Origin of the sequence: Caballeronia sp. GAWG1-1 (genome assembly GCF_023631465.1) — a bacterium.
Classification (GTDB): Bacteria; Pseudomonadota; Gammaproteobacteria; order Burkholderiales; family Burkholderiaceae; genus Caballeronia.
On record NZ_JALQDB010000028.1, the window covers coordinates 1 to 230,686 of the forward strand.

Consider the following 230,686-nt stretch of genomic DNA (forward strand, 5'->3'; position numbering starts at 1 on the left):
GATGATAGTGCGGATCTCCCGTGTGAAAGTAGGTAATCGTCAGGCTCCTCATGCAGCAACAAAAACCCCACCCCCAAACAGGTGGGGTTTTTGCATTTCTGCGGCGCATGGCGTGCGAGAGAACACGACGTCAACGCATCCAATAGCGTCAGGCACGTTATAAGCTTCGAAGGCTGTGATTCTGTCGGTAGAATGGCAACGCAAGGTTGTCCATGCCGAACGATTAGGCTGACCTCTGGAGCGCATATGAGAACGAGTCTGTTGATCGCCGCCGTGAGCGTCTCGCTGCTATTCGCAGCCTGCGGCAAGAAGAACGATGCGAGCGAGTCCAGTCTGGGCGACGCCATTTCTGCCGATATGAAAACAGATCGCGGGCTTCTGTGTCTGAATCGCAGTGGACGTGGCCCGTACACATTTCCATCGGCCTATACGAGTCGCGATCTCAACGAATATTCCGGCGCCGCGCTGCGTGAGCAACTCGCGGCGCTCGAAAAAAGCGGACTTATCGCGCGCTCCGCGGCGACGCCCGCCAATGCCAATGCCAAGCAAAATGGCATTGCATATAGCCTGACGGGCGAAGGGCAAAAGTACGCGGTTGAAACCACGCGTCCGGCTGGCGACCCGAACGCCACCAGCGATTCCCGTGTCTGGATGCTGTGCTACGCGCACGTCAAGCTCGACAAGGTCGTCAGTTGGACAGAGCCTGATCCCACCGCGCATCGTTCGGACGTCACCTACACCTATAAGCTCGATAATCCCGCGTCGTGGGTCGACGACCGCGACATCAAGCGCGCTTTCCCCGACCTGACCGCCGCCGATCGCGAAGCGGGCGAGACCAAGCTGCACGTCACGCTCGAACAGCGTACCGATGGCTGGGTGCGCGTGGATTGAGGAACTTCGCGCAAGCCAGGCCGAGCGACGACGCGCCATCGGGTCCGCCGCGCATGTCCGATGTAGCGGCGCTCGCGGGCGTCTCGAAAATGACGGTATCGCGCGTGCTCGCGGGACACAGCGTTGCCCTGGCGACTCGTGAGCGCGTGCAGAAAGCCATCGAAGAACTCGGCTATGTAGCGGATGCCGCCGCCGGTGCGCTTTCATCCGGGCGGTCGGAATTCGTTGCCGTGCTCGTGCCGTCGCTCGCAAGCTCCAACTTCTCCGATACGGTGCGCGGTCTGTCCGCGTCGCTCGAACCGCATGGCTTGCAACTGCTGATCGGCGATACCGACTACGACTTGCAGCGCGAAGAACGCATCGTGCGTTCGATGCTGCGTCACCAACCACGCGCCATCGCTCTGACCGGCTCGCGTCACACGGACGCCGCCCGCGTTTTGTTGCGCCGCTCAGGCGTACCTGTCGTGGAAATGTGGGATGCGCCCGCCGAGCCGATCGATTCCGCCGTCGGTTTCTCCAACGTCAGCGCCGCGCGCGCGATGGTGCGCCATCTCGCGGAACGCGGCCATCAACGCATCGGATTTCTGGGTGGCGCGAGTGAGTTGGACAGGCGCGGCCTCGACCGGCTCAAGGGCTTTCGTTCGCAGATGAAGGCGTTCGGTCTCGACGATACCCGCGTCATCCGGCTAGGCGACTCGCCGATCACAATGAGCCACGGCGGCCCTGCGATGGCCGCGCTGCTCGAAGCATGGCCGGATACGCAAGCCGTGATGTGCGTGAGCGACATGTCCGCGTTCGGCGCGATAATGGAATGCCACAGGCGCGGGCTTCGCGTGCCGCAGGACATCGCCATTGCGGGTTTCGGCAACTTCGAAGTCGCCATGTGCTGCACGCCGTCGATCACAACCGTTTCCGTCGATGCTTACGGCATCGGTTCGCGCACGGGCGCGACGCTGCTCGAAGCGATCGAAGCGCGCGATCGCGGAATGATGGAGAGCATTGGCAAGAAGGTACGCGTCGGTTATTCGGTATTGGCGCGCGAGAGTGCCTAGGCGCATATCGAAGTAGCTCGAACGCTGCGATAAACAACCCGCCCGTGTTACCGGTAACATAACGCAATCGAAAACCACGGAGACAACCCCATGCCCCAGCATCCAACTCGCCGTCTACGTAGCCAGGAATGGTTCGACGATCCCTCGCACGCCGACATGACCGCGCTCTATGTCGAGCGCTTCATGAACTACGGCCTTACGCGCGAGGAACTGCAATCGGGCAGGCCGATCATCGGTATCGCTCAGACGGGTAGCGATCTCGCGCCATGCAATCGCCACCATATCGAGCTTGCCGAGCGCACGAAAGCCGGTATTCGCGATGCGGGCGGCATTCCCATGGAGTTCCCCGTGCATCCGCTCGCGGAGCAAAGCCGCCGTCCGACCGCCGCGCTCGATCGCAACCTGGCCTATCTCGGTCTCGTCGAAGTGCTGCACGGCTTCCCGCTCGATGGCGTCGTTCTCACGACCGGCTGTGACAAGACCACGCCCGCATGTCTGATGGCAGCGGCGACCGTCGATCTGCCGGCCATCGTGCTGTCAGGCGGGCCGATGCTCGACGGCTGGTACGAAGGCAAGCGCGTCGGCTCGGGCACGGTCATCTGGCATGCACGCAATCTGCTTGCGGCAGGCGAGATCGATTACGAAGGCTTCATGCAACTCACGACCGCATCGTCGCCGTCCATCGGCCATTGCAACACCATGGGCACCGCGCTCTCCATGAACAGCCTCGCCGAAGCGCTCGGCATGTCGCTGCCGACTTGCGCGAGCATTCCCGCCGCGTATCGCGAGCGCGGTCAGATGGCGTATGCGACGGGCAAGCGCATCGTCGACATGGTGCGCGAAGACTTGCGGCCATCGCAGATCATGACGCGCGAGGCTTTCGAGAACGCGATCGTCGTGGCGTCGGCGCTGGGTGCATCGACCAATTGCCCGCCGCATCTGATCGCGATTGCGCGTCATATCGGTATCGAATTGAGTCTGGAGGATTGGCAGCGTTATGGCGAGGACGTGCCGCTGATCGTGAACTGCATGCCTGCTGGAGAGTATCTCGGCGAGAGCTTTCATCGCTCGGGCGGGGTGCCGGCCGTGCTCAGGCAACTCGATGCGGCCGGTCTCATCGAGCGCGCGTGTCGGACGGTATCGGGCCGCAGCATCGGCGAAATCGCGGACGACGCGCCCGCCGCCGACCGCGAAGTCATCCGCACGGCCGACGATCCGCTCAAGCACGGCGCGGGCTTCATGGTGCTGTCGGGCAATTTCTTCGACAGCGCGATCATGAAGATGTCCGTGGTCGGCGAGGCCTTCACGAAGACCTATCTCAGCAAGCCGGGCGAAGAGAACGTGTTCGAAGCGCGCGCCATCGTTTTCGATGGACCGGAGGATTACCATCGGCGCATCAACGATCCCGCGTTGAACATCGACGAGCATTGCATTCTCGTGATTCGCGGCTGCGGCACGGTGGGTTATCCGGGCAGCGCGGAAGTGGTCAACATGGCGCCGCCTGCGGAAATGATCAAGCGCGGCATCGATTCCCTGCCTTGTCTCGGCGACGGCAGGCAAAGCGGTACGTCGGCGAGTCCGTCCATTCTCAACATGTCGCCGGAAGCGGCCGTCGGCGGCGGTCTCGCGCTCTTGCGCACGGGCGACCGGATTCGCGTGGACCTGAATGCGCGTTCGGTGAACGTGCTGATCGAGGAAGGCGAACTCGAAAGCCGCCGCACGCATGCCGCGTTCGCCACGCCGCCCGCGCAAACGCCGTGGCAGGAGTTGTATCGGCAGACGGTGGGGCAGTTGTCGACGGGCGGGTGTCTCGAGCCCGCGACCTTGTATTTGAAGGTGATCGAGACGCGCGGCAATCCGCGTCATTCGCACTGAAGAGGAGACGCTCATGGCCTATGCAATCTATCCGAGCCTCGTAGACCGACATGTCGTCGTGACGGGCGGCGGCAGCGGAATTGGCGCATCCATCGTCGAGGCGTTCGCGAAGCAAGGGGCGCGCGTGTCGTTCATCGATGTCGCCGAAACCGACGCGCGCGAACTCGAACAGGCGCTCGCCAGCGAGAAGCACGCGCCGAAATTTTACCGTTGCGATCTGCGCGATACGGCCGCCATCGAAGCCATATTCGACGACATGATCGCGGCGGCGGGACCGCTCGATGCGCTCGTCAACAACGCCGCCAACGACGACCGCCATCGATGGGACGACGTGAGCGCCGCGTATTGGGACGAGCGCATGGCCGTGAATCTGCGGCATCAGTTCTTTTGCGCGCAGGCGGCGGCCAAGAGCATGCGCGCGAACCGGGCCGGCTCGATCATCAACATGGGTTCGATTTCGTGGCATCTCGCGCTGCCGGAACTCACGCTCTACATGACGGCGAAGGCGGCTATCGAAGGCCTCACGCGCGGATTGGCGCGCGATCTCGGCGCGCACGGCATTCGCGTGAATACCGTGATTCCGGGCGCCGTGCGAACGCCGCGTCAGATGAAGCTGTGGCAATCGCCCGACAGCGAGGCCGCGCTTCTCGCGCAGCAGTGTCTGCACGAGCGGATCGATCCGGAACACGTCGCGCGGATGGTGCTCTTTTTGGCATCCGACGATGCGGCGCGCTGCACGGGGCGCGATTATTTTGTCGATGCGGGATGGTTTGGAACCTGAGCGTTACGGCAAGGACGTCCCATGTGTCGTCTGCCCGTAACGTAACGTACACGGCACCTCACACCCGCGCGTCGCGCCCACGCATCGCACGCGGCGTCGCCTTCACCTTCGGCACGCTGCTGGTTTCGATGTAATGCTGCACGCGTTCGGCCGCGTCGTAGTAGCCGCGTTCATCGAGCCAATGCCAGACGGCCGCGAGGAAGAGCCCGAGGCCCGTATGGCCGCAATGGGCGATGAAATCCGCGACGCCTTCGGCCAGCGCGGCATCGCGCCCGGGCTCCTGCAGTGCACTCGCCACGTGAGAGGCGCTGCGCGACACGAGCATGGCGTGCATCGAGAAAAGTTGCGGATTGAACGTGCGTGCAGCGTGACTGCGTTGTTTACTGCCCATCATCGGGCCCCCGGTTTCGAAAGTGCGGTGTACGGCGCGCTCGGTCCTGAACTGCTAGATGAGAAACGAGCGCGCGCCACCGATGGTCTATTTGGATTTTTCGTGACGCCTGTGCCGACGTTCGGAGCGGTTTACCGCAAGAAGTGGGCCTACTTTTTCTATTTCGCTGTCCCGCCTTGTGGGATAAGGCAGACGAATACATGCGGCTTCATCCAGACAGCACCTGCCGGAGCGAAAAGACAAATTTTTCTACATTCCGTAGAATCAATTGCCCGGCGTGCTTAATTCATAGCGAAGCCTAAGAAGCCGCCAACCGCGCATGGCCTGGCCTAAAGCCCGATGCGCTCAACCGGTCAACTCATGCGCCGTATCCTCGCGAGTCTGTTCAATGCAGGACAGCACGGCCCGCGCGCCGTCGTATGTGCCTTCGCCATGCTGGCCGGCTGCTCCGGCAACACGGTCGCGCAGAGCGAGGAGGCAGCGAGCACGAGCACCGCGAAGACCGATGCGCAAACCCAGCCGCAGCCGTTGCATCACGCAAAGCACACCGCGTCCGGTTTCGAGAACGACTACGGCCAGTTGCCGCACGAGTCGCTTCTGAAGTGGCGCTGGGAGCGCTTGCGGCAGGGTCTTCCCAAGCCGCCCGCGAACGGCTATCGATTTCCGATGGCGCATCCCGACATCGCCTGGCTCAAGGCCAATCGCACGGAGAACACGCTCACGTGGATCGGCCACGCGAGCGCGCTGCTGCAAATCAACGGCGTGAACATCCTCGCCGATCCGGTGTTCTCCGAACGCGCGTCGCCATTCTCGTTCGCGGGTCCGAAGCGCAAGACGCCGCCCGGTCTCACACTCGACGAGTTGCCGCATATCGTTATCGTGCTGATTTCGCATAATCACTACGATCATCTGGATAAGGCGAGCGTCGAAGCGCTCAACCGGCAGGCGGGCGGCCCGCCGCGCTTTCTGGTGCCGCTCGGCGTGAAGAAGTGGATGAACGACGACGGCATCCAGAACGCGGAAGAACTCGACTGGAGCGACGAAACCCATGTTGCCGGCCTCGATATCTGGTTCGTGCCGAGCCAGCACTGGTCGGCGCGCACGCCCTTCGACCGCGCGGAAACGCTGTGGGGCGGCTGGGTCGTGAAGACGCCGGCGGGCGCGGCGCATCCGTTTTCGTTTTACTTCGCGGGCGACACGGGCTATTCGCCGGACTTTCGCGATATCGGCGCGCGCTTCGGCGGCTTCGACCTTGCGCTCATTCCCATCGGCGCGTACGACCCGCGCTGGTTCATGCACGGCCAGCACGTCGACCCCGAAGAAGCCGTGCGGATCTTCCAGGACGTGCAGGCGAAGAAGGCGATCGGCATCCACTGGGGCACGTTCGAACTCACCGACGAGCCGCTCGACGAGCCGCCGCGCCGGCTCGCCGATGCCGTGCGCCGCGCGGGCCTGCCCGCCGATTCCTTCACCGTGCTCAAACACGGCGAAATGATCCGTCTCGATTCCTCCCCCTCAAGCGCCGCCGCAATCAGCCGTTAACCCAGTCAACTGCACTGGCATATACCGTGCATGGTGCGTTGGACGCCGCGCGCAGTCAGAACGCGCGCGCCGCAAACGATTCAATGCTCGTGACGCCTTCCGACGCGGTTTCATACGGTCCGCGCCGATCGATTACACATGAGGGTTCATCGCGTGAAGCATCTGTCCATCCGGCATCGCATACTGGCGAGTTTCGGCGTCATTCTCTTCCTGATGCTGGTCATGGCCGCGCTGTCCTATACGCTGCTCGGCGGTATCGACCGCGAGGCGAAAAGCCTCGAAGAAGATTCGATGGTCGGTCTTTCGCTGTCCAACGATCTGCGCGCGGCCTGGCTCGAAAGCTACGCCGTGACGCAACGCCTGGTCTTCGCCGATAGCGACGAGGCACTCATTCGCCGCGATAGCGACCGTCTGACGCAAACGCGCGCGACGCTCGACAAGCTCATCGAGAACTACGCGCCGACCGTCCACGAAGAAGACGAGCGCCGCATCTTCGACGAATTCAGGCATCAGCGCGCGCTCTACGCGCCGCTGCAGGACGAAGCGCTGCGCGGTCTCATCGATTCGAAACAAGCCGGCGCCACGGTGTTCAACACGCGCCTGACGCCAGTCTGGGAAGCGGGGCAAAACGCGGCGCGCGCGCTCGTCGACTACAACGAGGCGAGCAACACGAGTTCGGTCAAGAGCATCCGTCATTCGGTGGGCAAGTCGGAGACGACGCTCGTCGTCATCATGCTGGTGGCGTTGGCCACGGCCGCCGTGCTCGGCTTTCTGCTGATGCGCGCGCTGACCGTGCCGATGCTGCGTCTCGTCGATGTCGTCGACAAGATGCGTACGGGCGATTTCACGCAGCGGCTCGACCTCGCGCGCGCCGATGAGTTCGGCACGCTCGAAGCGGGTTTCAACCGCATGACGGACGAACTCACGGGGCTCGTCGGGCAGGCGCAGAAGTCTGCGCTGCAAGTGACGACATCGGTCTCCGAAATCGCCGCCACCGCGCGCGAGCAGCAAGCGACCGCGAGCGAGACTGCCGCAACCACGACGGAAATCGGCGCGACGTCACGCGAGATCTTCGCGACGGCGCGCGATCTCGTACGCACGATGAACGAAGTGTCGGGCGTCGCGGAACAGTCGGCGACGCTTGCGGGCACGGGTCACGCCGGACTCACGCGCATGGAGGAAACCATGCGGCACGTGATGGAAGCGGCCGGTTCGGTGAACGGCAAGCTCGCCATCCTCAACGAGAAGGCGGGCAACATCAATCAGGTCGTCGCGACCATCACGAAGGTGGCGGATCAGACGAACCTGCTTTCGCTGAACGCGGCCATCGAAGCGGAAAAAGCCGGCGAATACGGACGCGGCTTCGCGGTGGTGGCCACCGAGATTCGGCGTCTTGCGGATCAAACCGCGGTCGCGACCTTCGATATCGAACAAATGGTCAAGGAGATTCAGTCTTCCGTCGCGGCGGGCGTGATGGGCATGGACAAGTTCTCGGAGGAAGTGCGGCGGGGCATGCTCGACGTGCAGCAAGTGGGCGGGCAACTGTCGCAGATCATCCATCAAGTGCAGACGCTTGCGCCGCGCGTGTCGATGGTCAACGAAGGCATGCAGACGCAGGCAGCCGGCGCGGACCAGATTTCGCAGGCGCTCTCGCAATTGTCGGAAGCCGCGCAGCAGACGGCGGAGTCGTTGCGTCAATCGACTCAGGCCATCGACGACCTGACGCATGTCGCAAACGGTCTGCGTACCGGCGTATCGCGCTTCAAGGTGGCCGCGTAAAGCGGCGCGCGCCATGCTCTTCGTCCAGTTCACGCTCGGCTCCGATCGCTATCTGCTCGACAGCGCGCAGATCGAGCGCATGTTGCCGCTCGCGCCGTTGAAGGCGCTGCCCGGCGCGCCGGAGTGGGTTGCGGGCCTGTTCGATTACGAAGACGCGCCCGTGCCCGTGATCGATGTCGCAGCGCTGGCGCTCGGGCGCGCGTCGCGCGAACGCTTGTCGACGCGGCTCGCGCTCGTCGCATACAAGCGCGACGGCGCGCGCGATTCGACGACGCATCGACTGGGTCTCGTGCTCGAACAGGCAACCCGCACCGTCACGCTCGATACCGCCGCGTTCGCCGATGCGGGCATCGACACGCCGCACGCACGCTATCTCGGTCCCGTCGCGCGCGATGAAGCAGGCCTGCTGCAATGGGTGCGCATGGAACATTTGTTGCCGCTCGACGTGCAGGCGTTGCTCTTTGCCGAGAGCACATCATGAACGAAGACAACACGCGCCGCTTTACCGAGCTGCTGCATCGGACGATCGGGCTCGACGCCGAGTCTATCGGCACGAACGCGGTAATGCGCGCGGTGCGCGAGCGCTTCGATGCATCGCGCGCGGTGACGCTCGACGACTACTACCACGCCGTATCGAACGATCCCGCGCTGTTGCAGGAACTGATCGAAGCGGTCGTCGTGCCTGAAACGTGGTTCTTTCGCGATCCCGAGGTCTATACGGCGCTCGCGCGGCTTGCGCGCATTCGTCTGTCGGAGCGCCCTTCGAACCCCGTGCGCGTGCTGAGCCTGCCCTGCTCGACGGGCGAGGAAGCCTATTCGGTGGCGATGGCCTTGAGCGATGCAGGCATCGCGGCGGACCGCTTCGTCATCGAGGCTATCGACGTAAGCGAACGCGCGTTGTCGCATGCGCGCCGCGCGCACTATGGACGCAATGCGTTTCGTGGCCGCGCGCTGGGTTTTCGTGACCGGCATTTTCGCGCGACCGAAGACGGCTGGCAGCTCGACGAGCGCATGGCGCGCTGTGTGCGCTTCACGCAAGCCAATCTGTTTCAACTCGATGCGCGCATGTTCGAACGCTTCGACTTCATTCTGTGCCGCAACGTGCTGATCTACTTCGATCGCGAGACGCAGAGCGCCGCGTTGCGCGTCCTCGACAGCTTGCTGGCCGATGGCGGCATGCTCTTTATCGGACCTGCTGAAACGGGTCTCCTGATGCGCGAAGGCATGAGTCCCGCGAACATTCCGCTGGCTTTCGCGTTCAGAAGGCCCGAGCGCGAGATCGTGAATGCCGCTCCTCCGCTAAAGCCCGCGGCATCCGGCGAATTCGTCATGCCTGCATGGGCGCGAGGCGCTACGCGTGTGGACTCGTCGAAGGTATCCGTGTCGAAGCCGATGGCGTTTGCAGCGCCTGCAATGGCGTTGCATCGAACCTCGACACCGGTGAGCGTCAATCCGGCGTTGGCGCCGGCCTCGACGCCAACGCCAACGTCAACGCTCGCGCAAGCCCACGCTCTCGCCGATGCCGGTTCGCTGATCGAAGCCGAATCCATCGCGCGCGGGTGGTTGCACAAGCACCCGGCAAGCGCGGATGCGTACTATCTGCTCGGCGTGATCGCCGATGCCCGCAACGCGCACGACGAATCGCGCGCGCATTATCGCCGCGCGCTTTATCTCGATCCGACGCATCGCGAAGCGCTCACGCATCTTGCCGCGCTGCTTCAACTCGATGGCGACACGGACCGCGCGCGCATCATGCTGGCTCGCGCCGAACGCAGCGCCGAGAGCGCGCGATGAACGCCCGCACGCCGCTCATTCCCGATGTCATCGACGACTGCTGGAACCGCATCGGCGTGCGCGGCGACGGCTCGTGTCCGAAGCTCGAACGTTACGTGCATTGCCGCAATTGCCCGGTCCATGAGTCGGCGGCGGCGCGCGTGCTCGATCGTGTCGATGCGGTTTCGGTCGTCGAGCGCTTCAAGGGCGACGCAAAACGAACGCGCGACGCAGCCGATGCCGTTTCGTATCTCGTGTTTCGCATCGGCGGCGAATGGCTCGGCTTGCCGACCGCGTGTTGTGCGCAGGTCGCGCAACTTCGGCCGGTGCATACGTTGCCGCATCGGCGTAACCGCGCGGTGCTCGGCGTCGTGAACGTGCGTGGACGTTTGCTGGTATGCGTGTCGCTGGCGCGTCTCTTCGGTATCGAGGAAAGCGTGGCGAAAGCGGTTTCGAAATCGCAAGTTGTCGATGCACGCGAACTCGGCCGTCTGCTCGTCGTTCAGCGGCGTCGGGATGACGCGGACGCGGATGGCGAAGGGCCGCTCGCTTTTCCCGTCGATGCCGTCGATGGCGTGCATCGCTTTTCGGCCGCGCGTTTGCAGCCGGTGCCCGCGACGCTCGCGCAACGTCATGCGTCGCATACGCAGGCGCTTGCGCCGTTCAAGGATACGACCGTCGGCTTGCTCGATGCCGAACGTCTCATCGACAGTCTCGACTGGAGTCTCGGATGACGAGTGCCGATCCCGGACGCCGCTCGCTGCTCGACCTGTTTCAGGAGGAAGCGCGCGCGCAGGCGCAGATTCTTTCCGATGGCCTCATCGCGCTGGAACGCGCGCCGAACGATCCGGTCACGCTCGAAGCGTGCATGCGCGCGGCGCATTCGCTTAAGGGCGCGGCGCGCATCGTCGGTGTGCCGGTCGGCGTGACGCTCGCGCATGTGATGGAGGACTGCTTCGTCGCGGCGCAGGAAGCGCGCGTGACGCTCGATGCGGTCTATATCGACATGCTCTTGTGCGGCGTGGATATGATCGTGCGGATCGGTCAGGCGGAAGAAATCGACGCGCAGACGACGCTGGAAAGTGAGGTGAATGCGTTTGTCGAGGGGTTGAATGCGCGTTTGGTGGGTGATTCGGATGGATCGCGCGAGTTGGCGTTGGCAACGTCCACGGCGGATGAGACGGACAGACTTCGCCTAGGCGCAACGTATGATGTTTCGTCGCGCGATCGTGCAAACGATGGGCCTCGTTCGCACACACCGCATCATACGCATTCCGCAATGCGTTCGAACGAAGCTCACGCGCTTCACGCAAGCGATGAATCGAATCTCACATCGCGTTCTGACGAAGCCCACACGCTGCGCGCAAGCGCCGAAACGCATCGTCCACGAGCGTCGCAAGAAGCATCCCGCCCAACCGAAGCCCGCATGCTTCGCGTGCGCGCCGAAACTCTCGACCGCCTGTTGAGTCACTCCGGCGAGACGCTCGTCGAATCGCGCTGGCTCAAGCCTTTCTCGCAATCGATGCTGCGCGTGAAGCGCATTCAGCATGACGCGAGCCGCGCGCTCGAACGCCTGCACGACACCTTCGCCGACAGCGCGCCACTCGACGCGCGCGCACAGGCCGCGCTCGACGAAGCCCGGCGCCTGACGAACGAAGCGCATCGGCAACTGAGCGAGCGGCTCGCCGAACTCGAAAACTACGACCGCCGCTCGACGCATCTCGCGCAACAGATTTACGACGAAGCGCTCGCTTGCCGCATGCGTCCCTTCGTCGATGCAACCGGCGGCTTTGCGCGCATGGTCCGCGACGTGGCACGCTCGCTCGGCAAGGAAGTACGCCTCGTGATCGCCGGCGAAACCACGCAAGTGGACCGCGATATCCTCGATTTGCTCGACGCGCCGCTCGGCCATTTGCTGCGCAATGCGGTCGATCACGGCATCGAAGCGCCATCGCTGAGACGCGCGCTCGGCAAGCCGGAAATCGGCACTATCACGCTCGAGGCACGGCATAGCGCGGGCGCGCTTTTCATCAGCGTATCCGACGATGGCGGCGGTATCGACCTCGATGCATTGCGCCGCAACGTCGTGCACAAACGCCTTGCAAGCGAAGACACGGCCGCGCGTCTTTCCGAGGCGGAACTGCTCGAATTCCTCTTTCTGCCAGGCTTCACCATGCGCGACGCCGTCACCGATGTATCCGGCCGCGGCGTCGGGCTCGACGCCGTGCAAGACGTCGTGAGGCAAGTGCGCGGCAGTCTGCGCGTGACGCAGGATGCCCACGCCGGCACGCGCTTCGTGCTGCAGTTGCCGATCACGCTGTCGGTCATTCGCAGCCTGATCGTCGAAGTCGCGGGCGAGCCCTATGGCTTGCCGCTTGCGCATGTCGTGCGCACGCTCGTGCTGCCGGCGAACGCTATCGATACGCTCGAAGGTCAGCAGCATTTCGCCTTCGACGGCAAGCGGCTGGGTCTCGTGACGGCACATCAAATCTTGCAGACGCCGAGCTTCGAAGCCGCGAACGACGCGCTCGATGTCGTCGTGATCGGGCAGGGCGCGTCGAGTTACGGCATCGTCGTGGACCGCTTTCTCGGCGAACGTATGCTCGTCGTGCAACCGCTCGACAAACGGCTCGGCAAGGTGCGCAACATCGCGGCGGGCGCGTTGATGGAAAACGGCGACCCGCTGCTCATCGCCGATCTCGACGACTGGCTGCGCTCCGTCGAAAAGCTCGTGGCGGGCGGCGAACTCGGCCGTGTCGATAGAAGCGCGTTACACACGACGGCAGCAAGCGCGAAACGTGTGCTCGTGGTCGACGATTCACTCACCGTGCGTGAGCTCGAACGCAAGCTGCTTGCATCACGCGGCTACGAAGTCGCCATCGCGGTGGATGGCATGGACGGCTGGAACGCGGTGCGCGGCGAGCACTTCGATCTCGTCATCACGGATATCGACATGCCGCGTCTCGACGGCATCGAGCTCGTGACGCTCATCAAACGCGACGCGCAACTTGCGCGCACGCCCGTGATGATCGTGTCGTACAAGGACCGCGCGGAAGATCGCCAGCGCGGTCTCGATGCGGGCGCGGATTACTATCTCGCCAAGGGCAGTTTTCACGATCAGGCGCTGCTCGACGCGGTGCGCGATCTCATCGGCGAGGCGAAGCCATGACCACGGAGCGCGCGCGATGAAGATCGGTATCGTCAACGACATGCAGCTCGCGGTCGAAGCGTTGCGGCGCGCGCTTGCCATTCGCCCCGACCTCGAGATTCTGTGGGTTGCAAGCGACGGCCGGCAGGCTGTCGACCTGTGCGCTTCGCAGACGCCGGATGTCGTGCTCATGGATCTCGTCATGCCGAACATGGATGGCGTGGCGGCCACGCGTCACATCATGGCGAAGTCGCCGTGCGCCATTCTCGTCGTCACGGTGGATATCGGCGCGAACACGTGGCGCGTGTATGAGGCGATGGGCGCGGGCGCGCTCGATGCCGTCGATACCCCCGCGCTCGCCGGTGCCGATGCGCGGCGCGGTGCAGCGGCGCTCATCGCGAAGATCGATCAGATCGGCGCACGGCTCGCGCCTTCGATGACCATGACGGCCACGCCCAAGAGCCAATCACGGCTGCTTGCAATCGGCGCATCGGCGGGCGGCCCGGCGGCGCTCGCGACCTTGCTCGGCGCATTGCCTGAAGATTTCTCCGCCGCGACCGTTATCGTGCAGCATGTGGACCGCGCCTTCGCCGAAGGCATGGCGGACTGGTTAAGCGGTCAATCCGCGCTGCCGGTGCGCATTGCGCGCGAAGGCGACGTGCCCGCGCCCGGCGTCGTGCTGCTCGCGGCGACCAACGATCATCTGCATTTCACGGATGCCACGCATCTCGGCTACACCGCGCATCCCGAAGCGTTGCCGTACCGGCCATCCGTCGATGTGTTCTTTCAGAGCGTGGTCGAACGCTGGACCGGACGCGCGGTCGGCGTACTCTTGACAGGCATGGGACGCGACGGCGCCATCGGTCTCAAGGCGATGCGCGCCAAGGGTTATCACACGATCGCGCAGGACGAAGCAACGTCCGCCGTCTACGGCATGCCGAAAGCGGCCGCCGCGCTCGATGCCGCCGTCGCGATCCTGCCGCTGCCGCGCATTGCGGGCGCACTCGCGCAAGCTTTCGACAAAGAAAAAGAAGCGCGTATAACGACATTTCCGAGGACACGTTTATGAAGCTCCCTCATCCCGATCCGCTCGCCGAACGCGTGAAGCGCGCAACGGCCGCCGCGGCTCAGAGCATCGAGCAGGCGAGCGCGCGCTCGCTGGCCCATGAACGCGCCGTATCCGAACTGCTCGCGGTGGCGCTCAATGCGCCGCCTGCCGCCGACTTGCCGGTGATGGTGCTGCTCGTGGACGATCAGGCGATCATCGCCGAGGCACTGCGCCGCGCGCTCGCCGACGAACCGAATGTCGATCTGCACTATTGCGCCGATCCCGCGAGCGCGCTTGCCGTCGCGCGCGAAACGCGGCCGACCGTGATCCTGCAGGATCTCGTGATGCCCGGCGTGGATGGACTCACGCTCGTGCGCCAGTACCGCGAACATCCGGCTACGCGCGACATTCCCATCATCGTGCTTTCGACGAAAGAAGAGCCGCGTATCAAGAGCGCGGCGTTCGCGGCGGGCGCGAACGACTATCTCGTGAAGCTGCCCGATACCATCGAACTGGTGGCGCGCGTGCGATATCACTCGCGTTCGTATCAGAACTTGCTGCAGCGCGACGAAGCGTATCGCGCGTTGCGACAGTCGCAGCAAAAGCTCCTGGAAACGAATCTGGAATTGCAGCGCCTCACGCATTCGGACGGTCTCACGGGACTCTCGAATCGTCGAAGACTCGACGATTATCTCGATGCCGAATGGCGTCGTGCGGCGCGCGATCGCGCATCGGTCGGCTTTCTCATGATCGATGTCGACAACTTCAAGTCGTATAACGATACCTACGGACACGTCGCCGGCGACGATGTGTTGAAGCTTATCGCGCATGCCATCGAAACCAGTCTGAATCGTCCGGCCGATCTGGCCGCGCGCTTCGGTGGCGAGGAATTCGCGGTGGTGTTGCCATCGACATCGGCGCCGGGTTTGCGGCTGCTCGGCGAGAAGATTCGCATCGCGGTCGAGGCGTTGCAAGTGCCGCATGCGGGATCGGCCACGGACTTCGTGACCGTGAGTGTCGGCGGCGCGACGCAGGACGTGATCGACGAAAACGCTTCGAAACAACTGGTCGAATCGGCCGATCTCGCGCTCTATCGTGCAAAGCGCGATGGACGCAATCGCGTGATCATCGGTTGACTGGTGTAAAAAGCAAAGCCGGAAGCAAAAACGCGCGGTCCGAAGATCCGCGCGTTTTCGTTTGGGCTCACGCTTTCGTCATCGCCTGAACACGCCGAGCAAGAGCGTAGCGAGGAAGATCACGATAAAGATGAAGAACAGGATCTTGGCGATTTCCGCCGCGCCCGTTGCGATCCCGCCGAAGCCGAAGAAGGCCGCGATGAGCGCAATGATGAAAAAAATGACAGCGTAACGGAGCATGAAGCCTCCCACGGGGACACGATTGGTTGGTTTTTGATTCGCATGCGGACTGACATCGTCGCCGCCATCGCTCATCGGTTCATGCCGCGCTTTTGTTCAATGTTCGACGCGGCACGAGGACCTGAGCAACCAATGTGCCTAAGACCATGTCTGCGTGTAAATGCAACAACGCCGCGAGCACTGCTCGCGGCGTCGAGTAACGCGCTTCCATATGTGAAATGTCGATGCGCTCTAGCTGCCTGGCGCGCGATTGGAATCGGCTTCGTCTTGGAGATCGTCTTCGTCGTCGACTTCGTTTAGCGCATCCGGCAGGTTGTTCTCCATTTCGTCGCGCTCGATCTGATCGGCCAGGTCGAGAGATTTACGCGTGGCGGGACCGGATGGGCGGTTGGCTCCAGACATGGCATGACTCCTTGAACGGATTTCGAAGCCGCGCCGGGAATTGGCGCGAGTGAACGGTGCCAGTCGAGGCACGTGCACGCCGGCAAGAGCCGCCTTAACGAATCGCTTAAGGGTGAATGCGCGATCGCTCGAAACGGCAATGGGTCGATGTCGACCGATGTCGACCACCGGGAAAAGACGCAGTCCCAAACTTGCAAGGGGGACGGCAAGAATTGCGCGGCCGGCGCGTCGGATCAGTATGCACCGGTCCGGCGGCGCGGCAAAGAGGCAATTAAAAGATCATCGGATGTTTAGCGCCGCGCTCGAAAAGCAAATCTCAGGCGAAGAAATGCGCGACGATGGGATACAGCGAGCACACGAGCAGCACGGCCATGGTGATGTTGAACGCGCGCAACCAGCGCGGTCTTGAAAGGAAGCGCCGCAACGACATGCCGAAAGCCGCCCACGCCACGATGCACGGCATGCCGATCACGACGAACAGGAGCGCCATCAGCCCGGCATTGAGCGAGAGACTCGAATGCAGATGGATGGTCGTCGCGGCGGTGAGGACCATCATCCACGCTTTGGGATTGACCCATTGAAACGCGACGGCTTCGTAAAAGCGCATGGGGCGGCGCTCGCCGTCGCGCATCTGCACGGACGACGACGTTCCGATCTTCCACGCCAGATACAGCAGATAGACCACGCTTGCGGTTTCGAGCACCGTATAGAGCCACGGCAGCCGCTCGAAGGCTTGCGCAAGCCCGAGCCCTACTGCAAGCATCAGGAGCGCGACGCCCGCGCTGATGCCGAGTACATGCGGCACCGTGCGCTTCAGGCCGAAGTTGACGCCCGACGCGAGCAGCATGGTGTTGTTGGGACCGGGCGTGATGCTCGTCACCATCACGAAGAGGGCAGCGGCGGGCAAGGCGTTCAGGAAGTCGATTGGCATGGTGCAGTCCGCAAACAAAAAATCTATCGCACCAAGTGTAGGGAAAGATGGCAGTACAGTACCGGTACAAAACGTCAGAGGCTTTCCGGTACGGTACGAGCGCCTTCAACGAGAGCTATCAGACAGGAAACGGATTGCGCTCCGCAAATCCTTGCTGATGCCAGTACGGATACGGCGGCTTCACCGTGCTCGCTTCGTCGAGTTTCTTCACCTGTTCCGCCGTGAGGTTCCAGCCGACCGCACCGAGGTTCTGCCGCAACTGTTCTTCATTGCGCGCGCCGACCAGTACGGTCGCCACCGTCGGTCTTTGCAGCAGCCAGTTAAGCGCGATTTGCGGAATGGTCTTGCCGGTTTCCTCGGCGATGGCGTCGAGCGCGTCGATCACGCGATACAGATGTTCTTCCGGCACCGGCGGCCCCATGTCGGCGGTCTTATGCAGACGGCTCGACGCGGGCAGCGGCTGACCGCGCCTGATCTTGCCCGTGAGACGCCCCCAGCCGAGCGGACTCCACACCACCGCGCCCACGCCTTGATCGATACCGAGCGGCATCAGTTCCCATTCGTAGTCGCGCCCGATCAGCGAGTAGTAGGTCTGATTGGCGACATAGCGCGGATAGCCGTAACGGTCCGCGACATCCAGCGACTTCTGCAGATGCCAGCCCGAGAAATTCGACACGCCGGTATAGCGGATCTTGCCCGCGCGCACGAGATCGTCGAGCGTGGAGAGCGTTTCCTCGACGGGCGTTTTCGCATCGAAACCATGTAGCTGGAAGATGTCGATGTAGTCCGTCTGCAAGCGCTTCAATGCATCGTTCACGGCATGGATGAGATGGAAGCGCGACGAGCCCACGTTGTTCGGCTCGTCTTTATCGAAGCGAAAGGTCGCCTTGGTCGAGACGATGACTTTGTCGCGCCGGCCCTTGAGCGCTTCGCCGAGGATGGCTTCCGACGAGCCGCCCGAATAGATGTCGGCGGTGTCGAACATGGTCACGCCCGCGTCGAGGCAAATGTCGACGAGCCGCTGCGCTTCGCTGACGTCGGTTTCGCCCCAGGCCTGAAAGAACTCGCCCTTGCCGCCGAACGTGCCCGTGCCGAAACTCAGCACGGGTACCTTGAAGCCCGAAGCGCCTAGATGTCGATATTCCATTGTTGCGTGTCCTCATTCGGTTGTCGGTCTGTCCTGCCGCATGTATCGCGGAAGGGGGATCGTCGAGACTACCGCAATGCGCACGTATGCGCTGAGACTGCCGCCGTGCGCTTTCGCGAGGCTAACGCCGTTTTGCCGCGCGCTCGCCGAGCGAATCGTATATCGGCGGACAGCGCAGCAGTATGGGCACGAGCATGGCGGTGAAGCACGCGGTGAGCATCGGCAGGAGCAGCGTGAAGCTCGCGGTCATTTCGGTGACGAGCACGATACCCGTCATCGGCGAACGCACGACTGCCGCGAAGAACGCGGCCATGCCGACCGCCGCGAAGGTGCCGATATCGCCGGTGGATGCGGACATGCCGGGGAACCAGTCGAAGCAGATGCGGCCGAACACGAAACCCGTCTGCGCGCCGAGCACGAGCATGGGCGCGAAGAGACCGCCCGGCGTGCCGGCCGCATACGATACCGAGCCGAGCACGAAGCGCAGCGCAAGAATGGCCGTGACGCCCGCGATGCTGCCCGCGCCCACCAGCGTTCGTTGCGTGAGGACATCGCCGCCGCCCGCGACATCCGGCGCGAACCACGCGAGCAAACCGACCGCCGCGCCAATGACAGCCGCGCGCGCGAAGGCTCTGCGCGTCGGCGATGCAATCAACGGATGACGCGTGAGCCAGTCGGATGCGTCGAGTGTCCAGAGAATCGTGCGTGAATAAGCGGTGCCCAACAGGCCGAGCGCCACGCCGAGCACGAGATGCGCGGCCGTCATGCCGAAGCCTGGAAACGGCTGCGCGGGCAGATGGAAGTCGGGCAGATCGCCGTGCATGAGACGCGCCATGGCGATCGCACTTGCCGATGCGCCGAGCGCGGCCACGGCGGTGCGCGTATCGAAGCGGCGCATCAGTTCTTCGAGCACGAACACCGCGCCCGCGATGGGCGCATTGAACGCGGTGGCGAGCCCCGCGCCCGCGCCGGCCGCGAGCAAGACGCCGCGATCGGTTGCGCTACGTCCAAGCAAGGTGCCGATGCGATGCGCGATGCTCGCGCCCATTTGCACCGTCGGTCCTTCGCGTCCGAGCGCGAGTCCTGCACCGATGGCGAGCACGCCGCCCACGAACTTGACCGGGATGAGGATGAGCGAAGCGGGCGGCGCCTTGCCATGCAAGACTGCCTCGACATGGGGAATGCCGCTGCCGCTTGCCTCGGGCGAGAAGCGCGCGACGAGCCACGCCGCCAACGCAGCGGCGAAAGCCGCCGCAAGTACCACGACAATGCTTGCCGCGCCATGCCCCGAATGCGCCCATGCAACGAGCGCGTAGCGCAGCGCATCGGCGCGTTCGAGCGAAAAGCGGAATAACGCACCGAGTGCGCCACTTGCCGCCCCGACGATGACCGCGGCTACGGCGAGCGGAATGAGTCCGCGTGGCGAGTCTGCTTCGACTTCGGCTTCGGGCTTGTAGTCGGTCATGGCGCTCGTTCGTTTGAAGGATGCGCGCCAAGCGTAGCACCGAACGCGGCGGCATCGCGGGCACGGCACTTGCAAACTTAGACTTGATGCAAATGCCGCGCTTGAATCTGGCGCGGCGAGCGAAACCATCACGGAGAAACCGGCATGAGTCGCACCCACGAACGCACGACGTCTGACGAAGCTGCATAACGCATGACGCACGTCGATGCCCCTTTCTTCGAGCCGGACCGCAATTGCGCGAACGTGCGCCATGCGGATCGCTTCAGCCTGCTGATAGACGGTGCGGATTATTTTCGCGTGCTGCGCGAAGCGATCACGCGCGCGGAGCGCACCGTGTTCATCCTCGGTTGGGATATCGACAGCCGCATGCAGCTCACGCCGGAAGGTGTGGACGATGGTTTCCCAGCTGCGCTCGGCGACTTCCTGCATGAGATCGCGGCGAACAAGCGCCGTTTGCGCATCTACATCCTCGCGTGGGATTTCGCCATGCTGTATGCGTTCGAACGCGAATGGCTGCCGGTCTACAAGATGGGCTGGCGCACGCATCGGCGTATCGCGTTTCAGATGGACGGCAAGCATCCGATGGGCGGATCGCAACATCAGAAGGTCGTCGTGATCGACGATAAGCTCGCGTTCGTCGGCGGTCTCGATCTCACGCGTTCGCGCTGGGACACGACCGCGCATGCACCCGACGATGCGCTGCGCCGCGATGCGAACGGTGCGCCGTATCAGCCTTTCCACGATGTCCACACCATGTTCGATGGCGATGCCGCGCGCGAAATGGGTATCCTGGCGCGCGAACGCTGGGCGCGCGCGTGCGGAAGACGGCTTGCGATACGCGCACATCGCGCGGCCGCCGACAGCGATCCGTGGCCGCCTGCGCGCGCGGTCGATATCGACGATGTGCGAATTGCCATCTCGCTCACCGAGCCTGCTTACGGCGGACGTCAGCCCGTGCAGCAGATTCGCACGCAATATCTCGATGCCATCGCGAGGGCGCGCCGCTCGATCTATATCGAGAACCAGTACTTCACGTCGGGTTCCATAGGCGCGGCGCTCTCGGAGACGCTCGCGCGCGAGGACGGGCCGGACGTGGCTATCGTGGTGCCGCGCAATCAGAGCGGCTGGCTGCAGGAGGTGACGATGGGCGTGTTGCGCGCGCGGCTCAACACGCTCTTGAAAAGCGCGGACCGGCATGGGCGATATCGTCTGCTGAGCCCAGAAGTGCCCAATCTCGGCGAGCAGATCGTCAACGTGCACAGCAAACTGATGATCGTCGATGACGAATTGTTGATCGTCGGCTCCGCGAATCTGAACAATCGCTCGATGGTGCTCGACAGCGAATGCAACGTATCCATCGACGCTGGCGCCGATCAGCGCATTCGCCGCGCGATTGCTAAGATGCGCGATACGCTGCTCGCGGAACATCTCGGTTGCGAAGTCGCGGATGTCGTGCGCGAGCGCGATGCACGTGGCGGCCTCAATGCCGCGATCGAAGCGTTGCAACGCAATCGCGATGAACATCGCACGTTGATTGCGCTCGACCCGGAAGTATCGGCGGAATTGGATCAGCTCATTCCGCCCGATGCGCTGATCGACCCTGAAACGCCTATCGCCGCCGACCAGCTCGTCGAACAATTTCTGCCCAAGGAAAGGACGCGTCCGCTGATCGGCCGCTTCGCGCTTCTCGGTGTGCTCGTGCTGATGGTGGTCGGCGTGGCCGCGCTCTGGCACTGGACGCCACTTGGCGACTACGCCAATCTGAAGTCGTTGACCAACGCCACACGCCACATCGAAGCACTGCCGTTCGCGCCGCTGTTGATCATTTTGTGCTACGTGGCGGCCGCCATGCTCTCGGTGCCGGTGACGCTATTGATCGCGACGACGGGCATCGTGTTCGGCGGTCTATGGGGCGGCGTCTATGCGTTTGCCGGCACGCTGGCAGCGGCGGCGATCACCTATTCGCTCGGCAACTGGCTTGGGCGCGATGCCGTGCGCAAGGTCGCGGGCGCGCGCGTGAACCGGCTATCCGAACGCGTGGCGAAGCGCGGCATCGTAGCGGTCGTCGTGTTGCGGTTGCTGCCGGTGGCGCCGTTTGCCATCGTCAATCTCGTGGCGGGCGCCTCGCATATCCGCATGCGCGACTTCATGATCGGCACGGCGCTCGGCATGGGACCGGGCATCGTTCTGACAGTGGCGTTCGCGCATCAACTGGTGGCGTCGTTCCGGCATCCGACAGTCGGCTCGTTCGCGGTGCTGATCGGCATCGGCGCGGCGTTACTCGGCGTGTCGCTGCTGTTGCAACGCTTCCTCGGAAGTGGCGAAGAAGAAAAAGTCCACGAAGGCGCACCGAGCGATGCCGACAAACCGCGCGCCAGCGACGAGGCGCAACGCGCGAGCCGTCTGCGCGAAAGCGGTGCGATGCCGCGCGAAACCGGCCATGCCGCAAGTAACGGCGCGAACAAGGGCGCGCCTACACGCCATGACGAGGTCAACCCATGACGATGATGCACGAAGCGGGAATGGATATCGGCAATCAATCGAAGCACGTGGCGCGTGCGAGAGAGTTGCGTATCGCGACTTACAACCTGCATGGTGCGGTTGGCATCGACGGACGTTTCGCGCCGGAGCGTATCGGTGAAGTGCTCAACGAAATCGATGCCGATATCTTCGCGCTGCAGGAAGTGCCGCTCGGCGGCAGTGCATCGTCCGATGTACTCGAAGTGCTGCAGCGCATGACGGGTCTGCACGCGGTCGCGGGCCCGACGCTCGATACACCTGCGCGCCGTTATGGCAACGCGGTCCTTACGCGCTATCCGGTGCAGGCCGTGCGCACGCTCGATCTTTCGTTCAGAAGCCGCGAACCGCGTGGCGCGCTCGATGCCGACATCGACTGTGGCGGTGAAGTGTGGCGCGTGGTCGCGACGCATCTCGGGCTTGCATCGAGCGAACGTCGCATGCAGGTCGAACAAGTGCTGCAAAAATTCGATACACCTGCCTTGCCCGTGATCCTTCTCGGCGACCTGAACGAATGGTTCGTTCATGGCCGCACCTTGCGCCGGCTCGTTACGCACTTCCATCGCGCGAGTGCGCTGCGCACGTTTCCGACGCGCTATCCGCTCTTCGCGCTCGATCGCATCTGGGTGCATCCCGGTGAACGTCTGATGAGCGTGAACGTGCATCGCACGCGCTTGTCGCGGGTTGCATCGGATCACTATCCGCTCATTGCGCATATTGCACATCGTTCATGACTGGCTCTTCATGAGCCTTTCAACTCGACGCATGAGCATCGATTCGATGCTCATCACTCGATCGTCGACTCGCATGTCAGCGCGACGCCACGAAAAAGCCCTGGAAAAACGATATAAAAACGCAAAAGACTCGCACGAACTCGCTTGGCGTATGTAGAATCCGGCCTGATACGAACGCATTACCGCGAACGTATTCCGATATCACTGACCAAAAACACAGGTAGGAGAAACATGCCGACTTCCGCAAAAACCGCTGCCAAGAAAGCCACGGCCAAAAAGGCCACGGTAAAGACCGCCGCACCGGCTAAGAAAGCAGCATCGAAGGTTGCCGCGAAGAAAGTACCCGCCAAGAAGGCCGTCGTTGCCAAGAAGGCAGTCGCCGCCAAGAAGACCACTGGCGCGCTGGCTCCGATCAAGGACACCTTCACCAAGGCATCGCTTGCAACGCATCTGTCCGAGCGTGCAGCCGTGGATGTGAAGGCGGTCAAGGCCGTGCTGGTCGCGCTGGAAGACACCATCCTTGGGTCCATCCATAAGAAGGGCGCAGGCGAGTTCACGCTCTCCGGTCTTCTGAAGATCACGGCGCAAACCGTTGCCGCGAAGAAGAAGCGCTTCGGCAAGGACCCGTTCACGGGCACGGAGCGCTGGTTCCCGGCCAAGCCCGCAAGCGTTCGCATCAAGGCGCGCGCGTTGAAGAAGCTGAAGGATGCCGCAGCGTAAGGTTTAAAGACCTGAACTGATTGCCTGATTTTCGGTGATCGGGAATCGAGAGGCCAGCGTTCCTTTTAATCGAGGACGTTGGCCTCTCGTGCTTTGATTTCAAACGTCGGCTTTCGCAAAGATATCGCTCAACCAGTCCACGAAAACCCGTACGCGCGCTGAAAGCTGCCGCGCATGCGGATAAAGCAGCGATACCGGCATGGGCGGAACAATCAAATCAGGTAACACGCATTGCAGCCTGCCATCGGCGAGTTCGCTTTCTATGCGATAACGCGGCACTTGCACAATACCGAGTCCCGCGAGCGCAGCTTGCGTATATAGCTCGACGCCGGTAACGGAAATCGCGCCCGGCAGCTCTATGCTTTGCACGCCGTCGGCCATTTCGAATTCAAGGGCAACATTGCGCCCGCTTGCACTCGATACATAATTAACCGCGCGATGCGCCGCAAGCGAATCGATATTTTCCGGCGTGCCCATTCGCGCGAGATAAATGGGGCTCGCCACCGTCACTTGTTCGAGCGTGGCGACGCGTTTTGCGATCATCGACGAGTCCTGCAGAGTGCCCGCGCGCAACACGCAATCCACGCCTTCACGCACGAGATCGACGAAGCGGTCGTCTTCGCCTACATGCAGTTCGATCTGCGGATAGCGTTCGAGAAACGCCGGCAACCCAGGCACGATGAAATGGCGTGCAAGCGTTCCTTGCAGGTTGACGCGCAGCAAGCCCTTCGGCTCCGCATGCCTGAACGAACCTTCCGCTTCCTCCATGTCCGCGATGAGCCGCACGCAACGGCGATAATGCGCGTCGCCATCGGGCGTGAGGCGCACGGTGCGTGTCGTGCGTTCGAGCAGGCGCGCACCGAGCCGTTCTTCCAGGCGCTTCATCAGATTGGTGACGGTTGCGCGCGGCATCTGCAAGTCGTCGGCGGCTTGCGTGAAGCTGTGGCGCTCGGCAATGCGCACGAACACCTGCATTTCCTGAAAGCGGTCCATGTCGGCTGAAGTTCGAGGTCTGAGATTGTTGAGGCAACTGGAACGATGATACTAATCCGCAAGCGATGATCGCGAAAACGAAATGATCCATCATGGCGCTCATCGATCAACGAACATCAGGAGCGAACCATGAATCAATCGCACGCGAACAAGGTTGCCATCGTCACGGGCGCATCGCGCGGAATTGGCGCGCAGATTGCGAGACGTCTCGCGCAGGAAGGTTTTGCGGTAGCGGTGAACTATGCATCGAGCGCGAAGGAAGCGGACGCGCTCGTCGCGGAACTGGAAGCCGCGGGAAGCCGCGCGCTCGCGGTAAAGGCGGACGTGGCTAGCGCCGACGACGTGCGACGCATGTTCGATGCGGTCGAAGCGCAACTCGGCCCCGTCGATGCGCTCATCAACAACGCAGGCGTGCTCAAGGCCACGCCGCTCGCCGACACGAGCGACGCGCTCTACGACCAGACTTTCAACATCAATGTGCGCGGCACGTTCAACACGTTGCGCGAGGCGGCGAAGCGTTTGAACGAAGGCGGGCGTATCGTCAATTTTTCGAGCACGACGCTCGCGCTCAACATGCCGGGATACGCCATTTACAACGCCACGAAAGCGGCGGTCGAAGCGTTCACGCATGTCTTCGCGAAGGAGTTGCGCGGACGAAGCATTACCGTGAATGCGGTGGCGCCGGGGCCGGTTGCGACTTCGCTCTTTCTCGATGGCAAGACCGACGAACAGATCGCGAACTTTTCGAAGATGCCGCCGCTTGAGCGACTCGGCCAGCCGGAAGATATCGCGTCGGTGGTTGCGTTTCTTGTCGGCAAGGATGCGGGATGGGTCAACGCGCAGGTATTGCGGGCGAACGGCGGGTTGGCTTGAGTAAGGCGCTCGATCGCGCCGTATCGTTAGGGCGCCGTCTTCGCGTCAGAAACTCAATGCGAATTGATCTTCGACGTAACGCGTCTTCATGCGCTTCGTCTTCGTTTGGGTCGGCGCCGGCGTCTTCATCGGCGCCGCCACGATTTGCGCGATCTGCGCGACGAGACTGAACGCAGGTCGCGCATCGCACGCGATCCATTCGAACTGACCGGCCGACAGGCGTTTCGCGATCAGCGCGTACACATCCGGGTCGAACGGACGTATCTCCGGCGCACTGGCAAGCAACGATGCAATTTCATCGCGCGCGGCGCATGTGCCGAGATAGCACCATCGATCGATGACATGCCACGCCTCGCGATTCGTCGATGCATCGCGCTCGCTGATCGCGATGGCGCCTTCATGCGGCCAGCGCACGAGGCGCGCATTGCCGAGCGCTTCGAGCGCACGCGCCGCATGGTCCGCGAACGGCTCCGCGCCGGCGCACGAACCGAGACAGCGCTTCACCTGATAGCCGAAGCAACCGCGCGCGGGTCCCGCTTTTTCCAGGCCGAGCGTGGCGTGGCAGAGTCGATGTTCATCGGCGAGATGGCGCAGATACGCATGCGCCTTGGCGCGCGATTCGAACACGCCGAAGAGATGCGCCTCGCGCGACAGATCGCGCTTGCTCGCGCGCAGCAGCACGGGCGCAGGCGCGCCCGGCAGCCATTGCCACGCGCACGCCGCCGACGCGCGCTTGAGCAGCCGGTTATGCAGCGGCTGCAAGTCCTTTACGAGCTTCGCTTCGAGCAACAGCGCGCCGAGTTCGCCCACGGTCTCGCGGTATTCGATTCTGCGGATGGCCTGCGATATCGACAAATCCTTCGCCAACCGATGATCCCCCGCGAAATGCGCGCTCACACGCTGCTTCAGATTCACGCTCTTGCCGACGTAGAGCGTAATGTCGTCCGCGCCGTGGAAGAGATAGACGCCGGGCGTGGCAGGCAACGCGTCGAGCGCGCCCTCGGGCAACGCGGCGGGCAGACTCGCGCGCCTGACGAGCGCTTTCACGGCGGCATCGACGAGTTCTTGCGAATAGAGCGCGTGAATCTTCTGCCAGAACTGCCAAAGGAGGTCGGCATCGGCGAGCGCGCGGTGGCGTCCTTCGGGCGCGAGATTGAAGCGCGCGATGAGCGCATCGAGCCCATGACGTTCGACCGATGGAAAGAGCGAGCGCGACAAGCGCACCGTGCACAACGTATCCGCGCGAAACGCAATGCCCGCGCGACGGAACTCGTTCTTGAGGAAGCCGTAGTCGAAGCGCGCGTTATGCGCGACGAAAAGCTTGCCCTGGAGACGCTCGGCAAGCGCCTGCGCGAGCGATTCGAAAGTGGGCTGACCGCGCACCATGCTGTCCTCGATGCCCGTCAGACGCGAGATGAACGGGGGCACCGGCATGCCCGGATCGACGAGCACGCTATAGCGTTCGATGCCCGCCTTGCTCACTTCTATGACGCCGATTTCGGTGATGCGATCCACCGTCGGATTGCTGCCGGTGGTTTCCAGGTCGACGAACACGATGGGACGCGCGAGGCCTGCGAGCAGCGTGTCCGCTGCGAATTCATCGAGGTCGTCCGTGAGATCGTGCATGAATATAGGTGCTGGAAGTGCGCGCTGGTGACGCTCTCAAGCAGCGCGGATAAGTGCCGTTAATCAGTTTAATGCCTTTACTGCCGCATTTATGCGATTCAGCGAAAAAACGCAGCGCGAATGCGATGCGCGGGCAGCGTCAGTACAATAGCGTTTTGTTTGGCTTCAGGATTGATCGACATGACTTATTGCGTGGGTATGTGTGTGGACGAGGGCCTCGTGTTCCTTTCCGATACGCGCACGAATGCCGGTGTGGACCACGTAAGCGCCGCCCGCAAAATGACTGTTTTCGAACAGCCGGGAGACCGGGTGATCGTGCTGCTTGCGGCCGGTAACCTCGCGCTCACGCAAGCGGTGACGCATATGCTCGCCGAACCCGCGGACCCGGACGCGCCCACGCTTTATAGCGTCGCCACCATGGCGGAAGCCGCGCGCATCGTCGGCGACGCGGTGCGCGAAGTGCATCGGCGCGACGCGCTTTCGCTCGCGGAATTCAGCGTCGATTTCAACTGCAGCTTCATTCTCGGCGGTCAGATACACGGTCAGCCGCCGCGCCTTTTCATGGTTTATGCAGCGGGTAACTTCATAGAATCGACGCGCGTTTCGCCTTATTTTCAGATTGGCGAGTCGAAATACGGCAAGCCGATCATCGACCGCGTCATTACGCCGTCCACGGATCTCGACGAAGTCGCGAAATGCGCGCTTATCTCCATGGATTCGACGCTGCGTTCGAATCTCTCGGTGGGCTTGCCGCTCGACTTGCTGGTCTACGAGAAAGACGCGTTGCGCGTGACGCGTTTCGCCTCGCTCGACAACGACAGCGCGTATTACCAGATGATCCACCGCACGTGGGGCGAGCGCCTGCGGCAGATTTTCGGCGAGATTCCGAACCCTTCGTGGACCGATCTTGCCAACGTGCCGCTGCGTCCGCGCGAGTCGCGCACGATCGTGCCGCGGCTCGTCATCGGCGATCTGCCAAGTTCTGGTGAAGCGCCGGCGCAGACGCTCGCCGAGGACGTGGATTCAAACGGCAACGCGCCGCAGCAGTAGACCTTCAAGAATCCTTCAGGGCGCGTTTGCAGGGCACTGGAGCGGCTCGGCGAGGCTTGTCTTGCTCGCGTATGCCCGGCGCGGCGAATCGGCCAGCACGGCGTCCATTCCAAGACACGCGGCGGCGCGATAATCCTCTGCCTGGTCGACCCCGATCGCCAGAATCCGTACGTTGCCGTTCGTCTTGAAGCAACTGACCGCCGGCGGCGTCCAGAGTCGCGCATCCACGGTGGAGCGCGCTTCGCCAAGCGTGAACGTCTCGACCAAATCCATCTTTCTCCTGTATTCGAACGCCGTCCATGCGCCTTCGGGCGGCGGCTTTCGGCACTCGTGCTCCAGCGCGACTTGCGCCAAGCGCTCACGCGTCGCATCGCGCGATTCGAAAAGACGCGCTTCGCGATAAGGCGCAAACGCCGCCTGGTAGGCGGCATCCGTCGAATAGATCAGCACGCGCGGCCACGCGCTTTCCTCGCTCAGCACGCGGGCGACGGCGCTTGCCTGCGTTTCGGCGGGCAGCGCTTTCATGTCGAGTATGACCGTCGTGGACGATGGAATGGCCCGCAATGCCTCGGCGAGCGAGGGAATAGGCAACGGCCGCGCGCGATACGGATACTGCTTCTCGCCGTTCGCATCCGTCTGCGTGAAGTTCCAGCCCGCGTTCAGGCTTCGCAACGCGGCGAATTCGTGGCTGGCGACCGTGCCCGTACCATTTGTGTTTGCGGAGAGGTCGGCCGGACGATAGAGCACCGGGACGTCATCGCGCGTGAGTTGCACGGTGAGCCAGATCGCATCCGCGTGATTCGCGAGCGCGGTCTCAATGGCGAGCAGGGTGTTTTCAGGCGCGTCCGCCGCGCCGCCTCGATGCGCGACGATCATTGGCAAAGCGTTGCCGGATGCGGCTGGCACAGGCGCGAAACGGCAGGCGCCGAGCAAGACAAGCCAAGCGAAACACGAGACAGCGGCGAATTGGCGCGACAGCATGAACGAATCTCCCCGGATGCTTGGTTATCCGAACGATTGTGCTTTATGCGCGCGCGTCGATGAAGCCCGTCGGCACAATTTGTTGCGGTTCACGCTGGCTCGGAGTGTGGGGCAAAGGCTTCGCACAAGAAAAAACAGCCACCGGAAAACCGGTGGCTGTCGAGGTGTGCTGCTCTATCGTGTGGCGCGGTACTCGCGTACCGGGCCATCCGCTTGTTCTTAGAACTTGTGACGCACGCCGATGATGACGATTTCCTGATGGCTGCTGCCGCTGTCGTAGCCGTAGGAACCGATCGAGGCTTGCGCCGAGTTGATGCCGCCCGTCGTGCCGTCGCGCTGATCGCCGCTTGCGTGCTGGTAAGCCGCAACTGCGTAGAAGTCCGTGCGCTTCGACAGCGAGTAGTCCGCACCCAGGCTGGCCTGGTGGTACTTGGCCGACGTGTCGCCGCCCGACTTCGTGTAGGTGTAGCCCACGCCGAGCAGCAGCGCCGGGGTTGCCTGGAAGTTCACGAAACCGTTGCCGACGTTGAAGTGTTCCGAGCCGAAGCGCGAACCACCGTCTGCCTTGAACTGTGCATTGCTGTACGAACCGCCGACCGTGAACGCGCCGATCGTGTACTGAACCGCGCCGCGAGCGATGCCGATTGCGTGCGCCGATGCGTATGCGTTGTTGATCGGGCCGTCGAACAGTGCGTCCGACGTCGTGCTGTTCCACGTGCTTGCGCCCGTCGGCGGAATGCGGCCGGCGTTCGGGTTGTTAGCGTAGAAGTAGCCGCCGGCGACTGCCAGGGGACCGTTGTTATATGTTGCAGCGCCCGACCAGGTTTGACCTTGGCCCGTTGCGCCTGCCAGACCCGAGAAGCCGTACAGGCCTTCGACCTGGAAGCCCGCGTAGTTCGGCGAAACGTACTTGACGGCGTTGCTCACGCGCAGCGAGTTGTCGTAGTTGTCGACGTCGCCCGGCGTTGCGAAGATTGCGCCCCAGTAGTTGTCGGCCGTGATGCCTTGGACCATGTCAACCAGCGGATCGTATTGGCGACCCAGGGTGACCGTACCCCACTGATTGCCCGACAAACCGACGAATGCTTGACGACCGAACTCGCGGCCACCTTGGCCGAGACGGCCGGTGCCGATGTCAAAGCCGCTTTCCAACTGGAAAATCGCCTTCAGACCGCCGCCCAGATCTTCTTGACCCTTCAGGCCCCAGCGATCGCCGGACAGATTGCCGTTGATCATGCCGTACAGGTGGTCGCCATTTGCGTTGGCGTTGCTCACATAACCGAGACCAGCGTCGATCACGCCATACAGCGTCACGCTCGTTTGTGCCTGTGCCGCGCCAGCTGCGCCGAGCAGCGCCAGCGAGAGGGACGTCAGTGCGAATCGTTTCATCGAATTCTCCACGCGATTGTTAAATATCGTTGTTGCCGGCGCAGAGAATAACGCAACGTTTCGAATCTTAAGAAACGAAAAAAATTTACTGTCTCGTAAAAGACACAGTTTCTAACGTGGTCTCAAAAAGGGGGATTTCCGTTTGTTTTGAACGGGTTGCGGATGACAGGCTATCTTGAAATTAGTTCCGCGCTCAATTCTAGGATATTCCGATGGCGCGCGATTACCATCAATCCGATTAACAAACAGCAGCCGCGAGCGGGTATTTTCCTTTCACCGAGGCAACAAAAAACGCCGCGCCCTAGAGGCGCGGCGTTCGTGGAAGGCGAAAAGGGAAATGCGGATCAGCTTTGCAGGTCGTTGTTTTCCCGAGGCGCGGAGCCGCGGCGTGTGAGCAACGCGACTGCCATTCCCGCGCTTGCCGCGAAAAACACCGAGCGCCATGGGTGCCGCTTCACTGCGGCATTGGCGGTCGATGCCTTGCGGCCCGCGCCGAGCATGGCCATCGCCGTGGCGCGCGTCGCGGTGCTCTCGACGCGCGCGATCTTGCGCGATATCTCCAGCGCCTTCGCCACCGCCGATACCTTCTTGCGCGCCTGTCCCGTCAACAACTGTGTGTGTTGAGCGCGCGCGCCGATGGCACGCCGGGCGCTCGCGGGCACGGGCGCATCGTTCCGAGCGCTGGCGGGCGATACGACTGGCGCTGTGCTCGATGCCTCCGTCGCCGCCGCCGATGCGGATGCCGCCGCAGGCATGCCCGTGCGGGTGGAAGCCGCGAGCATCGAACCGATCTTGGCGCGGCTGCCCGGCGGCACGCGTCCCATGTTTTGCTGGCCCCACGCGCCGCGCGGATCGTGCAGACGCGCGCGCGCCGCCGAGAACTCCGCGCCGAGCAACAACACGGCCGCCGAAAAATACAGCCACATGAGCAGAACCGCGAGCGATCCGGCCGCGCCGAACGCGCTGGCCGTGCCTGCGTGCGTCAAATAGAGCGCGAACAGTTTCTTGCCCGCCGAGAACAACAGCGCCGCGACGAGCCCGCCGACGAGCGCGTCGCGCCACTGCACGGGGGCATCGGGGAGAAATTTGAGCAGCGCGCCGAACGCGACGGTCAGAATGGCGAGACCGGCGACCAATTGAACGATATCGCCGATGATCACGAACGGCGAGTCGCCCCAGAGCCACATGCCGACGGCCTGAATCGCGGTGTCCAGCACCAGCGAGACGATCAGGAGAAACGCCACGCCGAGCACGAGTCCAAACGAGATGAGCCGCACGCGCACCATTGCAAAGACGCTCGAGCGCTGATCGCCCGTGAGCGGCCATACAAGATTGAGCGCCGTATTGAGGGATGAAAACGTCGCCGACGCACCGATCGCGAGCAGCGCGAACGAGATGACCGCCGCGATGCCCGTCCCGCCGCTGCGATGCGCATTCTCGACAATACTCTGCACGCCCGCCGCGCCCTGATCGCCGAGGAGCCCGTTGACCTGATGAAAGAGCTGACCGCGCGCGGCTTCGGCGCCAAACACCCAACCGGCCACGGCGATCACCATGACGAGCGTCGGCGCGAGCGAAAACGCAGAATAGAAGGCGATACTCGCGGCCATCGCGGCGCAGCGATCCTCCGAAAATTTCTTGAGCGCGCCGAGCACCCAGGAGGCGTCCTTTTTGACGACGGCTTCGATCTTCTGTGTGGATACGGAACTCATGGCGGACCTCTGGATACGATGAACGGACTGACCAAACTCGAACGAAGGAGAGCAGGAACTATTCCAGTCCAACCGTAAGTCGACGTGACTGGGTGCAACGTTTGGCTCTTGAGCGCGCGTCGGCGCAACGCCACAACGAGGCTTCGCATCGAGTCGAAAGTGCCGTGTTCGCCAGCGAAATAGGACAGCGCGCCCTATAATTTCGCCACCCACATTACAAAACGCCGAGGCACTAAAATGCTGCAAATGTCACGGCGACAGTTCCTGAAGGTCTCAGCGAGCACGCTCGCCGGATCGAGCCTGGCGGCGCTAGGCTTCTCTCCGGCACCTGCGCTCGCCGAAGTTCGTCAGTACAAGCTGTCGCGTACCACGGAAACGCGTAATACCTGCCCGTACTGCTCAGTCGGATGCGGCATCCTCATGTACGGCCTCGGCGACAACGCCAAGAATGCGAAGGCCAGCATCATCCATATCGAAGGCGACCCCGACCATCCCGTCAATCGCGGCACGCTGTGCCCGAAGGGTGCATCGCTCATCGACTTCATTCATAGCCCCAGCCGCCTCATGCATCCCGAGTATCGCGCGCCGGGATCGGACGAATGGAAGCGCATCTCGTGGGAAGACGCGCTCGACCGTATCGCCAAACTGATGAAGGAAGATCGCGACGCGAATTTCGTCGAGACCACGGCGGACGGCAAGAAGGTGAATCGCTGGCTGACCACGGGCATGCTCGCGGCGTCGGCGGGCAGCAACGAAGTCGGCTATCTGACGCATAAAACTGCCCGCAGCCTGGGCATGCTCGCATTCGACAATCAGGCGCGTGTCTGACATGGCCCGACGGTGGCAGGTCTTGCCCCGACGTTTGGCCGTGGAGCGATGACGAACCATTGGGTCGACATCAAGAACGCGGACGTGATTCTGGTAATGGGCGGCAACGCAGCCGAGGCGCATCCGTGCGGTTTCAAGTGGGTGACCGAGGCGAAGGCGCATCGCAAGACGCGTCTCATCGTGGTCGATCCGCGCTTTACGCGCACCGCATCGGTGGCGGATTTCTATGCGCCGATTCGCACGGGAAGCGACATCGCGTTCCTGGGCGGCATCATCAATTACCTGCTCACCAACGACAAGATTCAGCACGAGTACGTCCGCAACTACACGGACATGTCCTTTATCGTGCGCGAGGACTTCGCATTCAAGGACGGCGAGTTCTCGGGCTATAACGCCGAGAAGCGCAACTACGACAAGTCGAGCTGGGACTATGAACGCGGCGACGATGGCTTCGTCAAGGTCGATCCGACCTTGCAGCATCCGCGCTGTGTCTACAACCTGCTCAAGCAGCATTTCTCGACCTATACGCCCGAGATGGTGACGAAGGTCTGCGGCACGCCGACCGACAAGTTCCTCAAGGTCTGCGAGATGCTTGCCACGACCGCCGCGCCGAATCGCGCGGGAACCATTCTGTATGCGCTCGGCTGGACGCATCACTCGGTCGGCGCGCAGATGATCCGCACCGGTGCGATGGTGCAACTTCTGCTTGGCAACATCGGCATGGCGGGCGGCGGCATGAACGCGCTGCGCGGGCACTCGAACATTCAAGGCCTAACCGATCTCGGCCTGATGTCGAATCTGCTGCCCGGCTATATGACCTTGCCGATGGAAGGCGAGCAGGACTTCGACGAGTTCATCAAGAAGCGCGCGACGCAGCCTTTGCGGCCGAATCAGTTGAGCTACTGGAAGAACTATCGCGCGTTCCATGTGAGCTTCATGAAGTCATGGTGGGGCGACAACGCGACCGCCGAGAACAACTTCGGCTTCGACTATCTGCCGAAGCTCGACAAGTCTTACGACATGCTCCAGGTGTTCGAGCTGATGGCGCAGGGCAAGATGAACGGCTATATCGCGCAGGGTTTCAATCCGCTCGCGGCCGCGCCGAACAAGGCGAAGATCGGGCTTGGACTGTCGAAGCTGAAGTGGCTCGTCATCATGGACCCGCTTGCCACCGAGACTTCCGAGTTCTGGAAGAACCACGGCGAGTTCAACGATGTCGACGCCTCGAAGATTCAGACTGAAGTCTTCCGTCTGCCGACCACGTGTTTCGCGGAAGAGCGCGGCTCGCTCGTGAGTTCGAGCCGCGTGCTGCAATGGCACTGGCAGGGCGCGGTCGCTCCGGGCGAAGCGAAGAGCGACCTGGAGATCATGTCGGGGCTGTGGCTGCGCATTCGGCAGGCCTATAAGGAAAAGGGCGGCAAGTATCCCGATCCTATCCTCAACATGACCTGGCCTTATGCGGACCCGGAAAGTCCGACGCCGGAAGAGATCGCGATGGAGTTCAACGGCCGCGCGCTCGCGGATGTCGCCGATCCCACCGACAAGACGAAGGTGCTGGCGAAGAAGGGCGAGCAGTTGTCGAGCTTCGCGCTTTTGCGTGACGATGGCTCGACGGCGAGCGGTTGCTGGATCTTCTGCGGATCGTGGACGCAAGCTGGCAATCAAATGGGCCGGCGCGACAACTCGGACCCGACGGGCATCGGTCAGACGCTCGGCTGGGCGTGGGCGTGGCCGGCGAATCGCCGTGTGCTCTACAACCGCGCGTCATGCGATGTGAGCGGCAAGCCTTTCGACCCGACGCGCAAGCTGATCGCATGGAACGGCAAGGCGTGGACCGGACCGGACATTCCCGACTTCAAGGCCGACGAGCCCCCGGAGAACGGCATGAATCCGTTCATCATGAATCCGGAGGGCGTGGCGCGTTTCTTTGCGCGCGACGGCATGAACGAAGGACCGTTCCCGGTGCATTACGAACCGTTCGAGACGCCGCTCGGCTATAACCCGTTCTTCCCGGACAACAAGGCAGTGGTGAGCAATCCAGCCGCGCGCATCTTCCCGGATGACCGCGCGGCGCTCGGCACCGCCGACAAGTTCCCGGACACGGCGACGACCTATCGCCTGACCGAGCACTTCCATTACTGGACCAAGCACGCGCGGCTCAACGCCATCGTGCAGCCGCAGCAGTTCGTGGAAATCGGCGAGGAACACGCAAAGGAAGTGGGCGTCGTGGCGGGCGAGCGCGTGAAGGTATCGAGCAATCGCGGGCATATCGTCGCGGTGGCGCTCGTCACCAAGCGCATCAAGCCATTGAACGTGGAGGGCAAGAAGGTGCATACCGTCGGCCTGCCGCTGCATTGGGGCTTCAAGGGCCTCACGCAGCCGGGCTATCTCGTCAACACACTGACGCCTTCCGTGGGCGACGGGAACTCGCAGACACCGGAGTTCAAGTCTTTCCTCGTGAAGGTCGAAAAAGCCGAGAAGGCTTAAAGGAGACGAGATGGCTCTGCAATCGCTCGACATCAAGCGCCTCTCGGCCACCACCACGCCGCCGCCGCAAGTTCGCGAGCCGGTGACGGGGACGGTCGCGAAGCTCATCGACGTATCGAAGTGCATCGGCTGCAAGGCATGTCAGACGGCGTGCATGGAGTGGAACGACCTGCGCGACGACGTCGGTCATACGACCGGCGTCTACGACAATCCGCGTGATCTCACCGAACATTCGTGGACGGTGATGCGCTTCACGGAGTACGAGAACCCGAAGGGCGACCTCGAGTGGCTGATCCGCAAGGACGGCTGCATGCATTGCGAGGATCCGGGGTGTCTCAAGGCGTGTCCGTCGCCGGGCGCGATCGTGCAGTACACCAATGGCATCGTGGATTTTCACGAGGAAAACTGCATTGGCTGCGGATACTGCGTCACGGGCTGCCCGTTCAACATTCCGCGTATTTCGAAGGAAGATCATCGCGCGTACAAGTGCACGCTCTGTTCGGACCGCGTCGCGGTCGGGCAGGAGCCGGCGTGCGTGAAGACATGTCCGACGGGCGCGATCATGTTCGGCACCAAGGTGGACATGATCACGCAAGCGGAGGATCGCATCGAAGACCTGAAGGAGCGCGGTTTCGAAAACGCGGGTCTTTACAACCCGGCGGGCGTGGGCGGCACGCATGTGATGTACGTGCTGCATCACGCGGATCAGCCGCAGCTTTATCACGAGCTCGCGAAAGACCCGCACATCAGTCCGCTGGTGTCGATCTGGAAAGGCGTGACCAAGCCGCTTGCAATGGCGGGTATCGCGCTGGCCGCGATCGCCGGGTTCTTCCACTACACGCGTGTCGGTCCGAACGAGGTGAGCGCGGAAGAAGAAGCCGAAGCACAGCACGAAGCCGAAGAGGCGTTTCAGCAAAGGGAGCGTTCGAATGAATCACGATAGCGAACTGCGCGACGTGAAGGGCAACCGCCTAATCGTCCGTTACACGCCGAACGAGCGCAGCAATCACTGGATCACCGCGATCACGTTCGTCTTGCTGGCGCTCTCCGGTCTCGCGATGTTTCATCCGTCGATGGCCTGGCTCTACGCAATCTTCGGCGGCGGCCAGTGGACGCGCATTCTGCATCCGTTCGTCGGCTGCGTGATGTTCGTCTCGTTCATGATTCTTGCGCTGCGTTTCTGGCATCACAACTATCTGGACAAAGCCGACGTGCAGTGGATGAAGCAGATCGACGACGTGCTGGCCAATCGCGAAGACCGGCTGCCGGAGATCGGCAAGTACAACGCCGGGCAAAAGCTGCTGTTCTTCACGATGGCCGCTTGCCTGCCGCTTCTGCTGTTGAGCGGCATCGTGATTTGGCGGCGCTACTTCTCGTTCTACTTTCCCATCGAGATCATTCGCGTGGCGGCGGTCGTGCATGCGGCGGCGGCGTTCGTGCTGATCGTCGGGATCATCGTGCATATCTACGCGGCGATCTGGATCAAGGGTTCTGTCGGCGCGATGACACGCGGCACGGTCACTTATGGATGGGCCAGGAAGCACCATCCGCGGTGGTTCAAGGAGATCATCGGCAAGTAGGCCGAATGCGCGTCAGTCGAGAATGGCGTGACGGCGCGCTAGCGCGTCGTCCGTCACTTCGATTGGCGCGCGTTCCTCGACTCGTACCGCGCGCTTCGAGGTCTAACGTGCGGACCATGTTGACGAGCGCGACGCCTTGCGTCCTTGAGCCAAGCCCGGCGAGCGGGACTGCGAAACCGGCGTATCGCGCGAAGCCGCCGCTCTGCGTGACAGGCGCGACCAGTGCGGTCTCCAGCGCATTGAATGACGCAGCCGACAGCACGAGCCCGGGCCTGAAGTCGCTTTGTTGCTCATGGCCGATTGCCGGACTCAGGCCGACGTGCGCAATATCCCCGCGTCGAATTTGTTGCCTTTCACCATAGCTCACGTCCTACCGGTTTTAGATTGTTCCAGTCAGCCAATTCATCGGAGATAGGCGCCTTCGGGTCGCACTGCGCCTGCAGTTCCTCGAGCGACAATTCGCGACGAGCCGGCATCGGCATGATTCCGTCCGGGCACACCTCGACATTGAATTTGTCGCCAAGGGTCCGTTTCATGCCTTTCAGCAGCGCGGCGGGCAACCGGACTGCCGCGCCATTTCCCTGCTTCCGTATTGAAAGTTCCATTTTGAATTTCCGTTTGCGTGAACTCATTTTTGTACCTCCGCGCGGAGCATGAGCATCGCTGAGCGCTCCGTTATAAGCTGTTATTCTTGATCCCGCCCCGACCTTCCTCAAGGAATCCCGTGGTCCAACGCATTCTCGAAGCCGCCAAGATCGAGTCTCTCGATCCTTCGGCCATTCCCCGTCTTCGCATGCCCGAACGCGGCACCGTGTTCGCCGCCCGCGCCGCCCGTCTGTTGCAACTCGCCGAAGCGAGCAATCCGATCGCGGGCTATCTGCGCCTCATGGCCGCGCTCGCCGATGCGCAGCAACGCATCCTTTCGACCTCCACCGCTTTGATGCCCGCGCGCGAGTCAATCGAACGCAATCAGCAGCATTCGATGCCTATCGTCCCCGCGCTCACCGACGAGCGCGATCCCGCGTGGCGCGACGTGCTGTTCATGCTGCTCGACAGTATCGAAGCCGCGGGCGCGCTCACGCCGCCGCTCGCGCAACTCGTCGCGCGTCTGCGCACGACCGACGCCGCCACGCTCGACACGCAGGCCGACGCGATCATCGCGCTGCGCTTCGCGGAGATCGATCCGGCGGCGGCGCCATTCATCGTCGCCGCGCTGCAAGTGGTGTGGACCGATCTGGCCACGCGCATCGCCGTGTCGGATGTGCCTTATCTCGATGCGCCCGGCGTCTGCCCGCTCTGCGGCTCGATGCCGGTGGCGAGCATCGTGCGCGTCGGCGGCACGCATGATGGTTATCGCTACGTGCAGTGCGGCTTGTGCTCGACCGAATGGCATGTCGTGCGCGCCAAATGCTCGAATTGCGACTCCACCAAGGGCATTGCGTATCACGCCATGGGCACGCCCACGGACGACGAAAACGAGGAACAACGCGCTGCCCGCGCGAAGCAGGCCGCGCTCAAGGCCGAGTCGTGCGACGAATGCGGCACCTACAGAAAGATCGGCTATCAGGACAAGGCCTACGACTTCGAGCCTTACGCCGACGATCTGGCAAGCCTCACGCTCGACCTTCTGATGGGCGACGCGGGTTTTCGCCGTGCGTCGCCGCATCCGTGGCTGTGGCCCGAACACGTCGATGAAGCATGAAGGGAAGAGGATAGAAGCGTGAGTAATGTCACCGGCAACAACGACAGCGAATTGCGCGCGCTGATGGCGCGAGTGCCATCGGTGGAGCGCGTGCTGGCATCGGCGGCATTCGCGCCGGTCTTGGCCGCGCACGGACGCACGCAGACGCTCGCCGTGCTGCGCGCGTCGCTCGACGCATGGCGCGCCGAAGCGCAGGCGGGCCGCGCATCCGTCGAGGCACTGGCCGATGCGAGCCTCGCGGCAAGCGTCGGCGCGACGCTCGACAAGCGCGCGGAAAGCAGCGTGAAAAGCGTCTTCAATCTCACGGGCACGGTGCTGCACACGAACCTCGGCCGCGCGCTGTTGCCGGATGAAGCGCTGCGCGCCGTCGCCGAAGTCCTGACGCGGCCCGCCAATCTCGAATTCGATCTCGCGACCGGCGCGCGCGGCGACCGCGATGACCTCATCAACGAACTCATCTGTGAACTGACGGGCGCCGAAGCCGCGACGGTCGTCAACAACAACGCGGCCGCCGTGCTGCTGACGCTGTCCGCGCTGGCCGCGCGTCGCGAAGTGATCGTGTCGCGCGGCGAGCTGGTCGAGATTGGCGGCGCGTTTCGCATTCCCGACATCATGAGCCGCGCGGGCGCGAAGCTGCGCGAAGTCGGCACGACCAACCGCACGCATCTGAAGGATTACGACGAAGCGATCAACGCCAGGACCGCGCTCCTGATGAAAGTGCATTGCAGCAACTACGCCGTCACGGGCTTCACCAAGGAAGTCACGCTCGCGGAACTCGCGCCGCTCGCGAGGGCGCGCGGCTTGCCGGTTGTCGTGGATCTCGGTAGCGGCACGCTCGTCGATTTGGCGCAATGGGGCTTGCCGCGCGAGGCCACGGTTCGCGAGACGGTCGAGGCTGGCGCGCAACTCGTCACCTTCAGCGGCGACAAGCTGCTCGGCGGCCCGCAGGCGGGCCTGATCGTCGGTACGAAGGAACTGATCGCGAAGATCAAGAAGCATCCGCTCAAGCGTGCGCTGCGGGTCGGCAAGCTCACGCTCGCGGCGCTCGAAGCGGTGTTGCGGCTTTATCGCACGCCGGAGACGCTCGCCGAACGTCTCACCACCTTGCGCCTGCTGACGCGTCCCGCGGACGCCATGCGCATTGCCGCCGAACGCATCCGGCCCGTGCTGCAGGCAATGACCGGTGCGGATTTCGTCGTCGCCACCGAGCCGATGTTCAGTCAGATCGGCAGCGGCGCGTTGCCGGTCGATGTCCTGCCGAGTTACGGCCTCGTCGTGCGGCTCACGAGCGGCAAGAAGGCGGGCGGCCAGTTGAATCGCATCGAGCGCAGACTGCGCGATCTGCCGCGCCCGGTCATCGGGCGCATTGCGGATGGCGCGCTGTGGCTCGATCTGCGCTGTCTCGAAGCACAGGACGAAGCCGCGTTCATCGCCCAACTGGAGATGCGGGCAACGGGCCGCAACGCATGATCGTCGGCACGGCGGGGCATATCGATCACGGCAAGACCACACTCGTGCGCGCGCTGTCGGGCGTGGATACGGATCGTCTGAAGGAAGAGAAGGCGCGTGGCATTTCCATCGAATTAGGTTATGCATACGTGCCGCTCGGCGATGGCGGCGTGCTCGGCTTCATCGACGTGCCGGGGCACGAAAAGCTCGTGCATACGATGGCTGCGGGCGCATGCGGCATCGACTTCGCGCTCGTCGTGATCGCCGCCGACGATGGCGTCATGCCGCAAACGCGCGAACATCTCGCGATTCTCCAGTTGCTCGGCGTGAAAGACGGCGCAGTGGCGGTGACGAAATCCGATCGTGTCGATGCCGCGCGCCTGAACGAAGTCCATGCCGAAATCGCCGCGCTGCTGGCCGGCGCCGCTCTGCAACACGCACCGCTCTTTAACACCAACGCCACGCGCGATGACGACTCCGGCGTGGCCGCGCTGAACGCGCATCTGCACGATGTCGCCATGCACTGGCGCGCGCGCCGCGACGACGGCTTCTTTCGTTTGGCCGTGGACCGCGTGTTCACGCTCGCGGGCCAGGGCACGGTGGCGACCGGCACGGTGTTCGCGGGGCAGACGAAGGTCGGCGACACGCTGGCGCTCGCGCCGCGCGAGGGCGAAGCGCCGGTTCGTGTGCGCAGCATTCACGCGCAGAATCGCGCTTCGGAGACGGGGCGCGCGGGCGAGCGCTGCGCGCTCAATCTCGCAGGCATCGAGAAGGACGCGCTGTCGCGCGGCGACTGGATTCTCGATGCGCGTCTCGCGCGCGCGTCCGAGCGAATCGACGTCGAACTCACGCTTCTCGCCGATACCTCGCCGGCGCTCACGCACTGGAGCCCGCTGCATGTACATCTGGGCACGATGCACCGCGTCGCGCACGTCGCCTTACTCGACGGCGAGACGCTCGCGGCCGGGCAGACGGCGCGCGTGCAACTCGTATTCGATAGGCCGGTTTGCGCGCTGCCGGGCGACCGCTTCATCGTTCGCAATGCGCAGGCGGATAAAACGGTAGGCGGCGGGCGTGTGCTCGACCCGTTTGCGCCCGCACGCAAGCGCCGCACGCCGCAGCGCCACGCGTGGCTCGATGCGCTCACCGCGATGCTCGACACCGGCGCCATCGACGAACTCTTCGCGCAGTCGCCGTATGGCTTGCCGCGCTCGCTTGTCGAGCATCTTGTAGGTCGAACGCTTGGATCGATGACCCAGCCCGACGGTCTGCGCAGCGTACCCATTCACGACGATGCGCTCTTGATCAGCGTCGCGCGATGGGACGCGTTGCACGCGTGTCTGACGGATGCACTCGCCGCCTTCCACGAACGCTTTGCGGACGAGCAAGGCCCGGATACCGCGCGCCTGCGCCGCATGGCCGCGCCGCTCGCGCCCGAAGCGCTGTGGCGCGCGCTCATCGACGACGCCGTGACGCAAGGCACGATTGCGCGAAGCGGTCCGTGGCTGCATTTGCCATCGCATACGGTTACGCTCAATGCCGCCGAGGACGCGCTGGCCCGCGTCGTGCTCTCATCGATCGAGGAAGGCCGCTTCGACCCGCCGTGGGTCAGGGATTTGGCCACCACGCATGGCGTGCCCGAAGACGCGGTGCGGCGTCTGTTGCGCAAGCTCTCGCGCCGTGGCGATGTCTTTCAGGTGGTGCGCGACTTGTTTTACGGACGCGCGTCCATTGCAGCACTTGCACGGCTGGCTGCCGAACATGCGAACGCGAACGGTGCGATAGGCGCGGCCGCATTTCGCGATGCCAGCGCGCTCGGCCGCAAACGCGCGATCCAGGTTTTGGAGTTCTTCGACAGGGTTGGGTACACTCGGTTTCACCGCGACCTTCATCTGTTGCGAACCGACAGCCGCTGGCACGAATCCGTCTGACTATCGAACGTCGAGTTACGACGTGGAGACCTTCGCGGCGCACGCTGTCGCGTGAAATCCGATGGAGCATTCCTACTACAAGCTCTTGCATCTTCTGTCGAGCCATCCCGAATGGACGCTCGTGGTAGTGCTGCTTGCGTCCTTTCTGGAGTCGCTCGCATTCATCGGCACCTTCATTCCGGGCAGCACGGCCATGTTCATCGCGGGCGCGCTCGTCGGAACCGGCGCGCTCAATCTCGGCTGGGTGATGGTCTGCGCGGTCGTCGGCGCCATTGCGGGCGACGCAGTAAGCTTCTGGTTCGGCAAGCGCTATGCAACGAGCATCGCGCAGATGTGGCCGTTTCGGGCGCATCCCGGCGCACTCGTCGCCGGCCGAAGATATTTCGACAAACACGGCGCGAAGAGCGTGGTGCTCGCGCGTTTCGTCGGACCGATGCGCGCGGTGGTGCCGGTCGTCGCTGGCGTCGCGGGCATGACGCCCGCGCGCTTTCTGGCCGTCAACATCATTTCCGCGCTGATCTGGGCGCCGCTGCACATCCTGCCGGGCGTGGTCTTCGGAGCTTCGATCGAACTGGCGGGCGCGGTATCGATCCGGCTCGTGGTGATCCTCGTCATCCTCGCGGCGCTTGCGTGGCTCGTGTTCAATCTCGCGCGCGTGGTGATTTCGCATGCGAAGGAATGGACGTTCGCCTCGCGCGACATGTTGCTTGCGACCTGCCAGCAACGCCGTGGTCTGGCCGCGCGGATGCTCGCACGCGCGCTCGATCCGGGCAATCCTGCGACCGGGCTCATCGTGATGATCTCCGCGCTGCTGCTCGTCTCGGCGGTCGCGTTCTTCTACGTGCTGTCGGGCGTGGCGCGCGGCAGTTCGCTCGTGCAGGTGGATACCTCCATCTTCCGGCTGTTGCAGTCGTTCCGTTCGACCTGGGCCGATTCCATCCTCGATGCCGCCGCCACGCTCGGCAGCACGCCGACGCTCGCCGCGCTCGCCGTGACGGTCGTCGTGTGGATGGTGTTCGAGCGGCGCTGGCGCACGGTCACGTACTGGCTTGTCGCCGTCGTGTTTTCGCAATTGCTGGTGCTCGCGATCCGCTTCACCGCGCGCGATCCGATGCTCGTCACGCTCGCGCCCGCCGACCATTCTTTTCTGAGCAGTCACGTCTCGGCCACGGTCGTGATCTACGGCTTTCTCGCGTTCTTGCTGCTGCGGCGCGTCGGCACCATTTCGGGTGTGTTGATCGCGACGGCGACATCGGCGATCGTCACGGCCGTCGCGCTCGCCGGGTTGTACTTCGGCCGCTTCACCATTTCCGCCGTGCTCGGCAGCGTCGCGCTCGCGGCCATCTGGGTGTTTCTGATCGCGCTCACGGCGGTGTGGCGCAATCCCGGCAAACCGAAGCCGCGTCCGTGGATGCCGTTCGCGGTGCTAGCCGTCATCTGCGCAAGCGTGGCGTTGCAGTTGAGCGATTCATCCGAGGCGCACAGCGCGCCGCCCGTCACGGTCGTCATCACGCCGATTCAATGGACCGATACCTTCTGGCGCACGTTCTCGTGCTACCGGTCGGCCATGGATGGCGACCGTCGTGAGCCGATCACCGTGCAATGGGCGGCCACGCCCGCGCAGATCCGCGCGCAACTGACGAGCCGCGGCTGGACCGAGGTGTCGGGTGTGTCGGTGAAGAGCGTGATGTCGGTGGTGTCGCCCAACGCACCGGCGGTCGCCTTGCCCGCGCTGCCGCGTCTGAACAACGGCGAGCCGTCGAAGCTCGTGTTCACGCGCTCGCATCTCGGCCCGCAGGAGCGCGACGTCCTGCGTTTCTGGCCCACGAACTACGCGCTGGGCATAGGCTCCCGCGCGCGGCCCATGCCGATCTGGCTCGGGTCCGTGGTCCATGAGCGCATCAGGCGACCGACCTGGCCGTTCAACGTGCTGCGCCCGGACTTGCGTGGCGACCCGATGGCGTTCGACCGTGGCGCGGGTTCGCCGTGGGGCGGCATTGAAATTGCGACTAGCGCGGGGTGCGGCGGCATTCCTGTGATGCTCGTCGAATCGCGGGCCGATTGAGCGCGTCCGGCCGCGAGACCATAGACCACAACGAACCGAGGAAGACGCGTGATTCAGATACCGCCATCGGCGATTGCGCAGTGGGGCGGGGCGGCGGTGTTCGCCAATGTGCTGCTGACGCGGCTCGGTGTGCCGCTGCCTTCCGCGCCGTTGCTGCTGTTCGCGGGAACGGCCGTCGCGAACGGGCGGCTCTCGTTCGTCTCCGTGCTGGTGGCGGCGGTGGCGGGCGCGCTCATCGGCGACGGTGTGTGGTTTGCGGCGGGACGCATCCACGGGCGCAAGCTCATTGCCGCGCTTTCGCGTCGCTCCTACGCGATCGACAACGGCATGCGTACGACCGGCGCCCTTTTCGAGCGGCATGGCGCGCCTATCGTCGCGGTATCGAAGTTCATACCGGGACTCGGACTCGTCACGCCGCCCTTGATGGGTACGACGCAAATCGCCGTGCCCGCGTTCTTTCTTTGGGATACGGGTGGGATCGTCGCGTGGGCTGCGTTCTGGCTGCTGGGCGGCGCGCTCTTTCAGCGGCAACTGCAATGGACGCTGATGGAGTTGCATCTGCACGGCGCGACGGTGATCGACCTGCTGGTGGTGCTCGCGCTGATCTTCTTCGCGTACCGTCTGTTACGCCGCAAGCCGCCGCACCAGCCAAGCGACAAGAGCGGTTGATGGCCGGTACGCCGGCAAGTATGCGAATTACGCATCGCCGCTATAATCGCGGCGCGCCTGGTCGAAGTGTTGTCAGCGTGCTGAGTTTCTCCGCAGGAAGGCATTCGTATCCGGTGGTACGGCCGGGCTTCAAACCCGGTTGGGGATGTCAGACATTCCCAGGTCGGTTCGACTCCGGCTGCCTTCCGCCAATGCCTTTCCTCGCGCCTCTTTGCGTGCCGTTAGCGACGCTCGTACGACAACGTCGCCGGGTCGCTGTTTCTGAAGACCGCGAACCACGGATCGATCAGGCCTCCGCCAACCGGAACGACGACGTCGCATTTCTTCGTGCGCGTGTCGCATCGGCGCAATTCGCCTGTCGTCTCCGCTGCGCTCCCAGAGATCGGAATGTACAGCTTTCCTTCGGGACCGAAGATCAGTGCCTGCGCGGATGCTCGGGGCTTATCGAAGTCGGATAGCGGCAAGGAGTCGACGACTTTCCCGCTCCTCACGTCGAACTTCAGAATGCGGTCGACGTTGTTCTTATCCAGCGGATCGGCGCTGCTGGTGGTATCGCGAAAACTCGTGACCCAGAGGTAGCCCTTGTCGTCGAACACCAAGCCTTCTGGCCGATGGAATCCGAACTTCAAGCCCTGACTTTGCACCGATGCATTGGTCGCAATTACCTTGTCCAGTTTATGGGTGTAGGGATTGAAGCGAAGGATGTACGCGAGCAGCGATAAGGGGTCCGTCGGCGCTACCGCCGGACAGCCGCGCGCCGCGACATACAGCATGCCGTCCGGCCCGAACACGACGCCACGCGGATAAAAGCCCGCCGCGATCCGACACGGTCCAGCGTGCGAACGAACGCGCCCGATTCGCTGTATTCCCGCACATCGCCTTCGTCCACCTTCGTGCAGGTTTGCCCGCTCTTGATGACGTTCGCGACGTAGTAATGGTCCGGCTGATAACCGTAATGCCAGTCGCGCGTGCCGCCGCCGAAAACGATGCCCTGCGGCGCATAAGGTACGTTTCGCGATTTTGGATTCACGAGGTACTGCTCGAACATGCCCGTGCGCCCATCCAGCTTGATGACGTCGCCGCTCGCCGCGGGATCTTCGCTGAAGTTTAGAATGCTGGCGATCAAGGAGGCGTCGTTGAAGATGATGCCCATGACGCCGTTCAACTCGCCACCGAAGGTAGAAGATGCGAAAACGCGCACGGCTCCGGTACGGAGGTCGACCTGCTTGATGGTGTCATCGTTCGTGTCATTCGGGTCGCCGATATCGCCGACGAAGATGCTCTCGCTTCTGTTGCCGCCTCCTCGCGAGAACGAGTCATCGGCTTGCGCCCAATGCGTCGTGAACATGCCGCCCGCGACGGCCGCACTCAAAAGTAAAGAACGAAGAATCTTCGACGCGAATACCGCTCTTGCGTGCCGCGTCTCGCTTGAGACCGGGAAAGCTGGTTTCATTGCCGCCTCCATGGATGAGCTTGATGTGTTCCTCGTATGCGCCACGGTCCGATCGCGCATCCGTGTCGCGACATGTGTGTACGGCCGTGGCTTTCATCGACGTCGCGTGCGGCGTCTGGTCTTGCTGAATTGCGCGGACAAAAGGAGAGGCGTGCTCGTGTCCATCGAGCAGCATGAATTCGTTTGGAGTCTGAAATATACCGAACGGTCGGATGCGCGGTTGCTTTCTGGCGCGCGCTGGGACGCTGGCGATGACCTGACTTAGCAGTCGGAACGAAGCGGAGTGCAAGGCAATGACAAGACGCTCGTCGGATGCGTCCGGTGGGTTTCGGGCACAGCCAATTCAGCGCGAATCTTCGAGCCATGCGGAATTCACAATTCAGACTTGCTTTGACCTCTGTATAGATTTTGGCTAACATCCAATCACTTGGTGTGTTCGCTTCGGCTTTTTGCAGCTCTCGTCCGCGCTTAAAAGTGCATATGCACTTTAGCCGGCCAACCTGGAACGGACGTGCTTAACCACGAAACAGGAGAGGCATCATGGGACAGCAACGAATCTTGGTTACGGCAGCGGCGGGCAAGACGGGCGTGCATATCGTTCAGAACCTCCTCGACAGCGGACATGCAGTCCGCGCGCTCGTGCGAACAGTGGATGCGCGCAGCGAGGCGCTTCGGCAGGCCGGGGCGGAAGTCGTCGTCGGAGACTTGCTCTCGCACGACGACGCCATTCGTGCGACGGATGGCGTCTCTGCCGCGTATCTCTGTTTTCCCGTGCGTCCGGGCTTCATCCAGGCGACCGCGTATTTCGCCGATGCAGCGCGTCGCAATGGACTCGATGTCGTCGTCAACATGTCGCAAATCTCCGCGCGAGAAGATTCGAAGAGCCACGCTGCGCGCGACCATTGGATTGCCGAGAGAGTGCTCGACTGGTCGGGCGTGCCGACGGTGCATATCCGTCCGACGTTTTTCTCCGAGTGGATGGTTTTTCCGTGGGTGCGCGATACGATCGTGCAGGACGGCAAGATTGCGCTGCCATTCGGCAACGGACGTCACGCGCCGATTGCCGCCGAAGATCAGGCGCGCTTCATCGCGACAGTGCTCGCGAAACCCGCAGGTCATATCGGCAAGACGTACGAGCTTTGCGGTCCCATCGAGCTGAGTCAGAAGGAAATTGCCGAGAAGATCGGCGCGGTGCTCGATCGCAAAGTCGTCTACGACCCGATGACGCTCGACGCTTATCGCGAGCATCTGAGCCAATACAAGTTGCCCGAATTCATGATCCAGCATTTCATCGAAGTGGCGGTGGACTATCAGAACGGCGTATTCGAAGGGCGCGACGAGATCATCGGCCGGGTCACCGGGAAGGCGCCGCAGACCGTCGAGGAATTTGTGGAAGCTAATCGTGCTGCGTTCGAAAAGCGCGACATTTAAGGTGCGTGCTCTGTAGCGTTGCCGTGGCGCGTTTAGCGTAAGAGCGCGTCACCGGCCCGCTTCAGCATCACGGACGTGTGCCGTTTCCAGATGTTCTGTGCATTCACGCGTCGCATGCGTTCCGACCCGTAGCGGTCTTTGGGTACGCTGGCTTATTCGCTGCAGAGCGCGTACCGCGTCGTCCGCGCCATCTACGGCCGAATAGCTTGAGTTTTGCAACCGGTCTAAATCGTTACCGGCCGACTGGCAGCGCAACGTATATGCGTCTTGCCAAACGACAGACATATTTAGGACGTTTAATAAAGTATCTTTCGTGCAGCTTGGTTACGATTGGGGTTCCGCTTGCTTTCGAACGACCGAGCCTGGTGGCTTCGGTTGTCGACAGCTTAAGTATCTGGCGACAGCATGTTTGCTGAAAGCGGACTGTCGCCCCACATAACCAGAAAAGGTTTGAAATGATCAAGATCGATCGCATTGCACTGGCACAATCGAATATCGCTGGCGGCGCTGTGAAGCAGGGCACGGGCACCGGCCCGTACTCGCCGAGCACGCCCGCCGCACCGACGCAAACGGGCACTGCCAGTTCCGTCATCATCGTCAACGGTCAGACGGTCATCAGTCAAAGCGTCACGTTTTAACGAACGCTGCGGCTGACAGTCGACAAAGGCGGATCGCACGATCCGCCTTCCTTCGAGTGTGTAACTGCCGTTCAACCTGCCTGCGCGGGTTGCACGCTGTCTTTCTGCCTGCGCTGCAGTTCCTGCGTCGTCTCGCCTTGACCGTTCGGCAACCAACCCGGCGGGCGAAGCACGAAGGAGACAGCATCCGAAACACGCTTTGCACCGGCCATGTCTTTTGCAAGGCTCACCCAGTGCTCCGTCTCCACGACGATCGGGTTATGCGAAGTGGTCGGCGTTGTCAGGCCGTAGCGGCAGGGTTCATCGGCGCGTTCCTCCACGTAAGTGCCGAACAGCCGGTCGAAGATAATCAGCACACCGCCGAAGTTGGCATCGAGGTAAGTGGCATTCGAAGCATGATGAACTCGGTGTGAAGAAGGCGTGTTGAACACGTATTCGAGCCAGCCGAGCTTGGGTATCCACGTAGCGTGCAACCAGAACTGATAGAGCAGATTGATGGACACGACGGCTATCACCACTTCCGGTTTGACGCCGAGCCACGAGAGCGGCGTGAAGAAGATGGCTGAGCCCGTGAGCTTGGTGGTCCAGCCGAGCCGATAAGCGGATGACAACGTCAACTGGTTCGGCGAGTGATGAACCGCGTGGCTCGCCCAGAAGAAGCGCACCGTATGCGCTATGCGGTGATACCAGTAGTAGCAAAACTCCTGGCCAATAAAGAGCAGGAAGATCGTCAGCATGTCGTTGGTCGCGACGGTATGAATACGGTGTTCCCATGCGAAATGAAACACAGGCGTTGCTAGCGAAAGCGGCAAAAATGCGAGCAGCTTTCGGCCGATCAGATCGGCGAGCGAGATCCAGAACTCGTGCCAGTCAAACGCGCGGTCGGTGCCTTTGTACTTGCCATGCAGTACGAACGCTTCGGTCATCGATGCAACAAGCACGATGGCCATCATGTACGTCGTGATTTTGCCGATCAATTCCATGATTTCACTCGGTTCCAGTGGGTTGCGAATGAAGTCACTTTAGCGATCGACTTCGTTGAAAACCATGCAGAAGTTATTTCGCGGGATGTCACGTCAACGACCTGCACCGGGCCTGCCGAAAAATCGAATTTAGATGCGCTTGCCTTTGGACAGCCGTCTGAATGTTGCGTCGCTACAAATTTTCCATGCGGTTAATGATAACGAATCGCATTTACCCTATAATGCCGGCGACAATAGAACAGACCGAACGTGCGTGAGCCTTTCGGCGTTCGCCAAAATAATCCCGCCCGGATTCCCCTTGCCCTGGGACGGTAATCGACCATCACCGACGTTCTGCCGATTCATGCCCGTGTTCCGTTCGAATTCCGCGCAGGCCTTGCCTGCCAAGGCGCTTGTTCATCGCGCCGCTATCGTTGCCGCTATCGCCGTCGTGTTTTCCGTGTCGGCCCAAGCTCAAACTGCCGACGCTCCATCCAGCACCGATAACAGTGCTTCTCCCGCCAACACTTTGCCTGCGGTCAAGGTTCAGGCTTCGAAAGAAGCGTTGCCCGGTTCGCTCGAACCGACTTATGCAGGCGGCCAAGTCGCGCGCGGCGCAAGTTTTGGCGTGCTCGGCCAGCAGAAGATGCTCGACGTGCCGTTCAGCATGACGACTTACACGTCCAAGCTGATCGAAGATCAACAAGCGCGCACTATCGGCGACGTGCTGATGAACGATCCGTCCGTGCGCACGTCTTACGGCTTCGGCAACTTCGCCGAGACCTACGTCATTCGCGGCTTCCAGTTGCAGGGCGACGATGTGTCGCTCAACGGTCTCTATGGCATCACGCCGCGCCAGCTCGTCGCGACCGACGCGCTCGAACGCGTCGATGTCTTCAAGGGCGCAAATGCGTTTCTGAATGGCGCATCGCCGGGCGGTTCGGCGGTGGGCGGTGGTTTGAATCTGCAGTTGAAGCGCGCGGACGATAAGCCGCTTACGCGCGTGACGGTGGAGGAAACCGCTTCGGGCGATTTCGGCGCGCATGTCGACGTGGGTCGCCGTTTCGGCAGCGAAGGGCAGTTCGGTATTCGCGTGAACCAGGCGAATCACGACGGCGAGACGAGTATCGACGGCGAACATCGGCGCGACAATACGACGGCCGTGTCGCTCGACTGGCGCGGCGAAAAGCTGCGTCTCTACGGCGATTTTCTGTATCAGCGCCAGCGCGTGAACGGCGGCCGGCCGACGGTCAACGACTCGGCGAACTACATCCCCGAGCCGCCCTCGGCCACGTATAACTATGCGCAGACGTGGAGCTATTCATCGCTCGAAGATACCGTCGGCATCCTGCGCGCGGAATACGATTTTCTGCCTGGCTGGACGGCTTACGTGACGGGCGGCACGCGTCACACCAACGAGCACGGGGAGTATTCGTCGCCCACGGTGAGCGCGACTGGCGTGACGGCCACGCGTCTCGGCGTGCCGCACCAGGAGGACAACACGTCGGCGGAAGCGGGTGTGCACGGTCATTTCAACACGGGACCGGTGTCGCATTTCGTGGCGGCGGGCGCGTCGATCGTACGGACGGATTCGCAGTCGGCCTACACGCTTTCCGGTTCGTTCCCGACGAGTCTGTATGACACGCCGCAAGTCGGCTATCCGGCTAACGCGTTCACGGGCGGCAATCTGCAAGATCCGCAGACCACCGCGCTGAATCTGCTGCGCAGCATTTCCGTGTCGGATACGCTCGGCTTCCTGAACGATCGCGTGCTCTTCACCATCGGCGCGCGGCACCAGGAATTGCTGTCGAATTCTTACTCGTACACCGGAGCGCAGACGGCGAACTATAACCAGTCCATCACGACGCCGGTCTTCGGCCTGGTCGTGAAGCCGTGGGAAAACGTGGCGCTGTTCGCGAATCGCAGCGAAGCACTGACCATCGGCGACACGGCGCCCAACACCGCGCTCAACTTCGGGCAGCAACTCGCGCCCGAGAAGTCGAAGCAATACGAAGTCGGCGCGAAGTACGACAACGGCAAGTACGGCGCATCGCTCGCGCTATTCCAGATCGAAAAGCCGATGACCTACACCAACACCGCGGGCTTCTTCGTCGCGGACGGTGACGAGCGCCATCGCGGCGTGGAGGCATCGGTGTACGGCGAGCCGGTAAAGGGCGTGCGCCTGATCGCGGGCGCGACTTACATCAACGCGACGCAGCAGGACACGGGCACGGCCGTGACCAACGGCAACAAGCCGATCGGCGTGCCGACCATGATGTTCAACCTGAACGCGGAATACGATGTGCCGATGCTGAACGGCCTCACGCTGACGGCGCGCTGGATCCACACGGGGTCGCAGTATCTGAACGTGAACAACACGTTGTCGATCCCGGCGTGGGATACCTTCGACCTCGGCGCGCGCTACTCGACGGCGGTTTTCGGCCGTCCGACGACCTTCCGCGCAAGCGTGCTCAACGTGGCGAACAAGTCTTATTGGTCGTCGACGAGCGGCGGGTATTTGCTGCAAGGCGCGCCGCGCACGGTGCTGTTGTCGATGACGACGGACTTCTGATGCTCACGTAAAAACGCCGCCGGTTCGCGATGGGACCGGCGGCGTTTTCGTTCGCGCGATGCACGTCAGGCAATCAGGCGTTCAGGCACTTATGCAGCGAAACCCGGCGTAGACGTACTGGTAATGCCCTTGAAACCAGTTGCGAAAACTTGGTCTCAACATGCATGCCGCGGTACGCGGTGAGCCGCCCTTCATGATGAAGTGCTTGCCGTCGAAGAAATTGGCCGAATAGCCGAGATAGAACGGGAAGGGCTCGAAGCCTTCGAGCGGCCCGAATACCGTCGAGGTCCATTCCCAGCCATTGCCAAACTGGCCTTCGACGCCAAAGCCGCTGCGATTCTCCGGATACGCCTGCACGGGTGAGGGGTCCCAGCGCCGGAAGTCGAAGTTGCCTTCCACTTCGTGCGGCGCGCCCTCCGCCGCGCGCTGCCATTGCGCCTCGCTCGGCAGCGCCTTGCCGGCCCAGCGCGCATAGGCGTTCGCCTCGGCATAACTCACGTACACCGGCCAGTCGAGCGGCAACTCGATTTCCTCGAACATCGTGCGCAGTCGCCAGCCATCGGAGCTGTCGCTTTCGGCGGGAATCCAGAACGCCGGATGCGCCACGCGTTGCTCCTCCTTCCACGCCCAGTCGGCATCGGTCCAATAGGCACGATTCCAGTAGCCGCCGGCATCGATGAAGCGCAAATAGTCGCCGTTCGTCACCATGTGGCGGTCGATCTCGAACGCAGGCACGTCCACGCGAACCTGGCCGAACTCGTTGTCCCAACCGAACATGCCGCCTTGGCGCGTCAGCCCGAGTGTCGCCGTTCCGGCCGGCACGCTCACCGTCTCGTGGGAAAGTTCACGTTCGGAGTTTCGCTGCGAAATCGCATTGGCCGGCGCGATTTTTCTATCGACTGGCAATTGATGCAGCATGTAGGCAAGCGTTTCGGCGTGCATCAGCCGATGTTCGATTACGACTTCCAGCAACTGCGCGGGCGATTCGTCGGCGGAAAGCGGCCGTGCGGCGATGGTCACCGGATCGAATTGCGCGTCGATATCCGCGCGCACGCGGTCGCGATACGCCCGCACTTCGGCGAGCGTGGGCCAGTCGGCGGGCTGATCGGTGGGCAAGCCGCCATCGACCGGATCGATGCCGAAAGCAAAGAGTTGGTCGTAGGCAGGATTGAAGTCCGGCAGGTCGAAGAGCCGTTTGTCCAGCAGATTACGGTCGAAGGCTTCGAGATGCCCGATGTAGAAAACGATGCGATGCCGTTCGGCAATCGGCCGGTCGTAAAGATGCTCCGGCTTGACGATATCGAACAATTCGTCGGTCACGCGACGCGCCTCGGCGAGCCGGTCGAGCAACGGGTGACGCAGGGAAGGTTCGCGATTCATGTCGCCCAATCTCCGTGGCTTAGCCAATCAGAAAGATTAAAGCGTAGCGAACCGCGTGCCAACTGAAAAATCCACGCGGTTTATGCGCGTTTTGTCTAACAATCGCGGCGCAAGGCGCGCCGCGCAAGGCTTTGCGTCAGATGCTGCGCAGGCGTTCGAAATCGTTGATGCGAATGGATTTGCCCTTCGCTTCGATGAGGCCGAGCTTGTCGAAACGCGAGAGCGTGCGGCTCACGGTTTCAAGCGTCATGCCGAGATAGCTACCGATATCGTCCCGCGTCATGCGCAACGTGAACTCCGCCGTGGCATACCCCCGCTTGGCGAGCCGCATGGATAGATCGAGCAGCAAGCGTGCAACGCGCTCTTCGGCGCGCAGCAGGCCGAGTTGCAGGACATGATCCGCCTCGCGATTGATAGCCTGTCCGAGCATGCGAAGCATCCGCTTTTGCAGGGTGTCGGTTTCGCGGCACATGCGCTCGAAAAGCGCATACGGAATGACACACACGGAACTGTCTTCGAGCGCGATCGCGTCGCAGGCATGCTCGCCTTCGCCGATACCGTCGAGCCCGAGCGCGTCGCCTGCCAGCAAGAGGCCCGTGACCTGTTCGCGTCCGCCTTCGCGGATGACCACGGTCTTGATCGACCCCGAGCGCAACGCGAACAGCGAATCGAACGGAGTGCCCGCACGGTAGAGCGCTTCGCCACGCCGCACCGAACGCGTAACCGAGATCACATGTTCGAGCTTGGCGATGTCACGAGCGTTCAGGCCTTCGGGCATGCAGAGATGGCGCATGGCGCAGGTCGAGCACTGAGCCAGATTGCGCCGTGAGGGAAAAATGTCGGACATGGCGGCCGCTTTTGTTGATGGATGACAAAAACCATTGTCCCATCGCGGGATTGTTAACCCTGGCGGCAAAATGCCGCGCATCCGTTTGCGCTAGTCCGTGGTCAGGCGCTCTCGTCGTCTTCCGCGCTGGCTGCCGAGGGAATCAGCAAAACGGGCAGCGTGGCTTGCCGCAGGCATCGCTCCGCAACGCTGCCAAGAAGCAGGCGCTGAAAGCCTTTGCGTCCGTGCGTGCCCATGATCAGCACATCGGCGTTGAAGTCGACGGCGGCCTTGGTGATGAGCATCGCAATGTCGTCGCTCGCGGTGGCCTCGACGGTCACGACCTGCCCTTCGATGCCGCGTTGCCTGAGCGCGTCCGCCGCCTGTCGAGCAAGGTCGGAGCCTTCCTCCGCCAGCGTTTTCTGCAACTGGCTCGGATCGTAGCCGGGCACGTCGAAATACACGGCCCCGCTCTCGACGACGTAATACGGCTGCACGACGGCCTGATGCGTGACAGCGAGATCGAGCGCGATTTCGAAGGCGCGCTGTGAAGTCCGGCTTCCGTCGATGGCGACGACAATGCGTTTGAACATGACGTTTTCCTCTTTCCCGGTCGATGTTTCACCGTGGATTGCACGGCGAGAAGGCGCTTCCAGCATAGCGCGCGAGTAGTCCGAAGACGTGCGGTTAATTTTGCGCTGGGTCGATCTGCCGCAAGCTAACCCGTACAATTCGTTTTTCTGACATCAGCGCCCGCTTAAAAATTCCACGGGCGTTCCTCCGACTCGTTTTCCCCAGCCCGCCGCATGACCGAAACCCAGCCGCCAGCACTCGCCTTCAGAACCGCGCTTTACGCGATGCTCGGCATCGGACTCGTCAACATGCTCGTGGCGCTCGATCAGACCGTGGTGAGCACCGCGCTGCCGTCTATCGTCGCGGAACTGCACGGCTTCGAGTATTACGCGTGGATCGCGAGCGCGTATCTGCTGGCGTCGGTGGTGACGGTGCCCGTGTTCGGACGTCTCGGCGATTACTTCGGCCGCAAGCGTTTCGTGATCGCCGCGGTGATCACGTTCACCGTGGCGTCGGTGCTGTGCGGACTCGCGCCGGACATGCTGTTTCTCGCGCTTGCGCGCGGCTTGCAGGGCGTGGGCGGCGGCATGATGGTCGGCACCGCGTTCGCCGCGATCCCCGATCTCTTCCCCGATCCGCGTGCCCGCGTGCGCTGGCAGGTGGTGCTGGCGGCGGCATACGGCATAGGCACGGCGGCGGGGCCGTCGCTCGGCGGCTGGATGAGTCAGCACTGGGGCTGGCGCTCGACCTTCCTCGTGAACTTGCCGGTCGGCGCGCTGGCGCTGTACTTCATCTGGGCGCATTTGCCGAATCTGCATCGGCCGCGTGAAGGTGGCGTGAAGATCGACTGGCCCGGCGCCGTGCTCGTCGCGCTCGTGCTCGGCGGTTTCCAGGCGTTGATCGAGGCACTGCCGAAGGGCGGACTGTCGGCTGGCAATCTCGCGCTCGGCGGCGCGGTGATCGTGGGCGCGGCGGCGCTTCTGATTTGCGAGCGGCGCGCGACGCATCCGATCATCCCGCTCGATATTTTTCGTGAGCCACAACTCGTCACGTTGTTCACGCTGTCGTTCCTCGCCGGCTTCGTCATGTTCTCGCTGATCTTCTTCGCGCCGCTTCTGCTGCAGGGCGGCTTCGGCCTTTCGCCGCAGGAGGCGGGGTTGCTCGCCACGCCGATTGCCGCGTGCATTGCGCTTGGCAGCTTCATCAACACGCGTATCGTCATTCATTTGCGCAAGCCGACGATGATCCTCACCATCGGCTTCACGCTGCTGATGCTGGCGTCGGTGGCGCTTGCCTTCGCGCAGGAAACGACGCCCTATTTGTATATCGAGCTGCCGATGGGCGCGGTCGGCATTGGTTTGGGCTTCGTGCTCAACAACATGAATATCTTCGGGCAGGAGATCGCGGGGCGCGAGCGTTTCGGCATTACGACGGCGCTCTTGCAGTCCACACGCATGGTCGGCGGCATGCTCGGAACGAGTATCGTCGGGACGATCGTCGCGCATCATTACGCGAGCGTGGTTTCGCGCACGATCAGCGTTCTGGGTACGAGCGCGGCGTCGCAGTGGCGGCCGCGTTTTATCGACCCGCGCATTCTCGTCGATGAAGCGTTGCGCGACACGCTGCTGTCCGAACTGCGCACGGCCGGGCTCGATGCTCCCGCGCTCTTCGATGCTGCCCGCGACGCGCTCGTGCAGTCCATTCACATCGGCGTGATGTTGACCGCAGTGGCCGCGCTGGTGGCGGCGTTGCTCGTGCGGCGGATTTCGCATATCACTTTTCGGCGGGCTGGGGCTTCGGCGAAAGACGCGGCGTAAGGCGCGGCGGTCAGGCTGAACGGCTGCCGCGCTCGAAGTACGATCGGTTGCGCCTTCCACGTTTGATACCTTTCTGGCGCCAGTGTGCTAGCTTTTCGACGCGATCACCGCAGCTACGACACGCGTCGCTCATGCATTCGCGGAACGCTTCCCTCGCGTCGCCGGTCACTGGAATCAAGACGCGCAGCGCCGCATGCGGCACGCTTACTGCGCCCGTTCGTCGACACGTTCATTGCCGCGCGCCCTCGGATTTAGTGAAAGAAGGCGCATCCGGCCTCATCGATACAAGGAGCTGACATGAAGATCACCGGCGAAATGCTGATCGGCGCATCGGCCGTACGAGGCACCGACGCCACGCTGCGCGCCTTCGATCCCGCACGCGACATCGAACTCGAACCCGTCTTCGGCGGTGGCGGCGACGCCGAAGTCGCGCGTGCCTGCGAACTCGCGGATGCCGCATTCGACGCGTATCGTCTCGCGCCGCTGGAAACCCGCGCGCAGTTTCTCGAAGCGATCGCGGACAACATCATCGCGCTCGGCGATACGCTGATCGACCGTGCGCACGCGGAATCCGCGTTGCCGAAGGCGCGAATCGAAGGCGAACGCGCGCGCACGGTCGGACAACTGCGGCTCTTCGCGTCGCTCGTGCGTGAAGGCCGATGGCTTGCCGCGACGCTCGATTCCGCCCAACCCGACAGAAAGCCGTTGCCGCGCTCCGATCTGCGTTTGCAAAAGATTCCGGTCGGTCCGGTTGCCGTGTTCGGCGCTAGCAATTTTCCGCTGGCGTTCTCGGTCGCGGGCGGCGACACGGCGTCGGCGCTCGCGGCGGGCTGTCCTGTCGTCGTTAAGTCGCATCCGGCTCATTTCGGCACGTCGGAACTCGTGGGACGCGCGATCCAGAAAGCCGTTGCCGACAGTGGCCTGCCCGAAGGCGTGTTCTCGCTGGTGGTCGGCGCGGGCAATGCCATCGGCGAGGCGCTGGTGGCGCATCCCGCGATCAAATCGGTTGGTTTCACGGGCTCGCGCCGCGGCGGCCTCGCGCTCGTGAACATCGCGGCGAAGCGCCCCGAGCCGATTCCCGTTTTCGCCGAAATGAGCAGCGTGAATCCGGTCTTCGCTTTGCCGGGCGCGCTCGCCAAGCGCGGCGATACGCTCGCTTCGGGCTATATCGATTCGGTGACATTGGGCGTCGGCCAGTTTTGTACGAATCCCGGCCTCGTGATCGCGCTGGCGGATTCCGATCTCGACGATTTCATCGATCACGCGGCGGCCGCGCTCGAAAAGAAGGACACGCAGACAATGCTGACCGCGGGCATCGCCGACGCCTACGCGAACGGCGTGAAGGAACGCGACGCGACGGGCGCGGAACGCATTGCAACGGGCAAGCAGGAAGGTGGCGCAGCTGGCAAGGGCGGCGCGTTGCCGGCGCTGTATCGCGTGACGGCGGAGCAGTTCTTGACCGTGCCGCAGCTCGCCGACGAGATTTTCGGGCCCACGTCGATCATCGTCGTGTGTCAGGGCGAGGACGAGATGATCGACGTCGCGCGTCGTTTGGAAGGCCAGTTGACCGCGACCTTGCTGATGGACAACGACGACATCGATCTCGCGCGCCGGCTCATGCCCGTGCTCGAACGCAAAGTGGGCCGCATTTTGGCGAACGGCTTTCCGACCGGCGTCGAGGTGTCGTATGCGATGGTGCACGGCGGTCCGTACCCGGCGACTTCCGACAGCCGTGCGACTTCGGTCGGCGCGATGGCAATCGAACGATTCCTCCGGCCGGTCTGCTATCAGGATTTGCCGGCAGCGCTCTTGCCCGAATCGCTTGCCGATGACAACCCGCTCAATCTCTGGCGCCTTCGCGATGGCGAGCTGGGACCGAATTGATCCACTTGAGCCAAACCGAGGAGACCCCAAGCATGACAAGCAACGAGCGCCGCTATCCCGACCCTGCCGTCCGCGTGCTGGACCCGCGCTTCAATGCGTTGAGGCTGGCATCGGCGTCGGTGGAATGTCTGTATCAGGGCGCGCGATGGTCGGAAGGCCCGGTCTGGTTCGGCGATGGCCGCTATCTGCTGTGGAGCGACATTCCGAACAACCGCATCCTGCGCTGGGACGAAGAAAGCGGGCAGGTCGGCGAATTCCGCAAGCCGTCGAATAATGCCAACGGCAACACGCGCGATCGCGAAGGGCGGCTCGTCACGTGCGAGCATCTCACGCGGCGCGTGACGCGCACCGAGTACGACGGTTCGATCACCGTGCTCGCGGATCGATACCAGGGCAAGCCGCTCAATTCGCCGAACGATGTGGTCGTGAAGTCGGACGGCTCGATCTGGTTCAGCGATCCGCCTTTCGGCATCGACGGCTATTACGAAGGCGAAAAGCAGACGGCGCAATTGAAGCCCGCGGTGTATCGCGTCGACGGCCAAAGCGGCGAGATCACGCTTGTGTTCGATGGCTTCATCGGGCCGAACGGGCTGGCTTTTTCGCCCGATGAGTCGGTGCTGTATGTCGTCGAATCGCGTTCGTCGCCACGCACGATTCACGCGTTCGATGTGCTCGACGACGGCCGGAAGCTAGGCGAACCGCGCCTCGTCATCGACGCCGCACGCGGTACGCCGGATGGCTTTCGCGTGGATATCCATGGCAATCTGTGGTGTGGCTGGGGTATGGGCGACGCGGAACTCGACGGCGTGCGCGTCTTCACGCCGCAAGGCGAGGCGATCGGACATATCGATTTGCCGGAGCGTTGCGCGAACGTGTGTTTTGGGGGAAGGCACCGCAACCGGCTGTTCATGGCGGCAAGTCACGGCTTGTACGCGCTTTATGTGAATACGCAGGGCGTAAAAGGCGGTTAAGCCATTCAGAATGCGCCGTGTGTGAGCGCGGCGCGTTCAAACCGATGCTTTCTTAAAACCTGAACGTGTCCCGGCATCGAGGGCAGGGCCTACGCGATTCAGGCTGTAGCGCGCAGCGGCATCCGCGAGACGAGATAGAGCGATGCCGCGAGCTTGCACACCAGCGCCGCACCGCAAATGACCGCGCCGGTCGGCAACGCATGCCATTGCAGGGCGATGGTCGGCGCCACGAACATAACCGACACGAACCCGAGCGCGACGGTCATCCAGCGCGCCCACTGCAGTCGCGCGGCGACGCACAGATAGAGCAAGCCGACAAGCAAGCGCGAGACAATCGACGCAGCAAGCGGATGACTCGACGCATCGCCGGGAAATCCAATCGCGATAGCTAGCGCGAGTTCGGCCCATGACAACGCGTACGCCGCGCCAAGGCACACGAGCGCGGATCTGAAGCGCTGTTCGGCCGCCGTGCGCGGCTCAGGAGGACGCGTGTTATCTGTTGGGACGGATGCGGCGGTGTCGCTCGCGTAGCTTTCGTAGGCTTCGATCGTGGCCATTTGTTCTTCCCCTTGGTCGCGCTTCAGTCGATTAACGCGTTATCCGCGCTGTCGTTCTCATGCCTGTTCTCAGGCGTTTTTTCGTTGCATGACATGAGCATACGGCGTGCCTGAGCGATTGACGTTCGTCGGAGGAACACGCGTTGCTCGCTGAACATCAGCTTTCACCACGACAGGAGCCGAACATGAGCAACCAGAAAGAGCAAAATCCTCACTCCGAGCGCGACGAGGAAGACGTCGACAAAGCCGTGGAAGATACTTTCCCGGCAAGCGACCCGCCAGCAACCGGCGGCGTCACGCGTATCGAGCCGGATGAAGAAAAAGATCAGAAGAAATAAAAAAGCCACGCTTCGCGCGTGGCTTTTAGTAGCGTGACGCCAGCGTGGCGTCGCGCTACGTTACGACTTGTCGATTTCGAATAGCCGCGAAGGCCGCATGTGATTCAGGGCGTAATGCTTACGGCCACGCAAGGTGTTGCCATGCGCGTCGCGGCTCACGTAAACCTGATTTTCCTCGACGGCGCGAATGCTTGGCGGCACCATCCCGCGGTCGATCACGCGGTAACCGCGATCTAGCGCCAGCAATATCCCGTTGCGACCCGGCCGGCTGTCGAATCCGCCAAAGCCGTCGCCTTGCTCGGCGACATGGTTGGCATGCGTCGCGTTCGAATTGATGACGGCATCCGGATCGGTGGCCTGCATCTGCTCATAGCGCTTCGCCTGAATGTTCTTGCCATCGGCATCGACGGTGTCGTCGAGGGTCTCGTCGTTGGCGACGTCGATGCCGCGAGGCCGCGACTCCGGCGTGCCGAGCGGTCCGATATTGCGGTCGGCGTGGCTCGCGCTTTCCTGCTTCGCGCCCGCACCCGCGCCCGCATGCGCCTCGCGGCCGGACTCGGCCTTCTTTGCATCGCTCATGTTCACGCGCGCAGTCTCTGCGCTCGGCGTCTTGATCGGGCTGTCGGCGGCGCGATCGGCTTGCTTGTCTTGCGACTCGTTGGATTCGGCGTTATTCATTTCCTGCTCCTTGGGAACTGGCTAAACCGTTTTCCCTCACGCAAGACTTGTTCCGGAAATTTGGCGACGGAACTCAAGCCCTTGCAGGCGGGACACTCAATCGTCATCGAATTTTTAAGGCTTTTTTTTCAATGCCAAGCGGATTTCCTGCAAGTATTATTTGGAACCTGCTGGCAGCAAAGCGCGAATGCGGGACGCGAGCAACAAGGAGGGCGTGTCCAGTACGGCTGCTGGTTGAGCAAGTCATACGAACGAGCAGGGCACTTCACACAGGTGACTCATGCAACAAGATGCAGCCTTTTCACATCGAGGCTATCTACTCAACTGTGCGCCAGCCAGGACGGGGGATGGCAATTATCAGCCGTACGTCGTGATCTCGCGGTCCAGCGACGGCGAGCTCGTTGCGAACCGTTTCTTCCCTGCGGACTTGCGATTTCGCAACGAGGGGGAAGCCATCGCGCACGGCCGCGATTGGGCCGTCCGATGGATTGACGCAAGTCACGTTACAGTCTAATCCGCGGGCCGGACACGCAGCACGCTTGCGCAAAACCGTTTACGCTTAGTGTTCATCCGCCGCCGCTGCGTGGCCTCCGAACGCCAGCCCAGAAGACATGCAGAACAAGTCCTTACCCGAGCAGGCAGCGCCATCCGATTCTTCCACTCACGCGCCCCACGAATGGGGTTTGTCGCGCATCGTCGCTGACTTACGCCAATCGCGCGAGGAACTGCATCGCACGCGGCATCCGCTTGGCATACGTGAGTTGCCTTCGCGCGAGGCGATCGTGAGGATCGTCAACGGCCTGCGCTCCGCGCTCTTTCCCACGCACTACGGCGCGCCCGATCTGACCGATGAAAGCGTCGACTACTATGTCGGCCAGACGCTGGAAACCACCCTGCGTCTCTTGCATGAGCAGATTCGCCGCGCGCTGCGCTTCTTGCCCGAGCATCGTGAGACGGGCGAAGCGGAGGTCACGGCGCAAGCGTTCGCCATTGCGCGCGAGTTCGGCTCGCAGTTGCCGGAGATTCGCGCGCTGCTCGTCAGCGACATTCAGGCTGCCTTCACGGGCGACCCCGCCGCGCAGCACATCACCGAGATTCTGCTGTGCTATCCCGGCATCTGGGCGATGACGCATCACCGGCTCGCGCATGCGTTGCATCGGTTGGGCGTGCCGCTGCTCGCGCGCTTCATCAATGAGATCGCGCATTCGCTGACGGGTATCGACATTCATCCGGGCGCGACCATCGGGCCGAGCTTCTTCATCGATCACGGCACGGGCGTGGTGATCGGCGAAACGGCCGTGATCGGCCGGCATGTGCGCGTGTATCAGGCCGTGACGCTGGGCGCAAAGAGCTTTCCCTCCAGCAGCGACGGCGTGCTCGTGAAAGGCAACGCGCGGCATCCGGTTGTCGAGGACGATGTCGTGATCTACGCGGGCGCGACCATTCTCGGGCGCGTGGTCATCGGCAAGGGCTCGGTAATCGGCGGCAACGTTTGGCTCACGCACAGCGTGCCGCCGGGCAGCAGCGTTTCGCAGGGCAAGATCCGCGAAGGCAGCGGCGCCGATTCACCGGGCAACGGTTACGGCGCTTGATAGCTCTAAGTGTTCGAGACGTTGAACACGCTTTGAGTGCCGACGATAGACAAGAACTCACGCCGCGTCGATGGGTCGTCGCGGAACGAGCCAAGCATGCGCGATGTAACCATCGACACGCCCGCCTTGTGCACGCCGCGCGTCGACATGCATTGATGCGCGGCTTCCAGAATCACGCCGACACCGAGCGGTTGCAGCACTTCGTTGAGCGTATCGGCAATCTGCGCGGTCATCTTCTCTTGAATCTGAAGGCGCTTGGCGAAGGCGTCGACCAGACGCGCGAGCTTGGAAATGCCGACCACGCGTTCTCGGGGCAGATACGCGACGTGCGCCCGCCCGATGATCGGCACCATGTGATGCTCGCAATAGCTCTCGAAGCGGATGTCCTTCAGGACGATCATCTCGTCGTAGCCCTGCACTTCGGAAAAAGTGCGGGCAAGGATTTCATGGGGGTCTTGCTGATAGCCGGCGAAGAACTCTTCATACGACCGCACGACACGCGCCGGGGTGTCGAGCAGGCCTTCGCGACGCGGGTCGTCGCCCGCCCAGCGCAAGAGAACGCGCACGGCGGCTTCGGCTTCCTCGCGGGACGGACGATCGGCCGGTTTAGCGTGGATGTCCGAATCGGAAAAATGGGTTTTGCGCGGGGCGCTCATTATTAGCTCCTTTCACATCGAAAGTGCGGATAGCACCCCTGTATTGTTCCATGTTTTCGGACCCTATCAGGGGTCAGGTCTTTCCTCCACCGTCGATGCCTGAGCCCGTCCGCCAGACTTGCTTGCCGTCTTCGGTGAGCGTGCCGCTACTGTTGTCCTTGTCAGGCTCGGTGCCCGGTTCGGCCAGATGGCCGCCCGGTTGCTCCTGCGCAGGCTGCTTCTCGCCCTTGCGCTGCTCGATGCGCTCATCTTGCGAACGTCCCGCGTAATTGTTGCTGCCTGCATTAGTCATGGCGCTTCTCCTCGATTAAGTTACGACCAGAAGCGCGCAAGAGCTATACCTAAGCGGGTTTGTTTTCCGCGCCGCCAACCACCATCCACGACACGCCGAACTTGTCCTGCACCATGCCGAAGCGCTTGGCGAAGAACGTCTGCGTGAGTGGCATCTGCACCTGTCCGCCGTCCGATAGTGCGTGGAAGAACTTTTCGGCTTCCTGCTCGTCCTCCGTGGAAATGGACAGCGACACGCCCTGGAAATTCGGCTTGCCGCTGCACATGCCGTCGGACGCCATCAGCATGGACTGGCCCACTGTAAAGGCCACATGCATGACCTTGTCTTCCGATCCGGGCGGCATGCCGCAACCGCTCGCGGCCTGGTTGCCGCCACCGGATTTGCCGGCGTCAGGGTTGTCGCGAAAGCGCATCATCATCAGCACTTGTGCGCCGAGACTCTCGCGATAAAACGTGATCGCTTCTTCGCAGCGGCCTTCGAAGAACAAATAGGGTTGCACTTGCATGTCTGCTCCTTGAGTAATGCGTGAGTTGCCAGGTGAATTACTGGGACTCGTCGGGGTCCATGTCCATTGTCAATGGCACCGACGCGTGTTCGTGCACGACGCGCCAGTCGCCGTCGATTCTTCTGAAGCACACGGTTGCACGCACGACGTCGTCGCGCCCGCCCGCGGCCACGCGATTCACCGCATGCGCGAACGCGAGATCGCCGCTGACCGCCACGTGCAGATCGCGCACCTCGAACACGAGCGGGCCGCTGATGCTGTCGAACCAGCGCTGCCAATGCTCGCGATACAGCTCGACGCCTTTGAAGGATGCAGGCGGCACGACATCGAACACGACGACATCCACCGCGTAATGAGTCACCAGCGCAGCAGCGTCTTTTGCAAGCACGGCCTGACGCCACGATTCCGTGAGTTCACGGATGCGTGCTTCATCTTGCGCACGTTCGTTCTTGGCGACCATGACCTTCTCCTCGATGACGTTGAACCTGAGTCGTGACAATGCAACGACACAGCCTTTGCTTCAGGCGATATTTTTGTTTGTGTACACCGTCCACAAAAAATAGCAGAGATAATGGACAGTGTCCACATAGGTAAAGCCTCGCTTATAAAAATGACAAAAGCCAAGCCGCGCAGCACGTATCGACATGGCGATTTGCGCCGCGCAATGATCGATGCCGGCATTGCGCTCGCACGCGACGGCGGGCCGGACGCCATCGTGCTGCGCGAAGTCACGCGGCGCGCGGGCGTGGTGCCGAACGCCGCGTATCGTCACTTCGGAAGCAGGCAGGAGTTGTTGACGGCCGTGCGTTCCGCGGCGTTATCGGCGGTCGCGCAAGCAATGGAGGAAGAACTCGCCGCGCGGCCGAAAAAGCGCAAGCGTGCCGATGCCGCGAAGGCGGGGCTACGCGCGGTCGGCGTGGGTTATCTGCGTTTCGCGCAGACCGAGACGGGTCTCTTTCGCACCGCGTTCACCGCGCCGCCAACCGAGTGGGGCGAGCATGAAGCCTCGTATGGCGTGGGGCCGGGCGGGCTCGATCCCTTTCAGTTGCTGAGCCGCGCACTCGATGAGATGGTGGATGCCGGCGCGCTCGATCCGTCAAGCCGGCCAGAAGCCGAGTATCTCGCGTGGAGCGCGGTGCATGGCTTCGCGCTCTTGCTGATCGAAGGGCCGTTGCAGGGATTGCCCGGCAAAGCCATCGAACCGCTTGCCGAGCGCTTGCTCACGATGGTGGAGAACGGTTTGTAATCGCCATGAAAAAAGGCCGCGAGACAATCGCGGCCCTTGGCAGAAGCGAACGCTGGTTAAACTCGTTCTATCTTTCCGGACGCAGGCTCGACCACGCTGAACAACAGCAGCAAACAGAGCAGCGACGTCCCGAGCATGTAAAGGAACACACTGGTCCAGCTATAGCTGTCGAGCAGGAAGCCCACCGCGAGCGGTGCGCACGCGCCGCCTATCTGCCCGAGCGAATTGACGATACCGAATGCAGTCGGATACGTCGCCTTGCTTGCAAGTCCCATGGGATACGCCGAGTATCCCGCGAAGCCGATGCCGAGCATGAGGCCCGAGAGAATCAACGCTGCGCCGAGATAGACCACGCTGTCCGGCGCGTCGATGAGCGCGAACATCATGAGCATGGTGCCGAGCGCGCCGAGCATCATCATTGGCTTGCGGCGGCCGCCGAGCAGACGGTCGGAGATCAGGCCGCCGAGCATGTTGCCCGCCACCGCGCCGATGAACGGCGCCGAAGCGAGAAAGCCCATCTTCACCGAGGCAAAACCCTTCACGGTGACGAGATACGTGGGGATCCACGAGATGAAGATGTTGCTGATGCCGATCATGCAGCCATAGCCCAGCGCAATGCCGAAGATATTCCACGAGCGGAACACTTGCCCGACCGTTTCCAGCGGCGCCACGCGCTTCGTGCGATTGATGCCGTCGAGCCAGGGCATGGGCTCCATTTCGCCACGGCGCACAAGCTTGCCGGTCGAGCCATCGGTGGCGGATTCATCGAGAATATAGCGGCGTTCCGCAGGTGAGCAGAAGCGGTTTTCGCTCGGCGAATTCGTGACCAGGAACATCCATGCAATGGCGAACAGAATGCCGGGAATGGCGAACACGTAGAAGATCTCGCGCCAGCCCCAGAGCTGGATCACGATGATGCACACCGAAGGCACGATCAACGGTCCGAGCTTCGATGCGGCGATCCAGAGTCCTGCCGCCGTGCCTTTTTCGCGCGTCGGAAACCAGCGGTTGATGACGTTCGTGCAGCCAATGCCGAGCGGCCCTTCCGAAAGTCCCAGACCCACGCGATACGTCATCAGAAGCAATACCGAGGACGTCGTTCCCATCAAGCCCGTGAAGACCGATGTCAGCAGCATGAAGACGGAAAACAGAATGCCCGTGGTGCGTTCACTGAGCCGTTTGTAGAGCAGGCCAACCGGAATCTGCACGAAACCGTAAGCGAAGGAAAAGAGACTGACGATCATCCCCGCTTCCGAATTGGAGATGTGATATTCCTTCTTGAGATACGGCAAAGCGAAGCCGAAGTTGGCGCGGTCCGCGCACGCGATGGCCCAGATGCAGAAGATCAGGCCCATCACTACCCAGCGATGGCTGGTTCGCTTCTCCGCGATCGGTTCTGCTTTCGCCGCGCCCGCGACGCTGTCAGCATTGTTCATTCGTCTTCCTCCGGTTCATACGGCTTCAGCGCTTCGACGCCTTTTCCGCGCGATGCTGCAACAGATGAATTTCAGCGCGCGTTGCCGCCGAGATGGACCGACTGGGTGGAATGCGATGCAGAAGGGGAAAAGAAGCGGCGTGTTTTCAAGCTGTGTCTCCGATCTGTATGCAAGGCTTTTTTATGGTGTTCCTGCCGGTGAACCCATTGTCGGGGTGGTGATTTTGGGCGTCCAATCTTTTATTGCTATTACCTGATTCCCGGATTGAATCGATCGAGCGATACCTTTGAGAGCACGCCAATAACGGTATCAGTTGATAGCGCTTTGGGATTGGACGCGCCATGCAAAAGGCGACATGATCCGTCGACATCGCGGCCTGGCGCATGGCAGGCGAGACACGACCCAAAGGAGCCACCCAATTGAAGCCGACGAAGCCGAGCATTCTGCAACTGAACCCCATCCTCGTTCCCGCGATCAACGAGACGCTGGAGTCGCTCTACATCATGCATCGTCTCTTTCAGGTGGACGATAAGGACGCGTATATCCGCGAGCATGGCGCTGCGATCGAAGGCGTCATCACGGGCGGCCATACGGGCATCTCCAACGATCTCGTCGACAAACTGCCCGCGCTCAAGGTGATCGCGGTCAATGGCGTTGGCACCGATGCCGTCGATCTCGCGTACGCCCGTTCGCGCGGCATTCCGGTCACGGCCACCTTCGGCGCCTTGACCGAGGACGTCGCGGATCTCGCCATTGGCCTGATTCTCACGGTGTTGCGTGAAATCTGTCCGGGCAACGACTTCGTGAAGGCCGGCAAGTGGCCTGAAAACCCGAGCCCCGCTGCGATTCCGCTGTCACGCCGTTTCAGCGGCAAGCGCGTGGGTATCGTCGGCATGGGCAAGGTCGGGCGCGCCATCGCCGTGCGCGCCGCGGCGTTCGGCTGTCCTGTCGCCTATACCGATGTACGCGCCATGGACGACATTGCGCATCGCTTTGTGCCCGACCTGCTCCAACTCGCGCGCGACAGCGACATCCTCGTGCTTGCCGCAGCCGCCGATAAAGCGCAAGGCATCGTCGATGCAGCCGTGTTGGACGCCCTGGGCCGCGACGGCTATCTCATCAACATCGCGCGCGGCAAGCTCGTGGTGGAAAGCGATCTCGTGCAGGCGTTGCAGGGCGGCGTGATCGCGGGCGCGGGTCTCGACGTATTCGTCGATGAACCCAACGTGCCCGCCGAACTCTTCGGCATGGACCGCGTGGTGTTGCAGGCGCATCGCGCGAGCGCGACGGTGGAATCGCGCACGGCCATGGGCGAGATGGTGCTGTCGAGCATCGCGCAGGCGCTTGCCGGGCTGCGTCCCGAAGGCAGCCTGACGACCTGATGCATGAACGGCCGTAAAGCAACGCAGGAGCCACTCGCGAGCCTCGACCTATAATGATCGGCTATTTCGTCAAAGTCGATTCCGCATGCTCGATCTCGGACAAGTGCGTTGCTTCGTCGCCGCCGCGACGGAACTGAACTTCAGGCGTGCGGCTGCGCTGCTCAACATGACGCAGCCGCCGCTTTCCAGGCAGATTCATCTGCTTGAAGAGAATCTCGGCGTCATGTTGTTCGAACGCGTTGGCCGCACGGTCAAGCTGACGCCGGAAGGGCGCGTCTTCCTTGCCGATGCCGCGCGCCTCCTCAATCTCTCCGAGCAAGCGGAAAGCACGGTGCGGCGCGCGAGCAAGGGCAAGACGGGACGCGTGCGGCTCGGCTTCACGGGCGCAGCCGGCTACGAGTTGATTCCGCAACTGCTCGTCGCGGCCAAGCACGCGCTGCCCGATATCGATGTCGTCCTGCTCGAACTCGTTTCCGTCGCGCAGATCGAGGCCTTCGCGGCCAATACCATCGACCTCGGCTTTCTGCGGCCCTTGCCTTCGCGGCAACAGCTCGAATTTCTGCTCATCGACAAGGAGCCGCTGATCGTCGCGCTGCCCGCCGGTCACGAGCTATGCGCTTACGACGAGATCGCCCTGCCGCAACTCGATCAAGAGCCGTTCATCATGCACTCGCCGGTTCACGGCAAATACTTTTGCGACCGCATCATGGGCATGCTCGCGAGGGAAGAAGTGAACCCGCATTTCACGCAATATATCGACCAGACGCCCACCATTCTCTCGCTCGTGCGCGCGGGGCTTGGTCTTAGCATCCTGCCGGCGTCGGCGCAGCGCTTTCATTACGACAACGTCGAGTTCAGGCATATCGCCAACAATCACGTGCAGGCGGAAATGAGCATGGCATGGCGCGTGGATCAGGATAATCCCGCTGTGACGGCCTTCAGACTCATGGCCGCGGATCACTTCGCGAGCCGGGTGCAGGACTGATCGACGCTTGCGCCCCAAGCGCCCATGCGAGCTTCAAAAGCAGCGCTCGAACCGGTTTCCCGCGCCCCGCTTTTTGATGCAATAAGGCTGAAGCGTGCATTTCATCGATAATGACGGCTCGCTTGCCCAACGCACGACTCAGCCCGATTCAAGCCGACTCCCGACCGCGCCCGATGCTCGCCAACTTGCTCGTCCAACTCGTCAACGGTCTCGCCGATGCCTCCGCGCTCTTTCTCGTCGCCTCGGGTTTATCGCTGATATTCGGGGTGACGCGCATCGTCAACTTCGCGCACGGCTCGCTCTACATGCTCGGCGTGTACGTCGCGTACAGCCTGACGAGCCGCTTCGGACAGAGCGTCGCGGGCTTCTGGATGTCGGTGCTGGCGGCGGCGCTCGTCATCGGCGTGCTTGGCGCGCTGATCGAAGTCGGCGTGTTGAGGCGCATCTATCGCGCGCCCGAGTTGTTCCACCTGCTCGCAACCTTTGCGCTGGTTTTGATCTTTCGCGATGCCGCGCTCTATCTCTGGGGCCCCGAAGACCTGTTCGGTCCGCGCGCGCCGCATCTCGCGGGCGCCGTGCAATTGCTCGGTCACGCGTTGCCTTCGTATGACATCGCGCTGATGTGCATCGGCCCGCTCGTGCTCGCGGTGTTGTGGTGGGCGCTGACGCGCACGCGCTGGGGCACGCTCGTGCGCGCAGCAAGCGCCGACCGCGAGATGCTCGGCGCGCTCGGCGTGAATCAGGCGTGGCTTTTCACCGGTGTCTTTTTCGCGGGCGCGTTTCTCGCGGGGCTGGGCGGCGCGCTGCAAGTGCCGCGCATGTCGGCGAATCTCTCGCTCGATCTGGAGACTATCGGCAACGCGTTCGTCGTGGTGGTCGTGGGCGGCATGGGTTCGATACCCGGCGCGTTCGTCGCTGCCTTGCTGATTGCGGAGATCAAGGCGCTATGCATTGGCATTGGGCATGTGTCGCTCGGCGGTATCGACTTTTCCCTGTCGAAGTTCACGCTCGTCGCGGAGTTCGTCGTGATGGCCGTGGTGCTCGTGTTGCGTCCGTGGGGACTCTTCGGCCGTCCGCAAGCCATCGCGCGCACTGCCGCGCCCGCCGATACGCCGCTTCGTCCCGCCACGCGCCGCCTGAAAATCGCAGCAGCGGGCGTCATCGTCTTGCTGGCGCTTGCGCCGCTCGCCGCTGGCGCGTTTCCCTACATGCCCGTGTTGCTCGTCGAAATCTTTATCGCCGTGTTGTTCGCCGCGAGCCTGCATTTCATCATGGGACCGGGCGGCATGCATTCGTTCGGGCACGCGGCTTATTTCGGCTTAGGCGCCTATGGCGCGGCGCTTTTCCTGAAGCTCTTTTCGTGGCCGATGGAAGTGTCGCTCGTGCTCGGCCCGCTCATGGCAGGCGTCGGCGCGCTCGTGTTCGGCTGGTTCTGCGTGCGCTTGTCTGGCGTCTATCTCGCCATGCTCACGCTCGCGTTCGCGCAGATCGTGTGGTCCGTCGTGTACCAATGGGATGAAGTCACCGGCGGCAGCAATGGTGTGCTCGGTATCTGGCCAGCGGCGTGGCTGGCGTCGCCGGTTGCGTTTTACTATTTGACGCTCGGGTTCGCGATCATCGGCGTATGGCTGTTGAGGCGCATGCTGTTCGCGCCGCTCGGCCTCGCCATGCGCGCCGGCCGCGATTCGCCGTTGCGTGCGGAAGCAATCGGCATCGACGTCATGCGCGTTCAATGGATGGCGTTCGTCGTCGCGGCGCTCGTGTGCGGTCTCGCCGGATCGCTCTATGCCTTTTCCAAAGGCAATATCTCGCCGGATGCGATCAGCGTCTCCCGATCCGTCGATGGTCTCGTCATGGTCCTGCTCGGCGGCATACAGACGCTATCCGGGCCTGTCGTCGGCGCCGCGCTCTTCACGTGGCTGCAGGACACCGTCGCGCGTCAGACCGACTACTGGCAGGCGCTGCTCGGCGGCGTGATCCTGCTGCTCGTGATCGCGTTTCCGCAGGGCATCGTGGGCTTTGCGCGCGAACGTTTCGGGAAAGCGCAATGACGCTCTTGCGCATCGAGCATCTTTCGAAATCGTTCGACGGCGTCAAGGCTGTCGATAGCGTGTCGTTCGATCTCGCGGCGGGCCAGTTGCTTGCGCTCATCGGGCCGAATGGCGCGGGCAAGTCGACGTGCTTCAACATGATCAACGGGCAGTTGAAGCCTTCGTCGGGATCGATCCGTTTCGACGGTCACGAGATCGCGGGCAAGCGTCCGCGCGATATCTGGCGGCTGGGCGTCGGGCGCACGTTTCAGATTGCCGCCACGTTCAATTCGATGACGGTGCTCGAAAACGTGCAAATGGCGTTGTTATCGCGTGAGCGTCGCGTGTTCAATCCGTTTGCGCGCGTGGCCGCGTGGCGCGAGGATGAAGCGCTCGCACTGCTCGAACTCGTCGGCATGACGTCGCACGCGAACCGTAGTTGCGCGGTCTTGGCGTATGGCGATGTGAAACGCGTCGAACTGGCGATCGCGCTTGCGAATCGACCGAAGCTGCTGTTAATGGATGAGCCCACCGCAGGCATGGCGCCGCAAGAGCGTCACGCGCTAATGGCGTTGACGGCGCGGCTTGCAAGGGAGCGCGATATCGGCGTGCTGTTCACGGAGCACAGCATGGACGTGGTGTTCGAATATGCGGACCGGTTGATCGTGCTGGCGCGCGGCAAGCTGATCGCGGCAGGCGACGCGCGCACCGTACGCGACGATCCGCGCGTGCGCGAAGTCTATCTCGGGGAGGGCAGCGAATGAGTCGATCGAACGCGCTCCTCAAGGTCGAGGCTTTGAACGCATACTATGGCCGCGCGCAGATTCTGTTCGATGTCGGCTTCGAAGTGGGGCGCGGCGAAGTCGTCGCGTTGATGGGCCGTAACGGCGCGGGCAAATCCACGACGATGAAAGCGGTCATGGGCATGCTCGCGCGGACATCGGGCACCATTCGCTTCATGGGCGAGGACATTGCGGGCATGGCGCCTTACCGTATCGCGCGCATGGGGCTTGGCTACGTGCCGGAAGACCGGCGCGTGTTCGGCGATCTCACGGTGATGGAAAATCTCGACACGGGACGCCAGCCGCCGCGCGAAGGTGCGCCGCAGTGGACGCCGGACAAGCTCTTTCGCGTATTTCCGAACCTTGGCGAGATGCGCGAGCGGCGCGGCAGCCGCATGAGCGGCGGCGAGCAGCAGATGCTCACGGTTTCGCGCACACTGATGGGCAATCCGCGCCTCGTGTTGCTCGACGAGCCATCGGAAGGCGTTGCGCCGGTGATCGTGCGGCAAATGGCCGACATGATCCTCGAACTGAAGCGCGAGGGCTTGTCGATCCTGCTGTCCGAGCAGAATCTGAACTTCGCGGAACGCGTCTGCGACCGCGCGTATGTGCTGGAGAAAGGGCAAGTGCGCTATGCGGGCGCGATGCGCGATTTCGTGCGCGACGGCACCGCGCGACGCGACTTGCTCGGCGTCTGACGGAACGAATCGACCAAAGGAGAACGCTTGATGATTACCCGAGCAGGCACGCTGATTCGCCTGACCCTGACTTCCGCCGCCATGAGCGTGACCCTCGGCGCGCACGCCGACACCATTCGCATCGGCGAGATCAATAGCTACAAGGCGCAGCCTGCGTTTCTCATGCCGTACAAGAACGGCTGGAATCTGGCGCTCGACGAGATCAACGCGGCGGGCGGCATCAACGGCAACAAGCTCGAAGTCGTCTCGCGCGACGACAACGGTAATCCGGGCGATACGGTGCGCGTCGCGCAGGAACTCATCGCGCGCGAACAGGTGCAACTGCTCTTCGGCGGCTACTTGTCCAACACTGGCCTCGCGCTCTCGGACTTCGCCAAGCAGCGGCGCATTTTCTTCCTCGCCGCCGAGCCCTTGACGGACAAGATCGTCTGGCAAGATGGCAACAAGTACACGTATCGGCTGCGGCCATCGACCTATATGCAAGTGGCGATGCTCGTGCCCGAAGCCGCGAAGCTCAAGAAAAAGCGCTGGGCGCTGGTGTATCCGAATTACGAGTACGGACAATCGGCCGTGGCGACCTTCAAGCGTCTGCTCAAGGCCGCGCAGCCGGATGTGGAGTTCGTCGCCGAACAAGCGACGCCGCTCGGCAAGGTGGATGCCGGCGCGGTGACGCAAGCGCTCGCCGACGCCAGGCCCGACGCCATCTTCAACGTGCTCTTTAGCGCCGACCTCGGCAAGTTCGTGCGCGAAGGCAATACGCGTGGCTTGTTCAAGGATCGCGCGGTGGTGTCGTTGCTGACGGGCGAGCCTGATTATCTCGATCCGTTGGGCGCTGAAGCGCCGGTCGGTTGGGTGGTGACGGGCTACCCGTGGTATTCAATTGATACCCCCGCCAACAAGAAGTTCGTCGCGGCCTACGAGGCGAAGTATCACGACTATCCGCGGCTCGGTTCCGTGGTCGGTTATACCGCGATGATGTCGCTTGCCAACGGCCTGAAGAAAGCCGGTTCCACCGATCCCGACAAGCTCGCGGCCGCCTTCAAGGGCCTTGGCGTCGATTCGCCGTTCGGACCGATCACCTACCGCAAGCAGGACAATCAATCGACGATGGGCGCGTATGTCGGCGTCACCGCACTCAAGGACGGCAAGGGCGTGATGACGTCGTATCGTTATATCGACGGCGCGAGCGTGCAGCCATCCGACGACGAAGTGAAGAAACTGCGGCCCGCCGACTGACGCATCGACATTAAAAATGGACTACCTGACAAGCCTGAAGATCTTTCGCACGGTAGTGGAGGCGCGCAGCTTCGCGCGCGCGGCGGATATTCTCGGCTTGTCGCCGCCGGTCGTTTCGCGCGCGATCGCGGGTCTGGAGCAGCGCCTGGGCAGCAGGCTTTTCAATCGCACGACGCGGCAGATATCGCTGACCGAAACCGCCGAGCGCTTCTTCACCGACTGCTCGCGGCTTCTCGACGAGCTTCAGGCAATGGAGGAACGCGCCTCCAATCGCGCGAGCGAGGCGACAGGCCTCTTGCGGCTCGTCGCGCACACCACGGTGATGATGAGCCGCTATGTCCCGCTGATCGCGAGCTTCAGACGCGAGCATCCGCAAGTGCGGCTCGATGTGACGCTGACCGAGCGTCCCGTCGATCTCGTCGGCGAAGGCTACGATCTGGGTATCGTCATGCCGTTCATGTTGTCGAGCGATACCGTGGTCACGCGTCTGCTCGAAACCATTCCGCTTGCGCTCGTCGCCAGTCCCACGTATCTTGCGGCTCATCCGGCGCCGCGTCATCCATCCGAACTCATCGATCACGACTTCGTGCCGATGTCCGCGTCCATCCGCAAACCGGCGCTGACGTTTAGAATCGGCGGCGAGGACGTGATCGTGCCGCTGCGTTACGACACCTCGTCGAACAGCGCCGTCTTCAATCGCGCGATGGTGATGGAAGGCTTCGGCATCGGCATGTTGCCTGTCGCGCTCGTGCACGAGGAAGTGCAAGCCGGCCGGCTCGTGACGTTACTCGATGCCTACGAACTCGTCGATGGCGCCATCGAATTCAAGCTTGCCTTCAGCACGCGTACGCTCTTGCCCGCTAAGGTGCGCGCCTTCGTCGAACATGCGGTGCGTTTCTGCTCGGACCAAAGCGCAACAGCCCGCCCGCACGCCTGATCCCCGATTCTTTCTCTCCGCGTTATTCACTCATGTCGGCCGCGCAGGTTGACCGGGTGCATATGCACATATAGTCTTTCGAGTCATCATGCGCGGCTCGAAACGCGCGCTACTTCGTTCACTTTCGTGCATATGCACAACGACTCGCAAATGACGACTCCATCGACCAATCTTCCTTCGGCCACTTCGCCCGCAGCGGCCGCGAAGCCGCGCCGGATATCGTGGATGCTGCTCTCGCTAGGACTTGTCGCGATCATCGTGATTGCGGCTGCGGCGTACTGGGCGCTCGTGCTGCGCTTCGTGCAGACCACCGACGACGCTTACGTCGGCGGCGATGTCACTGTGCTCGCCCCGAAGGTCAACGGCTTCGTGACGGATGTGCTCGTCACGGACAATCAGCCGGTGAAGGCAGGCCAGGTGCTGATTCGCCTCGATGCGCGCGACTACGACGCCCGCCTGGCGCAAGCGAACGCGGAAGTGTCGAGCGCGCGGGCCGCGGTCGATGAACTGCGCGCCAAGGACGCGTTGCAGGCGGCGGTCATCAACCAGCAGCAGGCGGAAGTGCGTGCTTCGTCGGCGGAATTGTCGCGCAGCACGTCCGACCGTTCGCGTTATCGGGAACTCGTCAAGGACGACGCGGTGTCGAACCAGATCGTCGAACGCGCCGATGCCGACTATCTCAAGGCGCAAGCGGCGATGGATCGGAGCGGCGCATCGCTCGTCGCGGCAAAACGCCAGTTGACGGTGATCGAAGCGCAGATTGCAGACGCGCAAGCGCGCGTGCAGACCGCCGAAGCCGCGCGGCGCGTGGCCGAACTCAACGTCGAATACACGACGATCCGTTCGCCTGTCGATGGCTACGTGGGAAATCGCACGGCGCGCGTCGGCGTGCTCGCGAACGTCGGGACATCGTTGTTGACCGTGGTGCCCGCCACGGGCCTCTGGGTCGACGCCAACTTCAAGGAAGACCAGCTCAAGAAAATGCGCGCCGGCGATGAAGCCGATGTGAACCTCGACGCATCGAGCGTGCCGCTGACGGGTCACATCGAAAGTCTCGCGCCGGCCACGGGCGCGACCTTCAGCGTGCTTCCCGCCGAAAACGCCACCGGCAACTTTACCAAGATCGTTCAGCGTGTGCCGGTGCGCATTCGTCTGGACGTACCGAAAGGCATGGAGCACGTGTTGCGGCCCGGCCTTTCCGCGACGGTGAAGGTTCATCTCGACAAATCGCGCGGATAAGACGATGACACAGACCGCTCCCTTGGACCCGGCAAGTCAGCCCACGCGTCAGCGCGTGCTCGCGTTCGCGCTGATGTGCCTCGGCTTTTTCATGGCGACGCTCGATATTCAGATCGTCGCGTCATCGCTCAAGGATATCGGCGGCGGTTTATCGGCGAGTCAGGACGAGCTTTCGTGGGTGCAGACGTCGTATCTGATCGCGGAGATTCTCGTCATTCCGATGTCGGGCTGGCTCTCGAAAGTGTTCTCCACGCGCTGGCTATTCGTGGCATCCGCGGTGGGCTTCACCATCACGAGCATGTTGTGCGGCATGGCGTGGGACATCAATTCGATGATCCTCTTTCGCGGCATGCAGGGCGCGCTCGGCGCCGCGATGATCCCGACCGTGTTCACGACCGCCTTCGTGCTGTTCCCCGGCAAACAGCGACTGATTGCATCGACAACTATTGGCGCGCTGGCCTCGCTCGCGCCTGCAATCGGACCGGTGATCGGCGGGTGGATCACCGATCAATGGTCATGGCACTGGCTCTTCTATCTGAACGTCGTGCCGGGAATCGTGGTCGCGGTGCTGGTGCCGAAATACGTGCATATCGATTCGCCCGATCTTTCGCTGCTCAAGAAGGGCGATTACGTCGGCATCGCGCTGATGTCCGGCTTCCTCGGCTGTCTGGAATACGTGCTCGAAGAAGGGCCGCGCAAGAACTGGTTCGGCGACAACGTAATCGTGGCCTGCACCTGGATTTCGGCGATCTGCGGTTTCCTGTTCCTCGTGCATGCGTTCACCGCGAAAGAACCGATTGTCGATCTGCGCGCGCTCGCGGTTCGCAACTTCGCAATCGGCAGTCTGCTCTCATTCGTAACGGGCATCGGCATCTTCGTGTCAGTGTTTCTGACGCCCGTGTTCCTGAGCCGCGTGCGCGGCTTCGACTCGTTGCAGACGGGTCTCGCGCTGCTTTCCGTCGGCTGCTTTCAGTTGATCGCGCTCGGGGCTTACGCGTTCGCCACGCGCTTCTTCGACATGCGCATCTTGCTGGTTTTCGGGCTCATCTGCTTCGGCGCGGGATGCTTTCTCTATACGCCGCTCACGCATGACTGGGGCTGGCAGGAACTGCTTCTACCGCAGGCGTTGCGCGGCATCGGGCAACAGTTCGCGGTGCCGCCCATCGTGACGATGGCGCTCGGGTCGTTGCCACAGTCGCGGCTCAAATCGGCGAGCGGACTGTTCAATCTGATGCGTAATCTGGGCGGCGCGATCGGCATTGCAGTGAGTGCGACCATGCTCAACGACAGGCTGAATCTGCACTATCTGCGGCTGAGCGAGAGCGTGACCGTTGGCCGGCCTGTCATCGAGCAGATGCTCTCGCGCAGTTCCGCGCATCTCGCCGCCGCCGCCGGCGATGCGCTCGATGCATCGCAAGCCGGGCTCGCTTCGCTGCATGCGCTCGTGTTTCGCGAAGCACTCGTCCTGACTTTCGCCGACTGCTTCTATCTGCTCGCGCTGTGCTTTCTCGTCGGTATCGTCAGCGTGATTTTTTCGAAGCCGATTGCAAGCGCGCCACCTTCGTCCGATGCGCATTGAGTGAATACGACCATGAAGAAGCTCCTCATCGAATTACTGGCCTTGAGCGCGTTCAGCGCGTTGAGTGCTTGCGCCGTGCAACCCGCGACGCACGCCGATCTTCCGGCGACGGTTCAGACGACGGCTCCTGTCGATTGGAACGTGGACGTGCCCGCCAATACCGCCGATCCAGCCGCATGGTGGAATCAGTTCAACGACCCGGTGATGCATGAACTCGTCGCGTCGGTGCTGAACGGCAATCTCGACCTCCAGGCCGCAGTGGAGCGCGTGAAGCAGGCCGAGGCGCTCACCACGCAACGCCGCGCTGCCTTGCTGCCGCAACTCGACGCGAACGCCACGGCGTCCGATACGCGCCAGAACACGCCGCCGCCGCTTGGCTATGTGCGTCAGGCGGGCGTCGGTCTCGCACTGAGCTGGACGCCGGATGTGTTCGGCGGCGAGCGGCTCGAATTGCTGGCGGCGCAGGCGCAACTGGTCGGCCGCGAACACGCGTCGGATCAACTGCGTCTTGCCCTCGCTGCCGATACGGCCGCTGCTTACGTCGATTTACGTTGGGCGCAGGCCGAACTCAAGATTCTGCAAGACAACGAGGCGATCCGCGAACGCGCGCTGAAGCTCACGCAACGCCGCCTGCAATTCGGCTTGTCGACGAAACTCGACGTGGCGCGCGCGCAGAATCAGCTCAGTGATCTGCAATCGCGCATGCCGCGCACGCAGTCGACCATTCAGCATCAGTTGAGCCTTATTGCCGTGTATTCGGGCCGCACGCCGGAGTCCATCGACCAACTGATGCTCGCCAATCCCGGCGCATCGCCCGTGATTCCCGTCCCTGCCGATGGCGCGCCGCAATTGCTGCCTTCCGAAGCGCTGCTGCGTCGACCCGATGTGCTGGTGGCCTACGCGACGCTTCAGCAACGCGCGGCGGAAGTGGGCGTGGCGCGCGCGGAGCGCTATCCGAAGTTCTCGCTGCGCTTGTCGGATGGCTTGCTTGCATCGTCTTATCTCGGCTTGCCGACGCTCACCGACAACCTGTTTTCGGCCGCGCTCAACGCCACGAGTCCGATCTTCAACGCGGGGCGTATCACGGCCGAGATCGAACAGAACGAGAGCAGGATGCGCGAGTCGGAACTGCATTTGCGGCAGACCCTGCTCGAAGCGCTCAAGGACGTGGAAGATACGCGCAGCGACCTCGTCAGCACGACCGAGCAGAGCGCGAGATTGACCGACGCGCTCGGTGCATCGGGGCAGTCGCTTACGCTTTCGACGCAGCTCTACAAGGGAGGCGCGGCAAGCTTTCTGGATGTGCTCGATGCCCAACAGTCCTATCTGCGCGACGCCGATGCGCTGAACCAGGCAAAGCGCGAGCACGCGCTCGCGGCGGTGGCGCTGTATCGGTCGCTCGGCGGCGGCTGGAGCGTGACTAACGATGACGATCCCATCAAGACAGCGAGTCTCAAGGAGAACACGAAATGAGCTTGATCGACGAAAGCGCACCCGGCCTCGACGGCCTCGCTCAATTGCGCCGGCTGATCGCTAGCGGCCGCAAGCCCGGCATATTCGAGTCGCTCAGGCTCGACTTCGTGGAAGTGGAAGCGGGCAGGGCCGTGTTCGAAGGCATACCGGGCGATCATGCGTATAACCCGATCGGCACGGTGCATGGCGGATACGCGGCCACCTTGCTCGATTCGGCATGTGGATGCGCGGTGCATTCGTGTCTGACCGCGACACAGGCCTATACGACGCTCGAGTTGAAAGTTGCCTATCACAAGGCCGTGACGCGCGATTCCGGTGTAGTGCGCGCCGAAGGACGCGTGCTGACGATGGGGCGGCGCGCGGCGTTTGCCGAAGCGACGCTCAAGGACGCGAGCGGAAGGTTGTTGGCTTCGGCGACATCGACGCTGCTGGTCATCGAACGGTGAGAAGGCCCGGCATCCTCGAATCGGGATGCCGGGCAATGGCGCTTACTTCACGCTCTGCAACACCTTGCGCACCGTGCCGAAGATATGATCGATCTGATCGTCCTCGACGATCAGCGGCGGCGAGAACGCGAGGATATCGCCGGTGTAGCGCACGAGCACGCCTGCCTCGAAGCACTTCACGAACACTTCATACGCACGCGCACCCGGCGCGCCTTCACGCGATTCCAACTCCACGCCCGCGACGAGTCCGAGATTGCGGATGTCCTTCACATACGGCGCATCGCGCAACGCGTGCACGGCGCTTTCGAACTTCTCCGCCTTCGACGCCGCGCGCTCGAACAACTTGTCACGCGCATACAGATCGAGTGTCGCGACAGCCGCCGCGGTTGCAACAGGGTGTGCCGAATACGTATAGCCGTGGAACAGTTCGATCGCGTTCGCCGCGCCTGCATCGACGATTGCGTCGTGCACCTTGCGATGCGCCGCGACCGCGCCCATGGGAATGGTGGCGTTGTTGATGGCTTTCGCCATGGTGATGAGGTCCGGCGTCACACCGAAATACTCGCTCGCCGTGGCCTTGCCCAGACGCCCGAAGCCGGTGATGACTTCGTCGAAGATCAGAAGAATGCCGTGTTTCGTGCAAATTTCGCGCAGCTTCTGCAAGTAGCCCTTCGGCGGCACCAGAACGCCAGTCGAACCCGCGAGCGGCTCGACGATGACCGCGGCAATCGTCGATGCATCGTGCAGCGCGACAATACGCTCCAGTTCTTCCGCGAGATGCTCGCCCCACGCGGGCTGACCCTTGGAAAACGCGTTGTGCGCGAGGTCGTGCGTATGCGGCAAGTGATCGATCGACGGCAACAGCGCGCCCGAGAAGGTTTTGCGATTCGGCGCGATGCCGCCCACCGAGATGCCGCCGAAGCCGACGCCGTGATAACCGCGCTCGCGGCCGATTAGACGCGTGCGCTGACCTTCGCCGCGCGCGCGATGGTAGGCAATCGCGATCTTCAACGCCGTATCGACGGATTCGGAACCGGAGTTCGTGAAGAAGATGCGATCCAGTCCTTCGGGCATCAGGCCCGCGACCTTGGTGGCCGCCTCGAAGGCAAGCGGATGGCCCATCTGGAAGGTCGGCGCGAAATCGAGCGTCGAGAGCGCCTTCTGCACCGCTTCGACGATCTCGTCGCGGCAATGGCCTGCGTTCACGCACCAAAGGCCCGCGCATCCATCGAGAATTTCGCGGCCGTCCGTCGAGCGGTAGTACATGCCTTTCGCGCTTTCGAGCAGGCGCGGTGCGGCCTTGAACTGACGGTTGGCGGTAAAGGGCATCCAGAACGACGAAAGGTCTTCGATGACGGGGCGGGCATTCATATCAAGTCTCCTCAAGGAACGGTCACTCTATTCCTCGACAAAATGGCGAGGCATAGACAGTTGGTTCACTGCATTGCCAACTGTGCTGGCAAAATGATGCAAACTGTAGTGGCGAGCGCGGCGCATATTCATCCACTCCCGCGTGTTTCGACTATCCATATACATGATAGAACTCAGGCTCGAACGCGGCTCGCGTCATGCGCCGACGCTCGTCGAACAACTCGTGCAGGCTTTTTCGGGCGCTATCGAGGCCGAGACGCTGCGCGCGGGCGCGCTTTTGCCCTCGGTGCGCCGGCTGGCCGAGTCGCACGCGCTCAGCACGTTCACGGTGACCGAAGCGTATGGCAGGCTCGTGTCGATGGGTCTTGTCATCGCGCGGCGCGGTTCGGGGTATCGCGTGGCGGTGCGCCAAAAAAGCGAGCGCGTGCGGGCTGTCGAATGGCAGCCGCCTAGTCTCACGGCGACCTGGCTGCTCTCGGATGTCTTCGCGGATCATTCCGTGCCGATCAAATCCGGCTGTGGCTGGCTGCCGAACGAATGGGTCAACGAAAGCGGTTTGCAGCACGCGTTGCGCGCGGTGAGCCGCGTGCCGGCGGCGCGCATTGCCGATTACGGGCGGCCTTATGGATTTGCGCCTCTGCGCGAACGCATTGCGGAGCAGCTCGACCGGCACGGCCTGCCCGTCGATGCCGCGTCGAACGTATTGTTGACGGCCGGCGCCACGCAGGCGCTCGATCTGATCGTGCGCACGCTGCTGCGACCGGGCGATGCGGTCGTCGTCGAAGATCCCGGCTACTGCAATCTGCTGCAGATTCTGCGGCTCGCGGGTCTCGACGTGCATGGCGTGCCGCGCACCGTGGCGGGCATCGATACGGAAGCGTTCGAGCGGATTGCGATCGAGCATCGGCCGAAAGCGGTTTTTCTCAATACGACTCTGCAGAACCCGACGGGCGCGACGTTCAGCATGGCGTCGGCGTTTCGTCTGATGCAGATTGCGGAGCGCCACGGCATGTGGGTCGTCGAGGACGATGTCAATCGTGAACTCGCGCCGCCCGGCGCGCCCTTGCTCGCGGCGATGGAAGGGCTGCACCGCGTGCTGTATGTCGGCGGTTTCGCGAAGACCATCACGCCTTCGTTGCGATGCGGTTATGTCGTCGCCGAGCGCGAAGTGCTGCGCGAACTCGCGCGCACGAAGATGGCGGTGGGACTGACATCGTCGGAGACGACTGAACGGATCGTCGAGAAAGTGTTGACCGAAGGCCGCTACGCGCGGCATGTCGAATTCGTCGTGGAAAAACTGAAGGACGCGCACGCGCTCGTGGAGGAGCGCATGGACGCGCTCGGCATAGCGCTGTTCCGCCGGCCGCGCGCGGGGCTGTTCGTATGGGGCGAATTGCCGATCGATCCCGCCGATGCAGGCGACATCGCAACGCGCGCGTTATCGCATGGAATCTGGCTCGCGCCTGGCTCGTACTTTCGCCCGGGCGACGCCGAGAGCGCGTCGTTCCGCTTCAACGTCCCGTATTCGATGGACGATTCGCTGTGGTCGTTCTTGAAGGGCGCGATTACGTAGGCAACCGCGATGCAGCCTCAAGCACTTCCGCTGGACTCATGCGTGCGCTGCCTCGCGATGTTCGCGTTGCGTGGCGGCGTCACCGCTGCGCTTACGTCGGAAGGATTGCGCAGACCATGCCGTGTCTCGCGCGACGCGGCCAAATGCGCCTGTAGCCGCTCACACACGTCTTTTCTGCGTACGGGATTGAGCGGATCGCACAGACGAATGGTGAGCGTGCAAGCGTCGATATGCTTGAGACGATTGGTGGCGGGCTCGGGCGCCTCCCACAGCACGACGGTGTGCGTGCCATCGGAAACCTGCACGACCTGAAAACGTGCAAGATCGATCTTGGTCAATTCATGCGGTTCGATCGCCTGATGCATGGTGTCCTCGACATTAGCCGGCTGGGTGAGCGAGAGCAATGCAAGCACCATGCCGAGATGCGCAAAGCACGTCGGATGGTCGAGCGCGTTTCGAGGCGCATTCGCCCGCGTGCAAAAAGGACAATGCGCGCTTCAAACTACGCGCCCCGTCTTCGTGCACGCGTCATTTCCTGACCGCAACGAAGGCCGCAGTCGTGTAGGGCACGGTGACGACATCCTTGCCGCGCAACTCCGGTTCGGCTTCGATCAACGCGCGTACTTCATCGTCGATGAGCACGCGTTCCGCTTCCGGCAACGCCGCGATGAAACTGGTCGAGCGCACGCGATGCACGATCACATCGTCGGGGGAACCGGTGTGTCCGATCGAAAAATGGGTTTCGGCGAGCGCGTCGAAACCTTTATGCGGAAACGCGTGGCGCCATTCGCCTGTATAAAAGCGCGGCGCATCGCCCTCGTAGCGGTTCACGATGGCGTCGAGCTTCGCCACCCACGGCACACGAAAGTCGCGCAGATTCCAGACGAGGCCGAGCTTTCCGCCCGGCTTCAGCACGCGATGAATCTCGCTCAACGCTTCGCCGTTCGCAAACCAGTGGAACGACTGTGCGCACACGACGGCATCCACCGATGCATCGTCAAGCGGAATGGCTTGCGCGGCGCCTTCCAGCACTTCCACACCCGGCTGCGCGGCGGCGAGCTTCGCGCGCATCGAAGCGACGGGTTCGACGGCAATCACGCGCGCGCCGGTTGCAACGAGGCGCGGCGTGAACTTGCCCGTGCCCGCGCCCAGGTCGACGACGCTCGCGCCCGGCCGCAAGCCGAGCGTCTCGGCGAGCCAGCCCGCGAGTTCGGGCGGATAGTCGTGCCGTCCGCGCACGTAGCTATCCGCGTTCGCTGTGTAGCCGACGCTTGCGGCCTGATGAACGTTGGTCATGGCAGCTCCTTCATTCGCCATAGATATCGAAATCGAAATACTTTTGCTCGATGCGCTTGTACGTGCCGTCCTTGATCATTGCGGCGATGGCGCCATCGAGCTTCTCCTTCAAGTCGGTGTCTTCGCGACGCAAGCCGATAGCCGTGCCCGGTCCGAAGATCGCGGGGTCTTCGAGCGCGCCGCCTGCGAATGCGTAGGGCTTGCCGCGCGGGGTATCGAGAAAGCCGCGTTCCGCTTGCACCGCGTTTTGCAGCGACGCGTCGAGCCGGCCCGTGAGCAGATCCGCATAGACCTGATCCTGATCCGCATACGACACGATGGTGACGCCCTTCGCGCCCCAATGCGCCTTTGCGTATGTCTCTTGCATCGACCCTTGTTCGACGCCCACGGACTTGCCCGCGAGCGATTCGGCCGTAGGCTGGATCTTCGCATCGCGTTTCGAGACGAGACGCGTGGGAACGTGGAAGAGCTTGCTGGAGAAGGCGATCTGCTTGACGCGCGCGGGCGTCATCGACATGGTGGAGAGCACGCCGTCGAACTTGCGGGACTTGAGGCCGGGAATCATGCCGTCGAAGGCGTTTTCGACCCACACGCATTTTGCTTCGAGCCGCCGGCAGAGTTCGTTGCCGACATCGATATCGAAGCCGACGAGCGTTCCATCGGGCGCTTTCGATTCGAACGGCGGATAGCTCGCGTCCGTGCCGAAGCGAATGGTCGACCAGTCTTTCGCATGCGCGCTGACGGCTACAGTCAGCATGGAGCCCAGCAACACCGTCAACAGCCTCTTCACGATTAAGTCCCTTGTTTGAGTTTGATTGCTTGTGACCGCCCTGGGATTATAGAGGCTCGTGCAGGCGAAAAAACGGCCGCGTGATAGCGGCCGTTCGTTATTGCTGAGACATCGAAGCGCTCAACTCGCGCGCACTTCCACGCGACGCGGACGCGCTTCTTCACGACGCGGAATGGTCAGCTTCAGCACGCCGTTCTGCAGGTTGGCATCGATCTTCGCGGTGTCGAAGTCGTCGCTTATCGTGAATGCGCGTGCAAAGCGCGGCACGCGCAATTCGGCGTGATGCACACGCAGCGACGCCGTGACAGGGACGATTGCCTCGGCTTCGATGGTGAGACGCGAGTCATGCACTTTCACATCGAGTTTCTCGCGGGGCACGCCGGGCAGGTCGGCCCACAGCGTGATGCCCTGACTATCCTCGACGATATCGACCGCAGGCGTGACCGTCGTGCGGCGCACGGTGTCTTCCTTCCTGCGTGCAACTTCGTTTGCCTGACGCTCGGTGATTTGCGTGGTGTCGTTCATCATGTTCTCCCTGTGCCTTACTGAATGGTGATGGCGCGCGGCTTGGATGCTTCGCGCTTGCCGATGACGATAAACAAGGTGCCGTTTTCATAACGCGCTTCGACCTTGTCGGCATCCGCGTTTTGCGGCAGTTCGATCACGCGGCGAAACACGCCCGTGAAGCGTTCCCTCGCGTAGGTGCGCGAGCCTTCGGTCAATGCTTCGGCGCGCCGTTCGCCGCTGATGGTGAGCAGGCCTTTGTCGACCGTCACGTCGAGCGATGCCGGCTCGACGCCCGGCACGAATGCCACGACTTCGATGGCTTCGTCGGTGCTGCCGACGTTCAGCGAGGGAAACGCATCCGCGCGGCTGGCGCGAATGCTGGAAGGCAGATTGCCGAGAAGCGAAGACATCTGCCGTTGCACGCGGTTCAGATCGCTCAGGAAGTCGCCGCCAAAATAAAAGTCACTCATGATTCGGTCTCCGATGTTACGGCCGTCAAGCCGGCAGCAGGAAGTTGAGATATGTCACCATGACAGCGCGCTGGTTCGCTGCCTCTGCATGCAAGGTAGGTGCGACGGCTATCGTTTCAATATCGAAAAGCGTATTTTGGACGGGAATATTTATCGTTTTCGTGCTCTTGAAATGCGCGTCGGCGCGCCTAGATTGAACCGTTTCGGCATGCGCCAAGCTCTTACAATGAAGTCCGACAGTTCAGACGAGGAGACGAGACATGAAGGTGTGCATTTATGGCGCAGGCGCGATCGGCGGCTGGATCGGCGTGAAGCTCGCGCAGGCGGGTTGCGATGTCAGCGTGGTCGCACGCGGCGCGACACTAAACGCCATTCGCGCGCACGGTCTGCAACTCGTCGAGAAAGATGCGACGCATGCCGTGAAGGTCGCGGCGAGCGCATCGCCCGAAGAACTCGGTGCGCAGGATCTCGTCGTGGTGGCGGTGAAAGCGCCCGCGATGGAAGCCGTGGCCGCACAGATCGCGCCGCTTTTGAGCGAAAAGACCACGGTTCTGAGCGCGATGAACGGCGTGCCGTGGTGGTTCTGCGAAGGCCTGGGCGCCGAGTTCGCGGGCAAGCGGCTGAGTTCGATCGATCCGCACGGCGCCATCGCCGCCGCCATTCCGGCCGCGCAAACGGTGGGTTGCGTGGTCCACGCGAGTTGCTTGGTTGAAGCGCCGGGCGTGATCCGGCATCATCAAGGCAAGGGTCTCATTCTCGGCGAGGCGGCGGGGCAGTCGGGCACGCGTGCCGAAGCGCTCGTTTCGCTCTTCACGAAGGCCGGTTTCGACGCGACGCTCTCGCCGCAGATTCAGCGTGACGTGTGGTTCAAGCTCTGGGGCAACATGACGATGAACCCGATCAGCGCGATCACCGGCGCGACCACCGACCGCATCCTGAGTGACGATCTCGTGCGCGGCCTCGTCACGAACATCATGCTGGAAGCGAAGGAAATCGGCGCGCGCTTCGGCATTCCGATCGAGCAGAATCCGGCGGATCGCCATGCCGTGACACTCAAGCTCGGTGCAATGAAAACCTCCATGCTGCAAGACGTGGAAGCGCGCAAGGCCGTCGAACTGGATGCGCTCGTGGCGTCGGTACGCGAACTGGGCGCCATGACCGGCGTCGCCACGCCTTTCACCGACGCCTTGCTCGGCCTCGCGCGTCTGCATGCGCGCACGCTGGGCCTTTATCCCGCATAACGACACAACGGCATAACGGCATGACGACACGTCAAAGGATGGCGATGGATCAATACAACGCGCCGGAAGGCCGAAGCGAACTCACGGAACTGCGCGACATGCTGCGCGAGTTCGTGCGCGAGCGGGACTGGAGCCGCTTTCACTCACCGAAGAATCTGGCGAGCGCGCTTTCAGTCGAAGCGAGCGAATTGCTCGAACCGTTCACATGGCTGGCCAGCGGCGACAAGAGCGAGCTGGACGAGACGAAGCTCGTGGCGATTCGCCACGAAATGGCCGACGTGCTAGCGTATCTCGTGATGCTCGCCGATTCGCTCGACGTGGATCTGCATCGCGCGCTCATCGAGAAGATGGCGTTGAATCGCGCGAAGTATCCGGCGGACATGGTTCGCGGCGATGCCCGCAAATACTCCGAGTACAAAGCCGCAGATAACAAAGCGGATAAAAACAAAGCGGCCGGGTACAAAGCCTGATGACGCGCCGTTTCGCGCACGGTTAAGCTTGTGGATCACCGCCTTCAAAGGATTTGCCGATGGACTTCTCCCTCACGCCCGAGTTGACCGAATTGCAGGCGCGCGTGCGTGCCTTCATCGCCGAAGAGATCGTGCCGCTGGAAAGCGATGCGCGCTGCACGCCGCATGGCCCGGACGAGTCGCTGCGCGCGGAACTGATTGCCAAGGGCCGTCGTGCGGGACTTCTGTCGAGTCACGTATCGCCGGAATTCGGCGGCCTTGGGCTCAATCATGTCGCCAAGGCGATCCTTTTCGAGGAAGCGGGTTATTCGCCGCTCGGCCCGGTCGCGCTCAATATCGCCGCACCGGACGAAGGCAACATGCATTTGCTCGAAGCCGTCGCGACGCCCGAGCAGAAGGAGCGCTGGCTGCGTCCGCTCGCCGCAGGCGAGATTCGTTCGTGCTTTTGCATGACCGAACCGCCGCCGGGCGCGGGCGCCGATCCTTCCATGCTGCAAACGCTTGCCGTGCGCGATGGCGACGGCTACGTGATCGACGGCGGCAAGTGGTTCATCACGGGCGCACATGGCGCGTCGGTCGCGATCATCATGGCGCGTTTCGAGGATGGCCCCGCGACCATGTTTCTCGCCGATATGAGGAGCCCCGGCATCGTGATCGAGCGCGCAATGGATTCGCTCGATACATGCTTTCCCGGCGGCCACGGCGTGGTGCGTTTCGAAGGCTTGCGCGTGCCCGCGCAAAACGTCCTTGGCGAAGCGGGCGAGGGGTTCCGATACGCGCAGGTGCGCCTGTCGCCCGCGCGTCTCACGCATTGCATGCGCTGGCTCGGCGCGGCCCGGCGTGCGCACGATGTCGCCACGGCGTATGCGCGTCAGCGTCAGGCGTTCGGCAAGTCGCTCGGCGAACACGAGGGCGTCGGCTTCATGCTCGCCGATAACGAAATGGATCTGCACATCACGCGCCTCGCCATCTGGCATTGCGCGTGGGTGCTCGACCAGGGCGTGCTCGGCAAGCACGAATCGAGCGTCGCGAAAGTGGTGTCGTCCGAGGCGTTATGGCGTGTCGTGGATCGTTCGGTGCAAGTGCTCGGCGGACAAGGCGTCACGCACGAAACGGTCGTCGCGCGCATTTTCAGCGACATGCGCGCATTTCGCATTTACGACGGTCCGTCCGAAGTGCATCGCTGGAGCATCGCGCGGCGTATCTTGCGCGGTCAGCGGCCGCGCGCGGAGTAACGCGAGAGTACCGTGCTCAGGCAGCAGAAACGCTACCTAGTTCGCGCCGGTCGCGCGTTGCGCTTGCCGTTGCTGGGAGACGATCTGTCCCGCGCGCATGGCATTGTCGGGATAGTTCAGCCAGTCGTTCGGATCGTAGCCGGCCGCGCGCCAGGCGAGAAACTCCTGCTTGACCTGAGCGCGTGTCTTCGGCGCGGAAGGGTCGCCGATCGGCGCGACCGGCTGGGCGAGCGCGCTCGCGGCACATGAGGCGACGGTCGCAAAAAGTATCAGATGGGAAAGACGAAATTTAGATGCCATGGCGATCACCTCGCATCGCGTCGAGCGGTTATTCCATTCTAGGCGACGGACACACGGCGGACACGTTAGAAGCGCCACTTATCCGCATCGAATAGAGGTGTTTTTGGTGAGATAGCCTTGAGTCAATACGGGTGCTTCATTGTCGATCTTCCGTCTATCTCGTGTAAAAGGTTCCGCAATGATCTGTCTCGTCGGATCGGTACCACGCCTCGGGAAACCCCGTGTTGCAATGCAGCATCCCATTGCGTATGCTGTTCTGAGCGGGGCGGCTCACAGCCGCTCAAGAATATCAACAGACATCGACGCAATAACAAAGCGCCCGTTTTCGAGGGCGTTCGTCGAGGAGGCAGGTTAGCCTTACGAACGTCAGCTTGAAGGAGCCGCAAACATGGACTTGACCTTATCGTCTCTGCCGACGCTGCATGTTTTTTATCAGGAAGGCGGCTGGCATTGGGCCATCACCGTCGAACGTGCCGCGGGTGTCGGCATGAAAATCGCCGCTTATAGCGACGAAGGTTTCGATACGGAAGAGGAAGCGCGCGAAGACGGCGAGCAAGTGCTTCGCTCCGACGACTGGCGTTCGCGTCAAATCTTCAGCCGCGGCGAGCGGCAGCAGGGCTGCACATAACGGACGATCGTCGGGCCTCGTTGCTTCTCTGTCTTCTAGCTTTTCTGCGTTTTATCTTCGGCCGCGTTATGCGTGACACGCTGCACGTCGTTATCGACACGAATCGCATGGGTCGATGTCTCTGTGCTTCTCTCTCTCGATGCACTCCGCTTCGCGATGCCTTGCATGAATTCGCTTCGCCGTGCAGTAGTCTGCGTTTCATCAATCCGCTAAGTCGAGCGCGGTAAAGTTCGAGATGCAACGTGCGTCTTCAGCGCATGCTTTCTCAGCCGCCGATTCGCGGATTACCTACATGAACCACGACGAGCACCAACGGTTTCAGCCCAGCCCGAGCCTTTTGGACGCGACGCGAGATAGTTACCGCGAGGCGATTTATCGCATCGATATCGAGCCGGTCGTGGAGATGAAAATCGGCGAGCATAATGCCGATGTTGCTTCACTTCTTTCAAGGCATCATGTCTTTAGCGCGGTGTTCGTGACGGCCTTCAATCCATTCGGACACGTGCTTGAACCGGCGCATAACGCAAAGCGGCAGTGCTTGCTGATCGACCATGTCGAACGAGCGGGCTTGCATGCGCTGCCCGGAGCCGGCATCGATCCGAAGGGAAAGTGGATCGCCGAAGCAAGTCTTTTCGTCCTCGGCACGACGCGCCAATTCGCCGATGCGCTTATGCAAAAGTTCGAGCAGAACGCCGTGGTTTATGTCGATGCTGCGGGTCTGCCTTGTTTGCTGTGGCATCCGGTTTATCGTTGAATTGGTATTCGCCGTTGATTCTTCATCACTGGGTTTCTAACTGACCGCGTCGCATGATTCGGACAGGTGGTGCTATGTGCACGCGCCAGTTGCTAACGTGATCGTCCATAAGCCACGCAACGCCATTGCAAGTAATGCGTGGCACGCGCGACAAACGTAGACAGTTTTCGACACCTTCGTCGACGATGTCTGCATGCCTTCTGCCCGATCGATTTGCCAACACTACCGAACGCTTCGGACCCGATACCGCGTTTTCAGTCCGCGTCTTGCAAGCGTGTGACTTTGTTCTGCTTTTCGTTAGCGACAAGTCCTTCTGTCGAATGTCCGGCGTCCCATCAAAGTAGGAACATTCTGATTGTTACGAACGGTTAATCCGCGAGTAAATAGCGGCCTTCCGCTTCGGGCGTGACCTGCGTTTTGAAATCTTTATAAAACTATAAGAAATGAATAAGCATTCCTACCGGCTGGTTTTCAGTCGCGTGCGACGTATGTTGGTGGTAGTGGCTGAGTTTGCATCGGCCCACGGTAATGGTGCTGCACGGGGAGAAGGTCTTGCACGGCGCGCGCCCGTCGCCTCGATGTTTCAATCAGCTTTTAGCGCAATGGCCTGGGCGGCCATGCTGCTGCTCGGTTCGGCTTCCGGGCTGACGTTTGCACAGATCGTCGCCGCACCCGGTTCCGGCGCGCAGGTCATTCAAACTCAGAATGGTTTGAATCAGGTCAACATCGCGCGACCGTCCGGCAGCGGTGTTTCCGTCAATAATTTTTCACAATTCGACGTACCTGCGAAGGGCGCGATTCTCAATAATTCGCCGGTCAATATCCAAAGCCAGCTAGCGGGATATATCTCGGGTAATGGGAATCTGACACCCGGCAATTCAGCGAAGATCATCGTCAATCAGGTGATGAACAATGCGCCTTCGCAGCTGCACGGGTATTTGGAAGTTGCGGGGCCTAAAGCAGAGGTGGTCGTCGCCAATCCGAATGGCTTGGTAGTCGACGGCGCGGGCTTCATCAACACTTCGCGCGTCATTCTCACCACCGGCACGCCGAATTATGGCCCGAACGGCAGTCTCGCGGGCTTCGATGTCACGGGCGGCAATATCACCGTGCAAGGCGCGGGGCTGAACGCCACCAACGTCGATCAAGTTGATCTTCTGGCTCGCGCGATTCAAATCAATGCGGCGGTGTACGCCAACAATTTGAACGCCATCGCAGGTTCGAATCGGGTTGATCATGACACGCTTGCCGTGACGCCCATTGCTGGCAATGGTACAGCACCGGCAGTTGCGATCGACGTGAGCGCCCTGGGTGGTATGTACGCCAACCGGATCTTTCTCACGAGCAACGAATATGGCGTCGGTGTATCGACCAAGGGTGTGCTGGCCGCGCAAGCCGGCGATCTGACGCTGCAGTCGAATGGTCAACTCGTGCTTGCCGGAACGACGAATGCCAGCGGCTCGATCAACGCATCGGCGCGCGATGGCATTTCGAACAGTGGCACGACATACGCGCAAGGCAATGTCATCGCCACGACGAGTGGTGCGCTGAACAATAGCGGCACACTGGCTGCGCAGCAGAACACGTCAGTCAGCGCAGGCAGCGTCGCATCGACGGGGACGCTCGGCGCGGGCGTGAGTACCAATGGCGCGGTCGCTCAGAGCGGCGATCTGACCGTCATGGCCTCGGGTGCGGTAAGCGCGACCGGTCAGAACGTGGCGGGCGCAAGTGCGACGCTCTCCGGCAGCAGCATCAATCTTGCGGGCAGCCAGACCGCGGCAAACGGCGACGTTTCATTGTCCGCGACCGCAGGGGATCTAAACCTGTCGGGCGCGACGACGAGCGCGGGTTCATCGGTGGTGGCCCGTGCAGCAGGCGCGCTTGTAAATGATCACGGGGCCTTGACGGCTGGCGGCAGTGTGACGCTCGACGCGGGCAGACTCTCGAATCAAGGGGGCCAGGTCTCGGCGCAAGGACCGCTCATCGTGCAGAGCGCGAGTCAGATTGCCAACCAGAGCGGCTCGCTCGTATCGCAAGGCGCAATGCAGGTGCGCGGCGGCATCATCGCGAACAATCAGGGGACGATGCAAAGCGCGGCGGCGCTGTCGGTTTCGGGGACATCGCTTGACAATACCGCTGGGCGCACCACGTCACTCAACGGCGATGGCCTGACGCTGTCGACCACCGGCCAGCTCACAAACGTGGCTGGCGCGACCGCGACGGGCGCACAGGGTGGCGTGATCGGTGGTAATGGCGCGGTTACGCTCCAAGGCGGGAGCATCGCGAACCACGGCGCGGTGAGCGCGCAGACGGATTTGCAGCTCACGAGCGCCTCGCTCGATAACAGCAACGGCACGCTTGCGGCGGCCGGCAATGCGACGGTGAACGCCGGCACGCATCTAGCCAACAACGGCGGGTCGATCACGGCAGGCCAGCGCGCCACACTCAGCGCGACCACGCTCGACAACAGCGCGGGGGCCATGCAGGCGGCGCAGTTGTCGCTGAACGCGACGAACCTCGTCAATCACGCGGGCATCGTTACGCAGACGGGCTCCGGGCCGATGACTGTCGCCGTATCGGGCGCGCTGGACAATTCGAACGGCGGCACGCTGCAGACCAATAGCACGGATCTGACGTTGACACCCGCCACGCTCGATAATGACGGCGGCACGATTACGCATGCCGGGAACGGCATGTTGTCGATCAATGCTGCCAACGGCGCGGGCGCACTGTCGAACTCGGGCGGGACCATCCAGAGCAACGGGCAGGTCACCGCGCAGGCTGGAAGTTTCAACAACGCGGCAGGCACGCTGATCGGCCAGAAAGGCCTTGCGGCCACAGTCGGCGGCACGCTCAACAACGCCAACGGCAAGCTGCTGTCCAATGCCGATCTGACTGTGACGAGCGGCACGCTGACCAATGACGGCGGGCAGATCGGCGCGGGCGCGAACGAAACGATTCGTACCGGATCGCTGACGAACAACGGCGGCTCCATTGTCGCCCCGAACCTTACGCTTGCGACCAGCGGCACGCTCGATAACAGCGCCGGCGACATCGAAGCGAACCAACTCGCCTTGACCGCGACCGACTTGCTGAACCACAGCGGCACGATCACGCAGTACGGCACGGCGACGATGGGGTTCAACGTTGTCGGCACGTTCGATAATTCGAACGGCGGCACGCTTCAGAGCAACAGCACCGACCTGACGCTCACGCCCGCCACGCTGATCAATGACGGCGGCGCCATCCTCGCGGCCGGCAGCGGCACATTGACGATTGCGCCCGGCAACGGCGCGGGCGCCTTCTCGAACGCGGGTGGCAAGATCATCGCGGCTGGCCAGATTGCGGCGCAAGCGGCCAGCCTGAACAACGCGAACGGGGTGCTAGCCGCGCAGGGCAATCTCGCGGCCAACATTGCGGGCGATGTGAACAACGCGCAGGGCGCGATGCGTTCGCTTGGATCGCTGTCGCTTGCGAGCGGCGGTGCGCTGAGCAACACGAATGGCCAGATTCAGTCTGGCACGGACACCCGCGATGCAAGCACGCTCGACGTTCAGGCGGCGTCCATCGATAACACGAGCGGGCTTATCGGCGATCTCGGTACAGGCGACATGCACGTGCAAGGCGGCAGCCGGATCGTCAACAGCGGTGGCGTGATCACGGGCAACGGTAATGTCGCCGTCGACACATCAACGCTCGTAAATACGAACGGCGCGCAACTCAGTGGCGCGAACGTCGCCGTGCAGGCGGACACCGTGGACAACAGCGCTGGCCAGATTGGCAGCCTTGCGGACACGATGGGCGATGTCGCCATCACGACCACCGGCGCGATCACGAACACGAACGGACAAATTGGCGCGAGTCACGATCTCCTGGTGACCGCGGCCACCCTCGCGGGCGGCGGTGCATACAGCGCGGCCGACGACGTTGCAGTGAACGTTCAGGGCAACTTCACGCTCGCTTCAGATCTGCAACTCAAAGCCGGTCACGACCTGACCTTCACCCTGCCTGGCACGTTCAACAACGGCGCCGCGCTGGAGTCGGTCAACAACCTGAACGTCAACGCAGGCGACATCGCAAACAGCGGCGTCATGATGGCCGGCGGCACGCTCACCACGTACTCGAATACGCTGACGAACACCGGCGCGATCATCGGTGGCAGCGTCTCGCTGAATGCGAACAGCACGCTCTCCAACGTCGGACCGACCGCACTGATCGGCGCCACCGACAGCAATGGTTTGCTGGAGCTGCTCGCATCCGACATCGAGAACCGCGACGACACGACGATGACCGATACGCAGGCCACCACTGCGATCTTCGGTCTCGGCAACGTCGTGCTGGCAGGCGCCAAGGATGCGAACGGCAACTATACGAACGCAAACTTGATCCGCAACCAGTCTGCGCTGATCGAATCGGCGGGCGATATGGCGCTGCACGCCGATCAGGTCACGAACACCCGTACGACGATGACCACCACCGGGCTGAATCAGCCGGTCGATCCGAATCTGCTGACGCAACTCGGCATCAGTCTGTCTGGATGCACAGCGGTGGTTGCCGCCGCGTGCGCGGGTCAGGATGTGGGCTGGACCACCTCGACCCCGGACATGATTGGCGGCGTCGATATCGAGCCGCCGCACGGTGGCCAGTGGAACAGCGGCTACCAGTACACGACCTATACGGGCGTGGCGGTGGCGAACCTGATCGCCTCCATCAGCCCGCAAGCGCAGATCGTGGCGGGCGGCAATCTGGACGCGTCGAAGGTGGGGCTGTTCCAGAACTACTGGAGCGCGGTGACGGCGGTGAGCAACATCGCCGCGCCCGTTTCGCTCGACCAGAACAGCTGGCAGGGGCAATCCACGCCTCAGGTGCAGATCACCTATTCGGGCTACTACCACTACAACAACTACGACAACTCGGAACACAACTGGACCCTGCCGTTTGGTGACGCGCCTTTCGTGGGCGGCCGGCCCGGTGGCTACAGTCAGGCCGCGCCTGCCGATGTCCGCTTGTACGCGCTGCCAAGCGACGAATCGAGCTTCGTCGCGGGCGGCACGCTTTCGGGCACGGGCATCAGCATCGACAACACGGCAGGCAACGCGGGCATTCCGTCGATGGGACTCGCGCCCGGCCAGGCAATGTCAGGCGTGAATATCGGCGGAGTGAACGGTAGTGCGGGCGGCGCCAAGGCTGGCACGGCGAGCGTCAATGGCGGCTCGGGCCTCGTGAATCCCGTCATCGCCAGCGCGACGGCGCTCAATGTCCTGGAGAATCTTTCGATTCCCGCAGGCGGATTGTTCAGTCGGACCACCGCGCCGGGCGTCACGTATCTGATCGCGACGAACCCGGCCTTCACGAACCAGAAGAGTTTCATCTCCAGCGATTACTACCTGCAGCAGCTCGACATCGACCCGCAGAAGGTCGAGAAGCGTCTGGGCGATGGCTTCTACGAGCAGCAGCTCGTACGCAATCAGATCACGTCGCTGACCGGCAAGGCGGTGCTGGGACCGTACACCGATCTCCAGTCGATGTACGAGGCCATGCTCGGCGCGGGTGCATCGCTCGCGCAATCGTTGAATCTGCCGCTGGGCATGAGTCTGTCGCCGGAACAGGTGGCGTCGTTGACGTCCAACGTCATCATCATGCAGACCGAGGTGGTCGACGGGCAGTCGGTGCTGGTGCCGGTGGTGTATCTGGCAAAGTCGAGTCAGCAGAACATGAACGGACCGCTGATCGCGGCGACCGACATCGATCTGAAGAACGCGCAGACCTTCACCAACAGCGGCACGGTGCAGGCGGGCAATACCTTGTCGATTCAGGGCAATCAGATCAACAACGCCTTCGGCACGCTGCAAAGCGGCGGCCTCATGTCGCTCACGACGAAGGGTAATGTCGATCTAACGTCGGCGAGCGTGAACGCCGGCAGTCTCGCGCTGAATGCCGGTGGCGATTTGATCCTCAACACGGCGGTGAAGACCGTCGATCAGATCAGCCCGACGGGCGCCACGCGCACCACCGCAACGCTCGGACCCATCGCGAGCCTGAACGTCGCGGGCAACGCGGTCATCGTGACGGGCGGTAACGTCGAGCAGAACGCGGGCAACCTGAACGTGGGTGGCAACCTCGGCATGATCGTCGGTGGCGACTGGGATCTCGGCTCGGTGCAGACCGGTGAGCACAAGGTGGTCGAGCGCGCGAACGGTGTGTCGAACACCGATATCAATCGGACGACGGGCAGCAACGTGAACGTCGGGGGTGTATCGCTGATTGGCGTGGGTGGCGATCTGACGGCGACCGGCGCGAACCTGAATCTCGGCGGTGGCGGCTCGCTTGCGGCCAATGGCAACGTAACGTTGCAGGCAGCCAAGGCGACCTCGACGATCGACGCCAGCAGCGCGGGCAGCGACCACCACGGCAGCTACGCGGAGTCGATGCACACCGCCGACGATACGCTCACGGCCACCACACTCAACGCGGGCAATTCGCTGAGCGTGGTGGCGGGCAAGGACATCAGCCTCACCGGCAGCGCAATCAGCCTCGACAAAGGGACGGCGACGCTTGCCGCGGTGGGCAATGTCAATGTCGGCGCGGCCACCGAAACGCATGTCGACAACTCGCAGGAAACGCATAGCCACAGCAATGTGGTGAGCGGCAAGGAGGTGGCGAGTTCGTCTAATTCGACGGCGATCCTTTCGCAAGGCAGCATGATTTCCGCCGATGCGGTGACGATCACCAGCGGCAAGGATATCAACGTGCAAGGCAGCACGATTGTCGGCACGAACGATGTGTCGCTCAATGCCACGCACGACGTGAATATCACCACGACGCAAGACACCATGCAGTCGTCGGGCAGCCATCAGGAGACACGCACGGGGTTGGGCACGAGCGGGTTGACTGTCACGGTCGGCACCAACAAGCTCGCCACGACCGATCAGGCATCGAGCGTGACGAACAACGCGAGTACGGTCGGCTCGATCAACGGCGACCTGTCGATCCAGGCCGGCAACACGTTACACGTGACGGGTAGCGATCTTGTTGCGGGCGGAAACCTCGCGGGCACGGCGGCGAACGTCATCATCGACGCTGCAACCGATACCTCGCATCAGGCGCAGACGCAGAAGACCAGCAGCAGCGGCGTCACGCTCGGACTCGCGGGTTCGGTGGGCGACGCGATCAACAACGCGTATTCGGAATCTCAGGCCATCGGCCATTCGGCCAGCAGTGGCAATGACCGAGCGGCAGCGCTCCACGGCATCGCGGCGGTGGGCGACGCCGCGATGGTCGCGAACGGTGCAAAAGCCCTCGCCGGTGGCGGCAAGCCCGACATCGGTGTCAAGGTGAGTATCGGTTCGAGCAAGAGCCAGAGCCAGTCGTCGGAAGATCAGACCACGCAGCGCGGCTCCAGTGTGCAGGCAGGCGGCACCGTGGCGTTCGTCGCGACCGGGGATGGCACGCCGGGCAGCGGTAACGTGACCATCGCCGGTTCGAATGTGGGCGCGAACGACGTATCGCTCGCGGCCAAGAACCAAGTGAATATCGTCAACACGACGGACACCGACTCGACGCGTAGCTCGAATAGTTCGAGCAGCGCCAGCATCGGCGTCCAGTACACGTTGGGCAGCGGCTATGGCGTCTCGGCGGCGATGGCAAACGCGCATGGCGATGCGAACAGTGACGCATCGATCCAGAACGCCTCGCATGTCACGGGGGCGAACAGCGTCACGGTTATTTCGGGCGGCGACACCAACATCATCGGCTCGCAGCTGAACGGCAAGCAGATTGCGGCCGATGTGGGCGGGAACCTCAACATCACGAGCGTGCAGGACGTGACGAACAGCGCCGCGCACCAGAGCAGCGCGGGCGGCGGGGTTACGATCAGCCAGGGTGGCGGTAGCGCGAGCTTCAGCGCACAAAACGGTCATGCCGATTCGAACTACCAAGGCGTCAATGAGCAGGCCGGGATCAATGCGGGCGATGCCGGTTTCAACGTCAACGTCAAGGGCAACACCGGTCTCACTGGCGCGGTGATATCGAGCACGGCGGGCGCCTCGAAGAATAGCCTCACGACTGGCACGCTCACGTATAGCGACATTCAGAACCAGTCGCACTACGACGCCAACAGCAACGGTATCAGCGCGGGTGTAGGTGTTGGGGTAACGGGCAAAGCGACGGGCCCCGGTTCGGTGAGTGGCTCGGGCGGCGTCACGCCGATGATGTCGCAGAACGAGAGCGGAGATTCGAGTGCGACGACGCGCAGCGCGATCAGCGCGGGGACGATCAGCATCATGAACCCGAGCGGGCAGACGCAGGATGTGGCGGGTCTTTCTCGCGACACGACGAACACGAATGGCACCGTTTCAAAGACGCCGGACGTGAACAAGATTCTCAGCCAGCAAGCCGATACGATGCAGGCCGCGCAGGCAGCGGGTCAGGTGGTGGCGCAGGGGATCGGGGCGTATGCGGATAGCAAGCGGGATGAGGCGTTGAAGAATGCTCAAGCGATCCTCAACAATCCTGATGCCACACAAGCGGATATGCAGGCGGCGGCGGGATATCTTGGTGACTTCGACAACTGGGATGAGGGAGGCGCGAATAGAACAGTGCTGCACATCGCGGGCGGGGCGCTGATCGGTGGGCTCGGTGGCGGTGGTTTCGGAACAGCGCTCCAGGGTGCAACGGGCGCGGGGCTATCGGCAGCGATGGCGAAGCAGTTGGAAGATATCTACAAGGGTGTGGGATCAGCCACCGGTTCGGAACTGCTGGGCAACATAGCAGCCAATGTGGTCGCCGGTGTCGGCGGTGCGCTGCTCGGTGGCAGCGTTGGGGCGAGCACAGCATCGAATGTTGAGTTGTATAACCAGTCGGCACACCGGAAACCGAAAGACCTCATATCACAGGTGTGTCCAGCGGGGGCGCAGTGCAGTGATGCAACGTTGAATGCGGCGATTCAGGCTCAGGGGGCAAATGCAGATGCGGCCGCTGGTACTCTCCAGCCTAATTACGCAACTGTCGGCGGTGGAGTGCTGTCCGCCACGGGCAGTATTGCCGCAAACCTTTATGATGGGACTGTATATGCGTCTGGTGGAATAGCTCAGGCGAACCCATCAGCAACGTCTTGGATACCGGGCGGCAGCGCAACCCTTGGTTGGATCCTCGGTTCATCCAATGCACAATTGACGAATGAATTCTTAAATGGCGATGCAAATCAATTCTTCGTTTCTTTGCCAACCCCATTTGGCGCCAACGTTTATGCAGCCATTACGCATGCATACGGTGGATCGACAGCAATTGAGCTTGGCGTTAGTCCTCCCGGTAGTAAAACATTCGGTGTTGTACCGTGGAGTCATGCCAATAAAATAGGCGGAAAAAGTAATTGAGGAGCTAGATATGGCAGCAGGTGGCGGCCCTTCACTCGATCAATGGAAGCAAATGAGCAAGAAGGAGCGACTCAGGTACTGGATATTTATGGGCGTGCTTGTAACCTTGGGATCAACGGCAGTTGCGTATGCTCTGCTGGTCCGCTGAGTCTCGCAGTTCAAACGATGAACCCGGCGGGTGCCGGGTTTATCGTTTATGGGTGTTGTTCAGTTGCGTCTGTTGCGTCGTTGCAGCATGGCCTCAGCTTCAGGTTCGGTCATGTACCTGCTGGCGATCCTGTAGTCATAGTCCGGGGTGACGGTGATGTGTCCATGCCGGTAGTCGATACTGAACAGGACCTGGTTGCCCGGCAGGAAGCCCGCGTGTTCGAGCATGGCATCGGTGATCTGCATCCACGGAAAGGTCGTACGCCTGTCGTGTTCGTGCGTGGGGTCAGCTTCAAGGGCGACGCAAGTGCGCGTGACGTGTTCGTCGTGTGTGCGACGTGGTTTAAGATTGGCGTCAGCCATGGTCAGTTCTCCATGTGAACTGGTTGTAGTCAGCGGGCCGTGAGTGTTGCCTGCGGCAGCCGTCAGCCCCGGCGGGATAAATGGTTCGTCATGCGATGTTATTAGGATGAGCGCGGCGCGTCATCTGGCAAACTCGCCTTTCTAAGCTCAAAACCGCGTCGGGGAAAGAAATTGCTGGGTGTCAGGTGCGTCGGAGAAAACCGGGTTGTAAGTGCTTGGCGCGTCGAGGAAAGACGGAGTTTGGCAACGGTGGGCGTGTCGGGTGCTGGTGATTGGGATGAGGGAGGCGCGAACCGGATTGCTTTGCACGTGGCGGGTGGTGCGCTGATTGGCGGATTAGGCGGAGGCAGTGTCGTCACAGCGGTGGGCGCTGTCGCGGGCGCAGGACTTGTCTCAAAATTGGCAAACCAACTGGATAACCTTTCGAGGAACGTGGCATCGGAAACGGGATCGGACTTGCTCGGCACTCTTGCCGCAAACGTGGCGGCGAGTACGGGCGGCGCGCTTATTGGTGGTACAGCGGGTGCGGCGACGGGTTCGGCGGTAGAGTTGTACAACCCAAATGCTCGATCCGAAAAAACTGGCCTCTCAAAGGTGTGCAGTGGTCTGTCGGTATGCAATGCCTCGCTGGTGGTAACTGCGGTCAATGCAGATGCAGCTAATTCACAAGCAGCCTTAGATTCGATCTCCCCGAATTATGCAAACGTGAGCGGTTCTATTCTTTCCGGTACTGTTGGCGGTGCAGTCAAATTGGCTGATGGGACCGCTTATGCGTCCGCTGGCGTTTCGCAGTCCTTTCCCGCTCCGGCTTGGAATCCAAGCTTTGCAGCAACGATCGGTGGGATTTTTGGTGCTCACAGCGCGAACGCAACGAACGAGTTTATGAACGGCGATGGGAATCAATTCGCAGTGTCAATACCGACGCCTTTACCGCTGAATATAGTAGGAGCTATCACACGCGCATTTGGAGGGGCAACAGCTGTGGAAATAAGCCTTGGTTCACCTAGTAGAATCGCAGCGGGCATAACGCCTGGAGTCATTCCGGTCCATTGTTGAATAATAGAAAATGAGGCTGCCTATGGTTGGATTACCTGGTCCCACAGAGGAGCGGTACAAAAAACTGACCCAAAAAGGAAAGGTATTTTATTGGTGTACCGTTGCAGTAGTGTTTTTCATCATTGCCACGCTATGGATTGTGAAACTCATAAACAGCTGACCAATTTGAATGACCCAGTTTGGATGATGTTGTGATATGACTAAATCCATTTGGGATGAAAGTGGGGCGAATCGCATCGCTCTTCACATTGCGGGTGGCGCGCTAATTGGTGGTCTTGGAGGCGGCGGCATTGGTAGCGCGGCGCAAGGCGCGGCAGGCGTCACCGTAATGGGGCAAGCAGCCAGATTGAGATTTAACTAGAAATGAAGCATCTGAATTCGATATCGAAAATTATTATCGGCAAGCCAACGTTGCCGAATAAATTTCTATCAGAAAACTATGATAGATTTTATTTTTCGACTTTTTTTGAGGGCGGAGCCCGCCTTTTTATAGAGTTGCAAAACGCTGTTTTACATCGGCAAGGAATAGATGTTTATTGCGCAAATTCCTTGAAACCGCTAATGAAAATTTCGCGAGCGGAAGATTGGGCAGATAAACTAAAAATATAGGATGACGAGCTTGTCAATGCTGGAAATCCATTTGGATTTATTGTTTTTTCTGACAAAGGGCAATGGGTGATGGCGCAAGATATACCCGTCTTATACACATCTTTTGCCCGATTTTCGAGCGTCCCCCGCGGAACCCCTTGAAAGATAGGGATCGGGACTGAGAGGTGCTAAAAGACACGGTTTAAACGCTCATTTTGATCGCTGTGAGTCATTGATTAATGGCGGTGAAACGAATGTTCCTTCAGCCAACGCGGTATCGGCGATAGCATCCGAATATGCTTGATAGACGCGGATGATTCTGTAGTCGCGGACGGCGCGGATTTTGGCGATCGATGGTGCAATAGCTAGAGCCTTGAATTTGGCATGTGTGCGTGAGGCAGAAATGAGAAGTCTTGCGTTGTTCTGACGTGGTTGGCTTTGAGATGAATGTACCTTTTCTGAAAGCCGACGCGGCTTAGAAGATTCCTAAGCTCACTTAATGTTCCAGCATACTCATTGAAAAAACTTAGTTCGATTCGGGTTTAACTGGACGGCGAGACTACTTGCTCCAGTGAGTCTGAAACGCACAGAAGTCATAGAAACGGATTCATACTAAGCATGAAAATTTTTAGAAGGCTGGCGGTTTTGCCGCTTATAGCCTTAATACCACTCGCAGTTCACGCGCAGCAAGCGCCGAGCATGGCAGACGAAGCGGCAGCGACACGCGCCAACGCCCTGCAAGAGCAGCAAGTCCAACGACAACGCGAAGCACAACAACGTGACGCCGCGATACAAACGCCGTCCGTGCGCTCAACCGTTCCTAGCGATCAGGTCTTCACGACGTTACCCACCGAATCGCCGTGCTTTCGCATCAACACGTTCACGCTCGACGTTCCACCAAGCCTGCCCGACGCGATACGTGCCAAAGGCGCATCGGCCTTACCGCTCGATCCGTTCGCGTTCGCGCGTGAATGGCTCGGCCACTACACCGATCAATGCATCGGAAAAGAAGGCGTGAACGTGCTGACCAAAGGCCTGCAGCAAGCGATCCTGAGTCGCGGCTACATCACCACGCGCGTGTTGTTACCCGAGCAAGACCTGTCGCACGGCACGCTCAAGTTCGCGCTGGTCCCGGGCGTCATTCGTGACATACGGTTCGCCGAACCCATGTCACGGGGCTCGTGGAAAACCGCTTTCCCCACAAGACCCGGCGACGTCCTCGACTTGCGCGATCTTGAACAAGGCATCGAACAGATGAAGCGCGTCGCCAGTCAAGATGCGGACATGAAGATCGAGCCGACCGACATCCCCGGCGAGAGCGATGTCGTGCTCACGGTCAAGCGCGGCAAGCCTTATTCGTTCGTCGCATCGGTCGATAACTCGGGCAGCCGCGCGACGGGCAAGCTCCAAGGCAACCTCAGTCTCGGCATCGACAACCTCCTTGGCCTGAATGACATCCTCACTGTCGGCGCAAATCAGGACCTCGAATTCGGCGACAAGGGCTTGGGCTCGCATGGCTTCAACGGATCGTATTCGATGCCATGGGGCTATTGGACCGCGACCGTCTTCGGCAACACCAACACGTACTATCAACAGATCGCGGGCGCCAACCAGACCTTCGTGTCGAGTGGCAACTCACAGACCGCCGGCGTCAAACTCGCGCGCGTCTTACATCGCGGACAAAGCGACGTGTTCGGCACCTACGTGCAACTGTCGAAGCGCTTCGGCGCGAGCTTCATCGACGACACCGAAATCGAACTCCAGCACCGCAACAACACGTTCCTGGAACTCGGTCTGACGGATCGGCATTACCTGGGTGGCGCGCAGTTCGACGGCACGCTCGCAGTTCGCCAGGGCATCGGCGCATTTGGCGCGACGCCCGATCCATCCTTGCCGCCCGACCCGAATATCGCACCGACGCCGGCGACCAAGCCGAGCGGCCCGACTTACCGCTTCCACATGGCCGTGCTCGATGCGAACCTCTCGGTGCCGTTCGCCATCGCAAATCAAGCGCTTCGCTACGTGACGACGATCCACGGCCAGTACACGAACGACACGCTCAACTACATCGACGATCTGACCATCGGCAGCCGCTATACGGTGCGTGGCTTCGACGGTGAACAGATGCTCGCGGCCGAGCGCGGTTTCTACTGGCGCAACGAGTTGCAAGCGCCGATCGGAAAGACAGGGCAAGCGCTCTATGCCGGCATCGACTATGGACGCGTGTTTGGCCCGAACACGGCGTTTCTCGCGGGTACGCAGCTCGTGGGCGCAGTAATCGGCATTCGCGGCGGCGTCCCAACGAAATATGCGGGCTTGAGTTACGACCTTTTTGCCGGCACGCCAATCTACAAGCCGTCAGGGTTTCCAACCTCACGCGTTACGGTTGGATTCCAAATGACGGCCCAACTCTAAGTCATCGCGAAGGGGCGTACTTGAAAGTACGACCCCTCGCTCGGGCACTGAGCGAGCAGGCGTCGCACCCTTAGCCTTCTTCCTGATCATCCTCCCCGCACCAAATCCCGATGCGTCAAATAAAGCCGTAGATCGAACTCGATTTGGTGATACCCCGGCTGCATCAATTCGCAGAGCCGGTAAAACGCCTTGTTGTGATCGTTCTCTTTCAGATGCGCGAGTTCATGCACGACAATCATCCGAAGAAACTCGGGAGCCGTATCCTTGAAGAGCGATGCGATCCGTATCTCTTTCTTCGCCTTGAGCTTGCCGCCCTGCACACGTGAAATCGCCGTATGAAGTCCGAGCGCATGACGCAGCACATCGAGCTTGCTGTCGTAGATAACCTTGTCGATGGAAGGTGCCACGCGCAGAAACTCGCTCTTGAGTTCCGCACAGTATTGATATAGCGCGCGGTCGGACTGCACCGCGTGCTTTTGCGGATAACGCGCTTCGAGATAGCTGCCGAGCTGTTGCTGGGCAATCAATCGGCGCACTTTGTCCTGTAGCGTATTCGGATAAGCGCTCAGGTATTTCAGCTGTTGCATGACGATAAAAGTCGATAGATAAAGATGCACGAAGGCGCGCACGCGCAGCGTTGTTTTATTCATTCTAGTCAACGCTGGGCCATCTCGCCGCCGAAAGAACCATGAGCGGTGTTGCAGGTCCCGCATTTACGTAAGTTTCTGTATCCGCCCGCTCCGGCAGACGCGCGCCATGCGAACATCTGCGCTTTTCATTGCAAGCAGGACAAGGCAGTCATGGCATCGAGCAAGGCCCATCACGCGACCGGGTGGGCTGCGGGAATCATCGCGGCGGCAATCGTTGGCCACATGGGCAACATCGGCAGCGCGCAAGGCATCGACAAGACCAGCGGCGGCATGTATTACCTTTACCTTGCGCTGGCGTTACTTGCTGGGGTAGCCGGTGCAACCGCGCCGGACTGGCTCGAAGTCGCCTGGTGGAGCAAGAGGCGCAAGCTCTGGATCACGCATCGCACGCTGACGCATTGGGGCATTGGCTGGGTCGCCTTGCTCGCGCTTTCGTGGCATTTGCTGAGACAGCATCCCGCCGCGGCGGTCGGCTTCGGGTTCGCGTGCGGCGGCATCATGCATCTGCTCGCGGACTGGCCCAACCCGCTCGGCGTGCCCTGGATCGGTCCGCGTCATTCGCTCAATCTCTGGACGAGCGGAACCTGCGACCTGATCGTGGTCGGCTTGTCATGGGTTGCCGCGTTCTATGTCGTGGACGATCTCTGGTTCCATCACGCGCATGTTCGCATGCTGCTGAACGCGGTGCATGTGCTGACCGGTCCGGCATGAAGGCATCACCCCGTTAGAATGTCGTTGCCTAATCTCTCGCAACAGGAGCCCTTGCCGATGCAACCGAATCACGCGCGAAGCCGTTTCCTTTTCCTGATCACCGCTCTCGTGATGCTGTTCGCCTTCTCCGGGTGCGCGAGTCTGCTCAACCGCGACAGCCTGCGCGTGAGCGTCGCGGGCATCGAACCGCTCGAAGGGCAGGGGCTCGAAATGCGCTTCGCCGTGAAGCTGCGCGTGCAGAATCCGAACGATACCGCCGTGAACTTCGACGGCGTCGCGCTCGATCTCGACGTCAACGGCCGTTCCTTCGCAAGCGGCGTCAGTCCGCAAAGCGGCACGGTGCCGCGCTTCGGCGAAGTCGTGGTGTCGGTGCCGGTGACGGTGTCGGCGGTATCGGTGGCGCGTCAGGCGCTCGGCTACGCATCCGGCGACTCGGTCAGCAAGGTGTCGTACGTCGCGCGCGGCAAGCTCGCGGGCGGCCCATTCGGCGGCACGCGTTTCTCCGACTCCGGCACCATCGACTTTCCCGGCGGCAACGGCGCGTTGGGTTACTGAGCAGCCCGTCTTCGGGCTGTCGCGCGTTCGTCATCGTGACGGAATAAGGTGCCCTGACGAGCGCTCGCGCATTGTGCATCCGCACATGGTCCATCCAAGGCTTCCGCACGACGGGGCGCATAATCCTGCAGAGCATCCGACAGACTCGAAAAGACTGAGGAGGGCACCATGCTGGTCAGGAACGAAGCGCAGGTCGAACATCTCATCAAGGATCTGCTCGAATTCGCACGCGGGCGTCTGCCTGACGCCGCCTTCCATCTCATCGAGCCTTTCCTGCGTCATTACTACGACCAGGTGGATATCGAGGATATCGCGAGTCGCGATATCGCCGATCTCTACGGCGCGGCCATGGCGCACTGGCAAACGGCGCAGCAGTTCGCGGGCGGGCGCGAAGTCCTGCGCGTCTACAACCCCAATCTCGAACAGCACGGCTGGCATTCCGACCATACGGTGGTCGAGATCGTCAACGACGACATGCCTTTCCTCGTCGATTCCGTGACCATGGAGCTTAACCGTCTCGGTCTTGCGCTGCATTCGGCCATTCATCCGGTGTTTCGCGTGTGGCGCGCGGATGCCGGGCCGCACGCCGGCGAGATCGTGCGCATAGGACAAGGTCACGCCGATGCAGGCGATGGCCGCTCGTCGCTCGAATCGTTCATTCATTTCGAAGTGGACCGCTGCAGCGAAGGCGAGCGGCTCGAAGAAGTGCGCGAGAGCATTGCGCGGGTGCTCGGGGACGTGCGCGAGGCGGTCGAGGACTGGCCGAAAGTGGTCGATGCGGCGCGCGCGTCCATCTCCGATCTGAAAGCGCGCGATACGTCTGCCGACGGTCTCGAAGCGCGCGCCTTTCTCGAATGGATGGTGGCCGATCACTTCACGTTCCTCGGCTGCCGCGATTACGACCTCGTCGAGCACGAAGACGGTCTCGCGCTGCGCGGCGTGCCGGGTTCGGGCGCGGGCATTCTGCGCGAGCCGGCGGGCGGCGATCTCACGCCGCTGCCGCCGGGCGCGGCCGCTATCGTCGAAGGCGCGGCGCCGATCTTTCTGACCAAGGCGAATTCGCGTGCCACGGTGCATCGGCCGGGCTATCTGGATTACGTCGGCGTGAAGCGCATCTCGCCCGACGGCAAGGTCACGGGCGAACGGCGCTTTCTCGGGCTTTACACATCGACGGCTTATCTCGTGCCGACCTCCGAGATTCCTATCGTGAGGCGCAAGTGCGCGAACATCGTGCGGCGCGCGGGCTTCCTCGAAAAAGGGCATCTCGCGAAGTCGCTCATCTCCGTGCTCGAACAATATCCGCGCGACGAACTTTTCCAGGCCGATGAAGATGTGCTCTTCGACATCGCGCTCGGCGTGCTGCGTCTGCAGGAACATCAGCGCACGCGTCTGTTCGTTCGGCGCGATCGCTTCGACCGCTTCGTGTCATGTCTCGTGTTCGTGCCGCGCGACAAGTTCAACACCGACCTGCGCCGCCGCATTTCCAAAGTGCTGATGGAGGCGTTCAACGGCAAGAGCATCGAGTTCACGCCGCTGTTGTCGGAGTCGCCGCTGGCGCGGATTCATATCGTCGTGCGCGCGGATCGTGGCGCAATGCCCGAAGTCGATACGCGCGAACTCGAAGCGCGCGTCGTGCAAGTCGCGCGCCGCTGGCAGGACGATCTCGCCGATGCGCTCATCGACAGTCACGGCGAGGAAGAGGGCAACCGGCTGTTGCGCCGTTATGCGGATTCGTTTCCCGCCGGTTATCGCGAGGATTATCCGGCACGCACGGCGGTGCGCGACATCGAACTGATCGAGGCGACGCATTCGCGCCCCGGCGGTCTCGCGATGAGTCTTTATCGGCCGATCGAAGCGGCCATAGAACCGGGACGGCGCGCGTTTCGCTTCAAGGTGTATCGCGTGGGCGAGCCGATCGCGCTGTCCGCAAGCTTGCCGATGCTCGAACATCTCGGCGTGCGCGTGGACGAGGAGCGGCCGTATCTGATCGAGCCGAACGGCGCGCCTACCGCGTGGATTCACGATTTCGGTCTCGAATTGCAGGACGACGTGGAGTTCGATATCGACCGCGTGAAGCCGCTCTTCGAAAACGCGTTCGCGAGCGTCTGGACGGGCGAAACCGAGAGCGACGACTTCAATCGCCTCGTGCTGCGCGCGCAGTTCGGCGCACGCGACGTGACCATCATGCGCGCGTATGCGAAGTATCTGCGGCAGGTCGGCTCGAATTTCAGCGACGCGTATATCGAACGCGCGCTCACCGGCAATCCGAAGATCGCGACGAAGCTGCTCGAACTTTTCATGGTGCGTTTCGATCCCGCACGCGGCGGTTCGGCCGAAGAGCGCGAACCGCACGTCGAGCGCGTGCTCGCCGATATCGAGGCGGCCCTCGACAAGGTGCCGAATCTCGATGAAGACCGCATTCTGCGGCAGTTCCTCGGCGTCATCACGGCGACCGTGCGCACGAATCATTTCCGCCGCGAGCCGAACGGCGAACCGCGTCCGTACCTTTCGTTCAAGCTCGATCCTTCGAAAGTGCCGGGTCTGCCCGAACCCAAGCCGATGTTCGAGATTTGGGTCTACGCGCCGCGCGTGGAAGGCGTGCATCTGCGCGGCGGCCGCGTGGCGCGCGGCGGCTTGCGCTGGTCGGACCGTCGCGAAGACTTCCGCACCGAGGTGCTTGGCCTTATGAAGGCGCAAATGGTGAAGAACGTGGTGATCGTGCCGGTCGGTTCGAAGGGCGGTTTCGTCGTGAAGAATCCGCCGCCGCTCACCGACCGCGAAGCGTTTCTCGCGGAAGGCGTCGCGTGCTATCAGATGTTCCTGCGCGGCCTGCTCGATGTCACCGACAACCGCAAGCCCGATGGCATCGTGCCGCCGCCCGATGTCGTGCGCCACGATCCCGACGATCCCTATCTCGTCGTCGCGGCGGACAAGGGCACGGCCACCTTCTCCGATTATGCGAACGCCATTGCGCATGAATACGGCTTCTGGCTCGACGATGCCTTCGCCTCGGGCGGCTCGGTTGGCTACGATCACAAGAAGATGGGCATTACGGCGCGTGGCGCGTGGGAGTCGGTCAAGCGGCATTTCCGCGAGATGAACTTCGATACGCAGACCACCGACTTCACCGTGGTCGGCGTCGGCGACATGTCGGGCGATGTGTTTGGCAACGGCATGTTGCTGTCGCGGCATATCCGCCTGATCGCGGCGTTCGATCATCGGCATGTGTTCCTCGATCCGAATCCGGATGCGGCCACGAGCTTCGAGGAACGTCAGCGTCTCTTTGCGTTGCCGCGTTCGAGCTGGGCCGATTACGACACCGCGTTGATTTCGGCGGGCGGCGGCATCCATGCGCGCACGGCGAAGACCATTCCCGTGTCGCCGCAAGTGCAGAAGGTGCTGGGCATCACGGCATCGAGTCTTGCGCCCGTCGAGCTGATCCGCGCGATTCTGCTCGCCGAAGCCGATCTGCTCTATAACGGCGGCGTCGGTACGTACGTGAAATCGAGTATCGAGACCAACGCGCAAGTCGGCGATCGCACCAACGACGCCGTGCGCGTGAACGGTGCGGAACTGCGCTGCAAGGTCGTCGCCGAAGGCGGCAATTTGGGCTTCACGCAACTGGGGCGCATCGAGTTCGCGCAGCGGGGCGGACGCATCAATACGGATGCCATCGACAATTCGGCGGGTGTCGACTGCTCGGATCACGAAGTCAACATCAAGATTTTGCTCGGCCTCGTGGTCGCGGACGGCGAGATGACCGAGAAGCAGCGCAACGTGCTGCTCGCGGAAATGACGGACGAAGTGGGCCTGCTCGTGTTGAAAGACAACTACGCGCAGACGCAGGCGTTGTCGATTGCTAACCGTCACGTCGCTGAAACGCTCGATGCCGAGGCGCGCATGATGCGTTATCTCGAACGCGCGGGCCGGCTCAAGCGCAAGATCGAGTTCCTGCCATCCGACGACGAAATCGCCGAGCGCGCCGCTGCAAGGTTAGGACTGACATCGCCCGAGCGCGCCGTGCTGCTTGCCTACGGCAAGATGTGGCTCTACGACGAATTGCTCGAATCCGACGTGCCGGAAGATCCGCTCGTCGCCGATCTGCTGCCCGCGTATTTTCCGAAGCCGCTGCAGCGCCGTTTTAGCGCGACCATGCAGCATCATCCGCTCAAGCGCGAGATTCTCGCCACGCATCTGACCAACGTGCTCGTGAATCGCACGGGTTGCACGTTCGTGCATCGGCTGATGGAGGAAACCGATGCGCGGCCGAGCGATATCGTGCGCGCCGCATTGATGGCGCGCGACGTCTTCAGCCTCGATGACTTGTGGCGCAATATCGACGGACTGGACAATCTCGTCGCGGATGAAGTGCAGGCATGCATGTTCGTCGATGTCGTGCGTCTGCTCGACGACACCGCACTCTGGTTTCTGCGAACGCTCGAACAAAGTCCGAACGATACGGCGGGCGTGCTCGCGCGTTGCCGTGAAGCCGCGCATAGGCTCGCGCCGCAACTGCCCGCGCTCTTGCCGGCCACGCAGCTCGATGCCTGGTACGCGCGCCGTCGTGAACTCGAAGACGCCGGCGTGGAAAGCAGTCTCGCCGCACGTGTCGCGAGTGGCGAGATTGCCACGGCGGTGCTCGATAGCGCGGAAGTGGCCGCCTGCTCGGAGCGTGGTCTCGAAATCGTGGCGAGCGTCTACTTCGGCATCGGCACGTTGCTGGATTATCGCGGTATCGCCGAGCGCGCGATGGCTTTGCCCATCACCACGCACTGGGACTTGTTGGCCCGCGCCGCCGCGCTCGAAGAGCTCGGCCGGCTCAAGCGTGCGCTGACGGTGAGTGCGCTCGAACAGTCGAGAGGCATCGACAATCCGGATGTGATCGTGGAGAGTTGGCGCGCCAAACGCGAGGCGGCGCTCGACCGCTACACGCGCTTGCTCACCGAGCTTCGAGCGAGCGGCGGCACGAGTCTGTCGATGCTGCTCGTCGTGGTGCGCGAAATGGCGGTGCTCGAACGCGCCTGAATCAGCGGCGCTTTTTCCTGGTGGCTTTCGGTGGCGTGGGCGCGGCGGTCCAGAAGTCGGCTACTTGCTTCTGGCTGCGGCGCGTCGCCGTTTTCGTCTGTCGCCTGGCGGCCGCCGTTGCGTGGCCGCGCACCGATCCGGCCACGGTATTGGCGCCGGACAACCACATGCTCAGAAAAGGGTTCTTCATGGCGTTTGCCTGATGGTTGCGTTCGTTGATTCGTTTTCAACGCATCTCGAACGCACGGGACGTGCCCGCGCGGTGCGGTTGTGGTATTGCTTGGACGAAGCCTTGACGATCGAGGTTTTCGGTGAACGCAACATTCGCGCTGCGCCTTGCAGATGGCGGGTTGGCGCTGCGACCTTGATCGGCAAGAGAAGAAAGTAGCGACGCGCTTGGCAAATGCCGGGGCATCGCCTACGTCCTGCATGCCATTTCACGCCGCCGCGTTTGTAACGGGCGACGGACTGACAGGAGCACGGGGTCATGGCTATCGTGCACGCCACAGCGGCCTTCGCGGCCGCGTTGATGGGACTGACGCTCGCGCCCTTCGGCAAGCGCGCGCCGGCGCGGGACATCCGGGTGGCGCGCGCGTCGCTCTCGCTTCGTTTCAGCTCGCTGTTCTCCGTGCCGCCGTTCAAGCGGCATGCGCATGGTGCCGCATCGCAAGCCATTGCAGTGCCCGCGAGCATCGAACCCAATTCGTCCTTGCGCGATACGCTCGAATGCCTTCCGCTCGCGATCCTGATTCTGCAAGCCGATGGCCGTATCGAGTTCGTGAACGGCAGCGCCGAAAAGCTGCTCGGTTATGCGCGCTGCGAGCTGATCGGCGAACTCGCGGAGCTCGTCGTGCCCGGCTTGCAGATGGCGAGCCTGCAGCAGCCTGGCGATATCGGCACGACCGTCGCGCAACTCTTCGCACGCCGCAAGGACGGCACGCAGTTTCTGGCCGATGTCGCCCTCAACGCGATGCACGGCAGCGACGCCTGCCTCACGCTTGCGGTGGTCATCGACCGCACGGACCGTTACGAGCTGCAGCGCAATCGCCAGGAACTCGCGCATATGACGCGCGTGTCGATGCTCGGCGAACTTGCAGCATCGCTCGCGCATGAATTGAATCAGCCGCTCACAGCCATACTCAGCAACGCGCAGGCGGCGCAGCGCTTCATGAGCCGCGAGCCGATCGACCTCGACGAAATGCGCGAGATTCTGCGCGATCTCGTCGCCGACAACAATCGTGCGAGCGAGATTTTGCGACGCATTCGCGCGCTCGTGAAAAAGGGCGAGCTGGAAGTCGCGCCCTTGTCGATGGCTGGCGTGATCGGCGATGTCGCGTTGCTCGTGCATAGCGACGCCATCGTGCGCGGCATTCGCGTCGTGCTCGAATTGGCGCCCGACTTGCCGCAGATCCACGGCGACAAGATTCAGTTGCAACAGGTCGTGCTGAACCTGCTGCTGAACGCCTTCGACGCGATGAACGATTGCACCGGCAAGCGCGTCGTGACCGTATCGGCTGCGCGTGATGGCGATGCGTGGCTGCAAGTCACCGTGCGTGATAAAGGCGAGGGCTTGCCCGCTGCCTTCACGGACGAACTCTTCAAGCCGTTTCATACGTCGAAGCGCGATGGTCTCGGGCTTGGGCTTTCCATCAGCCGCACTATCGTGGAGATGCACGGCGGGCGCATCTGGGCGGAGAGCAACAGCGGACATGGGGCGGCGTTTCATTTCAGGTTGCCGATTCGGGATCACGTAAGGACCGCGCCATGAGCGAAGTCTTCATCGTCGACGACGATGCTTCCGTGCGCCGCGCGCTCGAGCGTCTAGTGGGCGCGGCGGGTTATCGCGTGGAGGCGTTTGCATCGGCACAAGCGTTTCTCGATCATGCGCGCAAGCGCGCGGACCCCGCGTGTCTCGTGCTCGATGTTCAGTTGCCGGGCGTGAGCGGACTCGACTTGCAACGCGCGTTATGCAACACGAGCGAGACCTTGCCGATCATCTTCATCACCGGTCACGGCGATATTCCGATGACGGTGAGCGCCATGAAAGCGGGCGCGACGGATTTTCTGTCAAAGCCCGTTGGCGATACGGCCTTGCTCAATGCAATCGATGCCGCGCTGCTTCGTTCGGCCGCGGCGCTAGCCAGCCGCGATGAAATGGCCGGAATTCAACGCCGTATCGAACGACTCACGCCGCGCGAACGCGAAGTGCTGATACTCGTGGTGAACGGCTGGCTCAACAAGCAGGTGGCGAGTGAACTCGGCACCGTCGAAAAGACCGTGAAGGTGCATCGCGCACGTGTGATGGAAAAGATGGAAGCGCATTCGCTCGCGGAACTGGTGCGTCTGTCCGACAAGGCGGGCATCTTCACTTCGGTCGGCGCATGCGCGGGGTACGCGAGCCGTGATCGTGGCGAGCGTGGCGCTGGCAATGCAGAGGTTCATTGAGCCGCGCCGGAAACTCAGGCGCGACTTCTTGCCGTTACGGCTTAGTGCGGGAAAGCGCCGTGTTCCGGTGCTTGCATCGGCGCGTGCTCGTGGTCGCGATTCTGCTCCATGCCGCGGTTGTCGGCGTGAAGCTCGTCCCGACGGCGTGCGTCCGGACGGCGTTCGTCGTGACGACGCGAATCGACGCGGCGTTCGTCGCGACGCTCTTCGTGACGGTACTCGTGCTTTTCATGCTTGTCGTGCTTGTCGTGCGCGGCGAACGCGCTCAGCGACAGCGAAGCCATGACGATCGCGGCGAAAATCTTCTTCATTTAAAGCGCTCCTGATTCCATGACCGCAAGCCGGATGGCTCGCGATGCGGAATCAACGTGCGCTTGGGTCTTTCGTTGACCCTTAGTATGCCGTTGTAAGGACTTTCAACATTTGTTCACAGATGTCGGCATGAGCGCGCGCCGTCAGAAGGGGCGGCGCGCGCTCATGCCGGCTGAGTCTTCGCTGGCATCTTCATGGACGAGCTTTTGAATCTCTATGCTCAGATACTCACGCAAGGTGCCGAGAAAACGCGGTTCCACTGCCAGCCGCAAGCGATCGAAGCGATGATTCACACGGCTGCGTTCGAGCATTTCGGCAACGGTTTTGGCGAATTGCCGGTCGCGTTCATTGGACTGCGGGGCGCGGGGCGCCGGGTTACGAAGCTCCTCGATTTGCCTGAGGTCAAGCTTAAGCCCTCTGGTTTCGAAGATCCGGGCACGGCTGTCATCGGCGGCCAGAACCCAGGTGATGGCGGTCATGTTGCTCCTCCTCCTCGCGGCCTTGAGCGCGAAGTCCCGACATTGTGCGCTTTCTCTCGCGCGTCGTCAGACATGTCTGTCACGCAGTGCAGCAAAGCGCGCGGCGGGTTCCAGGAGGAGCAACGATGTGAGGCAGCGTCATGCAATTTCGATGCGCCATGCACCGCAACGTAGGCGCATGGCGTCGAGTCCGCATCAATTCGCGAACGACAAATACGGCGAGCTGAAAGCCTGCGGCGGGAAGAGCGGCTGCACGCTGGTTTGCCGCGTGAAGCTGTATCGAACGTACACGGCAGCGAGCCATTCGCGATACTGATACGCGTTGCCGAACGAAGCCGTCGCGCCGATGGCGAGTTGCGGCGCAAGCTGGTATTCGCCCGTCGCGTTGAGCGAGTAGGACACGCCCGTCTTGCTCTGACTCGGATAGACCGCGCCGGCATCCGGTGCAAGGTTGGCCGCCGCGAACGCCGCCTGATAATTCGGCTCCGTCGGGAAGTAGTTCGACGCGTCCTGCCGATAATGCTGCACGCCGATCGAGCCCTTCAGGTCGTATGTGAAAAGCCCGGTGCGGCCCATGTATTCGACCGGAAAGTTGAGAATGACGTACTGCTGCGGACTGAAGTAGCCGCCTTGTCCGTAGGTGAAGTACGAAAGGTTTTTGTCGTAGTGCATCAAGGTGGTATTCGCGCCGATGGTCAGCGCCTGATCCGCGTCCTTGATGATGCGCGTGTACACACCGCCGCCGCCCTTGACCGCGTTGTTCGTGGCGACGTTCTTGCCGTCGAGGAACTGGTACATCGCGTTGACATAGACACCGCTCGTGCCGTCGTCCCAGGCGAGGTCGCCGCGCGCACCGCTCGATGTCACGCCGCCCCAGGTCGCGCCCGCAAGCTGATCGCGCGCGCCGGCATAGGACAGCAGGCTGTCCGTGACCGCGCGTCGTGCGACGGCGAGCGAGTACGAGACTTTATCGGTGATGGCGTTCTGATACTGCAAACCGCCGACGACGTTGGTCTCGCGAAAGCCGAGCGGCGTCGTGCCGACGTCGCCCTTGAAGTTGCGGTTCTCGTAACCGACCGCGAGTCCCACGCCGGTCGCCGTCTGAGAGCCGTACTGGTTGCCGGCGGCCGGAGCGATCGCGTTGATGCCGGAGCCGAAGCGCGCGAGCGTGTTCTGCTCGCTGCTGGCGGTGCCGGCGTCGAGCGTGACGGGCGTCGCGCGCACGATCACGTGGCCGTTGCCGGCCTTGATGCGGCCTTCGATGGGCGCTTCGATATCGGTGAGGTTCGAGAGACCGTCCTCGCCGTTTCGATTGCGGAAGATGATCCCGCCCGACACCGTGCTGGCCTGTTCCCGCTCGATCTGCGCGAGTTCATCGGCGACGCCTGCCGTCTGCGGATTCGCGACGGGCGCGGGCATGCCGCCTGTGTTCATCGTGGCGGCGGACGCGGCGCGCTGCCCGGCTTGCGCGGCTTGCGGATAATACGGCTGCGCGTAACCGGCGGGTGGTTGCGGCACGTACTGTTGCTGGGCGTATTGCGGTGGATAGGGTTGTTGATATTGCTGTTGCGGATACTGTTGCTGCGGGTAGGGCTGCTGATATTGCTGCTGCGCATAAGCTTGCTGCGGATACGCTTGCTGATACGGCGGCTGATATTGCTGCTGCGGATAGCCTTGCTGCGCATAAGCCTGCTGACCATACGACGCCTGCGCGTACTGCTGCTGCGGCGCGTTGGCGGCTTTACGCGATGCCGAGCGCTTCGCCGTCGATGTACCCGCCCGAGTGCTCGCGCTTTGCGGCGCATAAGCTTCCGACTGCGCGGCTTGCGCCGCGGGCGACATCGGCCAGGGCGAACTGTTATACGCGTCCTGAGCGGCAGACGGCGCGCCTTGATACATCGGCGCTTGCTGCGGATACGGCGCGGGCTGCGCGTATTGACCTTGTTGCGGATATGAAGCGGGTTGCGCGTACTGCGCTTGCTGAGGATACGAAGCCGGCTGCGCATACTGAGTCTGCTGACCCGGATAAGCCTGCTGCGCGCCACCCGCGCCCTGATCCTGTCCCGGGTACGGCTGCAACGGCGCACCGGATTGCCCCGAGCCATAACTGTCGGGACCATAGCCGCCCTCGACCGGACGCGGCACCCTGACAGGGACGACCCCGCCACCCGACTCCCCCGACCCATCCGCCGCACCGCCATACCCACCGCCCGCAACCGGACGAGGCACATTGGCAGGCGCCCCCGGCGCGCCGTTATAAGGACTCACATAAGGCGCGGAATAAGGCACGGTCTGAGGAGGCGGCAAATAGTTCGGCACGGGCTGCGAATAAGTCGGTGTGATGTTCTGGCGATACCCCGGAAACGCATTCGATCCGGCGGCAAGCGCGGACGGCGCCGTATCGACGGCGGTCTTGCCTTCGAATGGATTGGTGCCCGGCAACGGCATCGTGCCGATACGGCTCATCGCGGTCTGCCAGTCGCGCGGCAGGTTGCTCGCTGGCTGACCGGGAGCAGGCGCGAGCGGCGTATTGGCCGCAAGCAGCGAGCGCTGCAGGAACTGCGCGGCGAGATCGAGCTTGCCTTCTGCCCGATACATTCGCCCGATCGATGCAAGCACGCCCGGATCGTTCGGCGCGGTGTCGTACGCCTGTTTGGCGAGCGTCTCCGCCAGCTTGAAATCGCGCACGCCGGTGGCGGCCGACATCGCGGCGGCTTGCAGATTCACGTCGTCCGGACGGCGCGCGAGCGCAGTTCGATAGCAGTTGAGCGCGCTGCGGTCGTCGCCCGCCGAGGTATACATGCGGCCGAGCGCGGCCTGCAAGTCGGCGTTGTCGGGCATCGCGGCGAGCCAAGGTGCGATCACGTCGTAAGCCGCCGCGAGGTTGCCGCTCTGGCGCACGTTGTCCGCCCGCGCGATCACGATTCCGACGTTCAGATTGTTGAAGTCGGCGCGTTGCTGCGCAGTGAGCGGCATCGACTGCAGCCGGCGCATCACGGAACCGAGTTCGGCGTCCTGCTGGGTCTGCGAGAGGATGCCCGCGTATTGCAGCAAGAGACCGGGATCGTTCGGCGAATTGGCGATCGCGCCGCGCGTGAGCGAGAGTGCGCGCGATGCATCGCCCGCTTTCAGATACGCCGACGCCACCGCGCCCGTCAGTTCCGCGTTGCCGGCAGCAAGCGGCTCGGCGCGACGCAGAATCGCATAGGCCTGCTGGCGCTGACCGGCCGCGGCGGCGCGCGTCGCGAGTTCGGTCTGCTGATGCACCCAAAGACGATGCTGCAACGCGCCCATCGCCGGCGTGCGCTGCGCGGCGGGAATCCGGTCCAGTTGCGATAGACCCGTCGACCAGTCCTGTGTTTCGGCGGACAGAAGGGCGCTCGCGTAGAGCGCGTCGGTCATGTCGGGGTGCGCCGCGAGCAAGCCGTCCATCATGCTGCGCGCATTGCCGACCCCGCCCTGACGCACGTAAATGCGCGCGAGGTCGAGCCTAAGCCACGGATCGTCGGGGCTATTGAGCAGCGCGTCCTCGAAGAGACTGCGCGCCGTACCCAGATCGCCGCGTGCTTCGGCGGCGCGTGCCTGCGCGGCTTGCGCATCGCCACGCAGCTTGTTGATGCCGCCGGCTTTCGCCTGTTGCTCCAAGTTCAGCTTGTTGGCGAACTCGAGCGCTTCATCGCCGCGTCCCTGCGCCGCGAGCGCGCCGACGAGTCCGCGAATGGCATCGGGATTGTCCGCCTGACGCCGCAACGCCATGCGGTACGCCGCCTCCGCGCCCTTCGGATCGCCATTCGCGAGCAGCATTTCGCCGAGCAGCGTCTGCGCGGTGACATCGGCGGGACTCGTCGCGATGGCGCGTTCGAAGAGCGCTTTGGCCTTCGCGATCTCGCCGTTGCTGCGTGCGCCGATGGCATCGCTCGTATAGGTCCAGTACGTCGCGCTCGTCAGCGCGTCCTTCCAGCGCGCCGGATTGCCGGCCCGCGACGCGCGTTCGAGATAGCTGCGCGCTTCCGCGAAACGCTCCTGTTTCAGCGCGATGACGCCGAGGCCGCCGAGCGCGTCGGCATCGTTCTGATCGCTTGCGAGCACCGACGAGAAACGCGCCTGCGCCGCGACCAGATCGCCGCGATCCACGGCAGCGAAACCTTCTGCGACAGTGCGACCGCGTGCATCGACGACTGCGCCCGCCTGCGCGCGTTCGCGTGCTTCCTTGTCCTGCAGCACCATCGAATCGAAACGCGCCTTGACGGCGGCATCGTCGGGCGAACCTTGCAGATACGCCTGAAACAGCGGTGCGTCCGATGCGCGCGCGCCGAGCCACAGCAGCGCCTGCCGCCAGCTCTTCTTCGCCTGCGCGCCGACCGTGCTGTCGTTCGACAACGCCGCCAGCCGGGCGATGCCATCGCGCCGCGTCGAATCGCGATACGTCAGATGCTGCGCATAGGCGAGGGTGTAGCGCGGATCGTCGGCGTTCTGGCGCGCGAGCTGTTCGAGGCCGCGTCGCGCTTCGTCCCAGCCTTGCGGCGTCGCGGCGAGCGCCTGATAATACTCGAGCTGAAGTTCGGGCGTCGCGGGCTTGCCTCCGATGGCACGCTTGTATTCCTGCACCGCCGACGCGCTCTGTCCGCTCTGCGCGAGACGGCGCGCGTCGTTGACGGTCTGATCGCGCGCGCTGGTTTCGCCGAGACGCCGCCCCAGATCGTCGATGTTCGGATAGTTCGGCGCGACCTGACGCAGTTGCGCGAGATATTGCTGCGCGCCGCTACCGTCCTTGCGATCGGCGAGCACCATGCCCATGCCGAAGAGCGCATCGGGCTGCTTCGGGTCGAGGCGCAGCACCTTCTGCCACGCCTGCTCCGCGAGGTCGCCGCGCTTGTGCGACTGCCAGTATTTGCCCTGGTCGATCAACACGTTGAGCGGATCGGCACTCGTCTGCGCGATGGCGATGGCCGGCGCCGCCGCCGCGAACAATGCCGCGATGCGGATGGCCAAGGTACGTTGTCTGGCCCGCATCAGCATGCGCTTCTCCAGTTCGGCACGAGACGGCCGGATTCGTCGAAGCGATAGCGGCCTTCGACGAAGCCGCCACCGAAGAGACCGAGCACGCGGTCGTAATACACCGGTTCGCGGCCCGCGCCCGGCGGCGCGACGAGTGCTTCGAGATGCGTGCGCGCGAGGCCCAGGCCGTGCTGGTCGTTCAGCGCCTTGAAGTATGGCGCGAGCGCGCCCCAATACGAGAGCGGGCCTTCGCCGCTGGCCGTACCGGTCGTCGAAGAAACCTTCTCCGGCGGAAATCCCGTCTGCGCCACGCTCTGGCGCATGCCGCCGAGCGCGTCGAGCCAGGGCTTCGCGAGCGGATCGCCCGCTGCCGTCATGCCGGCCCAAAGATAGACGCGGATCGCGTCGTAGCTGCCGGTATCGCCGCTTTTTGGATCGACCACGAACTGGCCGTTCTGACTTGTTTGATACGCCGCCCAGTCGGGCGCATAGCCGCGCGGCGCGGTGATCTTGATCATGCGCGCGGCGCTTTGCGCGAGCTTCGCCCACGGGCCGTCGGGCATGTCGCGAGCCAATGCTCGCAGGAGCGGCAGCGGCAGATAGCTCGGGTTCAGACGCGTGACATCGCCTGTGCGAAAGCCTTGCGGACCGGGCAGCAGCATCGGCCCGAGGCCCGGCAGATCGACCACTTCCTGCTTGGCGATCTGCGCCGCGAGCGCCTGGCCGAGCTTCGTATAAGCCGGCTCCTTCCACAGCCGTCCGGCTTGCAGCAAGTCGTATGCAATCCACAAGTCCGAATCCGATGCCGAGTTCGGGTCCATCACGCCATAGCTGCCGTCCGGCTTCTTGCCCCATTGCCACGAAGGCAGACGCACGTTGTTCGCATCGAACTGATTGCCGGCCAGATTGGCGCGCGTCCAGTCGAGCAGACGGTCGAAAGTCGCGCGGTCGTTGGCGACCAGCGCGAAGAAGAGGGCGTAGGACTGGCCTTCTGAGGTGGTCTGCTGCGCGTCGGTGGAATGGTCGACGACTCTGCCATCGGCCTGCACGACGCGCTCGACGAACAACCGATACGCCGGCCATTCGCATTGCTGTGCAGCTTGTGAACTCAACGCCGCGCCGGCAAGAACACCCGCGACGGCGGCCTTCGAAATTGAACCCCGCATGTCAGTCCCTCAGACGCCGTGCGGCGAGCGAGCGCAGCGCACGATAAAAGACGGCAGCGATGATGAGCGCGGCGATCACGGCGGAAAACACCAGCAGCACCGGATGCGCGGACAAGGCCCAGCGCATGTAGTGCATGGGCGAAAGCTGGCCGACGTAATAGGCTTCGCCGTTGGACGTGACCGCGACCGTGCGGCCGTGGATCACCGCCATCGCGCCTTGAATGGATGGCAACAAGTCGTTGTCGAGCAGGGCGGCGGACAAATCCGCATCCGACTGTCCCGCCGCGCTGATGAGCGCCACCGCGCTGCGCCCGCTCTTCAACGGCGACTCGAAGCCGGTGAGAAGCGCGTCGCCGTTGGAGCTCACGAGCGACAGATCGGCGCGCGCCGGAGAACGTTCCGGGCCATGCTCGCCATGCCACCAGTCGACCAGCTTGAACGCGACATCGCTCAGCTGGAAGGTGCGCGCGTCGCCGTCGCCGGAAAAGGGCATGTTCTTCGCCCAGCGTTGCAGAAGCGGCTGACGGCCCGGCGAGCCGAGGACCAGCAAGTCCTTGTCGGCGAAGCGGTCGACATCGTTCGCGCTCGTCACCGTGACGCCCGTGACCGGATAACCCGTCGACGCCCCCATGCGGCCCATCTCCAGCAGAAAGAGACTGTAGTCCGCCGAGTTCGGATCGTTCGGCAGCACGACCGCCGTCTGCGACAGGTCGGCCATGCGCGTGAACGGGAAACCGCCGTTGGCGAACGCGGCCAGATCGGGCAGCGCCATGTAATGCGGGAAGCTCGAAAGATCGATGGTCGAATTCGGGTCGATGGCGCCGACGACGTTATCGAGCAGACGGCCGGTGCATTCGCCGGTCTTCGGAATGTCGTAGTAAAAGTGCATGCGCAACTGCGCGCGCGGCGAGATCAGAAGCGGCGGCAGATAAACCTCGCGGCGCGCGGCCACGGTCTTGTCCGGCATCACGCGGCTGAAGTACTGGCCGAGATCGAACGTCGAAGTCGATACCGCCGGGATGCGCAGCGACTGCACGAAGCCATTGTTCACGCTGATATTGAGCGACGAACGGTCCGGCGCCGGACGCACGGTGTAGCGATAGCTCAGATCGACCGGCACGCCCTTGGTCTGCCACATGAAGAGATCAGGCGGCACACGCAGGTTCACGCGCACGGCGTCGGCGTCGTAACCGCGCGCGGTCAGATCCTGCGCTTCGGCCAATTCACCGAAACGCACGGCGCGGTCGGACGGCAGCCAGTTAGGCGCATCGTAGGGGCGGCGCGGTTGCAGATCGGCGAATTGCGTGATCGTCGCGCTCGTGCCGGAGAACGCGTTGCGACCGACACCCAGCGCTTTCGCGGCGGTCTTCAACTCGTTGTCGTCGCGGCCCATCACGAGCAGCAAGCGCCCGCGCGCGGCGGCATCGCGTTCGACGACCGCGATGGTCGGGCCGGAAACCGGCGGCAGATCGACGCCCGCGATTTTCGTATCGCCGGTGGCGAACACGACGGCGTTGCCCGCGAGCGGGACGTTATCGGATTGTGCCGGGAAGATCGCGCCGCGATACCCCGCGAGCGAGCCGAAGTACGACGCCACGGTGCCCGCAGCTTCGAGCGCGGGCAGGCTCGGCTTGCCCGCGAAGACGAACGGCAGTTCCAGGCGGCGCACGTCGCGCCGGTCGAAGAACGGCGCGGGCAGCGCGGCGAGATCGGGCTTGCTGGCAAGCGACGCATAGGTGAGATCGAGCGAACTCGCGTTGCTGACCGTCGCCCACAGCGTCGAATTCGACGGGTCCTCGCACTGCTGCGTGTAATGGCCGATCAGTTGAACGTTGAGGTGATTGAACTCGGTGATGAAGCGCGGATCGATGGCGATATCGCGCGCCACGAGCGTGCCGGCCTGATCGCGCGGCACGGGCAGGGTCGCCGCGACTTCGCCGTTGACGAGCACCTTCAATTGCGAGATGGACGGCAACAGCGACGGCGAATAGCTATAGATCAGATGCAGGACCGCGGCCGTCACGACTTCGTCGCCGCGCACGGAAAACGCCACGCCGTTCTGGCCATCGGTGCCGCGCATTTGCAGCGGGTCCTGCGCGCCGAGGTCCACGAAGGTAAGCGTCTGACGACGGCCGCCGGGAACGAGCGTGCCCGGATCGGCGGTAGTCGGAAGACGCGCGGCGAGCGGCGAGGACGGCTTGCCGGAGAACGCGGGAACCGGCATGGCGAGCGCGGGCTGGACGATCGTCGCGGAGTTGTAGATCACCGCCGGGCTTGGCGCGGGCACGCTGCCGACGCCGGTGGCCTGCTGCGTCGGCACACCGTTGGCCGCGACGGCATCCGCCGCTGCCGCGATGGACGCGAGCGGGCCGGCAAGCGCGGTCTGCAGTGCCGCGAGGAACGCCAGCGCCCGCACCAGCGGGCGTTCGCAAAAACGCGGCGCGCGCTCGCCCGCATCGTGATCAACACGCAACTTCGCCATGCCGGTGCCTTTATTGGTCTTTGGTGTTCAGCTTCTTCATGTCGACTGAACGCTTGCTCGTCCAGGTCCGAAGGTCGCCGTAGAGATGCTCGAAAAGCCCCGCGATACCGCGCGTGCCTACCAGCAGCACGTGCGAAAGGCCGCGCAGCGGCGTATCGGGGCGGCGTCCTTCGGACCAGCCGGTCCACGCGTCCGCGCGCGCAAAAGTGGTTTTGACGAAGTCGTATTCCTGCTCGCGCGTGAGCTGCGAGAAGCGCAGGCCGACGCGGCCCTTCGCCGTGAAGCCGACCGTGGCCGGGAACGCGTATTCCTCGTCGCCTCGAAAGAGCGAGACGGTGACGCGTTCGTGCATCGGCACTTCGATGTCGTTCGGCAGCTTCACGCCGACGCCGCCTTCCGAATAGTCGATCGTCTCGCAAGCCAGCGTGCGCCCCGTCGAGAACTTGAGCATGACGGGCATCTTCATCGTCACGCGATGCGTGCTGCGCACCTGACGCCGCTCGCTAGCCGCCGCCACGCTCGCGCCGAGAATCAGCATGTTGTAGACGGTCCAGCAGAGATTCAGCACGGTGGTCTGCACTTCGCTGCGGATATGCCAGTTGATGACGATATGCACCACGCCCGCGATGAAGCCAAGCAGGTTCAGCAGCAACAAGAACAGATAAGGACGCGAGATGCCCCAGTCGAAGTAATCCTTCGCGATCTGGCCGCCCTTGGCCGTGACGTTGAACTTGCCGAGCTTCGGGTTGATGACGGCCAGCAGCGTCGGCGCCGTGATGTACGACGCCAGCACCGACTCATACACTTCGGCCCAGAACGAATGGCGGAACGAACGCTGCATGCGCGAATTGGTGATGCTCGCGTGCATCATGTGCGGCAGCGCGAAGATGGCGATGGTGCCCGCCGCCGCCTCGATCACGTGCGCGCCGAAGAACAGATACGAGAGCGGCGCGGTAAGGAACACGAGACGCGGCACGCCATAGAAAAAGTGCAGCATGCCATTGAGATAACACAGCCGCTGGCCGAGCTTCAGGCCCTTGCCGGTGAGCGGATTGTCGATCCGGAAAATCTGCGTCATGCCGCGCGCCCAGCGAATGCGCTGACCGATGTGGCCCGAGAGACTTTCCGTGGCGAGTCCGGCTGCCTGCGGAATCGCGAGATACGCCGTGGTATAGCCCAGCCGATGCAGCTTGAGCGCGGTATGCGCGTCTTCCGTCACGGTCTCGACCGCAATGCCGCCGATCTCTTCGACCATCGAGCGGCGCAGCACGGCGCACGAGCCGCAGAAGAACGTCGCGTTCCACAGATCGTTGCCGTCCTGCACGAGACCGTAGAACAGTTCGCCTTCGTTCGGCACCTTGCGGAACGTGCCGAGATTGCGCTCGAACGGATCGGGCGAGAAGAAATGGTGCGGCGTCTGCAGCATCGACATGAGCTTGTCGCGCAAAAACCAGCCGAGGCAGATTTGCAGGAACGAGCGCGTCGGAATGTGATCGCAATCGAAGATGGCGAGGTATTCGCCCTTCGTGATCTTGAGCGCTTCGTTGATGTTGCCGGCCTTCGCGTGGCGGTTATGCGTGCGGATCGTCCAGTTGACGCCCACTTCCTCGCAGAACGCCTTGAACTCGGGACGGCGGCCGTCGTCGAGCACGTGGATCGCGATCTTGTCGGTCGGATAGTCGAGCGCGAGCGCCGCGTAGATGGTCGGCTTCACCACCGAAAGCGGTTCGTTATAAGTCGGAATGAAGACGTCGACGGTCGGCCAGTCGTTGCGATCGGCGGGCAGCGGCAGCGGCTTGCGCTTGAGCGGCCACGCGGTCTGGAAGTAGCCGAGCAGCAGCACGAGCGTGGCGTAGACCTCGGCTGCGACGAGCAACAGGCCCCACGCGGCGTCGAGCGGACGCTCCCAGTAGGTCGTCTCGGTCAGACGCCAGAACATGTAGCGTCCCGACGATACGACCGACAACATGATCATGACGAGCGTCGCGTACTGGCCTTGCAGACGCCGGAAGCCGAGCGCGCAGGCAAAGCAAACGGTTGCGAAAGCGAGCTGCTGACCGAACGCGAGCGGCACCGTCACCACGAAGTAGAGCGAGAACAGCGCGAACAGCGTGAGCAACACCGTAAGGATGCGGCTGCCCCAGATGCGCGCATCGACGAAACGTTCCAGCCGCGACGTGGCGACGCTGACTTCCGTTTCCTGCGAGGGAATCTTGACGGAGCTCATGCGACGTTCCTCGAAGCGGCCATGGAGTCGACGGTGGCGAGAAGCCAGTCGCCGCACGCGCGCAAATCGGCGGCGGCTTGCGAGAGCGGGTCGTAGTGGATGAGTGTCGTGTCGCACGCAAGCGACTCGGATACGCCTTCGTCCTGATGGATCACGCCCGGAAAGAGCTTCGTGCCGAGCATGTTGCGCAAGACCTTGAGCACGTCCTTGCTCAACTGGCGCGATTGGTCAACCTGATTCACCACGTAGCCCTGTCCGCCGAAGTCCTGACGCGGCGCGGCGTAGGCGTCGATCATGCGCTCCATGCCGGGAATCGCGGCGTAGGAAGCGGCATCCGCGAGCACGACGTTGAGCGCGAAGTTCGCGGCGCACAACGCGGTGCGCGTGTAAACCGACGAGCCCGGAGGGGTATCGACGATAACGATGTCGTTGAGATCGAGTGCAAGCGATTCGAGCGAGCGCGCGAGCCACGCGGGGTCCTGGTCGACGAGCGCCTCGAAGCGGCGGCGATCGTCTTCCAGCACCGCGCCGTAGGGCAGCACGGTGACGCCGTCGACGCCATCGAACATCACGGTCTGCCACGGGTCGCCCGCGAGCGTTGCACGCGAAATGCCGTCGATGCTGTCGAGCGGAATGCCGAAGTGCAAGCGCAGCGCGTTTTGCGGATCGAGATCGACGACGATCACGCGGCGATGGCGCGCGGCGAGCACCGAGGCGAGGTTCGCGGCGAGTGTGGTCTTGCCGACGCCGCCTTTCGCGGAAACTACCGTGATGACTTTCATGAGCGTGTGAGGCGGGCAGCGAAGAGGGCGCGGTTCGGCTGCGCGGAATCGGTTGCGCCGGATGACGGGCTCGGTTGGCGCAGGCGGTCGAACATCGCGGTGAGCGAGCCTTCGGGGGCTTGCGGTGCTTGTGGCTCTTGTGGCTTGAAGAGCTTGCCGAGAATGGAAGGCGCGTTGCTTTCCTGTTCGCGCGGGCCGGTGCGGGTCTGCACAGCCGGGTGGAGCGCGGCGGGTATTTCGCGAGCGCGGAAGGTCGAGGCGCCTTCCCGAGCGAGGGAGTTCGAAGCGGTTTCGATGCTGCCGCTCGCTTCCGCCGCAAGAATGGCCGGAGGCGTCACGGCACCAGCGTTCCCCTGTTCAGACGCGAAGGGCGACGCCGAAAACCGCGCCGGCGCGCTCGAACGCGCAAAGACAGGCGCTGGAGCGGAATCGGGAATCGGTGCCGCGCTTTCGGGCTTCGCCTCGACGGCAACCGGCGCGGCGTCGGCGAGCGCCGAAAAGCGCGAGGCGCTCAGCGAATCGAGCGCGGCGGGCGGCGTGACGGGCGGAATCGTGCGGCGATGCGCACGCGCGAAAAGCGGCGGCTTGGCGCGATTGATCGGCATTGGCGTGGGCGCGGCCGTGGCACGGTCGGCATTCGCTTGTGCCGCAAACTCGCGCTTGTGCACCGGACTCGCCTGCACATCACCACGCGGCGCGATTTCCGGGATGGCCGGTTGCGCGAAATCGAGCGTGGCCAGGAGCGGCCAGCGCGTGCGGGCATTCCTGGCCTCGTTTTCGCGGCCGATTTCCTGGTAATCGCCTGCATTGCCGCCGAAATGATCGAACAGCTTTTCGATGTCGCGTGATGTATTCATGTTGCCGCATCCTCGTCGTGCCTTGCGTCGAACTGGCCTGATGCAATAATTTTGGCGCTGTCCGTTGCATGGACAGTCGATATCGCCGTTGCCTTCCTATTTAACGGCGGTCGTTGAAATTGATTGAATCCTTGCAGCGCCGCAGTTGCGTCGCTTATCTCGTTGCGGCGCGCGCGAGCCGGAACTCGACTGCACCATCACTGCTCAATTCGCTTGCCTGGGAAATAGCAAGCCCTTGCGCGCCCAAACCGCTCAACCAGTGCTGATAAGCGCCTTCGAGAAAAGCCGGTGTCCATGCAAGCGCGCTTTCTCCGAACGCCGGCAACGGCGCGCAGTAGTGAACGATGCTCAGATACTCGCGCTCGTCGGCTAATTCGACGAAGCCCCATTCCGAATCGCGCCACAAAACATTCAGCGCGTGTGCGAGGTCGGCGGTCGAATCGCATTGAGGAAGCGGCCGGGCATCGGCGAATCGGCTGCCGACTCGATGCATCAACTGTCGAAGTTCCGCACGACCGATCTGCGCTTCGAACTCCTCGGCAAGCGCGCCAAGAAATCCACGCCATTGCCTGGAAATCGTGTGGTCGAAGAGGTAATCGAAAGTAGCTGACATGGTTGCCGTTCAGAATGGCCTAAGGGAGTCTGCAAGAATTCTTGCAATGTCGTCGGTTCTTTTTACCTGGAACGCTGCGACTGCCTAACTGCGCGAGAGAGCACCGATCCGGTGGTTTGTCCAGTCGATAAACCACGTCTGAAGGTATCCCACTGGGTTTTTTTTCGCCAGTGGAAAGACTATCAGCGCAATTTTTTATCGCATTGAGCGAATAGGCATGCGATTGCGGCTCAGTTCGAGCATTCGAATAAACCTGCCCTTATCGACAAAATTTAGACAAGATCGGGTGGAGGCCCGCCCGTTATGGCTCTGCGGTCGCGGACGCGAGAGTGTACCATCTTGTTAATATTATCAAACGACAAAAGTCAGGCCTGATTCATACGGATTGACAATCACAGGAAGTGGTTAATCCTCTTATTAATTGCGTTGAGACAAAATGCATCTTTTTGTCTGACATTAGTGTTTCGAGGCATTTAAAAATGTCTGTAGATTGAATTGATTTCGGTCAATGTGACCGATTACGACGCGGCTCAACGCAAGCCTCTAAGGCGCAACAGGCGAAAAAAAACGCCCCGGCCGGGGCGTTTTTTTCTTGGCCAATCAACGATCACGGATTTGCGCGCACTGCGTCTCGAACTGCATCCATGACGATGCCATAGTCGAGCGGAATGTCTAGCGCATCGGAATAACCGTTTTCGTCGGCGGACTCTTCGGGCGCGGCACTGACCGGAAGCGACTCGTAGGCGGTTTCGCCAGACGGATTGTCGCGTCCTTCGATGGCACCCTGTAATTGCGGATTCTTCACGATTAACTCCTTCCGGTAATGGAGCGGCGAGGAAATGCAATATAAACCAATGACATGACAAATTGACGAATCGATGGAAGCTCTCGATGAGCGTGCTTCGCGCGGTGCGCCGATGACCGCTGCAGTTGCATGTTCCCAAGAGCACGGGGCCCTACAGTGTAAGGGCGACGCGCTCGTGTGAATGTGCGTTCTGATTATGACGAGGCGTGTTCTGAATTGTCTTGCAAATCTGTTTTTCGGCTCGAAACTTGCGTCCTTTCTAGCGGGAAAAATGTAGCTAAACACGCGGCGAAAAACGAGATCGTCGTATGACGCGGCTATGATGAAGAATCGTTGCGAAACGCCTTTCGAATGAGCGGTTTATTGCGAAGTGGGGTAAGTTAAACGCAGGCTCGATCGCCGGCGAAAGCGGTGTCACAAAGGAGAACCCACAATGAGCAAAATAGCGATCATTGGCGCAACCGGACATGCCGGCAGCAAGTTGCTGGAGGAAGCGTTGCGGCGCGGACACACGGTGACGGCGCTTGCACGCAACACGTCGGAGATCGCCCAGCGTCCTGAAGTCACCGCGAAGAATGTAGACGCATCGGATGCGGCCGCGCTAAGTGAAGCCGTCGCCGGTCACGATGCCGTCTTTAGCGCCGCGCTATTCGCTTCATTGTCGGAGAGTGCGATCACCGAGCCGCTTCGACGCGCGGGCGTCAGGCGCTTGCTCGTGGTGGGCGGCGCGGCGAGCCTTTATGTCGGGCCGGGCCAGCGCGTGTTGGATCTGCCCGATTTTCCGGAAATGTACCGTTCAGAGGCAGCCGCGGGCGCGGCATTTCTCGACGCGCTGCGTCGCGAGCGCGAACTCGAATGGACGTTCGTTTCGCCGTCGGCGGAATTCGTCGACGGTCCGCGCACGCGCAAATTCCGTATCGGCGTGGACGAATTGCTCGTCGATAACAATGGCCGAAGCTGGATCTCTTTCGCTGACTTTGCTATCGCGTTTCTCGATGAATTCGAGAGCGGAGCGCATATCAAGCAGCGTTTCACCGTCGGTTACTGACAGCAACCAATAGACGCAAGGCGGCGACGATCCCGACACCCACGGATGCCGGAACTCGTCGCCGTCGTCGCTGCGCGACCGAGCGGTCAGCTTAGTCGTGCACGTCGCATTCGACTTCTTCGCTGTTGGCCGGCATGGCTGCGGCGAGAATCATCGCGGAGGCATTCTGCGGTTTCGGATCGCGCTGTGACGGGCGATACACCTGATCGCCGCGATGAATCGGCATCCCCGAGAGCGAGCAAATGCCTTCGGCGCTCGCCGTCGTCGCGCGCCAACCTTGATAACCATAGTGGCACGTACCTGGGTCCGACCAGTAGACAAGCGCCGTCGCGCTGGACGGCCGCTCGATCACGCGCACGACTGCCTGTGGGAAAGGCAGGCGGTCATCCGACGGGCGCGGATGCGGGTGCGCGCGGTTCCAGTCGCGCGTCAGGCGGTCGAGGAAACTATCTTCGATACGCGCGGTTTTTTGCGAGGGGCTGGTGTGGGCGGCGTCATGCGGCGCGGCCTCGAGCAGGTGAACCGTCTGTGACCACGGGTCTGCAATTTTCGAAAAAGCTGTCATGGCATTGTTCCAGGCTTTGACTCGACCTAGAACGTACGCTATTAAGCATATTCCGATAAATAGTGCATCGGTGAAAACACTGTCCCGTTGCCGCGAATAATCGCGCGCTGGCGAAGCGAAGGCTTGCTGGACATGGGTTTGAGCGCCGGACGCTTGCGATCGCGGACCGCCTGTATTGTACGATCGTTCTCCGAAGTGGCGGCCTTGGCGGCTTAATTGGCCGAAATAGCAATGAGGCAAGCGGGTAAGCGGGCGCTTTACGCGTCCTTCTACCCGGAAGCGCCGATGCGCCGGGCACGCTCTTCCACACGTTGCGCTATATGCGAATCTGCCGGAAAGCGACGGCTTTATCTGACGGCCGGCGAAGCGTCAACACGCCGGAAGTGGCCATCCTTGGGTCTGTCGCGTGGCGCAATGAAGCCGGTGTGGGACGCAAGCAGTGCGTGCCGCGTCTCACGTTGCCGTTGTCGCTGTCGCACGACCATCGCGTCACATTTTCACGCGCGCTGTGAATCAGTTGCCGCGCGATGAATGAAGTATCTACAAGCAGCGCCTCGGCGGAAAGGCGACTTCAGCGGTAGCAAACTGCATGTCGTTCGGCGGTCGCGGGCCCAATCGAAGGCGCAGCCAGCAAGCGCCTCACGCCAACCGTGGGCACGCTTGCGGACTGGCGTATTAGCGAAGACATTGCGGATAAAGCGTCGACATTCAAAGGAGCACGCCGAACTCTCGCTTATCGCCGACCGAAACCTGAAAATACGAGTTCGGCGACATCGCATTGCAGTGCTTTTCGCGGCCGAGGCCCCACTCGAAGTCTTAGCCGGTAATGCTTTGCCTTGATCTGGCGAGCCATCTCGGACCGCTTGCAGATCATCACTCCGCAACCGCACGCGCCGCCGCACGACCCCGCAACCACTCCAGCGCCAGCAATAGACTCGTCGAAAACACGATCAGAATCGTGGCCAACGCGGCGATCGTCGGGCTGATGTTCTCGCGGATGCCCGTGAACATCTGACGCGGTAGCGTCGTCTGATCGGCGCCCGCGAGAAACAGCGTGACGACCACTTCATCGAACGATGTCGCGAACGCGAACAGCGCACCCGAAATCACGCCCGGCGCAATGACCGGCAGCGTCACGCGAAAAAACGTCCGCAGCGGACTTGCGCCAAGCGACTGACTCGCCCGCACGAGATTCATGTTGAAGTTCTGCAAGGTCGCCGCAACCGTGGTCACGACGAACGGCACGCCCAACGCCGCGTGCGCCAGAATCAACCCGAAATATGTATTGGCGATGCCGAGCGGCGCAAAGAACAAATACATGCCGACGCCGACGACGATCACCGGCACGATCATCGGCGAAATGAGGACGGCCATGAGCACGCTCTTGCCGACGAAATTCGCCTTCGTCAATCCAACCGCCGCGAGCGTTCCAAGAATAGTCGCGACGAGCGTTGCCGAGGGCGCGACGATAAAGCTGTTCTTTGCCGCCATGCGCCACTCGTCCGACATGACGAGATTGTGATACCAGCGCATCGAATAGCCCGGAATGGGATAGACGAGAAACGTGCTCGACGAAAACGAAAGCGGCACGATGGCAAGTACCGGCAGAATCAAATAGAGCAACGTCAGCACGCAAATGACGCGCAATGCGAAATACCAGACGCGCTCGATAGCGGATGTATGCGGCGCGAACATCGGTTTGGCGAGTTTCATTGTCTTACCCCAGGCTTACGTTCGAGCGCGTGAATCGACCGTAGACGACGTAAAGCACGAGCGTCGCGGCAAGCAGCAGCGCACCGAGCGCGCAAGCCATGCCCCAGTTGATCGTTACGTTCGTGAAATACGCGATGTAGTAGCTGACCATCTGGTCGTTCGGCCCGCCGAGCAGCGCCGGCGTGATGTAGTAACCAATCGCCAAGATAAACACCAGCAGCACACCGGCCCCGATGCCCGGATAAGTCTGCGGCACATACACGCGCCAGAACGCCGCGAACGGATGACTGCCGAGCGAAACAGCCGCGCGCTGATAAGTCGGCGGCACCGACTTCATCACGCTATAGAGCGGCAAAATCATGAAGGGCAGAAGAATGTGCGTCATCGAGATATAAACGCCCACGCGATTGAACAGCAGCGCGAGCGGCGAACCAATCAGCCCGCTCGCGAGCAGCGCCTTGTTGACGAGCCCTTCGCTTTGCAACAGCACGATCCACGCGGCGACACGCACCAGCACGGAGGTCCAGAACGGAATCAGCACGAGCACCATCACGAGATTGGCACGGCGCGCGGGCAGCGTGGAAATCCAGTACGCGAGCGGATAACCGAGCAGCAGCGCGAAAAACGTCACCGCGACGCCGATCACGAACGTGCGTCCAAAGACATTCAAATAGATGGATTGATCCGGACCTGCATGCTGGATGTCACCGAAACCGTCCTGCCGGTGATCCAGCGAAGCGAGCAAATAAAACGGCGAATATCGACCGGCGTTTTTCGCGATTGCCTGCCAATACGCGGGATCGTTCCAGCGCTCGTCGAGTTCGACGATCTTCGCGCGAATCTGCGGTGCGGCGAGCGACGTGCCGTCGTCTGCGGCGAGCGGCATCGCGCGGGCAGTTTTTGCAACCAGCGAGCGATAGCCCGGAATCTCGGTGTTGAGCCGGCGAGCGAGCGCGCCCATCGATTCGCCGTCCTGTATCGCGGTGAGATCTTGCGCGAGCGCGGCATAAGCGGCATCGGGCGGCGCGGTTTTGCGATCCCAGTTTGCGAGCGCCGCGCCCGTGTGCGGCAGCGCGTTCGCGACTTCGGGGTTCTGCACGGCGCGCGTGAGCAGCGCACCGATTGGCACCACGAAGATCAGGAACAGAAAAATGGCGAGCGGCGCAATCAGCGCGAGCGCCATTGCGCGCTTTTTCGCATCGACGAGCTTCAGTTCGCGCTTGAGTCGCGCGCTCGATTCGCGCGTTTCGTCCGCGGCGATCGTCATGGTGTTCACGCTTTCTGTCTCCTATCCATGCAAAGGCTTGGCGTTGGCTGCGGTTCGCATTGCGCGAAACGCAGCCGTGCTTTCGCCAAAAAACGCTTACTTCGACGACCACGCCGTGAAGCGCTGTTCGAGCTCGTCGCCGTGATCGGTCCAGAACGCCATGTCCTGCAGCACGGCATTCTTTGCGTTGGCGGGCGAATTCGGCATGTCGGCCTGGATCTTCGGATCGAGCGCCGCGATGGCCGCCTTGTTCACCGGACCATAGGCGATGTTCTTCGCGTACGTTTCCTGCGGCTGCTGCGACACCGAATATGCGATGTACTGCGTCGCGACATCCTTGTTCGGCGACCCCTTCGGAATGGCCCAGTAATCGAGGTCATAAATGCTGCCGTTCCAGACGACCTTCAGATTCTTGCCTTCCTTGCGCGCGGCATCGATACGTCCGTTATAGGCCGTCGACATCACGACATCGCCCGCGACGAGGAATTGCGGCGGCTGCGCGCCCGCTTCCCACCACTGGATATTCGGCTTCAGTTCTTCGAGCTTCTTGAACGCACGATCGGCGCCGGCTTTCGTGCCGAGCACCTTGTAGACATCCTTCGGCGGGACGCCGTCGGCCATCAGCGCGAATTCGAGGTTGTAGCGCGCGCCCTTGCGCATGCCGCGTTTGCCGGGGAATTTCTTCGTGTCCCAGAAGTCTGCCCAGCCGGCCGGCGCGCCCTTGAGCTTGTCGGCGTTATAGGCGAGCGCCGTCGACCAGACGAAGAAGCCGGCTCCGCAAGTTTGCGGCGATTCGGTGACGAGTTCCGACTTCTTAGCGATCTTCGACCAGTCCAGCTTTTCGTACAGACCTTCGTCGCAGCCGCGTCCCAGATCGCCCGATTCGACTTCGACGACATCCCAGTTGACGTGCTTCGCTTCGACCATCGCTTTGACCTTGGCCTGCTCGCCGTTGTATTCGACGGCCGTGACCTTGTTACTCGATGATTTTTCGTAAGGCTGATTGAATGCGGCCTTTTGCGCATCGCCGTTCGCGCCGCCGAAATTGACGACGGTCAGTTCCGCCGCGAATGCGGATGCGCCCGACATGCACACGAGCGCCGCCGACGCCATGGAGCACAGTGCGAACTTCTTCATGGTGGTTTCCTCTCTTCCTTTTTGGCTTGGTGTTAGCAGTGGACTTGCGAGTAGGCAAAGCAAAAGCGATGAAGCGCGCGCCGCTTTAGGCAAATACGCGCAAATGCTCGGGAGCGAATTCAAGCGCTACGGGCGCGCCGGGCGTGAAGGTATCGAGCAACGCATTGCCGAGTGGCACTTTCACGAAGCATTCGTCCTGTTCGCGTACGCCGCAGCGCATGCGTACGTGATCGCCGAAATAGATGAGGCTCTTGGCCTCGCCAGCGAGCGCGTTATGTGTCGCATGGTTCTGTTCGCGGATGGCCGCGAGCTTCATGCGCTCGGGCCGGATGCAGGCAATAGCCGACGCACCCGCCTTCGCCTTCGCGACATTCAGCCCGGAAAGCCGCGTGCCGTCGGCCAGGCGGATATCGCAGAACTCGCCTTGTGTTTGCTCGATGGTGCCGCGCAAGCGGTTGCTATCGCCGATGAAGTTGGCGACGAACTCGTTGCACGGCGCTTCGTAGAGATGGTCCACGGTATCGAGTTGCTGCACGATGCCTTTGTCGAATACCGCGACGCGGTCCGACATGGTGAGCGCTTCGCCCTGATCGTGCGTGACATATACGAAGGTCACGCCAAGCTTCTCGTGCAACGACTTCAGTTCGTACTGCATGTGCTCGCGCAGTTGCTTGTCGAGCGCGCCGAGCGGCTCGTCCATCAGCACGAGCTTGGGCTCGAATACGAGCGCGCGCGCGAGCGCGATGCGCTGCTGCTGACCGCCCGACAATTGCGCCGGGTAACGTTTCGCGAAGCTCTCCATGCGCACCATCCTGAGTGCGTTGTCGACGCGATGCGCGCGTTCCTCGGCGGACATCTTGCGAACCGTGAGCGGATATTCCACGTTCTGCTGCACGGAAAGATGTGGAAACAAGGCGTAGTTCTGAAACACCATGCCGATGTCGCGCTTATGCGGCGGCACCTTGTTGAGCAACTTGCCGTCTAGCCAGATCTCGCCGCCAGTCGGGAATTCGAAGCCCGCGAGCATCATCAGGCAAGTGGTCTTGCCCGAACCGGACGGCCCGAGCAGCGTGAGGAATTCGCCTTGGTAGATATCGAGGTCGAGCGATTTGACGACTAGGGTTTCCCCGTCATAAGTCTTTCTAACGCCGCGAAAACTGACGATCACCTGATCGGATTTCATCTTCCGTGTCTCCTTCGGAAATCGATGCGTTGTAGCTGGGAGCGGCCTGTATCAAGCCTCTACGGCGCCTGACCGGCGCCTTTGCGGCGCTCGGAAATTTTTCCACTGCCTGCGATAACTATAGCCCGTGACGGTTCTACAATGTGGAGCCATTTCAATATTCAACTTGGAACCACTTTGCCTTCTGGCGAGGTTCCTGAGGGCTCGGGGAAATTCATGGATACCATCATCCTCGCGGACTGGCTGAGTACGCGACTCGTCGAACGCTCGCAGGCGGAGCCGATGTACCGGCAGATGCTGGAACTCATGCAGCAGGCCATCCTGACCGGTCAACTTGCGCCCGGCACCAAGCTGCCGAGTTCGCGCATGCTGGCAAGCGATCTCGGCATCGCGCGCAATACCGTGCTGCACGTGTACGACCAGTTGACGGCCGAAGGCTATGTCACGTCGACGACCGGCAGCGGCACCTATGTGGCCGATACGGCGCCGCGCGAACGCGCCGCTGCGAAGCCGGGCGCCAAGTCGAGCGCCGACGCCGCTCAGAAGCCCTGCGCGATTTCGCAACGCGGCGCGCGCTTGATCTCGCAGGCGGGGGTATCGCCGAAACAGTGGGGCGCGTTCATGCCCGGCGTGCCCGATGTACGCGAGTTTCCCGCGCAAACTTGGAGCCGCTTGCAAGCGCGGCTCTGGAAGCGCGCGAATCCCGATTTGCTGACCTATGCGCCCGGCGGCGGTTATCGGCCGCTGCGGCGCGCGTTGTCGGACTATTTGCGTGTCGCGCGCTCGGTCAAGTGCTCGCCCGATCAGATCATCATCACGACGGGCATCCATCAGTCGATCGATCTGACCGTGCGTCTGCTCACCGATTTCGGCGACCGCGCGTGGGTCGAAGAACCGTGTTACTGGGGCGTGCGAAGCGTCCTGCAGTCGTCCGGGCTGTTGCTCGTGCCCGTGCCCGTCGATGACGAAGGCTTGAATCCGAACGCGCGTGACATGGCCACGCCGCCGCGTATCGCGCTGGTTACGCCTTCGCATCAGTATCCGCTCGGCATGGTAATGAGTCTCGCGCGGCGTCGCGCTTTGCTCGAGTTCGCGCGGCAACATGGCACGTGGATCATCGAGGACGATTACGACAGCGAGTTTCGCTATGGCAGCCGGCCGCTTTCGTCGCTGCAGGGACTCGACGACGCCGGACAGGTGATCTATGTCGGCAGTCTCGGCAAGATGCTGTTCCCCGGTTTGCGCATGGGCTATATGGTGGTGCCGGAAAATCTCGTCGATACGTTTCGCACGGGCGTCGCGGAGCTGTATCGCGAAGGGCAACTGATGCAGCAGGCCGTGCTCACCGAATTCATTCTCGACGGACATCTCACCTCGCACGTGCGGCGCATGCGCGGGCTATACGGCGAACGAAGGGAATTGCTCATCAACGCCATTCGCGCGCGGTTCGGCAATACGCTCGCGGTGCACGGCGATCAGGCCGGACTGCACTTCGTCCTGGGCATGCCGGAACACGTCGACGACCGCGAAATCACGCGTCACGCAATGACGGCGGGCGTGGTGACGCGTCCGCTTGCCAATTACTACATGAACACGGATGCCGCGCGTCCCGGTCTCATGCTCGGTTACGCGTGCGTGCCGAACGATGAGATCGCGCCCGCGTTTGCGAAGCTCGCCGAATCGATCGAGATGGCGCTCTCGCCGGCGATGCAGGTGTGATGACGGCTCGTTGGCACTATTGCGCCCGTTACCGCGGCGGGGCGGTCAAGATAACTGCTGAAGCGCAATCGAAGCAGGCGAGCGCCTTGCATGGCGTCGAATGTTCGCTGACCAAAGTCACGTCGAAGATAGCTGCTGCTTGCGTCAGGCAGCATTTATCGCATCACTAACTATTCCCTGACAAATTAGGAAAAATCGAGTGCCGTTTCTCGACGGTCTCGATTATCGTTGCGCTTCGCATTTCAACCAGACGAGATAAACGTAGCGCGCAAGCGGATGTCTATCTGTAGCAAGCCTGGAAGCCGAGATGCGGCATTTGGGCATCAAGTTCGAGGAGTGGGCGACCGCCTTTCGCGGCCGAACATTTAGCTTGATCTGACGACCCATCCCTGTCAATTTTTATAAGCACATCCAAATGAAAAAATCCTTGATCTCGGCGATGGTCGCCGCAGCACTGGGCCTCGTAGCAAGCGCCGCGTTCGCGTCGGACGGCACCATCACGTTCAATGGCGCGCTGACGGCCACGACCTGCACGATCAACGGCAACGGCACCAGCAGCAAGGACTTCACGGTCACGCTGCCGACCGTTTCCACGTCGACCCTGACGGCATCGGGCCAGACGGCCGGCACGACTTCGTACAACATCGCGTTGACGGGTTGCGCGCCGGTTACGGCAACGAGCGAAGCGGGCGTGTTCTATGAAGCCGGTGCAACGGTCGATGCGAACGATGGCCGCCTGATCGTGGCCCCGGGCGGCGCGGGCAACGTCAAGCTGCAACTCCTGAACTCCGATGGTTCGATGATCAAGGCAGGCTACTCGCGTGAGCTGCAGAACGTGAAGTCGGCCGACATCTCCAGCGGCGCGGCATCGCTCAGCTATCAAGTTCAGTATTACGCGACGGGCGCGACGACCGCTGGCGCAGCCAACTCGTCCGTGATCTACAGCATCGACTACATGTGATCTTGCGGTAGTGGAACGGGGTCTTCCGCGCGATCATCGGTTGAAGACCCGTACATATGCGGGCGCGAGCCCGCTTTATCTTTACACTCGCGCTCCGTTTCGGGCATCACGTCAACATGAAAGTGGCAAAGAGACTCATAACGACCGCGGCATTTATCGTCGCGATGCAAGGGTTCATTCCTTCCGCGAATGCGTCGGTGGTGATTGCCGGCACGCGGGTCGTCTTCAATCAAAGCGATTCCGAAGTCACGGTGAAGCTGACCAACAACGGCAAGCTTCCCGGCCTGACCAAGGTGTGGATGGACAAGGGCGATCCGAACATCAAGCCGGACGCCATCGACGTGCCGTTCACCATCACGCCGCCGATCATGCGTATCGATCCGAGTAAATCGCAGACCTTGCGGATCATGTCGACGGGCGAGCCTTTGCCTGCGGACAAGGAGAGCATCTTCTATTTGAACGTGCTCGAAGTGCCGCCGAAACCCACGGGCGACGAAGCGAGCGCGAACCAGTTGCAGCTTGCATTTCGCACGCGCATCAAGTTTTTCTATCGCCCGAGTGGCCTCAAAGGCCAGGCAACGGACGCGCCGGGACAGATCGTGTGGCATCTCAAACACGATGGCGGCAAGAACTCGATCGAGGCGAGTAACCCCACGCCGTATCACGTGTCGTTCGACCGCGTGCAGGTTAGCAACGGCGCGAGTGCATCGGAGTTCACTGACGGCGGCATGGTAGGCCCGGGCGAAAGCAGGGCTTTCCCGCTCAAGGGCGAGGTGCCCGCGAACAGCACGAAGATTCGCTATACCGCGATCAACGACTACGGCGGCCCGCAGGACGGCGATGCCAATCTGGCGCCCTGAGTCATTCGCAGGCTTCTCGGCGGGCCTGCCCAGCAGGCCGATTCCCCGCGATAGCGCAGCGTTGCGCTGAACGTCGCCATCACTCGTTAAGGATGAACTCGGAGCATGCCGCATAGCGTGCCGAGTCACGCTGTTGCCGTAATTTCGGAACACTAAATGAATATGCAATACCGAAGCGCTCATGTGTCCGGCATGCGCCTGAGACCCATCAGCCTGTTCACGCTTCAGGCATTGGCCGCAATGGGCTTGAGCGCTCACGCATGGGCCGATTCTACCCAGCAGATCGCGGCCGTCGAATTCAACGAACAATTCCTCGAAAACGGCAGCGGCGAAAAGCTGGACATATCGCGCTTCAACAAGGGACAAGAGATTCTGCCTGGAACGTATCGCGCGGATACCTACGTGAACGCCGTCTGGAAAGGCAAGTTCGATATCGATATCCGCGAGGCGGGCGCAGGCGCGGGTGTTGTCGCCATGCAGCCTTGCGTGAATGCGGACCTGCTCGATCGCATGGGTGTCGATCTGCGCAAGCTGTCGCCGGAGGCATCGGCGAAGCTCGATAACGCGGGCGATGCCTGCCTTACGTTGCCCGATCTCATTGCTGGAGCAACCGCGTCGTTCGACAACGGCGAGCAGCGTCTCGACGTCTCCGTTCCGCAAATCGCGATGAATTCGCGCGCACGCGGCTACGTCGATCCGAAGTACTGGGACGACGGCATCAACGCGGGCACGCTGCAGTACAACGCGAACGTTTATCACAGCTCGTCCGGCGGATACAACAACGACTCGCAGTATCTCGGGCTGATCGGCGGCATCAATGCGGGACCGTGGCGCTTTCGCTATCAGGGCAACCTGACGCACAACACCATCGGCGGTCAGCACTATCAGAGCGTGCAGACTTACGTGCAGCGTTCGTTCAGGGACATCAAGAGCCAGCTTACCGCCGGCGATACCTTCACGGACGGCGCGCTGTTCGACAGCTACGGAGTGCGCGGCGTCACGCTCGGCACCGACGACCGCATGTATCCCGAGTCGCAGCGCGGCTATGCGCCCGTGGTGCACGGCATTGCAAACAGCAACGCGCGGGTGCAGGTCAGGCAGAACGGCAACATCATCTACGAGACGACCGTCGCGCCCGGCGCATTCGAGATCAACGATCTTTATCCGACGGGTTACGGCGGCAATCTCGATGTCATCGTCACGGAAGCCGACGGCTCGCAGCACATTTCCACCGTGCCTTACGCGGCGGCGGTGAACGCGTTGCGACCCGGCGTCACGCGCTATAGCGCGACCATCGGTCAGTACCGCGATCCGAGCATCGATATTCATCCGTTCGTCTCGCAGGCAACGGTGCAGCACGGCGTCAACAATCTCGTGACGCTCTACGGCGGCATGATCGGCGGAGATATGTATTTCTCCGGCATGGTCGGCGCCGCGCTGAATACGAGCGTCGGCGCATTCGGCCTCGACGTGAGTCACGCCACCGCGAGCTTCAAGGGCTACGGCACGCACAATGGCGCGAGTGTGCGCTTGAGCTTCAGCCGTCTGTTCGAGCCGACGAATACGAATATCGCGGTCGCGGCCTATCGCTATTCGACCAATGGCTTTTACACGCTGCAGGATGCCGTCGCGCTGCGCCAGTTGTACGAAGACCATCAACCGGGTTTTCTCGATGCTCGCCAGAAGTCGCGCGTTCAGTTCGTTCTGAATCAGAGTCTGGGCGAGGGCGGCAAGTACGGCTCGGTGTATGCCGTGGGATCGATTCAAAACTACTGGAACCGGTCCGATCACGACACGCAATTTCAGATCGGCTACAGCAATAGCTGGCGACGCCTGACGTATGGCGTATCGGCGGTGCGTCAGTATCAAGTGAACACGAATCGCTGGGATAACCGCATCATGCTCAACCTCATGGTGCCGCTCGGCTTCGGCGCGCACGCACCGCAATCGTCCACGACCTTCCAGCACGATACGAGCGATAGAAGCTCCACGTTGCAGGAATCGGTGACAGGAACGCTCGGCGCGGACAACGCGTTCAGCTACGGCGTCAACGCCAACTACAGCGACGGCGGAAATGGCTCGGGCAGTTCGACGAGCGCGGGCGGCAACGTCGGCTACATGTCGCCATTCGCGTTGATGACCGCAAACGCCAGTACCGGACGCCACTATTCGCAGGTCGGCGCGGGCATTTCCGGCGGAGTGGTCGCGTGGCGCGACGGCGTGGCGTTCACCCCGAATATGGGCGATACGGTCGCCGTGGTCGAAGCCAAGGACGCGGCAGGCGCGCGCCTCGCGAATGGTGCGGGCTTGCGCGTTGACCGTTGGGGGCATGCGGTCATCTCGGGCATGCAGCCTTATTCGAACAACGAGGTCGAAATCGACCCCAAGGGTCTGCCGCTCAACATCGCGCTGAAGTCGACGGTGCAGCGCACGGCGCCGACCGCTGGTGCGGTGGTCGCCCTGAAGTTCGAAACCGAAAACCTGGGCAAGCCAGCGGTCATGCGCGTGACGCAGGCCGATGGCACGCCGCTGCCATTCGGCGCCGAGGTATTCGACGGCGAGGCCCACACCGTCGGCACCGTGGCGCAAGGCAGCCGCATCATCGCTACCGGGTTAAAGGCGGACGCGGGCGCGTTGAACGTGAAATGGGGCGACGGGGCCAGCCAGCGTTGCGTGGTGCGTTATCAGCTGCCGCAGTCCGTCGATGCAACCAAACCTAATTCGATCTCCATCGGCGATGGCGTGTGTCAGTGAGGAGAAGACGCGATGATTAATCAAGAAAACCATATGGGTACGATCGACAAGGTCGCCTCGGCGCTGGTGCGCGCTCTGCTGTGCTGGCTCGTCGCGTGGGCGCTGTTACCGGCGAATGCATATGCGGATTCCGCTACTTGCCGGTCCAACTACAGTGCGTTCACGCTTTCGATGCCCGCCGCCGTGGCCGTGGCGCGGGATCTGCCAAATGGGTCGATCTTGACCGCATGGTCACTGTCGCCATTGAAGAGCGACTATTACACGTGCACCGTGGTTGGCTCCGTGTACACGGGGACCGACTTCGAGACCGCGGGAGTGACGACGGACAGTCGAACCACATATACCGTGACCTACAACGGCGTTGCGTTCGCTGTGTACCCGACAACTGTGCCGGGTATAGGCATCGCGATGGGCGGTTACGTCGTCCCCGATGGCAGACAGACGAACCTTCGCTCGTTCGAAAAGATGGGTTCGCAGTGGAACTACCCCGGCACGATCTACAACGGCGGGCAATTGATCGTGGCTTTGGTGAAGATCGGAGACGTGACACCCGGCACACTTTCGGGAACGATCGCCCAGGCTTTCTCCTGGCAGACCTTGACACCACCGCCCGCTGGCAACGTGCTGTCCGCCGGGGTGATCGACTTCAACATCACGCCGGTCGTGATCACCGTTCTGACCTGCGAGACACCGGACGTGACCGTGCCGATGGGAACGCAGGGACCAGCCGACCTGCCATCCGTCGGAGCCGCGCCTAGCAAGGTCATCGGCTTCAATCTGAGCTTCAACAATTGCCCGGCCGGTGCGGCGGTGCCGAATACGTCGGCTGGATTGATCCACAGCGTGCAGTACCGGATCGATCCGACTAACGGAACCATTGCCGGCTTCACCGACGTGGCGGCGCTGAATGGCAGTCCGAGTGCGGGCGGCGTGGGCATCCAGCTATATGACAGCACGGGCTCGGTATTCGGCTTTGGCGTCAATCGCACGTTGAGCGGATTCGACGGCACGCGCAATAGCAGTTACTCGCTCCCCATGACGGCCCGTTATTACCGCACCGGCGCGCTGAGTGCGGGACCCGCCAACGCCACGATGACTTTGACCGTGCTTTATCTGTGACAACGCGCGGCGAATTTGCACCGAGATATCGCCGCGCATTGTCTGACCGCTCATCAACACAAAGGAGAAACCCGAATGAAGCTTTTGAAAACCGGCGTGGCCGCGCTTGCACTCGTTGCCGCGCATTCGTCATTTGCCGCCGATGCCACGCTCAATTTCACCGGAACGATCATCTTGCCGACATGCACGGTGGATACGGATTCCGTTAATCAGACAATCACGCTTCAACAGGCTAAAACGACCGACTTTGCAGCCGTTGGCGCAACCAACTCCGCGCAGGCGTTCAACGTCAAGCTGGTCAGTTGCGCGGCCGGCACGAATATAGGGATGACCGTCAATGGAACCATCGATACGGTGGCAAGCGTCCTGAAAAACACGGGTACTGCTGCGCAAGTGGGCGTGCAATTGCTCAAGGCCACGAATGTGGGTGACAGTACGGGTTCGCCTCTCGCGTTGAATAGCGCGCTCACGCTGGGCGCAGCGGACGCTTCGGGTTCGATGACCGTTCCGATGGTCGCCCAATACTATAGGCTCGGCACGATGACCGGCGGCACGGTGACGGCATCGGCTACGGTGAACTTCACTTATAACTAAGGTTTCAATCGCATCGTTAAACATAGCTGGCAAAACTACTTATTTGATTCCACGGAGTCGGTATGTAGTCTCTGATTGCCTGTTAAAACTGGCTCAAGCAAATCTTCCTACTTAGCAACAAACAGGACCATATTTATGCACAAGATCGATCGAGATGCGCTGGGCGAATGCTATATCGCCGGTGGTGAAGCCAAGACGTCGAGCAATTCCAGTTCAAATACTAACGTTTCCATTTCCATTACGTCTGGGAACTTCAACGACAAGGCAAGAATCTCCGTGGCGGTCAGCTGACGGTTTTCATTCTGTCCGAAGAAGCGATTGAACGACGGGGCCAGTGGCCCCGTTGTCGTTTGCCTTTAAAAAACAGTCCACGATGACAATGAAAGCTCAATTGAAGCAACCGATAAGGGCTTCTCGGCAATCACAAACTTTATTTGATTGCCTGTGGGCATGTATATACTCCTATGACCAGTTTTATTTTTCGGAATTATCGAAGTTTAAATTCGTTTCGGGATGCCGTATCATTCGCCTTCCTTTGATATTCAGCAAGATTCGGATATCAAAGGCAATGTAATTCGCAAGAACCTCATACTTGAATTCTTGCGCGTATCGTCAATCCAAAAATAGTTTCAAGGCAATCATGCAAAAAATCGAACGTAACGCACTCCAACACGCTGACATCGCAGGCGGCTGCAACAAGGGTTCGTCGGCTAAGTCGCAAACCGTGATCAACATCTACATCACGGGCTAAATCGAATATCCGCTTAGCAATTCCCGGGCGGCGGTAAGTGGTGGCCAACAGGGTAGTGCTGGCGGTTGATTGCTTGGCTTTTGACCTCTCCTGGTTTGCTCTCCGCGAGAGGTCATCGCAAGGGTAAAGAACGGATAATCCGCGCTGTATCCAATCTCGCCGAAGAGTGCGAGATCCGCTTTCTCATTATCAAACTAGAAAATACCATGGCATCGTTGCGCCCAATGCTGAGAAAGTGGCTCGCGGTGTGTCGACATCGCGTGAAGCGCGCGGTGATCGGACGTATTCCGATGACCGAAGCGGAACAGATCGCGAATATCATGCTGCGCGTCAACGGTTTATTCAATGCCGTCTGCCGCGCGCACGGCAACATTCGCGCAGAGATCGCGCGCGATATCCTGCATTTGCCAGCCGTTCAAATAAAGCGTTCACGCGCGGCAGCGCAACTGGAAAAGTTGATCGATCAGCGCATTTACTTCGGTCGCGACATTCGCAAGAACGAAGCCCTGCCCGAGTTAGACGCAATCGCGGAGAAGTTGGCGGCGCGAATCAGGCAACTCAAACGCGATGTGCCGAATCAGCCCGTGTTTGTCTCGCCCTTTCACTATGTCTCGCAATACGCGAATATTTATATCGTCGAGCGGCTTGTCGCCTTGCTCGACCTGAAGTCGCTTTCGGTGGTTTCGGGCGTGCCAAGGAATCAATATGGCGACGATCACAAGCTCATTCCCGGCATTAAAGTGCTTTACACCTATGGTGATGCAAATCGCAATGGACTTGGCGTGCGCGTGGCGCGTGCGCTGAAACGCGATGGCGTCGTCGTGCTGTTCTCCGACGTGCCGCCATTCACCATGCATCGTTATCCCATGGAGACCGCCGAGGTCAGAATATTCGGACGCAGCGCGCGTGTTCATAACGGCGTGTTCCGCATGGGCGAGAGTTTCAATGCGCTGTTGCTGCCGTTTTATTTGCGCTTCGAGCGCGGACATTTCGAGGCGCATATCTTCGACCACATTCCGCTCGCCGCGCCCGACGCGCCCCAGCGGCTCGCAAATTACATCGAAAGCGCGCTGACCGATAACTATCAGCAGTGGACTCCGGGCGGTCATCCCGCCATGTATTCGTTCGCTCCCAATCGCTAATCAGCGCAACCGAATCTGCGCGTCACGCGCCCGGTGCAGACCGGGCCAGACCACGCAGCGAAGCCAGCCTTCATTCTCATGCAGCCGACCGATCTTCCCGAATTCAAAGACGTCCCGTGGCGATGGATAGCCTACGCGACGTCCATTTTTACTGTCGCCGCCGTCGCTTTCGCGTTCTTCCATCAGGTCGAACTGAAGCAGGATGTCAGTGGCGAAGTCATGTCTCCGTCCGAGGTCAAGATTCAAGGCTTGAGTGGACTGGTGTCGGGCATCTACGCGCGCACGGACGAAAAGGTGCAGCCCGGCACGCCGCTCTTTCGGCTGCAGCGGGATTTCTCGCTGACGACAGACGGACGTCGCCGACAAGTATTCGACGAGCAAATGCGCGATGACCAGATTCGCTCCATCGACGCGCAGTACAACGAGCGCCGCATCCAGTTGAATGCGCAGCGCGAATCGGCGCGCCTGACAGCAGTAAGCCGCCGCGCCGAGCTTGGGGCGCTCAACGCGCAGATCGCGCAGAACAATCAACTGGTCGGCGAGTTCCAGCAGCGGCTGGCGCGTCTGGATTCGGTGGCGGATTACGTTGCCGCCGACAAGGTCGAACAGGCTCGCGCGGATGTTCATCAGGGCAAGGCGACGGCCGCGCAAAGCGTCGCGCGTCAGCAGCAACTGGCGGGCGAAGTCAGCGCGTCGAGCAGCACGCAAGCCGATCTCGAAGCGCAATTGCGCGGCCTCGACGCGCAACATGAGCGCGACGTGCAGGACGTGCGCACGCGCTTCGAACGCGAACGTCAGGACGCGACCGTGTCCGCGCCGAAGGGCGGCACGGTCACGTTTTCAGGCCTCGTCGCGGGCCGCATGTTGACGACGGCCGACGTGGCGATGGTCATCGCGACAGACGAGAGCGGGCCGTTGCGCGCCGCGTTGAGCATTCCTTCTCGGCGTCGCGGTTTCGTGCGCGAAGGCCAGATCGTGCGGCTCAAGTTCGATGCATTCCCGTACGCCAAGTTCGGCACGTACGAGGCGCGCATCGACTCCATCTCCGGCACCACCGTGCTGCCGGCGAGCCCGCCCAGTCCACCCGGCACACCAGGCGCGCCCGATCCGACCGAACAGACGGATAGCTCGAAAGAAGGCGAAGGCGATTACCTCGCATGGGCCACGCTGCGCGGCAATACCTTCGACTTCGAGGGACAGCATTTCAAGATTTTGCCGGGGATGCGGGCGACGGCGAGCATCGTCGTCGAGCGAAGGACGATTGCCGAATGGGTGCTGGCGCCCTTGTTCCGAATGCTGAGAGGTTGATGGTGCGGGTTATTTATCAGAATGAAGTGGCCGAATGCGGCTATGCGTGTCTGGCCATGGTGCTGTCGCATCACGGCCGGGCGACCGAAGTACGCGAGTTGTCGAGCTACAAGCCCATTTCGGCGAACGGGCTGAGCTTGATGGACCTGTACGATGTCGCCACCGATTTCGGCCTTGCAGTGCAGGCATACCGGTTCGATCCCAACGATCTCTCGCAGGTCAAGAGGGGCTCGCTCATGCATTTCGGCGGCTCGCACTTCGTGGTGTTCGAAAAGGCGAGTCACGGCTACGTGCGCGTGCTCGATCCGGCAAGCGGCCGCCGGCGTATCTCGATGGACACGTTCCGCTCCGCCGTCTCCGGCTTTCTGCTGGAGTTTGCGCCTACGCCGCAAATGCCGCGCATCCGCGCGAAATCGCGCGTGCCCGCAGCGTTGAAGCGCGTGCGCGCACTGAATCCGGACCTCACGGCGCTCATCGCCAAGGTGCTGTTCGTCGCGCTCGGCAGTCAGTTCGCCATTCTCGCCGCGCCGTACTTCGGCAATCTGGTGCTCGACTACGTGGTCGCCGCGGACAATCGCAACTTGCTGAACGTGCTGATCATGACGTTCGCAAGCATCTTCGTGCTTGGCGCGCTGAGCGAATTCGTGCAGAAGTATCTGACCGAATTGCTCTACAACGTCACGCAGATCAACATGACCGAGGGGCTGATCGGCCATTTGCTGCGCAATCCCATGTCATGGTTCGAGAAGCGTCACGTCGGCGACGTCTTCGCGCGCGTGAAGGCGCAGGACGAGATCAGCGTGTTCGCGACGCGCTCCGCCATTTCCTTGCATATCGACCTGGCAGTCGGCGCACTCGCGCTCGTGCTCATGTTCATTCAGAGCCGCCAGCTTGCCGTGGTCGCGCTCGTCGTTTTCGCCGTGTATGTGGCGGTTGCGCTCAGCATGTTCGCGGCCATGCGCGACAATCACGCGCTCGTGCTCGAAACCTCGGCTCGTTGCGACGACTCGCTGATCGAGACCATCCGCGCGGCTTCGCTGCTCAAGCTCGCGCAAGGCGAGACCCGCCGCACGGCCATCTATATGACCGTCTACAAGGCTTATGCAGCGGCGCTTCTCAAGAGCAGCCGGCTGACCTGCACGCGCGACGGCATGCTCAAGCTCGTCAATTATGCCGATACCATCATCATCACGTATCTGGCGGCGCGTCTCATGCTGGGCGGCAAGGTGTCGGTCGGCGTGTTCTATTCGTTTCTGATCTACAAGTCGCTGATGTCGGAGCGCTTTGCGAGCGCCATCAACGCGATGTTCCAGTACTTCATGCTGAGCGTGCCGACCGCGCGCGTGGACGATATCGCCGAGAACGAGAACGAACGCTATACGCCGCTCGCGGATGCGCAGCGTGCCACCGAAGTGCGTCATTTCGAGCGTATCGACGTGCGCGATGTGACGTTTAGCTATGGCATTTCGGACCAACCGGTTCTGAAGAACGCGAGCTTCGAAGTGCGCAAGGGTGACAAGATCGTCATCACGGGGCCGTCGGGTAGCGGCAAGTCCACGCTCTTCAAGTTACTGTCGGCGGCCGAGCCGTTGCAGGAAGGGCATATCGCGCTCAACGACATCGCCTGGCCGAATCTCGCCGTCGATGAAATCCGCCGGCATCAAGCGCATATGCGTCAGGGCGACATCATCCTGCACGGATCGATCGCGGACAACATCACGCTCTTCACGGGCCAGGCGGACGAGGAGCGCATCCACAAGCTGCTCGACGACGTCGGCTTGTTACCCGACATCATGCGTTTGCCAATGCGAACGCGCACTGTCATCAGCGACACCATCGCGAATATTTCAGCGGGGCAGCGGCAGCGTCTGTTGCTGGCGCGCGCGCTCTATCAAAATCGAGAGCTATTGCTGCTCGACGAACCGACCTCGAATCTCGATCCTGCATCGGTGAAGCATATCGCCGGGTTGTTGCGCAATCTCGATCGCACCGTCGTCGTGATTACGCACGATATGTCGCTGGCTTCGGCTTTCGATACGCGCTATCGCTTCGAGGATGGTGGACTCGTGCGCGAAGGCCAAGCGCCCGTGGTTGCGACGCCGGAAGAAGAAGCTCATGCATAAATCGTTGAAGCGCATCTTGCTGCTCGGTATGTTGATACACGCGTCGTTCGCCCATGCCGACGATCTCATGGCGGTCGTTCAACAAACGCTCGGTCACGACGCCGAATTCGCGCAGGCGCGCGCAAGCTACGAGGCCGCGAAGCAAGCGGTGCCGATCGCGCGCGCCGCATTGCTGCCGCAAGTCGGAGGCGGCTGGGGACGCGCGTATAACCGCATCGTCATGGACGGCTTTCCGCGTCAGGACTATTGGCAGAACGGCTGGATGGTGACCGTCTCGCAACCGCTCTTCGACTGGAGCAAGTGGACCGCGTATCGTCAGGCGGATTTCACGGTGGCGCAAGGCGCGGTGGACTTCGCGGGGGCGCAACAGGCGTCGATCCTTCGCGCGGTGCAGGCTTATTTCGATGAACTCGCCGCGGAAGACGAGCAGAAGCGCACGGCGGACTATCTCGCGGCCATCGACTTGCAGCTCGATCAGGTGCGTCGCAAGCGGGCGGCGGGTGAGGCCACGCTCATCGACCAGCGAGAAGCCGACACCGCGCGCGAACAAGCCCAATTGCAGCAGGCGGATGCGCAGGAAGATGTATCGACGAAACGCCGCGCGGTCGAGCAAGTCACCGGCCAGCCGTTCTCGGCGTTACTTGCGTTGCCCCCAGGCATGACCTTGCCCGCCCTTTCCGACGGCGAAGAGTCGTGGACCGAGCAGGCGAAGGCGTCCAACTATTCGGTACAGTCGAAGCAACTCGGCTGGGAGATCGCGAAGTTCGATACCGCGAAGGCGCGCGCCGCGCATTATCCCGTCGCAAGCATTACGGGCACTTATCAGCCTGCGGGCGCTGCATCCGGCTACTCACGGCCTACGACTACCACCACGGCCATGTTTCAGGTGCAGATACCGCTGTTCTCGGGCGGCGAGGTTCAGGCGCGCGTGAAGCAGACGCTCGCGCTCGCGGACAAGGAGGAGCAGGCGTATCTGCTGGCATCCAGGCAAGCAGAAGCGTCCGCGCGCGACAACTTTGCTCGCTATACGCGTCAACGGATTCGGGTGGATTCGCTCACGCATCTCGTGCAATCCTCGCGAGACACGCTGGATGCCACGCAGATCGGCTACAAGGTCGGCAGCCGTTCGGGCACGGATGTGCTTCGATCCATCGACGCGCTTTACACCGCGCGCCGCGATCTGCTGCGCTCTCGCTACGATGCCATCGTCGCGTTCCTGAAACTGAAGGCCGATGTCGCGACCTTGAGCACGAACGATATCGAGGCCATGAACGCGAAGTTGTGTTGCAGCGCGCAGACGGCGCTCACGGAATCGGCGAAAGCGAGCGGCGGGTCGTTCTAGTCCGCGCTCGCTCCGCGTTTCACCGCTCGCACCACGCGTGCGAGCGCCTTCAATGCATCGGCGGGGGAGTCGGCGAATTGCGCGGCGACTATGGCGCCATCCACGGCGAGCGCCAGCGCTTGTGCATCGGCCTTGGCTGTGCGCGATGCCGGCATGAGTGCGCGAATTGCCGCTGTCATATCCCGCTTGTGCCGCCGCGCGATATCCACGGCCGGCGGCAACGTGCCGCCCACTTCCACCACCGAATTGATGAACGCGCAGCCGCGATACGTGTCGCCGCCGAACCACTCGGCAAGCGCGGGCACGAGCGCTGAGAGCGAGCCGCCGTGACGCGCGAGCGCGTCGCGAAACCACGTCATCCAGTTCTCGTGACGGAACGCGAGGAACGCGACGATCAGATCGTCCTTGCTCGGAAAATAACGGTAGAACGTTTTCTTCGCGACGCCCGATTCCGCGATCACCCGGTCAATGCCGGTCGCGCGAATGCCGTCGCGATAGAAGAGATCGTGAGCCGTTTGCAGGATGCGCGCGTCGGGCGTGAGTTCCGTGACTTCGTTATGCGTATTCATGCAATCGATTGTAGACAGGTTCGTCTACCTGCGCTAGAGTAGGCCGCAGGTAGACAGACCTGTCTCCCTATATCGACTACACGTCAGAGCGCAAAGGAGAGTTCGCCATGGAAAGCAAACCGCCGTTCCCGCCGTTTACCGCCGAAACCGCCGTGCAGAAAGTCCGTGCCGCCGAAGATGGCTGGAACACGCGCGACCCGAAGAAAGTCGCACTGGCTTATAGCCAGGACACCCGCTGGCGCAATCGCGCGGAATTCGTCGACGGGCGCGCTGCCGTGGAAGCGTTCCTGCAGCGCAAGTGGGATCGCGAACTGGACTATCGACTCATCAAGGAACTGTGGGCGTTTACGGGGAATCGCATTGCCGTGCGTTTCGCTTATGAATGGCACGACGATTCGGGCCACTGGCATCGCAGTTATGGCAACGAGAACTGGGAATTCAACGAGGCGGGTCTCATGACGCACCGCCACGCGTCGATCAACGACTTGCCGATTCGGGAAGCGGATCGCAAATATCATTGGCCGCTCGGACGTCGGCCGGACGACCATCCCGGCCTGAGCGATCTCGGCTTTTAACACGCGCGTACGCTCACATGTTGCGACGGCGGCGAAACGCCCACCATCCCGCGAGCACGGTAAAGCTCGCGACGATCAACACGAGCAGCCAGAAGCCGTGATGATTTTCCGCGAGCGGAATGCCGCCCACGTTCATGCCGAAAAAACCCGCGACGATATTGATCGGCAACGCGAGCACGGTCACGAGCGTCAGCGTGAACAGCGTGCGATTGCTCTGCTCGTCCATGCGCGTCGCGATCTCTTCCTGCAAGAGCTTGATGCGCTCGACGAGTCCCGCGAGATCGTTGAGCACGAGCGAAAATTCCTCGGTGGCGTCGCGCAATTCCTGAATGTCCTGCGCGTGCAGCCAGCGCGGCGGACGCGCAAGCAGCCGGAATACCGAGCCCGGTTCCGGCGCGAGCAGGCGTTGCAGCCTGACGAGCACGCGTCGCAACGCGCCGAGATCCGAACGGCTCGTGGGCGAATGCAGCGACAGAAAGCGGTCTTCTATGCCGTCCACTTCCACGCTCGTGCGCCGCACGATCTGCACGAGCAATTCCGCCTGATCGCGCAGCAGATGCGCGAGTAATTCCGCGGGCGAACGAAACAGCTCGCCACGTCGCACCGATTCGCGCAGGGAGTCCACGGAACGCAGCGGCTTCATGCGCGCGGTGACGAGAATCTTGTGATGCGTGTACGCCCACAAGGTGGCGATCTCGGACGGCGTCAGTTCGAAGTTGAAGATCACATCGTTGATGACGGCGAACAACGCGCCTTCCTTATGCTCGATGCGCGTCGAGTGCGAGCCTTCGCTGAGCGTCTCGAAGAACGCGTCGGGAAGGCCGAGCCGCGTGCGCATCCAGCGTTCGCACGCGCTATTGGCGAGATCGAAGTGCAGCCAGATGAATTCCTTCGACGTATCGTCGCGGGCGAGCCAGGCGCTCGCGGTGTCGGCGTCGATGGCAACGCCCGGCTGGTCGAGATGAAACCGGAAGCCGCAGACGAGGCCGGAGAAGTCGGAGCCGTAGGACGGTCTATGCAGGGTAGCGGGATTCATGCGGGCGGTCGGTGGCAGTGGCTAAACGGCGTCATCGATATCGACTGGCGTGACAGGGCGGCAGGCGTTAGTGTGCCATTGCTCGCGCGTCTGTCGAATGGGGCGCGCGAGCCAGGTTCTTCATACCCGTGCAAATATGGCTGTCACAAAGCGGGCGTATCATGGCGCAACGCAAGAAGGGCGCGGCGCGCCCTCGCATCGGACGATATCGACGCGATTCATTTGCCCAAACCGGGGAGAGGCAAGAGTGGACGACCGTGATGAACTGGATGGCGATACGCAAACCACGGCAGCAGGCGTGGTCCGGCTGGCTTCGGTGATCGCTGTTCTCGTGCGCGAAGGCGCGGTGGATACGCGCTTTGGCGGCAAGCTTTTCAAGCGGATCGACAAGGAAGCCCGGCGCGTGGCGGAAAACGAAGAAGCGGAGCGGGACGCGGTTTTCGCGGCGCTCGGCGAACTCGATCTGGCCTTGCGTCAGCACGACGCCGCATCGCTCGTGGAAGCAAACGCGCGCCTGCGTGACCGCGAAGAAGTGGTCGCGGGCAAGCGTCGCAAAAGCAAAAAAGACTGACCGCGCACGCCGAGAAGCGGCGGCGCGCGTCTCTGGTCCGAAACCTGCTGGCTGTTCGGCAAAATGAATTTGCCGGATTGCCATGCCTCTGACTTCGCTGACCTCGTCTTCTCAACCGTGTTCGCTGTGGACCAACCGCAGCGTCGACGTCGACCGTAAGCAATGGCGCATTCTCATCGTGGATGACAACGCCACGAGCGCCGAGGCACTCTCCGCCGCCTTTCTCGCCGATGGCTTCGACACGCGCGTCGCGCTCGGCGGCCTGGAGGCGCTGCACGCGGTGGATCGTTGGAGCCCGCATATCGTCATTCTCGATATCACCATGCCCGAGCACGACGGTTTCGCCACCGCCCGCGTCTTGCGCCGCGTGGCTCAGACGCGCGACGCCGGGATCATTGCGTTTACCGCGCTCGGTGAAGAACTCGTCAGGACGCAAGGGCTTCACGCCGGTTTCGACGGTTATTGCCAGAAGGGCAGTTCGCCGGCCGCGCTCGTGCGGCTCATCGAAAAGCTCGTGCAGGTGCATTGAGAGATAACGCCGGAAATCAGCCCGAGTTACCCGTCTATTGCACGCTCGTGCGATAAATAATCGTTTTGCCCCCGCTAAACAAAGCTCGCGCCGCTGCTGGACTGCATCGTCCGCAAACCCTTATCCGAAAAGGCTGCTCAGAATTTAAGCACAATCGTGCTGCCAGCGATTGTTGGTTCAGCGTGAAAAGTGTATTGAAAGATATCGAGATAAAAAAACGATAGTAGGGGTATACACTGCATTTCATCGACGTAGCAGACAGTTTCTCGCAAGACCGCTGCGGCGCTTTCTGATTGAACGTCAACCGTCTTTGGAGCTCACCATGAAACGCAATCTTATCGCTACTCTCTTGATCGCCGCTTCCGCCACGCTCGCAGCACCCGCATTTGCAAGCGGCTACGGCCCGGCTCCGTTCTACCGTCCGGCAGTCGGCGCGCCGAGCTCGCAACAAGGCCCGAGCGCACAAACCATTGCTGCTGAAGAAGCGGCTCATGGCGACAACCGCGCTTTCGGCGGTTCGCGTGACTCGCTGGCTCAATCGGGCAATCGTGCGCAAGCCAACGGCGACAACAACGCAAACTCGGTTTTCTTCGGTCACTGATCGAAGCAGTCCGGCCGGATTATCATTCGGCTAAACGGACTGACCAGTACGCAATAAGCAAAGAAAACGGCGCCCGGAGAAACAGACTCACAAGGTCTGTTTTCTCGGGCGCCGATTTCGTTTGATCGCTCGGTTTTCAGGCCGCGTTGGCCAATGCGCCGCGCATGACGGTTGCGAGTTCGGAAGCCTCGAACTTCGACACATACGCATTCGCTCCGACTTTGCGAACGTGCTGCTCGTTCGCGGAACCCGAAAGCGACGAGTGGATCACCACCGGAATATGCTGCAAACCGGATTCCGCCTTGATCCGTCGCGTGAGCGTGAAGCCGTCCATTTCCGGCATTTCCAGGTCCGTCAGCACGAGCGCGATCTGATCCGACACTTCCGTGCCGTCTTTCTGCGCCTTTCTGAGCGCCGATTCCAGCACGTCCCACGCTTCCTGACCGGTCTTGGTCATGACGAAGGGCACGCCCATCGCGGTGAGGCTCTGTCCGATGAGCGAGCGCGCCACGCCCGAGTCGTCCGCGGCGAGGACGCGCGCGCCGGGCTTGAGCCGCAGGCGGCCGGTGCTTTCCTCGGTGATATCCGATTCCTGCCCCGGCAGCACTTCCCGCACGATGCGCTCGACATCCAGCACTTGCGCAAGACGCGATCCGTCGACGTTGCCGTCCAGCCGCGCGAAGCTCGTTACCGTGCTGCCGCCCGAATGCGATTCCGCCGACAGCACCTGATTCCACTCCAGCCGCACGATGTCATCGACTTCCTCGACCGCGAAGCCCTGCGTGGTACGCGCGAACTCGGTGACGAGCAGGATCTTCGGACCGTTTTTCGGCCGGCATCCGGTGATGCGCGCCAGATCGATCACGGGAATGATCTGCCCGCGAATGTCGGCGACGCCGAGAATTTCCGCGCTCGATCCCGCGACGGCGGTGATCGTCGGCATCGCGAGAATCTCGCGCACCTTGAACACGTTGATGCCGTAGAGCTCGCGCTGTTCCGAACCCGGCGCCTCGCCGAGCCTGAACAGAAGCAGCTCGAACATGTTGCTGCCCGCGAGCCGCACGCGCTGCTCGATATCCTGTTGTGAACTGCTCACCTTTGTCATCTCCATGAGCGGCGCCTCATTGCGCCGCTTGATGCGCGCATCGCGGCGCGCGTGTCTGATTAGCGGCACGAATCGACAAAACTGAAGGCGACGCGCCTTGCGCGCGCAAACGCAAGTCCAGCGGGCTTGCACAAACATGCGAGCGGACGGGCGCATATCCGCGAGCCGGGGTTGATCTATACTTTTTCCACGGTCGGACTTTCGCCGATGCAGCCGGTCACTTTTAAGCCCGCGCTACATGTCGCACGACGAACTGCCTCGCCCGTTACGCGCAACATCGGTTCCGCACAACAAAAGCGCGTGTTCATCGGCCGGTGAGCCGCGCGAAGCCAGACGGAGGCGCTCGATGGCAACAGTCGCACAGGTACTCAGTTCCAAACCCGATCAGACGGTCATCACGATCGCGGCAACTGCATCGGTCTACGATGCAATCAGATTGATGGCCGACCGCCATATTGGCGCGGTGATCGTCACGGAGAACGAGGAGATCGTCGGGATCGTGACCGAGCGCGACTATGCGCGCAAGGTCGTGCTGATGGACCGTTCGTCCAAGCAGACGCCGGTGCGCGACATCATGACCTCGCACGTGCGTTACGTCCGCCCCGACCAGACCACGGACGACTGCATGGCGCTCATGACGGAAAAGCGCATGCGCCATTTGCCGGTGATCGAAGACGGCAAGCTGACCGGCATGATTTCCATCGGGGACTTGGTGAAGAACATCATCTCCGAGCAGCAGTTCACCATTCAGCAGCTCGAGTACTACATTCGCGGCGGCGAACATACCTGATCTGCCTTGAGCGATGGCGCACGCTTGCGCGTGCGTCTCGTCATGCAGCTGTAAGCATTTTGTTATGATTCGGCAGATACTCGCCGGGCTTAGTTGCGTGCGTGTCGGCGGGACGTGGCGTCTTAAGCGCGCTTCCACGGCACGTCGGCGGCCAGGCGGGACGAATCGCACGATGCCAGGAGCGCTGCCGATGACCCCGACCGCCACACCCGTCATACCCGCCGAACCTGCTCGAGGCGCGGAACAAGGGCAGACACTTGCGCCGCACGCGCCGTTTTTTATCGTGATGAACGCGGGATCGGGCCGCAAGCAGGCCGATGAAACTCGCGCCGTGCTGGACCGCGAACTTGGCGCGGCGGGCCGGCGCTTCGAAATGTGCGTCGTCGATGACCCCGGCCGTTTGCCCGCCGCCGCGCGCGAGGCGGCACAACTGGCGCTCGATCAGGGCGGCGTGCTGGTCGGTGCCGGTGGCGACGGCACGCTATGCGCCGTGGCCGAAGCGGCGCTTACGCGCGGCGTGCCATTCGCGGTGCTGCCGCGCGGCACGTTCAATTACTTCAGTCGCGATCACGGTATTCCCGCCGATCTCGAGCTTTCCACCCGCCTGTTGCTCGAAGCGCGCGTATTTCCCGCGCAGGTGGGCTACGTGAACGGCCAGATGTTCATCGTCAATGCGAGTCTCGGGCTTTATCCCAAGCTGCTGGAAGATCGCGAAACCTACAAGCAGCAATTCGGCCGCAGCCGTTTGGTCGCGCTGTGGTCCGCGCTCAACACGCTATTGCGGCGGCATCGGCATTTGCGGCTGCATATCGAGCATGAAGGGAAAGTGCGCGACATCCGTTCATCGACGCTCTTCGTCGGCAACAACCGGCTGCAACTCGAACAGATCGGCATGGCCGAAGCCGGCGCACTGGAACATGGCTTGCTCGTCGCCATTGCGCCGCGTCCGGTCGGGCGGCTCGCGCATCTGTTCCTGTCCTTGCGCGGCGCGGCAGGGCGGCTATCCGACTCCGATCACGTGACGAGTTTCACATTCGAGCGCATTACGGTGACGCATCCGTCCGGACGACGCCGTCGCGTGAAGATCGCAACCGATGGCGAAGTGGCGTGGCTGCAGATGCCGCTGGAATTCCGCGTTTCCGACAAGCCATTGCTGCTGCTCAAACCCGAGCCGGTCGTGGCCGAAGCCAATCGCTCATGAACGTTTTGCTGCAAATATCCGATCCGCATTTCGGCACCGAACGCCCGACGGTGGTGGCGGCGCTCTTGCGGCTTTCCGATGCCATCTCGCCCGATCTAGTCGTCGTCTCGGGCGACATCACGCAGCGCGCGCGGCGGTATCAGTTCGCGCTGGCGGGCGCGTTCTTCGATGCCCTCGGCACGCGGCCCCGGCTCGTCATTCCCGGCAATCACGACATTCCGCTCTTCAATCCGCTCGCGCGGCTTTTTCGTCCGTATGCGAATCATCAGCGCGTGTTCGGCGCGGAGCTCGAGCCGTCGTTCGAATCGGACACGCTGCTCGTGCTCGGCGTGAACACCACGCGTCCGTTCCGTCACAAGGACGGCGAAATTTCGATGCAACAGGTCAAACGCGTTTCCGCGCGGCTCGAAGCGGCAAGCGCGAAGCAATTGCGCGTGGTGGTCACGCATCAGCCGGTTGCGGTCACGCGCGCGAAAGACGAGGCCAACCTTCTGCATGGACACGAGCGCGCCGTGCAGCGCTGGGCGCGCGCGGGCGCCGATCTCATTCTCGGCGGCCATATTCATCTGCCCTACGTGTTGCCGCTGCACGATACCTTCGCCGGCCTGCCGCGCAAGCTGTGGGCGGTGCAGGCGGGCACGGCGCTGTCCCGGCGCACGCGCGGGACCATCGACAATTCGGTGAACGTGATTCGCTACGACGGGTCTTCGGGTACGCGCAGCACGACCGTCGAGCGCTGGGACTATGTGGAAACGAGCGAGCGCTTCGAGCTGATCGCGCGTCACGATCTCGCGCTGGATAGCGCCGCCGCCGAACCGGCAACAGTCGCATCCGCCTGATCGACGCTCTTGGAGCGCTTCGTGCTGCTGCAACTCAGGAAGCTATGTACGCCGGATGACGAGTTCCGCGAAACCTGTCGCGGGATCGTGCTCACGCGTGTAGCGCTCGTCCGGCAACTTTGCGATCAGCACTTCCGCCGTCGTGCGCACGATGCATCCCGCCGTGACGTGGCCGCCGAAGACGCGGCCATCGGCATCGGAGATGCTCATGTGCAGATGCGGCCCATCCGCCGATAGCGATCCCGCCAGCGTCAAGATTTCGAGGTCGCCGCGCAGAACGGTTGCCTCGTCGCGCCCGGCATAGCGCAAGGCAGCCACGCTCAAGCTGCCAATGCCTTGCAGGACGAACGCCGCGCCCGCTTCTTGCGCGCTTTTTTGCGAGCGAACTGCGAGATCGAGCGCGAGGCGCAGGTCATCGCCGGGAGAAAGACGCAGGGTAAGCGTGTGCATGGAAGATTCACCGCGAGCGTGAGCGTGAGAATGAGCGTAAGTCGAAGGAATGCCAACAAGGGTACACGTTCGCACGGCCCGATGGCATGATGGACCGTCGCTTGCATCGCCAACAAACCGAATGGAGACGCCATGAGTTTCGAACTGACGATGCTGGCCTGGACGCTCATCCTCGCTCTCGTGCAAGTGCTGCTGCCCGCGTTCTTGCGCAACAAGGAGACGGGCCTCAGATACAACGCCGGTCCGCGCGACGGCCCGGCGCCGCCGCCGCGCAAGCTCACCGGGCGTCTGATGCGAGCGCAATCGAACCTTTTCGAGACCTTGCCGATCTTCGCTGTCGCGGTGCTGATCGTGCATGTCGCCGGGCGCGAAAATGCGCTTACGCACTATGGCGCGCTCATGTATTTCGTCGCGCGCCTGTGCTACGTGCCGCTTTATGCGGGCGGTGTGCCGTTCGTGCGCTCGCTGGTGTGGCTCATTTCCATCGTGGGTATCGTGTTATTGCTCGTGCCCATCATCTGACGCGTGATTGAACGTGATCGACCTCAAGGGAGTGATTGCATGTCCGCACAACCGTACGATCCATCGGTAGTGGAAGTCGAAACCGCGCCGGACCCCGAGTTCGCGGTGATCCTCATGCACGGACTCGGCGCGGATGCCAACGACTTCGTGCCGCTCGTGCCCGAACTGCGTCTGGCCGATGCCCCCGCCATGCGCTTCGTGTTTCCGAACGCGCCGGAGATTCCCGTAACCGCGAACAACGGCTACGTGATGCGCGCGTGGTACGACATCCTGTCGTTCGAAGGTATCAACCGGCGCGTGGACGAGGCGGGCATCGAGACGTCTGTGGCCTTCGTGCGCGAACTCGTCGCGCAGCAGAACGCGCGCGGCATCGCCTCCGAGCGCATCTTTCTCGCCGGCTTTTCGCAGGGCGGCGCGATGACCTATCAGGCGGGACTCACGCATCCGGAAAAGCTCGCGGGGCTGATCGTGCTGTCGGGTTATATCCCGTCGAAAGGCTTGATCGATGCCTCGTTCAGCGAGGCGAACCGCGACACGCCGATCTTCGCCGCGCACGGCAGCTTCGACGACGTACTCAACGTGCGGCTAGGCGAGGAAGCCGTGGAATTCGCGCGCGAGCAGGGCTGCACGGTGGAATGGAATACGTATCCGATGCCGCATTCGGTCTGCATGGAGGAAGTGGAAGCGCTGCGCGAGTGGCTGGGTGCACGGTTGCGCGAGGGTTGAAGCGCCGCGTTGGTATGCCCGCCGATCCGCTTCGGCAAGGTGCAAGCCGCAGCGCGTCGGCATTGCCGCGGCGCGCGCCGGTTGCATGAAAGAAGCGGCGCACTAGACGAGCACGTCAGCCGCGCAATGTCCGAGCAAAGAGTTCGAGCACCGCGTCCGCATTGACGCCGATACACGCGTCGCACGATGGCCGCGTGTCCCAATCCGGCGCGCTGGCACGCATCGACGTGGGCTTTTGCACAGTCAAACCCGCCGCGATACCTTCGGTCAGCACGCGCACCGGCCCGCTTCTCGTCGTGAACAGTTCGCGCGCGACGACGAAAGCGGCCGCCGAATAATCGTGCGCGTAGATGCCGCGCGTCTCGCCGTCGTTCGCGTGAAAGCGCTCGTAAAAGCGCGAGACGTTCCATACGAACCGGCCGGCATCGCCTGCGCTGTCCCGCACATCGGCGAGAAACGCGTTCGTCATCACGGTTTCATGCGTTACATCGAGCCCGACGATCGACACCTTCCACGGCGCGCCGAAGACGATATCGGCCGCTTCCGGGTCGCCATGGATGTTCGCCTCGGCGGCGGGCGTCACGTTGCCGAGCGCGCCGTTGTAACCGAACGCGCCGCCCATGACGACGACCTCGCGCACGAGCGATGCAATCTCCGGATCGTCTCGCAACGCGAGCGCGAGATTCGTGAGCGGCCCGACCGCGAGCAGCGTGATTTCGCCCGGCTCCGCGCGCACCTTCTCGATGATGAACCGATGTGCCGCGCGCCCGTCCTCCTTCACCGTGACGGCTTCCGTGCGCTCGACGTTGCCGAGCGCATCGTCGCCGTGGATATGCGGAATCGGTTCGGGCGCGGCGCGTTGCAAAGGCGCCGCCGCGCCGCGCACGACCGGCACGTTCGGCGCGAAACGCGATGCAAGATAGAGCGCGTTGGCGGTCGTCGTATGGATATCCGCATTGCCGAACACGCTCGTGATGCCAATGAGTTCGATCCGCGGATGCAACGTCTGAAACACGAGCGCGATAGCGTCGTCGATACCGGGGTCGGTGTCGTAGATGACCTTGTGCACACTCATGCGATGGCTGCCTCGCAAGCGCTCTGGCCGGCGGCTGCGTTCGGCATCAACGCGACCATGCCGCGGCGCAATTCCGCCGGGCTCACGGGCTTGCTCAGCACGTCCTGCTCGCACGCGAGCGGCACGATGGTGGCCGACGGTTCGCCCGTCACGACCAGACACGGACACGGACGGCCGAGCCTTGCGGTGCCCAGCATGGCCACTTCGCGCGCGGTCTTGGAGTCGCGCAGGCGGTAGTCGGTGATGATGAGATCCGGGAAGCGCTCGATGTCCGCGAGAATGGTTTCGAACTCGTCGAAGGTCGCGGCGGAGTCGTAAAGCACGCCCCATTGCGAAAGCAGCGCCTCGGTGGATGCGCGCACGAGGCCGTCGTCTTCCACGAGCAGCACGTAGCGCCCGCTCAGCGCCGCCGCTTCGTTCGCCTCGGACAATGCAGGCGCGCGCGTGGACGGCTTGTCGAGCGTCGGTCCGCACTGCGGCATTTCCAGTGAGAAACGCGAACCGCGCCCTTCGGTGGACTTGAGCTCGATGCGGTGTTCGTCCAGCATCGAAATGACCGCATTGACGATAGACAGGCCGAGTCCCAGCCCCTTGTCGCGATCTTGCTCCGGGTTGTCGACCTGGAAGAAGGGCTGGAAGATGGCGTCGAAATAATCGGCCGGAATGCCGATGCCGTTATCCAGCACGTCGATGCGCGCCCGCGTCGGCGAGCGCACCACGCCGACGATCACGGTGGGCTTGGCGGTCTTGCTGGCGCTCTTGCTTTGATCGGCGTACTTGATGCCGTTCGAGATCAGATTGGCGATGGCGCGTCCGAGCCAGTGCGCGTCGCTTCGCACGCAGACGACTTCCGACTTCGGCAGCCGCAGCCGCAAGTCGACGCCACGGCTCATGGCGAACGGACGCAATTGTTCGACGGCTTCCTCGATGGTTCGCCGCACGTCGAACACGTGATATCGCGGCACCACGCGGCCCGATTCGAGCCGCGAGAGATCGAGCACGGCATTCAAGAGCCGCGCCAGAATGATCGACGAGCGCCCGCATTCGTCGATGAGCCGTTCCGCCTGCTCGAACTCGCCGTTGCGGATGGCCTCGGCGGCGGCTTGCAGGAACAGGTTGAGCGCGTGCATTGGCTGGCGCAGATCGTGGGTCGCGGCGGCGAGGAAATTGGACTTCTCGCGGCTCGCGGTTTGCGCGGCGATCATCTGCTGTTCGCGCAACGCGAGCAATGCCGTGGTCTTGTTCTCCTGGTCCTTCCTGGAGATCTCCAACTCGTCGTTCTTGCGCGCGAGCGAGCCGTTCGCGGCGCGCAGTTCGTCGTTGAGCGAGGCGAGCGCGCGCTCGGCGGAAAAGCGTTCGCGCGAGACGCGTTCGGCGTGCACGCAGACGCCGTGGCCGACCACGATCACGTTGAACATATAGAACAGTCCGGCAAAGAAATTCTCCGGATTGAGCAGATGCGCGGTGAGCTGCAGCACCACGATCGACGCCATGGTGACGATGCCCGCCGTCAGCACGACCCGCGAGCGCAGATAGAAGAAGCTGAACTGCACGAAGAGCGCGAGGCACAGCCCCGTGAAATGCTGCGTGTAGTTATAGGGCGAGGGCGTGATCGCGAAGAGCGCGAGGATCAGACACAAGAGCCCGTAGATGCCCGTGAGGATGACCTTCTCGGACATCGCGTGCGATCGGAACGAGGGCCGCAGGACGAGACAGCATTCGAGAATCAGCAACACGATGCCCGCAAAGCGGATTGCCAGAATGTCGGACAGGCGCCCGTTCAGCGCGCTGTTGCCTTGCGAGAAACTGAAGTCCCACCAGAGGAAGCAGGTCCAGATGACGAGCGCGAGCAGCGCGGATGCGCGCCGGAACGCGCAGAAGCGCTGCGCGTGATCTTCGAGGAATTGCGCTTCCAGCGCGCGGTCGGCGAAAGCGGCCGGAATGGAAAGATTGCGAACGAGACTGAGCCCCGCTTCTCGCGCGGCGGAGAAAATCTCGGGAGTGCGCACACGTTCGGCGCGTTGAGGGACGGCCATCGCTTGTTCGAGTCGCGGTTTCGGGGATATCTACTGTAGGCCAACTTGGTCTTACCAATACGCCTTTTTTTAGGCATCAACCGTTAAAAACGGAAATTAATGCGAGCTTTTGGCGGGCGGACGCTGAAAAAAGATGGCTTTGGACGGCAGCGGCGGGGAAGGAGGAGAGAGTCGACGCGCAAAGCAACCGGTGTATCTCGAACCGGATCAGTCGAACGGCGAGCCGGGCATGCCTGCTCGCCGTATCGAAGGACAGCCACGACCGATGCCCCCCGCGCGATGACGAGGGCTAACCGTACCGCGCGAGAGTGCGCGATACCGCGCCTCGCGCATTCACGATTTCGGTTTGGCCTTGGTGCTGCGTTTGGCGACCTGCGTTTCCTTGGCGCCCGCTGCCTTGGGCGGCGATGCCTTGGGACCGGCCGTTTTCTTGCGGCTCGACATTTCGGTTTCGGCGGGATTGCTCGCTTGAGCCTTGCGTGGGGATGGCATGATGACCTCCTTCAGTGTGTGTCCAGGACGAACACACTGATAACCATAGGTCGCGCATAGCCGGGAATCAAGACGGCGCAAGGCTTTCGCGCCGTCTTTCGCAAAAAGCTTCTGAGAGCGAAGCAATTCGCGGTCTCGACGCGCCGCATCGACGCCAGTTCAGCCGATGAGCTTGAGCCCTGCCGGCAACGCCTCGCCGAACACGCGGCCTTCGTCGGCGCGATCGAGCGTGACGACTTCGCGGACCATGGCGATCCACGCTTCCGCCGCGCCCATCGTCTCCAGGCGCTGCACGACGGCGGCGCGGATGTCGTCGGGAAGGTCGCGCGAACGGTCGCCCGTCATGCGCGCGATCTGCACGGCCGCGAACGCCGCCGGATCGACCTTCTTCCAGTCGAGCGCGAGGATCGTGCCGAGCCAGGCGGTCGCCGTCTCGGGCGGCACGACGCCATGGGCGCTGCCGTAGAACGGTTGCCGCGCGCCGATCCGCCCGACCGCCCACCAGCTCTGCACGTTCTCCGAAGGCTTCTTCAGCCGCGTGAGCAGCCATTCGCCGGTTTCGATCTTGCGCGCGACCGGCACGCGTTCGAGCGATGCCGCGAGCCGCACCATGTCTTCATAGCCCGCGCGCGCAGCGCCCGCCGCGCGCCGATAGCGGCTCGTGCCGGGCGGCTGAAGCACGAAGGCCATGTCGTCGAGCAGGCGCAGTTGCGCGGCTTCGGGCAGACCGCCTGCCGCGCGCCGCCATAGCGTCCACCATTCGGACCAGATCTGGCTTTCGTTGCCGTACTGGATGCCCTGGTCGAAGAGCGTCCACAATTGCTCGACGCGCCAGTCATCCAGCGGATGACCGAAGCCCGGCCGCAAGCAATAGCCCGTCAGGTTGAGCCACAGCCGTTCGTGATCGGCGGAACGGCGGCGGCGTTTCGCGCGGTCCCACAGCGCGCCGTAAAGCTCGCGCAAGAGCGCGAGATCCCAGCTATCGCGCGGGCCGAGCGCCTGTTCGAGCAGCGCGCGCAGGCGCTTGATCTCCTTCGGGCCGACGTCCTGTGAACGCGCGCCGAAAGTGCGGTCGATCAGATCGATGGCTTTCGGCAACGCAGGATGCGTTTCGCTTGCCGCCGCGTCGTTCGACGCATTCTCCCGGCGCAATTGAAATTCGAGCAGCCAGCGTTTGGCGGGATCGTCGGTGGCGATGCAGTGCATCTCCAGCGTGCCGACTTCAGTGAGCGAAGTCGTCAATTGCACGGGCGTCTCGTTGGGCTTGTGCGCGTGATTCGCCTCCTGGCCGCGCGGATCGACGACCGTGGCGATGGGCGGCAAGCGCACGAAGTCGCCGGCCGAGGCGCTGACATCGGCGATCTCTCCTGCCTTGAACGTCGCATCCGCCACCGAAGACACCAGGTGAAAGCGCACCGGCGCGCCGAGCCGCAACGCGAAGGTGCGGTCCGCCAGATGGATGGCCTGACCTTCCTCGGTGCCACGCGGCAGCACGCAGACGCCGCGCTCGCCAGCGTCGCTCTTGTCTTCGTCGAGCAGCAGGAAGTAGCTGCGCGCGGAGCCGCCGCCGATCTTCGGTGCGCGGCCCGCGCCCGCGAGCGCATAGGCGACCGCGCCGCGCGCCACGGCAACGTCCGGATCGTGATTGGCGAGCACGTGGACCGGCGCGCCGCGCCATGAACCGAGCGCCTCGGCGATACGGCTCGCAAGCGGTTCGGCGCGAAACACGCCGCCGTTCAGGAGCAGCGTGTCGGGAACGGGCAAGCTGGCTTGGTCAGATGCCGCTTCGCCCAACGCCTCGCGCGCCTGCGTGGCGTGTTGCGCGAGAAACGCCGCGACGTGCCGCGTGACGCCGGCATCGCTTGCATAAGGCAGCCCGAATTCGACGATACCCCCGCGCGCGCGACGCGGACGCTCGTCGGGCGCGACCATCGGAAAGAAGCCATCGACGATGATCCGCGCGATCTCCTCGCGCGTCACTTCCGTGGAACGCGCGCCGCCGATCAGCTTCGAGCCCGCGCCGAGCAGCGTGATCGTGGCCTTGTCCGGCGCGTTGGCGCCGAGCAATTGCTCCTTGGCCGCGCGGCAACGTTCGACGAGTTGCGAAAGACGCGCGGCGGAGAGGCGCTCCTGATCGTTGCCGGCAAGGCGCCGCTCCGCCAGATGCGCAAGCGCCAGGTCCATGTTGTCGCCGCCGAGCATCAGGTGGTTGCCCACGCCGATGCGCGTCAGGCGCGGCTCCGGGCCGTCCATCTCGACCTGGATCAGCGTGAGGTCGGTCGTGCCGCCGCCGACATCGCAGATGAGCACGAGCCGCGTGGCCGCGAGTTCATCGGCGAGCTCTTCGCGATGGTGAAACAGCCAGTCGTAGAACGCCGCCTGCGGTTCCTCCAGCAGGCGCAGCGCCGTAAGCCCGGCCATGCGCGCCGCTTCGAGCGTGAGGGCGCGCGCGCCTTCATCGAACGATGCGGGCACGGTGAGCACGAGGTCCTGCGCTTCGAGCGGCGAGCCCGGAAAGCGATGGTTCCACGCCGCGCGCACATGCGCGAGATAACTCGCGCTCGCGGCGACGGGCGAGATCTTTTCGATGTCGTCGCCCGCGCCCCACGGCAGAATTTGCGCGACACGATCCACCGAAGCATGCGAGAGCCAGCTTTTCGCGCTCGAAACGAGCCGGCCCGGAACCTGCGCGCCGAGCACGCGCGCGAGCTGGCCGACCACTTCGGGCTGTGCCCCGGCGTTTGCGTCACGGGGCCACGGCAACTGCAAGTCGCTCGCGTTCAGTTCTCCCGCCGCCGCGTGATACCGCAACGACGGCAGGAGCGGGCGCGCCGCCACTTCGCCCGGACTCACGAGCTGTTCCATCTCGAAGACGCGAATCTCGTCCGAGCCCGCTTCGGCATAGGCGACGACGGTATTGCTCGTGCCCAGATCGATGCCGACGCGATAGCGCGCGCCCGCCGCCCTCTTGCGCGCCGGCACTTACAGGCCCATGCCCGAGTCGGCGCTCACGCCGCCGCGCATGTCGAACTCGACCTTCCAGCGCTCGGACGATCCGCGCGGCACGGCTTCGAGTTCGAGCGTGCCGGCCTCGGTGATGCGCGCGTGCAGCTTGACCGGCACGACTTCGCCGGGCGTGCGCCCTTCCGATGGCAGCGATGCCTCGATCTCCTCGAGTTCCTGCACTTCGTCCGGCTGCCAGTATTCGAGCAGCGTGCCCACCTCGTCCTGACGGCGCACCGACGAGCCGAAGAAGCGGAAATGCACCGGCTCTCCGACCACGAGCCCGAACTCCTGCGCGGGCAGCGCGGCCTCCGTGCCTTCCTCCATGCCGAAAGGCGCCACGCACAGTGCCTGCACGGGCGGTTCGAGTCCGGGCACGGCAGGCATTGCCGACTCGACCGCGACGTAGTATGCGCGTGCCGTGCCGCCACGAATGCGCACGCCCTTGCCGCGCCGCACGTAGCCGTAATAGGCCGCGCCGCGCGCCACCGCCAGATCGAGGTCCGCGCCTTCGAGCAGACGCGCGGCGGGCGCGTTCTCGGCGGCGAGCCATGAATTGAGCGTGGACATGACGCGCTCGACCAGGAGCGGCGACTTGAACACGCCGCCGTTGAAGAGCACCGCGGTCGGATGCAGCAGCGTCGCGCCTTGCGGGGCTTCGTGCGGCAAGCCTTCGATTTCCGCGAGCGCGTTCACCTGACGGCCAAGGAACGCGGCGAGGTGACGCGTCACGGCGGCATCCTGCGCATAGGGCAGACCGAGTTGCGTGAGACCGGCGCGTGCGCGGCTGACCGGGCGCGCGCTGCCATCGACTTGCGGGAAGAAGCCTTCGAGCAAGATCTGCGTGAGTTCGGCGCGCGTGAGCTCGGTGCGCAGCGAGCCGCCGATCAGCTTCGAGCCACGGCTCGGCACGACGAGCGGCACGGTTTCCGTGTCCGGATGGGTGAGCAGCGTTTCCTTGGCCGAACGGCACGCATAAGTGAGCGCGCGCAGTTGCCACGGATCGGGTTGCGTGCCGGCGGCCGCGAGCTTGCGCGCGACGATATGCGCGAGCGCCAGGTCCATGTTGTCGCCGCCCAGCAGGATGTGTTCGCCGACCGCGACGCGATGCAGTTCGAGATTGCCTTCACGCTCCACCACGGCGATCAGCGAGAGATCGGTGGTACCGCCGCCGACATCGACGACGAGAATCACATCGCCCACTTTCACTTGCTTGCGCCAGCCGCCCGTCGACTTCTGAATCCAGCTGTAGAGCGCGGCTTGCGGTTCTTCGAGCAGCGTCATGCGCGCATAGCCGGCCGCCGCCGCGGCTTCGGCGGTGAGTTCGCGGGCGGCGGGGTCGAAGGAAGCGGGAATCGTCACGGTGACGTCCTGCTGATCGAAAGGCGCGTCCGGATGCGCGTGATTCCATGCCTCGCGCAAGTGCGTGAGATAGCGCACCGAGCTTTCGAGCGGCGAGACGCGTTCGACTTCCTCGGGGGCATCGGCGGGAAGGATGGCCGCGCGACGATCCACGCCCGGATGGCAGAGCCAGCTTTTCGCGCTGGAGACGAGGCGGATGGGCGTGCCAGCGCCCCGGCTGCGCGCCAGCTCACCGACGATAAACGGCCGCTCCTGCGTCCACGGCAAGGTCAGATCGCCGGGCGCGAGTTCGCTCGGATGCGGCAGATACAGAAACGAAGGCAGCAACTCGCGCTCCTCGGCCGCGCCAGGCGCCGTCAATTGCGCGATGGACAGCACGCCTTGCGCGGTCTTCTCGCCGTCGCTTGCGGACAAGTCGACGTAGGACAGCGCGCAGTGCGTGGTGCCGAGATCGACGCCGATGGAATAGCGCGGCGCGTTCTCTTCGTGATGATCGCTCATAGCTCCACCTCGGCCGGTGCGACGATGCTCGCGTCGTGTTGGTCCGCGAGCTTCGGCAGACGTGTTTCAGCGACCTTCCAGCCGCGATGGCTGAGATTGCCCGAGAACGGCGGCTTGCCGACGACGTTGCCGGTCACCCGCACGGCGCTGGCGTCGAAACCTTCGGGCAGCGTGATGCGGCTGCCTTCGGCTTCGTTGCGCACAGGCTGGATGGTGAAATGTTCGCGCAGCACCGAGCGGCAGCCGTCGTGCACGAGACGCGCGGCCGCGCCGATATCGGCGTCGCTGTAGTTGGCGATGTCTTCCTCGACGAAATCGATGAAGCGGGCGTCGCGCTGCAAAAGGCCGAGCAATTGCAAGGCGGCGACGGGGCTCGATTCCTTCAGCGGCGACGGCGCGGGCTTGGGCGCGACCGGCGCGGTTGCTACCGGCGCGGCGGCGGGCACGGGCGCTTCCGGCGCATGCGGGGCTTCGCGCAGGCGCTGCACGCGGCCGGCGAACGCGCCGTTGCCGAGCACGCCGAAGAACGCTCCGAAGGCAATGCCTATCCTGCCGAAGAAGGACGGATTCATGTCGGTCATGTGTTTGATGCTCCTTGTGGCTGCTTGCGAGGACGACCTATCCTCGGCGGCGCTGGTGGCCGGTGGCGGCGCGGTTCTGGTGTGCGGAAAACGGCAGCCGATGCCGCGAGCGGCGGCACGGCAGGCCGTTTGAGCGCGGTTGCGTGAGCCGAAGCACGCGACGACAACGTCAGCGCGTTTCGGTCCGTATCCCGATATTGTCCATGATGTTGGCGCCGGGGCGCTAAAACCCGCCCGCGAGCGTCGCGCGGCGGCGCCCATTCTCTTGATTTAGGCGCTTAAGTCAAGGCTTGGCGGGATCGAGACGGCTTGATCGTGGCGCGGAGGCCGAGTCGCCGCTAAACCTTGCGTTGGCTGGCGTGCTCACGACCGGGTCGAACCGACGTGCATGCAAGCTGGCGTACGGCGTGTCTTGGTCGCTTGCGACGTTTGCGCCTGGCCCTCGCACCGGCCGATGCAGTTTCGCGAGACGAGACAAAAGCCCGCGCTCAAGCCTTCACATCGAAGCCCGCGAGATAACCGGCCGTATCGCCGCCATCCCAAACGCGTCCATCGCACAAGGTCGCTTTCCGATACTCGTCCGGCACACTTACGCCTGCCGCCAGCGCCGCCTCGCGATACAACGCCGTCTGGTTCACTGCCGACGCGATGGCGGCATCGTCGTGTTCACCGGAAAGCATCCCCCAGCGCCGATACTGCGTGATGAACCACGAGCCATCCGACACGCGCGGAAAGTTCACCGCGCCATTGTCGAAGAAGCGCACGGGAAGCGCGCGCGCGTCGCCGCCATCGGCAGCAGCCAGCCGGCTTTCGATGAGCGCCGCCGGGACGCCAAGCAACTCAGCCGAAGCCAGCGCCTGCGAAATCTCCACGCGATGCTCGCGCGCGTCGAGCCACGCGCATGCGTCGAGCAGCGTACGCACCAGCGCCCGCGCGCTATTCGGATACAGCGCGACGAAATCGCGCCGGCACGCAAGGACCTTCTCCGGATGATCCGGCCAGACTTCGCTCGTGTACGCAACCGTGCGTCCCACGCCGCGCGCTTCGGCCACCGCATGCCACGGCTCGCCCGCGCAGAAGCCGTCGAGCATGCCTTCGGCCATCGCATCGGCCATGCGCGGCGGCGGAATCACGACGCTTTGCACGTCGCGCAGCGGATGCACGCCATTCGCCGCCAGCCAGTAATACAGCCACATCGCATGCGTGCCGGTCGGGAAAGTCTGCGCAAGCACGGGCGGGCGGTCGAGCGACGCCAGCGCATCTTTCACGCTCGCGCCATTCCGAATGGCATCGGCGAGCGGGTTTGAAAAGGTGATCGCCTGACCGTTGCGGTTGAGGACCATCAGGACGCCCATGTCCGCCTGCGGCCCGCCGATGCCCAGTTGCACGCCATACACGAGCCCATATAGCGCGTGCGCGGCGTCGATCTCGCCGGAAAGCAGCTTGTCGCGCACGGCGGCCCACGAAGGCTGACGGTATAGTTCGATACGGATGCCATGGCGCCGCCCCATCTCGTGGATGGCCGCGACGGCAAGCGGCGCGGCGTCGCTCAACGCGACGAAGCCGAGCCGCAAATGCGTGCGTTCGGGCAACGCGGACGGGGATGTATTCGTTTCGGGCAAGTTCATGGTCTGTGCAATGTGCTCGGTCAGGGCAGCAAATCCGCGACCGAGAGAAGCTGGCGCGCGATCTCCGCGACTTTCACGCCCTGGTCCATCGCGCGTTTGCGCAGCATGGCGTAGGCGTCGTTCTCGGACAGGCCGCGGCGATCCATCAGCAGCCGCTTCGCGCGGTCGATGATCTTGCGCTCCGCAAGCTCGTTCTCCACTTGCGCGAGCCGCTGCCGCAACTGCGCCTCGTGTGCGAAGCGAGCAAGCGCGACTTCGATGATCGGTGCAAGCCGCGCGGGCGCGAGCCCTTCCACGGAATACGCTGTCACGCCCGCGCCGACGGCGGCGCGAATGAACTGCTGATCGGCGTCGTTGCTGAACATGAGCACGGGACGCGGCGCGGCCTTGTTCATCACCGCGAGCTGTTCGAGTGTGTCGCGCGAAGGCGACTCGGTATCGATGATGACGACATCCGGCTTCTGACTCTCCACGGCCGCATGCAGCGCGGAAGGCGCGGCGACCTCGGCGAGCATGTCGTAACCGAGACGCGCCAGCTGCTCACGCAAGTCGCCGATGGGCTTGGCGGTGTCGGTGACGAGCAAGACGCGCAACATGGATGGAGCAGGGGTCATGCGGGAAACGGTCGGAACGAGGGCATACGCGATACGTTCGACTCTAACGCGCGCCAGGCCGCTTGAGAACCTGGCCGAATGGCATAGGCAAGACGGCGTGCGAATGTGCGCGACCAGCGTCTTTCGTTGCGACGAACGCGCGGATTCAACGTTGCATCGCGAGCTATTCGTTCAAGCGGCATGCGCGAGACCTTGCCTGGAATGGCACGCGAATTCGACGGCTTCGCCTATCGCGCCGCCAATCAGAATGACGGCGGGGCTGCCGAGTCCGGCGGCGGTGGCGTCGGCGGCGAGACGATCGAGCGTGGTGACGAGGCGCTTCTCATCGGGCGATCCCGCGTGCTGCACGACCGCGGCCGGTGTATCGGCACGCAGCGCCAGGAGCAACGCCTGAGCGATGCTCGCAATGCGGCTCATGCCCATGTAGATGGCGAGCGTCGTGCCGGTGGCGGCGAGCGCGGCCCAGTCCGGTTGGCTGTGATCCTGCATGTGCGCCGTGACGAAGGTCACGCCCTGACAATGATCCCGATGCGTCAGCGAAATGCCGAGCCCCGCTGCCGCCGCGAATCCCGACGACACGCCGTTCACGATATCCACGGCAATGCCTGCATGGCGTAGCGCCGAGATTTCCTCGCCCGCGCGGCCGAACAGCAGCGCATCGCCGCCCTTTACGCGCACCACGTGCAGGCCCTTTCTCGCATAACGCTGCATCAGACGTTCGATGAACGCCTGCGGTGTCGACCGGCAACCGCCGCGCTTGCCGACGCGAATCACGCGCGCGTTGGGCGCAAGCGTGACGATCTCTGGATTGGCGAGGTCGTCGAGCATGAGGATGTCGGCGGCGGCGAGCGCCTTGGCCGCGCGCAAGGTCAGCAAGTCGAGATCGCCGGGACCCGCGCTCAGGAGGGTGACTTTGCCTTCAACGTGATTCATCGTGTTCTCTTTCGGCTCGGGGCGAGATGACTCGCCTGTATCGGTGGGGCGCATCGGCGCGGCGGGACGAAATGCAAAAAGCGTCCGCCCGTGTCGTTGCACGAGGGGACGCCGTTGTCCTTGGGCCTTGGTCCATGCACGCATCGGTCGATGTATGCATGCTTTGCGCTGCTGCCAGCGCCGTTGCCGGCAGCGCTTCGAGCAATGCAATAAGCGGGCCATTTGCGCCGGGAACGCGCTTGCGTAGATGTCGCAAGGGCTTGCGCCTCGACGCGCGCATCACGTCGCACCGCAAGGAGGCACTGTCGATGTGCAGCCGGCACCCGAACAGCGCGCGCATGCCTCGATGCGTTGCCAAACGCATGGCGTCCCACGTTCATTCGCACGATTAACCAGACGGTTCAAAAATAAGCGACGTTCGCACGCCATCAGTGCTGCGCCGCACCAGCGATGTGCCTGCGCGCATCAAAACGCGACGCGGAGCAAATGCGCGCTGCCGGTGCAGGATCGCTCGAACGCTTATTCCTCATGGTTGTGAGCTGCATGCGTTCAACATGGCATATCCCTTGCCTTATGTCCCGCCATCGGATCAACGGCGATCCGTCCTGATTACAGCGCCCGGCAGGTTAAAGCCATGCGGGCATCGGACAACGGCGTCCCCCGCATCGGCTTTCCGGCTGATGCGCGGGACGCCTTTCTTTTTTGGCGGAAAGACGATGGACAAAGCCACCCGGATCGATCTCTTCAGCATGCGCACGGCGCCGATGCGCGCCTTCCATCTCACATGGATGGCGTTCTTCGTATGCTTCTTCGCATGGTTCGCTTGCGCGCCGCTGATGCCGCTCATCAAGCGCGAATACGGCCTCTCCAACGACCAGGTCGCCAACCTCAATATCGCGGCCGTGGCCGTGACCATTCTCGTACGTCTGATCGTGGGCCCGATGTGCGACCGCTTCGGCCCGCGCAAGGTCTATAGCGCGCTGTTGCTCGTAGGCGCGGTGCCGGTGTTCGGCGCGGCGCTTTCCACGGGCTACGACAGCTTCCTGTGGTGTCGTCTTGCCATCGGTGCAATCGGTGCGAGCTTCGTCATCACGCAATACCACACGTCGGTGATGTTCGCGCCGAACGTCGTCGGCACCGCGAACGCCACGACCGCGGGCTGGGGCAACGCAGGCGCAGGCGCGGCGCAAGCTCTCGTGCCGATGCTGGTTGCCGCCGCGATCGCGTTGGGCGCAGGCGCGGCATCGTCGTGGCGCATCGCGCTGATCGTGCCGGGTATCGCCATGCCTGTGATGGCGTATTTTTACTGGCGCTATACGCAAGACTGTCCGCAAGGCAACTTCACGCAACTGCGCGAACTGGGCGTTGCCATCGACGGCGGCAAGAAGGGCGGCTGGCAGAGTTTCGTGACCGCATGCTCGAACTATCGCGTGTGGATGCTGTTCGTGACCTACGGTGCGTGCTTCGGCGTGGAAGTGTTCATCCACAACATGGCGGCCGTGTATTACGTCGATCACTTCAAGCTCTCGCTCGGCGCGGCAGGACTGGCGGCAGGCAGCTTCGGTCTGCTCGCGCTCTTTGCCCGCGCGCTCGGCGGCTGGCTTTCCGATAAAGCGGCCGCGCGCCGCAGCCTCGATATTCGCGCGACCTTGCTGTTCGTATTGATCGCGGGCGAAGGCATCGGTCTCTATGCGTTCGCGCATGCCGAAGGCGTCGCGCTCGCCATCGTATCGATGCTCATCTTCGGGCTCTTCACGCATATGGCTTGCGGCGCGACCTACGCGCTCGTGCCGTTCATCGACCGCAAGGCGCTGGGCGGCGTGGCTGGCGTGATCGGCGCGGGCGGCAACGTCGGCGCGGTCGCGGCGGGCTTCCTCATGAAAGGCGTGGGCAATGCGCAAGCCACGCTCTCGATGCTCGGCGTGATGGTCGGAGGCGCTGCACTGTGCGCGCTGGCCGTGCGCTTTACCCCGGAACACAAGGCACGCGAAGCCGCGTTGCGTGAAAGCGCGCTCGCGGGCAACAACCGTGTAGCTGGTTAAGTCATCACTCAGGCAGAGTCCCCATGAAAATCGTCGTCATCGGCCACGGCATGGTCGGCCACAAGTTCCTCGAATGTCTCGCCGAAAGCGGGCATGACACGCTGCAAGTCACCGTGCTCTGCGAAGAACCGCGCGCGGCCTATGATCGCGTTCATCTGACCGAATTCTTTTCGGGTAAGTCGGCCGATGAGCTTTCGCTCGTGCAGGAAGGCTTCTTCGATAGCTCGGGCTATGCGCTTCAACTCAATGCGAAAGCCGTCGCGATCGATCGCGCGGCGCGTACCGTGACGGCATCCACGGGCGAAGTGCTGCCCTACGACAAGCTGGTGCTCGCAACGGGTTCGTATCCGTTCGTGCCGCCCGTCGAAGGCAAGGAGCGCGCGGGATGCTTCGTGTATCGCACGATAGAAGATCTCGAAGCGATGCGTGCCTTCGGTGCGAAATCGAAAGTCGGTACGGTCGTCGGCGGCGGTTTGCTTGGTCTCGAAGCGGCGAAGGCGTTGCGCGATCTCGGGCTCATCACGCATGTCGTCGAATTCGCGCCGCGTCTGATGGCCGTGCAAGTGGACGACGGCGGCGGACGCGTGCTGCGCAGCAAGATCGAGGAACTGGGCGTGACGGTGCACACGGGCCGCAACACGCTTGCCATCGTCGACGGCGAGGGTGCTGCGAATCGCATGAATTTTGCCGATGGCGCGCATCTCGATACCGACATGATCGTGTTCTCCGCGGGCATTCGTCCGCGTGACGATATCGCGCGTGCGGCCGGTCTCGAGATCGGGCCGCGCGGTGGCATCGTGATCGACGACGCATGCCGCACGAGCGATGCGGATATCTACGCCATCGGCGAATGCGCGCTGTGGCAAGGGCAGTTGTTCGGCCTCGTCGCGCCGGGTTACGACATGGCGCGCATCGTCGCGAAGCAGGTCATTGGCGCGGACGACGCCATGTTCGCGGGCGCGGACATGAGCACCAAGCTCAAGCTGATGGGCGTGGACGTGGCGAGTATCGGCGACGCACATGGCAAGACGCCGGGCAGCCGCTCGTATCAGTTCAGCGACGAGCGCAAGCAGATCTACAAGAAGCTGGTCGTGTCGGATTGCGGCAAGTTCCTGCTGGGCGGCGTGATGGTTGGCGACGCCACTGAATATGGCACGCTTTTGCAGATGATGCTCAACAAGATCGAGCTGCCGGAAGCACCCGAATTCCTGATCTTGCCGCAAAGCGACGGCAAGGCGAAGCCCGGCCTCGGCGTCGAAGCCTTGCCCGATGCCGCGCAAATCTGTTCGTGCAACAACGTGAGCAAGGCGGAAATTTGCGCGGCGGTGTGCGCGGGCGCGACGAGCATCGGCGCGTTGAAGAGCGCATGCAAGGCGGGCGCATCGTGCGGCGGCTGCGTGCCGCTCGTCACGCAGGTGCTGAAGAGCGAGATGAAGCGCCAGGGGCTCGCGGTCAACAACCATATCTGCGAACACTTCCCGTATTCGCGCCAGGAGCTTTATCACATGGCGCGCGTGGAAGGACATCGCACGTTCGGCTCGATGCTCGCGAAGCATGGCAAGGGTCTGGGCTGCGATATCTGCAAGCCTGCCGTGGCCAGCATTCTCGCTTCGTGCTGGAACGAGTTCGTGCTGAAGAAGGAGCATGCGGGCCTGCAGGATTCGAACGACTACTACCTCGCCAACATTCAACGCGATGGCACGTATTCCGTCGTTCCGCGCATGCCGGGCGGCGAAGTCACGCCCGATGGTTTGATCGCGGTCGGACAAGTGGCGAAGAAGTACGGGCTCTATACGAAGATCACGGGCGGCCAGCGCGTCGACATGTTCGGGGCGCGCGTGGAGCAGTTGCCCTTCATCTGGGAAGAGCTGATCGCCGCGGGCTTCGAATCTGGACATGCTTATGGCAAGTCGCTGCGCACGGTGAAGTCGTGCGTCGGTTCGACATGGTGCCGCTATGGTGTCGGCGATTCGGTCGGTCTCGCCATCGCGCTGGAAAACCGCTACAAGGGGCTGCGCACGCCGCACAAGATCAAGTTCGGCGTCTCGGGTTGCACACGGGAATGCGCGGAAGCGCAGGGCAAGGATATCGGCGTCATCGCGACGGAGAAGGGCTGGAACCTTTACGTCTGCGGCAACGGCGGCATGAAGCCGCGTCACGCCGAACTGCTCGCATCCGATCTCGACGAAGTCACGCTCATTCGCTACGTCGACCGCTTCCTGATGTTCTACGTGCGTACGGCGGACCGCCTGCAACGCACGAGCGTGTGGCGCGACAACCTCGAAGGCGGCCTTGATTATCTCGTCGATATCGTTGTGAACGACAAGCTCGAACTCGCCGCCGAACTCGAAGCGGAGATGCAACTCGTCGTCGATACGTACGAAGACGAATGGAAGAAGGCCGTCACCGACCCCGAAACGCGCAAGCGCTTCCGTCACTTCGTCAACAGCGACAAGAGCGACGAGAACGTGACCTTCGTGGAAGAGCGCGGCCAGATTCGTCCCGCGACGCCCGAGGAACGCAAGCTGAAGCTGATCGACATTCCTGTCGTCGTCGAAACCGTTTGAGCGCTGGAGACCACCATGAATGACCGCATTGAACAGGACTGGACCGAGATCTGCGCACTCGATGACATCGTGCCCGACACCGGCGTCTGTGCGCTTTTCAAGGGCGCGCAGGTGGCCGTGTTTCATGTGGCGGGCGACGAGCAGAGCGTCTTCGCCATCGACAACTTCGATCCGCATTCGCAGGCGGCGGTGCTCTCGCGCGGTATCGTCGGCAGCTTGGGCGAGCGCATTGTCGTGGCATCGCCGATCTACAAGCAGCACTTCGATCTGCGTACCGGCGAATGCCTCGAAGCGCCCGAGCGCTCCGTGACCGCGTATCGCGCACGCGTGGCCGGCGGCAAAGTGTGGATTGCCGCATGAAGACGGAATATGCGGTTGCGGCTGGCGCGGCCGATGTACCGATGGTGCAGGCGCGTCAGCGTCTCGTCGTGATTGGCAACGGCATGGCGGGCATGCGCACGGTCGAGGAATTGCTGAAGATCGCGCCCGAGCTGTACGACATCACCGTGTTTGGCGCCGAGCCTTACGGCAACTACAACCGCATTCTGCTTTCGCCCGTGCTTGCAGGCGAGAAGAGCGTGGACGACATCATCCTCAATACGCGCGAATGGTATCGAGCCAATGACATCACGCTGCATGCAGGCGACGCCGTGGTCGGAATCGATCGCGTGCGGCGCATCGTGCGCTCGGCAAGCGGTATCGAGGCGCGCTACGACCGACTTCTGATAGCGACGGGTTCGAAGCCGTTCATCATTCCCGTGCCGGGTTGCGATCTTCCGGGCGTGATCGCGTTTCGCGACATTCAAGACGTGGAAAAGATGCTGGCGGCATCGCGCGATCATCGTCACGCGGTGGTGATCGGCGGCGGCTTGCTCGGTCTCGAAGCGGCCAACGGTTTGCAACGTCAGGGCATGTCGGTGACGGTCGTGCATTCGAGCGAAAGCCTGATGGACCGTCAACTCGATGCGAGCGCGTCCACGTTGCTCAAGCGTTCGCTGGAAGCCAAGGGTCTGCGTTTCGCGATGGCCGCGAAGACGACGGAGATCGTGGGCGATGAACGCGTGACGGCGGTGCGCTTTGCCGATGGCCGCGAGATCGAAGCCGATCTCGTCGTGATGACCGCGGGCGTGCGTCCCAACATCGCGCTCGCGAAGGAAGCGGGACTGCACTGCGAGCGCGCGATCGTCGTCGACGACACCTTGCAGACTTACGATCCGCGCGTCTATGCAGTGGGCGAATGCGTGCAGCATCGCTCGGCTACGTTCGGTCTCGTGGCGCCGATCTGGGATCAGGCGCGTGTGGCCGGCGCGCATCTCGCGGGCGCGGGACATCGCCGCTATGTGCAGCGCGCGACCGCGACCAAGCTGAAAGTCACGGGCGTCGATCTTTACTCGGCGGGCGATTTCATCGGCGACGATTCGTCCGAAGACCTCGTGCTGCGCGATCCGCGTCGCGGCGTCTACAAGCGTCTCGTGTTGCAGGCGGGCTGTGTGATCGGCGCGGTGCTGTATGGCGACGTGAAAGACGGCGCATGGTATTTCGAGCTGATTCAGAACCGCACGGATGTCTCGCATCTGCGCGGACGTTTGTTGTTCGGCAAGACGCTTTGCGAAGCGCAAGCATAGATATGAACGCGAGAATCCCCATCATTCCGGTTCAGGCGGCTGCCGTTCGCACGACATGTCCTTATTGCGGCGTGGGTTGCGGCGTAGTGGCGACACCGCGCACGGCTATCGACGTGGCGATTGCTGGCGACGAAACACATCCGGCCAACTTCGGCCGCTTGTGCGTGAAAGGCTCGGCACTCGGCGACACGGTGAGCCTCGAAGGACGTCTGCTCAAACCGAAGCTGCGCGACGGTCAAACCGGCGCGCTCGCCGATGTCTCCTGGAGCGATGCCATCGGCACCGTGGCGAGCGGATTCGCTCGCATCATCGACCGACACGGTCCGGATGCGGTCGCCTTCTACGTATCGGGGCAATTGCTCACGGAAGACTATTACGTCGCCAACAAGCTGATGAAGGGCTATATCGGCAGCGCGAACATCGATACGAACTCGCGGCTTTGCATGTCGTCGTCGGTGGCGGGACACAAGCGCGCGTTCGGCGAAGACCTCGTGCCTCTGAATTACGAAGACCTCGAACTCGCCGATACCATCGTGCTCGTCGGATCGAATACGGCATGGTGTCATCCAATCCTGTTTCAGCGCATCGTGAAGATGAAGGAAGCGCGGCCGGACGTGAAGATCGTCGTGATCGACCCGCGCCACACGGCAACGTGCGAGATGGCCGATCTGCATCTGCCGCTCAAGCCCGGCAGCGATGTGCGGCTGTTCAACGGCCTGTTCGCGTTTCTGGCGGAGCATGGCGCATCCGATTCCGCTTTCGTCGATGCACACACCAACGGCTTCGATGCCGCGCTCGCGGCAGCAGGACCGTCCGATCTCGCGCAGACCGCGAAGGACTGCAAGCTCGACGCGCACGACTTGATGACCTTCTATCGGCTCTTTGCGCGCACCGAACGCGTGGTGACGGTTTATTCGCAAGGCGTGAATCAATCGAGCGCGGGGACGGACAAAGTCAACAGCATCATCAACTGTCATCTGTTGACCGGACGCATTGGCAAGCCAGGCATGGGACCGTTTTCCTTCACGGGACAACCGAACGCGATGGGCGGGCGCGAAGTGGGCGGCCTTGCCAACACGCTGGCGGCGCATCTCGAACTGGATAGCCCGCTGCATCGCGAGATCGTGCAGACGTTCTGGGCGTCGCCTGCGATTCCCGAACGCGCCGGATTGAAGGCCGTCGATCTGTTCGACGCCATCGAAGCCGGCCGCGTGAAAGCAGTGTGGATCATGGGCACGAATCCGGTCGTGAGTCTGCCGGACGGCGACCGCGTGAAGTGCGCGCTTGCGAAGTGCGACCTGGTGGTGAGCTCGGACATCATCGAGCATACGGATACCAACGCTTGCGCCGATGTGTTGCTGCCCGCGCTCGGCTGGGGCGAGAAGGACGGCACCGTGACCAACTCGGAGCGCCGTATCTCGCGGCAGCGCGCGTTTCTGCCGGCACCGGGCGAAGCGCGCGCCGACTGGCGGATCATGTGCGATGTCGCGCGTCGCATGGGCTTTGCGGGCTTCGACTTCCAGGCGCCGCATGAAATTTTCGATGAACACGCGCGTTTGAGCGCGTATCGCAACGACACGGAGACGGGCGTTTATCGCGCATTCGATATCGGCGGACTAACGCAACTCGGAGAGCACGACTACGACCTGCTTGAACCCGTGCAATGGCCGCTGCGCTCGAAAGACGACACCGGCAGCGCGCGACTCTTCGAGGAACGACGCTTCAGTCATGCCGATGGGCGCGCGCGTTTCATCGCGACGCCGCCGCGCGATCCGGTCAACGCGCCCGATGCCGACTATCCGCTCATTCTTAACACGGGCCGCGTGCGCGACCAATGGCACACGATGACGCGCACCGGGCGTTCGGCGAAGCTCGCCGGGCATATAAGCGAATCGTTCATCGACATGCATCCGCAAGACGCGCTTGCATACGGCGTGCGCGAAGGAGAGCTCGCGCGCGTGACGAGCCGCTGGGGTTCGATGATCGCGCGTGTTCAATTCGGCGGCGGCATGTCGCGCGGCAGCGTGTTCGTGCCGATCCACTGGAACGATCAGGTTGCCTCGGATGCGCGCGTCGGCGCGGTGGTGAATCCGGTCGTCGATCCGGTATCGGGCGAGCCCGAGTTCAAGCACACGCCTGTGTCGATCGAGCAATTCCACGTGACATGGCACGGCTTCGCGCTTTCGCGACGCGCGCCCGCGCTCGATTCCGTTACGCACTGGACGCGCGTGCACGGCGCGCGTTTCGTGCGCCATGAACTGGCAGGACGCAATCGTTTCGATGCCGCGCATGACGATCATCACGACTGGGCGCGCGCGCTCTTTCGCATTGACGATCCGCATGCGGACTGGATCGAATACGAGGACAAAAGTGCGGGCGTGTATCGCGCGGCGCATGTGGTGAACGATCGCATCGAGAGTTGCGTGTTCGTTTCCGAGCGCCCCGACTTGCCTGCACGCGCTTGGCTTGCGAGTCTCTTCGAGAAAGAGCGTCTCGACGATGAAGACCGCGCGAGCCTTTTGCTCGGCCAGCCGATAGGCAAGGGCGAGGACACAGGACCGACAGTCTGCTCGTGCTTCGGCGTCGGGCGCAATACGATCTGCAAGGCGATTCAGGACAAGGGTCTGAAGACGGCCGCGGAGGTTACCGCTTGCGTGAAGGCCGGCGGCAACTGCGGATCGTGCGTGCCGGAGTTGAAGAAGCTGATCGTCGAAACGGAGATGGCTCGGTTGAGCACGGTTTGATTTGTCATTTGACGGCTGCGGCAAGAAGCGGGCGCCTCGGCGCCCGTTTTTACTTCATGCAGTCTTCCAATAAGCGCCCTGTGAGCGCTGTCGAACCAAACATCTGATGAATCAGCGCGATTTCAGCGCATATGTTGGTTCCCCCGCCAATTCCTTTCGCGATTCTCCTTACAGTCCTTTCCCACAGGCGCATCGACAAAATTGAGCGTCAGCGGGCATCGTCGAATGGCTATGGGGATTGAAACGAAGGCACGGTTATTTCGGATGGCGAATAAGTTTCTTGCGGACGCTTCCACGCTATAGGGCACACGAAGCGAAGCTTGCCGCCATTGCAAATAGCCATTGCCATTGCCATTGCCATTGCCGCGACGAAACCGACGTCGCAAACCGCTCAGTAACACCGTTGGAACTCCGGAGGCAACCAGGCAAGGTGGCGTTTCTGGAGCATGGAGATGTGCTTCACAGCCGTCTCTTCTTTTTGGGTTGGCTCGGATGTGGATACATCGGAAGGGCCAACCCTTTTTTTTGACGTTGCGGGAAAGCACCGCGAGAACAATCAGCCCGTGGAATGCCGTTCCGAAAGGCCCATCGCAATGCGCGCCTGCTGCGCATGCTCGGCGGATAACGGTGCCCCGGCCGATGCTCCGCCTTCGCTCATGGGCCGATGCTCATTGCCGAATCGCGCCACCGAGAACGCGAATGTGTTGATGCCCTTGGCACTCGTCGCCGATACCGTGCCGCGATGCATTTCCGCCACGGCCTTCACGATAGCCAGTCCCAGCCCGTGATTCTCCCGGCTGTTGGTGCGCGAGCTTTCGGCGCGATAGAAACGATCGAACAGATGCTCCATGACAGGCGGCGCGATCTGCTCGCCGGGATTAGCCACCGCGATCCGCACGCGCCCATGCTCGCGCGCGATGTTGACCGAGATAGTCGCGCCCGGCGCGCAATGCTGAATGGCGTTCATCACGAGATTGGAAAGCGCGCGGCCGAATAGCGACGTGTTGACGAAGGCGCGTGCATCGCCGCTTGCCGTCGCGCGCACTTGCGCTTCTTCGAGCGGTATCTCCAGAAACTCCAGCGTGCGGTTCACTTCCGCCGCGAGCGACACTTCGACGAGTCCCGTTGCGCGTTCGCCCTGATCGGCACGCGCGAGGAACAGCATGTCGTTGATGATCGCGCGCACGCGCTCGAACTCTTCGAGATTCGACTGCAGCGTATGACGCAATTCTTCGATCGGCCGGTCGCGCGTGAGCGCCACTTCCGTCTGGCCGATGAGGATGGTGACGGGCGTGCGCAACTCGTGCGCGACATCCGCATTGAACGATTCGAGCCGTCCATACGCGTGATCGAGCCGTTCTAGCGCGCCGTTGAATGACTTCGCGAGGTCTTCGAGTTCAAAGGGCAACGAGCGCGTGTTGAGCCGCTGCGAGCGATTGTTCGGGCTTACGTTCTGCGCGTCGCGTGTCAGACGCGTCAAGGGCGCAAGGCCCAGTCGCGCCACCGAATAGCTGAGGAACAACACGGCGACCGTGGCGAGCGCCGTCAATGCGGCAAGCGCAAGCCCGAAGGCGCGCATGGTCCGCACGTTCGGCGAACAGTCCACGGCCACGAAAAGCTGCAACGGCGGACGGTCCATATACGGCGGAATGGTCAGCGTGGTCATGAGCATTTCATACGCGCGGCCTTCGGGCTGGAAGTGCCCGTAATGGTCCTGCACGCGCTTGATCTGATCGCGCAAGGGCGGTGCGCCGTAGTTATAAAGGCCGTCGTTGCTGGCCACGGCGAACATCGTGGAGCCGTCACGCGGCGTGATGTCCGCGAGCTTCTCCTTGGCCATCTTCCACTTGTCGGGGTTCGATACGTGCGAGACGATCAGCCGTGCGATCTCGGCGCGATTGTCGAGCGAGTCGCGCAGATGCTGTTCGAGCTGCACACGCAGCACGAGAAAAAGCCCGGTGCCCACGAGCGCGAACACGAACAACGCGACGACCGCGAACATGACCGCAAGCCGCCGCGCAATGGATCGCTGCGAGCGCGGTTCGCCGTCGCCGGATTTGGCCCACTGCACGTTCATGATGTTCTCGCGTCTTCCCTGGTTTCCCGCGTGTCGCGTGCTTCGCGCACTTCGAGCACGTAGCCCATGCCGCGCACGGTATGCAGGAGTTTGGTGCGAAACGGCCCGTCGAGCTTGGCACGCAGCCGCTTGATGGCGGTTTCCACCACGTTGGTATGACTTTCGAAATCTACTTCCCAGACGAGTTCGGTGATGGCCGTCTTCGACAGGATATCCCCATGACGGCGCGCGAGCACGCTCAGCAGCTGAAATTCCTTCGCGGTGAGATCGAGGCGCACGCCGTCACGCGTGGCGCGTCTGCCGATCAGATCGACGTAAAGATCGCCCACGGAAATGAGCGTGGATTCCTGCGCGCGCGTGCGCCGTGCGAGCGCGTGCAGTCGCTCGACGAGTTCGAGAAACGAAAAAGGCTTGGTGAGATAGTCGTCCGCGCCCTCGCGCAGACCGCGCACACGGTCATTGATATGATCGCGCGCCGTGAGCATGATGACCGGCGTCGACTTCTGCAGACGCAGCGCCTTCAGCACCGCGAAGCCATCGCGGCGCGGCAGCATGACATCGAGCACGACCACGTCGTAATCGTATTCGATGGCCAGATGCGTGCCTTCCTCGCCGTCCATCGCTACATCGACGACCCAGCCTTGCTCGGTCAGTCCGGAGCGCAGGTAATCGACTACCTTGTGTTCGTCTTCCACTATCAGGACTTTCATGCCTGCCTCTTCAAGGGGTTTGCTTACCGCTCGCTTGCTTATTGTTATAGGTGATTACTATACGATCCTCACGTCTAACATGCTTACATCGAACCGCCATTCAACGCGATGATTCCTTGACGCTCTGATTCGATGCACCCTGTTCCTGCGCCGCGTCATGCACGTCCCATCCGCCGCCCAGCGCCTTGACGAGCGCGACAGACGTGGTGTGTTGCTGGCCACGTATCTGCACATCCTGGCGCTCGCTCGTGAGCAATTGCTGCTGTGCGGTGATCACGTCGAGATAAGCGACGAGGCCGCCCGAATATCGATCATTGGCAAGCGAAAGCAGACGCTGCGAGTCGACCACGGCCGCATGCGATTGCTTCGCCGCGCCATCCAGCACCGATAACCCGACGATACCGTCCTGCACCTGCTGGAACGCGCCGAGAACGGTCTGACGATAATTCGCCTCAGCCGCCACGTAGCCTTCGCTCGCAAAGTCGACGGCAGCGGAACGCCGGCCGCCATCGAACACGACCTGGCTCGCCATGGTGCCGATGGTCCACAAGAGGCTTGGCGCGGAGATGAGACTCGAGAACGCGGTGCTCTCCCAGCCGACGTTACCGTTCAAGGTCAGGCTCGGAAAGAATGCAGCCTTGGCGACGCCGATCTGCGCATTCGCCGAGGCCATCGAACGCTCCGCCGATGCCACATCCGGCCGGCGTTGCAGCACGTCGCTCGGCAGGCCGAGCGGTATCGACGGCACCGGACGATCCTTGATGTCCGCCGCGATGGAGAACTGCGGCGCGGGCGTGCCGACGAGCGCCGCAATGGCGTGTTCGTATTGCGCGCGCTGGTTCAGCAGCAGTTGCGCCTGCACGCGTGTCGAGTCGAGTTGCGACTGCTGTTGCAGCACGTCGAGACCGGATACCGCGCCCAGATCGTGCTGCGAGGTCACGTAATCGAGCGCTTTCTTTTGCAGCCCCACGGAGCGATTCAGCACGTCGATCTCGGCATCGAGTTCGCGCATCGAGAAATAGCTGCTCGCGAGTTCCGTGGTGAGAACGAGCCGCGCGTTGGCGAGATCGTCGCGCGATTGTTCCGCCGTTGCCTGTGCGCCTTCCACTTCGCGGCGAATGCGTCCGAACAGATCGAGGTCATAGCTCACGGAAGGCGCGAGCTTGATGTCGTTCTGAACCGTGCTCATGACCGGCGTGTTGTAGCTCGTGACCGGACGATTCTTCGATACGCGCAGACGGTCGGCCTGTGCGCCGAGATCCACCTCGGGCAGCGCGAGCGATGAGGTTTGCGCGAGCGTTGCGCGGGCCTGTTCGTAATGCGCGACGGCGGCCGCGAGCGTCTGATTCTGCGCGAGTGCTTGCGTCTCCAGCGTGTTCAGCGTGGCGTCGTCATAGCTCGTCCACCAGTCGAGCGCGAGCGGCGCGTGCGAAGGTTCGCCGACTCGCCAGTACGAGTCGGTTTGCCAGTCGGGCGGCGTCTCGGCGACGGGGCGCTTGTAATCGGGGCCGACGGTGCACGCCGCGAGCATCGTCAACATGCCGATGGCAACGATGCCTCTCATGACGCGGCCTTTTGATTCGGAGTCTGCGGATCGTGCTGATTCTGCTGCTTCTGCGGCTGGACCACGACATGATCGCCGTCCGCAATGGAATCGCTCGGATTGATGATGATCTTGTCGGTCGGCTCGATACCGCTCTCGATTTCGAGCGACTGCCCGAGATCCTGCGCGATCACGATCTTGTTCAGATGCACATGGCCGTTCGAGTCGACCACCGCGACGCGCGGTCCTTCCGCACGAAAGAGCAACGCATTGCCCGGCACGAGCAGGCGTGCATGGACGACGGCTGGCACGGCGACCTGCACATAGGCGCCGGGACGCAGGCGCTGATCGGCGTTGGGCAGCGTGACTTCGACTTGCAGCGAACGCGTGGGCACGTCGATCGCGCCGGAGATATGCGTGATCTTGCCGTGGAACTGCTGACCGGGAAGCTCGGCCTGCATCACGACCACCGACTGACCGACCGACACGTTCTGCGCATACGCCTGCGGCAACTGCACGAACACGCGCAGCGGGTCCGACTGCGCGAGCGCAAAGAGCGCGCGGCTCGCGCCACTGCCCGCGTCGATGAGATCGCCGACATCGACGTTGCGCTGCGTGACCACGCCTGCAAACGGCGCGACGATGCGCTTGAACGATTCGAGCTGACGCAGACGCTTCACGTTGGCGTCCGCGGCGGCGAGATTGGCCACGTCCTGGTTATACGTGCTCTGACGTTCGTCGAGTTCCTGCTGCGAGACGGCATCGCGCTGACGCAGTTGTTGCCAGCGTTGCAGCGAGCTTTTCGCAAGGCCCAGGCTCGATGCTGTCTGATCGCGTTGCGCGACCGCCTGCGCGAGCTCCTGATCGATTTCAGGGGTATCGAGATCGGCGAGCAACTGGCCTTGCTTCACGCGTGTGCCGATATCCGCGTACCAGTGCAGCAGATAACCCGTCGCGCGCGCATAAATCGGCGATTCGACGAAGCCGCGCAGCGTACCCGGCAAGGTCGTGTTGCCGCCGCCATCGGTCTGCGTCGGCGCGACCACGTTGACGTATTGCTGGGCGTTCTGTTGCGTGCGCGTGACGACCGAGCGGTTGTGAATCATGTCGCTGATCACGGTGCGCGCCGCGCCGAGCGCGAGCAGCGCAAGCACGATCACGAGCGCGATCTTCGCGCGTTTCCATTCGACATGGCGCGGTGGCAGCGCGGGTCCTTCATTCGGATCACGCGCGGGAATCGCGAGCGAGGCGTGGTTCTTTTCAGTCATGTTCGTCGGAGTGCCTGGATTGAATTCAGTGCTGCGTGTTCGTGTCGTCGGACTGCGCTTCGCCGTGCGGTTTCTGGCCTTTGCGTTCCGCGCGTTTAGCAAGGCGCGCGTGAATACCCGCGAAGACGAGCGGCACGAAGAACAGCGTGGAAACCGTGGCAAACAGCAAGCCGCCGATCACCGCGCGGCCGAGCGGCGCGTTCTGTTCGGCGCCTTCGCCGAGACCGAGCGCCATTGGAATCATGCCGATGATCATCGCGAAGGCCGTCATCAGCACCGGGCGAATACGGCTTGCGCCTGCTTCGAGCGCGGAGGCGAGCGGCGGCACGCCCGCTGTCAGACGTTGCCGCGCGAACGACACCATCAAGATACTGTTGGCGGTGGCGACGCCCATCGTCATGATCGCGCCCGTGAGTGCGGGCACGGACAGATGCGTGCCGGTGAGAAACAGCATCCAGACGATACCCGCGAGCGCCGCCGGCAACGCGCTCACGATGATGAGCGGATCGACCCACGACTGGAAGTTGACGACGATAAGCAAATACACCAGCACGATCGCCATGGCCACGCCAACGCCCAGCCCGAAGAACGATGTACGCATGGTCTCGACCTGACCACGCACGTTGATCTGCGTGCCGCGCGGAAGCGTGCGGCGCGCTTCATCGACGAGATGATTCACCTGACGCGCCACGCTGCCGAGATCGTTTCCTTCCACGCTTACGAAGAGATCGATCACGGGACGGATGTTGTAGTGCGAGACTTCCGCGAACTGATTCTGCGGCGAGACACGCACGAGGTTGCCGAGCAACTGCGTCGGTCCCGTGAGCGAGGCAGACACAGGCGTGCGCAAGAGTTCGTCGACCGATGAAACCTGATACTGCGGCGTCTGTACCGCGAGGTTGTATTCCACGCCATTCTTCGGGTTGAACCAGAATCCCGGCGACGTTTGCGAACTGCCCGATAGTGAAACGAGCACGTTCTGCGCGACATTGCTTGCCGAGAGATTGAGCTGCTGCAGACGCGTGCGGTCCATGGTCAGGTTGATGACGGGTTCGTCGAGCTTCTGCTGGATGTGCGTATCCACGTTGCCGGGAATCATGCGGATCTGCTTCATCAGCTTGGCCGCGACCTGAAAGTTAGCTTGCTGATTCTGGCCTTGAATCTGCACGTCTACGGCGGCGGGCAAGCCGAAGTTCAGAATCTGCGTGACGATATCCGCGGGCTGAAAGAAGAACTCCACGCCGGGGAATTTCTGCGGCAAGAGCGCGCGCAGTTCATCGATATATTTTTCGGTCGGCGCGTGATCTTCTTTCAACGCGACCTGTATCTCGCCGTCGAGCGTACCGATGGTGCCCGAGTTGCTGTACGAGAGATTGATACCGCTATAGGGCAGGCCGAGATTGTCGAGGATGGTATCGAGCTCATCGGCGGGCACGACCTGACGCACGACCTTCTCGACTTCATCGGCGAGACGCGCGGTTTCCTCGATACGCGTGCCCGTTGGAGCACGCATGTGCATGCGGATGTCGCCGGCATCGACCGTGGGAAAGAAGTCCTGGCCGAGCACGAACACCAGCGCGGTGGAGATGAGACAGAAGCCGAGAAAGAGCGAACCGTAGAGCCGCCGCTTCACGAGCAGGCTGCTCAGAATCACGATGTATGCGGCGCGCATGCGCTCGAAGCCGTGATCGAACCGGCGATGCAGCCGCATGAAGAGATTCGGCTTCTTCTTGGCATCGGGTGCATGCGCGTGGCCCATCAGCAGCATGGCGAGCGTCGGCACGAGCGTCCGAGAAAGAATGTACGACGCGATCATGGCGAACACCACGGCTTCCGCGAGCGGCACGAATAGGAACTTCGCCACGCCGGTCAGGAAGAACATCGGCACGAACACAATACAAATACACAGCGTCGAGACGAGCGCGGGCACGGCAATTTCGCCCGCGCCTTCGAGAATCGCTTCGTGCAGATCGGTGCCCATGTGCAGATGGCGTTCGATGTTCTCGATGGTGACGGTGGCGTCGTCGACGAGAATGCCCACCGCGAGCGCGAGCCCGCCCAACGTCATGATGTTGATGGTTTGCCCGAGCGCATGCAGCACGATCAACGACGAGAGAATGGACAACGGAATCGAGATCGCGATGATGCAGGTGCTGCGCCAGTTGCCGAGGAAGAGCAGGATCATGGCGGCCGTGAGCGCGGCGGCGATCAGCGCTTCGCGCACCACGCCCTGCACGGCGGCTTTCACGAACACCGATTGATCGAAGAGCGCGGTGATCTTGATGTCTTCCGACAACGACGAACGCGCTTGCGGCAGGAGACCCTTCAACGTGTTGACGATAGAGAGCGTCGATGAATCGCCGTTCTTCAGCACCGAGATCAGCACGCCGCGCCGGCCATCCTGACGCACGACGTTGGTCTGCGGCGAGAAGCCATCGCGCACGTGCGCCACTTCACGCAGATAAGTCGTCGCGCCGTTCACGGTTCGCACGGGCAGGTCGTTGAGGCCTTCCACGGTGGTCGGTGAACCGTTCATGTTGATGGTGAATTCTTTCGGCCCGATCTTCGCCGTGCCGGTCGGCAGAATCAGGTTCTGCGCGTTGACGGCGCTGACCACATCGGTTGGCGTCAGGCCTTTGGCGAGCAGTGCGCGTGTGTCGAGGTCGATGGAGATGAGACGCGACTTCCCGCCATACGGATACGGCACCGATGCGCCCGGAATGGTCACGAGCTGTGGGCGCAGGAAGTTGAGCGCCGTATCGTTGAGCGACTGCTCCGACTCCTTGGGACTCGACAATCCAAGCTGGATCACCGGAATGCTCGACGCTGAATAACTGATGACGAGCGGCGGCGTTGCGCCGGGTGGCATCTGCTTGAGCTGCGCCTGTTCGACGGCCACCGTCTGCGCGATCGCCGTCTGAATGTTCGCGGTCGGCTGCAAAAACAGCTTGATGATGGCGATACCCGGCAACGACTGCGACTCGATATGCTCGATGTTGTTGACGGTGGTCGTGAGACTGCGTTCGTTCACGGACGTGATGCGGTTGGCCATGTCCTCGGACGAGAGACCCGTGTACGTCCAGATGATGCTGACAACCGGAATGTTGATCTCCGGAAGTACGTCCACCGGCGTCGTCAGAATGACGAATGGCGTGGCCAGCAGGATCATGATGGCCATTACGATGAACGTATAAGGCCGCTTCAGCGCTACGTTGACAATCCACATTGAGGCGTTCGGAAGAGCGAGGGAGGGACGCAGGTGCTTTCACGCGCGGGACGAGTCTCGAAGGCGGGTCGGTGAGCCGCCTTCGGTGCCCTATGGTAGTGGCAGCGTACCAACGAGATAATGACGCGAAAATGGCGATTTCGTCATCTTGCGTGAAATGAAAGGCGTGCGTAATACTAGGCGCTCGAAAGGAAAGCCGGCAGCGCGCAATGGAAGGTGAACGTAATCGGAAAGTACGTCGATGCATCGCGCGAAAGGCAATGCGAGTACCGCAGTGAGACGGCGCGGGATCGCTTCAATTCAGCGGCAGCCGCGCTGGCCTCGTTCGGAATGGCGTGACTGTTGAATGACGTTATTGCGGAGTCTGGCCGAGCGGCGTGGTCGTCATGGTCGGTTGTCCCGACGCGGACGAGCCTTCCGACGATGCGCCATACGACGGGTTCGAGACCTTCTGTTCGGCGGCCTGGATATCGTTCGGGTAAAACGCATCGCGCTCCGACGGGTTGTAGCCGGCTTGTTCGACCTTGACGAGATCCTGTCTGACCTGTGCACGGGTGAGTCCTTCGCTTTGAGCAAAGGCGGCAAGTGGCGCTGCGGCCAACGTAACGATAGCGATGCGAGCGAGTAGTTTCATGGCGAACTCCCTGAAAAGTTAAGGACGATTCGCGGCGTGCGGTTTCGTGGTTTCGAGCGTCATGAAGCTCGTTACACCCACCACCGCCACGGCACCGATTCTATGTCTCGCATCGTGACGAGATGCTGGCGGTCAAATGGCGCTTTGGTCAGATTGAAGCATGCGCTGTCACAAACGTTTTCGCCTGTGGCGGCGAGCGCCCGATGATAGACTCGCGAGCTTCGAGCGTCCTGTAAGACAAAGGCATGGTTCGTTTCAGTGACGCTCGCTTTCGTTCAAACATCTTTCGTTTAAACATCGACACCGGGACCGTCAATTGCCGTTCAAGCTGCCGACCACGGCCACCGCGCCATTCTGTCCGTCTGAAGTCAAAGGCTCCGTCGCCGTCGCGCCTGGCGCGTCGTTCTGGAAAAAGCTGCTGCAGTTCGCGGGGCCGGGGCTGCTCATCTCCATCGGTTATATGGACCCGGGCAATTGGGCCACCGATATCGAAGCCGGATCGCGCTATGGCTACGACCTGCTTTTCGTGGTCGTGCTTTCGAGCCTTGCGGCGATGGTGCTGCAATGTCTGTCGATGCGCCTCGGCATTGTCACCGGACGCGATCTTGCGCAGCTATCACGCGAACGCTACGCAAAGCCCGTCGCTCATGCGCAATGGGCGCTCGCCGAACTCTCGATCATCGCGTGCGATCTCGCCGAAGTGCTCGGCGGTGCGCTCGCGTTTCACTTGCTGTTTGGCTGCTCGCTGATGTGGGGCGTGATCTTCACCGCGTTCGATACGCTCATCGTGCTCGGTCTCAAGGGCAAGAACTTTCGCGATCTCGAAGCCATCATGCTGGGTTTGATTGCGACCATCGGGCTTGGTTATATTGTCGAACTCGTGCTCGTGAAGCCGCATTGGGCTTCGGTCGCCGCAGGTCTCGTGCCTTCGATCAGCCTCTTCTCGCAGCGCGAGCCGCTGTATCTCGCCATCGGCATTCTCGGCGCAACCGTGATGCCGCATAACCTCTATCTGCATTCGTCGATCGTGCAAACGCGCGTGGTTCAGCGCGATAAGAAGAGCCTGGCGTCGGCCATCGGCTTGTCGCGCATCGACACTATCGTCGCGCTCGTGCTTGCGTTGCTCATCAACGCGGCAATTCTGATTCTCGCGGCATCGGCGTTTCATGCGACAGGGCATACGCAAGTCACCGAGATCGAAGATGCCTACAAGCTGCTGGCGCCTATCGTCGGCACCGGGCTGGCCGCGGTTCTATTCGCGGTGACGCTATTCGCTTCGGGACAAAGCTCGACGTTTACCGGCACCATCGCGGGCCAAGTCATCATGGAAGGCTTCCTGCACTTGAAGATTCCGTGCTATCAGCGGCGTTTCATCACGCGTGCGCTCGCGCTCGTGCCCGCGCTGATCGGCGTGTATGCGATGGGCAACGGCGCGGTCGGCAAGCTGCTGGTCGCGAGTCAGGTCGTGCTGAGCCTGCAATTGCCGTTTGCATTGTGGCCGCTCATTCGCATGACGAGCGATCGGACGCTGATGGGCGAGTTCGCCAATGCCATGACCACGAAGCTGCTGGCGTGGCTCTTGTTCGTCGTGATCAGCGTGGCGAATGTGTGGCTCGTCGTGCAGACCGTGAGCGACTGGCTTTCCTGAGCGCATGAAAGAAAGCGCCATGCACGCGTGATTTGTGCATGGCGCATCTGTCGATGTAGCCTGGAGGTTACTTGACCACCGCTGCCGGTGCGGTCGATTTCGCCGCCACGGCCGCCGGAATCGCGGTTTCGGGAGGCAAGGTCTGATCCACCGTCGTGCGGCCGCCATCGCGGAAGAATGCCTGTTCCGCAGCCTTGTTCAGCACGAGAATACTGATACGGCGATTGGTCGGTTCGTCGGCAACGTCCTTATTGAGCGGCAGCGCATCGGCGAGACCGCGCACCTGAAGAATCTTGCTTTCCTTCATGCCGCCGCTGACCAGCGCCCGGCGCGCGGAGTTGGCACGCTCGCTCGACAGCTCCCAGTTCGAGTAACCCGTTTGATTGCCGGAGTAGGGCACGGCGTCCGTGTGACCGGCGATAGACACGCGGTTATCGACGTCATTCAACGACGCGCCGATATTCGTGAGAATCGTCGTCACGTAGCTTTCGAGCTTGAAGCTGCCCGACGCGAACATGGGCCGCTTGAGCGAATCGACAATCTCGATACGCAAGCCTTCGCTCGTGATCGCGATCCGAATCTGATCCTTGAACGCTTTCAGTGCAGGCGTCTGTTCGATCAGCGCTTGCAGCTTCTGCTTCAGTTGCTGCAGGCGCTGCATGTCGTCCGCGGCGACGGCGGCACGCGCGATTTGCGGCGGCACTGGCTGCGTCTGGCTCTTCTTGCCTTCGCCGGGACGCGTGCTCGACAGATCGCGTCCGCCGCCCGGAATCACGCTCGTGTGCGCGGATGCGCCGCCGTCGTTGCCGAAGAGCGCGGAAAGCGGTGTGTTGAAGTAATCCTCGATGCCTTCCTTGTCGTACTTCGACGTGGAGCCCAGCAGCCACATCAAGAGAAAGAAGGCCATCATCGCGGTGACGAAGTCGGCGTAGGCAATCTTCCATGCGCCGCCATGATGACCGTGTCCGTGCGCCTTCTTCTTGCGGCGCACGATGATGGTCGGCGCGAGCACGGATTGCAGCGGATCGCGTGAAGGTTTCTCAGCCATGAACGTGTTTTCCGGTAATGAGCGCGAGCGGCTTTAAGCGGACTTCGGCATCTTGGTGGCGCGCACGGCGTCGTCCAGTTCCTTGAAACTCGGACGGTCCGCCGTGAAGAGCACCTTGCGGCCGAACTCGACGGCGATGGTCGGCGCGTAGCCGTTCATCGACGCGAGCAACACGGACTTCACGCACTGGAACGGCTTGGCTTCGGCCGCGCCCTTTGCGTTGAGCAAGTCAGCGAGCGGTCCGAAGAAACCGTATGCGAGCAGAATGCCGAGGAAGGTTCCGACGAGCGCACCCGCGATCATCTCGCCGAGCACGGCGGGCGCGGCGCCGACCGAGCCCATGGTGTGCACCACGCCCATCACCGCCGCGACGATACCGAACGCCGGCAAGCCGTCCGCCATCTTCTGAATTGCGTTGCCGGCAATCGCGCTTTCGGTGTGATGCGTTTCGAGTTCTTCGTCCATCAGGTCCTGCATTTCCATCGCGTTGACGTTGCCTGCGGACATCATGCGCAGATAGTCGACGATGAATTCGAGCAGATGATGATCGTTCATCACGTGTTCGTACTTCTGGAACACGGGGCTGGCTTCGGGAGCATCGACGTCGGCTTCGAGCGCCATCATCCCTTCCTTGCGGGCCTTTTGCAGCAGCTCATAGAGCAGCGCGATCAGCGCAAGGTATTTCTCTTTCGTGTAGGCGCCGCCCTTAAAGGCCTTCGGCAGACCTTGCAAGGTCTTCTTGAGCGTTGCGGTCGGATTGGACACGACGAACGCGCCGATTGCCGCCCCGAAAATACACAGCAACTCGAACGGCTGAACCAGCGCCGCCAGATGCCCGCCGACGCCGATAAAACTCCCGATCACCGAACCGATGACCACTACCCAACCGATAATGACAAACATGATCTCTCCGCAAGAAGTCAGGGCGTCGCGAGCACTGCGAGCTCGACATGAGACACGCACGGCACGCGAAACTTTATTGGCTTGTTGATGGCTTTTAACGGCGCGGACCACCCGAGATTTAGGGTTACGCGCGCAAAGATTTCTGCGCAATGGTTTGCGAGGTAAATGTTACGACGGCATTCGGCGCAACTTTGACCGGTCATTACGCGTCAGGTAATGGATCGCGGATGGACGAATCGACTAACATCGGCGGCATGAATTCGACTCTTGCGTTCGTTGCATCGAGTGTTGCGCCGCCCGCGACGGTCGGCGCGCTGTTGCGTGAATGGCGCCAGAAACGGCGCATGAGCCAGCTCGACCTGGCTGGCGACGCCGATGTATCGACGCGTCATTTGAGCTTTATCGAATCAGGGCGATCGTTGCCGAGCCGCGAGATGCTCATGCGCCTGGCCGAGCAACTCGATGTGCCGCTGCGCGAGCGCAATACGCTCCTGATGGCGGCGGGTTATGCGCCGCTATATCGCGAACGCCCGTTCGCCGATCCGCAACTCGATGCCGCGCGCCGTGCCGTCGAACTCGTGCTCAAGGGACACGAGCCGTATCCGGCGTTGGCCGTCGATCGTCACTGGACGATGATCGCTGGCAACGCCGCCGTGTCGGCGCTGGTTGCGCTCGCGGCGGATGCGTCGCTACTCGCGCCGCCCGTGAACGTGCTGCGCTTGTCGCTGCATCCACAGGGCTTGGCTCACGCAATCGAGAACTGGCACGAATGGCGCGGGCATCTACTGGCGCGTGTGCGTCGGCAGATCGAGGTTTCTGGAGACGCCACGCTCGCCGCGCTGCTCGTGGAACTTGAGGCGTATCCAACGCCGCCGCATGCCGGCAAGGCGAGGAGTGCCGAACTCGATCCCGTGGTCGTGCCGCTGCGCCTTTTGACGCCGCACGGCACACTGTCGTTTCTGAGCACGACGACGGTATTCGGCACGCCGGTGGACATCACGCTATCCGAGTTGGCAATCGAGGCCTTTTTTCCCGCCGACGAATTTACGGCTACCGCGCTCGCGGAGATGTCGTTGCGCTCACGGCCATCAGCTTACAAAATTGAACCTGACGACGCGGCGCGAATCAATGAATGAGCACCCGGCGTTTTAGCGAAGCGGCTAACCATGGCTTTTGTCCAACCAACGCGGAAGACAGCGATGATTCAAACATTCGAACAAGTAATCGGCGGGCAAAGCATGCAGTTCTGCGCGAGTATCGCGGACGGCGGCGGTCCCCGGCGCGTCATCATCAGCCGGGCGGATTCGGCGGAATCGCTCGTGATCGTGGAGGCGGGCGGCATTATCGGTGCCATCAAAGCGGAAGTCGAGGCGCCGGATACGTTCGTCGCGGATGCCATGAAGCGGGCGCAGGAGGAAGGCTTGATCGAGCGCGCCCTGCAGACGGGTGCCGTGCAAACTACGAATTTGTAATTCTGGTTTGAACGGCAACGACGCCCGCGCGGCGATCTTCGGTCGCGCGGGCGTTGTGCTTTCTGTGTTTGGATGATAGTGCTAGCCACATAGCGCGCTGCTTAGGCTCCTGGCCTGCCGTCTCTGCGGTCAGTTAGGCGTGACCTCGACCGGCGCCGGCATTCAGCGGAGTCGCGCGATCTATTTCACGAAAGCAGCGCCGCTCGAACAACGCGCGCCTTCAAAGGCGCGGCTGCCCATTCCTCGGATCGGCGGGAACGAGTGGCGTCGCTGAATCCGGGCCATCGGGCATGTCCGGATCATCGGGATTCGGCGCCGCGTCGGGGTCGAGCAGCTTGTCCGGGTCTGGTTCCATCGGCTCTTCGGGTGAGCGGGGCATCGTCGACATGATGGGGTGTTCTCCAGAGTATGCAGTTCGTGTGTGACCGGCACGGTTTCGTCGATGCCGGGCGTCCCTCATGCGTCTGCAACGCGCGTTCCCGAGTCTCGTCGCATTATTCCGTCGCCTGCCGAGCCGCGCTCATCGGGCGATTGCCACGCGCATCGCGCACGAGAAACCCGCTGAAGCAAGCGCAGACGAGGAGCGCGACGGATATGCCCGCCGACCAGCGCACCGCATCGACGATCTGCGCCGTTGCCGCGCCGCCTTCGCCATGTCCCGCGAGCGCGCCGAATGCCGCCACGCCGATTGCGCCCGCCGCCTGCCGCGCCGTATTCAATACTGCGGACGCCGTGCCCGCGCGCTCCTGACCGACCGTGCCGAGAAGCGCGGTGGTCATTGCCGGAACCGCGACGCCCATGCCGGTTGGAATCAGGAGGAACGGCACGATGAGCGCGAGCGTGGGCGTGTGGGCATCGACGAAAACGAGCGCCGCGAAACCGGCGGCGTCGATAAGCGCGCCGGCGATCATCGGCGCACGCGAGCCGAAACGCGCGACGACCGGTCCGCTCGCCAGATTCGACAGCAGAAAGCCGCCCGTCAGCGGCAGAAAAGCGAGACCGGTCTGCAAGGGCGTATGTCCGAGCACGCGCTGCAAGTACAGACTCAGCACGAACACCATCCCATAGTAGGTAAGATTCACGCCGATACCGAACACCACCGCCGCGCTGAAGGTGCGCTCCTTGAAGAGCGCGAGCGGAAGCATCGGCGAGCGTGTGCGGCCTTCGATCACGACGAACGACGCGCCCGCCAGCAACGCCAGCGCAACCCCGCCGAGCACTAGCGGATGCGTGAGTCCGAGCGGCCGCATCTCGATGACCGCGCCGACGAGCGCCGTGAGCGCGATCACGGCAAGCGCCTGACCGGGCAGGTCGATACCGCGCGCGCCACGACCGCTTCCAGGTTGCGCGGGTGTTTCGCGGACCCACGCGAGCGTCGCCGCTATGCCCGCCGCACAGATCGGCACGTTGACCCAGAAGATGCTGCGCCAGCCGAACGCCGCGATCAGCACACCGCCGACGATCGGCCCGGCCGCGATCGAAATCGAGCCCGCAGCCGTCCACAGACCCACCGCGCGCGCCCGCAAACGCGGATCGTGACCGCAGGCTGCGTTAAGCAGCGCGAGCGAATTGGGCAGCATCGCCGCCGCGCCGATTCCTTGCAGCGCGCGGGCCGCGATCAACTGCGGGGCATCGCGCGAGAACGCGCAGGCGAGCGACGCCAGCGCGAACAAGGCGAGCCCGCCCGCAAACAGCCGCCGCGCGCCGATGCGATCGCCGAGCGAGCCGGCGGAAAGCATCAGCGCGGAAAAGGCGAGCGCGTAGCTGTCGATGGTCCATTGCAGACTCGCGACGTTCGCGTGCAGGTCGTGACCGATGCTCGCCAGCGCCACATTGACGATGGATACATCGAGTTGCGAGACGACGAAGCCGACGCTGGTGGCGGCAACGATGAGCACGTGACGCGCGCTCAGGCGCGCCGTTTTGGGATCGAGATCGAGGTTCGAGTTCATGCCCTCAATGCTAGACGCGGCGCACGCTCGATGTTTCAGGCACGGGTGAAACGTGGCGTTCAAGGCGAAAAAAGCGCACTCACGGGGAGTGCGCGTTGCGTGATCGGATCAGGCCCGCCGTTCAGGCCTCGACCGCCGCTTCCCGGATAAACAGCGTAGTCACCGCGCCCACCGCGCACAGCGCGCAGACGTAGATCACGGGTGCCATCGGACTGGATTTCATCATCAGCGAAACGACGATCGGCGTGAGTCCGCCGAAAACGGCATATGCGACGTTGTACGAAAACGAGATGCCCGAAAAGCGAATGGCGGGCGGAAACGCTTTCACCATGACGAACGGAATTGCGCCGATCACGCCAACCGTGAAGCCCGCGCACGCGTACCACGGCAAGAGCACGGAAGTATCGAGCGAAACTTGCCGGAACAGCAGGTAATACGACACGCCGAGCGCAATCGCGCCGATGAAAATCGTCCTGCCCGCGCCGATGCGCCCCGCAATCGCGCCCGCCAGCACGCAACCGATGGTCAAGAACAGCGTCGCCACGCAATTGGCCGCGAGCACGGTCGCCGGCGCGATGTGGAATTGCTTCTGCAGAAGCGACGGCGTCATCAGAATGACCACGACGATAGCCGCGGAAAGCATCCACGTGAGCAGCATCGACACGATCACGGCGCGGCCATGATCGCGCAGCACGGCTTTGAGCGGAATCTCGGCGGCAAGCGACTTGCGCTTTTGCAGTTCGGCGAACACGGGCGTTTCATGCAGCCAGCGTCGCAGATACACCGAGCACAGCCCGAACAATCCGCCGAGCAGGAACGGCAGACGCCACGCGAAGTCCGCGACCTGCGCCGGCACGAAGCTCTTGTTGATCGCGGTCGCGACCAGCGAACCGAGCAGAATGCCGGCCGTCAGTCCCGCCGTGAGCGTGCCGCACGCGTAGCCGACATGACGACTCGGCACGTGCTCCGACACGAAAACCCACGCGCCAGGCACTTCGCCGCCGACGGCCGCGCCTTGCATCACGCGAAAGAGGAGCAGCAGAACGGGCGCCATCATGCCAATCGAAGCGTAAGTGGGCAGCAGGCCCATCAGGAGCGTCGGCACCGACATCAGCAGCACGGAGAGCGTGAACATACGTTTGCGGCCGAGCAGATCGCCGAAATGCGCCATGACGATACCGCCCAGCGGCCGGGCAAGATAACCCGCCGCGAAGATGCCGAAAGTCTGCACTTGCCGCAGCCAGTCAGGAATCGTGGCGGGAAAGAACAGCTGGCCGATCACGGGCGCGAAGAACACGAAAATGATGAAGTCGTAGAACTCGAGAGCGCCGCCAAGTGCGGCGAGGGTGAGCGTTTTATAGTCGCCGCGCGTGAGACGGCGGCCCGCGGCGCTCGTGGTGTCCGAGGCGCCGGGCAGAGGTGTTGCGTGCATCGAAAAAAGAACCCGTAAATGAAAAGAGCCGCGCACGTGTCGGGACGTGCCGCGCAAGAAGAGGCGTTGTCCTGCGGCTTTTCAAGACGCGCCGGGTGAGCGCGAATCAAGGACCGGATGATGAGCCCGACGGACGCATTGTCGTATCGCGCCCGGCGGCCGCGCTGCGCGAACGACTCGGAGTCGCGCGGCAGCGTTCCTTTGCGAGACATCGGTAAGAGCTCGCAAACGGGGACGTTCAAGCCAGACGCGCGATGTTACAGGATGAAAGGCCACCTCCGGCAGAACGGCCGATCTATTTTCGAGATGGTTGTGCATGCGACACGGTGTCGAAATCGTCACATGCGTTGACAAATTCGGATGAGTCCGATGGGAAAGGGAAACGGGTCTGCCCAGAATGCCGCCTGTATTTAACCGTCTCAGTCTGTAACGAGACGTCCTGCGGTGCCCGTTCGACAAGGCATCTGCTTATTGCCCCTCAGACTCATCAGGCCAGACCCTATGCGCGTCGCCGTTTTGCAAACCGACCCAAGTTATAGAAATCTCATCAGCGACGTCGTCAAGCGGCTTGGTCACGCGTGCGTGACCTTTGGCGACGGCCTTCAGTTGTCCAAGGCGCTCTCGCGTTCCACGGTCGATCTGCTCATTCTCGACTGGAATTCATCCGGTCTGTGCGGTCTCGACCTGCTCAAATCCGTGCGCTCCAGTTTCGGCGAGCGCGTGCCGGTCATGTTCGCCACGCCCGACGGCGCCGAACACAACGTCGTTTGCGCGTTGACGGCAGGCGCGGACGATTACGTCGTTTATCCGGTGCGCCCGGGCGAATTCGGCGCGCGCATCGAAGCGCTGATCCGCCGGGCGTATCCAACCACGTCGAGCGCTTGCCTCGAAGTCGGGCCGTATCGCTTCGACTCGCGTCAGCAAGCCGTCACGGTGCGCGGCCGTCCGGTGCAGTTGAGCGGCACGCAATTCCGCCTCGCCCAGTTGTTCTTCTCGAATATCGGTCGCGTGCTGTCGCGCGATCATATTTTCGCGATGGTCTGGGGTCGCGAGTTCCGCGAAACCACGCGCACTATCGACAGTCACGTGTCGCGTCTGCGTCTGGCGCTGGAAATCGAGCCGGTCAATCACTTCCGACTGCAGCCGGTGTACAAGAGCGGTTATCGCCTGTTGCATCTGTATGGCGATGGCGAGGAAACCGGCGACGAGCGCGTCGAACCCGAGCATGCCCGTATTGCTGCTTAAGAGCACCAAGTAAAAATGCCGTCGCGAGACGGCATTTTTGCGTTTGCCTTGAAAGACTCACGCTTTCACATAATGGATTTCGTCGCGAGACGGCATCGCTGTGATCGGCGAAATCAGAACCGCGGCAGTTCAGGCCGCGTTTCGATACTTTGCCGGATCAGCGCTTCGATCTCCTTGCGTTCGTCGCCGGCAAGCGGAAGTCGCGGCGGGCGTACCGGCTCCGTGCCAAGGCCGACGATCGTTTCCGCGAGTTTGATGTTCTGCACGAGCTTGTGCGACACGTCGAGCGCGAGCAGTGGCGCGAACCAGCGGTAAATCGCGCGCGCTTCCTCCATGCGTCCCGCCTGCAAAAGCTTGTAGATCGCCACGGTCTCGCGCGGAAACGCGCACACGAGGCCAGCCACCCAACCGTGCGCGCCCATCAGCATGGCTTCCATCGCCAGATTGTCGACGCCGCAAAAGAGCGCATAACGGTCGCCGACTTCGTTGATCAGGTCGGTGATGCGCCGTACGTCGCCGCTGGATTCCTTGATCGCCGCGAATTTGCTGTCTTCGGCCAGTTCCGCGAACATGCGCGGCGTGACATCGACGCCATACGCGAGCGGATTGTTGTAGACCATGATCGGCAGCGGACTTGCATCCGCGACCATGCGGAAATGGTTGAGCGTCTCGCGCCGATCCGACATATAACGCAGACCCGGCAGCACCATGTAGCCCTTCGCGCCCCGGCTCGCCGCGCGCGCCGCCTGGCGGCAGCCGTCGAGCGTGCTGTTTTCCGCGATGGTCAGCAGTACCGGCACGCGTTCGCGCGCCGCGTCCACGGCGATATCGAGCACGTCGAGCTTTTCGTCGAGCGAAAGCGTCGAAGCTTCGCCGAGCGAGCCGCACACGATGATGCCGTCCACGCCAGCCTCGATCTGCGTTTCGATGTTCTTCTTCGTCCACGCGCGGTCTATGCTGAAATCGGCGTTGAACTTGGTGGTGACGGCGGGCATCACGCCTTCCCAGATATGCGACACGGCGGCTCTCCGAAAATGTTTGAACGCTGTGCAGTTTAAGCACGGCAAAACAAGGCGTCTTGCGCGTTTCGCGCGCGGCGCGTGCCGATTTCGGCACAGCGCGCGCGGGCTCCGGCGAGCGTCATCGGGCGAGTACGGGTTATGCCGATATCGTCATCGAAATCGCGTAGCCGCTCCAAGACGCCTGCCGCGCGCATTTTTAGGATAGGCGGCATGAAAACCATCGACATCATCGATTCGCATACGGGCGGCGAGCCGACCCGCCTCGTCACCGCGGGCGGTCCGGACTTGGGCGACGGCACACTCGCGCAACGGCTGGAGACGTTTCGCACGCGTTTCGACGACTGGCGCCGCGCCATCGTCACCGAGCCGCGCGGCTCCGACGTCATGGTCGGCGCGCTTCTCTGCGCGCCCGACGACCCCACCGCGACTGCGGGCGTCGTCTTCTTCAACAACGTCGGCTATCTCGGCATGTGCGGGCACGGGACCATCGGGCTCGTGGCGTCGCTGGCGCATGCGGGACGGATAGCGGCGGGGCGGCATCGTATCGATACGCCCGTCGGTCCCGTCGATGCCACGCTCAATCCGAACGGCAGCGTCAGCGTGCGCAATGTGCCGGCATACCGGCATCGGCGCGCGGTGACGGTGGATGTGCCCGGCTACGGTCCGCTCACGGGCGATGTCGCGTGGGGCGGCAACTGGTTTTTCCTAGTCGCGGACCACGGACGCACGCTCGACGGCGCGCGTATCGCGGAGTTGACGGCATTTTCCGATGCGATTCGCGAAGCGCTGCAGGCGCAGGGCATAACGGGCGCGGCGGGAGCGTACATCGACCATATCGAACTGTTCGCGGATTCGCCTTCGACGGGCATCGACAGCCGCAGCTTCGTGCTGTGCCCAGGCAGCGCGTACGACCGGTCGCCGTGCGGCACCGGCACGAGCGCGAAGCTCGCGTGTCTCGCGGCGGACGGATTGCTCGCGCCGGGCGAAATCTGGCGGCAGGAAAGCGTCATCGGCAGCGTGTTCGAGGCGAGTTACGAGCACGCGCAAGGCGAGATCGTGCCGACGATCACCGGCTTTGCGCACGTCATGGGCGAAGGGCGGCTCGTGTTCGACGAGCGCGATCCGTTCGCGCGCGGCATTCCGGCGAGCGTTGCCGCGTGACGCACATGTCGGCGGATGTGATCGTCGTCGGCGCGGGCATCGTCGGCGCGGCGTGCGCGGCGGAACTGGCTGCGCGCGGGCTTGTGGTCGATGTCGTGGATGCGCGGGGTATTGGCGGCGGCGCGACGGCGGCGGGCATGGGGCATATAGTCGTGATGAACGATTCCGCCGCCGAATTCGCGCTGACCCGCGCGTCGCGCGACTTGTGGCTGGAGCTCGCGCCGCACTTGCGCGAACGCGACGCCTTCGTGCGATGCGGCACCGTCTGGGCCGCCGAAGACGACGAGGAACTCGACGCGGCGCAAACCATGCGCGATGCCTTCGCGGCAGGCGGCGTGCGCGCGCATTTGCTCGATGCGACCGGCTTGCGCGAGGCGGAGCCATCGCTGAGTCACGCGCTGCGAGGCGGCGTTCTCGTCGATGACGACGCCATCGTCTATGCGCCTGCAGCCGCGCAATGGCTGCTGACGCGCTCCGAAGGCGCCGCGCGCATTCGCGTCGTCACCGGCTGCGCGGTCGCTGGCGTCGCCGCGACCGACAGCGCCGCGAGCATCACGCTTCGCGGCGGCGAACGGCGTCACGCGGCGCATGTGGTCGTCGCCAACGGGATCGCGGCGGCGGAGTTGGTCGATGGCGTGTCACTCGAAGCCAAGAAGGGACATCTGCTGATCACGGATCGTTATCCGGGCACGATCGGGCATCAGGTGGCGGAACTCGGGTATATCAAGAGCGCGCATCACGCGCGCGGCGTGTCGGTGGCGTTCAACGCGCAGCCGCGGCCGACGGGACAGATTTTGATCGGCTCTTCGCGGCAGTTCGGCAATGTCGATCCGGCCATCGATGCCCGCGTGCTCGCGCTCATGCTCAGACGCGCGTCGCGGTTTTTGCCGGGCATCGGCGCGCTCAACGCGATTCGCGCGTGGACCGGTTTGCGCGCGGCGACGCCGGACGGCATGCCGCTGATCGGCCCGGCGCGGTATGCGGGCGATCGGTTGTGGCTTGCGGCCGGGCATGAAGGGCTGGGCGTCACGACTTCGCTAGGCACTGCCGCGTTGCTGGCGGATCAGATTCTCGGCGCGATGCAAGCGCCTTACGCGGCTGCGTTTTCGCCGCAGCGGTTTGCGCGGGAGCCGGTCGATGGTTGAAATTGCGCGCTTGCCGCTTGCGTGGCCGCTTTGGCTTCGCAAGCTCGCAAGCAGGAATGCCTCGACGATTGCTGCCGGGCGTATCGCAAGCGACGGCGAAGCGCCGGGTCCGCTCGCGCTCTTACAAGATCATCCAGATGGCTGAAACCGTCCGCATCTTCATCGACGGTGAAGCGCTCGACGTCGCCGCTTTCACCACCATCGCCGCCGCGCTCGCGATGCGCTCGATCGCAGGCACGCGCCGCTCCGTTTCGGGCGAGCCGCGCGCCGCGCTCTGCGGAATGGGCGTCTGCCAGGAGTGCCGCGTCGTCGTGGCGGGCCGCGCGCATGTGCTCGGCTGTCAGACGTTGTGTGACGAAGGCCTCGTCATCCAGACGATGGCGACGCCGCGATGACGCCCGAAATGTTCGATCTCGCGATCGTCGGCGCGGGGCCGGCGGGGCTTGCGGCGGCGCAGGAAGCCGCGCGCGCGGGCGCGCGGGTCGCGCTCATCGACGATAACCCGCGTCCCGGCGGTCAGATCTGGCGGCAGGGTCCGCAGGCAGCGCTCGCCGATCCACTTCGTCACTGGCTCGCCGATACCGCCACGCGCCCGAATCTCGCACGCTTGAGCGCGACCAAAGTGGCCGCCGTCTCCGGCGACAAGCGGCTCTTGCTGGAGCAGCAGACGGTATCGCTCGAAATCGCCTGGTCGAAGCTGATTCTCGCGACCGGCGCGCGCGAGCGTCTGTTGCCGTTCGAGGGCTGGACGTTGCCCGGCGTCACGGGCGCGGGCGGCTTGCAGGCGCTCATCAAGAGCGGGATGCCGGTGCGCGGGCAGCGCGTCGTGGTGGCGGGAAGCGGTCCGCTACTGCTCGCCGCCGCCGATACCGCGCGCCGTCACGGCGCCGAAGTTCTCGCGGTCATCGAGCAGGCGCGTTTTGGGCGCATCGCGCGTTTTGTCGCGTCACTTGCGGCGACGCCCGCGAAGCTCGCGCAGGCCATGGCGCTTGGAACGGCTGGCTATCGGACGGGCGGTGTCGTCGTGAAGGCGCACGGGCGTGAGCGCGTCGAAGCCGTCACGATCCGCACTGGCAGTCGGGAGCAAATCATCGAAGCGGATCGCATCGCGTGCGGTTACGGGCTCGTGCCGAATACGACGCTCGCGCAGGCGCTAGGCTGCGCATTCGCCGATACCGCCGCCCTTTGCGTCGACGACACTCAGCGCACTTCGCTCGATGCGGTGTTCGCCGCCGGAGAATGCACGGGCATCGGCGGCATGGAACTGGCGCGCGTCGAAGGATTGATTGCGGCGCGCGCGGCGCTGGGGCTCGCCATCGACATGCGTCTCGTGCGCGAACGCGGGCGCTGGCGTGCGTTTGCCGGGCGCGTCGAGCGCGCTTTCGAGCTGGGTGCCGCCGCACGCACGCCGCCATCCGCCGACACGCTCATATGCCGCTGCGAGGACGTGCGCTTTGGCGACGTCGCGGCGCATGCCAATTGGCGCGATGCGAAGCTGCAGACGCGCTGCGGCATGGGCGCGTGCCAGGGACGCATTTGCGGCGAGGCGGCGGCGGTGTATTTCGGCTGGGAACGCCCGATGACGCGTCCACCGTTCGCGCCGGTTCGCATCGATACATTGATGGCGGAACTCGACGAAGGCGCGGTGGATTGAGATCTTGGCGGCCGATGAACCGCGTACTAGCGTGATGAAGCCGTGCCGCGATACGCTTCACGCCGACGCCAACGCCAACTTCAAGAACCGACGCCCGCTCACGCATGAGCCGCCATGCGAGACAGACGCCACGCTCAATTTTGTCCTGATGCACGCGCTCCTATAATCACCCGCATCGCGTTCAAAGTCAGCCCAACCGAAAACGCATGCCAACCTCGCCCGGCCTTCCCGATGAAGAACCCGCAGCCGATGCCTCGCCTGCATCGACGCTCGGCGCCATGCTCGCGCACTTCGCGCTGCTCGCGCCGGTGTTCGACGCGATGCCCGACATCGTATTCTTCGTGAAAGATCGCCACGCGCGCTACGCGATGGTCAACCGCACGCTTGCGCGCCGCTGCGGCCACAAGGACGACAAGTCCGCGCTGCTCGGCCGAACCGCCGAGGACGTTTTTCCGAGCCGCTTCGGGCGCATCTATACGGCGCAGGATCAGGCGATCATCGCGCAGGGCACTCAGCTCATCGATCAACTCGAACTGCATCTGTATCCCGGCCGCGAGCCCGGCTGGTGCATGACCTGCAAACAGCCGCTGCACGATGCGACGGGCAAAATCGTGGGTCTCGCGGGTATTTCGCGCGATCTGCAAGCGGCTGAAGGCACGCATCCGGCCTATAGCCGGCTTGCGGCGGTCGTGCAGCACATCCAGGAAAATTTCGTGCAGCCGCTCAACATGCGGCAACTCGCGCAGATGGCGAACATGTCGATTGCGCAGCTCGAACGATATTTCCACAAGGTCTTTCACCTAACACCGCGACAGGTGTTGCTGAAGACCCGGCTCGATGCCGCCACCGCACTGCTTGTCTCAAACGACAACAAGGTGACGGACGTGGCAGCGTTATGCGGCTACACCGATCACAGCGCCTTTACGCGGCAGTTCAAGGCGACGGTCGGAATTACGCCGACGGAATATCGCGCGCTCTTACAGACATCGCAGGCGCCGCAGCCGTTGTCCACGCGCCCCGATTCCGCCGCGAACCTAAATGTCTGACGAGAAATCGGGGCATGGCTGCGGTTTTAATTACACGGTCGTGCGGCTTTACCGGCCGGTGCGCCACTAAAAAAACGCTGAAAGCGCCGCCAGTCAAGGGTCTGCGGGCGACGCCGCAGACCGGTCCGGTTCTTGCTCGATTTCGGTGCGCCGAGACCGGCATTACCCCCGTTGTCCCGGCGCGAGACATACTGCGCGGCATTCCGCACCGGTGCACGCGCAGCATAGAACACGGTGCGTTCGGAATTCCCGCCGCGTTTTCTTGTCAACGTATGCTTGGTGCGCGCAGTCGACGCAAGGTTGCCCAGGCAGTCAGGAGCGGCGAGCCGTGGAGACCGTGCGCGAGAATTCCGTTTTAGGTAGTCGAAAAGAACATCATGAACGAAGTAGCAAGACTGGGGCACACGCGGATCGTGCTGGTCGAAGACGATCCCGAAAGCAGGGCATCACTGCAAATTTTGCTTGAAGAAGAAGGCGCCGATGTGATCGCCGTAGCCGACGCCGAAGACGGCGCGGAAGCCGCGATCCGGAATCTTCCCGATGCGGTGATATGCGATCTCGACCTTCCCGGAATGGACGGTTTCTACCTCGTGCAACGTTTGCGCGACCATGAAATACGGGGCAATCTCCCGCCTTCCGTGGCCATCGCGCTGACGGGACACGACGGCGACGAATACCGATTACGAAGTATCGGCGAAGGATTCCAGCATTTCATGACGAAGCCCGCGCATCCCGATGAACTGGTGGCGCTGATTCAAGACGCGCTGTCGGCACGTGTGGTGACTTGACTTCGCGTTTGTCTTGCGCGAGCGGCGTCGGCTGCAAGCGCAAGACAGCGGGAAAGGGCAGGCGATAAGCGGCTACGAGCGGTCGCGATTGCGGGCGCGCGTTGCGCCGGTAATGACGGCGATGCCGAGCAGGATGACGGCTACGATGGCGATCGTATGTTGCGACACGTGCATGGCAACGAGCCCCCACGCTACGCCGCCGATGAAAATCCGCCAGCCCACCAGATAAATGATCAGCGTCACGGTTTCTCCTGTTGTCCCTGTGTGCGTGTGAAAGAGATGCGCCCTCGGGCGCGCGGACATTATCCTTCGACGTATGCTCGCGTGGTGTCAGCTTGCAAGTCGCATACCAACGCTCACGATAACAATACGAGGCAACAGCGTGCTCACCGTCCATCACCTCAACAACTCCCGCTCGCAACGCGTCCTCTGGATGCTCGAAGAACTCGGCGTCCCGTATGAGCTGAAGCGTTACGAGCGCGATCGCAACACCATGCTCGCGCCGCCCGAATTACGCGCCGTGCATCCGCTCGGCAAGTCGCCGGTCATCACGGATGGCGCGCAGACCATTGCGGAATCGGGCGCCATCCTCGAGTATCTCGTCGATCGCTACGGCGAAGGGCGTTTCTCGCCGCCGCATGGCGCATCGCCGGAACGCGTGCGCTTCAACTACTGGATGCATTACGCCGAAGGCTCGGCCATGCCGCCGTTGCTGCTCAAACTCGTGGCCTTGCGCATCGGCAGCGCGAAGATGCCGTTCTTCGTGAAGCCGATCGGCCGCCGGATCGCGCAGACCATGCAGACCAGTTTCATCGATCCGCAATTGAAGCTGCACTTCGGTTATATCGAAAGCGAACTCGCAAAGTCCGAATGGTTCGCGGGCGACACCTTCAGCGCCGCCGACGTGCAAATGAGCTTTCCACTCGAAGCCGGCAGTCAGCGCGCGGGCGCGAAGAGCTTGCCGCATGTGCGCGCGTTTCTCGAACGCATTCACGCGCGGCCTGCATATCAGCGTGCGCTCGAGCGCGGCGGCCGTTACGATCTCGCGGGATAGCGTCGGATAGCGCCCAACGCTTCGGCGCGCGCCGTTGCGTACAATGAAGCGCGACTTCATCGCAGATGCAACCAAGCTCCAAGGCAAGCATGGCTCGAATCGTTCCCGACGACTGGAAGAACCTGGAAGCAACCGGCGCAGCGGCCCGCGAGCTCGAAACGCTCGCGCTGCTGGAAAAGCTGCCCGAGGACTACACGGTGTATCACGGCGTGCACTGGACGCGCGTCAACGAAGGCTTCTCCGTCTTCGGCGAAGCGGATTTCGTGGTGGTCGCGCCATCGGGCCGCGTGCTGATGATCGAGCAGAAAGCCGGTTTCCTGCGCGAGACCAGCGCGGGGCTCGTGAAGGTCTACTTGCAGAAGGAACGCAACGTCGCCATTCAACTCGCGCGCACGCTGGAAAATCTGCATCGGCGCTTCACGGCGGCTTTCGGCGCGGGAACGTATCGCATAGAGGAACTGCTGTATTGCCCCGACTACACGGTGAAGGACGCGGCCATTGCCGGCGTGCCGCCCGGACGTATCGTCGATGCAAGCCGCAAGGCGCAACTGCCGAAAGTCGTGCTGGAGATTCTGCCGCCCGACGAGCCGCGCTTCGAGTCGGCCGCGCGCATCCATCACTTTCTCGCCGATGAACTCTCGCTCACGCCCGATACCAACGCGCTCGTCGGCGCAGCCAACACGCTCGTCACGCGCCTTTCGGGCGGTTTGGCGACATGGGCGCGCCGGCTGGAGTTTTCGCCGTTTCGCTTGCGCGTGATCGCGACCGCCGGCGCGGGCAAGACGCAACTCGCCGTGCGCGTCATGCGTGACTCGCTCGCGGCGGGCAAGAGCGTGCTGTACGTATGCTTCAACCGGCCGCTCGCGGATCATATCCGCGCGATTGCGCCGAAAGAGGCGAGGATCGCGAATTATCATCAGCTGAGCGCCTCGGTGGCGCGCGATGCCGGCAGTCCGCCCGACTTCTCCCAGCCCGATGTCTTCGCGACGCTCGAAGAACGCTTCGCCGCCGTGCCCGTGCCCGAGCACTGGAAGACGGATGTGTTGATCGTTGACGAAGGACAGGATTTTCAGCCGGGCTGGGTCGAACCGCTGGAACGGTTGCTGAATCCGGACGGCGCGTGGTGGTGGCTCGAAGATCCGATGCAGAACCTGTATCTGCGCGAGCCCGTGCCGCTGCCCGGCTGGACCATTCTGCGCGAGACGACCAATTACCGCAGTCCGCGCGATCTTCTGGGCTTCATCCGCAAGATCGTCGGTCCGGGCGCGCGGCTGGATGCGGGCAGTCCGTTCGATGGCTCGGACGTGACTATCGCCACCTACGAGAACGGCCATTCCGACGAAGTGATCGAGGCGACCAAGCGCGCCATCACGCAGGCGCTCTCGCTCGGCTTTCGCAAGCAGGACATCGCGGTGCTGTCGTTTCGCGGGCGCGAGGGTTCGGCGCTCACGCCCGTCGATCATCTCGGGCCGCATCGGTTGCGCGCGTTCACCGGCACGTACGATCTGTTCGGCAATCCGGAGTATCGCGATGGCGACGTGCTGCTCGAATCGATCTATCGCTTCAAGGGACAATCCGCGCCGTGCGTGATCCTCACCGAAGTCGACTTCGACGTGCTCGATGAACAAGCCGCGCGCAAAGTCTTCGTCGGCGCGACGCGCGCGACCATGAAGCTGATCGTGGTCGCGTCGGAACGGGCGGCAGCCGCCATCGAAACGCTGCCATAAAGCAATGTCCGTCATAGCCGCCAAACCTGCCGCGCCCGGCATGCCCGGAAGGCCGTGGTTTCGCCGTTTCTGGTACGCGGCGCTGATCGTGCTCGCGGTGGCACCGCCTATCGGCGCGGTCGGCTACATGCTGTATTCGGGGCTGTTGGCGCGCGATTCGCATCGCTTCGCGCTGCCTTACGACGGCCTCTATTGGGACGCGGCGCAATTTCAGATCGACTACGAACGTTTCGAGAGCCAGGTGCTGCTGTTCCGTGGCGGAATCGATGAAGACGCCGATGCCGTGCGCGCAAGCTACCGGCAGCTACGCGCGCGGTTGAAGCAGGTCGCGGAATCGAACGATCTGCTCGCCGGACACGACACGCTGCGCAATCGTCAGCAGGAAATTCTCCGGCAGATCGATACCGCGCTCGGCTCCGTCGAAACCGATGTCGAGGCATTGCGCGCCGACCATCAACGCACGCTGCGCACCATCGGCGTGTTGCGGCAGAACGCGCCCGCCGTCGCGGAACTCGCGAGCGGCCGGCGTCTGATGGAAATCGTCGGGCGCGATTCCGTGGTGCGCGACTTCGAAAAGAAGCGCACGTATCTGATCTACGGTGGCATTCTGCTTGGGCTTTTATCGGCGGCGGCCACGGCGCTATTGCTGTTGAACGGCTACCGGCGCACGCGTCTCATCGAGCAGCAACGCGCCGCGCTCAGCGCCGAGCACCAGGCGACCCGCGCCGCGCGCGAGGCGGGCGTCGCGAAAGACACATTCCTCGGCATGATCAGCCACGAACTGCGCACGCCGCTGCACGCCATCGTCTCGTCGGTCGAGCTTCTCGGGCTGAATCTGCGCGCCGAGGCGGATCGCAAGATCATTCAGCGGCTCGAAGCAGGCGCGCGCCATCTCGAAGCGCAGATGCGCGATCTCACCGACTACGCGCGTCTCGGCGCGGGCAAGCTCGAACTGCGCATGGCCGTGTTCGATCCCGCAGAACTGCTCGATTCAATCGTCGATGCCAACACGCCCGCGGCCAACGCGAAAGGTCTTGCGTTACGCGGCGGATTCGAAGGCGCGCGCGGGCCGCTCGAATCGGACCCGCATCGCGTGCGGCAGATCGTGACCAACCTCGTGACCAACGCCGTCAAATACACGGAGGCAGGTTCCATCGACGTGCATTTCGTGCGCGCCGACAAGCGTCTCGACATCTCCGTGGTGGACACCGGACCCGGCATCTCTCGCGAACAATTGCCGCTCATCTTTCAGGAGTTCACGCAACTGGATTCGTCCAGCACGCGGCGCTTCGACGGCGCGGGCATGGGTCTCGCGGTCGTGCGCGGCCTGGTGAATTTGCTGGGCGGGACGATCGAGGTATCGAGCGAAGTCGGGCAGGGCGCGGCGTTTCGCGTGAGTCTGCCGGCGGTATCGGTGGACTACTTGCCGGAGCCGCGCGATGAAGCAATAGAAACGCCCGCCAGCGGCAGATCGCGCGTCCTCGTGATCGACGACCACGAAGCGATCCGCGATTCATTGACGGAAATGCTCACGCACCTGGGTTATTGGACAGTCGCAATGCCCGATGTGGACAGCGCACTCGCATGGCTGCGCGCCAACGACGCCGATGTGATCCTCGCCGACCTGCACATGCCGGGCAAGGACGGCTACTCGTTCGCCAACGAATACCGCGCGCGCCTTTCGCCGGGCGCGAGCGTGCCGATCATCGCGGTGAGCGCCTACGCGCCGGAACTCGTCGACCCGCGCGCGGCGATTCTCTTCTTCGATTATTTGCTGAAGCCCGTGCGCTATGACGTGCTGAAAGGCGCTGTGCACCGCGCCGTGACGGTGCGGCGGCGCGCGGCGTGAGCGGACTCAACTACGCAAAAGCCGCTTGGAAAGATCCGCGACGAGAATGCCGAGCCGCGCCGGTTTTTCGAAACACGTCACGTTGTAGTCGCGAATCACCTGGCTGATTTCGGACTCGCTCGCCTTGCCGGTGGTTAATTCGCCTGTCAGCACGAAGATGGGCGCATCCGGATTGTCCGACTCGCGCACGTCGCGGATGGCGCCGGCTGACGTGTGTACGCCGAACAGCCAGTCGATCACCACGGCATCGAACACCTGCACTTGCAGCGCTTCGTGGAACGCGTCGAGCCCGTAGTAAGCCATCGCCGTGAAGCCGCTGAATTCCAGATAGTCGTGCAGATTGTCGGCGGAAGCGTGATCGTCGTCGACCACGGCGATGATCGGCTTCTCGATATCCGCGCGGCGCGGCAGGATCTCGATCTTGTGGACGTCGAACGCTTCGTGAAGCAGCACGCCTTCGTGACGCGAGACGATCCAGCGGCTATTCAGCTTCTGCGCGATGAAGTCAGGCCGGCTGCCCGCGTCCAGCGCATTGCCGACCCACGTCATGCAGGGAATTTCCAGCGAGCCGATCTTGAGCACCGCGTCGTGCGCCGTGCCTTCACTCTCGTCGGCGCGCGTGTCGATGGGTTCGAAGAGCTTGAGCGCGGCTTCGTCGAACGCGTCCGCGACCTTGCGAATTTGCGCGAGCGTCCACGGGCTGTTACCGCGCAGTTTGCGGTGCCCTTGCGAAAAACTCAGGTCGAGGATGCGGCACAGTTCCGCGGTTTGCTGCCGCTTGCCAATACCGTGGCGGGCCATGAGCTCACGCACGCGCTCAGCGACGGCGAGCGATTCCGATGAAGACGTTTCAGTGACCATACAGCCAAATGCGTAGAGGGGTGTCGACAAGGAAGCGGTTCGAGCGAGGCAAGACGCCTGAGTGCCACATTGTAAAGGGCGCGGCTAAGCGAACTCAAAACGGACCGGCGGACGATCGACAATGAGCTTGCATTTTACTTTCGTGCGATTGCTGCCGTCGTTCGTTGGCGCTCATTGAAGATCGTGGTTTACGAGGCGTGCGTAAGTGTTGCCGATCGACCCGCCAGGGACTTCGGATCGGCGTCGCGAGCCGCGACGCTCGATTGCGCAACAGGCATCGGTTGCGCCGGTTTCAGGCGAAGGCGGGCGCGGTTTGGCGCGCGGATTTTTGCACGACGGGCATTTCGTCGAGCAGCGTGGAAAGCTGGCTTTCGGCGTCGCGTCCACTGAATTCGCGCAAGGTGGCAAGCAGCGTGCGCCACGGCGCGGGCCAGCGCGTCTCGCGGACGCAATGTCCGGTTGCGTCTGTGATGCGCAGTAGCGTGGTGTCGGGGAAGTACGTAAGCGTGACGGGCATTCCGTCGAGTACGCAAGTAGCAGTGCAGGCTTTCGGTGTGAACATGCTTTCTTATGTGAGTAATGTTCGGGCGCGGCCCGATTATCGTCTGGTCAAAGCGACCGTGAGGAGACATAGCAATGCGCGTTCCCGACAATGGTTCCAAAACGCTACTTGAACATTCGGAATCGGCTCCATCTTAAAAAGTCGCTTCGATAGTTAAACGGCGTTTTGCGAAGTTGGGGATAAGTTGACCGAGATTATCGCTTTATACTGCGATGCAGCCAGTTTAAGGAGTTTCTCGTGTTCGTCGCCATTCTTCTCTTTAGCCCAATCGGCATCGCCGCTTTATTTGCCTTTGCCATGTTCGCCGACCGCGCCTTTCACGACCAGCACTTGGAAAGGTCTGGGACTGCGGTCCACCCCGAGACACCTCGGTGCATGTTCAAACTTCGCTCACGCGACGCAAAACCTGCTCGTCGATAAGCCAGCCGATCCGCTTTCGCTATCGAACGATTGCCCTTTCGAATTGTTGCGCTATTGCCGTGGGACTATAGTGCGTCTCACGGCATTCATTTCTTGCATGAATGACGCAACAACAAGGAGACGAAAGGATGAACCGGATCGATCTGGCGGGCCGCACGGTGGTTGTAACAGGCGGCGCGCGCGGCATTGGCCTCGCGGTGGCGGAACGGGCGCTCGAATCGGGCGCGGATGTCGTGCTGTGGGACGTCGACGGCGAACGGCTGCAACGCACGACTGCGGAACTCTCCGCCAAGCACGAAGACCGCAAGGTGAGCGACGCAGTCGTCGAACTCACCGATGAAGCCTCCATCGAGGCGGCCGTCCAGAAAGCGCTCGCCGCGCACGGCCATATCGATGTCCTCGTGAACAACGCAGGCATCACCGGCGGCAACGGCACGACCTGGGAACTCGCTCCCGATGTCTGGCGCCGCGTCGTCGATGTCAATCTGATCGGGCCGTATCTCACTTGCCGCGCCGTCGTTCCGCACATGCTGAAGGCGGGTTACGGGCGCATCGTCAACGTGTCGTCCATCGCGGGCAAGGAAGGCAACCCTAACGCCTCGCACTACAGCGCGTCGAAGGCCGGGCTGATCGGGCTCACCAAGTCGCTCGGCAAGGAACTCGCGGGCAAGGGCATTCTCGTCAACGCGGTCACGCCGGCCGCCGCCAAAACCGAAATCTTCGATTCGATGTCGCAGCAGCACATCGACTACATGCTGTCCAAAATTCCGATGAACCGCTTTCTTCAGCCGCAGGAAGCCGCGTCGCTGATCCTCTGGCTCTCGTCGGAAGACTGCGCGTTCAGCACGGGCTCGGTGTTCGATCTGTCGGGCGGACGCGCGACTTACTGATATCGCCGTGATTGCTCGATCGCCATCATAAAAAAGCAAGGCGACCTGGAGAGAGACATGAATGACTCCGTTAGCGCGGAAGGCGCCGTCACGTCCCGCGTGATGCGCCGGCTGCTGCCGTTTCTGCTGCTCATGTATGTGCTCGCGTTTTTGGACCGCGCGAACATCGGTTTCGCGCAGAAGGCGCTGCAGCAGGACACCGGCCTCACCAATGCCGCGTTCGCGTTCGGCGCGGGCGTGTTCTTCGTCGGCTACGCAATCTTCGAGGTGCCGAGCAATCTGCTCTTGCATCGCGTGGGCGCGAAGCTGTGGATGTGCCGCATCATGGTGACGTGGGGTCTTGTTTCGGCGGCAATGTCCTTCGCGCACAACGCCACGACCTTCTACACGTTGCGCTTTCTGCTCGGCGTGGCGGAAGCCGGATTCTTTCCCGGCATCGTCTATTACCTGACGCGCTGGTTCCCGCAAAGCGCTCGGGCGCGTGCGCTCGGCGTGTTTTACTTCGGCGCGCCGCTCGCGTTCATCTTCGGTGCGCCTTTGTCCGGATTGCTGCTGGACTTGCACGGCGCGCTCGGCTTCTCGGGCTGGCAATGGCTTTTTCTGGTCGAAGGCCTGCTCGCGTCGATCGTCGGTGTCTGGGCGTTCTGGTATCTCGACGACGACCCCGCCCGCGCACGCTGGCTCACTCAGGATCAACGCGCGCTGCTCGTCGCGCGTCTCGATGACGACGCCCGCAACGCGTCATCGCACGGACCGCGTGGCGTGCTGGCGGCGCTCATCGATCCGCGCGTGCTGGTCTTGTGCTGCGCGTATTTCCTGATCCAGGCAGCCGTCTATGGCGTGGTGTTCTATCTGCCGCAACAAGTGTCCGCGCTGCTCGGAACCAAGGTCGGCTTTCGTGTCGGACTCGTGACCGCGTTGCCGTGGGTGGCGGCCGTCATCGTCACGTGGATCGTGCCGCGTTATGCGGATCGCACCGGCAAGCATCGCGTGTGCGCTATCGCGTTGCTCGTGATGTCGGGCGTCGCGATCGTCGTGTCGGGCATCGCGGGAACGCCGGTGGTATCGCTTTTCGCGCTGTGTTGCGCCGCGAGCGGATTCATCGCCGCCCAGCCGCTCTTCTGGACGTTCCCGACGCGTTATCTCACTGGCGCGGCCGCGGCGGCCGGCATCGCGCTCATCAACTCGTTGGGCGGCCTCGGCGGATTCTTTGCACCGATGGCCCGCACCGCCGCGGAAGCCGCATTCCATTCGACCAGCGCCGGACTCATGGTGCTCGGCGCGGCGAGCGTCCTGGCCGCGCTCGTGATCGTCGCCTTCGTGCGCGTGCCGCAGCGCGACGCCTCGCGCGATGCCCGCGCCAAACCCGCCAGCGCATCCTGAACAACAACGCCTTCAAACGGAGACAGACACTCATGTCCATGCCCACCATTCGCCAAGTGCGCGCTTTCACCGTTCGCGGCGGCGGCGCCGATTATCACGATCAGGGCGCTAACCACTGGATCGACGATCACATCTCGACGCCGATGGCGCGTTATCCCGAGTATCGCCAGAGCCGTCAGTCGTTCGGACTGAACGTGCTCGGCTCGCTCGTCGTGGAGATCGAGGCAAGCGACGGCACGGTCGGCTTCGCGGTGACGACGGGCGGCGAGATCGGCGCATTCATCGTCGAGAAGCATCTGGCGCGCTTCCTCGAAGGGCAGCGCGTGACGGATATCGAAAAGATGTGGGATCAGATGTATTTCGCGACGCTGTACTACGGGCGCAAGGGTATCGTGCTCAACGCGATATCGGGTGTCGATCTGGCGTTGTGGGACCTGCTCGCGAAGGTGCGCCAGGAACCCGTCTTCCAGTTGCTCGGCGGACCGGTGCGGGATGAACTCCAGTTCTATGCAACCGGCGCGCGGCCGGATCTCGCCAAGGAGATGGGTTTCATCGGCGGCAAGATGCCTTTGCAGCATGGACCGGCCGAAGGCGAGGAAGGGCTCGCGAAGAACATCGCCAAACTGGCCGACATGCGCTCGAAAGTCGGTGACGACTTCTGGCTCATGTTCGACTGCTGGATGAGCCTCGACCTCAACTACGCGAAGCGCCTCGCGAACGCGGCGCGCGAGTATGGCCTGAAATGGATCGAAGAGGCGCTGCCGCCCGACGATTACTGGGGCTATGCCGAACTGCGCCGCGCGGTGCCAGGCGGCATGATGGTGACGACGGGCGAACACGAAGCCACGCGCTGGGGTTTTCGCATGCTCTTCGAGATGGGCTGCGCGGACCTCGTGCAGCCGGATGTCGGCTGGTGCGGCGGCATCACGGAACTCATCAAGATATCGGCGCTCGCGGATGCGCATAACGTGCTCGTGGTGCCGCACGGTTCGTCGGTGTATAGCTATCACTTCGTGGTGACGCGTCACAACTCGCCGTTCGCCGAGTTCCTCATGATGGCCGAGAAAGCCGATCAGGTCGTGCCGATGTTCACGCCCTTGCTGCTCGACGAACCCGTTCCGGTGAACGGCCGCATGAAGGTGCCGGAGACGCCGGGCTTCGGCGTGCGGCTGAATCCCGAATGCGCGTTGACGCGTCCGTACACTCATTGAAGGAAACGTTCATGCTGTTGAAAGACAAAGTGGTGATCGTGACGGGCGGCTCGCGCGGCATCGGCCGGGCGATCGCGCTGGCGAGCGCGCGCGAAGGCGCGAACGTTGCGATCAACTATTGGGGCGACAACGACAAGTCGTACGGCAAGGGCTACGCGGTCGAGTCGATCCTGCGCGAGATCGAGGCGCTCGGCCGTCGCGCGATTGCGGTCGAAGGCAATGTCGCCGAACACGAGACCGGCCGCGAACTCGTGCGCCGCACGGTGGACGCCTTCGGGCGCGTTGACGTGCTGTCGAGCAACGCGGGCATCTGTCCGTTCCATGCGTTTCTTGACATGCCGCCATCGGTCTATGAAACCACGGTCGCGGTGAACCTGAACGGCGCGTTCTACGTGACGCAGGCCGCGGCAAATCAGATGAAGGATCAGGGCACGGGTGGCGCGATCATCGCGACGAGTTCGATCAGCGCGCTCGTCGGCGGCGGCATGCAGACGCATTACACGCCGACCAAGGCGGGTGTGCATTCGCTGATGCAGTCGTGCGCCATCGCGCTCGGCCCTTACGGCATCCGCTGCAATTCGGTGATGCCGGGCACCATCGCCACCGACCTCAACGCCGAAGACTTGTCCGATACGGAAAAGCGCGCCTATATGGAAAAGCGCATTCCGCTCGGAAGACTCGGTGAACCGGACGATGTGGCGCAGTGCGTCGTGTTTCTGGCATCGGATCGCGCGCGTTACGTGACGGGCGCGTCGCTGCTCGTGGATGGCGGTCTCTTCGTCAACCTGCAGTGACCGCGAGCGACGACGCCGAATACTTGCGCAACAGCGCGATGAAGTATTCGGCGGGTTCGGAGAGCGTCTCGAACTTGCGGCGCAGCAAGCCGAAGCCCGACAGGCTCTTGCCGATTTCGATGGGCAGTTCCACCAGCAATTGCGCGCGCAGATAATCGCGCACGACGGATTCCGGCAGCATTGCGACGGCGTCGCTGTTTTGCAGCAGTTGCAGCGTCGCGAAGATGGACGCGCATTCCACGATATCGGCAGGCGTGGTGAGCCCGGCACGCGCGAGTTCTTCCTCGAAGAGATGACGCGCGGGACTCGTGATCGGCTGAAGGATCCACGGCCAGCCGACGAGTGTATCGAGCGCGAGCGTCGTCTTCGAAACGAGTGGATGTCTGGCGCGCACGACGAGCCGCATGGCTTCGCGCGCAAGCGGTTCGAAATCGAAGTCGTTGTGCTGCAAAGGCGTGGTGAGACGGCCGAGCGCGAGATCGACTTCGCGGCGATGCAGCAGTTGCACGACCTGGTCGCTGGTTTCGCCGAGGATGCGCACGTTGAGCAGCGGCCGCTCCGACTTGAGTTCGGTGACGGCCATGGCGAGCACGTCGGGCGCGGCGCCCATGATCGCGCCGACCGTGAGTTGGCCATGTCCGCCACGGCGTTTGTTGTCGAGGTCGTCGGCGAAGCGGGTGAGGTCGGCAAGCGAGCGGCGCGCGTAGGCGAGCGCGGACATGCCGAGCGGCGTTGGCTGCATGCCGCGCGCGTTGCGCTCGAAGAGCAGGAAGCCGAACGCTTCCTCGATATCGGCCAGCATGCGGCTCGCGCTCGGCTGTGCGACGTTGATGGCATCGGCGGCCTGGTGCAGATTGCGCGCGTCGTCGAGCGCGACGAGCAGCGCCAGATGCTTGAATTTCAGGCGATTGACGAGCGCCACCTGTGAGACGTTCTGATTCATTGTCGGTCCGCGGTGATGCAACGCAGTAGCTTCAAACCGATACGCATTTGCGATCGGCCAATCCTTCTTTCGGATTGTCGTGTTATCGGTCGGCGAATTATAGTCGCAGCACAACGAGCCGCGAACATTCGGGCTCACTAAACAAAATCAGGCGGTCCGCCATGGAGACAATGGCATTTCGCATGACCCTGAAGCCGGGCATGCGCGAGGAATACGAGAAGCGCCATCGCGAGATATGGCCCGAACTGGCCGATGCGCTCGTTGCAGCGGGCATCCGCGACTACTGGATTTTTCTCGACGAAGCGACCGGACATCTGTTCGCCACCTACAAGCGCACCGGCACGCATTCGACCGACGCGTTGCCGCATTTGCCCATCATGCGCAAATGGTGGGACTACATGGCCGAGCTGATGGAAACGCATGCGGACAACGCGCCTGTTGCCGTGCCGCTTGCGCCCGTCTTTCATCTTCCGTAATCGCGCATTTCCAAGCTCGTGAGGAACACCATCATGCAGGTCGTCGATCCGCATATCCACTTGTGGGATTTGTCCACGCATCACTATCCGTGGCTGGCGAATCCGCAGACATCGTTCGTCGGCGACGCGCGCGATTTAAAGCATGACTATCTGCTCGCCGATCTGTTGCGCGATGCCGGCGACATCGAAGTGCTGAAGATCGTGCACGTCGATGCGAACCACGATCCCGCCGATCCTGTCGAGGAAACGCGCTGGCTGCAAGGACTCGCCGACGACACCGGCCGCGGCATGCCGAACGGCATCGTGGCGGGCGCGGATTTATCGGCCGACGATGCGTCTGCCGTGCTCGAAGCGCACGCGGCCTTCGCCAACACGCGCGGCATCCGGCAGATTCTCAACGTGCATGAAAATCCGTTGTATGACTACGTCGGGCGGCACTTCATGCACGAGCCTCGGTGGCGCCGGAACTTCGCGTTGCTCGAGCGCTTCGGCATGTCGTTCGACTTGCAGCTTTATCCGTCGCAGATGAACGATGCCGCGCAACTCGCGCGCGAACATGCAAACACGCAGTTCATCGTCAATCATGCGGGGATGTTCGTGGACCGGTCTTCGGTCGAAGGATATCGCGCGTGGCGCGACGGCATGCGTGCGCTCGCGGCTTGTCCGAACGTCGCGGTGAAGCTGAGCGGCTTCGCCATGCTCGATCACGAATGGACAGTGGAGAGCTTCCGGCCGTATGTGCTCGAAACCATCGATACCTTCGGCGTCGGCCGCGCGATGTTCGCATCGAACTTCCCGGTCGACAGGCTTTTCGGTACTTACAAACAGCTGTGGAACGCCTACGCGCAAATCGTGAGCGACGCGAGCGACAGCGAAAAGCAAGCACTATTCGTGCGTAATGCGGAGCGGATTTACCGCATTTGATAGCAACGTTCGAAGACCGGAACTGGCGTCGGACTTGATCGAAGGCGTCGCGTGAAACTCGCGTAAGCGCTCAGGCGCAACGCCAAGGTCCACGGCGTTGCACAGGCCGGAGCAAGCGCCAGCTTCGGCCGACAAACAGGAGACAGCGCATGACAATCAACAAGCCGCCAAGACTCGAATTGCGGCACGCGAGCAAGGCGTTCGGCCGCGTGCGCGCATTGGGCGACGGCAGCCTGCAACTCTTCGCGGGCGAAGTCCACGCGTTGCTCGGCGAAAACGGCGCGGGTAAATCCACGCTCGTCAAACTGCTCGCCGGCGTGTATCAGCCGGATGCAGGCGAGATTCTCGTCGATGGCGAACCGCGCCGCTTCGCCAATCCCGCCGAGGCACGCGATGCCGGTCTCGCCGTCATCTATCAGGAGCCGACGCTGTTCGCGGACCTTTCCATCGCGGAGAACATCTACATGGGCCGGCAGCCGCGCGACCGGCTCGGACGCATACGCTACGACGAAATGCATCGCGAAGTCGATGCGTTGCTCGCGTCGCTCGGCGTGAACCTGCGCGCGCAACGGCTCGTGCGAGGCTTGTCGATCGCGGACCAGCAAGTGGTCGAGATCGCCAAGGCGCTTTCGCTCGACGCCAACGTGCTCATCATGGACGAGCCCACCGCCGCGCTCTCGCTAACGGAAGTGGAGCGGCTCTTCGCCATCGTGCGTGCGCTGCGTGAGCGGGATGTCGCGATCCTCTTCATCACGCACAGGCTCGACGAAGTCTTCGCGCTGACGCAGCGCATGACCATCATGCGCGACGGCATGAAGGTCTACGACGCGCTCACCAGCGACATGACCATCGATGCCATCGTGAGCAAGATGGTCGGCCGCGATCTGGACACGTTCTATCCGAAGGCGGACGTGCAGCCCGGCGACGTGCGTCTCTCGGTCCGCAACCTGACGCGCGAAGGCGTATTCAAGAACATTTCCTTCGATGTCCGCGCAGGCGAGATCGTCGCGCTTGCGGGCCTCGTTGGCGCGGGACGTAGCGAAGTCGCGCGCGCCATCTTCGGCATCGATCCGGTCGATGGCGGCGAAGTGAAGATCGCGGGGAAGGCGCTCGCCCTCGGCCATCCGGCGGCAGCGGTGCGCGCGGGCCTCGCGCTCGTGCCGGAGGATCGCCGCGCGCAAGGGCTCGCGCTGGAACTGAGCATCGCGCGCAATGCATCGCTCACCGTGCTCGGCCGCCTGATGCGGCACGGGCTCATCTCCGCGAAAAGCGAATCGACGCTCGCCGCCGACTGGGGCAAGCGCCTGCGCCTCAAGGCCGGCGATCTCGATGCGCCCGTCGGCACGCTGTCGGGCGGCAATCAGCAGAAGGTCGTGCTCGGCAAGTGGCTCGCGACGAATCCGAAGGTGCTCATCATCGATGAACCGACGCGCGGTATCGACGTGGGCGCGAAAGCCGAGGTGTATCGCACGCTCGCCGAACTCGTGAACGAGGGCATGGCCGTGCTGATGATTTCAAGCGAGCTGCCCGAAGTGCTCGGCATGGCGGACCGCGTGCTCGTCATGCACGAAGGCCGTATCAGCGCCGACATTGCTCGCGCCGATGCAAACGAAGAACGGGTGATGAGCGCCGCGTTGGGCGCATCGCCGCAAACCCTGGGACGCGCCGCATGATGACACGACACTCTCCCACCATGCCCGCGCTGCCTGCCGCCGAAACCAAACGCGAGAGTCTCGCGGGTTCGATCGCGAAGAGTCGCGAGCTCACGCTCTTCATCGTGCTGCTCGTGCTGATTGGCGCGACCGCTGCGGTGAAGCCGGACTTTCTGAATCTGCAGAATCTGCGTGACGTGCTGCTGAATGTGTCGATCATCGGCTTGCTGACGGCCGGCATGACGATCGTCATGCTGATGCGGCATATCGATCTGTCGGTCGCGTCGATCGTCGGCGTGAGCGCCTATGCGGTCGGCAGCCTCTTCGTGATGAACCCGCACATGCCGGTGATCGTCGCGATGTTCGCGGGCATGGGCGTCGGGCTCGTGATCGGCGCGGTGAACGGCGCGCTCGTCACCTTCGGGCGCGTGCCGTCGCTCGTCGCCACGCTCTCGACGCTGTATATCGTGCGCGGCGCGGACTACGCGTGGGTCCACGGCGGCCAGATCAACGCGACGAGTCTGCCGGATAGCTTCGCCACGATTGCAACCGGATCGCTGCTCGGCGTGCCGAATCTCGTGTTGATCGCGCTCGTCGTGCTGATCGCGTTGTCGGTGTATCTGAAGCAGTATCGCGGCGGCCGCGAGCATTACGCCATCGGCTCGAACCCCGAAGCCGCGCGTCTCGCGGGCATTCGCGTGGACCGCCGCGTGATGATCGGCTTCCTGCTGTCCGGCGCGATCGCCGGCCTTGCGGGCGTGCTGTGGCTTGCGCGTTTCGGCACCGTCGATGCCAGCACGGCGAAGGGCATCGAGCTGCAGGTGGTCGCGGCGGCGGTGGTCGGCAGCGTTGCGATCACGGGCGGCGTCGGCACGGTGGCGGGCGCGACGCTTGGCGCGCTGGTGCTGGGCGTCATCAACATCGCGCTCGTGGTGTTGCGCGTGTCGCCGTTCTGGCAGCAGGCCATTCAAGGCGCGCTGATCGTCGCGGCGATCGCGCTGGATACGTTGCTCGCGCGCTCGGTCGCGCGCCGCATGATGAGGAAACGCGATCATGGCTAAACCCGACTCGGCTCTTTCCACGGCAAAACGCCGTCATCTGCAATGGGAGGCGATGCTCGCCATGGTGCTGGTCGTCTCGCTGATCGGCGGACGCGTGCTTTCGCCGATGTTCCTTTCCGGCGCGAACCTCTCGAACATGCTCGCCGATTTCACCGAGATCGCGCTGATCGCCTTGCCGATGACGCTCATCATCGTCGCGGCGGAAATCGATTTGTCGGTGGCGTCGGTGCTGGGCGTGTCGAGCGCGTTGATGGGCGTGCTCTGGCACATGGGCTTGCCGATGCCGCTCGTCATCGCCATCGTGCTCGTCGCGGGCACAATGGCCGGGCTGCTCAACGGACTCGTGATCGTGCGCTTCAATTTGCCATCGCTTGCTGTCACCATCGGCACGCTAGCGCTGTTTCGGGGTCTCGCTTACGTGTTGCTCGGCGATCAGGCCATCGCGGACTTTCCGGCGTCGTACACGTCGTTTGGCATCGATACCATCGCGGATACCTTCCTGCCGATGCCCTTCGTTCTCGTGATCGCGGGCGCGCTCGTCTTCACGGTGCTGTTGCAGGCGACGCCGTTCGGCCGCAGCCTCTTTGCCATCGGCGCGAACCCCACGGCCGCGCAGTTTTCGGGTATCGACGTGACGAAGACCAAGATCAGGCTCTTCATGCTGTCCGGCGCGATGGCGGCGCTCGCGGGCATCGTCTATACGCTGCGTTTCACCAGTGCGCGCGGCGACAACGGCGAAGGCTTCGAGTTGTCGGTGATCGCGGCGGTGCTGTTCGGCGGCGTGAGCATCTTCGGCGGACGCGGGTCGATGATCGGCGTGCTGCTGTCGCTCGTCATCATCGGCGTGCTGCGCAATGCGCTGACCCTCGCGGATGTATCGAGCGAAACACTGACCATCGTGACCGGGGCGCTGCTGCTGTCCTCGGTGCTGATTCCCAATCTGGTCGCGCGCTGGCGGGCCGCGCGTGAAAGACGCTTCATGGCGCAGACGTCGTAGGTGTTGAAGGCTGGTCGAGGGTGAATTGAAGAACGTTGATAACCAGCGCAACGGTTTGTCCAAGGGCAAAACTTGCGCGCAATGACAGGAGACATACATGAAAAAACCGTATCGATTCTCACGCGGGCCGGTGCTCGCGGCGGCTTTGCTGGCCGCCACCGTGGCGCTTGCCGCAAGCGCCGCCGAGCTGAAGAGCGGGCTGAAGATCGCTTTCCTGCCCAAGCAGATCAATAACCCGTACGAAGTCATTGCCGATGACGGCGGCATGGCCGCGATCAAGGAGTTCAAGGGCGATGGCAAGGTCGTCGGCCCGTCGGATGCGGGCGCGTCGTCACAGGTGAGCTATATCAACACGTTGATCACGCAGCGGCAGAACGCCATCGTGATCGCCGCCAACGACGCCAACGCGGTCGTGCCGTATCTGAAAAAAGCGATGTCGCAGGGCATCAAGGTCGTGACTTTCGACTCGGACACCGCGCCCGACGGACGGCAAATTTTCGTGAATCAGGCCGAATCGGAAGCGATCGGACGTGGACAGATCCAGTTGCTGTCGAAGCTGATTGGCGGTGAAGGCGAATTCGCGATTCTCTCCGCGACGCCCAACGCGACCAATCAAAACACCTGGATCAAATGGATGCAGGACGAACTGAAGAAGCCGGAGTATTCGAAGATCAAACTCGTGAAGATCGCCTACGGCAACGATGACGATCAAAAATCATTCGTGGAGACGCAGGGCCTGTTGCAGGCTTATCCGAACCTGAAGGGAATCGTGGCGCCGACATCGGTGGGCATCGCGGCGGCGGCGCGTTATATCTCGAGTTCGCCAGCCAAGGGCAAGGTCACGGTGACGGGTCTCGGCACGCCGAACCAGATGCGCGCGTTCGTGAAGAACGGCACGGTCAAGGCGTTCCAGTTGTGGGACCCGGGTCAGTTGGGTTATCTCGCGGCGTACGCGGCGGCCAGTCTTGCGTCGGGCACGATCACGGGCAAGGAAGGCGATTCGTTCGAAGCCGGCAAGCTGGGCAAGCGGACCGTGGGAAAGAGCGGGGAAGTGATTCTCGGGCCGCCTACGACGTTCGATTCGGCGAATATCGATAACTTCAATTTCTGAGGTCGAAAGGGTAGCGGGAATCTGAGAGGTTGGCCCCGCGGTCGCGGGGCTTTTTTATTCGCGTATGCAAAATGGGTCATCCACGAAACTATCCACAGTTTCTGTTGAAAGCCCTGTGGATAGCCGCTGCGTGACCCATCCAACGCATTGATCCACAAAGGCTTTCCGGAGCGTGGCGATTGCGCGTCAAGATCAGCGTAAGGGCTGCCCGTCCCTGAGCACTTGAATGGCCGTCGCCGATTCGAATTGCGCATGCACCATATCTCCGGACTTCAAGCCGTCAAGCGATAAGTCCGGCGCGACCGCAAGCGTCACCGTGTGGGTCGGGCCGCGTAGCGTGATCTCGCGCTTTTTCTTGTCGATGTGCTGAATCGTCGCCAGTATCTCCACCGTTCGCGCCTGCGCCGTCACGCCGTTCGTCGCCGGAACAGTCGCTTGCGTGTCGACGCGCTCACGAATCGCACCCGGCTTCGCCTTGACCGCGCGCATCAGCACGGCGTTGCGATACTCGATGTTCACCGTGTCGCCTATCTTGAGCTTCTTGACATCGGCGACCTGCGGATTGACGGCAACTTCCACGACGCGCCCCGCCGGCCCTTTTAGCGCGACGCTGTTCGTCACCGGGTCGATGCCAACCACATGCGCCTGCACTTGCGCCACCGCCGCCCCGGCTCGCGCTTGCGGTTCCGACGCGGCATCCTGCGCCGCAGCCGGCAAAGCCGAGCCACAAGCAAGCGCGACGAGTGCGCATCCGATCCATGAACTGCCTGCACGACGCGAAGTTCGAAGCATGGTCATCTCCTTTGATATGTGAACATCACCGGCATCAGCGTCGCGACTTCGACAGCAGATGCCCAAGCCCGAGATTGGTCGCGATCTGCCACACATAGACGCGCGAATAACGCACGCCGAAGCGCCGCTCGATCAGTTCGCGCAGACGCGAGTTGGTCCACGCGTCGCTCGCAAAACCATGCACGCGCGCCGGGCCCTGCAAGGCGGCCGCGATCCATTCGAGCGCCTCGCGGTCCAGCACCGATACCCGTCCGCCCACGCCCATTTTCGCGAGCTCGTCGAGCCCGCCATCGGACACGATTGCCTTGTAACGCTTCACCGTCTGCAAGGACAGATGCAGATGCTCCGCCACGGCCTGCACCGATGCCCCTTCGAGCAACATGCGCCCGGCTGTCATGCGCCGCTCGACGCTCGGCAGGGTAGTGGGCCGGGGCAACATGGCGCTCCTCGTTCGATACGCGTTTCGCGGACGCTATACGTCAGCCGCGATGCAAGGCGAGGTCTGAGCGCGTGCTCCGCTTCCTCGTCTGTCGATGCAGCTGCCAATCAGTTTCGGTTTCGGTATCGTGGCGCGCGAGGCGTCGGTAAGCGTTCATGCGTTCCCCCTGTCGAGCAAAGACTGCGGGACCTGTTCGGCGTACTTGCGGTGTACTAACGGTGTGCTGGATGTAACGATGAAGTGTTCGCGAAACGGCGGCGCTTTCAGGAAAGCCGGGTACTGGTCACCACCAATAAACGTTTTCCGCCGCGAAAGGGAACCATCGTCGAAATTTTTTAGGCTTGATTATTCGCGATGAATTGCCTATGCGCGAGGCTTCGCACGCACCGAGCCGCGCAATTGCATGCGTGTGCGTTTCGAATGTGCACGGCCGGTCGGCAAATGCGGGCGCGATTAACCACGCCGTCTTTGCGAAAAAACGGCGCGCGCAGAAGCACGCGGAGCATTCCGCTTGCATGGCCTGAGGTGAGAATGACGAAGGCGAAACGCCCATGCCTTACGAATCGCGCTTAATGACTACGCATAATGATGGCGTTTATTGGCCACCGTGCATGCGTATCCGAAAGGCGGGGAAACGAGGAAGGGCGTTACACGCGATAAAACTCGATATCCTGACCGGCATGCACGGCGCGCTTCAGCCATTCGGGCATGTCGCCCAGGCCGTCCCACGTATCGCCGCTGGCGTTACGGAAAATCGGCGCTGCGCCGTCTCCGGATTGCGGCAGTGACGGCAATTGCGGCATGGCCCGAGCTGGCTTCGCCGTACCGTTGGCGCCGTTGGTCTTGGTAAAGGTAGGCGGCGGTTCGGCCGCTGGCGCGTCGGCCAATGCTTCGGCCAGCGCGCCTTCCGTAATGCCGAACTCGACCATCCGGCTGCGTAAATACGCGATGATGCTGTCTCGCTTTCTTTCGTCCACGGCTTTCCTGATTCAGCTTTTTGATTTGCGAAAGACGAACCGATGCCCCGCGCGGACCGGGGCGGCTCGATGACTAGGTTTGATATGTTTTATCCAGCGTGACGCACAGTGAAACGTGCGTCAATTAGTGTATTTACCGCAGACCGCGCTTATCCCATCACACGCGCCGCCCACACCGATTAATGTCCCCGCTGTGTCGGCTATATAACAGTAATACCGGCTTCGGACATTGGCTCGTGCGGGAATCGCCATGACGGACGCACGACTATAGTGCGCGCGGGAGGTCACGTCGGGAGGCTACGAACTGCGGGAAAGCGACACTCTAACCGCCCGGTTTCCCGAACGGCTGATGCGTCGCCTGAACGCTATTGTATGCTGCTTGCGCCAACTATTAAATTGTTTTAACGACTATGTTGTTCACCCGGCAATTCCGCACCGTGCGCGCGAATTGCCGCAATCAGTTCGGCGGGCGTAATTTCATAACGAACTTCACGATGAATACCCGGCTTGCGCTCGTCGATCTCGATCAGCAGAACAGCCTTGCCGTCGGATGCGGGTTCAAGACGCAGCGAACGCACTTCCTGGCCGCTCGATTCATCGTATTCCGTCAGGAGCGTCATGGCGCCCGTGGCGGCGCTTTTCGGCATCGACATTCTTCCTCCCGTCTTGCGACGTATTTGTTGTTGTCTTGCCGCGCCTCCTCTCTCATGCACGAATTTCGGGCGCACGACGAAGGCCGACACGGCGAATAAGCAGATGCGAAGCGCGCACGCGCCCCGCCTGTCTCATTATTGCCTGTCAAAAGCGCGCGCGTAAAGCGTAGGGGCTTTCCCGAATGTCGTGCGGCCTTCGTCGTTGCGCCGATTCAACCGCCGGCGGCAATCGAATCGCGTACTTCCGCCGTGATCTCGAACGAGCGCAGACGCGCCCGATGATCGAAGATCTGCGCCGTGACGATCAACTCGTCGGCCTGAGTCTGCTCGATCACCGAGCGCAAACCCGCTTCGACATCCGCACGCGCGCCGACCACCGAACACGCGAGCGACCGCTCGACGCCTGCGCGCTCGCCCTCGCTCCACGCGATCTGGTCGACGGGCGGCGGCAACTGGCCGGGCGTGCCGCGCCGCAAATTGATGAACTGCTGCTGCAGCGAGGTAAATAGAAAGAGGGCTTCATCGACGGTATCAGCGGCGAAGACGTTCACGCCGACCATCGCGTGAGGCTTCTTGAGCGTCGCCGATGGCCGGAACTGCGTGCGATACACCTCCAGCGCGGTCAGCAGATAATCCGGCGCGAAATGCGACGCGAACGCGAACGGCAGCCCGAGCGCCGCCGCCAGTTGCGCGCTGAAGAGCGACGAGCCGAGCAGCCAGATGGGCACATGAAGACCGGCGCCGGGCACTGCGCGCACGCGTTGTCCCTCGACGGGATCGGCGAAAAAACGCTGCAGTTCGACGACATCGTCAGGGAAGGAATCGGCGCTGCCTTGCAAGTCGCGACGCAGCGCGCGAGCCGTGGTCTGGTCGGTGCCGGGCGCGCGTCCGAGGCCCAAGTCGATACGTCCCGGAAACAGCGACGCGAGCGTGCCGAACTGTTCGGCGATGACGAGCGGCGCGTGATTCGGCAGCATGATGCCGCCCGAGCCGACGCGAATGGTCTTGGTGCCCGCCGCGATATGGCCGATCACGACCGCCGTCGCCGCGCTGGCAATGCCCGTCATGTTGTGATGCTCGGCGAGCCAGTAGCGGTTATAGCCCCAGCTTTCCGCGTGACGGGCGAGGTCGAGCGAATGCGCGAAGGCGTCGGAGGCGGTCGAGCCGAGCGGAATCGGTGAGAGGTCGAGAAGCGAGAAGGGGATCATTGCGACGTTCCGGATGCGTGGGACGGCGAGAAGCGTGGCCGTCAGCGTTCAGGCCCGGCTGGCGGACAAGCCGCGCCGATGCCTCGCGTTTAAAAGTCGATTGTGCCGAATGTGCGGGATTCTTGCCGAAGCGATCAGGCGAGCCGCGGATAGCCTTGCGCGATGGCATCGCGTTCGAGGTCGAGAATCGGCGCGTAGTCGGCGCGCGTGGGGCGCACGAAGCCGTCGAGCCGCAGCCGTTGCGCAAGCGCGGGATGGTCGCGTACGGAATCCGCGAGCGCGGCGGCGAGCTGCTCGATGCCGTCTCGCGGAACCCGCTTCGAAGCGATGAAAGGCAGCGCGGGCGAACTCGCCGTCACGCCGATTTCCCTGACGCCTTCGGCTAGTTCCGGCACATGTTCGCGCACGTAAGCAAAGGTCACGCAGTCGATGGCGGCGACATCCGCGCTTCGGTCCGTCGCGAGCGCTTGAAGCGAAGCCAGATGCCCGCCGCTTCGCTCGACCGAAGCGAAGAAGCGGCCCTCGCGGGCCAGCGGCGCGACCGCGTGACGCAGTAAGTTCATGCCGCTGTTGGAGTCGTCGCTGTTGTAGATGGCTCTGAGGCCGCGACAGTCGGCGAGCGTCGTCGCTTGCGTGTGCTTTCCGGCGACGATCACGCTGCGATAGCTGCCGTTCGCGCAGCCGGGGACATCGAAATTGGGCGTGGCGACGAGTTGCACGCGGCCTTCGAGCGCGTGAACGAGCGGATAACCGCAGGTTTGCGACAAGAGCAGATCGTCGCGTTGCCAGAAAGTGGTGAGATCCCCGCCCGGATCGACGATGTCGAGCGTATCAGCGCGTTCGTCCAGCCAGTCTGTCACCCGCGCTTTCACGTCCGTCAGCAGCGCGCGCCAGTCGGCAGCCAGCGCGGGCGTGACGTTGTACATCGGAAGGGCGGTGATCCATTGCATGGGCGAGCTTTGCGAGAAGCGAGAGCGCTCTATCGTACAGGGCGGCTCGGCCGCAAGCCGATCTACGAAACCTTCGCCGAGCGCGAATCACGCGTGGACGCCGCAGCCCTGACGAGCACCGGCTGCCCGAAGCGCTTGGCCGCGCCGCGTTGCATCGCGTTCGTGCGCGTCGTGACGGCGGTATCGGCGATCCATTCCACCGGCGCGCGCGTCCCGCCCGCGAACGGATGCACCGGTGAAACCGCGCGCGCGAACGCATGCTTTTTGATCCACTCGCCGTACCCGCGCACGACGAATCCGCCATTGCTCGCGCCGTACGCTTCGCGCCGCTGCCGATACACCGCGCCCAGCGCAAACCACGGCACGCCGGGCAAGTCGTGATGCACCGAATGATAATTGTTGTTCAGAAACAGCAGTCGCCAAGGCCACGCGGCCTCGTTCAGAACGGTGCGTTCGCGGGCATCGCCTTCCGCGCGATGCTCCTGAAACGATCGCACCGAAGCCAGCGCCAGCGATGCATAGCCGACGCCGAACAGAAACGCGCGCCACGGAATGCCGCAACGGGCATCGAGCCACCATGCAAGCGCGGCAAGCGACGCTGCGTGCACGAGCCAGCTCGCGACGATCCGCCATTGACCTAGCGCGACCGCCTGCGCGGCTTCGCGCCACGAGGCGGCGATCGAGAACCATGGACCGATCAGCACGCGGCCCAAGAACGTATTGCGGGCAGCGAGGGCCGCGCGCAATACGACGCCCGCATTGGCCCACTGCTCCGGCGTGACGTAATAGCTTTCCGGGTCGCGGCCGGGCTCGGTCAGATGCGCGTCGTCGTGATGACGCAGATGCGAGTCGCGATACACCGCATACGGAAACCACACGGCGAGCGGCGCCAGGCCGAAAAGCATGTTGACGAGCGGCCAGCGCGTGGGATGTCCATGCAGCAGTTCGTGCTGCAGCGACATGTACCAGCACGAGAGCACCGCGAGCAGCGTGAGCGTGACCGGCAAGCCGAGCGTGCGCGCATGGAGCGCCACGCCGAACCAGCCGCTGTACACCGCGACGATCACGAGCCACGTCGGCCACGCGCTGCGCCAGCGCCACGTCGCGCGTTGTTCCTGGAGTTGCTCGCGTTGCGCGTCGTCGAGATAGCGGGGCATGGCGAAAGTCGGGATAAGCGAAGTGCCATCCTAGCTGCGCGCTTCGATGCGCCCAACCAATGAATCCGCCTATGTTTTCCCCGCTCAGCGAATAGGAATAGGCAAAAAGTCATATATGCGGCAGGTCACGTG

Annotated in this window: 197 protein-coding genes, 1 tRNA gene and 1 pseudogene; 111 read left to right on the plus strand and 88 right to left on the minus strand. The window is 62.5% G+C overall.

The features are described from left to right. Nucleotides 1-246 precede the first annotated feature (246 nt). The 4 genes from NCT03_RS16415 to xylB all read left to right on the plus strand — a co-directional run bounded on the left by NCT03_RS16415 (nucleotide 247) and on the right by xylB (nucleotide 4,599). Nucleotides 247-891, plus strand: coding sequence for an SEN1982 family lipoprotein (locus NCT03_RS16415; RefSeq protein ID WP_250466566.1), 645 nt, complete (start codon nucleotides 247-249; stop codon nucleotides 889-891). 53 nt (nucleotides 892-944) lie between these two features. Next, entirely contained in the window at nucleotides 945-1,943 is a 999-nt protein-coding gene (locus NCT03_RS16420; RefSeq protein ID WP_250493159.1) for a LacI family DNA-binding transcriptional regulator, read from the plus strand. A 90-nt stretch (nucleotides 1,944-2,033) separates the two neighbouring features. Beyond that, complete coding sequence (locus NCT03_RS16425; RefSeq protein WP_244828718.1) at nucleotides 2,034-3,818, plus strand: IlvD/Edd family dehydratase; 1,785 nt, start codon at nucleotides 2,034-2,036, stop codon at nucleotides 3,816-3,818. A gap of 13 nt (nucleotides 3,819-3,831) precedes the next feature. Continuing rightward, the gene (xylB, locus tag NCT03_RS16430) at nucleotides 3,832-4,599 is read left to right on the plus strand and encodes a D-xylose 1-dehydrogenase (RefSeq protein WP_250493160.1); all 768 of its coding nucleotides are present in this window, start codon (nucleotides 3,832-3,834) and stop codon (nucleotides 4,597-4,599) included. A 58-nt stretch (nucleotides 4,600-4,657) separates the two neighbouring features. Here xylB and NCT03_RS16435 read toward each other — a convergent pair whose 3' ends face one another. Then, on the minus strand, nucleotides 4,658-4,993 hold the full coding sequence (locus tag NCT03_RS16435) for a hypothetical protein (RefSeq protein WP_244828716.1): 336 nt from the start codon (nucleotides 4,991-4,993) through the stop codon (nucleotides 4,658-4,660). Between the two features lie 429 nt (nucleotides 4,994-5,422). On the opposite strand from NCT03_RS16435, the gene NCT03_RS16440 reads away from it, so the two are divergent. The 8 genes from NCT03_RS16440 to NCT03_RS16475 all read left to right on the plus strand — a co-directional run bounded on the left by NCT03_RS16440 (nucleotide 5,423) and on the right by NCT03_RS16475 (nucleotide 15,416). After that, nucleotides 5,423-6,532 (plus strand): MBL fold metallo-hydrolase, encoded by a 1,110-nt coding sequence (locus tag NCT03_RS16440; RefSeq protein WP_502800383.1) that lies wholly within the window; start codon nucleotides 5,423-5,425, stop codon nucleotides 6,530-6,532. Nucleotides 6,533-6,670: 138 nt separating this feature from the next. Beyond that, the gene (locus NCT03_RS16445; protein ID WP_250466572.1) at nucleotides 6,671-8,311 is read left to right on the plus strand and encodes a methyl-accepting chemotaxis protein; all 1,641 of its coding nucleotides are present in this window, start codon (nucleotides 6,671-6,673) and stop codon (nucleotides 8,309-8,311) included. A gap of 13 nt (nucleotides 8,312-8,324) precedes the next feature. Then, on the plus strand, nucleotides 8,325-8,792 hold the full coding sequence (locus tag NCT03_RS16450) for a chemotaxis protein CheW (protein ID WP_250493162.1): 468 nt from the start codon (nucleotides 8,325-8,327) through the stop codon (nucleotides 8,790-8,792). Continuing rightward, entirely contained in the window at nucleotides 8,789-10,105 is a 1,317-nt protein-coding gene (locus tag NCT03_RS16455) for a CheR family methyltransferase (protein ID WP_250493163.1), read from the plus strand. Before NCT03_RS16450 ends, NCT03_RS16455 begins: the two co-directional genes overlap by 4 nt. Next, nucleotides 10,102-10,818 carry a chemotaxis protein CheW gene (locus tag NCT03_RS16460; protein ID WP_250493164.1) on the plus strand — a complete coding sequence of 239 codons (717 nt, stop codon included), beginning with the start codon at nucleotides 10,102-10,104 and terminating at the stop codon, nucleotides 10,816-10,818. Before NCT03_RS16455 ends, NCT03_RS16460 begins: the two co-directional genes overlap by 4 nt. Next, nucleotides 10,815-13,253, plus strand: coding sequence for a hybrid sensor histidine kinase/response regulator (locus NCT03_RS16465; RefSeq protein ID WP_250493165.1), 2,439 nt, complete (start codon nucleotides 10,815-10,817; stop codon nucleotides 13,251-13,253). Before NCT03_RS16460 ends, NCT03_RS16465 begins: the two co-directional genes overlap by 4 nt. Nucleotides 13,254-13,269: 16 nt before the next feature. Beyond that, nucleotides 13,270-14,301 (plus strand): chemotaxis response regulator protein-glutamate methylesterase, encoded by a 1,032-nt coding sequence (locus NCT03_RS16470; protein ID WP_250493166.1) that lies wholly within the window; start codon nucleotides 13,270-13,272, stop codon nucleotides 14,299-14,301. Beyond that, nucleotides 14,298-15,416 carry a diguanylate cyclase gene (locus NCT03_RS16475; RefSeq protein ID WP_284503312.1) on the plus strand — a complete coding sequence of 373 codons (1,119 nt, stop codon included), beginning with the start codon at nucleotides 14,298-14,300 and terminating at the stop codon, nucleotides 15,414-15,416. Before NCT03_RS16470 ends, NCT03_RS16475 begins: the two co-directional genes overlap by 4 nt. A gap of 78 nt (nucleotides 15,417-15,494) precedes the next feature. Here the strand turns inward: NCT03_RS16475 and NCT03_RS16480 are convergent, their stop codons facing one another. The 5 genes from NCT03_RS16480 to clcA all read right to left on the minus strand — a co-directional run bounded on the left by NCT03_RS16480 (nucleotide 15,495) and on the right by clcA (nucleotide 19,601). Next, a complete protein-coding gene (locus NCT03_RS16480) occupies nucleotides 15,495-15,656 on the minus strand; it encodes a DUF1328 domain-containing protein (RefSeq protein WP_035967564.1) in 162 nt (53 codons plus the stop codon). A 231-nt stretch (nucleotides 15,657-15,887) separates the two neighbouring features. Continuing rightward, nucleotides 15,888-16,058 (minus strand): hypothetical protein, encoded by a 171-nt coding sequence (locus NCT03_RS16485; RefSeq protein WP_244828708.1) that lies wholly within the window; start codon nucleotides 16,056-16,058, stop codon nucleotides 15,888-15,890. A 316-nt stretch (nucleotides 16,059-16,374) separates the two neighbouring features. After that, entirely contained in the window at nucleotides 16,375-16,989 is a 615-nt protein-coding gene (locus tag NCT03_RS16490) for a LysE family translocator (RefSeq protein ID WP_250466581.1), read from the minus strand. 118 nt (nucleotides 16,990-17,107) lie between these two features. Then, a complete protein-coding gene (locus NCT03_RS16495; RefSeq protein WP_244828706.1) occupies nucleotides 17,108-18,136 on the minus strand; it encodes an aldo/keto reductase in 1,029 nt (342 codons plus the stop codon). Nucleotides 18,137-18,257: 121 nt separating this feature from the next. Beyond that, nucleotides 18,258-19,601: a H(+)/Cl(-) exchange transporter ClcA gene (clcA, locus tag NCT03_RS16500; RefSeq protein WP_250493167.1), complete on the minus strand. Its 1,344-nt coding sequence runs from the start codon at nucleotides 19,599-19,601 to the stop codon at nucleotides 18,258-18,260. Nucleotides 19,602-19,793: 192 nt separating this feature from the next. Between clcA and NCT03_RS16505 the strand changes: the two genes are divergently transcribed. The 3 genes from NCT03_RS16505 (at nucleotide 19,794) to NCT03_RS16515 (ending at nucleotide 23,572) form a co-directional block, all read left to right on the plus strand. After that, nucleotides 19,794-22,103: a VTT domain-containing protein gene (locus NCT03_RS16505; RefSeq protein ID WP_250493168.1), complete on the plus strand. Its 2,310-nt coding sequence runs from the start codon at nucleotides 19,794-19,796 to the stop codon at nucleotides 22,101-22,103. Beyond that, nucleotides 22,100-22,852 carry an endonuclease/exonuclease/phosphatase family protein gene (locus tag NCT03_RS16510; RefSeq protein WP_244828703.1) on the plus strand — a complete coding sequence of 251 codons (753 nt, stop codon included), beginning with the start codon at nucleotides 22,100-22,102 and terminating at the stop codon, nucleotides 22,850-22,852. The genes NCT03_RS16505 and NCT03_RS16510 overlap by 4 nt, the downstream gene beginning before the upstream one ends. 231 nt (nucleotides 22,853-23,083) lie before the next feature. Beyond that, entirely contained in the window at nucleotides 23,084-23,572 is a 489-nt protein-coding gene (locus NCT03_RS16515) for an HU family DNA-binding protein (RefSeq protein ID WP_244828702.1), read from the plus strand. Between the two features lie 99 nt (nucleotides 23,573-23,671). On the opposite strand, the gene NCT03_RS16520 is transcribed toward NCT03_RS16515, so the two are convergent. After that, complete coding sequence (locus NCT03_RS16520) at nucleotides 23,672-24,565, minus strand: LysR family transcriptional regulator (RefSeq protein WP_250493169.1); 894 nt, start codon at nucleotides 24,563-24,565, stop codon at nucleotides 23,672-23,674. Nucleotides 24,566-24,694: 129 nt separating this feature from the next. On the opposite strand from NCT03_RS16520, the gene NCT03_RS16525 reads away from it, so the two are divergent. After that, nucleotides 24,695-25,438 (plus strand): SDR family oxidoreductase, encoded by a 744-nt coding sequence (locus tag NCT03_RS16525; protein ID WP_250493170.1) that lies wholly within the window; start codon nucleotides 24,695-24,697, stop codon nucleotides 25,436-25,438. Between the two features lie 45 nt (nucleotides 25,439-25,483). On the opposite strand, the gene NCT03_RS16530 is transcribed toward NCT03_RS16525, so the two are convergent. Then, entirely contained in the window at nucleotides 25,484-27,064 is a 1,581-nt protein-coding gene (locus tag NCT03_RS16530; protein ID WP_250493171.1) for a 3'-5' exonuclease family protein, read from the minus strand. Nucleotides 27,065-27,244: 180 nt separating this feature from the next. Here NCT03_RS16530 and NCT03_RS16535 point away from each other — a divergent pair, with 180 nt between their 5' ends. Next, nucleotides 27,245-28,114 (plus strand): proteasome-type protease, encoded by an 870-nt coding sequence (locus NCT03_RS16535; RefSeq protein WP_244828698.1) that lies wholly within the window; start codon nucleotides 27,245-27,247, stop codon nucleotides 28,112-28,114. A 15-nt stretch (nucleotides 28,115-28,129) separates the two neighbouring features. On the opposite strand, the gene NCT03_RS16540 is transcribed toward NCT03_RS16535, so the two are convergent. The 3 genes from NCT03_RS16540 to NCT03_RS16550 all read right to left on the minus strand — a co-directional run bounded on the left by NCT03_RS16540 (nucleotide 28,130) and on the right by NCT03_RS16550 (nucleotide 32,196). Further along, nucleotides 28,130-29,095, minus strand: coding sequence for a glycerophosphodiester phosphodiesterase family protein (locus NCT03_RS16540; protein ID WP_250493172.1), 966 nt, complete (start codon nucleotides 29,093-29,095; stop codon nucleotides 28,130-28,132). A 219-nt stretch (nucleotides 29,096-29,314) separates the two neighbouring features. Next, nucleotides 29,315-30,484 carry a porin gene (locus NCT03_RS16545; RefSeq protein WP_244828696.1) on the minus strand — a complete coding sequence of 390 codons (1,170 nt, stop codon included), beginning with the start codon at nucleotides 30,482-30,484 and terminating at the stop codon, nucleotides 29,315-29,317. Between the two features lie 344 nt (nucleotides 30,485-30,828). Further along, on the minus strand, nucleotides 30,829-32,196 hold the full coding sequence (locus NCT03_RS16550) for a YihY/virulence factor BrkB family protein (protein WP_250493173.1): 1,368 nt from the start codon (nucleotides 32,194-32,196) through the stop codon (nucleotides 30,829-30,831). 237 nt (nucleotides 32,197-32,433) lie between these two features. Here NCT03_RS16550 and fdnG point away from each other — a divergent pair, with 237 nt between their 5' ends. Genes fdnG through NCT03_RS16565 form a run of 3 tightly spaced genes read left to right on the plus strand, consistent with a single transcriptional unit; the run spans nucleotide 32,434 to nucleotide 37,091 of the window. Next, a complete protein-coding gene (gene fdnG, locus NCT03_RS16555) occupies nucleotides 32,434-35,511 on the plus strand; it encodes a formate dehydrogenase-N subunit alpha (protein WP_244828694.1) in 3,078 nt (1,025 codons plus the stop codon). Nucleotides 35,512-35,521: 10 nt separating this feature from the next. Beyond that, nucleotides 35,522-36,454: a formate dehydrogenase subunit beta gene (gene fdxH / locus NCT03_RS16560; RefSeq protein WP_250493174.1), complete on the plus strand. Its 933-nt coding sequence runs from the start codon at nucleotides 35,522-35,524 to the stop codon at nucleotides 36,452-36,454. Next, the gene (locus NCT03_RS16565; protein WP_250493175.1) at nucleotides 36,441-37,091 is read left to right on the plus strand and encodes a formate dehydrogenase subunit gamma; all 651 of its coding nucleotides are present in this window, start codon (nucleotides 36,441-36,443) and stop codon (nucleotides 37,089-37,091) included. Before fdxH ends, NCT03_RS16565 begins: the two co-directional genes overlap by 14 nt. Nucleotides 37,092-37,103: 12 nt before the next feature. On the opposite strand, the pseudogene NCT03_RS16570 reads toward NCT03_RS16565, so the two are convergent. Both NCT03_RS16570 and NCT03_RS16575 read right to left on the minus strand, forming a co-directional pair. Beyond that, nucleotides 37,104-37,458: pseudogene (locus NCT03_RS16570) on the minus strand (type II toxin-antitoxin system ChpB family toxin). Next, nucleotides 37,445-37,723: an AbrB/MazE/SpoVT family DNA-binding domain-containing protein gene (locus NCT03_RS16575; protein WP_502800379.1), complete on the minus strand. Its 279-nt coding sequence runs from the start codon at nucleotides 37,721-37,723 to the stop codon at nucleotides 37,445-37,447. The pseudogene NCT03_RS16570 and the gene NCT03_RS16575 overlap by 14 nt, the downstream one beginning before the upstream one ends. A 92-nt stretch (nucleotides 37,724-37,815) precedes the next feature. Here NCT03_RS16575 and fdhE point away from each other — a divergent pair, with 92 nt between their 5' ends. The 6 genes from fdhE to NCT03_RS16605 all read left to right on the plus strand — a co-directional run bounded on the left by fdhE (nucleotide 37,816) and on the right by NCT03_RS16605 (nucleotide 45,098). Then, nucleotides 37,816-38,793: a formate dehydrogenase accessory protein FdhE gene (gene fdhE, locus NCT03_RS16580; protein ID WP_250493176.1), complete on the plus strand. Its 978-nt coding sequence runs from the start codon at nucleotides 37,816-37,818 to the stop codon at nucleotides 38,791-38,793. A gap of 18 nt (nucleotides 38,794-38,811) precedes the next feature. Beyond that, on the plus strand, nucleotides 38,812-40,263 hold the full coding sequence (gene selA, locus NCT03_RS16585) for an L-seryl-tRNA(Sec) selenium transferase (RefSeq protein ID WP_250493177.1): 1,452 nt from the start codon (nucleotides 38,812-38,814) through the stop codon (nucleotides 40,261-40,263). Continuing rightward, nucleotides 40,260-42,173 carry a selenocysteine-specific translation elongation factor gene (selB, locus tag NCT03_RS16590; protein ID WP_250493178.1) on the plus strand — a complete coding sequence of 638 codons (1,914 nt, stop codon included), beginning with the start codon at nucleotides 40,260-40,262 and terminating at the stop codon, nucleotides 42,171-42,173. The genes selA and selB overlap by 4 nt, the downstream gene beginning before the upstream one ends. A 61-nt stretch (nucleotides 42,174-42,234) precedes the next feature. After that, nucleotides 42,235-44,238 (plus strand): bifunctional DedA family/phosphatase PAP2 family protein, encoded by a 2,004-nt coding sequence (locus NCT03_RS16595; RefSeq protein ID WP_250493179.1) that lies wholly within the window; start codon nucleotides 42,235-42,237, stop codon nucleotides 44,236-44,238. 48 nt (nucleotides 44,239-44,286) lie between these two features. Further along, entirely contained in the window at nucleotides 44,287-44,907 is a 621-nt protein-coding gene (locus tag NCT03_RS16600; protein ID WP_244828687.1) for a DedA family protein, read from the plus strand. A 95-nt stretch (nucleotides 44,908-45,002) separates the two neighbouring features. Then, nucleotides 45,003-45,098, plus strand: a tRNA-Sec gene (locus tag NCT03_RS16605). Nucleotides 45,099-45,128: 30 nt separating this feature from the next. Here the strand turns inward: NCT03_RS16605 and NCT03_RS16610 are convergent. Further along, on the minus strand, nucleotides 45,129-45,698 hold the full coding sequence (locus NCT03_RS16610; RefSeq protein WP_250493180.1) for an NHL repeat-containing protein: 570 nt from the start codon (nucleotides 45,696-45,698) through the stop codon (nucleotides 45,129-45,131). After that, on the minus strand, nucleotides 45,644-46,360 hold the full coding sequence (locus tag NCT03_RS16615; RefSeq protein WP_250493181.1) for a hypothetical protein: 717 nt from the start codon (nucleotides 46,358-46,360) through the stop codon (nucleotides 45,644-45,646). Before NCT03_RS16615 ends, NCT03_RS16610 begins: the two co-directional genes overlap by 55 nt. A gap of 540 nt (nucleotides 46,361-46,900) precedes the next feature. Between NCT03_RS16615 and NCT03_RS16620 the strand changes: the two genes are divergently transcribed. Next, nucleotides 46,901-47,791 carry an NmrA family NAD(P)-binding protein gene (locus NCT03_RS16620; RefSeq protein ID WP_250493182.1) on the plus strand — a complete coding sequence of 297 codons (891 nt, stop codon included), beginning with the start codon at nucleotides 46,901-46,903 and terminating at the stop codon, nucleotides 47,789-47,791. Between the two features lie 455 nt (nucleotides 47,792-48,246). Continuing rightward, on the plus strand, nucleotides 48,247-48,429 hold the full coding sequence (locus NCT03_RS16625; RefSeq protein WP_250466609.1) for a hypothetical protein: 183 nt from the start codon (nucleotides 48,247-48,249) through the stop codon (nucleotides 48,427-48,429). A 71-nt stretch (nucleotides 48,430-48,500) separates the two neighbouring features. Here NCT03_RS16625 and NCT03_RS16630 read toward each other — a convergent pair whose 3' ends face one another. After that, nucleotides 48,501-49,412, minus strand: a complete 912-nt coding sequence (locus NCT03_RS16630; protein WP_250493183.1) for a sterol desaturase family protein — start codon at nucleotides 49,410-49,412, stop codon at nucleotides 48,501-48,503. A gap of 343 nt (nucleotides 49,413-49,755) precedes the next feature. Between NCT03_RS16630 and NCT03_RS16635 the strand changes: the two genes are divergently transcribed. Continuing rightward, a complete protein-coding gene (locus NCT03_RS16635) occupies nucleotides 49,756-51,963 on the plus strand; it encodes a TonB-dependent receptor (RefSeq protein ID WP_250493184.1) in 2,208 nt (735 codons plus the stop codon). Nucleotides 51,964-52,044: 81 nt separating this feature from the next. Here the strand turns inward: NCT03_RS16635 and NCT03_RS16640 are convergent, their stop codons facing one another. From NCT03_RS16640 to NCT03_RS16650, 3 genes are all read right to left on the minus strand, one after another. Continuing rightward, on the minus strand, nucleotides 52,045-53,343 hold the full coding sequence (locus tag NCT03_RS16640; protein ID WP_250493185.1) for an SUMF1/EgtB/PvdO family nonheme iron enzyme: 1,299 nt from the start codon (nucleotides 53,341-53,343) through the stop codon (nucleotides 52,045-52,047). 136 nt (nucleotides 53,344-53,479) lie between these two features. Then, nucleotides 53,480-54,190, minus strand: coding sequence for a helix-turn-helix domain-containing protein (locus NCT03_RS16645; protein WP_244828680.1), 711 nt, complete (start codon nucleotides 54,188-54,190; stop codon nucleotides 53,480-53,482). 101 nt (nucleotides 54,191-54,291) lie between these two features. Next, the gene (locus tag NCT03_RS16650) at nucleotides 54,292-54,762 is read right to left on the minus strand and encodes a universal stress protein (protein WP_250493186.1); all 471 of its coding nucleotides are present in this window, start codon (nucleotides 54,760-54,762) and stop codon (nucleotides 54,292-54,294) included. A 213-nt stretch (nucleotides 54,763-54,975) separates the two neighbouring features. On the opposite strand from NCT03_RS16650, the gene NCT03_RS16655 reads away from it, so the two are divergent. The 3 genes from NCT03_RS16655 to NCT03_RS16665 all read left to right on the plus strand — a co-directional run bounded on the left by NCT03_RS16655 (nucleotide 54,976) and on the right by NCT03_RS16665 (nucleotide 59,414). After that, nucleotides 54,976-56,559 (plus strand): MFS transporter, encoded by a 1,584-nt coding sequence (locus NCT03_RS16655; protein ID WP_502800380.1) that lies wholly within the window; start codon nucleotides 54,976-54,978, stop codon nucleotides 56,557-56,559. Between the two features lie 297 nt (nucleotides 56,560-56,856). Continuing rightward, nucleotides 56,857-58,443, plus strand: coding sequence for an aldehyde dehydrogenase (NADP(+)) (locus tag NCT03_RS16660; protein ID WP_250493187.1), 1,587 nt, complete (start codon nucleotides 56,857-56,859; stop codon nucleotides 58,441-58,443). A 32-nt stretch (nucleotides 58,444-58,475) separates the two neighbouring features. Continuing rightward, entirely contained in the window at nucleotides 58,476-59,414 is a 939-nt protein-coding gene (locus NCT03_RS16665) for an SMP-30/gluconolactonase/LRE family protein (RefSeq protein ID WP_250493188.1), read from the plus strand. Nucleotides 59,415-59,512: 98 nt separating this feature from the next. Here NCT03_RS16665 and NCT03_RS16670 read toward each other — a convergent pair whose 3' ends face one another. After that, nucleotides 59,513-59,971, minus strand: coding sequence for a hypothetical protein (locus NCT03_RS16670; protein ID WP_250493189.1), 459 nt, complete (start codon nucleotides 59,969-59,971; stop codon nucleotides 59,513-59,515). A gap of 185 nt (nucleotides 59,972-60,156) precedes the next feature. Between NCT03_RS16670 and NCT03_RS16675 the strand changes: the two genes are divergently transcribed. Beyond that, a complete protein-coding gene (locus NCT03_RS16675) occupies nucleotides 60,157-60,309 on the plus strand; it encodes a hypothetical protein (protein ID WP_244828674.1) in 153 nt (50 codons plus the stop codon). A 60-nt stretch (nucleotides 60,310-60,369) separates the two neighbouring features. Here the strand turns inward: NCT03_RS16675 and NCT03_RS16680 are convergent, their stop codons facing one another. Continuing rightward, nucleotides 60,370-60,987, minus strand: coding sequence for a DUF3005 domain-containing protein (locus NCT03_RS16680; RefSeq protein WP_250493190.1), 618 nt, complete (start codon nucleotides 60,985-60,987; stop codon nucleotides 60,370-60,372). Nucleotides 60,988-61,267: 280 nt separating this feature from the next. On the opposite strand from NCT03_RS16680, the gene NCT03_RS16685 reads away from it, so the two are divergent. Together NCT03_RS16685 and epsC are read left to right on the plus strand one after the other, a co-directional pair. Then, complete coding sequence (locus tag NCT03_RS16685; protein ID WP_244828671.1) at nucleotides 61,268-61,501, plus strand: DUF6566 family protein; 234 nt, start codon at nucleotides 61,268-61,270, stop codon at nucleotides 61,499-61,501. A 97-nt stretch (nucleotides 61,502-61,598) separates the two neighbouring features. Further along, a complete protein-coding gene (gene epsC, locus NCT03_RS16690; protein WP_250466620.1) occupies nucleotides 61,599-62,579 on the plus strand; it encodes a serine O-acetyltransferase EpsC in 981 nt (326 codons plus the stop codon). Between the two features lie 5 nt (nucleotides 62,580-62,584). Here epsC and folE read toward each other — a convergent pair whose 3' ends face one another. The 4 genes from folE to NCT03_RS16710 all read right to left on the minus strand — a co-directional run bounded on the left by folE (nucleotide 62,585) and on the right by NCT03_RS16710 (nucleotide 64,492). Beyond that, on the minus strand, nucleotides 62,585-63,235 hold the full coding sequence (gene folE, locus NCT03_RS16695) for a GTP cyclohydrolase I FolE (RefSeq protein ID WP_244828667.1): 651 nt from the start codon (nucleotides 63,233-63,235) through the stop codon (nucleotides 62,585-62,587). Nucleotides 63,236-63,308: 73 nt separating this feature from the next. Then, complete coding sequence (locus NCT03_RS16700) at nucleotides 63,309-63,527, minus strand: hypothetical protein (protein WP_250493191.1); 219 nt, start codon at nucleotides 63,525-63,527, stop codon at nucleotides 63,309-63,311. Between the two features lie 49 nt (nucleotides 63,528-63,576). Continuing rightward, nucleotides 63,577-64,032 carry a VOC family protein gene (locus tag NCT03_RS16705; RefSeq protein ID WP_250493192.1) on the minus strand — a complete coding sequence of 152 codons (456 nt, stop codon included), beginning with the start codon at nucleotides 64,030-64,032 and terminating at the stop codon, nucleotides 63,577-63,579. A gap of 37 nt (nucleotides 64,033-64,069) precedes the next feature. Beyond that, nucleotides 64,070-64,492: a YybH family protein gene (locus NCT03_RS16710; protein WP_250493193.1), complete on the minus strand. Its 423-nt coding sequence runs from the start codon at nucleotides 64,490-64,492 to the stop codon at nucleotides 64,070-64,072. A gap of 150 nt (nucleotides 64,493-64,642) precedes the next feature. Here NCT03_RS16710 and NCT03_RS16715 point away from each other — a divergent pair, with 150 nt between their 5' ends. Continuing rightward, nucleotides 64,643-65,278 carry a TetR/AcrR family transcriptional regulator gene (locus NCT03_RS16715; RefSeq protein ID WP_244828656.1) on the plus strand — a complete coding sequence of 212 codons (636 nt, stop codon included), beginning with the start codon at nucleotides 64,643-64,645 and terminating at the stop codon, nucleotides 65,276-65,278. 56 nt (nucleotides 65,279-65,334) lie between these two features. Here the strand turns inward: NCT03_RS16715 and NCT03_RS16720 are convergent, their stop codons facing one another. Then, nucleotides 65,335-66,714 (minus strand): MFS transporter, encoded by a 1,380-nt coding sequence (locus NCT03_RS16720; protein WP_250493194.1) that lies wholly within the window; start codon nucleotides 66,712-66,714, stop codon nucleotides 65,335-65,337. A gap of 419 nt (nucleotides 66,715-67,133) precedes the next feature. Here NCT03_RS16720 and NCT03_RS16725 point away from each other — a divergent pair, with 419 nt between their 5' ends. The 11 genes from NCT03_RS16725 (at nucleotide 67,134) to NCT03_RS16775 (ending at nucleotide 79,501) form a co-directional block, all read left to right on the plus strand. Continuing rightward, complete coding sequence (locus NCT03_RS16725; protein ID WP_250493195.1) at nucleotides 67,134-68,096, plus strand: 2-hydroxyacid dehydrogenase; 963 nt, start codon at nucleotides 67,134-67,136, stop codon at nucleotides 68,094-68,096. An 85-nt stretch (nucleotides 68,097-68,181) separates the two neighbouring features. Further along, nucleotides 68,182-69,081: a LysR family transcriptional regulator gene (locus tag NCT03_RS16730; protein ID WP_244828650.1), complete on the plus strand. Its 900-nt coding sequence runs from the start codon at nucleotides 68,182-68,184 to the stop codon at nucleotides 69,079-69,081. Between the two features lie 173 nt (nucleotides 69,082-69,254). Beyond that, nucleotides 69,255-71,132 (plus strand): ABC transporter permease, encoded by a 1,878-nt coding sequence (locus NCT03_RS16735; RefSeq protein ID WP_250466631.1) that lies wholly within the window; start codon nucleotides 69,255-69,257, stop codon nucleotides 71,130-71,132. Next, nucleotides 71,129-71,875: an ABC transporter ATP-binding protein gene (locus NCT03_RS16740; protein ID WP_244828647.1), complete on the plus strand. Its 747-nt coding sequence runs from the start codon at nucleotides 71,129-71,131 to the stop codon at nucleotides 71,873-71,875. The genes NCT03_RS16735 and NCT03_RS16740 overlap by 4 nt, the downstream gene beginning before the upstream one ends. Further along, nucleotides 71,872-72,591 (plus strand): ABC transporter ATP-binding protein, encoded by a 720-nt coding sequence (locus NCT03_RS16745; RefSeq protein ID WP_244828646.1) that lies wholly within the window; start codon nucleotides 71,872-71,874, stop codon nucleotides 72,589-72,591. Before NCT03_RS16740 ends, NCT03_RS16745 begins: the two co-directional genes overlap by 4 nt. Before the next feature lie 30 nt (nucleotides 72,592-72,621). Then, the gene (locus NCT03_RS16750) at nucleotides 72,622-73,827 is read left to right on the plus strand and encodes an ABC transporter substrate-binding protein (protein WP_250493196.1); all 1,206 of its coding nucleotides are present in this window, start codon (nucleotides 72,622-72,624) and stop codon (nucleotides 73,825-73,827) included. Nucleotides 73,828-73,843: 16 nt separating this feature from the next. Next, complete coding sequence (locus NCT03_RS16755) at nucleotides 73,844-74,764, plus strand: LysR family transcriptional regulator (protein ID WP_250493197.1); 921 nt, start codon at nucleotides 73,844-73,846, stop codon at nucleotides 74,762-74,764. 150 nt (nucleotides 74,765-74,914) lie between these two features. Further along, nucleotides 74,915-76,003, plus strand: a complete 1,089-nt coding sequence (locus NCT03_RS16760) for an HlyD family secretion protein (protein WP_250493198.1) — start codon at nucleotides 74,915-74,917, stop codon at nucleotides 76,001-76,003. A 4-nt stretch (nucleotides 76,004-76,007) separates the two neighbouring features. Continuing rightward, entirely contained in the window at nucleotides 76,008-77,582 is a 1,575-nt protein-coding gene (locus tag NCT03_RS16765) for a DHA2 family efflux MFS transporter permease subunit (RefSeq protein WP_244828642.1), read from the plus strand. Between the two features lie 12 nt (nucleotides 77,583-77,594). Next, nucleotides 77,595-79,055, plus strand: a complete 1,461-nt coding sequence (locus NCT03_RS16770; RefSeq protein WP_250493199.1) for an efflux transporter outer membrane subunit — start codon at nucleotides 77,595-77,597, stop codon at nucleotides 79,053-79,055. Next, complete coding sequence (locus NCT03_RS16775) at nucleotides 79,052-79,501, plus strand: PaaI family thioesterase (RefSeq protein ID WP_250493200.1); 450 nt, start codon at nucleotides 79,052-79,054, stop codon at nucleotides 79,499-79,501. Before NCT03_RS16770 ends, NCT03_RS16775 begins: the two co-directional genes overlap by 4 nt. A gap of 42 nt (nucleotides 79,502-79,543) precedes the next feature. Here the strand turns inward: NCT03_RS16775 and aptA are convergent, their stop codons facing one another. Further along, nucleotides 79,544-80,872, minus strand: a complete 1,329-nt coding sequence (gene aptA / locus NCT03_RS16780) for an omega-aminotransferase AptA (RefSeq protein ID WP_250493201.1) — start codon at nucleotides 80,870-80,872, stop codon at nucleotides 79,544-79,546. Nucleotides 80,873-81,035: 163 nt separating this feature from the next. Between aptA and NCT03_RS16785 the strand changes: the two genes are divergently transcribed. After that, nucleotides 81,036-82,445, plus strand: coding sequence for an aminotransferase-like domain-containing protein (locus NCT03_RS16785; RefSeq protein WP_250493202.1), 1,410 nt, complete (start codon nucleotides 81,036-81,038; stop codon nucleotides 82,443-82,445). Between the two features lie 17 nt (nucleotides 82,446-82,462). Here the strand turns inward: NCT03_RS16785 and NCT03_RS16790 are convergent, their stop codons facing one another. From NCT03_RS16790 to NCT03_RS16810, 5 genes are all read right to left on the minus strand, one after another. Beyond that, on the minus strand, nucleotides 82,463-82,861 hold the full coding sequence (locus tag NCT03_RS16790; protein WP_244828624.1) for a hypothetical protein: 399 nt from the start codon (nucleotides 82,859-82,861) through the stop codon (nucleotides 82,463-82,465). Nucleotides 82,862-82,973: 112 nt separating this feature from the next. Beyond that, entirely contained in the window at nucleotides 82,974-83,741 is a 768-nt protein-coding gene (locus NCT03_RS16795) for a class I SAM-dependent methyltransferase (protein ID WP_250493203.1), read from the minus strand. Between the two features lie 10 nt (nucleotides 83,742-83,751). Continuing rightward, complete coding sequence (locus tag NCT03_RS16800; RefSeq protein WP_250466645.1) at nucleotides 83,752-84,531, minus strand: ABC transporter substrate-binding protein; 780 nt, start codon at nucleotides 84,529-84,531, stop codon at nucleotides 83,752-83,754. Nucleotides 84,532-84,651: 120 nt separating this feature from the next. Then, complete coding sequence (locus NCT03_RS16805) at nucleotides 84,652-85,056, minus strand: Hsp20/alpha crystallin family protein (protein WP_250493346.1); 405 nt, start codon at nucleotides 85,054-85,056, stop codon at nucleotides 84,652-84,654. Nucleotides 85,057-85,073: 17 nt separating this feature from the next. Then, nucleotides 85,074-85,508 carry an Hsp20/alpha crystallin family protein gene (locus NCT03_RS16810; protein WP_250493204.1) on the minus strand — a complete coding sequence of 145 codons (435 nt, stop codon included), beginning with the start codon at nucleotides 85,506-85,508 and terminating at the stop codon, nucleotides 85,074-85,076. Between the two features lie 260 nt (nucleotides 85,509-85,768). On the opposite strand from NCT03_RS16810, the gene NCT03_RS16815 reads away from it, so the two are divergent. From NCT03_RS16815 to NCT03_RS16825, 3 genes are read left to right on the plus strand one after another with little or no spacing between them, the layout of a single operon-like run. Beyond that, the gene (locus NCT03_RS16815; RefSeq protein WP_250493205.1) at nucleotides 85,769-86,749 is read left to right on the plus strand and encodes a 2-dehydropantoate 2-reductase; all 981 of its coding nucleotides are present in this window, start codon (nucleotides 85,769-85,771) and stop codon (nucleotides 86,747-86,749) included. Nucleotides 86,750-86,793: 44 nt separating this feature from the next. Beyond that, nucleotides 86,794-87,219: a nucleotide pyrophosphohydrolase gene (locus NCT03_RS16820; RefSeq protein WP_250493347.1), complete on the plus strand. Its 426-nt coding sequence runs from the start codon at nucleotides 86,794-86,796 to the stop codon at nucleotides 87,217-87,219. A gap of 59 nt (nucleotides 87,220-87,278) precedes the next feature. Next, nucleotides 87,279-88,454 (plus strand): acyl-CoA dehydrogenase family protein, encoded by a 1,176-nt coding sequence (locus tag NCT03_RS16825; RefSeq protein ID WP_250493206.1) that lies wholly within the window; start codon nucleotides 87,279-87,281, stop codon nucleotides 88,452-88,454. A 36-nt stretch (nucleotides 88,455-88,490) separates the two neighbouring features. Here the strand turns inward: NCT03_RS16825 and NCT03_RS16830 are convergent, their stop codons facing one another. Further along, nucleotides 88,491-88,754: a DUF4148 domain-containing protein gene (locus NCT03_RS16830; protein ID WP_250493207.1), complete on the minus strand. Its 264-nt coding sequence runs from the start codon at nucleotides 88,752-88,754 to the stop codon at nucleotides 88,491-88,493. A 388-nt stretch (nucleotides 88,755-89,142) separates the two neighbouring features. Between NCT03_RS16830 and NCT03_RS16835 the strand changes: the two genes are divergently transcribed. From NCT03_RS16835 to NCT03_RS16845, 3 genes are all read left to right on the plus strand, one after another. Then, a complete protein-coding gene (locus NCT03_RS16835; RefSeq protein ID WP_244828611.1) occupies nucleotides 89,143-89,382 on the plus strand; it encodes a hypothetical protein in 240 nt (79 codons plus the stop codon). A gap of 403 nt (nucleotides 89,383-89,785) precedes the next feature. Beyond that, nucleotides 89,786-90,136: a DUF3293 domain-containing protein gene (locus NCT03_RS16840; RefSeq protein ID WP_250493348.1), complete on the plus strand. Its 351-nt coding sequence runs from the start codon at nucleotides 89,786-89,788 to the stop codon at nucleotides 90,134-90,136. A 443-nt stretch (nucleotides 90,137-90,579) separates the two neighbouring features. Next, nucleotides 90,580-99,510, plus strand: a complete 8,931-nt coding sequence (locus tag NCT03_RS16845) for a two-partner secretion domain-containing protein (RefSeq protein ID WP_284503313.1) — start codon at nucleotides 90,580-90,582, stop codon at nucleotides 99,508-99,510. A gap of 207 nt (nucleotides 99,511-99,717) precedes the next feature. Here NCT03_RS16845 and NCT03_RS16850 read toward each other — a convergent pair whose 3' ends face one another. Continuing rightward, nucleotides 99,718-100,020 (minus strand): hypothetical protein, encoded by a 303-nt coding sequence (locus NCT03_RS16850; RefSeq protein ID WP_250493208.1) that lies wholly within the window; start codon nucleotides 100,018-100,020, stop codon nucleotides 99,718-99,720. A 249-nt stretch (nucleotides 100,021-100,269) separates the two neighbouring features. Between NCT03_RS16850 and NCT03_RS16855 the strand changes: the two genes are divergently transcribed. Further along, a complete protein-coding gene (locus NCT03_RS16855) occupies nucleotides 100,270-101,076 on the plus strand; it encodes a polymorphic toxin type 22 domain-containing protein (RefSeq protein ID WP_250493349.1) in 807 nt (268 codons plus the stop codon). Nucleotides 101,077-101,874: 798 nt separating this feature from the next. On the opposite strand, the gene NCT03_RS34125 is transcribed toward NCT03_RS16855, so the two are convergent. Further along, nucleotides 101,875-102,069: a DUF4291 family protein gene (locus NCT03_RS34125; RefSeq protein WP_350030153.1), complete on the minus strand. Its 195-nt coding sequence runs from the start codon at nucleotides 102,067-102,069 to the stop codon at nucleotides 101,875-101,877. A 213-nt stretch (nucleotides 102,070-102,282) separates the two neighbouring features. Between NCT03_RS34125 and NCT03_RS16860 the strand changes: the two genes are divergently transcribed. Further along, nucleotides 102,283-104,079 (plus strand): ShlB/FhaC/HecB family hemolysin secretion/activation protein, encoded by a 1,797-nt coding sequence (locus tag NCT03_RS16860; RefSeq protein WP_250493209.1) that lies wholly within the window; start codon nucleotides 102,283-102,285, stop codon nucleotides 104,077-104,079. Nucleotides 104,080-104,165: 86 nt separating this feature from the next. Here NCT03_RS16860 and NCT03_RS16865 read toward each other — a convergent pair whose 3' ends face one another. Further along, on the minus strand, nucleotides 104,166-104,666 hold the full coding sequence (locus NCT03_RS16865) for a M48 metallopeptidase family protein (protein WP_244829716.1): 501 nt from the start codon (nucleotides 104,664-104,666) through the stop codon (nucleotides 104,166-104,168). Nucleotides 104,667-104,879: 213 nt separating this feature from the next. Between NCT03_RS16865 and NCT03_RS16870 the strand changes: the two genes are divergently transcribed. From NCT03_RS16870 to NCT03_RS16880, 3 genes are all read left to right on the plus strand, one after another. Next, nucleotides 104,880-105,440, plus strand: coding sequence for a metal-dependent hydrolase (locus tag NCT03_RS16870; protein ID WP_250493210.1), 561 nt, complete (start codon nucleotides 104,880-104,882; stop codon nucleotides 105,438-105,440). 57 nt (nucleotides 105,441-105,497) lie between these two features. Next, the gene (locus tag NCT03_RS16875) at nucleotides 105,498-105,995 is read left to right on the plus strand and encodes an LEA/WHy family protein (protein ID WP_250493211.1); all 498 of its coding nucleotides are present in this window, start codon (nucleotides 105,498-105,500) and stop codon (nucleotides 105,993-105,995) included. Between the two features lie 168 nt (nucleotides 105,996-106,163). Continuing rightward, nucleotides 106,164-111,020: an NAD-glutamate dehydrogenase gene (locus NCT03_RS16880; RefSeq protein WP_250493212.1), complete on the plus strand. Its 4,857-nt coding sequence runs from the start codon at nucleotides 106,164-106,166 to the stop codon at nucleotides 111,018-111,020. Between the two features lies 1 nt (nucleotide 111,021). Here NCT03_RS16880 and NCT03_RS16885 read toward each other — a convergent pair whose 3' ends face one another. Next, entirely contained in the window at nucleotides 111,022-111,210 is a 189-nt protein-coding gene (locus NCT03_RS16885) for a hypothetical protein (protein ID WP_250493213.1), read from the minus strand. 297 nt (nucleotides 111,211-111,507) lie between these two features. Here NCT03_RS16885 and NCT03_RS16890 point away from each other — a divergent pair, with 297 nt between their 5' ends. After that, nucleotides 111,508-112,788, plus strand: coding sequence for a sensor histidine kinase (locus NCT03_RS16890; protein ID WP_250493214.1), 1,281 nt, complete (start codon nucleotides 111,508-111,510; stop codon nucleotides 112,786-112,788). Then, nucleotides 112,785-113,465: a response regulator transcription factor gene (locus NCT03_RS16895; RefSeq protein WP_250466671.1), complete on the plus strand. Its 681-nt coding sequence runs from the start codon at nucleotides 112,785-112,787 to the stop codon at nucleotides 113,463-113,465. Before NCT03_RS16890 ends, NCT03_RS16895 begins: the two co-directional genes overlap by 4 nt. Before the next feature lie 41 nt (nucleotides 113,466-113,506). On the opposite strand, the gene NCT03_RS16900 is transcribed toward NCT03_RS16895, so the two are convergent. The 10 genes from NCT03_RS16900 to NCT03_RS16945 form a co-directional block, all read right to left on the minus strand. Further along, the gene (locus NCT03_RS16900; RefSeq protein ID WP_250466672.1) at nucleotides 113,507-113,776 is read right to left on the minus strand and encodes a hypothetical protein; all 270 of its coding nucleotides are present in this window, start codon (nucleotides 113,774-113,776) and stop codon (nucleotides 113,507-113,509) included. Nucleotides 113,777-113,920: 144 nt separating this feature from the next. Next, on the minus strand, nucleotides 113,921-114,256 hold the full coding sequence (locus tag NCT03_RS16905) for a host attachment protein (RefSeq protein WP_250466674.1): 336 nt from the start codon (nucleotides 114,254-114,256) through the stop codon (nucleotides 113,921-113,923). Between the two features lie 195 nt (nucleotides 114,257-114,451). After that, on the minus strand, nucleotides 114,452-119,269 hold the full coding sequence (locus NCT03_RS16910) for a cellulose synthase subunit BcsC-related outer membrane protein (RefSeq protein WP_502800384.1): 4,818 nt from the start codon (nucleotides 119,267-119,269) through the stop codon (nucleotides 114,452-114,454). After that, nucleotides 119,269-120,420 (minus strand): cellulose synthase complex periplasmic endoglucanase BcsZ, encoded by a 1,152-nt coding sequence (bcsZ, locus tag NCT03_RS16915; protein ID WP_244828587.1) that lies wholly within the window; start codon nucleotides 120,418-120,420, stop codon nucleotides 119,269-119,271. The genes NCT03_RS16910 and bcsZ overlap by 1 nt, the downstream gene beginning before the upstream one ends. Before the next feature lies 1 nt (nucleotide 120,421). Next, nucleotides 120,422-122,902, minus strand: a complete 2,481-nt coding sequence (bcsB, locus tag NCT03_RS16920; protein ID WP_250493216.1) for a cellulose biosynthesis cyclic di-GMP-binding regulatory protein BcsB — start codon at nucleotides 122,900-122,902, stop codon at nucleotides 120,422-120,424. A 10-nt stretch (nucleotides 122,903-122,912) separates the two neighbouring features. Then, the gene (gene bcsA, locus NCT03_RS16925) at nucleotides 122,913-125,129 is read right to left on the minus strand and encodes a UDP-forming cellulose synthase catalytic subunit (RefSeq protein WP_250493217.1); all 2,217 of its coding nucleotides are present in this window, start codon (nucleotides 125,127-125,129) and stop codon (nucleotides 122,913-122,915) included. Continuing rightward, nucleotides 125,126-125,911, minus strand: coding sequence for a cellulose biosynthesis protein BcsQ (gene bcsQ, locus NCT03_RS16930; protein ID WP_250466681.1), 786 nt, complete (start codon nucleotides 125,909-125,911; stop codon nucleotides 125,126-125,128). The genes bcsA and bcsQ overlap by 4 nt, the downstream gene beginning before the upstream one ends. After that, nucleotides 125,908-126,768, minus strand: a complete 861-nt coding sequence (bcsP, locus tag NCT03_RS16935; RefSeq protein ID WP_250493218.1) for a cellulose biosynthesis protein BcsP — start codon at nucleotides 126,766-126,768, stop codon at nucleotides 125,908-125,910. The genes bcsQ and bcsP overlap by 4 nt, the downstream gene beginning before the upstream one ends. 154 nt (nucleotides 126,769-126,922) lie before the next feature. Further along, nucleotides 126,923-127,381 carry a cellulose biosynthesis protein BcsD gene (gene bcsD, locus NCT03_RS16940; RefSeq protein WP_250466685.1) on the minus strand — a complete coding sequence of 153 codons (459 nt, stop codon included), beginning with the start codon at nucleotides 127,379-127,381 and terminating at the stop codon, nucleotides 126,923-126,925. 607 nt (nucleotides 127,382-127,988) lie between these two features. Then, complete coding sequence (locus NCT03_RS16945; protein WP_244828575.1) at nucleotides 127,989-128,186, minus strand: hypothetical protein; 198 nt, start codon at nucleotides 128,184-128,186, stop codon at nucleotides 127,989-127,991. A gap of 433 nt (nucleotides 128,187-128,619) precedes the next feature. Between NCT03_RS16945 and NCT03_RS16950 the strand changes: the two genes are divergently transcribed. Next, on the plus strand, nucleotides 128,620-129,234 hold the full coding sequence (locus NCT03_RS16950; RefSeq protein ID WP_250493219.1) for an NAD(P)-dependent oxidoreductase: 615 nt from the start codon (nucleotides 128,620-128,622) through the stop codon (nucleotides 129,232-129,234). 91 nt (nucleotides 129,235-129,325) lie between these two features. On the opposite strand, the gene NCT03_RS16955 is transcribed toward NCT03_RS16950, so the two are convergent. After that, complete coding sequence (locus NCT03_RS16955) at nucleotides 129,326-129,799, minus strand: DUF3331 domain-containing protein (protein ID WP_250466687.1); 474 nt, start codon at nucleotides 129,797-129,799, stop codon at nucleotides 129,326-129,328. 320 nt (nucleotides 129,800-130,119) lie between these two features. On the opposite strand from NCT03_RS16955, the gene NCT03_RS34130 reads away from it, so the two are divergent. Then, nucleotides 130,120-130,311, plus strand: a complete 192-nt coding sequence (locus NCT03_RS34130; protein WP_350030152.1) for a 2-oxo acid dehydrogenase subunit E2 — start codon at nucleotides 130,120-130,122, stop codon at nucleotides 130,309-130,311. A gap of 361 nt (nucleotides 130,312-130,672) precedes the next feature. On the opposite strand, the gene NCT03_RS16965 is transcribed toward NCT03_RS34130, so the two are convergent. From NCT03_RS16965 to NCT03_RS16980, 4 genes are all read right to left on the minus strand, one after another. Then, complete coding sequence (locus tag NCT03_RS16965) at nucleotides 130,673-131,512, minus strand: ABC transporter permease (RefSeq protein WP_250493220.1); 840 nt, start codon at nucleotides 131,510-131,512, stop codon at nucleotides 130,673-130,675. 4 nt (nucleotides 131,513-131,516) lie between these two features. Beyond that, nucleotides 131,517-132,788: an ABC transporter permease gene (locus tag NCT03_RS16970; protein ID WP_250493221.1), complete on the minus strand. Its 1,272-nt coding sequence runs from the start codon at nucleotides 132,786-132,788 to the stop codon at nucleotides 131,517-131,519. A gap of 87 nt (nucleotides 132,789-132,875) precedes the next feature. Continuing rightward, entirely contained in the window at nucleotides 132,876-133,916 is a 1,041-nt protein-coding gene (locus NCT03_RS16975; protein ID WP_250466692.1) for an ABC transporter substrate-binding protein, read from the minus strand. Nucleotides 133,917-134,001: 85 nt separating this feature from the next. Continuing rightward, complete coding sequence (locus NCT03_RS16980) at nucleotides 134,002-135,099, minus strand: ABC transporter ATP-binding protein (RefSeq protein WP_250493222.1); 1,098 nt, start codon at nucleotides 135,097-135,099, stop codon at nucleotides 134,002-134,004. Nucleotides 135,100-135,315: 216 nt separating this feature from the next. Between NCT03_RS16980 and pdxR the strand changes: the two genes are divergently transcribed. The 11 genes from pdxR to NCT03_RS17035 all read left to right on the plus strand — a co-directional run bounded on the left by pdxR (nucleotide 135,316) and on the right by NCT03_RS17035 (nucleotide 149,772). After that, nucleotides 135,316-136,818, plus strand: a complete 1,503-nt coding sequence (gene pdxR / locus NCT03_RS16985) for a MocR-like pyridoxine biosynthesis transcription factor PdxR (RefSeq protein ID WP_250493223.1) — start codon at nucleotides 135,316-135,318, stop codon at nucleotides 136,816-136,818. 415 nt (nucleotides 136,819-137,233) lie between these two features. Beyond that, nucleotides 137,234-137,779: a fimbrial protein gene (locus tag NCT03_RS16990; RefSeq protein WP_250493224.1), complete on the plus strand. Its 546-nt coding sequence runs from the start codon at nucleotides 137,234-137,236 to the stop codon at nucleotides 137,777-137,779. A gap of 116 nt (nucleotides 137,780-137,895) precedes the next feature. Beyond that, entirely contained in the window at nucleotides 137,896-138,639 is a 744-nt protein-coding gene (locus NCT03_RS16995; RefSeq protein ID WP_250493225.1) for a fimbria/pilus periplasmic chaperone, read from the plus strand. A 156-nt stretch (nucleotides 138,640-138,795) separates the two neighbouring features. Continuing rightward, a complete protein-coding gene (locus NCT03_RS17000) occupies nucleotides 138,796-141,393 on the plus strand; it encodes a fimbria/pilus outer membrane usher protein (RefSeq protein ID WP_250493226.1) in 2,598 nt (865 codons plus the stop codon). 12 nt (nucleotides 141,394-141,405) lie between these two features. Further along, nucleotides 141,406-142,512: a fimbrial protein gene (locus tag NCT03_RS17005; RefSeq protein ID WP_250493227.1), complete on the plus strand. Its 1,107-nt coding sequence runs from the start codon at nucleotides 141,406-141,408 to the stop codon at nucleotides 142,510-142,512. 75 nt (nucleotides 142,513-142,587) lie between these two features. Further along, nucleotides 142,588-143,106 (plus strand): fimbrial protein, encoded by a 519-nt coding sequence (locus tag NCT03_RS17010; RefSeq protein ID WP_244828555.1) that lies wholly within the window; start codon nucleotides 142,588-142,590, stop codon nucleotides 143,104-143,106. Nucleotides 143,107-143,241: 135 nt separating this feature from the next. After that, the gene (locus tag NCT03_RS17015; protein WP_250466701.1) at nucleotides 143,242-143,397 is read left to right on the plus strand and encodes a hypothetical protein; all 156 of its coding nucleotides are present in this window, start codon (nucleotides 143,242-143,244) and stop codon (nucleotides 143,395-143,397) included. A 666-nt stretch (nucleotides 143,398-144,063) separates the two neighbouring features. Continuing rightward, nucleotides 144,064-144,999, plus strand: coding sequence for a lysophospholipid acyltransferase family protein (locus NCT03_RS34395; RefSeq protein WP_250493228.1), 936 nt, complete (start codon nucleotides 144,064-144,066; stop codon nucleotides 144,997-144,999). A gap of 78 nt (nucleotides 145,000-145,077) precedes the next feature. After that, nucleotides 145,078-146,307 carry an HlyD family secretion protein gene (locus NCT03_RS17025; protein ID WP_244828543.1) on the plus strand — a complete coding sequence of 410 codons (1,230 nt, stop codon included), beginning with the start codon at nucleotides 145,078-145,080 and terminating at the stop codon, nucleotides 146,305-146,307. A gap of 2 nt (nucleotides 146,308-146,309) precedes the next feature. Next, nucleotides 146,310-148,430 (plus strand): peptidase domain-containing ABC transporter, encoded by a 2,121-nt coding sequence (locus NCT03_RS17030; RefSeq protein WP_250493350.1) that lies wholly within the window; start codon nucleotides 146,310-146,312, stop codon nucleotides 148,428-148,430. Next, nucleotides 148,423-149,772: a TolC family outer membrane protein gene (locus tag NCT03_RS17035; RefSeq protein WP_250493229.1), complete on the plus strand. Its 1,350-nt coding sequence runs from the start codon at nucleotides 148,423-148,425 to the stop codon at nucleotides 149,770-149,772. The genes NCT03_RS17030 and NCT03_RS17035 overlap by 8 nt, the downstream gene beginning before the upstream one ends. Here the strand turns inward: NCT03_RS17035 and NCT03_RS17040 are convergent. Further along, nucleotides 149,769-150,341 (minus strand): TetR/AcrR family transcriptional regulator, encoded by a 573-nt coding sequence (locus tag NCT03_RS17040; protein WP_250493230.1) that lies wholly within the window; start codon nucleotides 150,339-150,341, stop codon nucleotides 149,769-149,771. The two genes, NCT03_RS17035 and NCT03_RS17040, sit on opposite strands and share 4 nt — an antisense overlap. A gap of 107 nt (nucleotides 150,342-150,448) precedes the next feature. Between NCT03_RS17040 and NCT03_RS17045 the strand changes: the two genes are divergently transcribed. After that, nucleotides 150,449-150,916: a nuclear transport factor 2 family protein gene (locus tag NCT03_RS17045; protein WP_250493231.1), complete on the plus strand. Its 468-nt coding sequence runs from the start codon at nucleotides 150,449-150,451 to the stop codon at nucleotides 150,914-150,916. A gap of 13 nt (nucleotides 150,917-150,929) precedes the next feature. Here NCT03_RS17045 and NCT03_RS17050 read toward each other — a convergent pair whose 3' ends face one another. After that, nucleotides 150,930-151,952 (minus strand): transporter, encoded by a 1,023-nt coding sequence (locus tag NCT03_RS17050; protein ID WP_250493232.1) that lies wholly within the window; start codon nucleotides 151,950-151,952, stop codon nucleotides 150,930-150,932. Between the two features lie 247 nt (nucleotides 151,953-152,199). Here NCT03_RS17050 and NCT03_RS17055 point away from each other — a divergent pair, with 247 nt between their 5' ends. From NCT03_RS17055 to NCT03_RS17065, 3 genes are all read left to right on the plus strand, one after another. Further along, nucleotides 152,200-152,523 carry a hypothetical protein gene (locus tag NCT03_RS17055; RefSeq protein ID WP_244828535.1) on the plus strand — a complete coding sequence of 108 codons (324 nt, stop codon included), beginning with the start codon at nucleotides 152,200-152,202 and terminating at the stop codon, nucleotides 152,521-152,523. 82 nt (nucleotides 152,524-152,605) lie between these two features. Then, nucleotides 152,606-153,052 carry a response regulator gene (locus tag NCT03_RS17060; protein WP_250493233.1) on the plus strand — a complete coding sequence of 149 codons (447 nt, stop codon included), beginning with the start codon at nucleotides 152,606-152,608 and terminating at the stop codon, nucleotides 153,050-153,052. A 322-nt stretch (nucleotides 153,053-153,374) separates the two neighbouring features. Next, the gene (locus tag NCT03_RS17065) at nucleotides 153,375-153,653 is read left to right on the plus strand and encodes a hypothetical protein (RefSeq protein ID WP_244828532.1); all 279 of its coding nucleotides are present in this window, start codon (nucleotides 153,375-153,377) and stop codon (nucleotides 153,651-153,653) included. A 136-nt stretch (nucleotides 153,654-153,789) separates the two neighbouring features. Here NCT03_RS17065 and NCT03_RS17070 read toward each other — a convergent pair whose 3' ends face one another. Continuing rightward, nucleotides 153,790-154,749 carry a chemotaxis protein gene (locus NCT03_RS17070; protein WP_244828531.1) on the minus strand — a complete coding sequence of 320 codons (960 nt, stop codon included), beginning with the start codon at nucleotides 154,747-154,749 and terminating at the stop codon, nucleotides 153,790-153,792. A 355-nt stretch (nucleotides 154,750-155,104) separates the two neighbouring features. Here NCT03_RS17070 and NCT03_RS17075 point away from each other — a divergent pair, with 355 nt between their 5' ends. The 3 genes from NCT03_RS17075 to NCT03_RS17085 all read left to right on the plus strand — a co-directional run bounded on the left by NCT03_RS17075 (nucleotide 155,105) and on the right by NCT03_RS17085 (nucleotide 157,588). Continuing rightward, a complete protein-coding gene (locus NCT03_RS17075; RefSeq protein WP_244828530.1) occupies nucleotides 155,105-155,548 on the plus strand; it encodes a CBS domain-containing protein in 444 nt (147 codons plus the stop codon). A gap of 190 nt (nucleotides 155,549-155,738) precedes the next feature. Then, nucleotides 155,739-156,749 carry a diacylglycerol/lipid kinase family protein gene (locus NCT03_RS17080; RefSeq protein ID WP_250493234.1) on the plus strand — a complete coding sequence of 337 codons (1,011 nt, stop codon included), beginning with the start codon at nucleotides 155,739-155,741 and terminating at the stop codon, nucleotides 156,747-156,749. Next, on the plus strand, nucleotides 156,746-157,588 hold the full coding sequence (locus NCT03_RS17085; RefSeq protein ID WP_250466715.1) for a metallophosphoesterase family protein: 843 nt from the start codon (nucleotides 156,746-156,748) through the stop codon (nucleotides 157,586-157,588). The genes NCT03_RS17080 and NCT03_RS17085 overlap by 4 nt, the downstream gene beginning before the upstream one ends. Nucleotides 157,589-157,630: 42 nt before the next feature. On the opposite strand, the gene NCT03_RS17090 is transcribed toward NCT03_RS17085, so the two are convergent. Further along, a complete protein-coding gene (locus tag NCT03_RS17090; RefSeq protein ID WP_244828521.1) occupies nucleotides 157,631-158,038 on the minus strand; it encodes a PPC domain-containing DNA-binding protein in 408 nt (135 codons plus the stop codon). Nucleotides 158,039-158,170: 132 nt separating this feature from the next. Here NCT03_RS17090 and NCT03_RS17095 point away from each other — a divergent pair, with 132 nt between their 5' ends. Both NCT03_RS17095 and NCT03_RS17100 read left to right on the plus strand, forming a co-directional pair. Further along, a complete protein-coding gene (locus NCT03_RS17095) occupies nucleotides 158,171-158,560 on the plus strand; it encodes an MAPEG family protein (protein ID WP_244828519.1) in 390 nt (129 codons plus the stop codon). A gap of 39 nt (nucleotides 158,561-158,599) precedes the next feature. Next, nucleotides 158,600-159,286, plus strand: coding sequence for an alpha/beta hydrolase (locus NCT03_RS17100; protein WP_250493235.1), 687 nt, complete (start codon nucleotides 158,600-158,602; stop codon nucleotides 159,284-159,286). Between the two features lie 115 nt (nucleotides 159,287-159,401). Here the strand turns inward: NCT03_RS17100 and NCT03_RS17105 are convergent, their stop codons facing one another. The 9 genes from NCT03_RS17105 to cobA form a co-directional block, all read right to left on the minus strand. Then, on the minus strand, nucleotides 159,402-160,361 hold the full coding sequence (locus NCT03_RS17105; protein WP_250493236.1) for a nucleoside hydrolase: 960 nt from the start codon (nucleotides 160,359-160,361) through the stop codon (nucleotides 159,402-159,404). Continuing rightward, nucleotides 160,358-162,397 carry an ATP-binding response regulator gene (locus tag NCT03_RS17110; RefSeq protein ID WP_250493237.1) on the minus strand — a complete coding sequence of 680 codons (2,040 nt, stop codon included), beginning with the start codon at nucleotides 162,395-162,397 and terminating at the stop codon, nucleotides 160,358-160,360. The genes NCT03_RS17105 and NCT03_RS17110 overlap by 4 nt, the downstream gene beginning before the upstream one ends. A 333-nt stretch (nucleotides 162,398-162,730) precedes the next feature. Further along, nucleotides 162,731-162,889: a hypothetical protein gene (locus NCT03_RS17115; RefSeq protein WP_244828514.1), complete on the minus strand. Its 159-nt coding sequence runs from the start codon at nucleotides 162,887-162,889 to the stop codon at nucleotides 162,731-162,733. 159 nt (nucleotides 162,890-163,048) lie between these two features. After that, a complete protein-coding gene (locus NCT03_RS17120) occupies nucleotides 163,049-165,871 on the minus strand; it encodes an Hsp70 family protein (RefSeq protein ID WP_250493238.1) in 2,823 nt (940 codons plus the stop codon). Then, nucleotides 165,872-167,755 (minus strand): Hsp70 family protein, encoded by a 1,884-nt coding sequence (locus NCT03_RS17125; RefSeq protein ID WP_250493239.1) that lies wholly within the window; start codon nucleotides 167,753-167,755, stop codon nucleotides 165,872-165,874. After that, nucleotides 167,752-168,336 carry a DUF2760 domain-containing protein gene (locus NCT03_RS17130; RefSeq protein WP_250466727.1) on the minus strand — a complete coding sequence of 195 codons (585 nt, stop codon included), beginning with the start codon at nucleotides 168,334-168,336 and terminating at the stop codon, nucleotides 167,752-167,754. Before NCT03_RS17130 ends, NCT03_RS17125 begins: the two co-directional genes overlap by 4 nt. Nucleotides 168,337-168,824: 488 nt before the next feature. Then, a complete protein-coding gene (locus NCT03_RS17135) occupies nucleotides 168,825-169,964 on the minus strand; it encodes a CmpA/NrtA family ABC transporter substrate-binding protein (protein ID WP_250493240.1) in 1,140 nt (379 codons plus the stop codon). 20 nt (nucleotides 169,965-169,984) lie between these two features. Next, the gene (locus NCT03_RS17140; protein WP_250493351.1) at nucleotides 169,985-170,560 is read right to left on the minus strand and encodes an ANTAR domain-containing response regulator; all 576 of its coding nucleotides are present in this window, start codon (nucleotides 170,558-170,560) and stop codon (nucleotides 169,985-169,987) included. Between the two features lie 189 nt (nucleotides 170,561-170,749). Next, on the minus strand, nucleotides 170,750-171,511 hold the full coding sequence (cobA, locus tag NCT03_RS17145; RefSeq protein ID WP_250493241.1) for a uroporphyrinogen-III C-methyltransferase: 762 nt from the start codon (nucleotides 171,509-171,511) through the stop codon (nucleotides 170,750-170,752). A gap of 716 nt (nucleotides 171,512-172,227) precedes the next feature. Here cobA and NCT03_RS17150 point away from each other — a divergent pair. The 5 genes from NCT03_RS17150 to NCT03_RS17170 are packed head-to-tail and all read left to right on the plus strand — an operon-like array spanning nucleotide 172,228 to nucleotide 180,489. Further along, a complete protein-coding gene (locus tag NCT03_RS17150) occupies nucleotides 172,228-173,553 on the plus strand; it encodes an MFS transporter (protein ID WP_250493242.1) in 1,326 nt (441 codons plus the stop codon). Between the two features lie 23 nt (nucleotides 173,554-173,576). Beyond that, the gene (gene nirB / locus NCT03_RS17155) at nucleotides 173,577-176,120 is read left to right on the plus strand and encodes a nitrite reductase large subunit NirB (protein ID WP_250493243.1); all 2,544 of its coding nucleotides are present in this window, start codon (nucleotides 173,577-173,579) and stop codon (nucleotides 176,118-176,120) included. A 15-nt stretch (nucleotides 176,121-176,135) separates the two neighbouring features. Further along, nucleotides 176,136-176,480, plus strand: a complete 345-nt coding sequence (nirD, locus tag NCT03_RS17160; RefSeq protein WP_244828499.1) for a nitrite reductase small subunit NirD — start codon at nucleotides 176,136-176,138, stop codon at nucleotides 176,478-176,480. Then, on the plus strand, nucleotides 176,477-177,745 hold the full coding sequence (locus NCT03_RS17165) for an NAD(P)/FAD-dependent oxidoreductase (RefSeq protein ID WP_244828496.1): 1,269 nt from the start codon (nucleotides 176,477-176,479) through the stop codon (nucleotides 177,743-177,745). Before nirD ends, NCT03_RS17165 begins: the two co-directional genes overlap by 4 nt. A 2-nt stretch (nucleotides 177,746-177,747) precedes the next feature. Continuing rightward, complete coding sequence (locus NCT03_RS17170) at nucleotides 177,748-180,489, plus strand: nitrate reductase (protein ID WP_250493244.1); 2,742 nt, start codon at nucleotides 177,748-177,750, stop codon at nucleotides 180,487-180,489. Between the two features lie 556 nt (nucleotides 180,490-181,045). Here the strand turns inward: NCT03_RS17170 and NCT03_RS17175 are convergent. From NCT03_RS17175 to NCT03_RS17200, 6 genes are all read right to left on the minus strand, one after another. Next, on the minus strand, nucleotides 181,046-182,566 hold the full coding sequence (locus NCT03_RS17175; RefSeq protein WP_250466737.1) for a heavy metal sensor histidine kinase: 1,521 nt from the start codon (nucleotides 182,564-182,566) through the stop codon (nucleotides 181,046-181,048). Then, entirely contained in the window at nucleotides 182,563-183,276 is a 714-nt protein-coding gene (locus NCT03_RS17180; RefSeq protein ID WP_244828488.1) for a heavy metal response regulator transcription factor, read from the minus strand. The genes NCT03_RS17175 and NCT03_RS17180 overlap by 4 nt, the downstream gene beginning before the upstream one ends. Nucleotides 183,277-183,376: 100 nt before the next feature. Next, a complete protein-coding gene (locus NCT03_RS17185) occupies nucleotides 183,377-184,840 on the minus strand; it encodes an efflux transporter outer membrane subunit (protein WP_244828487.1) in 1,464 nt (487 codons plus the stop codon). Next, nucleotides 184,837-186,087: an efflux RND transporter periplasmic adaptor subunit gene (locus tag NCT03_RS17190; protein WP_250493245.1), complete on the minus strand. Its 1,251-nt coding sequence runs from the start codon at nucleotides 186,085-186,087 to the stop codon at nucleotides 184,837-184,839. Before NCT03_RS17190 ends, NCT03_RS17185 begins: the two co-directional genes overlap by 4 nt. 25 nt (nucleotides 186,088-186,112) lie before the next feature. Next, nucleotides 186,113-189,313, minus strand: a complete 3,201-nt coding sequence (locus NCT03_RS17195) for an efflux RND transporter permease subunit (protein ID WP_250466742.1) — start codon at nucleotides 189,311-189,313, stop codon at nucleotides 186,113-186,115. A gap of 352 nt (nucleotides 189,314-189,665) precedes the next feature. Next, nucleotides 189,666-189,947 (minus strand): DUF4148 domain-containing protein, encoded by a 282-nt coding sequence (locus NCT03_RS17200; protein WP_244828483.1) that lies wholly within the window; start codon nucleotides 189,945-189,947, stop codon nucleotides 189,666-189,668. A 316-nt stretch (nucleotides 189,948-190,263) separates the two neighbouring features. Between NCT03_RS17200 and NCT03_RS17205 the strand changes: the two genes are divergently transcribed. Beyond that, nucleotides 190,264-191,595: an Nramp family divalent metal transporter gene (locus NCT03_RS17205; RefSeq protein WP_250493246.1), complete on the plus strand. Its 1,332-nt coding sequence runs from the start codon at nucleotides 190,264-190,266 to the stop codon at nucleotides 191,593-191,595. 67 nt (nucleotides 191,596-191,662) lie between these two features. Here NCT03_RS17205 and motB read toward each other — a convergent pair whose 3' ends face one another. Next, nucleotides 191,663-192,643: a flagellar motor protein MotB gene (gene motB, locus NCT03_RS17210; RefSeq protein WP_244828478.1), complete on the minus strand. Its 981-nt coding sequence runs from the start codon at nucleotides 192,641-192,643 to the stop codon at nucleotides 191,663-191,665. 33 nt (nucleotides 192,644-192,676) lie between these two features. Further along, nucleotides 192,677-193,546 (minus strand): flagellar motor stator protein MotA, encoded by an 870-nt coding sequence (gene motA, locus NCT03_RS17215; protein ID WP_244828477.1) that lies wholly within the window; start codon nucleotides 193,544-193,546, stop codon nucleotides 192,677-192,679. A 254-nt stretch (nucleotides 193,547-193,800) separates the two neighbouring features. Between motA and NCT03_RS17220 the strand changes: the two genes are divergently transcribed. Both NCT03_RS17220 and NCT03_RS17225 read left to right on the plus strand, forming a co-directional pair. Then, on the plus strand, nucleotides 193,801-194,682 hold the full coding sequence (locus tag NCT03_RS17220) for a helix-turn-helix domain-containing protein (RefSeq protein WP_502800385.1): 882 nt from the start codon (nucleotides 193,801-193,803) through the stop codon (nucleotides 194,680-194,682). A gap of 63 nt (nucleotides 194,683-194,745) precedes the next feature. After that, nucleotides 194,746-195,018 (plus strand): hypothetical protein, encoded by a 273-nt coding sequence (locus tag NCT03_RS17225; protein WP_250493248.1) that lies wholly within the window; start codon nucleotides 194,746-194,748, stop codon nucleotides 195,016-195,018. Nucleotides 195,019-195,238: 220 nt separating this feature from the next. Here NCT03_RS17225 and NCT03_RS17230 read toward each other — a convergent pair whose 3' ends face one another. The 3 genes from NCT03_RS17230 to NCT03_RS17240 form a co-directional block, all read right to left on the minus strand. Continuing rightward, nucleotides 195,239-195,406, minus strand: a complete 168-nt coding sequence (locus tag NCT03_RS17230; protein WP_244828474.1) for a hypothetical protein — start codon at nucleotides 195,404-195,406, stop codon at nucleotides 195,239-195,241. Between the two features lie 106 nt (nucleotides 195,407-195,512). Further along, the gene (locus tag NCT03_RS17235; RefSeq protein ID WP_250493249.1) at nucleotides 195,513-196,970 is read right to left on the minus strand and encodes an MFS transporter; all 1,458 of its coding nucleotides are present in this window, start codon (nucleotides 196,968-196,970) and stop codon (nucleotides 195,513-195,515) included. Nucleotides 196,971-197,091: 121 nt separating this feature from the next. Then, nucleotides 197,092-198,402: an MFS transporter gene (locus NCT03_RS17240; RefSeq protein WP_250493250.1), complete on the minus strand. Its 1,311-nt coding sequence runs from the start codon at nucleotides 198,400-198,402 to the stop codon at nucleotides 197,092-197,094. Between the two features lie 501 nt (nucleotides 198,403-198,903). Here NCT03_RS17240 and NCT03_RS17245 point away from each other — a divergent pair. Next, nucleotides 198,904-199,647, plus strand: coding sequence for a response regulator transcription factor (locus tag NCT03_RS17245; RefSeq protein ID WP_250466750.1), 744 nt, complete (start codon nucleotides 198,904-198,906; stop codon nucleotides 199,645-199,647). Nucleotides 199,648-199,760: 113 nt separating this feature from the next. Here the strand turns inward: NCT03_RS17245 and NCT03_RS17250 are convergent, their stop codons facing one another. Continuing rightward, complete coding sequence (locus tag NCT03_RS17250) at nucleotides 199,761-200,666, minus strand: dihydrodipicolinate synthase family protein (RefSeq protein ID WP_250493251.1); 906 nt, start codon at nucleotides 200,664-200,666, stop codon at nucleotides 199,761-199,763. A gap of 213 nt (nucleotides 200,667-200,879) precedes the next feature. Between NCT03_RS17250 and NCT03_RS17255 the strand changes: the two genes are divergently transcribed. From NCT03_RS17255 to NCT03_RS17280, 6 genes are all read left to right on the plus strand, one after another. After that, nucleotides 200,880-201,830, plus strand: a complete 951-nt coding sequence (locus tag NCT03_RS17255; RefSeq protein WP_284503317.1) for a 4-hydroxyproline epimerase — start codon at nucleotides 200,880-200,882, stop codon at nucleotides 201,828-201,830. 5 nt (nucleotides 201,831-201,835) lie between these two features. Beyond that, nucleotides 201,836-202,975 carry an NAD(P)/FAD-dependent oxidoreductase gene (locus NCT03_RS17260; protein WP_250493353.1) on the plus strand — a complete coding sequence of 380 codons (1,140 nt, stop codon included), beginning with the start codon at nucleotides 201,836-201,838 and terminating at the stop codon, nucleotides 202,973-202,975. A 137-nt stretch (nucleotides 202,976-203,112) separates the two neighbouring features. Further along, nucleotides 203,113-203,370 (plus strand): 2Fe-2S iron-sulfur cluster-binding protein, encoded by a 258-nt coding sequence (locus tag NCT03_RS17265; RefSeq protein ID WP_250493354.1) that lies wholly within the window; start codon nucleotides 203,113-203,115, stop codon nucleotides 203,368-203,370. Beyond that, on the plus strand, nucleotides 203,367-204,629 hold the full coding sequence (locus NCT03_RS17270; protein ID WP_250493252.1) for an NAD(P)/FAD-dependent oxidoreductase: 1,263 nt from the start codon (nucleotides 203,367-203,369) through the stop codon (nucleotides 204,627-204,629). The genes NCT03_RS17265 and NCT03_RS17270 overlap by 4 nt, the downstream gene beginning before the upstream one ends. Nucleotides 204,630-204,835: 206 nt before the next feature. After that, a complete protein-coding gene (locus NCT03_RS17275; RefSeq protein WP_250493253.1) occupies nucleotides 204,836-205,675 on the plus strand; it encodes an AraC family transcriptional regulator in 840 nt (279 codons plus the stop codon). Between the two features lie 377 nt (nucleotides 205,676-206,052). Next, nucleotides 206,053-206,463 (plus strand): response regulator, encoded by a 411-nt coding sequence (locus tag NCT03_RS17280; RefSeq protein ID WP_244828431.1) that lies wholly within the window; start codon nucleotides 206,053-206,055, stop codon nucleotides 206,461-206,463. A 72-nt stretch (nucleotides 206,464-206,535) separates the two neighbouring features. Here the strand turns inward: NCT03_RS17280 and NCT03_RS17285 are convergent, their stop codons facing one another. After that, complete coding sequence (locus NCT03_RS17285; RefSeq protein ID WP_250493254.1) at nucleotides 206,536-206,706, minus strand: hypothetical protein; 171 nt, start codon at nucleotides 206,704-206,706, stop codon at nucleotides 206,536-206,538. A 139-nt stretch (nucleotides 206,707-206,845) separates the two neighbouring features. On the opposite strand from NCT03_RS17285, the gene NCT03_RS17290 reads away from it, so the two are divergent. The 3 genes from NCT03_RS17290 to NCT03_RS17300 all read left to right on the plus strand — a co-directional run bounded on the left by NCT03_RS17290 (nucleotide 206,846) and on the right by NCT03_RS17300 (nucleotide 211,093). Continuing rightward, entirely contained in the window at nucleotides 206,846-207,517 is a 672-nt protein-coding gene (locus NCT03_RS17290) for a glutathione S-transferase family protein (protein WP_250466759.1), read from the plus strand. An 89-nt stretch (nucleotides 207,518-207,606) separates the two neighbouring features. Further along, nucleotides 207,607-209,244, plus strand: coding sequence for an ATP-binding domain-containing protein (locus NCT03_RS17295; RefSeq protein WP_250493255.1), 1,638 nt, complete (start codon nucleotides 207,607-207,609; stop codon nucleotides 209,242-209,244). A gap of 4 nt (nucleotides 209,245-209,248) precedes the next feature. Then, complete coding sequence (locus NCT03_RS17300; protein WP_250493256.1) at nucleotides 209,249-211,093, plus strand: ATP-binding response regulator; 1,845 nt, start codon at nucleotides 209,249-209,251, stop codon at nucleotides 211,091-211,093. 6 nt (nucleotides 211,094-211,099) lie between these two features. Here NCT03_RS17300 and NCT03_RS17305 read toward each other — a convergent pair whose 3' ends face one another. Beyond that, a complete protein-coding gene (locus NCT03_RS17305; protein ID WP_250493257.1) occupies nucleotides 211,100-211,954 on the minus strand; it encodes a helix-turn-helix domain-containing protein in 855 nt (284 codons plus the stop codon). Between the two features lie 292 nt (nucleotides 211,955-212,246). Beyond that, nucleotides 212,247-212,516, minus strand: coding sequence for a hypothetical protein (locus NCT03_RS17310; protein ID WP_250493258.1), 270 nt, complete (start codon nucleotides 212,514-212,516; stop codon nucleotides 212,247-212,249). Between the two features lie 548 nt (nucleotides 212,517-213,064). Between NCT03_RS17310 and NCT03_RS17315 the strand changes: the two genes are divergently transcribed. Genes NCT03_RS17315 through lra1 form a run of 4 tightly spaced genes read left to right on the plus strand, consistent with a single transcriptional unit; the run spans nucleotide 213,065 to nucleotide 217,214 of the window. Then, nucleotides 213,065-213,826, plus strand: coding sequence for an SDR family NAD(P)-dependent oxidoreductase (locus NCT03_RS17315; RefSeq protein ID WP_244828423.1), 762 nt, complete (start codon nucleotides 213,065-213,067; stop codon nucleotides 213,824-213,826). A 57-nt stretch (nucleotides 213,827-213,883) separates the two neighbouring features. After that, nucleotides 213,884-215,209 carry an MFS transporter gene (locus NCT03_RS17320; protein WP_250493259.1) on the plus strand — a complete coding sequence of 442 codons (1,326 nt, stop codon included), beginning with the start codon at nucleotides 213,884-213,886 and terminating at the stop codon, nucleotides 215,207-215,209. Nucleotides 215,210-215,241: 32 nt separating this feature from the next. Next, on the plus strand, nucleotides 215,242-216,420 hold the full coding sequence (gene rhmD, locus NCT03_RS17325) for an L-rhamnonate dehydratase (RefSeq protein ID WP_244828420.1): 1,179 nt from the start codon (nucleotides 215,242-215,244) through the stop codon (nucleotides 216,418-216,420). 11 nt (nucleotides 216,421-216,431) lie between these two features. After that, on the plus strand, nucleotides 216,432-217,214 hold the full coding sequence (lra1, locus tag NCT03_RS17330; RefSeq protein WP_244828419.1) for an L-rhamnose 1-dehydrogenase Lra1: 783 nt from the start codon (nucleotides 216,432-216,434) through the stop codon (nucleotides 217,212-217,214). On the opposite strand, the gene NCT03_RS17335 is transcribed toward lra1, so the two are convergent. Then, a complete protein-coding gene (locus tag NCT03_RS17335) occupies nucleotides 217,201-218,157 on the minus strand; it encodes a LysR family transcriptional regulator (protein ID WP_244828417.1) in 957 nt (318 codons plus the stop codon). The two genes, lra1 and NCT03_RS17335, sit on opposite strands and share 14 nt — an antisense overlap. Before the next feature lie 161 nt (nucleotides 218,158-218,318). Here NCT03_RS17335 and NCT03_RS17340 point away from each other — a divergent pair, with 161 nt between their 5' ends. The 6 genes from NCT03_RS17340 (at nucleotide 218,319) to rhaS (ending at nucleotide 224,378) form a co-directional block, all read left to right on the plus strand. Further along, entirely contained in the window at nucleotides 218,319-218,633 is a 315-nt protein-coding gene (locus NCT03_RS17340; RefSeq protein WP_250466771.1) for an L-rhamnose mutarotase, read from the plus strand. Nucleotides 218,634-218,666: 33 nt separating this feature from the next. Then, nucleotides 218,667-219,557, plus strand: a complete 891-nt coding sequence (locus NCT03_RS17345) for an amidohydrolase family protein (RefSeq protein WP_244828414.1) — start codon at nucleotides 218,667-218,669, stop codon at nucleotides 219,555-219,557. Nucleotides 219,558-219,706: 149 nt separating this feature from the next. Further along, complete coding sequence (locus NCT03_RS17350) at nucleotides 219,707-221,230, plus strand: sugar ABC transporter ATP-binding protein (protein ID WP_250493260.1); 1,524 nt, start codon at nucleotides 219,707-219,709, stop codon at nucleotides 221,228-221,230. Continuing rightward, nucleotides 221,230-222,270, plus strand: coding sequence for an ABC transporter permease (locus NCT03_RS17355; RefSeq protein WP_409015393.1), 1,041 nt, complete (start codon nucleotides 221,230-221,232; stop codon nucleotides 222,268-222,270). Before NCT03_RS17350 ends, NCT03_RS17355 begins: the two co-directional genes overlap by 1 nt. After that, on the plus strand, nucleotides 222,263-223,267 hold the full coding sequence (locus tag NCT03_RS17360) for an ABC transporter permease (protein WP_250493261.1): 1,005 nt from the start codon (nucleotides 222,263-222,265) through the stop codon (nucleotides 223,265-223,267). Before NCT03_RS17355 ends, NCT03_RS17360 begins: the two co-directional genes overlap by 8 nt. 97 nt (nucleotides 223,268-223,364) lie before the next feature. Beyond that, nucleotides 223,365-224,378 (plus strand): rhamnose ABC transporter substrate-binding protein, encoded by a 1,014-nt coding sequence (gene rhaS / locus NCT03_RS17365; RefSeq protein WP_244828410.1) that lies wholly within the window; start codon nucleotides 223,365-223,367, stop codon nucleotides 224,376-224,378. Between the two features lie 192 nt (nucleotides 224,379-224,570). Here the strand turns inward: rhaS and NCT03_RS17370 are convergent, their stop codons facing one another. The 7 genes from NCT03_RS17370 to NCT03_RS17400 all read right to left on the minus strand — a co-directional run bounded on the left by NCT03_RS17370 (nucleotide 224,571) and on the right by NCT03_RS17400 (nucleotide 230,554). Continuing rightward, nucleotides 224,571-225,170 carry a hypothetical protein gene (locus NCT03_RS17370; RefSeq protein ID WP_244828408.1) on the minus strand — a complete coding sequence of 200 codons (600 nt, stop codon included), beginning with the start codon at nucleotides 225,168-225,170 and terminating at the stop codon, nucleotides 224,571-224,573. 34 nt (nucleotides 225,171-225,204) lie between these two features. Then, nucleotides 225,205-225,609 carry a helix-turn-helix domain-containing protein gene (locus NCT03_RS17375; protein ID WP_244828407.1) on the minus strand — a complete coding sequence of 135 codons (405 nt, stop codon included), beginning with the start codon at nucleotides 225,607-225,609 and terminating at the stop codon, nucleotides 225,205-225,207. Between the two features lie 647 nt (nucleotides 225,610-226,256). Further along, nucleotides 226,257-226,586 (minus strand): H-NS family nucleoid-associated regulatory protein, encoded by a 330-nt coding sequence (locus tag NCT03_RS17380; RefSeq protein WP_244828406.1) that lies wholly within the window; start codon nucleotides 226,584-226,586, stop codon nucleotides 226,257-226,259. Between the two features lie 401 nt (nucleotides 226,587-226,987). Further along, complete coding sequence (locus NCT03_RS17385) at nucleotides 226,988-227,239, minus strand: hypothetical protein (protein WP_370652151.1); 252 nt, start codon at nucleotides 227,237-227,239, stop codon at nucleotides 226,988-226,990. Nucleotides 227,240-227,451: 212 nt separating this feature from the next. Further along, nucleotides 227,452-228,447, minus strand: a complete 996-nt coding sequence (locus NCT03_RS17390) for a luciferase-like monooxygenase (RefSeq protein ID WP_250493262.1) — start codon at nucleotides 228,445-228,447, stop codon at nucleotides 227,452-227,454. Nucleotides 228,448-228,581: 134 nt separating this feature from the next. Then, nucleotides 228,582-229,397, minus strand: coding sequence for a phosphate/phosphite/phosphonate ABC transporter substrate-binding protein (locus NCT03_RS17395; protein WP_250493263.1), 816 nt, complete (start codon nucleotides 229,395-229,397; stop codon nucleotides 228,582-228,584). Nucleotides 229,398-229,459: 62 nt separating this feature from the next. Beyond that, entirely contained in the window at nucleotides 229,460-230,554 is a 1,095-nt protein-coding gene (locus NCT03_RS17400) for a fatty acid desaturase (protein WP_250493264.1), read from the minus strand. Between the last annotated feature and the right edge of the window lie 132 nt (nucleotides 230,555-230,686).

Excerpts from the sequence above, each read along its gene's own strand:
- NCT03_RS16490 (WP_250466581.1), bottom strand. The coding sequence starts at position 16,989 with ATGCCAATCGACTTCCTGAACGCCTTGCCCGCCGCTGCCCTCTTCGTG.
- NCT03_RS16770 (WP_250493199.1), top strand. The coding sequence starts at position 77,595 with ATGAAGAAGCTCCTCATCGAATTACTGGCCTTGAGCGCGTTCAGCGCG.
- cobA (WP_250493241.1), bottom strand. The coding sequence starts at position 171,511 with ATGAATCACGTTGAAGGCAAAGTCACCCTCCTGAGCGCGGGTCCCGGC.
- NCT03_RS17100 (WP_250493235.1), top strand. The coding sequence starts at position 158,600 with ATGTCCGCACAACCGTACGATCCATCGGTAGTGGAAGTCGAAACCGCG.
- NCT03_RS16865 (WP_244829716.1), bottom strand. The coding sequence starts at position 104,666 with ATGCAACAGCTGAAATACCTGAGCGCTTATCCGAATACGCTACAGGAC.
- NCT03_RS17125 (WP_250493239.1), bottom strand. The coding sequence starts at position 167,755 with ATGAGCGATCATCACGAAGAGAACGCGCCGCGCTATTCCATCGGCGTC.
- NCT03_RS16615 (WP_250493181.1), bottom strand. The coding sequence starts at position 46,360 with ATGAAACCAGCTTTCCCGGTCTCAAGCGAGACGCGGCACGCAAGAGCG.
- NCT03_RS17305 (WP_250493257.1), bottom strand. The coding sequence starts at position 211,954 with ATGGTCACTGAAACGTCTTCATCGGAATCGCTCGCCGTCGCTGAGCGC.
- NCT03_RS16515 (WP_244828702.1), top strand. The coding sequence starts at position 23,084 with ATGCCGACTTCCGCAAAAACCGCTGCCAAGAAAGCCACGGCCAAAAAG.
- NCT03_RS16435 (WP_244828716.1), bottom strand. The coding sequence starts at position 4,993 with ATGATGGGCAGTAAACAACGCAGTCACGCTGCACGCACGTTCAATCCG.
- NCT03_RS16650 (WP_250493186.1), bottom strand. The coding sequence starts at position 54,762 with ATGTTCAAACGCATTGTCGTCGCCATCGACGGAAGCCGGACTTCACAG.
- NCT03_RS16480 (WP_035967564.1), bottom strand. The coding sequence starts at position 15,656 with ATGCTCCGTTACGCTGTCATTTTTTTCATCATTGCGCTCATCGCGGCC.
- NCT03_RS16995 (WP_250493225.1), top strand. The coding sequence starts at position 137,896 with ATGAAAGTGGCAAAGAGACTCATAACGACCGCGGCATTTATCGTCGCG.
- NCT03_RS34395 (WP_250493228.1), top strand. The coding sequence starts at position 144,064 with ATGGCATCGTTGCGCCCAATGCTGAGAAAGTGGCTCGCGGTGTGTCGA.
- NCT03_RS17255 (WP_284503317.1), top strand. The coding sequence starts at position 200,880 with ATGAAAACCATCGACATCATCGATTCGCATACGGGCGGCGAGCCGACC.
- NCT03_RS16660 (WP_250493187.1), top strand. The coding sequence starts at position 56,857 with ATGAAGATCACCGGCGAAATGCTGATCGGCGCATCGGCCGTACGAGGC.
- NCT03_RS16535 (WP_244828698.1), top strand. The coding sequence starts at position 27,245 with ATGACTTATTGCGTGGGTATGTGTGTGGACGAGGGCCTCGTGTTCCTT.
- folE (WP_244828667.1), bottom strand. The coding sequence starts at position 63,235 with ATGAGCGCCCCGCGCAAAACCCATTTTTCCGATTCGGACATCCACGCT.
- NCT03_RS16715 (WP_244828656.1), top strand. The coding sequence starts at position 64,643 with ATGACAAAAGCCAAGCCGCGCAGCACGTATCGACATGGCGATTTGCGC.
- NCT03_RS16895 (WP_250466671.1), top strand. The coding sequence starts at position 112,785 with ATGAGCGAAGTCTTCATCGTCGACGACGATGCTTCCGTGCGCCGCGCG.
- NCT03_RS17230 (WP_244828474.1), bottom strand. The coding sequence starts at position 195,406 with ATGTCGACGATGCCCCGCTCACCCGAAGAGCCGATGGAACCAGACCCG.
- NCT03_RS16665 (WP_250493188.1), top strand. The coding sequence starts at position 58,476 with ATGACAAGCAACGAGCGCCGCTATCCCGACCCTGCCGTCCGCGTGCTG.
- rhmD (WP_244828420.1), top strand. The coding sequence starts at position 215,242 with ATGTCCATGCCCACCATTCGCCAAGTGCGCGCTTTCACCGTTCGCGGC.
- NCT03_RS16730 (WP_244828650.1), top strand. The coding sequence starts at position 68,182 with ATGCTCGATCTCGGACAAGTGCGTTGCTTCGTCGCCGCCGCGACGGAA.
- NCT03_RS16445 (WP_250466572.1), top strand. The coding sequence starts at position 6,671 with ATGAGGGTTCATCGCGTGAAGCATCTGTCCATCCGGCATCGCATACTG.
- NCT03_RS16900 (WP_250466672.1), bottom strand. The coding sequence starts at position 113,776 with ATGAAGAAGATTTTCGCCGCGATCGTCATGGCTTCGCTGTCGCTGAGC.
- nirB (WP_250493243.1), top strand. The coding sequence starts at position 173,577 with ATGAAAATCGTCGTCATCGGCCACGGCATGGTCGGCCACAAGTTCCTC.
- NCT03_RS17340 (WP_250466771.1), top strand. The coding sequence starts at position 218,319 with ATGGAGACAATGGCATTTCGCATGACCCTGAAGCCGGGCATGCGCGAG.
- selB (WP_250493178.1), top strand. The coding sequence starts at position 40,260 with ATGATCGTCGGCACGGCGGGGCATATCGATCACGGCAAGACCACACTC.
- NCT03_RS17130 (WP_250466727.1), bottom strand. The coding sequence starts at position 168,336 with ATGACCGACATGAATCCGTCCTTCTTCGGCAGGATAGGCATTGCCTTC.
- NCT03_RS16520 (WP_250493169.1), bottom strand. The coding sequence starts at position 24,565 with ATGGACCGCTTTCAGGAAATGCAGGTGTTCGTGCGCATTGCCGAGCGC.
- NCT03_RS16950 (WP_250493219.1), top strand. The coding sequence starts at position 128,620 with ATGAGCAAAATAGCGATCATTGGCGCAACCGGACATGCCGGCAGCAAG.
- NCT03_RS16540 (WP_250493172.1), bottom strand. The coding sequence starts at position 29,095 with ATGCTGTCGCGCCAATTCGCCGCTGTCTCGTGTTTCGCTTGGCTTGTC.
- NCT03_RS16625 (WP_250466609.1), top strand. The coding sequence starts at position 48,247 with ATGATCAAGATCGATCGCATTGCACTGGCACAATCGAATATCGCTGGC.
- bcsQ (WP_250466681.1), bottom strand. The coding sequence starts at position 125,911 with ATGAAAGTCATCACGGTAGTTTCCGCGAAAGGCGGCGTCGGCAAGACC.
- NCT03_RS16635 (WP_250493184.1), top strand. The coding sequence starts at position 49,756 with ATGCCCGTGTTCCGTTCGAATTCCGCGCAGGCCTTGCCTGCCAAGGCG.
- NCT03_RS16510 (WP_244828703.1), top strand. The coding sequence starts at position 22,100 with ATGACGATGATGCACGAAGCGGGAATGGATATCGGCAATCAATCGAAG.
- NCT03_RS17010 (WP_244828555.1), top strand. The coding sequence starts at position 142,588 with ATGAAGCTTTTGAAAACCGGCGTGGCCGCGCTTGCACTCGTTGCCGCG.
- NCT03_RS16815 (WP_250493205.1), top strand. The coding sequence starts at position 85,769 with ATGAAGGTGTGCATTTATGGCGCAGGCGCGATCGGCGGCTGGATCGGC.
- NCT03_RS16810 (WP_250493204.1), bottom strand. The coding sequence starts at position 85,508 with ATGAGTGACTTTTATTTTGGCGGCGACTTCCTGAGCGATCTGAACCGC.
- NCT03_RS16680 (WP_250493190.1), bottom strand. The coding sequence starts at position 60,987 with ATGAATAACGCCGAATCCAACGAGTCGCAAGACAAGCAAGCCGATCGC.
- NCT03_RS16875 (WP_250493211.1), top strand. The coding sequence starts at position 105,498 with ATGCAACCGAATCACGCGCGAAGCCGTTTCCTTTTCCTGATCACCGCT.
- NCT03_RS16525 (WP_250493170.1), top strand. The coding sequence starts at position 24,695 with ATGAATCAATCGCACGCGAACAAGGTTGCCATCGTCACGGGCGCATCG.
- NCT03_RS17075 (WP_244828530.1), top strand. The coding sequence starts at position 155,105 with ATGGCAACAGTCGCACAGGTACTCAGTTCCAAACCCGATCAGACGGTC.
- bcsZ (WP_244828587.1), bottom strand. The coding sequence starts at position 120,420 with ATGCGGGGTTCAATTTCGAAGGCCGCCGTCGCGGGTGTTCTTGCCGGC.
- NCT03_RS16505 (WP_250493168.1), top strand. The coding sequence starts at position 19,794 with ATGACGCACGTCGATGCCCCTTTCTTCGAGCCGGACCGCAATTGCGCG.
- NCT03_RS16980 (WP_250493222.1), bottom strand. The coding sequence starts at position 135,099 with ATGAAATCCGATCAGGTGATCGTCAGTTTTCGCGGCGTTAGAAAGACT.
- NCT03_RS17315 (WP_244828423.1), top strand. The coding sequence starts at position 213,065 with ATGAACCGGATCGATCTGGCGGGCCGCACGGTGGTTGTAACAGGCGGC.
- NCT03_RS17045 (WP_250493231.1), top strand. The coding sequence starts at position 150,449 with ATGGAAAGCAAACCGCCGTTCCCGCCGTTTACCGCCGAAACCGCCGTG.
- NCT03_RS17395 (WP_250493263.1), bottom strand. The coding sequence starts at position 229,397 with ATGCAATGGATCACCGCCCTTCCGATGTACAACGTCACGCCCGCGCTG.
- bcsA (WP_250493217.1), bottom strand. The coding sequence starts at position 125,129 with ATGAGCTCCGTCAAGATTCCCTCGCAGGAAACGGAAGTCAGCGTCGCC.
- aptA (WP_250493201.1), bottom strand. The coding sequence starts at position 80,872 with ATGAATGCCCGCCCCGTCATCGAAGACCTTTCGTCGTTCTGGATGCCC.
- fdxH (WP_250493174.1), top strand. The coding sequence starts at position 35,522 with ATGGCTCTGCAATCGCTCGACATCAAGCGCCTCTCGGCCACCACCACG.
- NCT03_RS17195 (WP_250466742.1), bottom strand. The coding sequence starts at position 189,313 with ATGTGGATTGTCAACGTAGCGCTGAAGCGGCCTTATACGTTCATCGTA.
- NCT03_RS16685 (WP_244828671.1), top strand. The coding sequence starts at position 61,268 with ATGCAACAAGATGCAGCCTTTTCACATCGAGGCTATCTACTCAACTGT.
- NCT03_RS16530 (WP_250493171.1), bottom strand. The coding sequence starts at position 27,064 with ATGCACGATCTCACGGACGACCTCGATGAATTCGCAGCGGACACGCTG.
- bcsD (WP_250466685.1), bottom strand. The coding sequence starts at position 127,381 with ATGTCAGCTACTTTCGATTACCTCTTCGACCACACGATTTCCAGGCAA.
- NCT03_RS16495 (WP_244828706.1), bottom strand. The coding sequence starts at position 18,136 with ATGGAATATCGACATCTAGGCGCTTCGGGCTTCAAGGTACCCGTGCTG.
- rhaS (WP_244828410.1), top strand. The coding sequence starts at position 223,365 with ATGAAAAAACCGTATCGATTCTCACGCGGGCCGGTGCTCGCGGCGGCT.
- NCT03_RS16595 (WP_250493179.1), top strand. The coding sequence starts at position 42,235 with ATGGAGCATTCCTACTACAAGCTCTTGCATCTTCTGTCGAGCCATCCC.
- NCT03_RS17170 (WP_250493244.1), top strand. The coding sequence starts at position 177,748 with ATGAACGCGAGAATCCCCATCATTCCGGTTCAGGCGGCTGCCGTTCGC.
- NCT03_RS16545 (WP_244828696.1), bottom strand. The coding sequence starts at position 30,484 with ATGAAACGATTCGCACTGACGTCCCTCTCGCTGGCGCTGCTCGGCGCA.
- NCT03_RS16905 (WP_250466674.1), bottom strand. The coding sequence starts at position 114,256 with ATGACCGCCATCACCTGGGTTCTGGCCGCCGATGACAGCCGTGCCCGG.
- motA (WP_244828477.1), bottom strand. The coding sequence starts at position 193,546 with ATGTTTGTCATTATCGGTTGGGTAGTGGTCATCGGTTCGGTGATCGGG.
- NCT03_RS16645 (WP_244828680.1), bottom strand. The coding sequence starts at position 54,190 with ATGTCCGACATTTTTCCCTCACGGCGCAATCTGGCTCAGTGCTCGACC.
- bcsP (WP_250493218.1), bottom strand. The coding sequence starts at position 126,768 with ATGAATACATCACGCGACATCGAAAAGCTGTTCGATCATTTCGGCGGC.
- NCT03_RS17350 (WP_250493260.1), top strand. The coding sequence starts at position 219,707 with ATGACAATCAACAAGCCGCCAAGACTCGAATTGCGGCACGCGAGCAAG.
- NCT03_RS16670 (WP_250493189.1), bottom strand. The coding sequence starts at position 59,971 with ATGGCCACGATCGAAGCCTACGAAAGCTACGCGAGCGACACCGCCGCA.
- NCT03_RS16710 (WP_250493193.1), bottom strand. The coding sequence starts at position 64,492 with ATGGTCGCCAAGAACGAACGTGCGCAAGATGAAGCACGCATCCGTGAA.
- lra1 (WP_244828419.1), top strand. The coding sequence starts at position 216,432 with ATGCTGTTGAAAGACAAAGTGGTGATCGTGACGGGCGGCTCGCGCGGC.
- NCT03_RS16785 (WP_250493202.1), top strand. The coding sequence starts at position 81,036 with ATGATAGAACTCAGGCTCGAACGCGGCTCGCGTCATGCGCCGACGCTC.
- NCT03_RS16790 (WP_244828624.1), bottom strand. The coding sequence starts at position 82,861 with ATGGTGCTTGCATTGCTCTCGCTCACCCAGCCGGCTAATGTCGAGGAC.
- pdxR (WP_250493223.1), top strand. The coding sequence starts at position 135,316 with ATGGATACCATCATCCTCGCGGACTGGCTGAGTACGCGACTCGTCGAA.
- NCT03_RS17245 (WP_250466750.1), top strand. The coding sequence starts at position 198,904 with ATGCGCGTCGCCGTTTTGCAAACCGACCCAAGTTATAGAAATCTCATC.
- NCT03_RS17270 (WP_250493252.1), top strand. The coding sequence starts at position 203,367 with ATGACGCCCGAAATGTTCGATCTCGCGATCGTCGGCGCGGGGCCGGCG.
- NCT03_RS17150 (WP_250493242.1), top strand. The coding sequence starts at position 172,228 with ATGGACAAAGCCACCCGGATCGATCTCTTCAGCATGCGCACGGCGCCG.
- NCT03_RS16735 (WP_250466631.1), top strand. The coding sequence starts at position 69,255 with ATGCTCGCCAACTTGCTCGTCCAACTCGTCAACGGTCTCGCCGATGCC.
- NCT03_RS16885 (WP_250493213.1), bottom strand. The coding sequence starts at position 111,210 with ATGAAGAACCCTTTTCTGAGCATGTGGTTGTCCGGCGCCAATACCGTG.
- NCT03_RS17140 (WP_250493351.1), bottom strand. The coding sequence starts at position 170,560 with ATGTTGCGCGTCTTGCTCGTCACCGACACCGCCAAGCCCATCGGCGAC.
- NCT03_RS16485 (WP_244828708.1), bottom strand. The coding sequence starts at position 16,058 with ATGTCTGGAGCCAACCGCCCATCCGGTCCCGCCACGCGTAAATCTCTC.
- NCT03_RS16860 (WP_250493209.1), top strand. The coding sequence starts at position 102,283 with ATGAAAATTTTTAGAAGGCTGGCGGTTTTGCCGCTTATAGCCTTAATA.
- NCT03_RS16425 (WP_244828718.1), top strand. The coding sequence starts at position 2,034 with ATGCCCCAGCATCCAACTCGCCGTCTACGTAGCCAGGAATGGTTCGAC.
- clcA (WP_250493167.1), bottom strand. The coding sequence starts at position 19,601 with ATGACCGACTACAAGCCCGAAGCCGAAGTCGAAGCAGACTCGCCACGC.
- NCT03_RS16795 (WP_250493203.1), bottom strand. The coding sequence starts at position 83,741 with ATGACCAACGTTCATCAGGCCGCAAGCGTCGGCTACACAGCGAACGCG.
- epsC (WP_250466620.1), top strand. The coding sequence starts at position 61,599 with ATGCAGAACAAGTCCTTACCCGAGCAGGCAGCGCCATCCGATTCTTCC.
- NCT03_RS16420 (WP_250493159.1), top strand. The coding sequence starts at position 945 with ATGTCCGATGTAGCGGCGCTCGCGGGCGTCTCGAAAATGACGGTATCG.
- NCT03_RS16550 (WP_250493173.1), bottom strand. The coding sequence starts at position 32,196 with ATGAGTTCCGTATCCACACAGAAGATCGAAGCCGTCGTCAAAAAGGAC.
- NCT03_RS16755 (WP_250493197.1), top strand. The coding sequence starts at position 73,844 with ATGGACTACCTGACAAGCCTGAAGATCTTTCGCACGGTAGTGGAGGCG.
- NCT03_RS17065 (WP_244828532.1), top strand. The coding sequence starts at position 153,375 with ATGAAACGCAATCTTATCGCTACTCTCTTGATCGCCGCTTCCGCCACG.
- NCT03_RS16460 (WP_250493164.1), top strand. The coding sequence starts at position 10,102 with ATGAACGCCCGCACGCCGCTCATTCCCGATGTCATCGACGACTGCTGG.
- NCT03_RS16760 (WP_250493198.1), top strand. The coding sequence starts at position 74,915 with ATGACGACTCCATCGACCAATCTTCCTTCGGCCACTTCGCCCGCAGCG.
- NCT03_RS17375 (WP_244828407.1), bottom strand. The coding sequence starts at position 225,609 with ATGTTGCCCCGGCCCACTACCCTGCCGAGCGTCGAGCGGCGCATGACA.
- NCT03_RS16415 (WP_250466566.1), top strand. The coding sequence starts at position 247 with ATGAGAACGAGTCTGTTGATCGCCGCCGTGAGCGTCTCGCTGCTATTC.
- NCT03_RS17060 (WP_250493233.1), top strand. The coding sequence starts at position 152,606 with ATGCCTCTGACTTCGCTGACCTCGTCTTCTCAACCGTGTTCGCTGTGG.
- NCT03_RS17185 (WP_244828487.1), bottom strand. The coding sequence starts at position 184,840 with ATGAGAGGCATCGTTGCCATCGGCATGTTGACGATGCTCGCGGCGTGC.
- NCT03_RS17165 (WP_244828496.1), top strand. The coding sequence starts at position 176,477 with ATGAAGACGGAATATGCGGTTGCGGCTGGCGCGGCCGATGTACCGATG.
- NCT03_RS17025 (WP_244828543.1), top strand. The coding sequence starts at position 145,078 with ATGCAGCCGACCGATCTTCCCGAATTCAAAGACGTCCCGTGGCGATGG.
- bcsB (WP_250493216.1), bottom strand. The coding sequence starts at position 122,902 with ATGGCGAAGTTGCGTGTTGATCACGATGCGGGCGAGCGCGCGCCGCGT.
- NCT03_RS17200 (WP_244828483.1), bottom strand. The coding sequence starts at position 189,947 with ATGAAACTACTCGCTCGCATCGCTATCGTTACGTTGGCCGCAGCGCCA.
- NCT03_RS17050 (WP_250493232.1), bottom strand. The coding sequence starts at position 151,952 with ATGAATCCCGCTACCCTGCATAGACCGTCCTACGGCTCCGACTTCTCC.
- NCT03_RS16640 (WP_250493185.1), bottom strand. The coding sequence starts at position 53,343 with ATGAATCGCGAACCTTCCCTGCGTCACCCGTTGCTCGACCGGCTCGCC.
- NCT03_RS17300 (WP_250493256.1), top strand. The coding sequence starts at position 209,249 with ATGTCCGTCATAGCCGCCAAACCTGCCGCGCCCGGCATGCCCGGAAGG.
- NCT03_RS16880 (WP_250493212.1), top strand. The coding sequence starts at position 106,164 with ATGCTGGTCAGGAACGAAGCGCAGGTCGAACATCTCATCAAGGATCTG.
- NCT03_RS17175 (WP_250466737.1), bottom strand. The coding sequence starts at position 182,566 with ATGAACGTGCAGTGGGCCAAATCCGGCGACGGCGAACCGCGCTCGCAG.
- NCT03_RS16565 (WP_250493175.1), top strand. The coding sequence starts at position 36,441 with ATGAATCACGATAGCGAACTGCGCGACGTGAAGGGCAACCGCCTAATC.
- NCT03_RS16890 (WP_250493214.1), top strand. The coding sequence starts at position 111,508 with ATGGCTATCGTGCACGCCACAGCGGCCTTCGCGGCCGCGTTGATGGGA.
- NCT03_RS17225 (WP_250493248.1), top strand. The coding sequence starts at position 194,746 with ATGATTCAAACATTCGAACAAGTAATCGGCGGGCAAAGCATGCAGTTC.
- NCT03_RS34130 (WP_350030152.1), top strand. The coding sequence starts at position 130,120 with ATGCGAATCTGCCGGAAAGCGACGGCTTTATCTGACGGCCGGCGAAGC.
- NCT03_RS17180 (WP_244828488.1), bottom strand. The coding sequence starts at position 183,276 with ATGAAAGTCCTGATAGTGGAAGACGAACACAAGGTAGTCGATTACCTG.
- NCT03_RS16870 (WP_250493210.1), top strand. The coding sequence starts at position 104,880 with ATGGCATCGAGCAAGGCCCATCACGCGACCGGGTGGGCTGCGGGAATC.
- NCT03_RS17085 (WP_250466715.1), top strand. The coding sequence starts at position 156,746 with ATGAACGTTTTGCTGCAAATATCCGATCCGCATTTCGGCACCGAACGC.
- NCT03_RS17360 (WP_250493261.1), top strand. The coding sequence starts at position 222,263 with ATGGCTAAACCCGACTCGGCTCTTTCCACGGCAAAACGCCGTCATCTG.
- NCT03_RS16835 (WP_244828611.1), top strand. The coding sequence starts at position 89,143 with ATGGACTTGACCTTATCGTCTCTGCCGACGCTGCATGTTTTTTATCAG.
- NCT03_RS17265 (WP_250493354.1), top strand. The coding sequence starts at position 203,113 with ATGGCTGAAACCGTCCGCATCTTCATCGACGGTGAAGCGCTCGACGTC.
- NCT03_RS16740 (WP_244828647.1), top strand. The coding sequence starts at position 71,129 with ATGACGCTCTTGCGCATCGAGCATCTTTCGAAATCGTTCGACGGCGTC.
- xylB (WP_250493160.1), top strand. The coding sequence starts at position 3,832 with ATGGCCTATGCAATCTATCCGAGCCTCGTAGACCGACATGTCGTCGTG.
- NCT03_RS17275 (WP_250493253.1), top strand. The coding sequence starts at position 204,836 with ATGCCAACCTCGCCCGGCCTTCCCGATGAAGAACCCGCAGCCGATGCC.
- NCT03_RS17095 (WP_244828519.1), top strand. The coding sequence starts at position 158,171 with ATGAGTTTCGAACTGACGATGCTGGCCTGGACGCTCATCCTCGCTCTC.
- NCT03_RS17240 (WP_250493250.1), bottom strand. The coding sequence starts at position 198,402 with ATGCACGCAACACCTCTGCCCGGCGCCTCGGACACCACGAGCGCCGCG.
- NCT03_RS17015 (WP_250466701.1), top strand. The coding sequence starts at position 143,242 with ATGCACAAGATCGATCGAGATGCGCTGGGCGAATGCTATATCGCCGGT.
- NCT03_RS17260 (WP_250493353.1), top strand. The coding sequence starts at position 201,836 with ATGTCGGCGGATGTGATCGTCGTCGGCGCGGGCATCGTCGGCGCGGCG.
- NCT03_RS17320 (WP_250493259.1), top strand. The coding sequence starts at position 213,884 with ATGAATGACTCCGTTAGCGCGGAAGGCGCCGTCACGTCCCGCGTGATG.
- NCT03_RS16825 (WP_250493206.1), top strand. The coding sequence starts at position 87,279 with ATGGACTTCTCCCTCACGCCCGAGTTGACCGAATTGCAGGCGCGCGTG.
- NCT03_RS16675 (WP_244828674.1), top strand. The coding sequence starts at position 60,157 with ATGAGCAACCAGAAAGAGCAAAATCCTCACTCCGAGCGCGACGAGGAA.
- NCT03_RS17370 (WP_244828408.1), bottom strand. The coding sequence starts at position 225,170 with ATGCTTCGAACTTCGCGTCGTGCAGGCAGTTCATGGATCGGATGCGCA.
- NCT03_RS17115 (WP_244828514.1), bottom strand. The coding sequence starts at position 162,889 with ATGCCATCCCCACGCAAGGCTCAAGCGAGCAATCCCGCCGAAACCGAA.
- NCT03_RS16765 (WP_244828642.1), top strand. The coding sequence starts at position 76,008 with ATGACACAGACCGCTCCCTTGGACCCGGCAAGTCAGCCCACGCGTCAG.
- NCT03_RS16820 (WP_250493347.1), top strand. The coding sequence starts at position 86,794 with ATGGATCAATACAACGCGCCGGAAGGCCGAAGCGAACTCACGGAACTG.
- NCT03_RS17040 (WP_250493230.1), bottom strand. The coding sequence starts at position 150,341 with ATGAATACGCATAACGAAGTCACGGAACTCACGCCCGACGCGCGCATC.
- NCT03_RS17000 (WP_250493226.1), top strand. The coding sequence starts at position 138,796 with ATGAATATGCAATACCGAAGCGCTCATGTGTCCGGCATGCGCCTGAGA.
- NCT03_RS17385 (WP_370652151.1), bottom strand. The coding sequence starts at position 227,239 with ATGTCGATGCCGAAAAGCGCCGCCACGGGCGCCATGACGCTCCTGACG.
- NCT03_RS16720 (WP_250493194.1), bottom strand. The coding sequence starts at position 66,714 with ATGAACAATGCTGACAGCGTCGCGGGCGCGGCGAAAGCAGAACCGATC.
- NCT03_RS17335 (WP_244828417.1), bottom strand. The coding sequence starts at position 218,157 with ATGAATCAGAACGTCTCACAGGTGGCGCTCGTCAATCGCCTGAAATTC.
- NCT03_RS16700 (WP_250493191.1), bottom strand. The coding sequence starts at position 63,527 with ATGACTAATGCAGGCAGCAACAATTACGCGGGACGTTCGCAAGATGAG.
- NCT03_RS16955 (WP_250466687.1), bottom strand. The coding sequence starts at position 129,799 with ATGACAGCTTTTTCGAAAATTGCAGACCCGTGGTCACAGACGGTTCAC.
- NCT03_RS17355 (WP_409015393.1), top strand. The coding sequence starts at position 221,230 with ATGACACGACACTCTCCCACCATGCCCGCGCTGCCTGCCGCCGAAACC.
- NCT03_RS16440 (WP_502800383.1), top strand. The coding sequence starts at position 5,423 with ATGCTGGCCGGCTGCTCCGGCAACACGGTCGCGCAGAGCGAGGAGGCA.
- NCT03_RS17005 (WP_250493227.1), top strand. The coding sequence starts at position 141,406 with ATGATTAATCAAGAAAACCATATGGGTACGATCGACAAGGTCGCCTCG.
- NCT03_RS16775 (WP_250493200.1), top strand. The coding sequence starts at position 79,052 with ATGAGCTTGATCGACGAAAGCGCACCCGGCCTCGACGGCCTCGCTCAA.
- NCT03_RS17105 (WP_250493236.1), bottom strand. The coding sequence starts at position 160,361 with ATGAGTGTGCACAAGGTCATCTACGACACCGACCCCGGTATCGACGAC.
- NCT03_RS17090 (WP_244828521.1), bottom strand. The coding sequence starts at position 158,038 with ATGCACACGCTTACCCTGCGTCTTTCTCCCGGCGATGACCTGCGCCTC.
- NCT03_RS17390 (WP_250493262.1), bottom strand. The coding sequence starts at position 228,447 with ATGATCCCCTTCTCGCTTCTCGACCTCTCACCGATTCCGCTCGGCTCG.
- NCT03_RS17190 (WP_250493245.1), bottom strand. The coding sequence starts at position 186,087 with ATGACTGAAAAGAACCACGCCTCGCTCGCGATTCCCGCGCGTGATCCG.
- nirD (WP_244828499.1), top strand. The coding sequence starts at position 176,136 with ATGAATGACCGCATTGAACAGGACTGGACCGAGATCTGCGCACTCGAT.
- NCT03_RS16745 (WP_244828646.1), top strand. The coding sequence starts at position 71,872 with ATGAGTCGATCGAACGCGCTCCTCAAGGTCGAGGCTTTGAACGCATAC.
- NCT03_RS17235 (WP_250493249.1), bottom strand. The coding sequence starts at position 196,970 with ATGAACTCGAACCTCGATCTCGATCCCAAAACGGCGCGCCTGAGCGCG.
- NCT03_RS17035 (WP_250493229.1), top strand. The coding sequence starts at position 148,423 with ATGCATAAATCGTTGAAGCGCATCTTGCTGCTCGGTATGTTGATACAC.
- motB (WP_244828478.1), bottom strand. The coding sequence starts at position 192,643 with ATGGCTGAGAAACCTTCACGCGATCCGCTGCAATCCGTGCTCGCGCCG.
- NCT03_RS16840 (WP_250493348.1), top strand. The coding sequence starts at position 89,786 with ATGAAAATCGGCGAGCATAATGCCGATGTTGCTTCACTTCTTTCAAGG.
- NCT03_RS17295 (WP_250493255.1), top strand. The coding sequence starts at position 207,607 with ATGGCTCGAATCGTTCCCGACGACTGGAAGAACCTGGAAGCAACCGGC.
- NCT03_RS16965 (WP_250493220.1), bottom strand. The coding sequence starts at position 131,512 with ATGAAACTCGCCAAACCGATGTTCGCGCCGCATACATCCGCTATCGAG.
- NCT03_RS16620 (WP_250493182.1), top strand. The coding sequence starts at position 46,901 with ATGGGACAGCAACGAATCTTGGTTACGGCAGCGGCGGGCAAGACGGGC.
- NCT03_RS17110 (WP_250493237.1), bottom strand. The coding sequence starts at position 162,397 with ATGGCCGTCCCTCAACGCGCCGAACGTGTGCGCACTCCCGAGATTTTC.
- NCT03_RS16705 (WP_250493192.1), bottom strand. The coding sequence starts at position 64,032 with ATGCAAGTGCAACCCTATTTGTTCTTCGAAGGCCGCTGCGAAGAAGCG.
- NCT03_RS17310 (WP_250493258.1), bottom strand. The coding sequence starts at position 212,516 with ATGTTCACACCGAAAGCCTGCACTGCTACTTGCGTACTCGACGGAATG.
- NCT03_RS16830 (WP_250493207.1), bottom strand. The coding sequence starts at position 88,754 with ATGGCATCTAAATTTCGTCTTTCCCATCTGATACTTTTTGCGACCGTC.
- NCT03_RS16655 (WP_502800380.1), top strand. The coding sequence starts at position 54,976 with ATGACCGAAACCCAGCCGCCAGCACTCGCCTTCAGAACCGCGCTTTAC.
- NCT03_RS16990 (WP_250493224.1), top strand. The coding sequence starts at position 137,234 with ATGAAAAAATCCTTGATCTCGGCGATGGTCGCCGCAGCACTGGGCCTC.
- NCT03_RS16450 (WP_250493162.1), top strand. The coding sequence starts at position 8,325 with ATGCTCTTCGTCCAGTTCACGCTCGGCTCCGATCGCTATCTGCTCGAC.
- NCT03_RS17080 (WP_250493234.1), top strand. The coding sequence starts at position 155,739 with ATGACCCCGACCGCCACACCCGTCATACCCGCCGAACCTGCTCGAGGC.
- NCT03_RS16470 (WP_250493166.1), top strand. The coding sequence starts at position 13,270 with ATGAAGATCGGTATCGTCAACGACATGCAGCTCGCGGTCGAAGCGTTG.
- NCT03_RS17220 (WP_502800385.1), top strand. The coding sequence starts at position 193,801 with ATGAATTCGACTCTTGCGTTCGTTGCATCGAGTGTTGCGCCGCCCGCG.
- NCT03_RS17400 (WP_250493264.1), bottom strand. The coding sequence starts at position 230,554 with ATGCCCCGCTATCTCGACGACGCGCAACGCGAGCAACTCCAGGAACAA.
- NCT03_RS16575 (WP_502800379.1), bottom strand. The coding sequence starts at position 37,723 with ATGAGTTCACGCAAACGGAAATTCAAAATGGAACTTTCAATACGGAAG.
- NCT03_RS16850 (WP_250493208.1), bottom strand. The coding sequence starts at position 100,020 with ATGGCTGACGCCAATCTTAAACCACGTCGCACACACGACGAACACGTC.
- NCT03_RS16630 (WP_250493183.1), bottom strand. The coding sequence starts at position 49,412 with ATGGAATTGATCGGCAAAATCACGACGTACATGATGGCCATCGTGCTT.
- NCT03_RS17280 (WP_244828431.1), top strand. The coding sequence starts at position 206,053 with ATGAACGAAGTAGCAAGACTGGGGCACACGCGGATCGTGCTGGTCGAA.
- NCT03_RS16975 (WP_250466692.1), bottom strand. The coding sequence starts at position 133,916 with ATGAAGAAGTTCGCACTGTGCTCCATGGCGTCGGCGGCGCTCGTGTGC.
- NCT03_RS16910 (WP_502800384.1), bottom strand. The coding sequence starts at position 119,269 with ATGCGGGCCAGACAACGTACCTTGGCCATCCGCATCGCGGCATTGTTC.
- NCT03_RS16475 (WP_284503312.1), top strand. The coding sequence starts at position 14,298 with ATGAAGCTCCCTCATCCCGATCCGCTCGCCGAACGCGTGAAGCGCGCA.
- NCT03_RS16805 (WP_250493346.1), bottom strand. The coding sequence starts at position 85,056 with ATGAACGACACCACGCAAATCACCGAGCGTCAGGCAAACGAAGTTGCA.
- NCT03_RS16750 (WP_250493196.1), top strand. The coding sequence starts at position 72,622 with ATGATTACCCGAGCAGGCACGCTGATTCGCCTGACCCTGACTTCCGCC.
- NCT03_RS17345 (WP_244828414.1), top strand. The coding sequence starts at position 218,667 with ATGCAGGTCGTCGATCCGCATATCCACTTGTGGGATTTGTCCACGCAT.
- NCT03_RS17135 (WP_250493240.1), bottom strand. The coding sequence starts at position 169,964 with ATGAACTTGCCCGAAACGAATACATCCCCGTCCGCGTTGCCCGAACGC.
- NCT03_RS16455 (WP_250493163.1), top strand. The coding sequence starts at position 8,789 with ATGAACGAAGACAACACGCGCCGCTTTACCGAGCTGCTGCATCGGACG.
- NCT03_RS16465 (WP_250493165.1), top strand. The coding sequence starts at position 10,815 with ATGACGAGTGCCGATCCCGGACGCCGCTCGCTGCTCGACCTGTTTCAG.
- NCT03_RS16845 (WP_284503313.1), top strand. The coding sequence starts at position 90,580 with ATGAATAAGCATTCCTACCGGCTGGTTTTCAGTCGCGTGCGACGTATG.